General features: G+C 41.7%; 218 protein-coding genes, 6 tRNA genes and 3 rRNA genes (1 of these 227 only partly in view). 68 read left to right on the forward strand and 159 right to left on the reverse strand.

The genetic code is table 11. The features are described 5' to 3' along the window. Positions 1-365: 365 nt before the first annotated feature. On the forward strand, positions 366-971 hold the full coding sequence (locus C2869_RS19855; RefSeq protein ID WP_108604570.1) for a hypothetical protein: 606 nt from the start codon (positions 366-368) through the stop codon (positions 969-971). 461 nt (positions 972-1,432) lie between these two features. Here C2869_RS19855 and gcvP read toward each other — a convergent pair whose 3' ends face one another. The 4 genes from gcvP to C2869_RS19875 form a co-directional block, all read right to left on the reverse strand. Beyond that, positions 1,433-4,330, reverse strand: coding sequence for an aminomethyl-transferring glycine dehydrogenase (gcvP, locus tag C2869_RS19860; protein ID WP_108604571.1), 2,898 nt, complete (start codon positions 4,328-4,330; stop codon positions 1,433-1,435). Between the two features lie 83 nt (positions 4,331-4,413). Then, positions 4,414-4,809, reverse strand: a complete 396-nt coding sequence (gene gcvH / locus C2869_RS19865; RefSeq protein ID WP_108604572.1) for a glycine cleavage system protein GcvH — start codon at positions 4,807-4,809, stop codon at positions 4,414-4,416. Between the two features lie 252 nt (positions 4,810-5,061). Then, a complete protein-coding gene (gcvT, locus tag C2869_RS19870; protein ID WP_108604573.1) occupies positions 5,062-6,141 on the reverse strand; it encodes a glycine cleavage system aminomethyltransferase GcvT in 1,080 nt (359 codons plus the stop codon). 204 nt (positions 6,142-6,345) lie between these two features. Further along, entirely contained in the window at positions 6,346-7,098 is a 753-nt protein-coding gene (locus tag C2869_RS19875) for a methylenetetrahydrofolate reductase (protein ID WP_108604574.1), read from the reverse strand. 121 nt (positions 7,099-7,219) lie between these two features. Between C2869_RS19875 and C2869_RS19880 the strand changes: the two genes are divergently transcribed. Beyond that, the gene (locus tag C2869_RS19880) at positions 7,220-8,350 is read left to right on the forward strand and encodes a diguanylate cyclase (RefSeq protein ID WP_159084249.1); all 1,131 of its coding nucleotides are present in this window, start codon (positions 7,220-7,222) and stop codon (positions 8,348-8,350) included. A 4-nt stretch (positions 8,351-8,354) separates the two neighbouring features. On the opposite strand, the gene C2869_RS19885 is transcribed toward C2869_RS19880, so the two are convergent. From C2869_RS19885 to C2869_RS19920, 8 genes are all read right to left on the reverse strand, one after another. Beyond that, positions 8,355-9,095 (reverse strand): dienelactone hydrolase family protein, encoded by a 741-nt coding sequence (locus C2869_RS19885; protein WP_108604576.1) that lies wholly within the window; start codon positions 9,093-9,095, stop codon positions 8,355-8,357. Positions 9,096-9,189: 94 nt separating this feature from the next. After that, on the reverse strand, positions 9,190-11,622 hold the full coding sequence (locus tag C2869_RS19890) for an EAL domain-containing protein (protein WP_108604577.1): 2,433 nt from the start codon (positions 11,620-11,622) through the stop codon (positions 9,190-9,192). After that, positions 11,619-12,089, reverse strand: a complete 471-nt coding sequence (locus tag C2869_RS19895) for a YfiR family protein (protein ID WP_159084250.1) — start codon at positions 12,087-12,089, stop codon at positions 11,619-11,621. Before C2869_RS19895 ends, C2869_RS19890 begins: the two co-directional genes overlap by 4 nt. A gap of 371 nt (positions 12,090-12,460) precedes the next feature. Further along, complete coding sequence (gene rplI, locus C2869_RS19900; protein WP_108604579.1) at positions 12,461-12,913, reverse strand: 50S ribosomal protein L9; 453 nt, start codon at positions 12,911-12,913, stop codon at positions 12,461-12,463. Between the two features lie 35 nt (positions 12,914-12,948). Continuing rightward, positions 12,949-13,176, reverse strand: a complete 228-nt coding sequence (rpsR, locus tag C2869_RS19905; RefSeq protein WP_108604580.1) for a 30S ribosomal protein S18 — start codon at positions 13,174-13,176, stop codon at positions 12,949-12,951. 10 nt (positions 13,177-13,186) lie between these two features. Next, positions 13,187-13,495 (reverse strand): primosomal replication protein N, encoded by a 309-nt coding sequence (gene priB, locus C2869_RS19910; protein WP_108604581.1) that lies wholly within the window; start codon positions 13,493-13,495, stop codon positions 13,187-13,189. A gap of 2 nt (positions 13,496-13,497) precedes the next feature. Further along, positions 13,498-13,887 (reverse strand): 30S ribosomal protein S6, encoded by a 390-nt coding sequence (gene rpsF, locus C2869_RS19915; RefSeq protein ID WP_108604582.1) that lies wholly within the window; start codon positions 13,885-13,887, stop codon positions 13,498-13,500. A gap of 138 nt (positions 13,888-14,025) precedes the next feature. Next, a complete protein-coding gene (locus C2869_RS19920) occupies positions 14,026-14,850 on the reverse strand; it encodes a hypothetical protein (protein ID WP_108604583.1) in 825 nt (274 codons plus the stop codon). A 252-nt stretch (positions 14,851-15,102) separates the two neighbouring features. On the opposite strand from C2869_RS19920, the gene C2869_RS19925 reads away from it, so the two are divergent. Beyond that, positions 15,103-15,633, forward strand: coding sequence for a GspH/FimT family pseudopilin (locus C2869_RS19925; protein WP_159084251.1), 531 nt, complete (start codon positions 15,103-15,105; stop codon positions 15,631-15,633). 43 nt (positions 15,634-15,676) lie between these two features. On the opposite strand, the gene C2869_RS19930 is transcribed toward C2869_RS19925, so the two are convergent. From C2869_RS19930 to C2869_RS19945, 4 genes are read right to left on the reverse strand one after another with little or no spacing between them, the layout of a single operon-like run. Continuing rightward, positions 15,677-16,132, reverse strand: a complete 456-nt coding sequence (locus tag C2869_RS19930; protein ID WP_159084252.1) for a type IV pilin protein — start codon at positions 16,130-16,132, stop codon at positions 15,677-15,679. After that, positions 16,125-16,556, reverse strand: coding sequence for a pilus assembly PilX family protein (locus tag C2869_RS19935; RefSeq protein ID WP_108604585.1), 432 nt, complete (start codon positions 16,554-16,556; stop codon positions 16,125-16,127). The genes C2869_RS19930 and C2869_RS19935 overlap by 8 nt, the downstream gene beginning before the upstream one ends. A gap of 7 nt (positions 16,557-16,563) precedes the next feature. Next, the gene (locus tag C2869_RS19940) at positions 16,564-17,655 is read right to left on the reverse strand and encodes a PilW family protein (RefSeq protein ID WP_108604586.1); all 1,092 of its coding nucleotides are present in this window, start codon (positions 17,653-17,655) and stop codon (positions 16,564-16,566) included. Further along, positions 17,655-18,185: a type IV pilus modification PilV family protein gene (locus tag C2869_RS19945; RefSeq protein WP_108604587.1), complete on the reverse strand. Its 531-nt coding sequence runs from the start codon at positions 18,183-18,185 to the stop codon at positions 17,655-17,657. Before C2869_RS19945 ends, C2869_RS19940 begins: the two co-directional genes overlap by 1 nt. 185 nt (positions 18,186-18,370) lie before the next feature. Between C2869_RS19945 and C2869_RS19950 the strand changes: the two genes are divergently transcribed. Further along, positions 18,371-18,931 carry a GspH/FimT family pseudopilin gene (locus C2869_RS19950; protein ID WP_159084254.1) on the forward strand — a complete coding sequence of 187 codons (561 nt, stop codon included), beginning with the start codon at positions 18,371-18,373 and terminating at the stop codon, positions 18,929-18,931. A gap of 17 nt (positions 18,932-18,948) precedes the next feature. On the opposite strand, the gene C2869_RS19955 is transcribed toward C2869_RS19950, so the two are convergent. The 12 genes from C2869_RS19955 to murJ all read right to left on the reverse strand — a co-directional run bounded on the left by C2869_RS19955 (position 18,949) and on the right by murJ (position 33,266). Further along, the gene (locus C2869_RS19955) at positions 18,949-19,275 is read right to left on the reverse strand and encodes a TapY2 family type IVa secretion system protein (RefSeq protein WP_108604588.1); all 327 of its coding nucleotides are present in this window, start codon (positions 19,273-19,275) and stop codon (positions 18,949-18,951) included. A gap of 1 nt (position 19,276) precedes the next feature. After that, positions 19,277-19,702 (reverse strand): type IV pilin protein, encoded by a 426-nt coding sequence (locus tag C2869_RS19960; RefSeq protein ID WP_108604589.1) that lies wholly within the window; start codon positions 19,700-19,702, stop codon positions 19,277-19,279. Further along, entirely contained in the window at positions 19,702-23,376 is a 3,675-nt protein-coding gene (locus C2869_RS19965; protein WP_108604590.1) for a pilus assembly protein, read from the reverse strand. The genes C2869_RS19960 and C2869_RS19965 overlap by 1 nt, the downstream gene beginning before the upstream one ends. Before the next feature lie 16 nt (positions 23,377-23,392). Further along, positions 23,393-23,881: a hypothetical protein gene (locus C2869_RS19970; RefSeq protein ID WP_108604591.1), complete on the reverse strand. Its 489-nt coding sequence runs from the start codon at positions 23,879-23,881 to the stop codon at positions 23,393-23,395. Further along, positions 23,881-24,885, reverse strand: coding sequence for a PilW family protein (locus C2869_RS19975; RefSeq protein ID WP_108604592.1), 1,005 nt, complete (start codon positions 24,883-24,885; stop codon positions 23,881-23,883). Before C2869_RS19975 ends, C2869_RS19970 begins: the two co-directional genes overlap by 1 nt. Positions 24,886-24,897: 12 nt before the next feature. Then, positions 24,898-25,521 carry a type IV pilus modification protein PilV gene (gene pilV, locus C2869_RS19980; RefSeq protein WP_108604593.1) on the reverse strand — a complete coding sequence of 208 codons (624 nt, stop codon included), beginning with the start codon at positions 25,519-25,521 and terminating at the stop codon, positions 24,898-24,900. Between the two features lie 286 nt (positions 25,522-25,807). Beyond that, positions 25,808-26,737: a 4-hydroxy-3-methylbut-2-enyl diphosphate reductase gene (gene ispH, locus C2869_RS19985; RefSeq protein ID WP_108604594.1), complete on the reverse strand. Its 930-nt coding sequence runs from the start codon at positions 26,735-26,737 to the stop codon at positions 25,808-25,810. Positions 26,738-26,754: 17 nt separating this feature from the next. Continuing rightward, entirely contained in the window at positions 26,755-27,198 is a 444-nt protein-coding gene (fkpB, locus tag C2869_RS19990; protein ID WP_199915601.1) for an FKBP-type peptidyl-prolyl cis-trans isomerase, read from the reverse strand. Positions 27,199-27,225: 27 nt separating this feature from the next. Then, positions 27,226-27,732 carry a signal peptidase II gene (gene lspA / locus C2869_RS19995; RefSeq protein ID WP_108604595.1) on the reverse strand — a complete coding sequence of 169 codons (507 nt, stop codon included), beginning with the start codon at positions 27,730-27,732 and terminating at the stop codon, positions 27,226-27,228. 110 nt (positions 27,733-27,842) lie between these two features. Then, on the reverse strand, positions 27,843-30,671 hold the full coding sequence (ileS, locus tag C2869_RS20000) for an isoleucine--tRNA ligase (RefSeq protein WP_108604596.1): 2,829 nt from the start codon (positions 30,669-30,671) through the stop codon (positions 27,843-27,845). Between the two features lie 56 nt (positions 30,672-30,727). After that, positions 30,728-31,651 carry a bifunctional riboflavin kinase/FAD synthetase gene (gene ribF / locus C2869_RS20005; RefSeq protein ID WP_108604597.1) on the reverse strand — a complete coding sequence of 308 codons (924 nt, stop codon included), beginning with the start codon at positions 31,649-31,651 and terminating at the stop codon, positions 30,728-30,730. A 55-nt stretch (positions 31,652-31,706) separates the two neighbouring features. Then, entirely contained in the window at positions 31,707-33,266 is a 1,560-nt protein-coding gene (gene murJ, locus C2869_RS20010; protein WP_108604598.1) for a murein biosynthesis integral membrane protein MurJ, read from the reverse strand. Between the two features lie 247 nt (positions 33,267-33,513). Here murJ and rpsT point away from each other — a divergent pair, with 247 nt between their 5' ends. Continuing rightward, entirely contained in the window at positions 33,514-33,774 is a 261-nt protein-coding gene (rpsT, locus tag C2869_RS20015) for a 30S ribosomal protein S20 (RefSeq protein ID WP_108604599.1), read from the forward strand. Between the two features lie 71 nt (positions 33,775-33,845). Here the strand turns inward: rpsT and C2869_RS20020 are convergent, their stop codons facing one another. Beyond that, positions 33,846-34,151: an ArsR/SmtB family transcription factor gene (locus C2869_RS20020; protein ID WP_108604600.1), complete on the reverse strand. Its 306-nt coding sequence runs from the start codon at positions 34,149-34,151 to the stop codon at positions 33,846-33,848. A 98-nt stretch (positions 34,152-34,249) separates the two neighbouring features. Between C2869_RS20020 and C2869_RS20025 the strand changes: the two genes are divergently transcribed. The 3 genes from C2869_RS20025 to C2869_RS20035 all read left to right on the forward strand — a co-directional run bounded on the left by C2869_RS20025 (position 34,250) and on the right by C2869_RS20035 (position 37,203). Next, positions 34,250-35,635 (forward strand): M28 family peptidase, encoded by a 1,386-nt coding sequence (locus C2869_RS20025; protein ID WP_108604601.1) that lies wholly within the window; start codon positions 34,250-34,252, stop codon positions 35,633-35,635. Positions 35,636-35,647: 12 nt separating this feature from the next. Further along, positions 35,648-36,136 (forward strand): hypothetical protein, encoded by a 489-nt coding sequence (locus C2869_RS20030; RefSeq protein ID WP_108604602.1) that lies wholly within the window; start codon positions 35,648-35,650, stop codon positions 36,134-36,136. Between the two features lie 116 nt (positions 36,137-36,252). Continuing rightward, on the forward strand, positions 36,253-37,203 hold the full coding sequence (locus C2869_RS20035) for a diguanylate cyclase domain-containing protein (RefSeq protein ID WP_108604603.1): 951 nt from the start codon (positions 36,253-36,255) through the stop codon (positions 37,201-37,203). On the opposite strand, the gene C2869_RS20040 is transcribed toward C2869_RS20035, so the two are convergent. From C2869_RS20040 to C2869_RS20155, 24 genes are all read right to left on the reverse strand, one after another. After that, positions 37,200-38,051, reverse strand: coding sequence for a thymidylate synthase (locus tag C2869_RS20040; protein WP_108604604.1), 852 nt, complete (start codon positions 38,049-38,051; stop codon positions 37,200-37,202). The genes C2869_RS20035 and C2869_RS20040 overlap by 4 nt on opposite strands. Further along, positions 38,048-38,863 (reverse strand): prolipoprotein diacylglyceryl transferase, encoded by an 816-nt coding sequence (gene lgt, locus C2869_RS20045; protein WP_108604605.1) that lies wholly within the window; start codon positions 38,861-38,863, stop codon positions 38,048-38,050. Before lgt ends, C2869_RS20040 begins: the two co-directional genes overlap by 4 nt. 94 nt (positions 38,864-38,957) lie before the next feature. Continuing rightward, the gene (locus C2869_RS20050) at positions 38,958-39,764 is read right to left on the reverse strand and encodes a sulfite exporter TauE/SafE family protein (RefSeq protein WP_108604606.1); all 807 of its coding nucleotides are present in this window, start codon (positions 39,762-39,764) and stop codon (positions 38,958-38,960) included. 13 nt (positions 39,765-39,777) lie between these two features. After that, entirely contained in the window at positions 39,778-42,048 is a 2,271-nt protein-coding gene (gene ptsP, locus C2869_RS20055) for a phosphoenolpyruvate--protein phosphotransferase (RefSeq protein ID WP_108604607.1), read from the reverse strand. Next, complete coding sequence (gene rppH / locus C2869_RS20060) at positions 42,045-42,566, reverse strand: RNA pyrophosphohydrolase (protein ID WP_108604608.1); 522 nt, start codon at positions 42,564-42,566, stop codon at positions 42,045-42,047. Before rppH ends, ptsP begins: the two co-directional genes overlap by 4 nt. A gap of 449 nt (positions 42,567-43,015) precedes the next feature. Beyond that, positions 43,016-43,816: a phospholipase A gene (locus C2869_RS20065; RefSeq protein WP_159084255.1), complete on the reverse strand. Its 801-nt coding sequence runs from the start codon at positions 43,814-43,816 to the stop codon at positions 43,016-43,018. 175 nt (positions 43,817-43,991) lie between these two features. Then, positions 43,992-44,082: transfer RNA gene (locus tag C2869_RS20070), tRNA-Ser, on the reverse strand. A 147-nt stretch (positions 44,083-44,229) separates the two neighbouring features. Next, positions 44,230-45,291: a quinolinate synthase NadA gene (nadA, locus tag C2869_RS20075; RefSeq protein WP_108604610.1), complete on the reverse strand. Its 1,062-nt coding sequence runs from the start codon at positions 45,289-45,291 to the stop codon at positions 44,230-44,232. Between the two features lie 141 nt (positions 45,292-45,432). Continuing rightward, a tRNA-Lys gene (locus tag C2869_RS20080) sits at positions 45,433-45,508 on the reverse strand. A 25-nt stretch (positions 45,509-45,533) separates the two neighbouring features. Continuing rightward, a tRNA-Lys gene (locus tag C2869_RS20085) sits at positions 45,534-45,609 on the reverse strand. A 178-nt stretch (positions 45,610-45,787) separates the two neighbouring features. Continuing rightward, the gene (ybgF, locus tag C2869_RS20090; RefSeq protein WP_108604611.1) at positions 45,788-46,558 is read right to left on the reverse strand and encodes a tol-pal system protein YbgF; all 771 of its coding nucleotides are present in this window, start codon (positions 46,556-46,558) and stop codon (positions 45,788-45,790) included. A 6-nt stretch (positions 46,559-46,564) separates the two neighbouring features. Next, a complete protein-coding gene (pal, locus tag C2869_RS20095; RefSeq protein WP_108604612.1) occupies positions 46,565-47,122 on the reverse strand; it encodes a peptidoglycan-associated lipoprotein Pal in 558 nt (185 codons plus the stop codon). Between the two features lie 46 nt (positions 47,123-47,168). Next, complete coding sequence (gene tolB, locus C2869_RS20100; protein ID WP_108604613.1) at positions 47,169-48,515, reverse strand: Tol-Pal system beta propeller repeat protein TolB; 1,347 nt, start codon at positions 48,513-48,515, stop codon at positions 47,169-47,171. Positions 48,516-48,546: 31 nt separating this feature from the next. Then, the gene (gene tolA, locus C2869_RS20105; protein ID WP_108604614.1) at positions 48,547-49,461 is read right to left on the reverse strand and encodes a cell envelope integrity protein TolA; all 915 of its coding nucleotides are present in this window, start codon (positions 49,459-49,461) and stop codon (positions 48,547-48,549) included. A 2-nt stretch (positions 49,462-49,463) separates the two neighbouring features. Beyond that, positions 49,464-49,889, reverse strand: a complete 426-nt coding sequence (tolR, locus tag C2869_RS20110; protein WP_108604615.1) for a protein TolR — start codon at positions 49,887-49,889, stop codon at positions 49,464-49,466. Between the two features lie 5 nt (positions 49,890-49,894). After that, positions 49,895-50,596 carry a protein TolQ gene (tolQ, locus tag C2869_RS20115; protein ID WP_108604616.1) on the reverse strand — a complete coding sequence of 234 codons (702 nt, stop codon included), beginning with the start codon at positions 50,594-50,596 and terminating at the stop codon, positions 49,895-49,897. Continuing rightward, positions 50,586-51,008: a YbgC/FadM family acyl-CoA thioesterase gene (locus C2869_RS20120; protein ID WP_108604617.1), complete on the reverse strand. Its 423-nt coding sequence runs from the start codon at positions 51,006-51,008 to the stop codon at positions 50,586-50,588. Before C2869_RS20120 ends, tolQ begins: the two co-directional genes overlap by 11 nt. Before the next feature lie 238 nt (positions 51,009-51,246). Then, positions 51,247-52,248, reverse strand: coding sequence for a Holliday junction branch migration DNA helicase RuvB (gene ruvB / locus C2869_RS20125; protein WP_108604618.1), 1,002 nt, complete (start codon positions 52,246-52,248; stop codon positions 51,247-51,249). A 30-nt stretch (positions 52,249-52,278) separates the two neighbouring features. After that, positions 52,279-52,896 carry a Holliday junction branch migration protein RuvA gene (gene ruvA / locus C2869_RS20130; RefSeq protein WP_108604619.1) on the reverse strand — a complete coding sequence of 206 codons (618 nt, stop codon included), beginning with the start codon at positions 52,894-52,896 and terminating at the stop codon, positions 52,279-52,281. Positions 52,897-52,903: 7 nt separating this feature from the next. Continuing rightward, positions 52,904-53,428: a crossover junction endodeoxyribonuclease RuvC gene (ruvC, locus tag C2869_RS20135; protein WP_108604620.1), complete on the reverse strand. Its 525-nt coding sequence runs from the start codon at positions 53,426-53,428 to the stop codon at positions 52,904-52,906. A gap of 12 nt (positions 53,429-53,440) precedes the next feature. Continuing rightward, positions 53,441-55,216 carry an aspartate--tRNA ligase gene (gene aspS, locus C2869_RS20140; protein ID WP_108604621.1) on the reverse strand — a complete coding sequence of 592 codons (1,776 nt, stop codon included), beginning with the start codon at positions 55,214-55,216 and terminating at the stop codon, positions 53,441-53,443. A gap of 128 nt (positions 55,217-55,344) precedes the next feature. Then, positions 55,345-55,773, reverse strand: a complete 429-nt coding sequence (locus tag C2869_RS20145) for a secondary thiamine-phosphate synthase enzyme YjbQ (RefSeq protein ID WP_108604622.1) — start codon at positions 55,771-55,773, stop codon at positions 55,345-55,347. A gap of 6 nt (positions 55,774-55,779) precedes the next feature. Beyond that, a complete protein-coding gene (locus C2869_RS20150) occupies positions 55,780-56,250 on the reverse strand; it encodes a chemotaxis protein CheX (RefSeq protein ID WP_108604623.1) in 471 nt (156 codons plus the stop codon). Positions 56,251-56,733: 483 nt separating this feature from the next. After that, positions 56,734-58,350, reverse strand: a complete 1,617-nt coding sequence (locus tag C2869_RS20155) for an IS1634 family transposase (protein WP_159083991.1) — start codon at positions 58,348-58,350, stop codon at positions 56,734-56,736. Positions 58,351-58,579: 229 nt separating this feature from the next. On the opposite strand from C2869_RS20155, the gene C2869_RS20160 reads away from it, so the two are divergent. Then, on the forward strand, positions 58,580-59,140 hold the full coding sequence (locus C2869_RS20160) for a 1,2-dihydroxy-3-keto-5-methylthiopentene dioxygenase (protein ID WP_108604624.1): 561 nt from the start codon (positions 58,580-58,582) through the stop codon (positions 59,138-59,140). Here the strand turns inward: C2869_RS20160 and C2869_RS20165 are convergent. The 35 genes from C2869_RS20165 to rpsJ all read right to left on the reverse strand — a co-directional run bounded on the left by C2869_RS20165 (position 59,137) and on the right by rpsJ (position 80,745). Next, the gene (locus C2869_RS20165) at positions 59,137-59,592 is read right to left on the reverse strand and encodes an NfeD family protein (protein ID WP_108604625.1); all 456 of its coding nucleotides are present in this window, start codon (positions 59,590-59,592) and stop codon (positions 59,137-59,139) included. The two genes, C2869_RS20160 and C2869_RS20165, sit on opposite strands and share 4 nt — an antisense overlap. Then, the gene (locus C2869_RS20170) at positions 59,592-60,533 is read right to left on the reverse strand and encodes an SPFH domain-containing protein (RefSeq protein ID WP_108604626.1); all 942 of its coding nucleotides are present in this window, start codon (positions 60,531-60,533) and stop codon (positions 59,592-59,594) included. The genes C2869_RS20165 and C2869_RS20170 overlap by 1 nt, the downstream gene beginning before the upstream one ends. Positions 60,534-60,782: 249 nt before the next feature. Then, a 5S ribosomal RNA gene (gene rrf, locus C2869_RS20175) occupies positions 60,783-60,897 on the reverse strand. Between the two features lie 147 nt (positions 60,898-61,044). Next, a 23S ribosomal RNA gene (locus tag C2869_RS20180) occupies positions 61,045-63,917 on the reverse strand. A gap of 308 nt (positions 63,918-64,225) precedes the next feature. Continuing rightward, positions 64,226-64,301, reverse strand: a tRNA-Ala gene (locus C2869_RS20185). Between the two features lie 139 nt (positions 64,302-64,440). Beyond that, a tRNA-Ile gene (locus C2869_RS20190) sits at positions 64,441-64,517 on the reverse strand. A 97-nt stretch (positions 64,518-64,614) separates the two neighbouring features. Beyond that, positions 64,615-66,144 (reverse strand): 16S ribosomal RNA (locus C2869_RS20195). Together the 16S, 23S and 5S rRNA genes with 2 tRNA genes alongside form the textbook arrangement of a ribosomal RNA operon. A gap of 915 nt (positions 66,145-67,059) precedes the next feature. Continuing rightward, the gene (rplQ, locus tag C2869_RS20200; protein WP_108604627.1) at positions 67,060-67,464 is read right to left on the reverse strand and encodes a 50S ribosomal protein L17; all 405 of its coding nucleotides are present in this window, start codon (positions 67,462-67,464) and stop codon (positions 67,060-67,062) included. Between the two features lie 36 nt (positions 67,465-67,500). Continuing rightward, positions 67,501-68,490 carry a DNA-directed RNA polymerase subunit alpha gene (locus C2869_RS20205; RefSeq protein WP_108604628.1) on the reverse strand — a complete coding sequence of 330 codons (990 nt, stop codon included), beginning with the start codon at positions 68,488-68,490 and terminating at the stop codon, positions 67,501-67,503. Between the two features lie 24 nt (positions 68,491-68,514). Beyond that, positions 68,515-69,135 carry a 30S ribosomal protein S4 gene (rpsD, locus tag C2869_RS20210; RefSeq protein ID WP_108604629.1) on the reverse strand — a complete coding sequence of 207 codons (621 nt, stop codon included), beginning with the start codon at positions 69,133-69,135 and terminating at the stop codon, positions 68,515-68,517. 29 nt (positions 69,136-69,164) lie between these two features. Then, positions 69,165-69,557 (reverse strand): 30S ribosomal protein S11, encoded by a 393-nt coding sequence (rpsK, locus tag C2869_RS20215; RefSeq protein WP_108604630.1) that lies wholly within the window; start codon positions 69,555-69,557, stop codon positions 69,165-69,167. A 12-nt stretch (positions 69,558-69,569) separates the two neighbouring features. Continuing rightward, positions 69,570-69,926, reverse strand: coding sequence for a 30S ribosomal protein S13 (gene rpsM, locus C2869_RS20220; protein ID WP_108604631.1), 357 nt, complete (start codon positions 69,924-69,926; stop codon positions 69,570-69,572). Positions 69,927-70,052: 126 nt separating this feature from the next. Beyond that, positions 70,053-70,169, reverse strand: a complete 117-nt coding sequence (gene rpmJ / locus C2869_RS20225; protein WP_012519217.1) for a 50S ribosomal protein L36 — start codon at positions 70,167-70,169, stop codon at positions 70,053-70,055. Between the two features lie 26 nt (positions 70,170-70,195). Then, positions 70,196-71,524, reverse strand: coding sequence for a preprotein translocase subunit SecY (secY, locus tag C2869_RS20230; protein WP_108604632.1), 1,329 nt, complete (start codon positions 71,522-71,524; stop codon positions 70,196-70,198). Between the two features lie 7 nt (positions 71,525-71,531). Then, complete coding sequence (gene rplO / locus C2869_RS20235; protein WP_108604633.1) at positions 71,532-71,966, reverse strand: 50S ribosomal protein L15; 435 nt, start codon at positions 71,964-71,966, stop codon at positions 71,532-71,534. 2 nt (positions 71,967-71,968) lie between these two features. Continuing rightward, positions 71,969-72,145, reverse strand: a complete 177-nt coding sequence (gene rpmD / locus C2869_RS20240; protein ID WP_108604634.1) for a 50S ribosomal protein L30 — start codon at positions 72,143-72,145, stop codon at positions 71,969-71,971. A 6-nt stretch (positions 72,146-72,151) separates the two neighbouring features. Beyond that, a complete protein-coding gene (rpsE, locus tag C2869_RS20245) occupies positions 72,152-72,652 on the reverse strand; it encodes a 30S ribosomal protein S5 (protein ID WP_108604635.1) in 501 nt (166 codons plus the stop codon). Positions 72,653-72,661: 9 nt separating this feature from the next. Continuing rightward, the gene (gene rplR / locus C2869_RS20250) at positions 72,662-73,015 is read right to left on the reverse strand and encodes a 50S ribosomal protein L18 (protein WP_108604636.1); all 354 of its coding nucleotides are present in this window, start codon (positions 73,013-73,015) and stop codon (positions 72,662-72,664) included. Between the two features lie 9 nt (positions 73,016-73,024). Then, positions 73,025-73,558: a 50S ribosomal protein L6 gene (gene rplF / locus C2869_RS20255; RefSeq protein WP_108604637.1), complete on the reverse strand. Its 534-nt coding sequence runs from the start codon at positions 73,556-73,558 to the stop codon at positions 73,025-73,027. A 10-nt stretch (positions 73,559-73,568) separates the two neighbouring features. Then, on the reverse strand, positions 73,569-73,961 hold the full coding sequence (rpsH, locus tag C2869_RS20260; RefSeq protein WP_108604638.1) for a 30S ribosomal protein S8: 393 nt from the start codon (positions 73,959-73,961) through the stop codon (positions 73,569-73,571). Between the two features lie 25 nt (positions 73,962-73,986). Next, positions 73,987-74,292: a 30S ribosomal protein S14 gene (rpsN, locus tag C2869_RS20265; protein WP_108604639.1), complete on the reverse strand. Its 306-nt coding sequence runs from the start codon at positions 74,290-74,292 to the stop codon at positions 73,987-73,989. A 10-nt stretch (positions 74,293-74,302) separates the two neighbouring features. Further along, entirely contained in the window at positions 74,303-74,842 is a 540-nt protein-coding gene (rplE, locus tag C2869_RS20270; protein WP_108604640.1) for a 50S ribosomal protein L5, read from the reverse strand. 17 nt (positions 74,843-74,859) lie between these two features. Beyond that, a complete protein-coding gene (gene rplX, locus C2869_RS20275) occupies positions 74,860-75,171 on the reverse strand; it encodes a 50S ribosomal protein L24 (protein ID WP_108604641.1) in 312 nt (103 codons plus the stop codon). A gap of 12 nt (positions 75,172-75,183) precedes the next feature. After that, positions 75,184-75,552: a 50S ribosomal protein L14 gene (gene rplN / locus C2869_RS20280; protein WP_108604642.1), complete on the reverse strand. Its 369-nt coding sequence runs from the start codon at positions 75,550-75,552 to the stop codon at positions 75,184-75,186. Positions 75,553-75,789: 237 nt separating this feature from the next. Continuing rightward, positions 75,790-76,038 (reverse strand): 30S ribosomal protein S17, encoded by a 249-nt coding sequence (gene rpsQ / locus C2869_RS20285; protein WP_108604643.1) that lies wholly within the window; start codon positions 76,036-76,038, stop codon positions 75,790-75,792. Then, complete coding sequence (rpmC, locus tag C2869_RS20290) at positions 76,038-76,229, reverse strand: 50S ribosomal protein L29 (RefSeq protein WP_108604644.1); 192 nt, start codon at positions 76,227-76,229, stop codon at positions 76,038-76,040. The genes rpsQ and rpmC overlap by 1 nt, the downstream gene beginning before the upstream one ends. Continuing rightward, entirely contained in the window at positions 76,229-76,642 is a 414-nt protein-coding gene (gene rplP / locus C2869_RS20295; protein ID WP_108604645.1) for a 50S ribosomal protein L16, read from the reverse strand. The genes rpmC and rplP overlap by 1 nt, the downstream gene beginning before the upstream one ends. Beyond that, positions 76,642-77,352: a 30S ribosomal protein S3 gene (rpsC, locus tag C2869_RS20300; RefSeq protein ID WP_108604646.1), complete on the reverse strand. Its 711-nt coding sequence runs from the start codon at positions 77,350-77,352 to the stop codon at positions 76,642-76,644. Before rpsC ends, rplP begins: the two co-directional genes overlap by 1 nt. 11 nt (positions 77,353-77,363) lie before the next feature. Next, positions 77,364-77,696, reverse strand: coding sequence for a 50S ribosomal protein L22 (gene rplV / locus C2869_RS20305; RefSeq protein ID WP_108604647.1), 333 nt, complete (start codon positions 77,694-77,696; stop codon positions 77,364-77,366). Positions 77,697-77,708: 12 nt separating this feature from the next. Further along, positions 77,709-77,987 carry a 30S ribosomal protein S19 gene (gene rpsS / locus C2869_RS20310; RefSeq protein WP_108604648.1) on the reverse strand — a complete coding sequence of 93 codons (279 nt, stop codon included), beginning with the start codon at positions 77,985-77,987 and terminating at the stop codon, positions 77,709-77,711. 15 nt (positions 77,988-78,002) lie between these two features. Continuing rightward, positions 78,003-78,827, reverse strand: coding sequence for a 50S ribosomal protein L2 (rplB, locus tag C2869_RS20315; protein ID WP_108604649.1), 825 nt, complete (start codon positions 78,825-78,827; stop codon positions 78,003-78,005). Positions 78,828-78,843: 16 nt separating this feature from the next. Further along, positions 78,844-79,146: a 50S ribosomal protein L23 gene (gene rplW / locus C2869_RS20320; protein ID WP_108604650.1), complete on the reverse strand. Its 303-nt coding sequence runs from the start codon at positions 79,144-79,146 to the stop codon at positions 78,844-78,846. Then, positions 79,143-79,748, reverse strand: a complete 606-nt coding sequence (gene rplD, locus C2869_RS20325) for a 50S ribosomal protein L4 (RefSeq protein ID WP_108604651.1) — start codon at positions 79,746-79,748, stop codon at positions 79,143-79,145. The genes rplW and rplD overlap by 4 nt, the downstream gene beginning before the upstream one ends. A 13-nt stretch (positions 79,749-79,761) precedes the next feature. After that, on the reverse strand, positions 79,762-80,394 hold the full coding sequence (gene rplC / locus C2869_RS20330; RefSeq protein WP_108604652.1) for a 50S ribosomal protein L3: 633 nt from the start codon (positions 80,392-80,394) through the stop codon (positions 79,762-79,764). 39 nt (positions 80,395-80,433) lie between these two features. Beyond that, positions 80,434-80,745, reverse strand: a complete 312-nt coding sequence (rpsJ, locus tag C2869_RS20335) for a 30S ribosomal protein S10 (protein ID WP_108604653.1) — start codon at positions 80,743-80,745, stop codon at positions 80,434-80,436. 347 nt (positions 80,746-81,092) lie between these two features. On the opposite strand from rpsJ, the gene C2869_RS20340 reads away from it, so the two are divergent. Continuing rightward, the gene (locus tag C2869_RS20340; RefSeq protein ID WP_108604654.1) at positions 81,093-83,336 is read left to right on the forward strand and encodes a GspE/PulE family protein; all 2,244 of its coding nucleotides are present in this window, start codon (positions 81,093-81,095) and stop codon (positions 83,334-83,336) included. Between the two features lie 28 nt (positions 83,337-83,364). Here C2869_RS20340 and can read toward each other — a convergent pair whose 3' ends face one another. Continuing rightward, positions 83,365-84,000, reverse strand: coding sequence for a carbonate dehydratase (gene can / locus C2869_RS20345; RefSeq protein ID WP_108604655.1), 636 nt, complete (start codon positions 83,998-84,000; stop codon positions 83,365-83,367). A gap of 179 nt (positions 84,001-84,179) precedes the next feature. Between can and C2869_RS20350 the strand changes: the two genes are divergently transcribed. Next, entirely contained in the window at positions 84,180-85,823 is a 1,644-nt protein-coding gene (locus tag C2869_RS20350) for a SulP family inorganic anion transporter (RefSeq protein WP_108604656.1), read from the forward strand. Positions 85,824-86,178: 355 nt separating this feature from the next. Here the strand turns inward: C2869_RS20350 and C2869_RS20355 are convergent, their stop codons facing one another. From C2869_RS20355 to rsgA, 6 genes are all read right to left on the reverse strand, one after another. Beyond that, a complete protein-coding gene (locus C2869_RS20355; protein ID WP_108604657.1) occupies positions 86,179-87,264 on the reverse strand; it encodes a hypothetical protein in 1,086 nt (361 codons plus the stop codon). A 70-nt stretch (positions 87,265-87,334) separates the two neighbouring features. Then, a complete protein-coding gene (locus tag C2869_RS20360; protein ID WP_108604658.1) occupies positions 87,335-91,114 on the reverse strand; it encodes a hypothetical protein in 3,780 nt (1,259 codons plus the stop codon). 299 nt (positions 91,115-91,413) lie between these two features. Then, complete coding sequence (locus C2869_RS20365; RefSeq protein WP_108604659.1) at positions 91,414-92,112, reverse strand: glycerophosphodiester phosphodiesterase; 699 nt, start codon at positions 92,110-92,112, stop codon at positions 91,414-91,416. A 298-nt stretch (positions 92,113-92,410) separates the two neighbouring features. After that, on the reverse strand, positions 92,411-93,283 hold the full coding sequence (locus C2869_RS20370; RefSeq protein ID WP_408011874.1) for a DMT family transporter: 873 nt from the start codon (positions 93,281-93,283) through the stop codon (positions 92,411-92,413). A gap of 33 nt (positions 93,284-93,316) precedes the next feature. Further along, positions 93,317-94,183 (reverse strand): archaetidylserine decarboxylase, encoded by an 867-nt coding sequence (asd, locus tag C2869_RS20375; RefSeq protein ID WP_228710714.1) that lies wholly within the window; start codon positions 94,181-94,183, stop codon positions 93,317-93,319. A 46-nt stretch (positions 94,184-94,229) separates the two neighbouring features. Then, positions 94,230-95,255, reverse strand: a complete 1,026-nt coding sequence (gene rsgA / locus C2869_RS20380; RefSeq protein WP_108604661.1) for a small ribosomal subunit biogenesis GTPase RsgA — start codon at positions 95,253-95,255, stop codon at positions 94,230-94,232. 132 nt (positions 95,256-95,387) lie between these two features. Here rsgA and orn point away from each other — a divergent pair, with 132 nt between their 5' ends. From orn to C2869_RS20400, 4 genes are all read left to right on the forward strand, one after another. Further along, positions 95,388-95,933, forward strand: a complete 546-nt coding sequence (gene orn / locus C2869_RS20385) for an oligoribonuclease (protein ID WP_108604662.1) — start codon at positions 95,388-95,390, stop codon at positions 95,931-95,933. 89 nt (positions 95,934-96,022) lie between these two features. Beyond that, positions 96,023-96,098, forward strand: a tRNA-Gly gene (locus C2869_RS20390). A gap of 416 nt (positions 96,099-96,514) precedes the next feature. Continuing rightward, positions 96,515-98,458 (forward strand): alpha/beta hydrolase family protein, encoded by a 1,944-nt coding sequence (locus C2869_RS20395; protein ID WP_108604663.1) that lies wholly within the window; start codon positions 96,515-96,517, stop codon positions 98,456-98,458. 161 nt (positions 98,459-98,619) lie between these two features. Then, positions 98,620-99,444, forward strand: coding sequence for a lipase family protein (locus C2869_RS20400; RefSeq protein WP_108604664.1), 825 nt, complete (start codon positions 98,620-98,622; stop codon positions 99,442-99,444). A 7-nt stretch (positions 99,445-99,451) separates the two neighbouring features. Here the strand turns inward: C2869_RS20400 and C2869_RS20405 are convergent, their stop codons facing one another. After that, a complete protein-coding gene (locus C2869_RS20405) occupies positions 99,452-101,689 on the reverse strand; it encodes a sensor domain-containing phosphodiesterase (protein WP_108604665.1) in 2,238 nt (745 codons plus the stop codon). A gap of 383 nt (positions 101,690-102,072) precedes the next feature. Between C2869_RS20405 and C2869_RS20410 the strand changes: the two genes are divergently transcribed. Both C2869_RS20410 and C2869_RS20415 read left to right on the forward strand, forming a co-directional pair. Further along, positions 102,073-103,452 carry a S41 family peptidase gene (locus tag C2869_RS20410; RefSeq protein WP_159084256.1) on the forward strand — a complete coding sequence of 460 codons (1,380 nt, stop codon included), beginning with the start codon at positions 102,073-102,075 and terminating at the stop codon, positions 103,450-103,452. 125 nt (positions 103,453-103,577) lie between these two features. After that, complete coding sequence (locus C2869_RS20415; protein ID WP_108605145.1) at positions 103,578-104,210, forward strand: tetratricopeptide repeat protein; 633 nt, start codon at positions 103,578-103,580, stop codon at positions 104,208-104,210. Between the two features lie 43 nt (positions 104,211-104,253). On the opposite strand, the gene C2869_RS20420 is transcribed toward C2869_RS20415, so the two are convergent. The 7 genes from C2869_RS20420 to C2869_RS20450 all read right to left on the reverse strand — a co-directional run bounded on the left by C2869_RS20420 (position 104,254) and on the right by C2869_RS20450 (position 111,350). Continuing rightward, on the reverse strand, positions 104,254-105,120 hold the full coding sequence (locus C2869_RS20420) for a thioredoxin family protein (protein ID WP_108604667.1): 867 nt from the start codon (positions 105,118-105,120) through the stop codon (positions 104,254-104,256). A 34-nt stretch (positions 105,121-105,154) separates the two neighbouring features. Then, complete coding sequence (locus C2869_RS20425) at positions 105,155-106,261, reverse strand: response regulator (protein WP_108604668.1); 1,107 nt, start codon at positions 106,259-106,261, stop codon at positions 105,155-105,157. Positions 106,262-106,543: 282 nt separating this feature from the next. Beyond that, positions 106,544-107,587: a protein-glutamate methylesterase/protein-glutamine glutaminase gene (locus tag C2869_RS20430; protein ID WP_108604669.1), complete on the reverse strand. Its 1,044-nt coding sequence runs from the start codon at positions 107,585-107,587 to the stop codon at positions 106,544-106,546. Positions 107,588-107,602: 15 nt separating this feature from the next. Continuing rightward, positions 107,603-108,232, reverse strand: coding sequence for a chemoreceptor glutamine deamidase CheD (cheD, locus tag C2869_RS20435; RefSeq protein WP_108604670.1), 630 nt, complete (start codon positions 108,230-108,232; stop codon positions 107,603-107,605). Position 108,233: 1 nt separating this feature from the next. Next, complete coding sequence (locus C2869_RS20440) at positions 108,234-109,037, reverse strand: CheR family methyltransferase (protein ID WP_108605146.1); 804 nt, start codon at positions 109,035-109,037, stop codon at positions 108,234-108,236. A 292-nt stretch (positions 109,038-109,329) separates the two neighbouring features. After that, on the reverse strand, positions 109,330-110,343 hold the full coding sequence (gene dusA / locus C2869_RS20445; RefSeq protein ID WP_108604671.1) for a tRNA dihydrouridine(20/20a) synthase DusA: 1,014 nt from the start codon (positions 110,341-110,343) through the stop codon (positions 109,330-109,332). Between the two features lie 86 nt (positions 110,344-110,429). Further along, positions 110,430-111,350, reverse strand: coding sequence for an NYN domain-containing protein (locus tag C2869_RS20450; RefSeq protein ID WP_159084257.1), 921 nt, complete (start codon positions 111,348-111,350; stop codon positions 110,430-110,432). 1,056 nt (positions 111,351-112,406) lie between these two features. Between C2869_RS20450 and C2869_RS20455 the strand changes: the two genes are divergently transcribed. From C2869_RS20455 to C2869_RS22905, 3 genes are all read left to right on the forward strand, one after another. Beyond that, entirely contained in the window at positions 112,407-112,673 is a 267-nt protein-coding gene (locus tag C2869_RS20455; protein ID WP_108605147.1) for a helix-turn-helix domain-containing protein, read from the forward strand. Then, on the forward strand, positions 112,660-114,057 hold the full coding sequence (locus tag C2869_RS20460) for a HipA domain-containing protein (protein WP_108604673.1): 1,398 nt from the start codon (positions 112,660-112,662) through the stop codon (positions 114,055-114,057). Before C2869_RS20455 ends, C2869_RS20460 begins: the two co-directional genes overlap by 14 nt. A 153-nt stretch (positions 114,058-114,210) precedes the next feature. After that, entirely contained in the window at positions 114,211-116,928 is a 2,718-nt protein-coding gene (locus tag C2869_RS22905) for a response regulator (RefSeq protein ID WP_228710715.1), read from the forward strand. A 91-nt stretch (positions 116,929-117,019) separates the two neighbouring features. Here C2869_RS22905 and C2869_RS20470 read toward each other — a convergent pair whose 3' ends face one another. Continuing rightward, the gene (locus C2869_RS20470; protein WP_159084258.1) at positions 117,020-119,371 is read right to left on the reverse strand and encodes a TonB-dependent receptor; all 2,352 of its coding nucleotides are present in this window, start codon (positions 119,369-119,371) and stop codon (positions 117,020-117,022) included. A gap of 518 nt (positions 119,372-119,889) precedes the next feature. Here C2869_RS20470 and C2869_RS20475 point away from each other — a divergent pair. Next, positions 119,890-122,601: a response regulator gene (locus tag C2869_RS20475; RefSeq protein WP_108604675.1), complete on the forward strand. Its 2,712-nt coding sequence runs from the start codon at positions 119,890-119,892 to the stop codon at positions 122,599-122,601. Positions 122,602-122,676: 75 nt separating this feature from the next. Next, on the forward strand, positions 122,677-123,117 hold the full coding sequence (gene zur / locus C2869_RS20480) for a zinc uptake transcriptional repressor Zur (protein ID WP_108604676.1): 441 nt from the start codon (positions 122,677-122,679) through the stop codon (positions 123,115-123,117). A gap of 55 nt (positions 123,118-123,172) precedes the next feature. Here the strand turns inward: zur and C2869_RS20485 are convergent, their stop codons facing one another. Then, positions 123,173-124,108 carry a DNA ligase gene (locus tag C2869_RS20485; RefSeq protein ID WP_108604677.1) on the reverse strand — a complete coding sequence of 312 codons (936 nt, stop codon included), beginning with the start codon at positions 124,106-124,108 and terminating at the stop codon, positions 123,173-123,175. 221 nt (positions 124,109-124,329) lie between these two features. Further along, complete coding sequence (gene gorA / locus C2869_RS20490) at positions 124,330-125,682, reverse strand: glutathione-disulfide reductase (protein WP_108604678.1); 1,353 nt, start codon at positions 125,680-125,682, stop codon at positions 124,330-124,332. A 206-nt stretch (positions 125,683-125,888) separates the two neighbouring features. Here gorA and C2869_RS20495 point away from each other — a divergent pair, with 206 nt between their 5' ends. Continuing rightward, positions 125,889-126,248: a histidine triad nucleotide-binding protein gene (locus C2869_RS20495; protein WP_108604679.1), complete on the forward strand. Its 360-nt coding sequence runs from the start codon at positions 125,889-125,891 to the stop codon at positions 126,246-126,248. A gap of 83 nt (positions 126,249-126,331) precedes the next feature. Here the strand turns inward: C2869_RS20495 and C2869_RS20500 are convergent, their stop codons facing one another. The 9 genes from C2869_RS20500 to zapE all read right to left on the reverse strand — a co-directional run bounded on the left by C2869_RS20500 (position 126,332) and on the right by zapE (position 135,927). Next, the gene (locus C2869_RS20500; protein WP_108604680.1) at positions 126,332-128,926 is read right to left on the reverse strand and encodes a VCBS domain-containing protein; all 2,595 of its coding nucleotides are present in this window, start codon (positions 128,924-128,926) and stop codon (positions 126,332-126,334) included. Between the two features lie 743 nt (positions 128,927-129,669). Beyond that, positions 129,670-130,176: a ClpXP protease specificity-enhancing factor gene (locus C2869_RS20505; protein ID WP_329604280.1), complete on the reverse strand. Its 507-nt coding sequence runs from the start codon at positions 130,174-130,176 to the stop codon at positions 129,670-129,672. Between the two features lie 3 nt (positions 130,177-130,179). After that, positions 130,180-130,806: a stringent starvation protein SspA gene (sspA, locus tag C2869_RS20510; protein WP_108604681.1), complete on the reverse strand. Its 627-nt coding sequence runs from the start codon at positions 130,804-130,806 to the stop codon at positions 130,180-130,182. A gap of 126 nt (positions 130,807-130,932) precedes the next feature. Next, the gene (locus C2869_RS20515; RefSeq protein WP_108604682.1) at positions 130,933-131,673 is read right to left on the reverse strand and encodes a cytochrome c1; all 741 of its coding nucleotides are present in this window, start codon (positions 131,671-131,673) and stop codon (positions 130,933-130,935) included. After that, entirely contained in the window at positions 131,670-132,938 is a 1,269-nt protein-coding gene (locus C2869_RS20520; RefSeq protein WP_108604683.1) for a cytochrome b, read from the reverse strand. The genes C2869_RS20515 and C2869_RS20520 overlap by 4 nt, the downstream gene beginning before the upstream one ends. Before the next feature lie 2 nt (positions 132,939-132,940). Next, the gene (gene petA, locus C2869_RS20525; protein ID WP_108604684.1) at positions 132,941-133,531 is read right to left on the reverse strand and encodes a ubiquinol-cytochrome c reductase iron-sulfur subunit; all 591 of its coding nucleotides are present in this window, start codon (positions 133,529-133,531) and stop codon (positions 132,941-132,943) included. A 250-nt stretch (positions 133,532-133,781) separates the two neighbouring features. Further along, entirely contained in the window at positions 133,782-134,174 is a 393-nt protein-coding gene (rpsI, locus tag C2869_RS20530) for a 30S ribosomal protein S9 (RefSeq protein WP_108604685.1), read from the reverse strand. A 16-nt stretch (positions 134,175-134,190) separates the two neighbouring features. Then, positions 134,191-134,619 (reverse strand): 50S ribosomal protein L13, encoded by a 429-nt coding sequence (gene rplM / locus C2869_RS20535; RefSeq protein ID WP_108604686.1) that lies wholly within the window; start codon positions 134,617-134,619, stop codon positions 134,191-134,193. Positions 134,620-134,814: 195 nt separating this feature from the next. Next, on the reverse strand, positions 134,815-135,927 hold the full coding sequence (gene zapE / locus C2869_RS20540; RefSeq protein WP_108604687.1) for a cell division protein ZapE: 1,113 nt from the start codon (positions 135,925-135,927) through the stop codon (positions 134,815-134,817). A gap of 287 nt (positions 135,928-136,214) precedes the next feature. Here zapE and C2869_RS20545 point away from each other — a divergent pair, with 287 nt between their 5' ends. The 3 genes from C2869_RS20545 (at position 136,215) to C2869_RS20555 (ending at position 139,326) form a co-directional block, all read left to right on the forward strand. Then, a complete protein-coding gene (locus C2869_RS20545) occupies positions 136,215-136,652 on the forward strand; it encodes a YhcB family protein (RefSeq protein ID WP_108604688.1) in 438 nt (145 codons plus the stop codon). A gap of 131 nt (positions 136,653-136,783) precedes the next feature. Next, complete coding sequence (locus C2869_RS20550; protein ID WP_108604689.1) at positions 136,784-138,121, forward strand: DegQ family serine endoprotease; 1,338 nt, start codon at positions 136,784-136,786, stop codon at positions 138,119-138,121. A gap of 62 nt (positions 138,122-138,183) precedes the next feature. After that, positions 138,184-139,326: a trypsin-like peptidase domain-containing protein gene (locus C2869_RS20555; RefSeq protein ID WP_108604690.1), complete on the forward strand. Its 1,143-nt coding sequence runs from the start codon at positions 138,184-138,186 to the stop codon at positions 139,324-139,326. Between the two features lie 138 nt (positions 139,327-139,464). Here the strand turns inward: C2869_RS20555 and murA are convergent, their stop codons facing one another. From murA to mlaF, 7 genes are all read right to left on the reverse strand, one after another. Further along, the gene (gene murA, locus C2869_RS20560) at positions 139,465-140,721 is read right to left on the reverse strand and encodes a UDP-N-acetylglucosamine 1-carboxyvinyltransferase (protein WP_108604691.1); all 1,257 of its coding nucleotides are present in this window, start codon (positions 140,719-140,721) and stop codon (positions 139,465-139,467) included. A 285-nt stretch (positions 140,722-141,006) separates the two neighbouring features. Next, entirely contained in the window at positions 141,007-141,258 is a 252-nt protein-coding gene (locus C2869_RS20565; protein WP_108604692.1) for a BolA family protein, read from the reverse strand. Positions 141,259-141,263: 5 nt separating this feature from the next. Next, positions 141,264-141,542, reverse strand: coding sequence for a hypothetical protein (locus C2869_RS20570; protein ID WP_108604693.1), 279 nt, complete (start codon positions 141,540-141,542; stop codon positions 141,264-141,266). 1 nt (position 141,543) lies between these two features. Further along, the gene (locus C2869_RS20575; RefSeq protein ID WP_108604694.1) at positions 141,544-142,218 is read right to left on the reverse strand and encodes an MlaC/ttg2D family ABC transporter substrate-binding protein; all 675 of its coding nucleotides are present in this window, start codon (positions 142,216-142,218) and stop codon (positions 141,544-141,546) included. A gap of 32 nt (positions 142,219-142,250) precedes the next feature. Then, on the reverse strand, positions 142,251-142,718 hold the full coding sequence (gene mlaD, locus C2869_RS20580; protein WP_108604695.1) for an outer membrane lipid asymmetry maintenance protein MlaD: 468 nt from the start codon (positions 142,716-142,718) through the stop codon (positions 142,251-142,253). Positions 142,719-142,720: 2 nt separating this feature from the next. Beyond that, the gene (gene mlaE / locus C2869_RS20585) at positions 142,721-143,500 is read right to left on the reverse strand and encodes a lipid asymmetry maintenance ABC transporter permease subunit MlaE (protein WP_408011902.1); all 780 of its coding nucleotides are present in this window, start codon (positions 143,498-143,500) and stop codon (positions 142,721-142,723) included. Continuing rightward, positions 143,500-144,306: a phospholipid ABC transporter ATP-binding protein MlaF gene (gene mlaF / locus C2869_RS20590; protein WP_108604696.1), complete on the reverse strand. Its 807-nt coding sequence runs from the start codon at positions 144,304-144,306 to the stop codon at positions 143,500-143,502. Before mlaF ends, mlaE begins: the two co-directional genes overlap by 1 nt. 168 nt (positions 144,307-144,474) lie before the next feature. Between mlaF and C2869_RS20595 the strand changes: the two genes are divergently transcribed. The 13 genes from C2869_RS20595 (at position 144,475) to plsB (ending at position 156,343) form a co-directional block, all read left to right on the forward strand. Beyond that, a complete protein-coding gene (locus C2869_RS20595) occupies positions 144,475-145,449 on the forward strand; it encodes a calcium/sodium antiporter (RefSeq protein WP_108604697.1) in 975 nt (324 codons plus the stop codon). Positions 145,450-145,464: 15 nt separating this feature from the next. Next, complete coding sequence (locus C2869_RS20600; protein WP_108604698.1) at positions 145,465-146,436, forward strand: KpsF/GutQ family sugar-phosphate isomerase; 972 nt, start codon at positions 145,465-145,467, stop codon at positions 146,434-146,436. Next, positions 146,437-146,985: a 3-deoxy-manno-octulosonate-8-phosphatase KdsC gene (gene kdsC, locus C2869_RS20605; RefSeq protein WP_108604699.1), complete on the forward strand. Its 549-nt coding sequence runs from the start codon at positions 146,437-146,439 to the stop codon at positions 146,983-146,985. It begins immediately after the preceding gene. Between the two features lie 3 nt (positions 146,986-146,988). Then, on the forward strand, positions 146,989-147,540 hold the full coding sequence (lptC, locus tag C2869_RS20610; RefSeq protein WP_108604700.1) for an LPS export ABC transporter periplasmic protein LptC: 552 nt from the start codon (positions 146,989-146,991) through the stop codon (positions 147,538-147,540). Beyond that, entirely contained in the window at positions 147,506-148,024 is a 519-nt protein-coding gene (lptA, locus tag C2869_RS20615; RefSeq protein ID WP_159084259.1) for a lipopolysaccharide transport periplasmic protein LptA, read from the forward strand. The genes lptC and lptA overlap by 35 nt, the downstream gene beginning before the upstream one ends. Continuing rightward, positions 148,021-148,746, forward strand: a complete 726-nt coding sequence (lptB, locus tag C2869_RS20620) for an LPS export ABC transporter ATP-binding protein (RefSeq protein WP_108604702.1) — start codon at positions 148,021-148,023, stop codon at positions 148,744-148,746. Before lptA ends, lptB begins: the two co-directional genes overlap by 4 nt. 46 nt (positions 148,747-148,792) lie before the next feature. Continuing rightward, positions 148,793-150,277 carry an RNA polymerase factor sigma-54 gene (locus C2869_RS20625; RefSeq protein WP_108604703.1) on the forward strand — a complete coding sequence of 495 codons (1,485 nt, stop codon included), beginning with the start codon at positions 148,793-148,795 and terminating at the stop codon, positions 150,275-150,277. A 27-nt stretch (positions 150,278-150,304) separates the two neighbouring features. After that, a complete protein-coding gene (gene hpf, locus C2869_RS20630; protein ID WP_108604704.1) occupies positions 150,305-150,592 on the forward strand; it encodes a ribosome hibernation promoting factor in 288 nt (95 codons plus the stop codon). 8 nt (positions 150,593-150,600) lie between these two features. After that, on the forward strand, positions 150,601-151,050 hold the full coding sequence (ptsN, locus tag C2869_RS20635) for a PTS IIA-like nitrogen regulatory protein PtsN (protein WP_108604705.1): 450 nt from the start codon (positions 150,601-150,603) through the stop codon (positions 151,048-151,050). A 108-nt stretch (positions 151,051-151,158) separates the two neighbouring features. Further along, positions 151,159-152,016: an RNase adapter RapZ gene (gene rapZ, locus C2869_RS20640; RefSeq protein ID WP_108604706.1), complete on the forward strand. Its 858-nt coding sequence runs from the start codon at positions 151,159-151,161 to the stop codon at positions 152,014-152,016. Between the two features lie 3 nt (positions 152,017-152,019). After that, positions 152,020-152,298 carry an HPr family phosphocarrier protein gene (locus C2869_RS20645; RefSeq protein ID WP_108604707.1) on the forward strand — a complete coding sequence of 93 codons (279 nt, stop codon included), beginning with the start codon at positions 152,020-152,022 and terminating at the stop codon, positions 152,296-152,298. A 96-nt stretch (positions 152,299-152,394) separates the two neighbouring features. Further along, complete coding sequence (gene mgtE / locus C2869_RS20650; protein ID WP_108604708.1) at positions 152,395-153,759, forward strand: magnesium transporter; 1,365 nt, start codon at positions 152,395-152,397, stop codon at positions 153,757-153,759. Positions 153,760-153,907: 148 nt separating this feature from the next. Continuing rightward, a complete protein-coding gene (gene plsB / locus C2869_RS20655; protein WP_108604709.1) occupies positions 153,908-156,343 on the forward strand; it encodes a glycerol-3-phosphate 1-O-acyltransferase PlsB in 2,436 nt (811 codons plus the stop codon). Between the two features lie 73 nt (positions 156,344-156,416). On the opposite strand, the gene ubiA is transcribed toward plsB, so the two are convergent. Both ubiA and C2869_RS20665 read right to left on the reverse strand, forming a co-directional pair. After that, positions 156,417-157,295 (reverse strand): 4-hydroxybenzoate octaprenyltransferase, encoded by an 879-nt coding sequence (ubiA, locus tag C2869_RS20660; protein ID WP_108604710.1) that lies wholly within the window; start codon positions 157,293-157,295, stop codon positions 156,417-156,419. Next, on the reverse strand, positions 157,279-157,839 hold the full coding sequence (locus C2869_RS20665; RefSeq protein ID WP_159084260.1) for a chorismate--pyruvate lyase family protein: 561 nt from the start codon (positions 157,837-157,839) through the stop codon (positions 157,279-157,281). Before C2869_RS20665 ends, ubiA begins: the two co-directional genes overlap by 17 nt. A gap of 324 nt (positions 157,840-158,163) precedes the next feature. On the opposite strand from C2869_RS20665, the gene C2869_RS20670 reads away from it, so the two are divergent. Further along, positions 158,164-158,556: a flagellar basal body-associated protein FliL gene (locus tag C2869_RS20670; protein WP_108604712.1), complete on the forward strand. Its 393-nt coding sequence runs from the start codon at positions 158,164-158,166 to the stop codon at positions 158,554-158,556. Between the two features lie 7 nt (positions 158,557-158,563). Here C2869_RS20670 and glpG read toward each other — a convergent pair whose 3' ends face one another. From glpG to nudE, 6 genes are all read right to left on the reverse strand, one after another. Then, positions 158,564-159,445: a rhomboid family intramembrane serine protease GlpG gene (glpG, locus tag C2869_RS20675; RefSeq protein WP_159084261.1), complete on the reverse strand. Its 882-nt coding sequence runs from the start codon at positions 159,443-159,445 to the stop codon at positions 158,564-158,566. After that, positions 159,435-159,761, reverse strand: a complete 327-nt coding sequence (gene glpE / locus C2869_RS20680) for a thiosulfate sulfurtransferase GlpE (protein WP_108604714.1) — start codon at positions 159,759-159,761, stop codon at positions 159,435-159,437. Before glpE ends, glpG begins: the two co-directional genes overlap by 11 nt. A gap of 104 nt (positions 159,762-159,865) precedes the next feature. Further along, positions 159,866-162,646, reverse strand: coding sequence for a M16 family metallopeptidase (locus tag C2869_RS20685; protein ID WP_108604715.1), 2,781 nt, complete (start codon positions 162,644-162,646; stop codon positions 159,866-159,868). Positions 162,647-162,829: 183 nt separating this feature from the next. Beyond that, positions 162,830-163,399: a YceI family protein gene (locus C2869_RS20690; RefSeq protein ID WP_108604716.1), complete on the reverse strand. Its 570-nt coding sequence runs from the start codon at positions 163,397-163,399 to the stop codon at positions 162,830-162,832. A gap of 6 nt (positions 163,400-163,405) precedes the next feature. Beyond that, positions 163,406-164,245 (reverse strand): 3'(2'),5'-bisphosphate nucleotidase CysQ, encoded by an 840-nt coding sequence (cysQ, locus tag C2869_RS20695; protein WP_108604717.1) that lies wholly within the window; start codon positions 164,243-164,245, stop codon positions 163,406-163,408. Further along, positions 164,235-164,801 carry an ADP compounds hydrolase NudE gene (gene nudE, locus C2869_RS20700; RefSeq protein ID WP_108604718.1) on the reverse strand — a complete coding sequence of 189 codons (567 nt, stop codon included), beginning with the start codon at positions 164,799-164,801 and terminating at the stop codon, positions 164,235-164,237. The genes cysQ and nudE overlap by 11 nt, the downstream gene beginning before the upstream one ends. A 276-nt stretch (positions 164,802-165,077) precedes the next feature. Here nudE and yrfG point away from each other — a divergent pair, with 276 nt between their 5' ends. Beyond that, positions 165,078-165,743 (forward strand): GMP/IMP nucleotidase, encoded by a 666-nt coding sequence (yrfG, locus tag C2869_RS20705; RefSeq protein ID WP_108605151.1) that lies wholly within the window; start codon positions 165,078-165,080, stop codon positions 165,741-165,743. A 3-nt stretch (positions 165,744-165,746) separates the two neighbouring features. Here the strand turns inward: yrfG and C2869_RS20710 are convergent, their stop codons facing one another. Both C2869_RS20710 and C2869_RS20715 read right to left on the reverse strand, forming a co-directional pair. Continuing rightward, positions 165,747-166,631 (reverse strand): response regulator transcription factor, encoded by an 885-nt coding sequence (locus tag C2869_RS20710; RefSeq protein ID WP_108604719.1) that lies wholly within the window; start codon positions 166,629-166,631, stop codon positions 165,747-165,749. Beyond that, entirely contained in the window at positions 166,624-170,049 is a 3,426-nt protein-coding gene (locus C2869_RS20715; RefSeq protein WP_108604720.1) for a hybrid sensor histidine kinase/response regulator, read from the reverse strand. Before C2869_RS20715 ends, C2869_RS20710 begins: the two co-directional genes overlap by 8 nt. Before the next feature lie 246 nt (positions 170,050-170,295). On the opposite strand from C2869_RS20715, the gene C2869_RS20720 reads away from it, so the two are divergent. The 14 genes from C2869_RS20720 to C2869_RS20785 all read left to right on the forward strand — a co-directional run bounded on the left by C2869_RS20720 (position 170,296) and on the right by C2869_RS20785 (position 182,788). Further along, a complete protein-coding gene (locus tag C2869_RS20720; protein WP_108604721.1) occupies positions 170,296-171,213 on the forward strand; it encodes a porin in 918 nt (305 codons plus the stop codon). Positions 171,214-171,252: 39 nt separating this feature from the next. Then, on the forward strand, positions 171,253-172,536 hold the full coding sequence (gene urtA, locus C2869_RS20725) for an urea ABC transporter substrate-binding protein (RefSeq protein ID WP_108604722.1): 1,284 nt from the start codon (positions 171,253-171,255) through the stop codon (positions 172,534-172,536). 237 nt (positions 172,537-172,773) lie between these two features. After that, on the forward strand, positions 172,774-174,432 hold the full coding sequence (urtB, locus tag C2869_RS20730; protein WP_108604723.1) for an urea ABC transporter permease subunit UrtB: 1,659 nt from the start codon (positions 172,774-172,776) through the stop codon (positions 174,430-174,432). Further along, complete coding sequence (gene urtC / locus C2869_RS20735) at positions 174,432-175,694, forward strand: urea ABC transporter permease subunit UrtC (RefSeq protein ID WP_199915602.1); 1,263 nt, start codon at positions 174,432-174,434, stop codon at positions 175,692-175,694. Before urtB ends, urtC begins: the two co-directional genes overlap by 1 nt. Next, complete coding sequence (urtD, locus tag C2869_RS20740; protein WP_108604724.1) at positions 175,694-176,545, forward strand: urea ABC transporter ATP-binding protein UrtD; 852 nt, start codon at positions 175,694-175,696, stop codon at positions 176,543-176,545. Before urtC ends, urtD begins: the two co-directional genes overlap by 1 nt. Before the next feature lie 8 nt (positions 176,546-176,553). Continuing rightward, positions 176,554-177,249, forward strand: a complete 696-nt coding sequence (urtE, locus tag C2869_RS20745) for an urea ABC transporter ATP-binding subunit UrtE (protein WP_108604725.1) — start codon at positions 176,554-176,556, stop codon at positions 177,247-177,249. A gap of 19 nt (positions 177,250-177,268) precedes the next feature. After that, positions 177,269-178,171, forward strand: a complete 903-nt coding sequence (locus C2869_RS20750) for an urease accessory protein UreD (RefSeq protein ID WP_108604726.1) — start codon at positions 177,269-177,271, stop codon at positions 178,169-178,171. 25 nt (positions 178,172-178,196) lie between these two features. Further along, positions 178,197-178,499, forward strand: a complete 303-nt coding sequence (locus tag C2869_RS20755) for an urease subunit gamma (protein ID WP_108604727.1) — start codon at positions 178,197-178,199, stop codon at positions 178,497-178,499. A gap of 9 nt (positions 178,500-178,508) precedes the next feature. Further along, the gene (locus C2869_RS20760; protein WP_108604728.1) at positions 178,509-178,835 is read left to right on the forward strand and encodes an urease subunit beta; all 327 of its coding nucleotides are present in this window, start codon (positions 178,509-178,511) and stop codon (positions 178,833-178,835) included. Then, on the forward strand, positions 178,835-180,538 hold the full coding sequence (gene ureC / locus C2869_RS20765) for an urease subunit alpha (protein ID WP_108604729.1): 1,704 nt from the start codon (positions 178,835-178,837) through the stop codon (positions 180,536-180,538). Before C2869_RS20760 ends, ureC begins: the two co-directional genes overlap by 1 nt. Before the next feature lie 203 nt (positions 180,539-180,741). Beyond that, positions 180,742-181,185, forward strand: a complete 444-nt coding sequence (gene ureE, locus C2869_RS20770) for an urease accessory protein UreE (protein ID WP_108604730.1) — start codon at positions 180,742-180,744, stop codon at positions 181,183-181,185. Continuing rightward, a complete protein-coding gene (locus C2869_RS20775) occupies positions 181,157-181,894 on the forward strand; it encodes an urease accessory protein UreF (RefSeq protein WP_199915603.1) in 738 nt (245 codons plus the stop codon). Before ureE ends, C2869_RS20775 begins: the two co-directional genes overlap by 29 nt. Positions 181,895-181,929: 35 nt before the next feature. Then, positions 181,930-182,562: an urease accessory protein UreG gene (ureG, locus tag C2869_RS20780; protein WP_108604732.1), complete on the forward strand. Its 633-nt coding sequence runs from the start codon at positions 181,930-181,932 to the stop codon at positions 182,560-182,562. A gap of 10 nt (positions 182,563-182,572) precedes the next feature. Beyond that, positions 182,573-182,788, forward strand: coding sequence for a hypothetical protein (locus C2869_RS20785; RefSeq protein ID WP_108604733.1), 216 nt, complete (start codon positions 182,573-182,575; stop codon positions 182,786-182,788). 86 nt (positions 182,789-182,874) lie between these two features. Here C2869_RS20785 and C2869_RS20790 read toward each other — a convergent pair whose 3' ends face one another. The 12 genes from C2869_RS20790 to gspC form a co-directional block, all read right to left on the reverse strand. After that, positions 182,875-183,642, reverse strand: a complete 768-nt coding sequence (locus C2869_RS20790) for a type II secretion system protein N (protein ID WP_108604734.1) — start codon at positions 183,640-183,642, stop codon at positions 182,875-182,877. 25 nt (positions 183,643-183,667) lie between these two features. Beyond that, positions 183,668-184,138, reverse strand: a complete 471-nt coding sequence (gene gspM / locus C2869_RS20795) for a type II secretion system protein GspM (RefSeq protein WP_108604735.1) — start codon at positions 184,136-184,138, stop codon at positions 183,668-183,670. Then, on the reverse strand, positions 184,138-185,439 hold the full coding sequence (gspL, locus tag C2869_RS20800; RefSeq protein WP_159084262.1) for a type II secretion system protein GspL: 1,302 nt from the start codon (positions 185,437-185,439) through the stop codon (positions 184,138-184,140). The genes gspM and gspL overlap by 1 nt, the downstream gene beginning before the upstream one ends. 1 nt (position 185,440) lies before the next feature. After that, positions 185,441-186,520, reverse strand: a complete 1,080-nt coding sequence (gene gspK / locus C2869_RS20805; protein WP_108604737.1) for a type II secretion system minor pseudopilin GspK — start codon at positions 186,518-186,520, stop codon at positions 185,441-185,443. After that, on the reverse strand, positions 186,520-187,137 hold the full coding sequence (gspJ, locus tag C2869_RS20810; protein ID WP_199915604.1) for a type II secretion system minor pseudopilin GspJ: 618 nt from the start codon (positions 187,135-187,137) through the stop codon (positions 186,520-186,522). The genes gspK and gspJ overlap by 1 nt, the downstream gene beginning before the upstream one ends. Positions 187,138-187,139: 2 nt before the next feature. Continuing rightward, positions 187,140-187,511, reverse strand: coding sequence for a type II secretion system minor pseudopilin GspI (gene gspI / locus C2869_RS20815; protein ID WP_159084263.1), 372 nt, complete (start codon positions 187,509-187,511; stop codon positions 187,140-187,142). Between the two features lie 14 nt (positions 187,512-187,525). Next, positions 187,526-188,125, reverse strand: coding sequence for a type II secretion system minor pseudopilin GspH (gene gspH, locus C2869_RS20820; RefSeq protein WP_108604740.1), 600 nt, complete (start codon positions 188,123-188,125; stop codon positions 187,526-187,528). Between the two features lie 104 nt (positions 188,126-188,229). Further along, complete coding sequence (gspG, locus tag C2869_RS20825; RefSeq protein ID WP_108604741.1) at positions 188,230-188,667, reverse strand: type II secretion system major pseudopilin GspG; 438 nt, start codon at positions 188,665-188,667, stop codon at positions 188,230-188,232. 313 nt (positions 188,668-188,980) lie between these two features. Beyond that, positions 188,981-190,198 (reverse strand): type II secretion system inner membrane protein GspF, encoded by a 1,218-nt coding sequence (gene gspF, locus C2869_RS20830; protein ID WP_108604742.1) that lies wholly within the window; start codon positions 190,196-190,198, stop codon positions 188,981-188,983. A gap of 9 nt (positions 190,199-190,207) precedes the next feature. Next, the gene (gene gspE / locus C2869_RS20835; RefSeq protein ID WP_108605153.1) at positions 190,208-191,839 is read right to left on the reverse strand and encodes a type II secretion system ATPase GspE; all 1,632 of its coding nucleotides are present in this window, start codon (positions 191,837-191,839) and stop codon (positions 190,208-190,210) included. A 70-nt stretch (positions 191,840-191,909) separates the two neighbouring features. Further along, a complete protein-coding gene (gene gspD, locus C2869_RS20840) occupies positions 191,910-193,997 on the reverse strand; it encodes a type II secretion system secretin GspD (protein ID WP_108604743.1) in 2,088 nt (695 codons plus the stop codon). Between the two features lie 43 nt (positions 193,998-194,040). After that, positions 194,041-194,982 (reverse strand): type II secretion system protein GspC, encoded by a 942-nt coding sequence (gene gspC / locus C2869_RS20845; protein ID WP_108604744.1) that lies wholly within the window; start codon positions 194,980-194,982, stop codon positions 194,041-194,043. 238 nt (positions 194,983-195,220) lie between these two features. Here gspC and hslR point away from each other — a divergent pair, with 238 nt between their 5' ends. From hslR to mdh, 3 genes are all read left to right on the forward strand, one after another. Next, on the forward strand, positions 195,221-195,631 hold the full coding sequence (gene hslR, locus C2869_RS20850; RefSeq protein WP_108604745.1) for a ribosome-associated heat shock protein Hsp15: 411 nt from the start codon (positions 195,221-195,223) through the stop codon (positions 195,629-195,631). A gap of 54 nt (positions 195,632-195,685) precedes the next feature. Continuing rightward, on the forward strand, positions 195,686-196,558 hold the full coding sequence (gene hslO / locus C2869_RS20855; protein ID WP_108604746.1) for an Hsp33 family molecular chaperone HslO: 873 nt from the start codon (positions 195,686-195,688) through the stop codon (positions 196,556-196,558). Positions 196,559-196,836: 278 nt separating this feature from the next. Further along, complete coding sequence (mdh, locus tag C2869_RS20860; protein ID WP_108604747.1) at positions 196,837-197,775, forward strand: malate dehydrogenase; 939 nt, start codon at positions 196,837-196,839, stop codon at positions 197,773-197,775. A gap of 372 nt (positions 197,776-198,147) precedes the next feature. Here the strand turns inward: mdh and ispB are convergent, their stop codons facing one another. Further along, positions 198,148-199,119 carry an octaprenyl diphosphate synthase gene (ispB, locus tag C2869_RS20865; RefSeq protein WP_108604748.1) on the reverse strand — a complete coding sequence of 324 codons (972 nt, stop codon included), beginning with the start codon at positions 199,117-199,119 and terminating at the stop codon, positions 198,148-198,150. A 320-nt stretch (positions 199,120-199,439) separates the two neighbouring features. Here ispB and rplU point away from each other — a divergent pair, with 320 nt between their 5' ends. From rplU to folA, 4 genes are all read left to right on the forward strand, one after another. Beyond that, complete coding sequence (rplU, locus tag C2869_RS20870; RefSeq protein WP_108604749.1) at positions 199,440-199,751, forward strand: 50S ribosomal protein L21; 312 nt, start codon at positions 199,440-199,442, stop codon at positions 199,749-199,751. Between the two features lie 15 nt (positions 199,752-199,766). Then, positions 199,767-200,024, forward strand: coding sequence for a 50S ribosomal protein L27 (rpmA, locus tag C2869_RS20875; protein ID WP_108604750.1), 258 nt, complete (start codon positions 199,767-199,769; stop codon positions 200,022-200,024). A 200-nt stretch (positions 200,025-200,224) separates the two neighbouring features. After that, complete coding sequence (gene cgtA, locus C2869_RS20880) at positions 200,225-201,379, forward strand: Obg family GTPase CgtA (protein WP_108604751.1); 1,155 nt, start codon at positions 200,225-200,227, stop codon at positions 201,377-201,379. An 18-nt stretch (positions 201,380-201,397) separates the two neighbouring features. Further along, on the forward strand, positions 201,398-201,883 hold the full coding sequence (folA, locus tag C2869_RS20885; RefSeq protein ID WP_108604752.1) for a type 3 dihydrofolate reductase: 486 nt from the start codon (positions 201,398-201,400) through the stop codon (positions 201,881-201,883). A 238-nt stretch (positions 201,884-202,121) separates the two neighbouring features. Here folA and C2869_RS20890 read toward each other — a convergent pair whose 3' ends face one another. Next, positions 202,122-202,523, reverse strand: a complete 402-nt coding sequence (locus C2869_RS20890) for a GlcG/HbpS family heme-binding protein (RefSeq protein ID WP_108604753.1) — start codon at positions 202,521-202,523, stop codon at positions 202,122-202,124. A gap of 13 nt (positions 202,524-202,536) precedes the next feature. Further along, on the reverse strand, positions 202,537-203,499 hold the full coding sequence (locus tag C2869_RS20895; RefSeq protein WP_199915605.1) for an aldo/keto reductase: 963 nt from the start codon (positions 203,497-203,499) through the stop codon (positions 202,537-202,539). A gap of 215 nt (positions 203,500-203,714) precedes the next feature. Between C2869_RS20895 and C2869_RS20900 the strand changes: the two genes are divergently transcribed. Next, on the forward strand, positions 203,715-206,987 hold the full coding sequence (locus C2869_RS20900; RefSeq protein WP_108604754.1) for a response regulator: 3,273 nt from the start codon (positions 203,715-203,717) through the stop codon (positions 206,985-206,987). 167 nt (positions 206,988-207,154) lie between these two features. Beyond that, positions 207,155-210,052: a response regulator gene (locus tag C2869_RS20905; protein WP_108604755.1), complete on the forward strand. Its 2,898-nt coding sequence runs from the start codon at positions 207,155-207,157 to the stop codon at positions 210,050-210,052. A 177-nt stretch (positions 210,053-210,229) separates the two neighbouring features. Here the strand turns inward: C2869_RS20905 and C2869_RS20910 are convergent, their stop codons facing one another. From C2869_RS20910 to ampD, 9 genes are all read right to left on the reverse strand, one after another. Beyond that, complete coding sequence (locus C2869_RS20910) at positions 210,230-213,037, reverse strand: bifunctional aconitate hydratase 2/2-methylisocitrate dehydratase (protein ID WP_108604756.1); 2,808 nt, start codon at positions 213,035-213,037, stop codon at positions 210,230-210,232. Between the two features lie 287 nt (positions 213,038-213,324). After that, complete coding sequence (locus C2869_RS20915) at positions 213,325-213,741, reverse strand: HIT domain-containing protein (RefSeq protein ID WP_108604757.1); 417 nt, start codon at positions 213,739-213,741, stop codon at positions 213,325-213,327. An 18-nt stretch (positions 213,742-213,759) separates the two neighbouring features. Then, positions 213,760-215,880, reverse strand: coding sequence for a PDC sensor domain-containing protein (locus tag C2869_RS20920; protein ID WP_108604758.1), 2,121 nt, complete (start codon positions 215,878-215,880; stop codon positions 213,760-213,762). Between the two features lie 197 nt (positions 215,881-216,077). Then, complete coding sequence (gene lpdA / locus C2869_RS20925; RefSeq protein ID WP_108604759.1) at positions 216,078-217,508, reverse strand: dihydrolipoyl dehydrogenase; 1,431 nt, start codon at positions 217,506-217,508, stop codon at positions 216,078-216,080. 218 nt (positions 217,509-217,726) lie between these two features. After that, positions 217,727-219,679 carry a pyruvate dehydrogenase complex dihydrolipoyllysine-residue acetyltransferase gene (aceF, locus tag C2869_RS20930; protein WP_108604760.1) on the reverse strand — a complete coding sequence of 651 codons (1,953 nt, stop codon included), beginning with the start codon at positions 219,677-219,679 and terminating at the stop codon, positions 217,727-217,729. 12 nt (positions 219,680-219,691) lie between these two features. Then, positions 219,692-222,361 carry a pyruvate dehydrogenase (acetyl-transferring), homodimeric type gene (gene aceE / locus C2869_RS20935; RefSeq protein ID WP_108604761.1) on the reverse strand — a complete coding sequence of 890 codons (2,670 nt, stop codon included), beginning with the start codon at positions 222,359-222,361 and terminating at the stop codon, positions 219,692-219,694. 151 nt (positions 222,362-222,512) lie between these two features. Further along, positions 222,513-223,274 carry a pyruvate dehydrogenase complex transcriptional repressor PdhR gene (gene pdhR / locus C2869_RS20940; RefSeq protein WP_108604762.1) on the reverse strand — a complete coding sequence of 254 codons (762 nt, stop codon included), beginning with the start codon at positions 223,272-223,274 and terminating at the stop codon, positions 222,513-222,515. A 300-nt stretch (positions 223,275-223,574) separates the two neighbouring features. Then, positions 223,575-224,420: a beta-lactamase regulator AmpE gene (gene ampE / locus C2869_RS20945; RefSeq protein ID WP_108604763.1), complete on the reverse strand. Its 846-nt coding sequence runs from the start codon at positions 224,418-224,420 to the stop codon at positions 223,575-223,577. Positions 224,421-224,547: 127 nt separating this feature from the next. After that, complete coding sequence (ampD, locus tag C2869_RS20950; protein ID WP_228710718.1) at positions 224,548-225,102, reverse strand: 1,6-anhydro-N-acetylmuramyl-L-alanine amidase AmpD; 555 nt, start codon at positions 225,100-225,102, stop codon at positions 224,548-224,550. Between the two features lie 43 nt (positions 225,103-225,145). On the opposite strand from ampD, the gene C2869_RS20955 reads away from it, so the two are divergent. The 4 genes from C2869_RS20955 to pilB all read left to right on the forward strand — a co-directional run bounded on the left by C2869_RS20955 (position 225,146) and on the right by pilB (position 229,370). Beyond that, positions 225,146-225,682 (forward strand): retropepsin-like aspartic protease family protein, encoded by a 537-nt coding sequence (locus C2869_RS20955; protein ID WP_228710719.1) that lies wholly within the window; start codon positions 225,146-225,148, stop codon positions 225,680-225,682. 121 nt (positions 225,683-225,803) lie between these two features. Continuing rightward, positions 225,804-226,646, forward strand: coding sequence for a carboxylating nicotinate-nucleotide diphosphorylase (gene nadC, locus C2869_RS20960; protein WP_108604764.1), 843 nt, complete (start codon positions 225,804-225,806; stop codon positions 226,644-226,646). A gap of 463 nt (positions 226,647-227,109) precedes the next feature. After that, positions 227,110-227,550: a pilin gene (locus tag C2869_RS23055; RefSeq protein ID WP_108604765.1), complete on the forward strand. Its 441-nt coding sequence runs from the start codon at positions 227,110-227,112 to the stop codon at positions 227,548-227,550. A gap of 119 nt (positions 227,551-227,669) precedes the next feature. Then, entirely contained in the window at positions 227,670-229,370 is a 1,701-nt protein-coding gene (gene pilB / locus C2869_RS20970) for a type IV-A pilus assembly ATPase PilB (protein ID WP_108604766.1), read from the forward strand. Positions 229,371-229,381: 11 nt separating this feature from the next. Here pilB and C2869_RS20975 read toward each other — a convergent pair whose 3' ends face one another. The 3 genes in view from C2869_RS20975 to C2869_RS20985 are tightly spaced (at most 29 nt apart) and all read right to left on the reverse strand, a layout consistent with a single transcriptional unit that may run on beyond the window. Next, entirely contained in the window at positions 229,382-229,576 is a 195-nt protein-coding gene (locus C2869_RS20975) for a hypothetical protein (RefSeq protein WP_108604767.1), read from the reverse strand. A gap of 29 nt (positions 229,577-229,605) precedes the next feature. After that, complete coding sequence (locus C2869_RS20980; RefSeq protein WP_108604768.1) at positions 229,606-230,508, reverse strand: FAD:protein FMN transferase; 903 nt, start codon at positions 230,506-230,508, stop codon at positions 229,606-229,608. Between the two features lie 29 nt (positions 230,509-230,537). Continuing rightward, positions 230,538-230,686 carry the final stretch of a DUF3570 domain-containing protein gene (locus tag C2869_RS20985; RefSeq protein ID WP_108604769.1) on the reverse strand. The gene runs 1,045 nt beyond the window's last position, so only the last 149 of its 1,194 coding nucleotides appear in the window; its start codon lies beyond the right edge, outside the window; the stop codon is at positions 230,538-230,540.

A 230,686-nucleotide genomic window follows, 5' to 3' on the forward strand; every position in this document is an offset into this window, starting at 1 on the left:
GTGCGGTTCGTTGTACTCACAGCTCCTTACTCAAAAAGAGCAAGCATAAAAGTTAAAGGGCAGTAAAGAGCACAAAGCGGACATTAGCATTTTGAAATGCTATGTTCTATTTCATAAAATTTGTATTTCTTATATCTGTGTATTTATACATTATTTGTAATTCGCTCCCATATTTCCACAAATGCGCAACTGGGTCGTTTATGCCCTCCGATGAGTTAACTAAGAACTTAAATAAGCTTTTACTGGTAACGATTTAGGTAATTTGCTAAAAATGACTAAAGTATAAAAGTACGCAAGTGTTTTGGTAGAAAAGCGCGCAAATTGCGCACTATTAAATTAGGTATACGAAAAATAATGGAGTACACATGACCACGGTTGTATATTTTGATGGTGCAATGGCCTCAGATAGTAAGTATGGAAATAATTTTTCGGGTGTTGATGGCTTTCCCAATATCCCCAAAGTAATCACATACAAAAACGGCAACTGTGAGTTTATATGTGGATGTTCTGGAGCATCTAACTTGATGGCATTAGCTCAAGATTTTTTCGCTTTCCATTTTGTTAATCTATCCATGGAAAATATTGGTGAACTAATTCAAGAACTATCATCAATTATTGGTAGCTATGTAACTGAAAAACAAGCCACATCAAATCACACATTGCTAGAGTTGTTGCTTGTTATCGACGGTAAAGTTAAAGTTTTTTACTATAATTACGGCTCAAATATTTTACTTAATCCTGATCAATTTCCTGCCATTGGTTCTGGTTCGAGATATGTCAAAGAAGTTATTCTCACGCAGAAGTCTCTTATTGAGTTAGTTCAGTATGCAATTAATAAAGACTCTAACAGTGGAGGAATTATCTATACAACAGGCAAGATTTCACCTAATCAACCAGTTAGTGAAGCAATGGTTATTGAGGGTGCCATAAAAACAAAGTTCCTTGAGCAGTTGGATGCAATGTATGCCTAACAAAGGACGCAAAAACTTGGCTTGCGTTCATTCTTCGCTAAGTATAGCCAAGCTTTATTCCACAGCTTAGTCGGACGTTATTATCGCCCGTAAATGGCCCAATTAAAGTCATAACCCAACACGTGAAAAATCATTCTCATCCAACCATCGTTGGCGGTGGTTAAATCTGCGTAATCGGACACTTCGGTGTTTTTCGAATAAATTTGAACCTACAAGGGTACATTACCCATCTTATAGTTTAGCTTCGCCACTTAACCAACCTACGTAAAATGTAGGTTCGATAAGCCACAGGCGCATTCAACGTTCATCCAACGTTGCAAAGTCACCACAAAAACAAAAAAGGCGCTAACAAACCAATGCTAGCGCCTTTTTCATAATCAAGAGCCTGTCGACGCACAGAATTTTGTTCCAGACAAATTCTAAGTACCTGCTTTCCATGCAGGCAAGCGTCGAGCTACAATTTACTCTTCCGCATAACTCTCAGTAGTCGGACAGCTACAAACTAAGTTTCTATCACCGTATACGTCATCAATGCGGTTAACCGTTGGCCAGAATTTATTGGCGGCTGAGGCTGCGCTTGGAAATACGGCTAATTGGCGGTCGTATGCGCGGTTCCAGTTAGCGTCTACCAAATCAGCCATGGTATGTGGCGCGTTGTGCAGTGGGTTATCTTCCACTGTCCATTCACCATTTTCGACTTTAGCGATCTCAGCACGGATAGATAATAGCGCTTCGATAAAGCGGTCGATTTCGCATAGTGGTTCAGATTCAGTTGGCTCAACCATTAAGGTGCCCGCTACTGGGAATGACATAGTCGGAGCATGGAAACCGTAGTCCATTAAACGCTTGGCAACGTCCATCTCAGTAATGCCTGAGGCTTCTTTTAATGGGCGAATATCAATAATACATTCGTGTGCCACTTTGTTATTGCGGCCACGGTATAAAATCGGGAAGTCGTCAGCTAATTTTTGTGCCATATAGTTAGCACTTAAAATAGCCACTTGGGTGGCTTTACGTAAACCTTCGCTACCCATTAAGGCAATGTAGGTATAACTGATTGGCAAGATAGCCGCACTACCCCATGGTGCTGCTGAAACCGAACCATTGGTTTCACCTGTACCTTCAATGGTGATCACTGGGTGATTCGGTAAAAACGGTGCTAAGTGAGATTTAACGCCGATTGGCCCCATACCGGGTCCGCCACCACCGTGTGGAATACAGAAGGTTTTGTGTAAGTTAAGGTGCGATACGTCTGAGCCAATAAAGCCTGGTGAAGTCACCCCGACCTGAGCATTCATGTTGGCACCATCCATATACACTTGACCGCCATGCTGGTGGATCAAATCACACACTTCACGAATGGTTTCTTCGTAAACGCCGTGCGTTGATGGATAGGTGATCATGATACAAGACAAGCTATCGGCGACTTGCTCGGCTTTTTCGCGCAAGTCGTCCATATCAATATTACCGTCGCTGTCACACTTGGTTACGACTACCTTCATACCCGCCATTTGTGCCGAGGCTGGGTTAGTACCGTGTGCTGAGCTTGGAATTAAGCAAATGTTACGATGATGATCGCCACGACTTTGGTGATATTTTTGAATAGCTAACAAGCCAGCGTATTCACCTTGTGCACCCGAGTTAGGTTGCATGCTTAATGCATCGTAACCCGTAGCGTTAACTAGCCATTCTGACAATTCGCTGATCATCTCTTGATAACCTTGCGCTTGGTCAACCGGTGCGAATGGGTGCATATTGGCAAATTCAGGCCAAGTTACTGGGATCATTTCGGCTGTTGCATTGAGCTTCATGGTACATGAACCCAATGAAATCATTGAATGGTTTAGCGCTAAGTCTTTGGCTTCTAACGATTTTAAGTAACGCAACATTTCAGTTTCAGAATGATGCGTGTTAAAAACTTCATTCGTTAAGTAAGCTGATTGACGCGCTAATTCAGTCGGAATTGAGCTGTCGCCAGCACTGGTGACTTGCGCATCTAACTCAGTTACATCTAAGCCATGACCTTCGCTTAGCACGATATCAAATAAAACGGCAATATCAGCCGCAGTAGTGGTTTCATCTAGCGAGATAGCCACTTGGTTTGTTAAGTCGGTGCGTAAGTTAACTTGCTTAGCGAGTGCACGCTCAACAATGGCTTGTTTATTGTCAGCTAGGTTTAAGGTAATAGTATCGAACCAAGTGTCGTTAGCTAACTCAACACCTTTTGCTTGTAAGCCTTTGGCTAAAATATCTGCTAAACGGTTAGTGCGTTGGGCAATATTTTTTAAGCCTTCAGGGCCATGATAAATGGCGTAGAACACCGCCATATTAGCTAATAGCACTTGTGCGGTACAAATGTTCGAGTTGGCTTTTTCACGGCGAATATGTTGCTCGCGCGTTTGCAATGCCATACGCAAGGCTTCGTTGCCACGGCTATCGACTGAAACACCAATAATACGGCCTGGCAATGAACGTTTAAATTTATCTTTAGTGGCAAAAAAAGCGGCATGTGGGCCACCATAACCCATAGGTACACCAAAACGCTGGGCTGAACCTAATGCGACATCAGCACCTAACTCACCTGGTGATTTTAATAAGGTTAACGCCAATAAATCAGACGCGACACAAGCAATACCTTTTTTGCTTTGTACATCAGCAATTAAGTCGCTTATATCTGTCACCGCACCTGTGGTATTCGGGTATTGGAATAATGCGCCAAATACGTTGTGCTCAACCACAGTAGCCGCATCGGCAATAACAATGTCAAAACCGAACATTTCAGCACGGGTTTTAACTAGGTCAATCGTTTGCGGATGCACGTCGTTTGCAATAAAGAAGGTGTTACATTTTTTGTTTTTGCTAACGCGTTTAGCTAATGCCATGGCCTCGGCTGCCGCCGTGCCTTCGTCTAACAAAGACGCGTTGGCGATTTCCATGCCGGTCATATCGATTACCATTTGCTGGAAAGTCAGCAATGAGCGTAAACGACCTTGAGCGATTTCAGGTTGGTAAGGCGTATAAGCTGTATACCAGCCGGGGTTTTCTAATACATTGCGCAGAATAACGTTAGGCACATGGGTGTTGTAGTAGCCCATGCCTATGTGTGAAGTGAATAGCTTATTTTTATTCGCCATGGCTTTTAAATTCGCTAGCACTTGCACTTCTGTCTTTGCTTCACCTACGTCGATGGCTTTATCTAGCAAAATATTACCTGGCACGGTTTGCTCGATAAGCTCATCAAGTGAAGTTAAACCTAATGTGGCCAGCATATGTTGCTGCTCGGCTTCATCAGGGCCTATATGACGTTGGATAAATTCGTCGCGTTTTTCTAGTTGTTGCAAAGACAGTTGTTCGGTCATTCTTGGGGTTTTCCTGCAATCTTTAAACAAAAAACCTCGGTATCCATTCCAGACACCGAGGTTTATTTAAATAGGGTTGACGATTATTCGTCGTCTTCGTCGATAGAGCCTGCGTAACCTTCTGCATCCAATAAAGATTCTAGCTCTGACATATCTTCAATTTTTAATTTGAATAACCAACCGTCGCCAAATGCGTCTGAGTTGATTAATTCTGGTGAGTCTTCAAGTTCTTCGTTGATTTCGATAACTTCACCTGCCACTGGCGCGTATACGTCAGATGCGGCTTTAACTGATTCAACAACCGCAGCATCGTCGCCTGTTGCTAATGTGTCTCCTTCATCAGGAAGATCAACGTGTACTAAGTCGCCTAATAAATCTTGGGCGTGCTCAGTAATACCAATAGTCACAACACCTTCGCCGTCAAAACGCACCCATTCATGAGTACTGGTGTATTTGAGTTCCTGTGGAATATTGCTCATGTTAATTCCTTAGTGTTTATCTGTTTAGAGGCGACTTAACGACGCCGTACTAATAAATTGTTTAAATATTGTTCTTTTAAATGACCCGTTCTAGTTATAGCTAAAATTGGTCACTTTTTAAAATACATTTACTTTAAAAAAGCCATTGTTACTTTAATAAAGCCTTTGGCGAAATAAATTTCGACCTACATGGATGTAGGGAATACCGAAAACTGTCTGGAACCAGTGTCGGCGACCTATCATCTATATCAACTACAAGCAGGATTTACCGTTGCGGACGAAACTTGGTTTAACCACTTTAACGGCAACTTGCTTTTTACGCATTTCGACTTCAACCGTCTCAGCCGCATCTTTAGGAATACGCGCCAATGCGATACTAAAGCCTAAAGTCGGAGAAAAAGTACCTGAAGTAATAACGCCTTCACCTTTATCGGTAATGACTTTTAAACCTGAACGCAAAACGCCTTTTTGCTCCATCACTAAGCCAACTAACTGCATGGTATTTGACTCACGCGCGGCTTCTAATGCTTGGCGGCCAACAAAGTTACGCTCTGCTGGCTGCCAACTGATAGTCCAGCCCATATTAGCGGCTAATGGCGAAATGGTTTCGTCCATGTCTTGGCCGTAAAGATTCATGCCAGCTTCTAAGCGCAATGTATCGCGTGCACCTAAGCCACAAGGCACCACACCTTTATCTAATAAGGCTTGCCAAAAATCTTCGGCTTGTTCGTTATCTAATAAAATCTCGTAACCGGCTTCACCCGTATAGCCTGTAGTCGCAATAAATAGCTCGCCTGCTTGATGACCAAAGAATGGTTTCATGTCGGCGATAATGGCTTGTTGCTCATCACTTAATAGTTCTGCCACTTTAGCTTTAGCATTTGGGCCTTGTACGGCAATCATGGCTAAATCATCACGCTCAGTAAGTTGTACATCAAAACCTGACGCTTGCTTATTTAACCAAGCTAAATCTTTTTCTCGGGTTGCTGAGTTAACCACTAAACGGTAATCGTCTTCTGCAAAGTAATATACGATTAAATCGTCGATCACACCGCCATTTTCATTCAGCATACCACTGTATAGCGCCTTACCTTTTTGGGTAAGCTTGGCGACATCATTAGCAAGTAAGTGTTGTAAATAAGCTTTAGCTTGCGCACCTTTAGCATCCACTACTGTCATATGTGACACATCAAACATACCTGCATTTTGGCGAACGGCGTGATGTTCATCAAGCTGAGATCCATAGCGGATCGGCATATCCCAACCATGAAAATCAACCATTTTGGCACCAGCTTCAAGGTGTTTTGCGTATAAGACAGTTTTATTAGCCATAGGTTACCTAAATAAGATTAGAGCTGCTAAAAGACAGGGTGAAAATTGGCGCGGATTATAAAGGAAAATACGGGAGTAAAACAGCAACAAATCGCTATTAGCTAGACTTATTGCTTGCGTAGCAAATCAAGTTGCTAGCATCGAGGGAGCAAGCGACTCATCCCCTTTATGATCATGAGATAAGTCGCACAATATTCCAAGGATTTAAATTTTTGCTAACGCAGCAGCTACCGGCTTAAAATAACGCTCGAGATCAATACGGATCGGCATAAAGTAAATATGCGAACCGACTTTGGCACTATGTTCTATCACTTGTTGGGTAAAATCAATATTCCATTCATAGCTAGCATCAAAACTCGATGGAAATACAACATGATTCATACGTTCCCAGTACGCTTGTGACTTTTCAGTGACAACAGGGCTGATCCCCCAAAATGTTTTTTCTGGCGGTAAAAAGTCTGAATACACTTCTAGCAAACGCATATCGAAAAACGGTTGTGACAAGATGTAGTCACAGCCAACATCAAATTTTTGTTGTATGTACTCTTTTTCTTGTTTAACACTTGAGCGATAAGGATCAAAACCACAGTATATTTTAATGTCGGGAAAATCAGCGCGAATATCGGCAATCAAGTCCAATACCTTGGTGTCGTACACTCGGTGCGACATATCGGGTGGTGGATCGCCCGACACAATTAACACCTTGTCTAATTGGTAGGCATGAATGAGCTTTTGTAGACGTTTTTCTGGGCGATTAAAGTCAATCGCTCTAACATGTGGAATAAAATCGTATTGATTGCGATCAATAAAATTTGCCCCTTCCCAACTACGAATTGGCAAACGCAGTAAGTCTGGCACGTTAATGGTATTGACCTGAGGCAGGTGTTGCTGAACAAACTCTAGTTGTTCACGAGTGGCATCTTCTGTTCTGGGTACCACTTCAAATGAAACTTTCACTTTAGACGGCTCTTAAGGCTTATTCTTCATAGTGTGAGATTATAAAAGCCTATTTAAAATTAACTAGCAAAAAATATTCATGCTCAACTTGAATATATAACAAGCTTAAGCGGTTCCTTTATTGAGTATTGCCCCTTACGGTAACTTGCAAGGTGGGAACTTACTGATAAAATTAAAGAAATCTCCTCAGGGAATTGACCTAATCCATATGCCAGCCAATACATACAAACAAGGGATCGGCTTTGTTAAACGTTTATATATGCCACGTGTTTTTGGCTCTGGGTTGGGTGCTATATCAATGGCGGCCGTATTACAAAGCTTGGGACATGCTTGGTATTGGTGGCTGCTACTATTCATAAACGGTTTTGTTTGGCCCCATGTTGCTTTTACCTTATCTCGCTATGCCGTAAAACCCTATGATGCAGAAATTCGTAATTTAAAGTTAGATTCCTTATTTGCTGCCTTTTGGCTGCCCATCATGCACTTTAATTTATTGCCTAGTATTTTAATTGTTGCTTGGATGAGTTTTAACAATATTTCTGCCGGTGGCGGTAAGTTATTTGTTCGCGGTTTAACTATGATGCTGGCGGGCATTGTAGTGGGCTGTTTAATTTACGGGCTGCAATTCAATATAGAACCTTCGCTAACCCATATGTATGCCGCTGTGCCTGTTTTGCTCATTTATCCGTTATTTTTAGGCTACGTGACCTATAACCTATCGCGTCGGCTGCGCGTTCAAAGGCATAAATTAGACCGAGCCAGTCGACTCGATAGCCTAACCCAACTTTATAATCGCCATTATTGGGAAGAATTAGTCAGTAGTGAACACATAAAATGTGAACGACATAATTACAAAGCTAGCATTGTATTAATCGATATTGATGGCTTTAAGCAAGTTAACGATAAGTTTGGCCATATGGCCGGCGATAAAGCATTGCAAATGGTCGCCAGTTGCATTCAAGAAAACATAAGGCAATGTGATGAACTGGGGCGATATGCTGGTGAAGAGTTTGGCATTTTGCTAACCGACACATCAGGCTACCAAGCACTCACCTTAGCAAGCAAGCTACGTCATAAAATTAATAGTTTACTCATCCCTGCGATCGAGGGTAGTCACTTGCAGGTGACAATAGGTGTCGCTGAGTACTCAGCGACACAAATGGAATATAACGACTGGCTAACACAAGCCGACCAAGCATTAGCCGATGCTAAAAAACTTGGTCGAAATCAAATTGCATTAGCGGCGGGTTAGCTCGTTAGTTCAACAAGGTACGTTTGAATAAGTCGACCGCCATACCATACACGCGCAGAGCCAACTCAGGATCGTAACGATCACCCTCATCACGCATAAAAGCGTGTTGAGCGTTAAATTCATGCCAAGTAAAGTTAACACCAGCGTCAATTAATTTGTGGTGTATTTTAAAGCGACCTTCATTAGGTACGTGCGGATCTTGTTTACCCCACACCATCATTAATTCACCTTTAATATCAGGCGTACGCTCAAAACTATTGTTGCCTTGCTCTGCGGGCAACGTATCGGAATGAATATCTGTTGCATACAAACAGCAAGCCGCTGCAATTTTAGGGTTTAACGCAGCCCGATAGGCCAAATGCCCGCCAATACACACACCCATAGCCCCGACTCGACCGTTGCTATAGGTTAACTGCGTAGCATAATCAATCATAGCTTGTGTATCTGAATCATGTGATTCCAACGGTTTAGTCCATTTGTCTTGGTTGCCCTTATCCTTGCCTTCATCATCATAAGCGAGCACAGTACCAATTGGATTAAGCTCATGAAACACTTCTGGCACCAAAACAATAAAACCATGCCCTGCCATAATGGCGGCGGTTCGTGCAATCGGTGCGGTTTGCTGAAAGATTTCTGAATAAAAAATAATGGTAGGGTATTTACCCTCAGCAACTGGGCGATAAACATAGGTACGCATTTCACCAGTTGGCGTGGTTAAATCAACAGTTTCGGTTTGAATAATCATGTGTGGATTAAGTTATTTTTAATTTAGTTTATAAGTTTGCCTAGCAGTATAACCAGATTAACAAAAAAACGCAGGGCTGTAGCAAAACAGATGACTACTTCTGGCTTTGTGGCAATGCCAATAAATCTTTAATCGGTAAAGGACGCGACATAAAGTAACCCTGAATATATTCACATTTCTGTTGCTTAAGAAAATCCATATGCTCTTGCGTTTCAACCCCTTCGGCTATGGTTTCTAGCCCCAACTTGTGGGCCATAGCAATGATTGCCGATGAAATTTCCACATCGTTTTTATCATTCGGCACTCCCATAATAAACGACCTGTCGATTTTGACACAATCAATAGGAAAGCGTTTTAAGTAAGCCAAGGACGAATACCCTGTGCCAAAATCATCAATGGATAAACGACAACCTAAATCGCGCAATGCCTGCATAATTTTAATGGCTTTGCCTGTGTCTTCCATCACCAAAGATTCAGTTAACTCAAATTCTAATTGCTTAGCCGAAATAGCATATTTACCGAGTGCACTTTGAATATCGTCTAGCAAATCAGATGAGAAAAACTGCCGTGCCGATAAATTAATTGCAATGCCATTAATACCGATAGCCGCAAGCGTATCGCCATGCTCGCTAATCAAACAGCAGACTTTATCGATGACAGCTCGACCAATTTGATTAATTAAGTCAGTCTCTTCGGCAATTGTAATAAACTTAATCGGAGGAATAAAACCATCCTCTTCGTCAATCCAGCGCACCAAAGCCTCCCCCCAATTAAAACAACCTCGTTTTAAATCGTATTGTGGCTGTACATAAACTTCGAGCTGGTCAGCTGCAATGGCTTTTTTCAATTTGCGCTCAATACGCATTTTTTCTTTCAGCTCGTTATCCAGTTCTGAAGAAAAATAAGCGACTTGATTACGGCCATTTTCTTTGGCCTTGTACATAGCGATATCAGCATTTTTCACTAATTCCTCTGCGGTAGAGGCATCTTGTGGGTAAACGGCAACCCCAATTGACGCTGAAATATCGAATGTTTGGCTATAGATACCAATCGGCTCCTGCATGGCCTTAACTATGCGAGTGGCAACTTTGTCTATTTGACTGGGTTCATTGATATCTTGTAACAAGATCATAAATTCATCGCCGCCCATACGAGAGACCACATCTTCATTAAACACAGCTTGACGAATACATTGGGCTAACTTAACCAACAACTCGTCACCCGCGTCATGCCCCAAGGTATCATTAATTTTTTTAAAGTGATCTAAATCCAACATGAGTACAGCAATTGCGTGTTCATGTTTTCGCGCATTTTCCAAACTAAAATGTAAGTGATCACGGAAAAAACGCCGATTGGGTAAATCGGTTAGCGGATCATAAAAAGCCAGTTTTTCTAGTTCAAGCTGGGCATTTTTTAATTCAGTTGCATCAACTAGCGAGCCAATAATACCTGTCACTTTTTGTGTATTGGCATCCACTAACGGCGCAAAATACTCAATAAACGTCATTTCAGTTTGCGAAACAGGGCAAATGAATTGGTATTCCAACATTTGCGCTTGCTGGCGATGTTCTACTTTTTCTAAGCAATTGTGATAAAGCCGTTGCTGGCTTTGCGGTAGATTATTGACGAATGGTGCTACGGCCTCAAAGTTATCGTAACTGGTGATCTCTCGCCAACGCCGATTGGTAAACGTTTTAAATGACTCAGGGTTACCTTCTTTGGCAAACTCGCGAGCATAAATGCCAATCGGCGCATTTTCGGCCAATACTCTAAAACGGGACTCCGACGCTAACGCCGCTGCGTTTTCTTGGGCAAGACTATCAAGCATGCGATTAAATGCATTAACCAAAAGCCCAACTTCATCATCGCTTTCCTTTTTTGCTCGTAAATTTGAAAACGGATCATGAATGATAGCCATTGCCGTTTCTTGCAGATGATGTAACGGTGCTAAAATGACCGACAATAAGCGCCGCGCTAATAAAAACGCAAGGATCAGCGCAATAATAACGACAATACCATTGGTTAGTAACAAATAGCTTAATACATTGCCAATATAGTCCAAGTTAGATCGCGTATATAAATAACCAACAGATTGACCTTGATCGGTTACTGGCACCCGCACAATTAACTTTGCCGTATCAAATTCGTGTTCAATTAGCGCTAAATCCATTTTGTCAAAGCGCTCCTCACAACTAGCGACTAACCCCTGTTTTGTATAATGGCTAAAAAAATCACCATTGCCATCATACAAACAAAACATCTCTATTGAGTTATGAAAGCGGCCAACTGATAAATTCACCTCTGCGGCTTGATTATCAAAGAAAATCAGCGCCGCAATCGAGCGATTAGCAACAATCTGACTAATCACGGATATATCGTTAACTAAACGCTTTTTGGCCAGATTATTTTCAACAACGGTAACACTGATACTAATGATAGCCAGAGCCAACAAACAGGTCAGCACCACGACTTTAGCCACTCTAAATTCAAACCGCTTAAACTTACTGATCCCTGTCATAGTAGTCATCGATTAATGCGACTCGCTAATTCTAAAAGTGACGAGCTAAAAGAAATATTATTAGCCTGAACATAAGGCATGTTTATCTCAAAGCCAATTCGTTGATTACGTTTAACTAGATTTATCGCGGTTTGATTACCAAAACGACAACTATCACAAACCGTAAGCTGACTGCCAACCCCTGTTGGATATTGCCCTGACCACTCGTCACCAATAATCAGCACCGAACAGACATCGGTTTGTGGAAGTGATATAACATTTTTAGTATCAACAGCGTGGCCTTTAACTGTCACTCTGCTACTGGCTTGAACTAGCTTATCTTTTGATTGGACATCACCAAGAAAACAAATCGTGATGGGCTTTGAAGAGTCGATGGGCGGCTGCCATTCCGTAAAACGTAGAATACCTAGCACAACCGCAGCGCGTAAACTGGCTTCATCTGGGCTTTTTGCAGACGCAAGATTGCCTAGCAACATACTTACAACCGTTACCAACAGCAGCCAACAGCCCTTAACTTGGGATTTACTAGCTATCTGCATACTAAGCACTTGTCGGCTAAACCGGCTTAGTCTCCCTGCAACCTGAAATAGAATTCATTACGCCTTTTTATAATAGTTGTTGGTCATTTTTAGAACAGCATGTCGAATTTAAACAAAAATAGCAAGCATGCCGTCACTCACTTATTTATAGAGAGTATAGAAAAGCTTAAGCCAATAAAAAAGCAGATTAACGCCATAAATCAAAGTGATAGTTAATGACTAAAAATGTAAGTTCGTTTTATTAGCCCTAAAAGCAAAAACCCCGCATATAGCGGGGTTTCTGTCTTGAATCAGGTTAGCTTTACAAATTAGGCTTCAGGGATGATGTCTAATTTGATAGTCGCTGTCACTTCACCGTGAACTTGAATAGCAATGTCGAACTCGCCAACTTCACGAAGTACACCGTTAGGTAAACGTACTTCTGATTTAACAACTTCAACACCAGCTTCTGTCACAGCATCAGCAATGTCACGAGTACCGATAGAGCCGAATAGCTTACCTTCGTCACCTGCTTTAGTCGCAATAGTCACTGTGCCTAATGCACCTAACTTATCAGCACGAGCTTGAGCAGCAGCTAATGTTTCAGCTAATTTAGCTTCTAATTCAGCACGTTGTGCTTCAAAGTGAGCTACGTTAGCTTCAGTTGCTGGAACTGCTTTACCTTGTGGGAATAAGAAGTTACGTGCGTAACCTGCTTTAACGCTTACTTGATCGCCTAAACCACCTAAGTTTGCGATTTTGTCTAAAAGAATGATATTCATTTTGACTTTACCTTTCTAAACTATGGGGCTAATAATTAAGCGTGTAAATCAGTATAAGGTAACAATGACAAGTAGCGAGCACGTTTGATTGCGCGAGCTAATTGACGTTGATACTTAGCGTTTGTACCAGTGATACGGCTAGGTACAATTTTACCACTTTCGGTAACATAATTTTTTAAAGTAGCGATATCTTTATAATCGATTTCGCTAACGCCTTCTGCCGTGAAACGACAAAATTTACGACGTCTGAAAAAACGAGCCATTTGGCTTCTCCTAATCAAATCGGTTTATTTGCCTGGCATGTAAAACGAGTTGAGCTAACCCATTTTTACTTTCTACTCGAGTGATAAATCCGTGGACTTGCACCCGATGACCAGACTGTAAATTATTTGTTTGCGAGATAAATTCTTCACCACTTGCTACCACTTTAATTCGACACCAAACGCGTCTGGGTAACCCGGCTTCTATTTGCTCAGATTCGTGTTCTAACACAAACTGGCAATGAACGATTCCGGCAGGGCTAGTCGTTATTGCAGGCTGTTTACAAACAAAACCAGAAATAACAAGCGAATTATCATTCACACTTACTCAGCAGCTTCTTGTGCTGGTGCTTCTTTAGCCGGTGCAGCATCTTCTCTGCGAGGACGAGCAGTTTCTTCTTTTTTAACTAAAGGAGAAGCTTCAGTCACAGCTGCTTTAGTACGTACAACTAAGTTACGTAATACCGCATCGTTAAAGCGGAAAGCTGTTTCTAATTCGTCGATCGCTGCAGAAGGCGCTTCAACGTTTAATAAAACGTAGTGTGCTTTATGCAATTTTTCGATTGGGTAAGCTAACTGGCGACGGCCCCAGTCTTCTAAACGGTGGATTTGACCACCAGCACTTTTGATTACGTCAGTATAACGCTCAATCATGCCTGGAACTTGTTCACTCTGATCAGGGTGAACCATAAATACGATTTCGTAATGACGCATTATTGCTCCTTACGGTTATTAAGCCCCGAGAACAGCTCAGCTGGACTGCCTATGGAGGCAAGGAACGGATTTGGATAGCTGATAAGGGCGCGGAGTTTACAGCATGATTAAGATTTGTGCAATGGAATTTAACACTGGCTAGAGGTTTATTTGAATACCGATAAATACACTTTCTTCACGCTCAGAGGACGGCGTTTGATTTAGGTTTTCATGTAAAGTTTCATCTACTGTTGCTTCGACATAGCCCCCGACTTTATCGCTCCAACTATATAGCGCACCAATTGACACTGCCTGACCATCGACATGACTATCTGTTTGCGATTGACGATACGACTCTTCTTCTTTAGTCACTTGAAATGCGCTATACAAGGTTAACTTGTCACCAAAGCCATAACCTAGTCTGACGGCCAATGCTTTAGTGTCTTGATTTGAAGCGCCTTGTGAGTCTAGCTCGTAAATATCAAACTGCTTCAAGGCAACCCCAGCATAAACAGCAGAGCCTAACACCCGATTAAAATCTGCGCCAAAAGCCATACTGTTTCGTTCAAATAAGGTATCTTTGCCGGCAACAGCAGTTTGAATTTGTAATTGCGAAAATGACGCCCTTAACGCAGCTTTATGATCTAAGTGGTATTTTAATGAGACTGATTTATCAAATGGTTGACTGTCAGCGGCAAATGTCGACGTTGTTTGCAACGCAATATCTAGCGATTGCTGCTTACTACGCTGCCAGCGGCGAGTTAACTTAGGTTCTCGTATTACTGTCGATGCATATTCTGTACGAAAGTTATCAATAGTAGAAGGTTGAGGTGATGAGGCTAAATTAGCGGTTTGAACGGAATCAATACTGACAAATGCAGCATCTAAACCAGCGACAGGTAAAGCATGTAATATATTCGCGTATACCGGCATCATCACTGTCGCCGTTATCACCAGCAAAATGTGTTTCGCAAAACGATACATTACATCTACCCAATATTAGTTTTGTTATAATGTTTTTTAACGCACTGTTATGTATTTATAGTCCACAAAAACCAACATCTCTAGTATTAAGCTGAATAATTCCTGCAGATTGACCAAGCTTTTACAATAATGCCAAACCATCTATCGAAATATCGTTATTTTACAGGGGACAATATTTTGTAGTATGGTAAATCAACTAAAGGAATAGGAAGCCCTCAGATGCGCAATGGATTTACGCTAATCGAATTTCTAATGACTGCCGCCATTTTAATTATTTTAATGACTCTGGCTGTACCCACCATGACAGAAGCACGTATGCACTATAACGTGTTTGATGTGATCAGTAGCTTAAAACAAGACCTAAGCTATGCTCGCCATATTGGTCTAGCCCAAGGCCAGCGCGTGACTTTATGTCCGCTCGACAACTCACAAAAGTGCAGTAAAAATTGGCAAACCGGCTACCGTATTTTCATTGACAGTGGCAAATTAGGTGAGTTTGAAGCGACAACCGATACATTATTAAAGGCTGGGAAATTACCCCTAAACCAAGGTGCCTTGAGTTATACAGGCGGAAAGTATTTAACATTTGACGCGACCGGCATGCTAGACAGTGCTTCGGGCACCTTTCAATACTGTCACAATCAAGACAAAACAGGACTTTATAGCAAAGCGGTGATCATTAACTTAAATGGACGGATCCGTGAAAGTTCAGATATCGACAACGACGGCTACCACGAAAAATCCATCTCGAACATGAATTCAGATTTACGCTGTGAGACCTAATTTGCGTTGGTGTTTTTATTTACGCTTTCGTTTACGTAAATCATTAATTGGTATACCAGCACGTTTGCGTAGTGACATTACCCTTATGATCACGCGAAGACTTTCTTCCCGATGCTGACAAACGCATGTCAGCACATTGGCTATCATGCTGTAATTGTGCGCCTTGCGCTTTTATAACCAACGTGACATCTAAACTAGTTTGTTGCGACTGTGCGCGCATTTTATAATGACCGCTATCAAATAGGTACAGAAAACCATGTTCATCGCTCGGTAAGCCAAATGCCGGTGACAATAACAAAGCATATTCCCCATGTTCCGTATAGTAGCCCTCTTGCATATTCATCACTCTAACGAGCTCTTTTAACGCCTCTGTACGATTTGCTTGAGCTATATAGTGAATATAACTCGGTACAGCTAACGATACGATAATCCCTAATATCGCGACACAGATCATGAGCTCGACTAAATTAAACCCTCTGATACTGAATTGATTAATCATCGCTAACCCTTTCATATTCTAATAAAGCTTCCAATACACGGTTATTTTCTGACTCGACAATCAGTTGGTACGGATAACACTTAACTTGTAAATCGTGGCCATACTTTTGCCTTGCGCAATCTGTCAAAACTTTTTGCTCAGGGTTAGCCACAACAATGGTTTTTGATATAGGTAATTCATGTTTACCAATAGCTTGATTACTAACTAGCTGTCCTTTGTATTGACCTTGCTTGATTCGATTCAGAAATTCATCGACACTCCCCAAACTAGATTGTTCATGCTGAGCTTTGTTAAAGTAAGCGTGACTGATTTTTAGTTGCAAAACAGACGACTGCATTAAAGTCACCGCCAACGACGCCAGCACAAATGAAAAAATCATTGCCATCACTAACGCAGCTCCTTTGATACAAGATATAGATATCATCCTTAATTTAATCCTGATTGTAATTTATCCTCTTAACCGTTCTGCTCATGACGAGCCAAGCATATGATTTTGCCTCTAAACTATTTTTGCCAAACTTGACGACTTTATTTCCTAAGTCAAATTTCAGCGAAGCATTACGGCTAGAACGTAGACGAGGCAACAACGTTCGAGATAACACAAAGATTTTAACGGCAACTAATTGCTCATGAGCATTTTGCCAATCGGTTAATGTTAAGTTGGACGCTGAATCAAACGAATCGACATTGCCATCTTGATTTCTATCCATACCAAACAAAAAGCCCATATTGGCAATCCCTTCGACGAGCGGCTGACTTCTCAGCCGACCTTCACTTCGAGCCGCTGATTTGTTTTTAAACAAATACTTTCTTTTTAAAACTGGCAAGGTTAGTTTTCGTGAGTTTTTCGAATCTTTTTGGATAGTTTCATGTTCAATAAAATAAACGTGATGCTGATATTCACCAATTAAACTATTTTGATTCGTTCCATCATTAAAGCTGGGGATACTGTCGTTCCCAGCAAATAGAATTGCCTCGTTTTCGCGACTAAGCAAATAATAATGACTGTGAGATAAACTTGGCTTCATCCAAGGGCGAAACTGTTGCGCCAAGGTTCGTTTAATTTGAATAAAATCCGTACCATGCTTAGCTTTACCAATACAATCGTTTAACACTTTGTCTTTGTTGCGTTTGGTTCCGCTCCATATAAACATAAATGGCAAAGGTGAGTTATTTTGGGAGAATGTTGCATTATTACTACTATCAATATGAGAAAAGTAACAGTCATTACTTTTAGCACGCATCGCTACAGGGTTAAATGTGCCATCCAATTTGAAATGGCCTGTCAATGAAGAGTTAAAATTATTCCCTGTGTATTTCCCCCAATACCCCGCCATTTGTATATCTCTAGCCAGTAAATCTAATGCTAATCGAGCATTTTCTTGCAGTTCACTACGCTCACTTGCATCATGAATTGTTTCATCATTAGCAATTAACACATTAATCACGCTGGTAAATACAATAGTTGAAACCAAAACTCCAATTAATAACTCAACCAAACTAAATGCGTAATATTGTTTCATCAGTGACCTCGGATCACGCGAGTCAGTTTTACATATTTACGATTTTGCAGTTGAGAGTGTTTTAACAACGAACATGTAGCAGGAATATCATCTAACGAACTATTAATACTTGAACGACTCAACCAGGAGACAATTATCGTCACTAAATAATGTTCGGGGTGAACATCAATACAAGCGATTGGTTTAACTAAACCATTCACTCGCCCTTTCTCCCCTTTTCCCAATAATTGATTATTAAATAAAGCTAATTGATAGTTTACAAAATGGCGGTTTGAACAAGGTGTGTTAATGCAGGAATGATTGATAGGTATAATTGCACCACCAAGGCCATGAGCTTGATAAGCGGCTGTATCTGATTGACTCGATGCTATTTGGTCTAATACGCTAGAGGCATATTTAAGTGCAACGATCCGCTGAGTGGTATCAAGTGAAAAACGCTGAGTATTAGCATTGACAGCAAGAGAGGCCAATAAACTAACTGTCAGTAAAAATTGAGCAACAATAAGCTCAACGAGTGAAAATCCCTTCATCGTTTACAAATCCTTTTGCTATATACTGCTTAAAACTAGCAAAGCCCCAGACAAAAATCCACTCAATAAAAAAGAAACATCAAAGAAAAGTTGATAAATATGTCACTTTTTTGAAAGCGTTACTTTCTATGCTCGCTTAATAGCGCCATACTTAACACCATATACTGAGTAAGATGTTTAAGAAAATGTGCTATCGACAAAAAGGCTTTGGCTTAATTGAATTAATGGTCACAATCGCCATAGTTGGGATCATTATGTCATTAGCGCTGCCGTCATTATCAGCAACCTATGTCCAAAGCCGTATTAATTCCAATATATTTAATTTAAGCAAAGATCTAGTTTATGCACGAAGCATGGCTGTTAGTAATCAATTGCCCGTGGTTATCTGCAATTTAGGAACAACGACTTGTAATGAAGATGGTTGGGCCAACGGCTACACAATATTTTTAGACATCAATGGTAACGGTCAATTTGATTCAGCCAATGACACTAAATTACGAGTCAATGCCGACTTTGATTATGGAACGTTGAGTATTAGTAATGGCGCAGATGAATTGATTTATAGCGCTAACGGTCGAGCAAGTGCAACCGTCACGTTCACTTTCTGTCCCTTTGTTGAAACCAACTTCGCACGAGGTGTAGTAATAAATGCAATGGGGAGGTCTAAACTGACCCAAGACTATGATGGTGATGGCCTAGACGAAACTAGCCCATCGGATAATAACTCACATTTAACTTGCTCTTAAAACCTTTATTAAAGCTGCTAATAGGGCGTTTTACTCTCAAGATCACGAGCAATAACCGATTGAAACTCACTGGTCAAGGGCACACATTCAAAAACTTTACTAACTTTTAATTTCGTTTTGCCGTCTGCCGCATATATATAACCAGCAGCTAACTCAGCGATCAACGCCTTAACAATTTTCGGATCAACATCTCGCTGCACGATAGTCTCTCGTTTACGATTATTGACTCGATACTCAAGGTGACATTTGTGCGTGACGTTGTAGTTGAACGTTTCTGCCTGACTAGCCCAAGACAAGGGCGATGAAATTAGCACAGCCCCCAACCAAATACATAAACGTTGCATATTATTTACCCCAACAAGCACTAGTAGAATCATTACCATCTGAATCCGTAGCTGATTTTTCTAGTAAGTAATTCAACGATATTGTTTTACACTCAGGATCATTAGCTAATTGCGACGTTGTCGCCGTTGCCGTAATAATGTAATCAGAGGCAATACTCGATACCGCACTGGTATCAATAGTGTATCTATCATTTTCTGAGTAATAAGGATCGGCGCTGTAACCTAGCTCCTTCATATCTGTGGTGTAAGTTCGATTTTCAATCAAGTATTGCTCTTGTAAGTTCGCAACAGTTACCAACTCACGCATGGCTTCGGTGCGATAGCCTTGAGCTAAATACTCAGTATAAGCAGGCACTGCTACGGCCGCTAATATCCCCACAATAGCCACTGACACCATTAATTCGATTAATGAAAAACCTTGCTTCATTAATTACCATCCTCTTTAATTGCAATATAAGTTCGTTTGACTTCTAATGCATTGTAGTCTTTCGTCGGATCACAGGTTTCACCACTCAAGCAAGGGTTCGCCTTAACCTCTTTTAAATCAATTGTACCTGTTGAATCTTCACCACTACCCACACCTATCAGCGTTAAGTTAGCATCACCACTGGCGTCTTCACCGCTAAATAACACTGGGGTATCTGGCACTCGCTCACCTAAATCGATACTTTTCCAAGAGTAAGCTTGCGTACCATAATGATAATCTATCGCGTACAAATAGCCTTTACCTGCATTTAACTCACAACTATTACTAGATGAATTTGTGGCAGGAACAAAAGACGTAAAGTAGGCGATCCCGCCCAATGCCCGCGATGGTGACATGACTTTTTCACCCGAACTTGAAAAATCGAACTTCCAACCCAGTGACGACCCAAGTGAGATCTGTTTAGCTTCAAATTGACTAGCCGTTTGCCCAGTAAATGGATCACTACTGAAATCATACAAGTCATCTAGGTCAATGGGCTCATAATCATCAGGTTCGACAAAGGTTCGGGTAACAATATCGCGATCTTGGATCATAAACATCATGTCATTGACACTCGTATCATTTGGATTAGCCCGATCGCCCGAACCAATCAATATACCATCATAAGGCACATCTTTTTTACTAGTCACTGTTTCAGTTTTGGTGCCATAATCCAACTCAAGTTGCTTCACTTCGGTAAATATAGTTCTAACAATAACAGGTTCAGCAAAAAACTTACGAGCCGATGTTCCCGTTCCCCCCAATGAAGCCAGCTTTTGTACTGTCCATGGCGTTGTAGTAGAAAAAGGATCACTGCCAACTAAGTCAAGTCGCCACACATAACCGCCAACATCAGAAACATAAACACGATCAATTAGGCCATTAGCATCACTGTCTAATACGGCTAGGCGCCCAGGTATTGCGTGTTCAAAACCACCTTTGGTATTTTTATTACCGGACGAAGTCGCACTTGAAGTCGCTTTCCAAACTAACGCTCCGGTTTTAACATCGACAATAAAAACCCCTCTACCTGGATTAGTCGTGCTCGCTCCCGTGTCGCTATCACCGTTATAACCGGCTGCAAAAAATAGTACAGGATCACCATTGGTATGTGATTTGTGATTAATGTAACCCACAACTGGCTTACTCCAAGATTGCCCTAGTTCAGTAAAATCACCGCTCCCCCCTGTGATATGCCATAGTAGAGTTGGACTATCTGGATTACTAATATCTAATGCGTAATAATCACGCCCACCGCGACGTAAACCAACAATGACAATCGCAGATTCATTATTACTCGATTCTATAATGCCATCATTGTCTTTATCATTAGTGTAGACCACAGGCGAGCCGTCTATTCCGTACTCTTTGCCTGTCGTATCAAAACGTAGGTCATCAATGATAGGAAAAAATGCTTTAGGGTAAAACGCCCAACTTTCACTGACACTGGTCGCGTTCGGGCTATCTTTGAACATATGTAATGCACCGGCATTAGTCCCAACTAGAATACGTAAATCTTGCGTCGCCTCGGTGCTACCGCCATAGTTAATCACTAACGGTTTTGAATGTAATGGGTCACCAAATATGTCCTCACGGGTTTCATCTGTAACTGTGTCATTATCATAATCGTCTATATCATAACCCATTGCCCACTTAATATGAGCTTCCTCAGTTCCAGCCGTTACACCTAAATAATCAGTTAAATCAGCGCCATAGAAGGAAGATACGTTACTATAGTTAAAGGTTTTTAATGCGCCAGACGTGCCTATATCACTATAAAGAGTGCGATTACTAACGCTGGTTTCAGCTAACATTTCAGCAACGCCGCCTTTGTCAACTTCATTGCCATCGGCACACGTCGTGCCCGAATTACAGTCGCTAGTACCTCCCCAAAACGTCACAACATCATCGTCAATATTGCCTGAGGTATTAATGGCTTTTTCACCGTTGGCATCAACGATTTCACTATTGATAACTTTTAATTTTTTAATATTTCCGCGCCATTTAGGCCCTTCTTCCGGCAAAAACATTGAGAAATAAATCGAGTCTAGGCTGCGGGTACGGTCAAAGTTATTCGCTGCGATAGCGGGTGAGGTAAAAGATGCGCTCGTTTGTAAAATTTGAATAATGGTATTTTGTAACGCCAGTGCTAACGCGGTGGCATCCGTGGCGGCATAATATTCACCGCCACCTAACTCAGCCGCTTTACTCAATACTGGTGCTGCTGCAAGCGCATCCTCGCCAAAACCTATGGTATAAGTTACAGCGGTTTGATCACCGGCCACACTGGTATTAATGTCATTTTTAAACATCCAACCAGCAAGAGCAGGTAAATAATTGCCATCCACAACACCATTATTAGTTAATTCCGAATCACCTGAAATCATACTGGCAATCGTCGTATTAACCCCATTATCACGAGTTGGTTCACCGTCGGTAATGAGTACTATGTAAACTTGGTCTCGGCAGCCTTCAGATATAGGTGATTTATAAGTGCCTGCAGGGCTTTCGGCATCACTATCCCTTTCAGGATCTTTATCTGGATCATCATCACCGTAATAAACGCTCAATCCCGCAAAATAACGATAAACCTCATAAGTGGTTTCACACAATGGCGTCCAAGTATCAGCACTAACATCATCAACATTAGTTAATAAGCCATCAATATCAATCACGCCTGTCACATCATCGGGCTCGATAGCATTCACGATACGACCTCCATCTTGCAGATTAAAGAAGGATAAACCGTATTCAATGGAATCTGACGATGCGTTTACTAAATTAGTAATCGACTCTTTAGCAACTTCAAGACGGGATTTAGTCTCGGTTCCGACTTCATCAGTTGAAGCGTGATACCATTCCAAATAGTTAACATCATAGAGCGTTGTCACTTCAACGTCGCTAAAATCAGCTGCTTCAAAATCACTGTCACTAGCACCGCTATCACTCAAGTGGTAAGTACTGTTGTTTCCTTTGTTCCCCAAATAATTGACCGGATAGCCATCAGGCAAATCAACATAGCTATTACCATCTTTCTCCTGCGCTGGGTTGGCTTGGTTACTTTGCTCTACATCACCATAACAATCTACGAAAGAGCTTTTATCTGCACCGCTATCTTCTTTAATTTGTTGCCAAGTTTTACCTTTATATTCAACTATGCGATCGACATAAAACCCTTGCCCACCTTCGACTAAGGTATATTCACTTAAATCAGCGTCGGCTGCCCAAAGTTCATCACCATAATAATTAGCTCCATTTTTTCTCCATAAACCATACAAAGGAATGCGTGATTCATCACAGGCATTGATTAAGCGATTAAAACGCCTCAATTTTGATTTATCATCATCAGGCTTAGGAATAGCGGTAGCGTCGATTAAAGTACCCGTTACAAAATAGGTTAAGCGCTCTGAATAATAACCTGAAATATCTCCATCATACTTTGTTGAAGGATCATAAGAGGCCTTCACCGTCGCATTCCATGCCATTGAGCCACTGTTATCAAAGATAATCATAATTTGTGGTGATGCGCTGCCGCTAGAGCCGGTTGAGCTACCGACGTATAAATCAATATCTTCGGCAATGGCAACAAAAGGCAGAAGAAAAGAAATAATTAAACTGACTAGGCGACTATTCATTGGGTTATTGCCTCATTTATCCATCACTATTGTTGGCTTTGTAGCTGATCCCGGCTTCGACCGTTGTAGTAGCAGAGTTATTTTTTCCATAACTATTGGTCACAGTTACCGTAAAGTTTTTACAACTGATAGTACTAGCATCATCTCCGTATTTTTCCCGAGCACAACCACCTGTCGCTGACGTCTCTGCTGATAAGTCATCTGTTACATTAATGTCTGATGTAAAGTACAGACCATCTTCCAGTTTAGTGCTCGACATTGCTTTGTTATGGGCAAAAAAATCAGTACCATTAATCTGTTTGTACAAGGCTTTATATATGGTTTGTGCTACGCCGCCCATTGCCTTATCGACCGAGCTCATTTGCTCAGCATTTGCCGCTGCAATCTTTTGGTCCATTACACTATTACTCAGTACAGAAACAGCTAACGCGGTTATTAACGCAGTAAAAACTAGGCCCGCGAATAAAGCAGCGCCGGTTTGAAGCTTAAGACGATGACAAGTCATTATTCAATCTCCCAACCTAAACCTTTATTAGCGATATACACTGTATTGGTAAACAACATTCTGCGGTATTTATCACCATTAGGCGTATAAATACGATCACCGAGATCGTAACTCAGGTTATTTTCTACACGATGGTCTGGCTCAATCGAGCGCGCGAGTACAAATAATTTGGCTGATACAATCGTCATTTGCTCTGATTCATCCCAATACTCGCGTGAATCATTCATATTAGAAACAGGTAAATAAAAGTTGGCTACACCATCATTATCACTATCAACCCCCATTAACGCATTAATATACTCAATGCCTTCAACCAAGTCATAACTCACTAATTGTCCCCCACTTGCTGCAGCCGTCGCATCTTTTTCGAGCTGATAACGCGCTAAAATTGGAACCGTAATATCACCTTGGCTTTCTTCCCGCACATAGTAAATATAATTTTGATACTCCATCACACTGACCCTTTCGGCGTCTGGCATTAACGAAGCTTGATCATTACCAGCATAAAAATACACATCACCAGCAGGCGTTGATTTAATATAATAGCGCGTATTTTCTTCCTCACCTTCAGCCACTGACTCCCCTAAACCACGCTTTATTTGTAAAATAGTACTGTACGCCTTGGCATCAGGAATACAGCCATAATCGTCAACACCCGTTGCCGTTATCATGAAAATGGTACGAAAATTAAATTCTGATGCATTAGGAAAAGTACCGTTATTTCCAGGCTCGCCTGTGCAATCTTGGCTAACGGCAGCATTATTGTGAATTTGCATAGTGGATGCTTCACCGGTCGCCAACCCCAAATAACCATGCATCATGATATCTTTGGTTAATAAATTGAGCGCATAAGTTCCGGTTTCTTGCAGTTCACCATTTTGAATAGTTGAATCAGTGACTTCATCTGAGGCAATAAATAAGCTAATTGCACCACCAAAAACAATTAAGCTAAGTACTGCGCCGATCAGCAATTCAACTAATGTAAAGCCCTGATTTTTTTTCATCTGCTCGTCACCTTAAAATATGTAGGCTGTCACCGAAACTTGGCGGCGCTGTTTATTTGTTGACGAACCACCGCAATCATAACCATCAGAATCGTTAGCATCCTTGGTAGTAAAACGCCCTGTCCAACTGACAACGACTGTCACTGAGCCTGCTTGCTGTAAATCAGCGGTATTATCTTCATTGCGAGCTTTGGTAACAATGATACATCCTGTTGGATTAATCAGTCCGCCGACATTACTGCTGGTCGTGGTGCCGTCTGATGTAGTTGATTTGGTGACATGCGTACCTTTTAATAGCGCATCCCATTGATAAGTATCATAGGTAGCCAATTCAGCTGGAGTGCAACTGACAGTACTTGAACTGGTTTCTTCAGTTTTATGGCACTCTTTAACATCATTAAAGGTTTTAGCACCATAGTCGGTTCCGGCATAACTCGACAACTGACTTTTATTACCACGGATGCGTTCGATAATATCGTGTACTAAAGCAGACGCTTGTGCGCGTTGGGTTGCATCAAAGGTATTCTTTTTAGCGGTACTTTGGATAGCAATAGAGCCTACTACACCAGTCGTTAACACTAGCATAGCTATCATTAGCTCTATCAAAGAAAAACCTGAGTGACGCAATCGCCGCATTTACCTAACACCTCAAAAAATAAGTCTTATTCTACAAATACTTAAACTATAAAACTATCACAAGCGATACTGGCATGTATACGGAATACCTATACTCCGAAGTGTTTTATTAGCGCAGTTAGAGATAAAACCCATGTGAAGGTTGCTACCTTATTGCAAACTGGTATCAGCGTTCAAACAAAGGCAAGAAACCCACTACTAATCTCAACAGTTTAGCAGCAGGCCAATTGAAAGGTTATATTTTATACTAGGATCTGAGAACAAGTTAACGTTATAAAACCAAGGATTATCTTAGCTCTAAAGGTAAAGCGAATACGACATTTTCTTCAATGCCTTGGCTCTCATTAACATCAACGCCCCCCAATGATTTTAATCGCTCAATCACTTGTTGTACTAATACTTCTGGTGCAGACGCTCCGGCCGTTACACCGACTCCTTTGGCATTTGCCAGCCAACCAGCTTGAATGTCGTCTGCGGTATCAATTAAATGCGCTTGGGCTCCCAACTTATCGGCTAATTCCCGTAAGCGATTAGAGTTTGAGCTATTTTTAGCACCAACCACTAAAACAACATCATTACTTGCCGCGAGTTGGCGCACCGCATCTTGACGATTTTGCGTGGCGTAACAAATATCGTCTTTGCGCGGCCCTTGAATATTCGGAAATTTCTCGCGCAAGGCATCGATCACTTCTGATGTATCGTCTACAGACAAGGTCGTTTGCGAGCAATAGTATAAATTGTCTGCGTCTTTCACACTAAGGGCTAGCACATCATCCGTTGATTCAACTAAGTAAATCCCCCCTTCAGGGTTTGAGTATTGCCCCATGGTACCTTCTACTTCTGGGTGACCATGATGACCAATTAAAATACACTCAGTGCCTTTGCGGCTAGCACGGTTAACTTCCATATGCACCTTAGTCACAAGAGGACAGGTTGCATCAAATATTTTTAAATCTCGGCTTTTGGCTTCATTACGCACTGCTTGCGACACACCATGCGCACTGAAAATAACAATACTATCGTCTGGCACTTCATGCAGCTCATCAACAAAAATAGCTCCGCGCTCACGTAACCCATCAACTACATACTTGTTGTGTACTACTTCATGACGCACATAAATCGGCGGCTCAAATAATTCAATGGCACGTTCGACAATACTAATGGCTCGATCTACGCCCGCACAAAAACCTCTAGGATTAGCTAATTCAACTTTCATCATGTCACTCCTATACGTTAAGACGCCGCGCTGACTTCTAAAATTTCAACGTCAAATGTCACGACTTGACCAGCCAATGGATGATTAAAATCAACCGTCACTGAGTCACCAGCCACTTCACGCACAATACCTGGGATCTCGCTACCATCAGGATTAGTAAAAGCCAGAATAGCCCCTACTTCAGCCGGAGCATCCGCCGAGAATTTAGTTCTGTCCATATGATAAATATTATCTGGATTCGGTTGACCAAATGCGTCTTCTGGTTGCAATGTAAATTTTTGCTTATCTCCAGCACTTAAGCCTAATAAGCACTTTTCAAAACTTGGAGTTAATGAACCGTCGCCCATGACAAACTTAGCCGGTTTATTATGTACTTTGGTACTTTCAGCAGCGGAACCATCTTCTAGTAAAATAGAGAAGTGCAGTAATACTTGGCTGTTTGCTTGTATAGTTTCATTCATGATAAAAATCTGTCTCAATTCGTGGTTTTATGTCGACGGGTTGCTTTTTTGCTCATCTTCTTGATTGATAAATGAGTCCAATAAAACCAGTCCGGCGCCAACAACAATGCCCATATCCGCAACATTAAATGCTGGCCAATGCCAATTTTGATAATAAAAATCTAAAAAATCGACGACATAGCCATACGAAATACGGTCGTACAAGTTACCCAGCGCGCCGCCTAAAATAAGACTAAAGCCGATAGGCATTAAACGTTTATCCGCTGGTGTTTTGTACATCCATACACTTAACAACACAACCGCAGCAATTGCGATCCCTGTAAAGAAATACCGCTGCCAGCCTCCCGCATCAGATAAAAAGCTAAATGCAGCACCAAAGTTTTGTACGTAAACCAAATTAAAAAACGAAGTGTAGTTAACACGTTCGTATAGCTGGAAGCTGTCTAGTATTGCTAGTTTAGTCACTTGGTCTAAAACTAACACCACAATGGCAATCCAGATCCAGCGTAAGCCTGTTTGGGTAAAAATATGCATTGATTAACTCAACTATCAATATAAATAAACTATCAATATAAATAAACAAGGCCGACATAGGTCGACCTTCGTTATTTCACTGTGTGTTTCACTCAGTAAAGCGCAATAATTTAGGCGAAAGACCTAACCTCTCCCTCACCTTCGATATTGGTAACACAACGGCCACAAATAGCTTCATGCCCAGCATGCGTGCCAACATCGGTAGTATAATGCCAACAGCGGTCACATTTTTGACCATCAGCCTTAGTTATCACAACTTTAATCGCATCATTGTCGGTTTGAATCGCATCACTTGGCGCATCAGCTAAAGGTGCCACTTTAGCAGCTGAGGTAATTAAGACAAAACGCAACTCATCTGCTAATTTTTGTAATGGTGCTAGTAAGTCATCAGCTAAATAAACCGTGACATCCGCCTCTAAAGCACCGCCAAGTAATTTATCTTTACGTGCTTGCTCTATCACTCGGTTCACTTCAGGCTTAACCGCCATCACGTTTGACCAAAACGCATCGTCAAACTCACTGCCCTCTGCCAAACCAAATAAACCGTCATACCAAAGTTGAGTGAAGATATATTCGTCTTTTTCACCCGGCAACTCTTGCCAGATCTCTTGCGCGGTAAAGCTAGTTATTGGCGCCATCCAGCGAACTAAGGCTTGCGCAATATGATACATAGCGGTTTGACACGAGCGACGCGCTAAACCATCCGCTTTAGCTGTGTATTGTCTGTCTTTGATAACATCTAAGTAGAAGCTACCCATATCGATAGAACAGAACTGCATAAGCTTTTGCGCAACAACATGGAATTGATATTCGTCATAAGCCGCTAAAATATCTTTTTGCGTTTGCTGGGCTTTAGCCACCGCCCAACGATCCAATGCGATCAACTCGTCTGCCGCAACCATATCAGTTGCAGGGTTAAAGCCATTAAGATTCGCCAGTAAGAAACGCGCAGTATTACGAATACGACGATAAGCATCGGCTGAGCGTTTTAATATCTCATCAGACACTGTCATTTCAGCTGTATAGTTAGCTGATGCAACCCAAAGACGTAAAATGTCCGCGCCTAGTTTGTTTACAACGTTTTGCGGCGCAACCGTATTACCCAAAGACTTGGACATTTTTTTACCGTGAGCATCCACAGTAAAACCATGCGTTAACACTTGCTGGTATGGTGGCTCATCATTGATGGCGATGCCTGTCATTAATGACGACATAAACCAACCACGGTGCTGATCCGAACCTTCTAAGTATAAATCTGCCGCCTTGTTAAAGTCATCGCGAGCATCAACAACACAAGCATGAGTCACGCCTGAATCAAACCATACGTCTAATGTATCAGATACTTTTACGTAGTTTTTAGCATCATCGCCAATCAACTCTTCAGCCGATAAATCGAACCAAGCTTGAATACCTTTTTGTTCAACTTTATCAGCGACTTGCGCAATTAAATCTTTGCTATTTGGGTGTAAATCGCCAGTATCTTTGTGCACGAATAACGCAATCGGTACACCCCATGTGCGTTGACGAGAAATACACCAATCAGGGCGGCCTTCAACCATATTTTCGATACGTTGCTCACCCCAAGCTGGGATCCACTGCGTATCTTTGATCGCCTTTAACGACTTTTCACGTAAGCCAGCTTTATCCATCGCCACAAACCATTGTGGTGTTGCACGGAAGATAATAGGCGTTTTATGACGCCAGCAATGTGGATAGCTATGCTCGTAAGCATGATGATGTACCAAAGCCCCTTTTTCGTTTAATACTTCAATGACATCGTTATTAGCTTTAAGAACATGCTTACCTTCAAACAATGGTGTACCTTCTAAATACACACCATTCGCACCAACAGGATTAGCAACTTCTAGGTTATATTTTTGTCCTACAACAAAGTCGTCTTGACCATGGCCAGGGGCTGTATGAACACAACCAGTACCCGAATCCGTAGTAACATGCTCACCTAAAATCACAGGTACGGTAAAATCATAGAAAGGATGTTGCGCTTGCGCATTTTCTAATGCAGCGCCTTTGGCATAACCCAAAGCGTGATAGTGCTCATAACCAAAACGGTCCATGGCGCTATCAACTAAATCACTAGCTAAGATCAAGCGCTCACTTTGCTCGCCATTTTCCACTTGCACTAAGGTGTATTCAACATCTGGGTGAATACAAACAGCACGGTTAGCAGGCAATGTCCAAGGCGTGGTTGTCCAGATCACAGTCGAAATTTTACCGCTACCCGCTTTTGATTCATCCGCTAAGCTGAATTTAGCAGCGATAGATTCGTCTACTAAAGTGAAGCGCACATCTATGGCAGGCGAGGTTTTATCTTGATATTCCACTTCTGCTTCAGCGAGGGCTGAACCACAGTCTGTACACCAATGAACAGGCTTAAAGCCTTTTTCTAAATGACCATTGTCAATGATTTTGCCAAGCGAGCGGATAATGTTAGCTTCAAATGTAAAGTCCATGGTTAGGTATGGGTTATCCCAGTCACCTAAAACGCCAAGGCGTTTAAAGTCTTCACGCTGACCGTTCACTTGAGTTTGCGCGTAAGCTCGGCATTTCTCTCTAAACTCAGCAGCCGTCACTTTGTGACCTGGCTTACCTACTTTTTTCTCAACTTTGAGTTCAATCGGTAAGCCATGACAATCCCAACCTGGGACATAAGGCGCATCAAAACCAGAGATTGTTTTTGATTTAATAATAATGTCTTTTAATACTTTGTTGACGGCATGGCCAATATGAATATCACCATTGGCATAAGGAGGGCCATCATGTAGCACAAACTGCTCAGCGCCGGCACGCGCCGTTCTAATTGCTTGATAAAGTTTCTTTTCATTCCACTCTTGAAGCATTTTAGGTTCACGCTGTGCCAAATTACCGCGCATTGGAAAGTCGGTTTCAGGCAAGTTTAAAGTCTGTTTGTAATCACTCATTAAATCAGTCGATCCAGATTTATCACTCCAGCTATTGCTGGCGATTCATTAAATATTTAAGCCAACAACAAGCTTTTCGCTTGTTGCGCATCCAATTCAATTTGTTGCTTTAACGCTTGAAACGAAGCAAAAGTTTGCTCGTCTCGGATTTTTTGTTTAAAGGCGACATGTAACTCTTTACCGTACAAATCACCATTAAAATTAAATAAGTGCACTTCTAATTGCTGACGCGTGCCATTTACTGTAGGGCGAGTTCCCGCATTGGCCACGCCTGCATAGGTTTTACCGTCAAACATGACTTGCACCGCATATACTCCTGATACTGGCGATACACAGCGACGCAATAATATATTGACCGTTGGAAAACCGATAGTACGACCTTTTTTGTCGCCATGTACGACCTTGCCACTTATTGTATATTGCCGACCGAGTAGCGTATTTGCGCGTTCAAAATCACTTTGCTCTATTGCCTGACGGATTAAGGTACTGCTAATCCGTTGGGTACCTAAGCGTAGCGAGGCGGTATCAACAACAGTAAAACCAAAACGTTCGCCCGCTTGTTTTAAAGTAGAAAACGATCCTTGCCGCCCTTTACCAAAGCGAAAGTCATCACCAACGACTAAGTATTTAACGCCAAGCTTTTGCACCAGCCAATCTTCAATAAATGCTTGCGCAGTCAAACTGGCAAATTCATTTGAAAACCGTAAACACAATAAGCGATCAATACCAGCCGCTTGCAACAAACGGTATTTGTCTCGCCAACGGGTCAGTCTTGCAGGGGCTGTTTTGGGCCTAAAGACCTCTGCCGGTTGTGGTTCAAAAACCATAACAGCCGATGGTAAGCCTAAAATCTGCGCTTGCTTAATAACTTGTGCTAAAACAGCATTATGGCCTTTATGAACACCATCAAAGTTGCCTATCGTTAATACACAACCGTGGTGAGCCGCTGTCACACTTTTTATATTCCGAAGTAGCTCCATGACCCTACGAGTAAATTTTTCGGGCTCGGATTATAGCTTGTGAAGGCCAAGAGATCTATTGTGGTTTCAAGTGTCTTGGCCGGAATCCCAACACAAACAAGCTAACAAAATAAATACCGGCGCCCATAACAATCAATAACATCAGTTGCCAAACGCGTTGTCCTGTGTCCCAACCTAACCAAATTTGTTGATTTGGCAATAGGTAAACAATGACAGCAGCCATAACTATTACGGCGATCACGACGCGTAATATATGTAACTTCACCATACGGCTAAATTGATAAACACCTTGCTGGCGTAGCGTAATATACAAATAGACAGCGTTAAACACAGCCGATAAAGTGGTCGCCAAGGCTAACCCTACGTGGGCCAATGGAAAGATCAGAATAAGGTTAAATACCATATTGGCGATCATGGCACGAATACCTATTTTTACCGGTGTTTTGGTATCTTGTCTTGAGAAAAACCCCGTCGCGAGCACTTTAATCATCATAAAAAACAACAAGCCAAAAGCATAGGCGACTAAACTTTTGCCTGATTGCGATACCGCAAGTGCATCAAACTCACCACGCATAAATAGCACCATTAGCATAGGCTCTGCTAACAACGCCAAACCAACAGCTGAGGGTAATCCTAATACGCAAACCATAGCAATCCCCCAATCCATTGTATGCTGAAAGCTATTGGTTTGAGCGTTAACATGATCTTTAGATAACTGCGGTAAAATGACAGTTGAAATAGCGATACCAAATAACCCCAGAGGAAACTCCAACAGTCGATCTGAATAATATAACCAACTAATCGATCCTGTTTGTAGAAAGCTGGCTAAAAACGTATCAAACAACAGGTTAATTTGACTAACAGACACACCAAACAAAGCAGGGATCATCAAGGTACGAATTTTTGTTACCCCCGGATCTCGCCAGCCCCATCGCGGTTTAAATAATGATTGCTTATCAACCACTTTCAACAAAAATGGTAATTGAAATAACAGTTGCACTAACCCACCAAAAAACACCCCCCAAGCTAGGGCAAAAGCAGGCTGGGAAAAATCAGCATATAAAGCAAATAAAATAATCGTGATATTTAATAAAACTGGGGTAAAAGCCGCTGCACCAAATTTTCCGTAGGTATTCAGTATGGCACCTGATAGCGCCACCAAAGACACGAAAAACAGATAAGGAAACGTAATTTTCAGCATGACAGAGGCTAACTCAAATTTAGCACCATCAGGTTCATTATTAAGCCAATCAATAAACCAACCTGAACCAAACAAGGCTACTAATACTGGAGTGGCGATAACAGCTAAAATGGTAATTAATAATAAAATAGTGCCAAGCGTGCCCGCAGCACGAGCAATTAACAACTGAACATCGTCATGAGGTTTAGTCTCTTTATACTCGGTAAGCACAGGAACAAAAGCTTGGGCAAATGCGCCTTCAGCAAATAAGCGCCGCAAGAAATTAGGAATTTTATTGGCAAAGAAGAATACATCAGCCGCAGCTCCTGCCCCCATCAAGTGAGCAACAACCATATCACGCACCAAACCCAACACGCGGGAGATAAGAGTCATACAGCTAAATATCAGCCCTGAACGCAGTAATTTCTTAGCCAAACTAAACCTATATAAATAAATAGAATTGAACGCGCGCTATTCTAGCGTTTCAGGTAATATGCGCCTAGACGTAAATAAACTTTTCTCTTATTAAACCCATTTTAAAATACGCTTTTCAGGCGTTTTTTAGACAAGGTGAAAAATTAATCGATAGCATCTTGAGTTTTTCATTGACTTTGCTAGCTAAAACAGGCATATTCCCCGCCCTCAAAAAGGGTAACCTGATTTTTCGTTTAGGAGTTTCGTTTTGGCTAACATTAAGTCTGCTAAAAAACGCGCTATTCAGTCTGAAAAACGTCGTCAACACAACGCTAGCCGTCGTTCAATGATGCGTACTTACTTGAAAAAAGTAATCGCAGCTATCGACGCGGGTGAAAAAGAGAATGCACAAAAAGCATTATCAGACGTTCAGCCTATCTTAGACCGCTTTGCAACTCGTGGATTAATCCACAAAAACAAAGCTGCTCGTCATATGAGCCGTCTAAGCGCGAAAATTAAAGCTTTATAATTTTTATTTAGCCTTGATTTGGAAAAGCCGCTTTTATAGCGGCTTTTTTGTATCTGAAAAACAAAGAAAAACTATTCGCAATATAAGGAATGCAGCGTACCAATAATGGCTTTAGCCTCTTTACTGTCCAATGTATAGTAAACCGTTTGCGACTCTTTACGCGTTTTAACTAACCCTTCATTTCTTAACCAAGCAAGGTGTTGGCTTAACGCTGATTGACTCAGTTCAATGTGTTCATTAATTTGTCCCACGCTCATTTCTTGGGTCAGCAACAAACATAAAACCATTAATCTATGCTCATTAGACAAAGCTTTTAATAGAGCCGCGGCCTGAGATGCTTTTTCTGTAAAGTCTACCGGCGGAAACGTCGTTGTCATAATGCCTCGAGAGTATTTTTCATTCTACCTATACCTGAGTGTAACCAAAAAAGGTAAACTTAGGCAAAACCAAATATAACAATTAAAGCCCAAATTCAATGATCGCCCTTGTTCGTAACATCACTTTTGTCTTGTTTATTATTACCCTTAGCTTATTTTCCAGCTTGTCGAAAGCTAATGAGATCACCAGTCAAACATTATCAACTCTTCAAGAAAAAGCACTCACAAGTACGTTAGCGTATGACTTAGCAGATTCGTTAACAACCGAAGTCGGAGCACGATTAGCAGGCAGTGAAGGTGATAAAAAAGCCGTCGTTTGGGCCGAGCAAAAAATGCAAAGTTTGGGTTTCGATAAAATAGCCAAGCAAGCCGTTCCGGTAAGAGCTTGGCAACGCGGTACGATTAGAGCCCATGTTACCAGCCCTTTTTCTCACCAGCTTGCAGCAGTTGCTTTAGGTGGCTCTGTGCCCACACCAATTAACGGCTTATCGGCCGAATTAATCACCTTCAAAGGTATCGAGCAGTTACAAGCCGCACCTAAAGAAAACATTGTGGGAAAAATAGTCTATTTATCGCAAGCCATTACCAAAAATAAAGATGCAGCCTCTTACGGCAAAGCCATTCGTAATCGCAGCTATGGGGCGATAGAAGCTGCGAAAAAAGGCGCTAAAGCACTTTTAATCCGTTCGATGGGGACAGCTAAATCTAGGTATGCCCACACAGGCGCGGTGTACTATCAAAAGAACTTACAAAAAATTCCTGCTGCCGCAATTTCAACTGTCGATGCTGAGCTACTTCGCAAACTGGAAAAATACGAAAAACCTATCACAATATCACTGAATATACAGACCAATGAGAAAACTTGGCAGACCTCTTACAATGTTATTGGCGACATTATTGGCAGTGAAAAACCGAATGAAATCGTATTATTGGCCGCTCACTTAGATTCATGGGATTTAGGAACGGGGGCAATTGACAATGCTTCTGGTGTCGGTGCCGTGCTAAGTGCCGCCAACTTAGTTAAACAGCTAGGTCAGCCTAAGCGCACCTTAAGAGTCGTATTATTTGCTAGTGAAGAAATGGGTTTACGCGGCGCCAAAACTTACCTTAAAGAGTATGAAAATCAATTAAGCCAAATTGTTGTGGCGGCTGAGTCTGATTTAGGTGCGGGTAAAATTTGGCGCTTAGATACTCGCTTTGTCGACGAATACATTACTCATGCTGATGATGTGTACAAACATTTAATGCCATTAGGCTTACAACGAGGCCACAATCAAGCATTTGGAGGCCCCAATATCGCCTTGCTTGCGCAAAGCAATGTACCGGTTGTTAGCCTAGTGCAAGACGGAACAAACTACTTCGATTACCATCACACAGCCAACGATACTTTTGATAAACTAAGTTTAAAAGACATGCAACAAAATCAAGCGGTTTATGCTAGCTTTGCCTTTGTTGTCGCAAACAGTGATATGGTATTTAAATAACAAGGAGCTCACATGGGTAAAAAAACAACACCAGAGCAAAAACAAAGACTGCTGGACCCTGTTGAATACCAAAAGCAACTGGCTATAAAAAAACAACAAGCCGCGCTAGAAAGACAGCAAGCGGCGATCAATGCCAAAATGCAAGCGTTACAAAAGGCTGCAACGCCAGAGCCAGAAGTCAAACCAGAAAAGACTCAAGCTGATATCATTAAACAGCGCATCATTGTTGGTGTGCTGGCTTTGTTAATCTTGTATACATTGCCTTACCCGCAACTGATTAAATATGAAAAGTTAAAAATCGTTACTGAAAGCGTATATATACCGAGCTACTTAGGTATAACTGATGGTTTTATTTTGGATTCATATGGCGACGTCTCGATCCAAGGCGGGGGACGCTGGATGTACATTTGTAATCAAGTCGCTGATAAAAATAATTGTCAACGTTATCAAGTCATAGAGCGAAAAGGCTTTTTTGCTGCACTAAAAAAATTATTAAGTTAAAACTGCTCTTACAATTTTTATAGTTTAACTGTAATAGACACGACTAGATTTTAGGCTAAATTTACGCTAACTTAATATACCCTATCACTTATAGGGTTATTTAAGTTAGGAAGTGTATGGACAGCTCCAGTCATCAATTCAATCCACGGCGTACTAGTGACAAAGCGCATACGATCTTATGTATTGATGACGAAAGTGCGAATTTAAAAGTTTTATCATCCATTTTTCGTGACCATTACACGGTAATACTGACAAAAAATGCCGAGCAAGGTTATCAAAAAGCCTTAGAGATCATCCCTGATTTAATCTTACTTGATGTCGTGATGCCCGACGAAAACGGCTTTGAACTGATAAAAAAAATCAAAGCCTCTCATGCTTTAGCGCATATACCCGTTATTTTCATTACCGGATTACACGGTGAAGATGACGAAGCTAAAGGCTTAAAATTAGGCGCCTGTGATTACATTCATAAGCCTTTCAGTCACTCGATAATATTTGCTCGCGTTAATACCCATCTTGAAATTGTGCGTCAGCGCAAGCTACTCGAAAAATTTGCTAACTTTGATAGCCTAACTGAATTGCCTAACCGGCGAAAATGGCAAACTGATAGTCATGCTGTTTGGCAAAACGCCATGATTAACCAACAAAAAATTAATATTGGCGTGGTCGACGTTGATCACTTTAAAAAGTACAACGACTTTTATGGCCATGTAAAAGGGGATATTGTTTTAAGAAAGATATCCAATGCGGTAAAACGTGCACTTTATCAATATGATGGGTGCATCTACCGATGTGGCGGCGAGGAGTTTTACTTTTATTTTCCCGAAAATACTCAAATATTAAACGAAGACGTATTAGCCACTTGTCAGCAAGCCGTTAACGATTTAGCCATCCCTCACCAAACCTCTCCTGTTCAACCTTACTTAACCATTAGTATTGGAGCGGTTAATCACCAACCTTGTCCAAACAGCCAGTTGCTGGAAGTGATTGACGCTGCCGATCGCCTTTTATACCAAGCTAAGCATAACGGCCGTAACCGCTATGCTTATGGTAATTATTCAATCTAAACTGAAAAAGGGTATTGGATTGGATCGTGATGTTGATACCCAGTCACTTTGAAATCATCCATGGTCACCCAAGTTTCTAAATCTTCTAGCGATTTTATATCTGGGTTAATTTCTAATTTAGGAGATGGAAAAGGTTCACGTTTAAGCTGCACATCACGCATCAATTCCAGTTGGTCTTCATAAATATGTGCATTCACAATTTTATGATAAGCCATTCCGGGCTTATTACCGGTGATTTGCGCCATCAAGGCTAAAAAGGTAAACACTTGAACTTGATTGAAGTTAAGACCTAACGGCACATCACAAGACCGCTGATAACTGGTTAAATATAAAGTGTCACCTAACAAAGAAAATGTATGTGTATGCATACAAGGACGCAAGCACCCCATATGAAATTCACCAGGGTTGTAAAAGGACAGTATCTCTCCTCGATCATCAATACCTTGTTTTAAGTTATCTACAATTTTGCGTAATTGATCGACATGGCCACCATCAGGTTTAGCCCACGTACGCCCCTGAACGCCGTAAACGCGTCCCATATCATCCTCACCTTTACGATGAGGATTAGCTAACCAAGCATCATTTAAATTAGCATTAGCGTCCCATGTTTTTGTGCCTAACTTACGAAAATCATCTGCATTATCGTAACCGCGAATGTAACCGATAAACTCCGCAATAGCGGCTTTCCAAAAACTCTTACGAGTCGTGATCAATGGAAACTCATTTTCAGCAACATTATATTCAAGATCAGCATTAACAACCGTTAAACAGCGCTTACCAGTACGCTTATTTTCGATCCAATGACCTTCATCAACAATCCGCTGACATAAATCTAAATATTGTCTCATGCTTGCTTTTCACCTTGTCTAACGGGTTGACGATAAGCCCATACTAAAATAACCAAACCTAAAATCACCATAGGTAAAGACAATACTTGCCCCATAGTAATATAACCATTCATAAAGTCTTGTAAATGTGCATCAGGTTCACGGAAATACTCAACAATAAATCGAAATGCCCCATAGCCCAACGAGAAACAACCGGCTACTGCACCAACAGGACGTGGTGACTGACGGAACCAATTTAAGAATAAGAATAATACCAAGCCTTCTAGGAAAAACTCATATAGCTGAGATGGATGGCGACCTAACTCTCCTGCTCCAGGAAAAACGATAGCCCAAGGCACATCAGTTGTTCTTCCCCACAGTTCTGCATTAATAAAGTTACCAATACGTCCCGCACCCAAGCCAATTGGCACCATAGGCGCGATAAAGTCCGCCACTTGTAAAAAAGTAGTATTGGATTTTTTTGCAAACCAAGCAAAAGCGACAAGTACCCCTAAAAACCCACCATGGAAAGACATACCACCTTCCCAAATCTTAAATAAATAAAGCGGATTTTCTAAAAACAGTTCAAACTGATAAAAGAACACATAACCAATGCGCCCACCTAAGATAACCCCAAGAAAGCCATAAAAGAGTAAATCACTGATCTGCTCTTTATTCCAATAGCAGTCATGCTGCCCCACACGTGAATTAGCAAAATACATCGCGCCAGCAAAGCCAATGAGATACATAAGCCCATACCAATGCAATGACACTGGGCCAAGTGAGAAAATAACCGGGTCAATTGCCGGAAATTGCCAAGGTTCGGCAGCCATAAAAAATCCTGTTTAATTCTGAATACGTTATAGTCTTGGTTTGGACTACAGTGACAACAAAGTCATGATTAACGCCAATTTTGGCGCCGCATCATTACACACTTAAGAACATTTTGCTAGCAGCGGCAAATAAGGCGATAGTTAGGCAAATTTTAATCGTTTTGGCTGAAAAATAACTCGCCATTCTTGCCCCTAGAGGCGCTGTTAACATTGAGGTGGCAATAATACCGAAGAAAGCAGGAAGATAGATATGTCCTAACGAATATTGCGGTAGATCATCAAGCTGAGATCCCGTAATTAAGTAGCTGGCTGCACCGAAAATTGCGATAAACAACCCACAAGCAGCAGATGTACCAACGGCTTTACGCGCTTCCAGTCCTAACCAAACTAACCAAGGACCAAGTAATGTACCGCCACCAATCCCAACAATAGCGGATGCAATTGCAATTAAAAAACCAACTAACGACAACCAGTTTCGACTTTGGTTATAGTCCCATGCAGGTTGAAACCAGCGCTCACCGACACTAGTATATAACCCCAAGCCGACACAAAAAGTACCAAAGACAACCATAAGTGATTGCCCTGCCATTTGCGAGCCTACCGCAGCACCTAGCATGCTGCCCAACATAACACCTGGAAAAATACTAAATACCGCAGGCCATATAATATTGGCGCGCTTTTGATGAGCAACCAAGGTAGAAATGGCTGTAAAAATGATGGTAGCCAGTGACGTACCTATTGCCATTGTCATCACATAATGCTCAGGCACATTAGCCAAAGGTAAAGCAAAAGTGAGTAACGGCACGACAATTAAGCCGCCGCCAATACCTAAAAAACCCGCTAATAAGCCAGCAATAGTACCTGTTACTAAAAATATGATTGCAAGTGTATAAAAATCCATTACGTAAAAATGCTTATTTACCCGCCCTAATAAATCCACCTAAGCCAGCATGCTCAAGCTTACTGACAATAACATCTCTGATCTGCGCAGGCTCTGACAAAATTGCGACTTCTTTTAAAAATTGGCAAGCATCGTCACTGGATATGTGCTTTAAAATCCACTTAGCTTTTAACAAGTTCTGGGCACTCATGCTAAAGCTATTACACCCCATGGCTAATAATAATAATATGCCGATCGGCTCACCGGCCATCTCACCACATACTGTTACTGGTGTTCCATGCAATTGACACTGCTGGATCACAAAGTGCAATGCCTGTAGTACACCGGGGTGATAATAATCGTACAAACTCGCCACTCTGGCATTGTTACGATCAACCGCTAGCAAGTATTGCGTTAAATCATTGGTACCAATCGAAAAGTAATCAACCAATGTCGATAACTGGCCAATTTGATAAATGGCTGCCGGCACCTCTAACATCACCCCGACTTTAGGCCAAGGGATCTCACAGCTTAATTCTTCACATAGTTCACTATGCGCTTGCTTCAATAGCCGTAGCGATTCTTCCACTTCATTTATTGAGGTAACCATGGGCAATAAAATGCTCAAGTTGCCGGTGTGACGACTCGCATGCAACATAGCGCGCATTTGAATCAAGTGGATCTCTGGATGATCAAGAGTCAAGCGAATGCCACGCCAACCTAAAAACGGGTTGTCTTCCTCTATCGGGAAGTAAGGTAGGGGTTTGTCGCCCCCTACATCCAACGTTCGCATGCAAACGGGTTTATCTGGGTAGCTTTCTAATACGTGGCGGTAGAGCTCAACCTGCTCAGATTCAGAAGGAAAGCGCTGACGGACCATGAACGGAATTTCAGTCCGAAACAAGCCAATACCATCAACCGCTAAGCCTTTAGCTACATCAAAGTCTGCCGCTAGCCCAGTGTTGATATGCAGAGCAATCACCTTGCCGTCTTTAGTCACCGCTTGATCGGCGGCGAGCTCTCTAACCTTATCATTTAACTCTAGCTCCTCGCTTTGTAAGCGACGATACTCTCGCTCGATAGAATCATCAGCATTAATATAAATATTGCCGCTGTATCCATCGATAATCAGTGCCATGCCATCAATCGAGCTAATAGGCAGATCTTCCAAGCCCATCACGGCTGGAATACCCAAAGCACTCGCTAAAATACTGGCATGTGAGTTAGACGAACCTTTACGCGAACATATGCCTTTTATTTTTTCGCGAGGTATCTCAGCTAACATACTCGCCGTGACTTCTTCAGCAACCAAAATTAAGTTATCAGGCACTTTACGCTTCGCGATATCTTTTTGCATCAGGTTAACCAGCACCCGTTGCCCAATATCTCGAATATCAGTCATGCGTTCACGAATGTAATCGTCTTCAATGGCGGCAAATTCACGAATGGTTTTTTCGATGACAAACTTTAAAGAAGATGCCGCACTCCATCCCGAATGGATATGCTCATTAACTTGTTCGCCTAAGCTTGCGTCACTCAATAGGTGATTATAAACATCGAAAATAGCTGACGCTTCCGACGGTAACATAGCCGTCATTCGCTCTGATAATTCACCGAGCTCTTTACGCGTAACTTTGATTGCTTGCTGAAATTTAACAGCCTCTTTAGCCGCATTTTTGGTACGCCGAGGTAAGACAGAGCTAAAACTAATCGAAGGCTGTGAAACAAAAGCACAACCAAGTGCAATGCCTGGCGCACCGGGTACACCTAAAATATGTTGGTTAACATATTTACTGCCAGAGCCAGAAAGCGACTCAATTTGACTTTTAACACCAGCATGAGCAATAGCTGCCGCTAATTGCGCCGCTAATGTAAATAAAAAAGCCTCTTCGTCTTCAGCAAATACTCGAGAATCTGTTTGCTGAACTGAGATCACCCCTAATACTTTTCTCTGGTGAATAATCGGCACACCTAAAAAAGCATTAAACTTATCTTCTTCAACTTGCGGGGCAAATAGGAACCTAGGATGGGTATGAGCATTCGCTACGTTAACCGGCTCTTCTCGCTGCCCAACCAAACCAACCAAACCTTGGTTAAAGTTAATGGCTAAACGACCAACGGCATTAACTGACAAACCATCAGTAGCCATTAATATGTAATGTTGCTTTTCGTGGTCAGCAAGGTACAAAGAGCAGCACTCGGTCGACATCGCGTCTTTCACTTTTGACACGACATCGGTTAATGCTCTCTCTAATACTTGTTGTTGCGCAAACTCTTCTACAATGCGCTTTAGCGTAGTGATCATTTACGCGGGTTTCTCCGGCGCTTTCTATTATCTTTTCTTTTATGGAAAGGCATAGCCACAGATGCGAACTCTTTTAGCACTTTTCGGTACACATCTCGCTTAAACGATACAACCTGTCGAACTGGATACCAATAACTCACCCACCGCCAATCATCAAACTCAGGATGAGAAGACCGTGCAAGATCTACGTCTTTTTCTTTACATTTCAAACGCAACAAATACCAACGCTGCTTTTGACCAATACAGACAGGCTTAGAATCTTTACGAATTAACCGTTTTGGTAAACGGTAACGATACCAGTTGCGGGTATAACAAAGAATTTCAACATCTTCTTTGCGTAACCCGACCTCTTCATAAAGCTCACGGTACATCGTTTGTTCTAGTGACTCACCTTCATCAACCCCACCTTGAGGGAATTGCCATGAATGCTGCCCTAACCGTTTCGCCCAGAAGACTTGACCATATCGATTGCAAATGACTATACCGACGTTAGCTCGATAACCTTCGGCATCAATCACATTTGTCTCACATTACAAAATCTGGAAGTCGTTTGATTTTTTCACAAACTTGCAACATGCGCAAATGACTTATGCTAAAAAATCAGGTATTTATGGAAGTTTGTTTGTTGTTTAAGCAAAAGCCTACAACGAGCTTGATAAATGCAGATAACAGGGCCACAAAACCGCCGTAAAACCGATAAATGCGAGCTCTGTTACAATCTCAAATTGAAATAATATAGTCAAAGCGATCGGGTTTTAGGGGCAGCTTCCGCATCCTGCTCACGCTAAGTACTTACATCCATGTAAGCAAAGCCGTCAAGCTTCGAGACCCCATGAGCATATGCTCTATTATGTGATTGGGGCCGCCTAAATGGATTTAGGTGTTAGAACGACGCAGGAGCCAAAGTCGAGAGTAAGCGCAGACAATGAACCATAAAATCTGAGCGAGAAGACTATAAATTGCAAAATTACCAATCTTTAAGGCGTACGCCGATACCTAAACGATTTGCCTTGCGCCCAAATTCAATCATAGAGTCGCCATAGCCACCATTATATTGAACATATAACGCCATGGTATTATTTAAATTATAGGAATAACCCACTCTTAACGCACCGTTATAATCACGCAATGTTGTACTCAACTTAGTTTCAATACGAGAGTGAGTATTAAAATATTCATAGCCAAGCTCAATGACCCCCATATTGCGATCGTATTTTTCTCTGGCACCTTGCTGATCAAACGTATACCAAGTTGCAAGGGAAAACTGTGAACCATCCTCTCCCCAATAAAACTCACTAAAAAAGCGGTTTAGGTTACGAGACGTTGGTGGCTTTTGTCCTGTGGATTTATGGATAAAGCCAACATCGATTTGGTACAAGCCATACTTTTCAAACAAGCCTGTATCGACAAAACGGATGAATGCTTCAGGGCTGTGCACGGTTTCACGAAAATAAGTCGACTCTTGACGGTTGTAGGTTTGCCAATAATTACGCTGGCTATAGGCAACAAACAGTTTATGAGCCTGACAATAGTCAAAAACATTACACAATGGGTTTTTCATTGCTTGATATTTCAATGAAAACTGAAATTCAGTTTCAACCGACTGATTAACTGAATCCTTTAGTTCTGAATTGTAAGAGAAAGGTAAGATGTAAGTCCCTTTGTGATGCTCAACATTGCTTTTAGCCTTAACTTTAACCTCTGCCAAACTCAAGTTTGATATTAGAGCCAACACAATAGCTAAACCACATTTATAGTTCCTAAACACTGCGTCTGTCCTTATTGTTTTATCTGGACAATATTATAAACACAATGTTGCTAAACACACATGTTAAGGTCCCAAAAAGTTCCCAATTGAAATTCCAAAGCGAATGTGAACTTTCCAATTTTTTGTAAGAATTTGAAATATATGGATTATTTTATGAATTTGCGGAGGGATAAAGTGGCGGTGAGAGAGGGATTTGAACCCTCGAAGGGCGTTAACCCTTACACGAGTTCCAGTCGTGCGCCTTCAGCCAGCTCAGCCATCTCACCGTGGTATTTACGTCCTGTAAATATGTCCTCTTTCGAGGTCGCGCTATGTTAGGGAAATCTTGCCCCCTAAGCAAGCACTAAATAAGCTTTATTGGTTTGATAGGCGAATAATTCATCGCCTATCATAAGGCCAACTTTAAACCGAGATTAAGCGTTGCCTTTAAGCTTCATATTTAAAGTTGAAGCAAAGTCGAGCATGCGATCTAATGATACTAAAGCTTGCTTACGAAGCTCTGGATCAACAAAGACTTCGTGCTGACTAGCATCTGTGGCTGTTAAAGCGTTCTCAATTGCGTCTAAGCCGTTCATTGCCATCCAAGGGCAATGTGCACATGTACGACACGTTGCGCCTTGGCCACCTGTTGGAGCTTCAATAAACTCTTTTTCTGGCGACAATTGCTGCATTTTATAAAAAATGCCTTTGTCAGTAGCTACAACAAACTTTTTATTATCCATTACTTGACTAGCGCGGATCAGTTGGCTGGTTGAGCCAACCACATCTGCTAACTCGACAATCTCATCCGGCGACTCAGGATGAACCAAAATAGCGGCATCAGGATTATCTTGCTTTAATTTTACCAAAGCTTGATGCTTAAATTCATCATGAACAATACAAGCACCATTCCATTTAAGCATATCTGCGCCTGTTTGCTTTTCAATATAACGGCCTAAATGCTTGTCTGGTCCCCATAAGATTTTGTGGCCTTCAGCATCTAAGTGCTCAACAATTTCAAGGGCAATACTCGATGTGACTACCCAGTCAGCCCGAGCTTTAACGGCTGCTGATGTATTAGCATAAACGACAACCGTGTGATCAGGGTGTTGGTCACAAAACTCGGTAAATTCTTTCTCAGGGCAGCCTACGTCAAGCGAACAAGTTGCTTCTAGGGTTGGCATAAATACACGCTTTTCTGGGCTAAGAATTTTAGCTGTCTCGCCCATAAAGCGTACACCAGCGATAATTAGATTCTTAGCGGCATGGTCGCGACCAAAGCGTGCCATTTCTAATGAGTCTGATACACAACCACCGGTTTCTTCGGCTAATGCTTGAATTTCAGGGTCGGTATAATAATGAGCGATTAACACGGCGTCTTTTTCAGCCAATAGCTGTTTAATACGCGTTTTGTATTCTTGCTTCTCCAAATCCGTTAATGGCTTTGGCTTAGGAGGAAAAGGATAAGCTGAGTTACTAAAATCAATAATGCTCATTTGAATAATACCTAGTTATATTCTGACCGTGGTGTACTTCATCCGTAAATCGGGCGCGAATTATACAGCAACCAAGTTAGAAAAACACTGAGTTAAATAAAAAAGAAGACGTTATAAATTTGTGCGGAGTGTTTTAGAAAGTGGTGGGTCATGCTGGATTCGAACCAGCGACCAATTGATTAAAAGTCAACTGCTCTACCAACTGAGCTAATGACCCACTTAATATTGGATTTTTTGAAGAGTGGTGGGTCATGCTGGATTCGAACCAGCGACCAATTGATTAAAAGTCAACTGCTCTACCAACTGAGCTAATGACCCATTCTTCAAATGTTTACCAAGGTTTTGCTTAAGCCCCCGTGGCAACGGAGGCGTATAATACTGATTTAGATTGGCAGTGCAACAACTATTTCAATTTTTTTATGCTTTTCTTAAAAGTGATTAAAAAACACTCTTATTTATACAAAAAGCCAAGAGAATATTTACAAATCAGTAATAATTACAGTGATGCTATACGATTTTTAGCAATCCGCGCAGCACTCGTTGTCGCGCAATCAGTTTGGACTTGCTGATAAAAATTTCGCGCTTTGTCAGTTTCGTTTTGTTTTTGCGCAACCATACCTAACTTTAATGTAGCATCACAACGCTTATTAGATTCAGGGAAATGCTCAATTACAGTGGTAAAATGTTGTGCAGCATCTGCAATTTCACCTTTGTTGTATAAAAGTTGCCCCAACCAATAATGTGCGTTCGGTAAATAGGTTGAACTAGGAAAAGCACCAATAAATTTACGAAATTCAGGGATCGCCTTATCGTATAGCTTGTCCTTTAATACCAAATTAACCGCTCGCTCGTACGCGTCATTCTCAGACAGATCTGTCGATAAGGTAACGTCGGTTGTTGGCGTAACAGTCGCCGTAGGCGCTATCGGCGATGGCGTTAAGGTTGGTTCAGCTGACTCTATTTTTTCTACCACAGACGAAATACGAGATTCCATCTCCTGATATAAATCACGTTGGCGCTGCAAAATTTGACCCAGCTTATACCCATGCTCTTCTGAAATTCCACGTAATTGGCTAATTTCAGTTTGCAGGTTGTCAATTTCTTGAGCTAGCTTAATTTGCGCACGACTACGTGCTTCAAAATTACGCTCAAGCTTACTAACTCGCTGATCGATCTCATTCAATGTATTGTTAGCAAAGCTAAAAGGCGTTGCAACTGTAAACGTTGCCGCGCCAATTAGTGCTAAATAAAGATGTTTTTTTGTCATGGTCTATTAGTAGACTAGTACCGCACGTCGGTTAGCTGCGAAAGCTGATTCAGTACGAGAACGATCTAAAGGTTTCTCTTCACCATAGCTCACTACAGAGATCTGTGAAGATGAAACACCTAAGTTTTCTAAATGACGAGCAACCGCTTTAGCACGACGCTCACCTAATGCGATGTTGTATTCAGGTGTACCACGCTCATCGGCATGACCTTCAACACGGACTTTTACACCGCTATTTTCGCTTAGATAAATTGCGTGAGCTTCTAACATTTCAAAATATGAACCGCCAATACGAGCTTGGTCAAATTCAAAATTGATTGTTGTGCTTTGACGTAATTTAGCTTGTTGCTTTCTTTTCTCTTCTTTTAATTTAGCTGCGCGTTGCGCTGGGGATAAAACTGCGTTTGCACCACCAGCAGTGCCGTCAGTTGCTTGAGCAGCAGCTGAACCAGCTTTGTTAGTCGCGGCTGAACTGTCAGCATCTTCACCTGTTGTACCACAAGCAGTTAAAGTCAAAATGGGTAAAGCTAGCGCCAGCGCTTTTAAAGTTTTTGAAGGCTGCATCTTATTTTCCTTTATCTTTTCTTAGCAAATGTTTGAATTTTTATTGTTACAGCATGGGTGACCATGCTGGTGATTTATACTGTCCTACGCCTAATGGTAGGCGAGCTTTAAAGCGACCATCCACTGACACCAATGCCAGTACCTGATCACCATCATGTAATGTACTGTAGATCACCATGGATCCATTAGGGGCTATACTGGGAGATTCGTCCAAATAGGTTTTAGTTAGCACTTGTAACGCTCCTGAACCCACATCTAAACGCCCTATATGATAGTTACCACGCGTGCGGTTAACTAATATAAGCTCCTGCCCGTTTGGCGAAAATGAGCCCCCAAGGTTCATTTCACCAGTGAATGTCAAGCGTTTAACACGCTTTGTGTCTAAATTTACGCTATATAGCTGAGGTTTACCACCCCGTTCTGATGTAAAAATAAGTTTCTTTCCATCAGGAGACCAACTTGGCTCTGTATCTATCGCTCTATGTTTAGTAATACGCGATAGTTTACGAGACAATAAATCCATTACGTAAATTTCAGGATCACCATCTTTAGATAACACCATAGCCATTTTTGTGCCATCCGGTGACCACTGTGGCGCACCATTAATTCCGGGGAAAGAAGCGATCATGTCACGATCTGTACTATACAAATCTTGTATATATATTTGAGCCTGAGCATTTTCAAACGTTACATAAGCTAATTTTGTCGCATCTGGCGACCAGCTAGGTGACATTAAAGGTTCAGAGCTTGAAATTAATTCGCGTTCACCAAATCCATCGTAATCAGCAACCATTAATTTATAAGGGCGCTCTGCGTTATAGTCACTCACTTTCACGTAAGCAATACGGGTTTTAAATGCGCCAGGAATACCCGTTAATGTTTCAAACACATTATCTGAGATATGATGGGCTAATTGACGGAAACGACTTAAATCAGCCGTAACATCTGCTTCGTATAAAATGTGATCATTAGTTTCAATGAGTTCACCTTCACTTAACATGCGGGAGTTGGTGCCTGTAATTTGACCACGCACAATATCTATCAAGGTGTAATGTACTTGAAATTGGTCCAGCACGGTTTGTTTAACTTCCCCTATCAAGATAGTTTCAACCCCGGCATCTAACCAAGCTTGATAATCGACGTCAGCTTCCAGATGAGGCTTTTGTGGCATGTTGATCTGGGGGAATGGGTGAAATTTTCCACTACGAGCCATGTCTGATGCGATAATTTCAGCAATATCCATGGGCAGTTCTGTCGTACCCTCGTATTTGAATGGGATAACCGCGATAGGTCGAGTGCTTTCAACCCCTTCTGTAATCAAAATTTCTAGCTTAGCCTGAGCCTGAAAACACACCACACACAAAAAACTCAAGGCTGTAATAATTCGCTTCATAGTTACTCTATTTTTTATTTTTACTTTTCAGTTAAAGGGCAAAAGTAATGTCGATATCTTTAATTTCAACAAAAACATCAGGATCTTTCGATACAGGAACCGTTTCAGTTTGAATAACAGCTCGCTCCGCCGCTTTACATAGCAGCTCGAAACCACCTAATTTACGCACACCGATAACAAAACCACTAGGCGCTAAGCGTATGTTCAACTTACAAGATTTACCTTTGTAAATTTCATCCGAAATAAGATTAGCTTTAATTGAATCATGAATTAATCTTTCGTACTTTTGCTTTTCAGTCAAAATTTGTGAACGTTTTGCTTTTTTCAACGCAGCTTGCTCGGCCGCTAATTGCTCCGCCATAAAACGTTCAATTTCAGCTTTTTCTGCTGCTTCCTGTTCTTTACGTTTGCGTTCAGCCGCTTCTTGCTCGGCTTTTTTCTTAGCTTCTTCAGCACGCTTCTTGGCTTCTGCCGCTTCTTTTTCAGCTCTCTGCTTTGCGGCTTGTTCTGCTTCTGCCGCCTTCTTAAACTCTTTTGCTCGAGCCGACTCCTTGACTTGACGCTCTTTAGCGGCTTTCGCTTCGGCTTCCGCTTGTTTTTTCTGCTGGTCTAAATCTTTAATTTTTTTCTGGTTTTTATTAATTTGATTTTGCGCTTTTTGCGCTCGGCGCTCTAAATCTCTAATACGGTTTTCTTCAGCCTGCTGCTTTGCTTCTTTTTGAGCTTGGATCCGCTTAATCTGCTTTTCCATCTCTGCTTTATTCACAGAAACCGCTTTAACTATATCGGGTTTTAACGCGCCTTTTTCATCAACTTTGCTGAGTTCACCTTCCGCCTCAATTTGCTTAACGGCCGGTGGCGCAATCTCAAAACTAAATAATAAAACAACACCAATAACAATATGAACGCCAAACGAAGAAAAGAATGACAAAATATAATTCTGCATACTTACTCCGGATTATCCGTCATTAAACCAACTGATGGCACACCAGACTTTTGCAAAAGCACCATCATTTGTACAACCGTGTTGTAATCAACTCGTCCATCTCCTTCGACCATAACAGGGCTTTCTGGCTCTTCTATCATGTAAGCGGCAACAATAGAAGCAAGCTCTGTAGGTGTTAATGGCCCTTGTTTTTCACTACCTACCGTGACGAAATATTCGTAATCGATAGTCACTGAAGCAATAATGGGTGTTTTGGTATCTTCAGCTAACGGGTTCGCTTGCGCCTGTGGCAAACTAACATTAACCCCTTGTGTAATAAAAGGAGCAGTTACCATAAAGATAATCAGTAAAACCAGCATAACGTCGATATACGGCACAACGTTAATCTCAGCGACTGGTCTACGTCGTATTTTTTGCTGAGGATGCATTAAAACTAGTGCTCCCCTGCTTTTTCATCTTTTCCAGCCAGCGCTTGACGTTGCAAAATAGCGGAAAACTCTTCCATAAAGTTATAATAACTCGTTTCAATTTTTTCGACTGAGTTTGAAAAACGGTTATATGCAACAACGGCTGGAATAGCAGCAAACAAGCCCATTGCGGTCGCAATTAACGCTTCTGCAATACCTGGAGCAACCATATTCAATGTAGCTTGCTTAACTTCACCTAACGCAATAAATGAATTCATTATCCCCCAGACGGTACCAAATAAACCAATATATGGACTAATTGAACCAACAGTGGCTAAAAATGGTAAATGAGTTTCTAGCTTTTCCACTTCTCGAGAAAGGGACACTCGCATCGCTCGATGAGTCGCATCCATCAGCATTTCTGAAGAGCCGACATTACCTTTACGTATACGGGCAAATTCTTTAAAGCCGGCTTTGAAAATAGACTCTAAACCACTTTGCTTAGCATTTGCATAATTCAACTCTTGATACAAACGTGCTAGGTCCACACCAGACCAAAATTTATCTTCAAATTGGCTAGCACTACTTTTCGCACTGCTTAACGCCGCATTACGCTGAAATATCATGGTCCATGAAATTAATGACAATAAAAGTAGTAACACCATGACGCCTTGTACAAGTAGGCTGGCTTCAAGAAATAATCCCCAAAAGGTGATATCAGCAGACACGTAGTAATTCCTCGTATATATAGTCTGGTATGCGTAGTGGCTTCATTTCAGCTAAATTAATGGTTGCCACCAAAACTTCGGCTCGGTTGATTAATTGTTCATCACACTCAATCCATTGCTCAAATATAATGCTGGCTTTTTTGAGTGTTTTAATTCGAGTCTTCACCACTAGCTCGCTATTGAACCGAGCGGCCTGAATGTTATCAACGCTAAAAGATTTAACAATAAAAGCAAAGTTTTCAGCAAGAAGATCTTGTTGACGAACACCTAAGGTATTCATCATCTCGCTGCGCGCTCGCTCATAAAACTTCAAATAATTAGCATGATAAACAACCCCACCGGCATCCGTATCTTCGTAAAAAACACGTAAGTAGTAGAAATAGGTGTTATCAATAAAGCTGGGGTTTGGCATTTTTTGCTCTTAAGCACTTACAGCATAATGCTGAATGAAGCTTTACTTAACGCTATATTTATTATTAGGTCGAAAATATGCCAAAAACTGGCGGTTAAATAAAGAGATTGGCAAGAAATCGCAAGGCTAAACGGCAATAATTTATACCGTTTAGCGCAAGTTAACAAAAGTTATACGAAAAACAACTAGATTTGCACTTTTTTGATGAGTTTATCGACACATCCGATAACGACAAAGACTAATCCTTGCTAATACCAAAGTGTTGATAAACTCTTGGCGTCGCGATCCGCCCTCTTGGGGTTCGCTGAATAAACCCTTGCTGAATAAGATAAGGTTCAATGACATCTTCGATAGTATCTTTATCCTCACCTATTGCAGCAGCCAGATTGTCCAGCCCCACGGGTCCACCATCAAATTTATCGATAATCGTATCTAGGATTTTTTTATCCATGTAGTCAAATCCCATATTATCTACTTCGAGCATATCTAAGGCAGCGGCGGCGACTTTTTGTTCTGCCTTGCCGTCTGCTTTCACATCAGCATAATCACGAACACGTCGCAATAATCGATTGGCTATTCTCGGCGTACCTCTACTACGACAAGCGACTTCTAACGCGCCCTTTTCTTCTAAATCCATATTTAGAAAACTCGCTGAACGCATAACAATTTTTTGCAGCTCTTCCGTTTTATAAAATTCAAGACGCTGAACGATACCGAAACGATCGCGCAAAGGAGAAGTCAATGAGCCAGCTCGAGTTGTAGCGCCAATTAAAGTGAATGGCGGTAAATCCAGTTTGATTGAGCGTGCAGCTGGGCCTTCACCTATCATGATATCCAACTGATAATCTTCCATCGCTGGATAAAGTACCTCTTCAACCATAGGGCTAAGTCGATGAATTTCATCAATAAATAACACATCATTCGGTTCAAGGTTTGTTAACAGCGCAGCTAAATCGCCTGCTTTTTCTAAAACGGGTCCCGATGTGGTTTTAATATTGACGCCCATTTCATTAGCTAAAATCCGAGCTAATGTGGTTTTACCTAGTCCCGGAGGACCAAAAATTAGAACATGATCTAACGCATCTTCACGTTTACGAGCGGCTTCGATATAAATCGACATTTGCTCTACAACATGCGTTTGCCCAGTATAGTCAGATAACTTTTGTGGGCGTATCGCACGATCAACGGCGTCATCTTCGCGGTCGGCGCTAGCGCTAATAATTCTATCGGCTTCAATCATGTTGGTAACTTTTTAATTGCTATTCAGGCCTTAAAGCATGGCTTTTAAGGCATCTTTAATTATGGCTTCACTCGTCATCCCAACTTTAGCCACTTTTTTAACCGTAGTTTCAGCTTGATTCGCTTTATAACCTAAGGCTATTAACGCATCAACCGCATCATTAACTGGGTTGGTTGCGGGTTCCAACACCATATCCATATTACTAGCTTGACTATCAGCTGTTGGAGTTGCTGGAATATCACGCCAGTTTTTCAAGCGATCAGACATTTCTAGCAATAAACGTTCTGCCGTTTTTTTACCAACGCCAGGGACTTTTACAATCCGACTAATATCGGCTTGGTTAACCGCCCAAATAAAGTCTTCACCTGACATGGCTGACAATATGGCTAACGCCAATTTAGGGCCTACACCATTTGCTTTTAATAATTCACGGAACAAATCACGTTCGAATTTGGCATGAAAACCATAAAGTGCTTGCGAGTCTTCTCGGAACACTTGATGCATAAAAAGTGTTGTCGCAGAATCGTCTTGCGGTAAATTATAGAAGCTAGTCATTGGCAAATTCACTTCATAGCCAACACCATTTACCTCTAATACACATTGTGGTGGTGTTTTTTCTATCACCACTCCTGTTAACCTGACTATCACAAAAACTCTACCTTCTTAATCGCCCACGCACTGTTTTACTTGCTTGTCCAGCCATGCTAATTAAACTTTGGTGAGTATGACCATGGCACATTGCTATAGCAAGTGCATCTGCTGCATCGGCTTGTGGCATTTTTGATAAATTGAGAATGCTTTGTACCATGTGTTGCACTTGGCTTTTAGCCGCATTCCCTTTACCAACAACAGCCTGCTTTATTTGCCGTGCGGAATATTCAGAAACGGGTAAATCAGCCAACATAGCAGCAACAATAGCAGCACCTCGTGCTTGTCCCAGTTTTAAAGCTGAATCAGCATTATGCGCGACAAAGACTTGCTCTATAGCAAATTCGTCTGGCTTAAACTGGCGTATGATCTCTGTGATACCTTGATGGATTTGCTTTAAACGCTCGGGCAAGGCAGCGTCACCAAGGCGAATACAACCGCTACCTAAGTATTCAAATTTATGCCCTAGCTGGCGAACAACCCCGTATCCAGTTAAACGAGAGCCGGGGTCTATGCCGAGAATAACAGGCAAAATAAAACCTAATTATTCTTTATCTTCATTGCTTACGATTTGCACGCCTAACTCTTTTAGCTGAGCTGGGTTAGCAAATCCTGGGGCATCAGTTAACGGACAAGCAGCCGTCGTTGTTTTCGGGAATGCCATAACGTCACGGATCGAAGTTGCGCCTGTCATTAACATAACCAAGCGATCTAAGCCAAACGCTAAACCAGCATGTGGAGGAGCACCAAATTTTAATGCTTCAAGTAAGAAACCAAATTTTTCTTCAGCTTCGTCTTTTTCAATCCCCAATACATCGAACACGACAGCTTGCATATCTTGTTCATGAATACGAACGGAACCGCCACCTAACTCAACACCATTTAATACCATATCGTAAGCATTAGACAAAGCTTCAGCAGGGTTCGCCTTCAGCTCTTCTGCTGTTACACCAACTGGCGCTGTAAATGGATGATGAAGCGGTGTTAAACCACCTTCAATTTCTTCAAACATTGGGAAGTCTACAACCCAAAGCGGTTTCCACTCGTCAGTTGTTAACCCTAGATCTTCACCCAATTTAAGGCGTAAAGCACCTAATGCTTCGGTTACTACATTGTATGAATCAGAACCGAAGAAAATTATATCACCAGACTCTGCTTCCACACGAGATGTAATAGCTAGCGCCGTTTCTTCAGGTAGGAATTTCAAGATTGGTGATTGTAATCCGTCGTAACCCGCCGCAGCATCATTGACTTTAATATAGGCTAAGCCTTTGGCGCCATAAATACCGACAAATTTAGTTAGTTCATCAATCCCTTTACGTGAAAATTTATCCGCTGCATTTGGTACTTTGATGACAGCTACACGGCCTTTAGCATCATTAGCTGGACCGGCAAAAACTTTAAACTCAACGTCTTTTAGTAGATCAGCAACATCAACAATTTCTAATGGGTTACGTAAATCAGGCTTATCACTACCAAAACGAGTCATAGCTTCAGCATAAGTCATACGTGGGAATTCGCCTAAATCAACACTTAGCAAATCTTGGAAAATTCCACGGATCATTTGTTCAGTGATTGCCATCACTTCGTCTGCCGACATAAATGATGTTTCGATATCTATCTGGGTAAATTCTGGTTGACGATCGGCGCGTAAATCTTCATCACGGAAACATTTAACGATTTGGTAATAGCGATCCAAGCCAGACATCATCAACAATTGCTTAAACAATTGAGGTGATTGCGGTAAAGCAAAAAACTGGCCTTTATGTGTGCGGCTAGGCACTAAATAATCTCGAGCGCCTTCAGGTGTCGCTTTAGTTAGGATCGGTGTTTCAACATCGAGGAAACCATTGTCATCCATGAAGCGACGAACAGCGCTGGTTACTTGCGCACGAAATTTCATTCGTTCAGACATTTCAGGACGACGTAAATCTAAATAACGATATTTAAGTCGTTGTTCTTCAGAATTATTTAAATGACCGTCCATGTTTAATGGCAATGGTGCTGAACTATTTAAAATAACAAGATCGTTAGCAAGTAACTCAACTGCTCCTGTTGCCATATCTTTGTTAATTTGACTATCTGGACGAGCGCGGACAGTACCTGTTACCTGAATACAAAACTCATGGCGCAATTGGTTAGCCGTTGCAAATAACTCTTCAAAATCTGGATCGATCACCACTTGCAGAATACCTTGGCGATCACGCATATCAAGAAAGATTAAGCCACCTAAATCACGACGGCGGTTAACCCAACCACAGAGTTTAACTTCCTGACCAACTAGCGACTCATTGATGTCGCCACAATAATGACTACGCATGAATGTGTAATTCCTGTGAAAAATTGACTATATACCGCGTCTGAAATAAGCGCGGCAAAAAATTGCGAGGATTATAAAGCAAAGCGAAAAAGGAAAACAGTGAGGAATGAATATGCTTTTATAGCCAATTACGATCTTAATTGGCCATTTATAGTAACAACTAAGGTTCGACTACCACCATAATCTCGATGTTCACCTAAATAAATTCCCTGCCATGTGCCCAGTGCGAAACGCCCACCACTGATTGGTACATCGATGCTAGCGCCTAAAGTGCTTGCTTTAATATGAGCAGGCATGTCATCACTGCCCTCATAGGTATGTTTATAATATGGCGCATCTTCAGGCACAAATTTATTAAAATGCGCTTCCATATCTAAACGAACTGTGGGGTCAGCATTTTCATTAAGCGTTAAGCTAGCAGAAGTGTGGCGAATAAATATATTCACCATGCCAATCTGGTAATCGCTTAGTTGTGGTAACTGACGTTCTATCTCGTCTGTAATTAAATGAAAACCACGTTGGCGTGGTTTTAACTGAATATTAAACTGTTGCCACATATGGGGTTAAGCATCTTTGTCGAAGCAAATCTCAATATGAGCATTACCCGCTTCACCTTCAAAAGGCATCAATACAATTGCACCCTCTGTCTTATGCCCTATTGTATGCCCTTTACCAGAGACAACCATGGGTGTAGCCATATCAAACTCATAGCCTTTTTCACCTAACAGTTTTTTGGCTCCACCGGTAACCATGTTAGTGATCTCACCAACCATATCGGTGACTTCTTCGTTGATTGAATCGGGGCGTTCTCCCAACATTCGCGCCATAATATCTAAGGCAAGGCCCTCATCAAATGAAATAGAAAAAGAGCCTTTTGTTTGCGGGCCGACCATTCCAATTAAACCAGATACATCACCGCGAGCCACTTCGTCTTTTTTTACTCTCGGCTTACCTGGCTTTAACTCCACCATTGCCATCGTACTTAAAACATTAAGCAGGGAAGACAAAAATGGATTAACAAATTCTACGTTCATGACTATTCCTAAAAGCCTTGTTAGATGACTTTTCCTGAAAGATTCTCTTAATGTAAACCGCATCGAGCGATAGTTCAATGTTGCAAAACTGATTTAAATGAGTTTTTTACACCTTACATATTAAAATTCCATTTAAAAATCAGAAGCTTGCTTATTAAATATGTACTTAAACGCCTATTTAAAATCAATAATCAACCGGTTAATTATCAACCATTAACTAAGCCACATTGACAAACACAGTTCAATTTATAATCAATTAAGAAATAGACTATAGCGATGTGCAAAACTTACTTATTCTTCATAACAATTAAAGACTATATAATTGCCTATATCCGATCTTCCGCACTTAATTATAGATACAGGATATTTTGTGTGGTTGCGGCCCTAAATTTTTAAGTAGATCTGTTTGTTCGATAAGCTTATCCTGTTTTACGCGCACGACAAATGCCACCGCATAGCAGTGTATTTTTCTTCAAGTGATGGCTAGCTCAGTTGATATATATCTAAAGCTTCTTTGCCAAATAAGCGAATGATTTTCTCTTCTCTTTCACTGATATTCGCGACCCCAATGCCTTGTGTTCCTAAATCAACATAACTTATCCCTCGCAGCATTTGAAAGACCCAGCGTAATGTAGGCGATTGCGTGGGGTGCCCTAACTGATTGGGCAAGGTTTCGTCTTCTTTTGTTAATCTCGCTCTCAATTCGTATTGACCTAAGTTGTAAACCAGCAACGATAAACTCATGACCATCAGTAATGCGTCTATCCGTTGTGGGTTTTGCAGGTAAATGCGATTGCTTTGAAAGGATTTGTCTTTCATGAACCTGAAACCATTTTCAACTTGAGATTGTTGCTTGTATTCCTTAAGCATTTGCGCGGGTGTTAAACTCGTTTTATTTGTGGCTAAGACGAATCGACCAAGTGGGTGCTTCGCTTGGGCTATGGCTTCTGCGTTTTCTACAATGTCTGCTATGACCCGGTAACCTTTGAGTTTTTTATCTTCTGGCTTCGGTCTTCCTCGTTTTTCGTATCCCCATTGAGCCTCTATTTCGCGTTCAACAACTTGGTGATACTTCGCTTTTTTAGCGGTATTTTTAAGTGCCTGTCTCGCGTCATGCTCACACGCATACAATGTCCCTGATACTTTTTTCAATGCGCGAGTTAATGCTTGATGTGCGTTATCGATTTTCTTTTCCAATGTTTTCAGTTGGCGAGCTTTACCTTGCTCAGAGCTGTATAGCACCCAGTTTTCATTCGGGCTGTCTTTGTCTTCATCGTTAATTTTGGCGTAACGATAACCGTTATCTAATTCGCACCATTCAAAAGCATCATCGCTTTTCGCACTATTTTGCTTAACTATGTTTAAGGTGGCTGGCACGCGTGTCAGCCAATTCACGTTGGCATTTTGAAGCTTATTCGTGTTGTACAGCGCTGAATCAGCTACCCATAACATGTCTTCGCTATTATTGAGTTCTTCAATGAAGTTACGCATATAAGCAATGCTGTCATGAAATATCGTTTTGTCTGCTGCATTACCGTCATAACTTTCATAATAAATCGGAAGTCCTGCTGGGCCGTTGGTAATGAGATTAACAACCACTTGTTTCAAGTCGGGGCGATGGTCTTTGGAATACCCTTGTTTAGGTATTGGGGCATGCTTCCAATCACCATTGTATTCACCGAATAAGGCTAAGCTGGTGCTATCTAAATGATGGCTGGTGCTTAATAAGCCATGCTCTTGAATAATTTCAAAAGCTAACTGACTAAATAAACGTGTCGTCCCGTGTTGATTCAGTTTATCAAGACATCGACCCAGCGCATCCTCATTCATATCATCGGCACAAAGCCCTGGCGCTATCAATGCCTCTATCGGTTTGTCTTTAAAAAAGTCTGGGGTCATATACAAAGTCGCATTGGTGAACCCAAGACCATTCAGGATTAGCGCGCAGATCCGCTGCCCATACGTAGACTTGGTTCGTTTATCCAATTTAATCGGCAGCATCAGGTCAATTCGCTGTGCAATTTTGTACTTTTTCAATAACGCAGCGACTAAACCAAGGTGATCCATAGATTGAATAGAGACTTGTTTGATTTGGGGCATTAATGGATCTGATAAATATAATGACAAGGATATTGTTATCTTAGCGAAGCTGTTTGAAATACTGTGTGATCTGTAGCGTGAATAAGGGTGATCTTTTACTTCAATGCTTGTGATCTATTTCGCACAATAAAGTGACTTGCTAAATTTTCAACATTTGAGATTAAAGTACGGAAGATGGGCTATATGTAAAGCATCTCGATAATAATCGCCATTAAAACCAATAAAGCTTATGAGCCAACTTATTATTTATAAAGACACCCTACCGGCACTTGCTATATTTAACAGTACGGATAAAGTTGAAATTTCAAATCACCTATCCAAAGTCAACATAGTATTCAAAGATAACAGTCAGCGTACCGTTACAAGTCAAAATAAAGAAGCCATTCTAACAGCACATGACTCGGTTATTAATAGCATAGCTTTGTTAACAAAGTATAAAAGTCGTGACCTTGTCTCGGTTGACGAGTCTACGCCAAACAAAGCGGATTTAAGAGCAAAATACATGTTTGAACACACTCACAATGAAGATGAAGTGCGCTTTTTTGTCGACGGTCGAGCATTATTCTGCCTGCATATCGGTAGTAATATATATCAAGTCATTTGTGAAAAGGGAGATTTAATTTCTATACCCAAAGATACAGCCCACTGGTTTGACATGGGAAGTAATCCTAATTTCTCGGTGATCCGTTTTTTTATGAATGAAAAAGGTTGGATAGCATCAGCAACGGGATCGGATATTGCTGCTCACTTTCCAACACTAGATCAAATTGACAACAAGCAGCTAAGCTAAATTTCTTTAACCCAAAGCACTCCAACTTCAGCTCTTATAACTTCAACTTCTTTGCCAGCAGGGATCACTTCGTGACTTTTAAGTGTCCAAAGAATGCCTGATAGTTTGTGCTGTGCTTTAGAGTTTAACGATACTTCGTCCGCTACAAAAAATCTAAGCCCAGTAAAGTCGCTTTTTACCATTTTATTGTCTGCTTTATCTTGAATGTTTTTTAACGGTTTCCAAAGCAATAAAGCCAAACAACTTGTGAAAATAGCGTTCGACAGGGCGATAGCACTCAAGCTGTCTGGTAATACACCTAACCAAACTGCACCACCAGTTATTAACAATGAAATACCAAAGAAAAACAAAATGAAAGTGGCAAAACCAAGTACCGCAACTTCAATTGTTAGAAGAATGATACCAACAGCAATCAAAGTTTCAGGTACATGACTGCTTATAAACTCAAACATTAAACTTTACTCCCTTGTAGGGCACTAATAATACTGGTCGCCTGAGCTACGATAGAACTAGCTTCTGTTGAGTTGTCAGGTAATAAAACCACACTAGATTCTTTTGCAATCGCTTGTTTAGCTGCAATAGCTTTAGTAGCAAGGTCTAGTTCCACTGCTTTTTGTCCATCACTAGTCGCAGCAGCTTCACCAACAACTTTAAGAGCTTGAGCTTGTGCATCTGCAACAGCCACTATAGCTTTAGCTTCACCTTCTGCATTTAAAACTTGCTCTTGTTTCTCTGCTTCTGCCGCTAAAACACGAGCTTGCTTTTCACCTTCGGCAATATTAATTGCTGCTTGTTTTTCCCCTTCTGATTCTAATATTTTAGCTCTTCTCTCTCGCTCTGCTTTCATTTGTGATTCCATCGCATTCATGATGGAATTAGGAGGCGTAATATCTTTTATCTCGTATCTCAATACAACAACACCCCAAGTTTCAGAAGCCTCATTGATAGCCGTTACAATGCGTGCATTTAGAGAATCTCTTTCTTCAAAGGTTTTATCTAAGTCAATTTTACCTATTTCTGAACGCATGGTTGTTTGCGCCAATTGCGTCACAGCAAAGATATAATCTTCAACACCATATGTTGCTTTGTACGGGTCCAATACTCGAAAATAAAGTACACCATCGACAGTCAGGGAGATGTTATCTTTGGTAATAGCCGCTTGGCTAGGTACATCAAATGCTTGTTCTTTTAAGGATCGATCAGCTGAAACCTTATCTAAAAAAGGGATTATAAAATTTAGTCCCGCTTCTTTAGTTGATTGATATTTTCCGAAGCGCTCGATTATCCATGCGCGGTTTTGTGGTACAAACTTAATAGATGCTTTTAGTGTTACCAACACAAATATGATGGCCGCAACGGGTACTATTGCAATTGATTCTAATATTTCGTTCATTACTTACTCCTTTAATTTTCTTTGATTGGCTTAATCAACAACTCTAATTGACTAAGGTTTAGACAAGATAACAATCAAAGACATAATATGTCAATAAATTTTGACATATTATGTCTTTGGGTTTATAGCAATTGAATTAAAGTTAACTATCGCAAACATTTAAACAAATACAATAAATAGAAAGGATATTTTGAAGGCTATAACGCAAAAAGCCCTTAGCTAACGCTAAGGGCTTCTTTTCGAATAAGAGCCTGACAGTGTGCTACTCTCACATGGGACCTCCCACACTACCATCGCCGCAATTGCGTTTCACTTCTGAGTTCGAGATGGAGTCAGGTGGTTCCGCAATGCTATCGCCGTCAGGCATAAACTGTTATGTATTCAACTCTTGAGTTAAATACCAATTAGGCTCGTAATAAGTTCGTTATATTTTCTAGTGAATCTAGTCAATTCATTTTTTAATAGTTCGTGTTATTCAGTGTCATCTCACACAAAGCCACTTCGGCGTTGTATGGTTAAGCCTCACGGGCAATTAGTACAGGTTAGCTCAAAGCCTCACAACTCTTACACACCCTGCCTATCAACGTTGTAGTCTCCAACAACCCTTTAGGGACTTAAAGTCCAGTGAGAACTCATCTCGAGGCTCGCTTCCCGCTTAGATGCTTTCAGCGGTTATCGATTCCGAACATAGCTACCCGGCAGTGCACTTGGCAATACAACCGGAACACCAGAGGTTCGTCCACTCCGGTCCTCTCGTACTAGGAGCAGCCCCTCTCAATTCTCAAACGCCCACGGCAGATAGGGACCGAACTGTCTCACGACGTTCTAAACCCAGCTCGCGTACCACTTTAAATGGCGAACAGCCATACCCTTGGGACCGACTTCAGCCCCAGGATGTGATGAGCCGACATCGAGGTGCCAAACACCGCCGTCGATATGAACTCTTGGGCGGTATCAGCCTGTTATCCCCGGAGTACCTTTTATCCGTTGAGCGATGGCCCTTCCATTCAGAACCACCGGATCACTATGACCTGCTTTCGCACCTGCTCGACGTGTCTGTCTCGCAGTTAAGCTGACTTCTGCCATTGCACTAACCGTACGATGTCCGACCGTACTTAGTCAACCTTCGTGCTCCTCCGTTACTATTTGGGAGGAGACCGCCCCAGTCAAACTACCCACCAGGCAGTGTCCCTATTCCCGATTCAGGGAACGAGGTTAGAACATCAAACATACAAGGGTGGTATTTCAAGGATGGCTCCACAATATCTGGCGACACTGCTTCAAAGCCTCCCACCTATCCTACACATGTAGGCTCAATGTTCACTGCCAAGCTGTAGTAAAGGTTCACGGGGTCTTTCCGTCTAGCCGCGGGTACACAGCATCTTCACTGCGATTTCAATTTCACTGAGTCTCGGGTGGAGACAGCGTGGCCATGATTACACCATTCGTGCAGGTCGGAACTTACCCGACAAGGAATTTCGCTACCTTAGGACCGTTATAGTTACGGCCGCCGTTTACCGGGGCTTCGATCAAGAGCTTCTCCGAAGATAACCCCATCAATTAACCTTCCGGCACCGGGCAGGTGTCACACCGTATACGTCATCTTGCGATTTTGCACAGTGCTGTGTTTTTAATAAACAGTTCCAGCCACCTGGTCACTGCGACTGTCGTTCGCTTACACCGTAAAGGCTTAACAAACAACAGCGTACCTTCTCCCGAAGTTACGGTACTATTTTGCCTAGTTCCTTCACCCGAGTTCTCTCAAGCGCCTTAGTATTCTCTACCTGACCACCTGTGTCGGTTTGGAGTACGGTTCGAATATATCTGAAGCTTAGCGGATTTTCCTGGAAGCATGGCATCATTCACTTCAACTCCGTAGAGTCTCGTCTCGTATCTCAGCCTTAGAAAACCGGATTTGCCTAGTTTTCCAGCCTACATACTTTCACGTGGACTACCAACGCCACGATGAATTAGCCTTCTCCGTCCCCACATCGCAATATATTCAAGCACGGGAATATTAACCCGTTTCCCATCGACTACGCCATTCGGCCTCGCCTTAGGGGCCGGCTTACCCTACCCTGATTAGCATGGGATAGGAAACCTTGGTCTTTCGGCGTGGAGGTTTTTCACCCCCATTATCGTTACTCATGTCAGCATTCGCACTTCTGATACCTCCAGCAAGCTTTACAACTCACCTTCAACAGCTTACAGAACGCTCCCCTACCCCACATGCAAAGCATGTAGCCGCAGCTTCGGTGCATAGTTTAGCCCCGTTACATCTTCCGCGCAGACCGACTCGACCAGTGAGCTATTACGCTTTCTTTAAAGGGTGGCTGCTTCTAAGCCAACCTCCTGGCTGTCTATGCCTTTCCACATCGTTTCCCACTTAACTATGACTTTGGGACCTTAGCTGGCGGTCTGGGTTGTTGCCCTCTTCACGGCGGACGTTAGCACCCGTCGTGTGTCTCCCGGATAGTACTCATTGGTATTCGGAGTTTGCAAAGGGTTGGTAAGTCGGGATGACCCCCTAGCCTTAACAGTGCTCTACCCCCAATGGTATTCGTCCGAGGCTCTACCTAAATAGATTTCGGGGAGAACCAGCTATCTCCCGGCTTGATTAGCCTTTCACTCCGACCCACAGGTCATCCCCTAACTTTTCAACGTTAGTGGGTTCGGTCCTCCAGTTGATGTTACTCAACCTTCAACCTGCCCATGGGTAGATCGCCGGGTTTCGGGTCTATACCCAGCAACTCAACGCGCAGTTAACACTCGCTTTCGCTACGGCTCCCCTAAACGGTTAACCTTGCTACTGAATATAAGTCGCTGACCCATTATACAAAAGGTACGCAGTCACAACACGAAGTTGCTCCCACTGCTTGTACGTACACGGTTTCAGGTTCTATTTCACTCCCCTCACAGGGGTTCTTTTCGCCTTTCCCTCACGGTACTGGTTCACTATCGGTCAGTTAGGAGTATTTAGCCTTGGAGGATGGTCCCCCCATCTTCAGTCAAGATATCACGTGTCCCGACCTACTTAATATGGACATTACACTTTTTCGCATACAGGACTATCACCTACTATGGTCAAACTTTCCAGAATGTTCTGCTGAAGTGTAATATCTCGGCTGAACCCCGTTCGCTCGCCGCTACTAAGGGTATCTCAATTGATTTCTTTTCCTCCGGGTACTTAGATGTTTCAGTTCTCCGGGTTCGCCTCTTACACCTATGTATTCAGTGCAAGATACTCCTAAGAGTGGGTTGCCCCATTCGGAAATCCTGGACTCAACGCGTTTTATCAACTCGTCCAGGCTTATCGCAGATTAACACGTCCTTCATCGCCTCTAACTGCCAAGGCATCCACCGTGTACGCTTAGTCACTTAACCATACAACCCGAAATAACCTTTCGATTATTCAAATCGTATAAATCAAAATGACACTTTCACGCGCCTATTAAATTTTGAATACTAAATTCACTATATGGATGAACTTATTACTTTTGCCTAATTGTTAAAGAACATTTGGTTGCTTACTTTCGTAAGATATCGACCTTCACAATGAAAAATCGACAATAAAAAACCAAACATAATCAAACGAGGTAAATTCATTACTGAACCTATCAATCGATTAGGTTTGGTTTCTTGTGTAGAGTTAATGTGTTTTTATTTCCATGACCAATCCCTAAGAAAGGAGTTGGTGGAGCTAAGCAGGATCGAACTGCTGACCTCCTGCGTGCAAGGCAGGCGCTCTCCCAGCTGAGCTATAGCCCCATTTTCCCGATAGATTAACTATCTAAAAACAGTTGCGAGTCATTTGCTTAAGATTGTAATTTCATTTGGGACAAGGCATTTTATTGCTACGTTTAGCCTGCTAAACGAGTAACAAAATAATGAAGTATCAAGTGAAATTTGGTAGGTCTGGGCAGACTTGAACTGCCGACCTCACCCTTATCAGGGGTGCGCTCTAACCAGCTGAGCTACAGACCTAAATCTTTAGCCTCGGCACTCAGCCGAATGACTCTCTCTTCAACCACTTTGGTAACTTCTTATCTGTGTGAACACTCAGTAAATTTCAAGTCTTAGGTAAGGAGGTGATCCAGCCCCAGGTTCCCCTAGGGCTACCTTGTTACGACTTCACCCCAGTCATGAACCACACCGTGGTGAACGCCCATTATTAAGCTATCCACTTCTGGTGCAGCCCACTCCCATGGTGTGACGGGCGGTGTGTACAAGGCCCGGGAACGTATTCACCGCAGCATTCTGATCTGCGATTACTAGCGATTCCGACTTCATGGGGTCGAGTTGCAGACCCCAATCCGGACTACGAACGGCTTTAAGGGATTCGCTAACCATCGCTGGCTCGCCGCCCTCTGTACCGTCCATTGTAGCACGTGTGTAGCCCATCCCGTAAGGGCCATGATGACTTGACGTCGTCCCCACCTTCCTCCGGTTTGTCACCGGCAGTCTCCTTAGAGTTCCCGACCTAATCGCTGGCAACTAAGGATAAGGGTTGCGCTCGTTGCGGGACTTAACCCAACATTTCACAACACGAGCTGACGACAGCCATGCAGCACCTGTCTCTACGCTCCCGAAGGCACAAAAGCATCTCTGCTAATTTCGTAGGATGTCAAGGGATGGTAAGGTTCTTCGCGTTGCATCGAATTAAACCACATGCTCCACCGCTTGTGCGGGCCCCCGTCAATTCATTTGAGTTTTAATCTTGCGACCGTACTCCCCAGGCGGTCTACTTAGTGCGTTAGCTGCGCCACTCACGTTTCAAGAACACAAACAGCTAGTAGACATCGTTTACGGCGTGGACTACCAGGGTATCTAATCCTGTTCGCTACCCACGCTTTCGAACCTCAGCGTCAGTCACTGTCCAGGGGGCCGCCTTCGCCACTGGTATTCCTTCAGATCTCTACGCATTTCACCGCTACACCTGAAATTCTACCCCCCTCTACAGGACTCTAGCCAGACAGTTTTGAATGCACGGCCGAGGTTAAGCCCCGGTTTTTCACATCCAACTTATCTAGCCGCCTACGCTCGCTTTACGCCCAGTAATTCCGATTAACGCTCGCACCCTCCGTATTACCGCGGCTGCTGGCACGGAGTTAGCCGGTGCTTCTTCTGTTGCTAACGTCACATCATACGGGTATTAACCGCACAACTTTCCTCACAACTGAAAGTGCTTTACAACCCTAAGGCCTTCTTCACACACGCGGCATGGCTGCATCAGGGTTTCCCCCATTGTGCAATATTCCCCACTGCTGCCTCCCGTAGGAGTCTGGACCGTGTCTCAGTTCCAGTGTGGCTGATCATCCTCTCAGACCAGCTAGGGATCGTCGCCTTGGTGAGCCATTACCTCACCAACAAGCTAATCCCACTTGGGTTGATCTTAAGGCGAGAGCTAAAAGCCCCCTTTAATCCGTAGATACTATGCAGTATTAGCCATCGTTTCCAATGGTTATCCTCCACCTTAAGGCACATCCCCAAGCATTACTCACCCGTCCGCCGCTCGTCATCTTCTAGCAAGCTAGAAATGTTACCGCTCGACTTGCATGTGTTAGGCCTGCCGCCAGCGTTCAATCTGAGCCATGATCAAACTCTTCAAAAAAGTAAATCTGGGTCTCAATGAATTCTGATTTTTTACTCAACAACCAAAGTCGTTGAAGCAAGTTTTAAGACTGTATAAGTCACTCATTCTTCATCAAGTAATTTTTTATACCTGAATATTTACGAGTGCCCACACAGATAAGTAAGCTACCAAATTGTTAAAGAACTGCACTTTTAAAGTGCTTACTTCAAGACCAGCGCCCTGAAGTGAGGCGCGCATTCTACGCTAAACCTCTTTGATGTCAACAACAGTTTTAAACTTTTTTGACATCGTTTTCGACGTTGCTTTTTTAAAGCTTGGTAGCGAAACTTGGTAAAACCGTTTGTTTGCTGCCCCGTCGTTGTGGCGCGCATTATAGGGATGATAAGTCTGGCGTCAACAAATTTTTTAATAAAAATAACAAAAAAACCTTATCGTATAAAATATAGACAGATCGTGTATATTATTTGGTGTTTTTTACATTTATAAGCCATATGCTCTGGTGAATATGCATGTAATACTTAGCTGATGTTTCATTTCAATTCACTAAGATTTTAATACAATCCGTATAAGCTATATTTACTGAACCAAGTAATGACTATTCCATTAATATAACTAGCACTAATTCACTGTTGTGCTCTCATACCACAGAATAATAAATATCCATATCAAAGGCATGGTTTTAGTTTTAATAAAACGACTATATACAATTCTATAAATTAAGCAGATATAAGCGCGAAGACTAAAATGTTTTAGTAAATAGGATTTTTTTGACAAAAACTAAAAATGAAAAATTTTTAGCTAAGAAAAATATCTATTGGAAAAACGACTCTAAGTATGAGATCTGATAGGTTTAAATTGAAAATTTTTATGTGGAAAAGTAATTACAAGGTAGATTTATTAACACAAAACAAAAAGGGCCCTAAGGCCCTTTCTTTATTCTTCAGTAGCTTGTTCTTCTACTTCAGCTTCGTCCTCAACTACAGGACGGTCGACTAGCTCAATGTATGCCATTGGAGCGTTGTCACCAGCGCGGAATCCGCACTTTAAGATTCGAGTGTAACCACCTGGGCGTTCTTGGTAACGAGGACCAAGATCAGCAAACAATTTACCTACAACTTCTTTATCTTGTGTACGTGCAAACGCTAAACGGCGATTTGCAACACTGTCGCTTTTGGCCAAAGTGATCAACGGCTCGATAACACGACGCAATTCTTTCGCTTTAGGCAAAGTTGTTTTTATCACTTCATGCTTAACTAAAGAGCTAGCCATGTTGCGAAACATTGCCTGGCGATGACTGCTGTTACGATTCAGCTGACGGCCACTATTACGATGACGCATAATGCTTTCCTTCTACCACTATTTCAGGTACGAAGATTAATCTTTCTCAGCGATACTGGCTGGTGGCCAGTTTTCTAATCGCATACCTAATGACAAACCGCGAGAAGCTAGTACGTCTTTAATCTCAGTAAGTGATTTCTTACCAAGGTTTGGAGTCTTAAGTAATTCAACTTCTGTACGTTGAACTAAGTCACCAATATATTGTACTTGTTCTGCTTTCAAGCAGTTTGCTGAACGAACTGTAAGCTCGAGATCATCAACTGGACGCAACAGAATAGGATCGAACTCTGGTTTCTCTTCTTTCTGTTCAGGTTCAGATACATCACGTAGTTCAACGAATGCGTCTAGCTGTTCAGCTAGTATAGTCGCAGAACGACGAATTGCCTCTTCAGGGTCAAGCGTACCATTTGTTTCCATGTCGATTACTAACTTATCTAAGTCAGTGCGCTGTTCTACACGAGCAGAATCAACATTGTACGAAATACGTTCAACCGGGCTATAAGATGCATCAACTAACAAGCGACCAATAGGACGATCATCTTCCTCTGAGGAACGACGCACTGAAGCAGGAACATAACCACGACCACGTTCAACTTTAATGCGCATGCTAACTTCTGCATCGCCAGTTAAAGTACAAATAACGTGCTCAGGATTTTTGATCTCTACATCACCGTCATGAGTGATGTCCGCTGCAGTCACAGGGCCAGCACCTTGCTTAGTTAAAGTCAGCATAGCTTCGTCTTTACCTTCAAGGTTAACGGCTAAGCCTTTTAAATTAAGCAAAATTTCGATTACGTCTTCTTGAATACCTTCTTTACTAGAATATTCATGAAGTACGCCGTCAATCTCTACTTCAGTTACAGCAACACCAGGCATTGAAGACAATAAAATGCGACGTAACGCATTACCTAACGTGTGACCGAAGCCTCGTTCCATCGGCTCTAATGTAACTTTTGCACGATATGGACCAAGAGATTCTATATCAACCATTCTTGGTTTAAGGAACTCAGTAACAGAACCCTGCATCGTTTCCTCTCTGTTAAATTACGCTTACTTAGAGTAAAGCTCTACAATTAGCTGTTCATTAATGTCTGCAGACAAATCGCTTCTTTCAGGAAGACGCTTGAAAGTACCTTCTTTCTTATCTGCATCAACTTCTACCCATGTCGGCTTCTCGCGTTGCTCTGCAATTTCAAGAGCTGACTGGATACGTGCTTGTTTTTTCGCTTTTTCACGAACTGAAACAACATCATCAGCTTTAACAACATAAGATGGAATGTTTACCACTTGGCCGTTAACAACGATAGCCTTATGGCTAACAAGCTGACGTGCTTCAGCACGAGTTGAAGCATAACCCATACGATAAACTACGTTATCTAAACGAGTTTCTAACAAAGTAAGTAGATTTTCACCTGTGTTACCTTGTAGACGAGCTGCTTCTTTATAGTAGTTACGGAATTGCTTTTCTAATACACCGTACATACGACGTACTTTTTGCTTTTCACGTAACTGTAAGCCGTAGTCAGATAAACGACCACGACGTGCACCATGTTGACCAGGTGCTGATTCGATATTACATTTCGAGTCGATTGCTCGAACGCCGCTTTTCAAGAACAAATCAGTTCCTTCACGACGACTGAGCTTAAGCTTTGGCCCTAAATATCTTGCCATCTTCTTTCTCCAGTACTAGAGGAACTATATTAAACGCGACGTTTCTTCGGTGGACGACAACCATTATGTGGGATTGGCGTCACGTCAGTAATGTTAGTGATCTTGTAACCTGTTGCATTTAATGCACGGATCGCTGATTCACGACCTGGTCCAGGACCATTAACAAAAACTTCAAGGTTTTTAAGACCGTACTCTTGTGCAGCAGTACCTGCACGCTCAGCAGCAACCTGTGCAGCGAACGGAGTCGACTTACGAGAACCACGGAAACCTGAACCACCTGCAGTAGCCCAAGATAACGCGTTACCTTGACGATCGGTAATAGTTACGATTGTATTGTTAAAAGAAGCGTGGATATGAGCCATACCGTCTGCTACTTGTCTTTTTGCACGTTTACGCGTGCTACGAACTGGAGCTTTAGCCATTATTCACTTCTCCTACTTCTTAATAGGTTTACGAGGACCTTTACGCGTACGCGCGTTAGTCTTCGTTCTTTGACCGCGAACAGGCAAGCTGCGACGGTGACGGATACCACGGAAACAACCTAGGTCCATCAAACGTTTAATGTTCATTGAGATTTCACGACGTAAGTCACCTTCAACGGTAAACTTACCAACCTCTTCACGAAGCAGATCTAACTGAGCTTCATCAAGATCTTTGATCTTGGTAGTCTCAGCAATACCGGCAGCTGCACAAATAGCTTGTGAGCGAGTTTTACCGATACCGTAGATAGCTGTTAAACCAATAACAGTATGCTTGTGTAGAGGAATGTTAATGCCAGCGATACGGGCCACTATGCCACTCCTATATCTAAAATTAATCTTTCTCGGCGCGAAAAGCCCGTGAGGATACTCGAACCGAATGTGTATTTCAAATGAAAGTCGAAATTATTGCAAAATAGTTTCGACTTTCAACTTGAATTAACCTTGACGTTGTTTGTGTTTAGGATCTGATGAACAGATCACACGTACAACACCATTTCTTTTGATGACTTTGCAGTTACGGCAAATTTTCTTTACAGATGCACGAACTTTCATTTTAAAGTCTCCGATCTTTGGCTAGCTTATCGGCCATAGCCTTTTAAGTTAGCTTTGCGCAGGACAGACTCGTATTGACTCGACATCAAATGAGTCTGTACTTGAGCCATAAAGTCCATTATGACAACAACGATGATCAATAGTGAAGTTCCACCAAAATAGAACTGCACATTCCACCAGACCATCATGAATTCGGGTACTAAGCAGATAAAGGTTATATATAAAGCACCAGCAAGCGTTAAGCGAGTCATGACTTTATCTATATAACGCGAAGTTTGCTCACCCGGGCGATAACCAGGGATAAATGCACCAGACTTCTTCAAGTTTTCTGCTGTTTCACGAGGATTAAACACCAACGCAGTATAGAAGAAACAAAAGAAGATAATAGCTGCTGCATATAACATCATGTATAGCGGTTGACCCGGTGAAAGTTGTAAAGCTGCAACTTGAAGTGCTTCAGCTAACATACCTTCGCCTTGACCGAACCAGCTTGCTAATGTACCAGGGAATAAAATAATACTTGATGCAAAGATAGGTGGTATAACACCCGCCATATTCACTTTAAGTGGTAGATGGGTGCTCTGCGCGGCAAATACCTTACGACCTTGTTGACGTTTTGCATAGTTAACAACGATACGACGTTGTCCACGCTCGACAAATACAACAAAGTAAGTCACTGCAGCCACAATCACAGCGATAAGCAATAACAATAGAAGATGAATTTCACCTTGACGTGCTTGCTCAGCTGTTTGACCTATTGCAGTTGGTAACCCTGCTACAATACCTGCGAAGATAAGCATGGAAATACCATTACCTATACCGCGCTCAGTAATTTGTTCGCCTAACCACATTAAGAACATAGTACCGGTAACTAAACTCACTACAGCAGTGAAATAGAAACCAAAGCCTGGGTTAATAACCAAACCCGAAACCATATTCGGTAAGCTAGTGGCGATACTGATAGACTGGAAGATCGCTAATGCCAATGTACCGTAACGCGTATACTGACTAATCTTACGACGACCAGCTTCACCTTCTTTCTTAAGTTCAGACAATGCTGGATGTACGTGAGTCATCAACTGCACAATAATCGATGCAGAGATATACGGCATGATGCCAAGTGCCATTACAGAAGCACGCTCCAATGCACCACCAGAGAACATGTTAAACATTTCAATGATGGTACCTTTTTGCTGCTCAAACAATTGTGCAAGTACAGCACTGTCAATACCAGGGATTGGAACGTAAGAACCAGCACGAAAAACCACTAATGCGCCAAAAAGGAACAATAGTCGTTGTACTAATTCAGACGTACCACCTTGTGTACTGTTAAATTCCAGTCCAGGTTTAGCCATGGGTCAATTATTCCTCGATTTTACCACCGGCAGCTTCGATAGCTTCACGCGCGCCTTTAGTTACGCCAACGCCTTTCACTGTCACTGCACGAGTAATTTCGCCCGATTTAACAACTTTTACGCTTTTCACGCTTTTCTTAACAAGACCAGCAGCCTTCAATGATGCTAATTCAACAACATCACCTTCAACTTTTGCGATCTCAGTAAGAGTTACTTCATCAGAAAATAAAGATTTACGAGAAGTAAAACCAAATTTTGGTAAGCGTTGTTGAAGTGGCATTTGACCACCTTCAAAACCAGCGCGTACTTTACCGCCTGAGCGTGATTTTTGACCTTTGTGACCACGGCCACCAGTTTTACCTAAAGTAGAACCGATACCACGACCAACACGCTTTTTACCTGGCTTTGAGCCAGCAGCGGGGCTAAGAGTATTAAGGAACATTATTAACCCTCCACCTTAACCATGTAGTGAACTTTATTGATCATACCGCGATTTGAAGGAGTATCTTCAACTTCTACAGTGTGACCAATTTTGCGTAAACCTAAACCTTTTAAACAAAGCTTGTGCTTAGGTAGACGACCAATTGAGCTTTTAACCTGAGTTACTTTTACAGTTGCCATGTCAAATTACCCCAGAATTTCGTCAACTGACAAACCACGTTTTTCAGCAACTTGCTGCGGAGAATTCATCTCAGCTAAAGCATTTATAGTTGCACGAACCACGTTGATTGGGTTAGTTGAACCGTAGCACTTAGATAATACGTTTTGTACGCCAGCGACTTCTAAAACAGCACGCATAGCACCACCAGCGATGATACCTGTACCTTCAGAAGCTGGTTGCATGTAAACTTTAGAACCAGAATGACGACCCTTGATAGGGTGCTGTAATGTATTACCTTTAAGGCTTACGTTTACCATGTTGCGACGTGCTTTTTCCATTGCCTTTTGAATAGCAGCAGGAACTTCACGTGCTTTACCGTAACCGAAACCTACACGACCATTACCATCACCAACAACAGTTAATGCTGTGAAGCTGAAGATACGGCCACCTTTTACAACCTTTGATACACGGTTGACAGCGATCATTTTTTCAAACAATTCGCCTTGTTTTTGATCAGTATTAGCCATGATCTACTCCTAGAACTGAAGACCAGCTTCACGAGCTGCGTCAGCTAAAGCTTGAACACGACCGTGATACTTGAAACCGCTACGGTCAAAAGCAACAGCTTGGATGCCTTTTTCAATAGCGCGTTCTGCGATTAATTTACCAACAAATTTAGCCGCTTCTACGTTACCAGTGCTTTTAACTTCACCTTTAACGTTAGCTTCAACTGTTGATGCTGCAGCAATTACTTCACTTCCGTTTGGAGCGATTAATTGTGCATAAATATGACGCGGAGTACGGTGAACGACTAGGCGATTGGCACCCAACTCAGCGATTTTTTTACGTGACGCTGTCGCGCGACGTAAGCGAGATGCTTTCTTATCCATCGTATTACCCTACTTCTTCTTAGCTTCTTTACGACGTACATATTCGTCAGCATAACGAACACCTTTACCTTTATAAGGCTCTGGTGGACGGTAGCCGCGGATGTTTGCCGCAGTTTGACCAACTAATTGCTTGTCAGCACCTTTAACTACAACTTCAGTTTGTGAAGGAGTTTCAATAGTGATGCCTTCAGGCACAGCGAAATCAACTGGGTGAGAAAAACCTAAAGAAAGATTTAAAGTTTTACCTTTAGCGGCGGCACGATAACCAACACCTACTAACTGTAATTTTTTCTCGTAACCTTTGCTTACACCGTTAACCATATTGTTAACTAAAGCGCGAGCAGTACCAGCTTGAGCCCACGCTTTTGCAAAGCCTTCACGAGGCTTAGCAACAAGGTTGCTCTCTTCTTGTACTAACTCTACAGCTTCATTTAATGTAAGCGATAAAGTACCAACAGAACCTTTAATGGTTACGTCTTGACCGTTGATTTTAACTTCAACGCCCGCAGGAATTGCTACAGGAGCTTTTGCTACTCGAGACATTATTTACTCCTTACGCTACGTAACCAATGATTTCACCGCCCATACCCGCTTTACGCGCTGCACGGTCAGTCATAATACCTTTAGAAGTAGATACGATAGCGATACCTAAACCACCTAAAACTTTAGGCAAATCAGATTGCTTTTTGTATACACGTAGGCCTGGACGACTTACACGTTGAATTGAATCGATTACTTCTTTACCTTGGAAATACTTTAATGTTACTTCCAATTGTTTTTTCACATCGCCAGATACTGCGTAATCTTCGATGTAACCTTCAGCTTTAAGTAAGTCAGCGATAGCTGCCTTAACTTTAGAAGAAGGCATAGAGACTGCAACTTTGCGTGCAGCCTGTCCGTTACGGATGCGGGTGAACATATCCGCGATTGGATCTTGCATGCTCATAATTCGTTACTCCAGTCTGCAGCTATTACCAGCTAGCCTTTTTAAGGCCAGGGATCTCGCCACGCATACAGGCTTCACGTACTTTGATACGGCTCATGCCGAACTTACGTAAATAACCATGCGGACGACCCGTCACGTTACAACGGTTACGTTGACGCGAAGGACTTGAATCACGTGGTAAAGTTTGAAGTTTTAAAACCGCTTCCCACTTTTCTTCATCAGATGCTGTTACGCTGCTGATGATAGCTTTAAGAGCGGCACGCTTTTCAGCATACTTAGCTACTAGTTTCGCGCGTTTTACGTCGCGAGCTTTCATTGATTGTTTAGCCATAACCCTACACCTATTTCTTGAACGGGAAGTTAAAGGCAGCTAGCAACGCACGTCCTTCGTCGTTTGATGCAGCAGAAGTGGTGATAGTAATATCCATACCACGTACTTTGTCTACTTTATCGAAATCGATTTCAGGGAAGATAATTTGCTCGCGTACACCCATGCTATAGTTACCACGGCCGTCGAAAGATTTGGCACTAACACCGCGGAAGTCACGGATACGAGGGATTGCGATAGAGATTAAACGCTCTAAAAATTCCCACATACGCTCGCCGCGTAGAGTTACTTTACAACCAATAGGGTAGCCTTCACGGATTTTAAAACCTGCTACAGACTTACGAGCCTTAGTCACAACTGGTTTTTGACCAGAGATAGCAGCCATATCAGCTACTGCGTGCTCTAAGACTTTCTTATCAGCTAATGCTTCACCTAAACCCATGTTTAGGGTGATTTTTTCAATCCGAGGGACTTGCATGACACTTTTGTAGCCGAACTCTTTAGTAAGCTGTGCTACAACAGTCTCTTTGTAAAAATCATGCAGTTTCGCCATCGTCATTCTCCAATTACTTAGATTAATTCGTTATTCGATTTGAAGAAACGAACTTTTTTGCCGTCTTCAACACGAAAACCAACACGATCAGCTTTACCAGTAGCGGTATTGTAGATCGCGACGTTAGAAACATGAATTGGTGCTTCTTGCTCTTTGATTCCACCTTGCTCTTCAATTTGAGGATTAGGCTTCACGTGTTTCTTAACAAGATTAACACCTTCTACGATCACTTTATCGTTAGTTAAAACTTTGGTGACTTTACCAGTCTTACCTTTGTCTTTACCGGCGATAACAATGATTTCGTCATTACTGCGAATTTTCGCTGCCATTATATATACTCCTTAGATAACTTCTGGAGCCAAAGACACGATCTTCATGAACTTTTCAGTACGAAGTTCACGTGTCACAGGACCGAAAATACGAGTACCAATAGGCTGTAAGTTGGCGTTCAACATTACAGCTGCGTTGCCATCAAAACGGATAGAAGAACCATCCGGACGACGTACGCCCTTTCTAGTGCGCACCACTACTGCATTTAGCACATCACCTTTTTTTACTTTACCGCGAGGAATCGCTTCCTTAACGGCAACTTTGATGATGTCGCCAATATGTGCGTAGCGACGGTGCGAGCCACCAAGGACCTTAATACATTGCACGCGTCGAGCGCCGCTGTTATCAGCAACGTCTAGCTGTGTTTGCATTTGGATCATTTTATGTGCTCCGCTATTACTAAATTCGGGTTAACTATTTAACCCACACTGCCTTAAACCCCGCCCAAATATGACGGGCGCGAGAGTATAACACCGGATAGTTTAAAGTGGTACTTAAAATGCTAAATAATTAAGCACTTAGGTAAATTGTACGGAAATTGAAGAAAGGTTTTGACTATAAAACATACAAAAACGGCCTCATAAGAGGCCGTTTAAAATCAAATTCGTAAAGAAAAATTAAGCTTTTTCAACTACGTCTACCAAAGTCCAAGATTTGTTCTTAGAAATTGGACGACATTCACGAATTGTTACGATGTCACCTTCATTACAGGTATTTGCTTCGTCGTGAGCGTTGATTTTAGTCGAACGCATAACGAATTTACCATAAATAGGGTGTTTAACACGACGCTCGATTAAAACAGTAATAGACTTATCGCCTTTGTTACTGATTACGCGACCTTGTTGAGTACGAATAGTTTCGCTCATTACGCACCTGCCTTCTCAGTAATTACTGTTTTTACTCTTGCGATGTTACGACGCACTTGCTTTAACAAGTGAGTTTGCGCCAATTGGCCTGCACTTAATTGCATACGTAATTGGAACTGTTCGCGCAACAATTCAAGTAGTTGAGCTTTTAACTCTTCTACTGATTTATCTTTTAATTCGCTAGCTTTCATTACATTACCGTCCGAGTTACGAAGGTTGTCTTAAAGGGTAGTTTAGCTGCCGCTAAGCCAAAAGCTTCACGCGCTAATTCTTCAGGAACACCTTCCATTTCGTACAACACACGACCTGGTTGAATTTGGGCAACCCAATATTCAACGCCACCTTTACCTTTACCCATACGTACTTCAAGCGGCTTTTTAGTAATAGGCTTGTCTGGGAATACACGGATCCAGATTTTACCTTGACGCTTAACTGCACGAGTCATAGCACGACGAGCTGCTTCGATTTGACGAGCAGTCATACGTCCGCGCTCAGTAGCTTTAAGACCGTATGTACCAAAGCTAACTTTGTTACCGGTTTGCGCTAAACCACGGTTACGTAGTTTAAATTGCTTACGGAATTTAGTTCTTTTTGGCTGTAACATTATGAACGCTCTCCTCTAGGCTTACGCTGCTTACCTTTACGTTGCTTAGGCTCTTCTTGTTGAGCGCCTGGTAAAGGAAGGCCACCTAAAACTTCACCTTTGAAGATCCATACTTTGATACCAATGATACCGTAAGTAGTTAGAGCTTCAGCAGTTGCGTAATCGATGTCTGCACGTAAAGTATGAAGTGGTACACGACCTTCACGATACCATTCAGCACGTGCGATTTCAGCACCACCTAAACGACCGCTAACTTCAACCTTGATACCTTTAGCGCCAATGCGCATAGCGTTTTGAACCGCACGCTTCATAGCACGACGGAACATAACACGACGCTCTAATTGACTTGCAATGCTTTCAGCAACCAATTTAGAGTCTAGCTCAGGTTTACGTACTTCAGAGATATTGATTTGAGCTGGAACACCAGCTAATACCGCTACTTTTTGACGTAGCTTTTCAACATCTTCACCTTTTTTACCGATAACAACGCCTGGACGAGCAGTGTGAATAGTCACACGAATACTCTTTGCAGGACGCTCGATAACGATTTGAGAAACTGATGCTTTAGCAAGTTCTTTTGTCAAGTACTGACGTACTTTATGGTCACTATGCAAAGTATCAGCAAACTCGTTTGAATTCGCATACCAGGTAGCTTTATAAGGCTTAGTGATACCTAGGCGAATACCATTAGGATGTACTTTTTGACCCATTATTTATTCTCCTAGCTATCCGAAACAACCACTGAAATGTGGCTTGTACGCTTGATGATGCGATCGGCACGACCTTTCGCACGAGTCTTGATGCGTTTCATCGTTGGACCTGCGTCTACGAAGATCTTAGCAACTACTAACTCATCAATATCTGCGCCTTCGTTGTGCTCAGCATTAGCGATAGCAGATTCTAAAACTTTCTTAACTAAGTCAGCGCCTTTCTTAGGGCTGTACTTAAGAATGTCTAGCGCTTTCTCTACTGGTAAACCGCGTACTTGATCAGCAACTAAACGGCCTTTTTGTGGAGAAAGACGGGCAAATTTATGTTTAGCTAAAACTTCCATCTATCTACCCTCTTAACGCTTCTTCGCTTTCTTATCTGCAGCGTGGCCGCGATAAGTACGAGTTGCTGAAAATTCACCTAATTTGTGACCGACCATTTCGTCAGTTACGAATACAGGAACGTGTTGACGACCATTATGGACAGCAATGGTCAGTCCGATCATGTCAGGGATGATCACTGAACGACGAGACCAAGTCTTAATAGGTTTCTTGGCACCGCTTTCCACCGCTGTTTCGACCTTCTTCAGCAAGTGTAGGTCAATAAAAGGACCCTTCTTGAGAGAACGTGGCATGGTGATTCCTCTAAATTACTTATTACGACGACGTACGATATATTTATCAGTACGCTTGTTTTTACGGGTTTTGAAGCCCTTAGTTGGAGTACCCCAAGGTGATACTGGATGACGGCCACCAGAAGTACGACCTTCACCACCACCATGTGGGTGATCAACCGGGTTCATTGCTACACCACGTACGGTAGGACGTACGCCGCGCCAGCGCTTAGCACCTGCTTTACCTAATTGACGAAGCATGTGTTCAGCATTACCCACTTCACCGATAGTCGCACGACAATCAGCTAAAACTTTACGCATTTCGCCTGAGCGCAAACGTAATGTAACGTATGCACCGTCGCGAGCAACGATTTGAACGTAGGTACCAGCAGAGCGAGCTAATTGAGCACCTTTACCTGGGCGTAATTCAACAGCGTGTACAGTTGTACCTACTGGGATGTTACGCATTGGTAATGTGTTACCCGCTTTGATTGGTGCATCAACACCAGACTGGATTGAATCGCCAGCACTCACACCTTTTGGAGCAAGAATATAACGACGCTCACCGTCTGCGTATAAAACTAATGCAATGTTCGCGCTACGGTTAGGATCATACTCTAAACGTTCCACTTTAGCTGGAATACCATCTTTAGTGCGTTTAAAGTCGATTAAACGGTAGTGATGCTTATGACCACCGCCAACGTGACGAACCGTGATACGACCTTTATTGTTACGACCACCTGACTTAGAGTTTTTCTCTAAAAGAGGAGCGTAAGGCGCGCCTTTATGTAACTCAGGATTGACCACTTTAACTAAGTGGCGACGACCTGCAGACGTAGGTTTACACTTAACAACTGCCATTCTTCATATCCTCCAGTTACTCAGCGCCAGACAAGTCAGCGATGTTGCTACCTTCTGCTAAAGTAACATAAGCTTTTTTCCAGTCTTTACGTTTACCGAAACGCTGACCGAAACGCTTAGTTTTACCTTTAACATTTACGGTACGAACACCTTCAACGCTAACTTCAAATAATTTTTCAACTGCCGCTTTGATTTCTGCTTTATTAGCATCAGTCGCAACTTGGAAAACCATAGTATTATTGTTTTCTGCAGTTAAAGTCGATTTTTCAGATACATGTGGTGCTAACAATACTTTTAGCAAACGTTCTTCACTGATCATGCTAACGCCTCCTCAAGTTGTTTAACTGCACCAGCAGTAATTAATACTTTGTCGTATGCAATTAAGCTAACTGGGTCGATACCTTGTACATCGCGAGTGTCAACTTTAATTAAGTTGCGAGCTGCTAAGAACAAGTTCTCATCTAACTCTTCAGTCACGATTAAAACATCGTTAAGCTCTAATTCATTTAACTTAGCTACTAAAGCTTTAGTTTTAGGGCCTTCAACAGCAAAGTTTTCAACAACAACCAAACGCTCTTGACGAACAAGCTCAGAAAGAATGCTCTTGATCGCACCGCGGTACATTTTGCGGTTAACTTTTTGGCTGAAATCTTGTGGTTTAGCAGCGAATGTAACGCCACCAGTACGCCAAATTGGACTACGGATAGTACCAGCACGGGCACGACCTGTACCTTTTTGACGCCATGGTTTTTTACCACCACCGCTTACTTCTGAACGAGTCTTTTGAGCGCGAGAACCTTGACGAGCTGCATTTGAGTAGGCAACAACAACTTGATGCACTAATGCTTCGTTGAACTCACGACCGAAAGTAGCGTCAGAAACTTCTACTGCGCCAGAAGCGTCTTTTAAAGTTAATTCCATCATCTACCTCCGATTACGCCTTAACTGCAGGTTTAACGATAACATTAGCGTTAGTAGCACCAGGGACAGCACCTTTAATTAACACTAAGTTGCGCTCTGCATCTACGCGTACAACTTCTAAGTTTTGAGTAGTTACTTTCTCAGCACCCATATGGCCAGACATTTTTTTGCCTTTAAATACACGACCAGGTGTTTGACACTGACCGATAGAACCATTTGCACGGTGAGAAATAGAGTTACCGTGAGTCATATCTTGAGAGCGGAAATTCCAGCGCTTGATACCGCCTTGGAAACCCTTACCTTTAGAAGTGCCTGTAACGTCTACTTTTGCAACATCACTTAAGATGTCGACTTTAATTTCTGAACCAACCTCGATACCAGCGTCAGCGTCACAACGAAATTCCCAAAGACCACGACCAGCTTCAACGCCTGCTTTAGCGAAGATACCAGCTTGTGGCTTATTTACACGGTTCGCTTTTTTTGAACCTGTAGTAACTTGAATTGCGTTATAACCGTCTGTATCAACAGTTTTCACTTGCGTGACACGGTTGGCTTCAACCTCGATTACCGTAACTGGAACAGAAGCGCCTTCTTCAGTGAAGATGCGAGTCATGCCCACTTTACGACCGACCAAACCAATAGCCATGTTAATAACCTCTTAATCTTTCGATTGTCTGAATGCCAATTAGCCTAGGCTGATTTGAACATCAACACCTGCAGCCAAATCCAATCTCATCAATGCATCAACTGTTTTATCAGTTGGCTCAACGATGTCTAACATGCGCTTGTGGGTACGTAATTCGTACTGATCACGAGCATCTTTGTTAACGTGAGGTGAAACTAGAACCGTAAAACGCTCTTTGCGTGTAGGTAAAGGAATAGGACCACGGACCTGAGCACCAGTGCGTTTAGCAGTTTCAACGATTTCCATCGTTGACTGGTCAATCAGACGATGATCGAATGCTTTCAATCGAATGCGAATTCTTTGATTTGACATTGATCAATTTTCCAAAAAAGAACAAAAAGAACAAAGCAACCCAACCTCTCTACTAACTAGAGGGGGACGCCACAAATATTTACGACCCCCTATCGGGGTCTTGTTGATTCTGTATTCAAAATACAGTGGGCGCGAATTATACAGACTGGTTAAATATTAGCAAGCGTTATTTTGCTTTATTTAACAGTCGCCTTTAGCAGTAAACACCTGATAAGATTGGTTTTATATTCGCGGCCTTTAATAGTTGTCTAACCTGCAGTTTTATCTGCTTTTTACAATTGTCTACTATTATTAGCTAAGCGATAAAATTCTCGCCTAACAAAATTTATAAACATTAGTGGTGCAACATGTCTGAAACGGTTTTCTATCAGCGCTTGTCAGAGCTATTAAAAGAAATTCAAAATGTAACGAGTTTCTCCGAAAGCTTCCCTGAATTTGAATCTAGAATATTGGAACTGTTCGATTGTGACCGCATTACAATTTATCAACGCAATAAAAATAGCTTTGATATTGTTAGTCGCTATAAATCAGGTAATGAGTTAAGAGAAATTCGCGTACCTATTGGACCTCAATCGATAGCGGGCTATGTTGCCTTTGCCAAACAAGGGATCATGATTGAAAACGTGCAGAACCCAGATGAACTGCACCGGCACCACCCTAAACTAAAATTTGCTGACCGTTTCGATAAACAGTCGCAATTTGTTACTCGCAATATGTTGGTCGTACCTATTATTGCCAACCATATACTGTTAGGTGTGCTGCAACTGATTAATAAAAAGGATGGTTTAGATTTCAGTTTAGACGACCACACCCAAGCTCAAGAGTTAGCAGACTTTATTGGTCAAAAGTTTCGCTACGAACTTGGTGGCACTAGTGGGCCTTTTGAATATTTACGTCATAAAAAATGGGTAACGGAAAGCGAGCTAAAACGCATTGAGTCTAACGCCCGTAACCACGCAGATGCTATAAGACGACTCATTGAAGATGCCAAGCTCATGCCTGAGCAAGTAGCAATGTCGCTAGAGGTATTTCACCAAGTCAAACACGTTAGCTATGATCCCGAGAAATATCATTTACACGCATTAAATGAAAAACTTAATGACCAATATCGCAAGCGAAACTGTGTCGTCATTTTGGCTGATGTTGAAGAAAATGCCATTATCTTAATGGCTGAGCCAAATAATGCCGAACTATTAATGGAAATTGAAAGTGCGACAGGCTTAATCAATTATGATATTTGTGTCGGCTTACCAACAAATATCCTCAAGTACATGGGGTCAACAACTGGTAGCGATGACCAACTAGGCGACTTGGGCGACATCCTGGATGAAATAGAAGATGACAGTGGCGATGAGGAAATCGGTAGCGATGAAATCTTAACCGAAGAAGCGCCAGCAGTTGTCCGCCTTGTTAATAAAATACTGCATGACGCCAAAGAGTTTGATGCATCAGATATCCATATTGACCCTAATAAAGGCACCTCCCCCACTAAAGTTCGTATGCGTATCGATGGTGTTTGCCAAGAAATTTTACAACTTCCTGCCTCACATCATCCGGCTGCTGTCGCTCGAATTAAAATCATGGCTCGACTGGATATCGCTGAAAAGCGCTTACCGCAGGATGGTAAATTTGCCGTTAAAATTAACGGAAACTTGGTGGAAGTGCGTATAGCGACCATTCCTACCGTATTTGGTGAAGGTGTGGTTATGCGTATTCTGGCATCAGGCGGTGCTATGCCATTTGATAAGCTCAACTTGTCACCAAGAAACAATGACAGCCTACTCAAGATGATCCAAAAACCTCACGGCATTATATTAGTAGTAGGTCCAACGGGCTCAGGAAAAACCACCACCTTGCATGCTGTATTAGGCAAACTCAATACGCCAGATAAGAAAATTTGGACAGCGGAAGATCCTGTAGAGATCACGCAACCTGGCCTGCAACAAGTACAAATGAACAACAAAATCGGCTTCGACTTTAAAACCGCTTTGCGAGCCTTCTTGCGTGCCGATCCAGATATCATTCTAATTGGTGAGATGCGTGACCGAGAAACAGCTCATGCTGGCGTAGAGGCGTCATTAACAGGGCACATGGTATTGTCGACCCTGCATACTAACTCAGCACCAGAAACCGTAACGCGTTTAATCGATTTAGGTCTTGATCCTGTCAACTTCTCGGATGCCTGTGTAGGTATTTTAGCGCAGCGTTTAATCCGTACGTTATGTGGTAAGTGTAAAGAAGAATACAAACCAGAAAAAGAAGAGCTAGATTTCTTGGTTCGCCAATATGGTGAACAATACTTCAATGAATTAGGTATAGATATTAACGAAGTCAACTTATACAGAGCCAAAGGCTGTGCAACCTGTGGCGATACCGGCTACAAAGGACGAACAGGTTTGCATGAATTATTAGAGATAACGCCTGAATTGCGCCACATTATTAATGATGGCGGCACAGCAACTGCGATAAAAGTAGAAGGGATGAAAGGTGGTATGCGTACCTTAGTCCAGGATGGGATCTACAAGGTGCTACAAGGTCAAACTGACTTTGTGCAACTGCAAAAAATCACTGCTGCGGATGACCAGCATTAGCTGGTCATCATCCGTATGTTTTGTTTTCTTAAATATCAAAACGAATGGCTAACGATTCAGCTTCCGCAGTGGAAGCTATCGTGACTTGTTGATCTTTAACTAGGCCATCAGTTAAACCATAAATCCAACCATGGATCGTTAATTCCTGATTACGCTCCCACGCATCCATCACAATAGTCGTGCGAGCAACATTCAAAACTTGTTGTACAACATTGAATTCACACATTCGATCTAATTGTTCAATTTTGTTAATTTCACCTAACTGTCGCCTAAATTTAAACTGAGTATCTTGAATATGGCGCAACCAGTTATCAATTAAACCACAAGGTTTCTCTTGCATTGCGGCATCTATCCCGCCACACCCATAGTGACCACACACAATGACATGCTTAACCTTTAAAACATCAACCGCAAATTGGATCACAGATAAACAATTAAGATCGGTATGGATAACTTGATTGGCAATATTACGATGCACAAAGACTTCGCCGGGCATTAAACCAACAATTTGATTAGCGGGCACTCGACTATCAGAACAACCAATCCATAGATATTCTGGCGTTTGTTGCTTTGACAATTTCTCAAAAAAACCAGGCGTTTCTAACTCTACGTTTTTTGCCCATTGCTGATTATTATCAAGTAATTGCTGCAACTTATTATTCATTATTGTTATCCATTAAGCTGAAAATTCAGCCAACAGCATAAACACACCTTATAAAAAAACCAGACCTTTATCGTAAAAAAGTAGAAATACCCCAAATAGCCTGCACTAAAAGGGAGATACTTTTTACATTGCCAGGAATTTATATAAAATACCCGCCTAAAATTACGTACTTAGCGCTTATGTTTAATTTATTCCATTTAAGAAATATTCGAGGGGACTTATTAGGAGGGTTAACAGCCGCTATAGTATCACTACCACTAGCCTTAACATTTGGCGTAGCGTCTGGGCTTGGGCCAGAAGCTGGATTATATGGTGCTATACTCGTTGGACTCTTTGCCGCCGTATTTGGTGGAACCCCAACCTTAATATCTGAACCGACAGGACCTATGACCGTCATCATGACGGCTGTCATCGCGACGTTAATTGCTGCCAACCCAGAAAATGGCCTAGCAATGGCATTTACCGTAGTTATGATGGCAGGTGTGTTCCAACTTATATTTGGCGCACTCAAACTAGGTAAATATGTAACCTTAATGCCCTACAGTGTCGTATCGGGCTTTATGTCAGGGATCGGCTGTATTCTCATTATAATGCAACTGGCTCCAGCATTAGGACAATCCTCACCTTCCGGTGGTGTTATCGGTACGCTTGCTGAACTTCCTAATTTGATTGGCAACATTAGTTATATCGAATTTACCCTGTTTGCGGCCACGTTAGCCATTCTATTTTTAACGCCGAATAAAGTTAAACGCTATGTACCTGCGCAGCTTATCGCTTTGGTGCTAGTGTCGATAGCCTCGGTAATGTTGTTTAACGAAGGCGACATCAGGCGAATAGGCGAAGTTTCGGTCAGTTTACCGAGTATCGTTATCCCGACTTTCACACAAGACCAATGGCAAGTGATGATCGTTGATGCCTTGGTATTAGGTATGTTGGGTTGTATCGACTCAATGCTAACCTCTGTTATTGCTGACAACCTAACCCGCAGTGAACATAAGTCAAATAAAGAACTCATGGGACAAGGAGTAGGTAATATCGTATCAGGTTTATTTGGCGGTTTACCGGGTGCTGGTGCCACCATGGGTACCGTCGTTAACATTCAATCTGGGGCACAAACTGCTTGGTCGGGCGTAACCCGTGTTTTTGTTTTGGTTGTTGCCGTATTTGGCGCAGCCTCACTGATTAAAGAAATCCCGTTAGCGCTGTTAGCCGGTATTGCGGTTAAGGTCGGCATCGATATTCTCGACTGGAGCTTTATCAAACGCGCCCATCGAGTGTCTTGGCAATCAACACTTATCATGTATGCGGTATTAGCACTAACCGTATTAGTCGATTTGATGATTGCTGTTGGCATTGGCTTATTCGTTGCCAATATTATCATTATTGAAAAATTAAGCCGCAGCCAGTCTAAGCAAATCAAAGCCATATCAGACATGGACGACATTACAGTTCTGGAACCAAAAGAAAGAGAACTATTAAATGCCGCTAAAGGGCAAATTTTATACTTTTATCTTAGTGGTCCAATGATTTTTGGGGTTAGCAAAGCGCTAGCAAGAGAACGAGCTGCGATTAAAGATCACAAAGTCGTAGTCATCGATTTAACCGACGTATCATTAATTGATGATACGATTTCCCTATCGATTGAAAATATGATCATTGAAGTATTAGAAGCGGGTAAATCGGTATTTGTCGTTTGTAAGCTGGAAGCGAACAAGCAAAAGATCATTGGCATGCAAGGCTCTAAATCGTTAACGGAAGAGATGTTTGTCGAAACAAAAGAGCAGGCGCTTTGCCTTGCTAATAAAGTCATACATAAAAACTAACAACGAAAACGACCAGTTCAATTATTAATATAGTCAAAGCGATCAGGTTTTAGGGGAAGCCGTCAAAGCTACCGCGTCCTGCTCACGCCCCTTACCTGCATCCATGCAGGCAAGCTTCGAGACCCCATGAGCATATGCTCTATTATGTGATTGGGGCCGCCTAAATGGATTTAGGTGTTAGAACGACGCAGGAGCCAAAGTCGAGAGTAAGCGCTGACAATGAACCATAAGACCTGAGCGAGAAGACTATAACACAAGCATTGAGCTGGTCTCTTACCTACAGCATTACGAGTATTACTCTCAAGCTAGATGTTGCCTAATCCGACTGCGCAGCAAGCTATTACAAAAATGTAACTTATAATGACCATTTACATTCAAAAGCTAACTGAAATTGCGTCATGTTATTAGGATTCAATTTATCCATTTTAAGTTGAATTTTATAGTCGCTAACTTGCCATTGCATTTTTGGCGCAGCATTTTCAACATCAAACAAAAATTGAAATTGACTCTGCATTAACTGCCATCCCATACCAACCAGCCAAAAGTCCATTCCTGCATAATGCTGCCATTCAGCTAACAATAAATAGTCATAAAACTGGTATTGAGACTGCACTCGGCTTTTACGCGGCAACGCAAAATGATAATCTTTATTCGTTTCTTTTCCCTTGTAAATAGGACGAAAAGAGCGAAACCCTTGGTTACTCACAAAGTTATTTTCTGTGTTAATTTCACCTTCGCTTAGAGCTAAAGAATCAATTGTAAACCGGCTCCATAGATCTCGAGTTTCAAGAAAAATGCGCCAATCTCGATTAACTTGCCAATCAAAATTCAAGTTAACGCTGAATCCATTTCCTTCTGTATGCCAATCGTTTAAATAAGGACGCTTAAGAAAATTACTGTCTGTATAATGCTCAACAAAATTCGCTTGCCCTAAAATTTGATTTTGTGCATTTGCGCTTACCTGCCCACTCAACCGCGAGTCGCGCAACTCGTTTACTTGCCAATAACCCAACTCTAAAAAAGTTGTTAAAAACTCTGTCACTTGCCATTGATAGCCAACCAGTAAACCATGACTACGCTGTTGATTAAGGCTGAGATCAAGCTCGTAGCTATCAGCATAATTCAGTGCCAAGTTATTTTTATCCAAATAATAAACAATAGCCGTATCAGTATTAGTATCAAGCCAATAGTCGATACGCTGTCCCACACTTAATCGCCAATTGTGGTATTGCCAAAAGGCAAAAAAGCTATTTGCAGAAAAAGCCAAATCGGCGTCTTTACTGGGGACTTTATTCCAATCCTCTCGCACCATATTTTTAATCGGCAATATACTGCTATAGGAATCGCTATCAAAACTAACACCGATTATATTTTTAGCGTTGACCGCGCTAGATAAACAGCCAATAAGCAAAAATAAAACGAACCCGTATATATCACGCATAATTTCTACACAAAAACGCCAGCAAGCGCTGGCGTTTCACTCTAATGTTAAAAGAACGAGTCACCTAAATTTATAAGGACTCTGTAGTATCATCCGAATAGATAACCATGACAGCCCCATTCTCGCGTTCCACAATTTTACCCACTTGAACAGGCGTTCCGTTATCGACGGTATAAGTCATTTTACCTAGCACTTTTTGGTTACCTTCCATACCAAAATCAGCAAACTCAACACTAACACCACTATCGTTCACCAAATGCAGCTTTTCATTGCCTTCAACTTCAAAATTGTTGCTATCGGCTTTTAAGGTAAAACTGCGACGAGTTTCATCACCCAAGCGATAAGACATGTCTAAATCTAATACGCCTGCTTCAAATGCAGCGCGCTGACCAGATAAAGTCAAATCAATATCATAATCGCCAAACGTAAAGCCTAAGCTAGCTAACGCAGAGAATTGCAGATAGTTATCTTCATTTTCTAGCGGCGTGTGGAAATCAGGCTCAGTCACAATGCCTGAGAAGGTTTGGATAGAACCTGCAACTAATGTATTGATTTCAGCTGGATTAAATTCAACATTTATCAAGCCCTCACCATCCAAGTATACATATAAGTCGCCAATGGCTTGTAAGCGGGTTTTATGGAAATCCAAGGCGCTAGTAAATTGCGATACATCACGACCGAAATAATAATGGCCTAGCGTATTCTCAATAGCTCGCGAGCTATCTTCGCCAAAAGAAACAGATGAAAAAAAGTAATTATCAAAATCGACTACATTACCATTCATATCTATAACTTGTCCTTGCTCATTGACATGCCCTCCATAAACTGTGGCGGCTTCCCATTTATCTATTTGACCATTTTCAAACTCATCAACAGGTACAATATAATAAACTTCTGAAAAGCTATGCTCACTGCCGTCGTCATACCTATCATTTGAAGTTCTTTCAAAGGTATACGTTTTGGCATTAAGCGTTGGATGTTGCTCAGTAAACATGATTAAACGGTTGGCCGTTTCCTGCCCCCATTCAAATTCGATCAGTTCGTTATATTCATAGCTAGATTGATCGCCGGTACCCGCTGCAAATGTCCGGGTAACCTTTCGTCCATTAACATATTCAGCAGTGACTTGGTTTGCATCATCTGCTACCGTCATGGTCACAGCGTTTTCAACAATAGGTTTAACTACAACGGCATCTAATTTAACACTTGAACCCGACTTTAGTGCTAGATAGTCGTCTCTGGTAAATTTAACCACCGCGTCCCCCTTGTCTTTAATCGACCACACCCCTGAGCTAAAACTGAAAACATTGGTTTCTTCAAAACCAGAAAATAACTCAACACCTGATGTTACACGCAAAGGCGATGTATCATATGGCAAATTAGGCAACACTCTTTCTCGTTGATGAATATAATTAAAGTCACTCGGTTCAAACGAGGTAAATAGCGGTAAATCAGCTTTTTTAACCAAATTACCTTCGTTGTTTATTAATCGTCCTTGTTCGTTAAAGCTCCCTGATTCTGCCAACCTAAGCTCAAAATAATCAGTAACCAAATCAGAATCGACATCAATCGGTGTCAACCAAGTACTTACCACTTCACAAATATCTGACGACGCCGCCATAGCGGGTGCATCAAAAACAGCGGAACAATTTTCATGCGTATAGATAATTTCGGGATAATCTAACCCTACGTCCGACGTGCTTGACGCCATAAAACCATCATTAAATGGTTCATTGTCACCTTCGGTAATTGCACTGTATTCATAACGCCAATTGCCTTGTGCACCACCTAAGGTAAAGTTTTCACTATACGTGCTCACCCCTTCCACAAGGTCATAGGCATTGTTTTCGATTATCGTTAATTGATTGCCATTATCAGAAACGGTAACAGTTAAAAACTCAGGTAAAAGCTCACCGACTAATGTGCCATTATATTCAGGTACTGTATGCCCTGACGCATTTGCCATTTGTACAACAAGCGTCGCATTGATCTCATCACCACTGCCAGAACCAAAAGCACCGCTCAATGAGGCTAATTGAGGTAACGGGAAATACGAACGTTCTAAAGCCCTTCCATAGCCAGCCCACCCAGTATAGTAATCCCTAATTTCGCTCAGCTCTACTGTAGCTAAATTAATAGTCAAATCACCGTTAAAATATAGAGGGTTAGTCACTTCCGTTGATTGAACTTGCGCAATTTCAACGTCTAAGCTGAGCTTGCCACCTGTTGGTGCCGCTTGAATGAGATCAAGTTCTAAATCTTCACGAGTTGTCGGTAAATCCCAGTTAAGTTGCGCCTTACTACCATTCGCAATTTTTAAACTAACATCAGCGCCAGTAATTTCTCCCGATAAATTAAAGGCGATACTCATATTGTCATCAGCAATATCAATAGATGCTGCCAATTTAACAACTTGGCCATCTGTTGAGGTCGCGTTCACCTCAAATAAAGTATCAGTCTCGCTATAACTCACCGTACCACTAAAGCCTGCAGGCAAGTTTAGTGTTTCATTAGCTATGGGGAGTGATTTAGTTCCCGCCTCAACAGCAAGGCCAATATTATTTAACTCATCAACCACGGCAGTTAACAATGTCAGTGGATCGCTACCGTCCGCTTTAGTCTCTAGCAACAGAGCTGCGTCATCCACTAAATTACCAAAACCTTCAATGTTATTAACTAACTCTGTATGCTCGACACTAAAAGTTTCATTGCCTAAACTATCTGTATCTGTTGGTAACCCCAGTAAATTAGCAAACACTCGAACGTCTTCTACCATGGCTTTGGCATATTCAACAGGCGTTAATGTAACAGGTTCACTATCTTGTTTGGGCTGAACAAAACCATCACTATCAGCCTCTTTTTTCGCATCGATTTTATCTTTTTCTAAGTTAACAACTTCATTACCTAAGGTACCGTTATCAACCAAGGATTTATCAAGTGAATCATCACCTTGAATGTCGACAGAAACTTTTTGTGCCGTTTCTTGAGCAGCACTAAAGACATCCGTTAAAGCTAACTCAAACCCAGGTTCCGCGTCATCTTGCTCAACCAAAATAGCACCGCCGTTAGCAACTAAGTCATCAACGATCGTTTTCATTTTAGTGCTTAGAATATCAGTCGCGTCAGCTTCACCTTTAAATATAGCTGATGCAATCCCCGCGTTAATCAAGCCGTAACGTAATTCATCGACATTATCTTCTTTAGATGTTTCTTCTGCGCTCTCAACGGCCGTAGGTTCTAAAGTGGTAATATCACCCTTAATATCAAAAGCTTTGGCAATTATATTTGATTGTTCTGCAATGGTTTGTTTACTGATCTGCCCTTGCTTTTCTACGAGTGCTGTTGCCATATGGGTAAGTACTGAAAGGTTTACAGTTACTTCGGCATTTTCCTCTACCGAAGTAATGGCAGACAAACTAAAGTTAGGGTTAGTTGATGTTAAATTGAGTTTTGCACCATAGGGCGTTGCACCACAACCCAATGGCGCGTCACATAGCATAGTTGTTGGGCTGTTAACATCTGTGCTCACTATCGCTTCAACTTTAACGGGTCCCTCATAATTTAATACCGTGATCTTATATTTGCCTTTATCATCGGTCTTTAATATCGAATCTGCACTTAAATCCGCATCAGTCAGTAATACCGGTGTGCCATCAACATATTTATAAGCTTTTAATTGAGCATTAGCTAAGGTGCCTTTCGTTGTTTTGCCCACTAAAGTAACTTTAGCTGGCGTGGTAGTTGGCCCGCCTGTTCCGTTATCAGTGCCTGAATCAGAATCTCCACCGCCACCACAGGCAACTAATGTAGAAGAAATCGCTAGCGCTAATATAGACTTATTTAAATTCATAAATATTCCCTTTAATCTCAATCAATTATCAAAAAAATGTTTAAAAATGAATGGTAAGCATTTACAAGATCATGACTAGCCCATGCTCTAAAGTAAGACTAATAAAAACAACAAAAAAAAATTTAGATAGGTAACAATGATGGGCTATTCAAGCAAGCGTCCATTAAATTAAAGCTATCCATACTTAAAAACCAAGCTAGGCAAAGAAAATGCGTTCTTTATCAAGACATTACATTAGTATGCAAAAATCTGAAAGATCAAAACACTATTAGTGCGAAACTTTAGGCTATCGTAAAAAACTAAAGTTTGTGAGCAAGTCGACTCATGGCTCTAGTCGGGTAGTTCGTAAACACACCGTCTACTCCCAGTTTTGCCATACTCTCAATATCATCTAGCTCATTAGCGGTATAAACCAAGACTTTGAGTCCTCGTTGATGAGCGTCATCAACCATAGCTTGATTTATAAAGTCGATGTCACAATTCACTGAGAATGCCTGTAACTCTTGAGCAAAATGCGCGTAATGCAAAGGAATACATGAGGTTAATGCACCAATCAACGTTTGTGGGCGTTGTTGTTTTGCTGCATGCAAAATATGGTGGTTGAATGAAGAAAGAATAAGTTGTTGATCACTAAAGCCTAAGCTTTGCACAGCATAATCCATTTCAGCTAAAACTAAGCGCTCTGTTAGCCAAGATTTAACCTCAATATTGACCATACAACGGCCTTTTACACAGGTTAACACTTCACGCAGGGTGGGTATTTTTTCACCAAGCCCAGCATCCAAGCTCCGTAGGTGGGCAAAGCTATGTTGATGAATAATACCCTGACCATTAGTGGTCGAGTTTAACCATCGGTTGTGAATGACAATTAATTGCCCGTCACATTCATGGACATCGATCTCTATGCCATCACATTGCATATCCATGGCTAACGAAATCGCTTTTAACGTATTTTCGGGGGCATGACCACTAGCCCCTCGATGAGCAAATATCCACATATTTAACCTCAACACTAGATAATAAATCCGTTTCTGGAGGCTCTTTGAACCAAGCTCTTGTAAAAAATTGGGCGTTAAGTTTACTTGCAATAGGCTAGCTATTGACGCGTAAACTTGCCTTGCCCTCCATGGATGGAGGGTAAGGAGATAATGCATGGAGCAATTATCTTTGTTCTTGGCCCAAATTTCTCTCCAGAAATATAAAATAACTATTGTTAATTATAAAAACTCGTTAACTAACTGAAACTAATGCTAAAAAATTAAAATGTTCGCAATTCTTAACCAGAGTTGAGGTTAATTAACTCTGTTTGCGCCCTAGGGATAAGGTTTCCATAATGGCTGCAGATAACACTATCAAACCACCTACAACGGTTTGTACATTAGGCATTTCATGCAAAATCAATAATGCCAGTATAGCGCCATATACAGGTGATAAACAGGCAATTAAACTCATGCTCTTGGCCTGCAACGTTCTAAGACCTGAAACAATAAGCACGTGCGGTAAAGCAGTAAATGCGGTTCCCAATAATAAAAACAACAACAATGTAGAAATAGAGATTTGATGAAACGCATCATACCCCCAAGGCATTAGCAAGATGGCAATCACCAATGCCTGAATACTCATGTTTTTTGTCGCTGAATAGTGAGTAAACGCATATTTATTAAGAATATTACGTAATGTAAAAAACACCGCTGACAATACCCCTAACAAAATACCAAGGGTGTACTGACTCTCAAGGCTAAATTCCGGAACCATTAACAGCACACCCGTAAAAACAAATACCGCTAAAACAATATCTTTTAACGCGGGCATGCGCTTATCAAGCAAGGGTTCCAAAAATACGGTGAGCACGGGAAAGGTATACAAAGCGATCATGCCAACGGCAACGGTCGAATATTGCATTGCGTAAAAATAAGTCACCCAATGCGATGCCATTAAAACACCAAGCAAAAAACCTACTGCATAATCTCTATGGTTTAATAGCCTAAGCTTGTTTCCTTTTAGCTTAACCACCAAAACTAATAGCAAACAAGCTATAACGGCACGACCGGCTGATATAGCGGTTGCATTCATTGGTATCAATTTGCTGAAAAGAGCCGTACCAGCAAGTAATAATACGGCTAAATGGGTTTGGAGTAGGGCTACTTTGTGGTTAGGTTGCACGTTCACCTTGTCATACTATTAACAGTAACAAACAAAAAATTAGGCATTTTCTGTAAGGCTACCAATACGAGCTCCCATGCGGACAACGGATTCTGCTTGGTAATTTTCGTCAAATGCCACAGCATTTTTCGGCATTAGCATAATCACAGTCGACCCTAGTTTAAACAAGCCCATCTCTTGTCCTTTATCTAACGTGATAGCCTTATCGCCTTTGTAATGCCAAGTAAAAGTATTTTTACCGGTCGGCGGTGTTACCTGCCCTGCCCATACGGTTTCAATTGCCGCAACAATCGTTGCACCAACCAATACCATAACCATTTCACCAAAAGCCGTATCAAAATGACAAACTAGGCGCTCGTTGCGGGCAAATAAACCTGGTACATGGCGCGTAGTGGCTGGGTTAACCGAAAATAATTTACCTGGCACATAGGTCATTTTAGTTAATGTTCCTGTGACTGGCATATGAATACGATGATAATCACGCGGTGACAAATAAATAGTGGTAAATTTTCCGCCTTCAAAAGGTTCGGCTAATAGCGGATCGCCACCTAGCAAGGTTGCCACACTATAATTATGGCCTTTTGCTTGCACTATGGTGCCCGACTCAACATCACCTTGCTGACTAACCGCACCATCAACAGGACTAACAAAGCTTTTAGGGTCCAGATCTAAAGGGCGCGCTTCCGCCTTTAACGTGCGCGTAAAGAAGTCGTTAAAACTTTTATAAGCGGTAAACTCGCCCCGCTCAGCTTCTTCTAATGTGATGCCAAATGAACTGGCAAAGGTATTAATAAAAGTTTGACTAATAAAACGATTATTTGATGCGGCTAACCAGCCAACCAAGCGTGATAAACCATGCTGGGGGAAACAATACTGCAACGCGACCTTAAATTTTTCAGCAGACACCGGAAAACTTTCCTTCTTCATTATTATCAATAATTACCCGAAACCGCTAAAATCGGTTGGGCTTATCTTCTTGATTTGATTCTATAATTTTAAAATAATGCGCTAAGCGTGAAGGCAAAATATGCCCCGACTCAACGGCAGCTATAATACCGCACTTTGGCGTATTTTGATGCGAGCAATCTCGAAATTTACAAGTTTTATACTGCGAAAACTCGATAAAACCATCAAAAATCTCCTCTTGACTTAAATGCCACAAAGAAAATTCGCGTACCCCAGGCGAGTCAATTAAATACCCTCCACAAGGTAAATTGTATAAACGAGACACGGTTGTCGTATGCTGACCCAAGCCAGACACATCCGACACTTCATTGACCTGTGTTTGCACATCAGGCAGCAAATAATTAACCAAAGAAGATTTACCGACCCCAGATTGCCCAACAACAATAGAAACATTGTCTGCCAGCATAGTGTTAAACTTATCTAAACCTATGCTTTGTTTAACACTCACTAAATGAACGTCATAACCCAAGTTTTCATAATAAGCCATGGTTTTATGCAGCTCGTTTAACTCGTCATCCGAGAGCAGTTCGACTTTATTAATAGCAATCACAGGTCTGGCTCCCATATTTTCGACCGCCACCAAATAACGATCTAAAATTTGCAGGGACAGTTCAGGTTTAATAGCCGAAACAATCACGACTTGGTCAATATTGGCTGCTACCGGTTTTAGGCCATCATAAAAGTCCGGCCGACTCAAAACGGTAGATCTCGGCTGCACAGCCTCAATAACCCCGTCTTTATCAGACTGGCTTTCTTCTGCTGGACGCCATACTACCTTATCGCCAGATACTAAAGAATCAATCGTTCGACGAATATCACACCGTTTGATAACACCAGAGCTGTCTTGAATATCCGCGTGCTGACCAAACCGACTGACCACAATACCAGCCTCGGTTGCACCCAGCGCCGAGTCATCTAATTGATTTGTTTCCGCCTTTTTCTCAAGTTTTCGACTATGATTAGCTTTAAGGCGTCTTATTTGTTGTTGGTTGAGCTTTTTTTTCTTTGCCACTATACGATTTTTAATAAATAATTTAAGATGTTATAAACTGATGAAAGCAAACATAGCTTGCTTGTTCTCCTTATATCTTACAGTGACTTTTTGTAATGTTAAGGACGGATTGCCGTATAAGGTCTCACATATATGTCATTTAGCGAAAATAATCTGGTCTGGCTAGACTTAGAGATGACCGGATTGGATCCGGAAACCGATAAAGTTCTGGAAATTGCAACCATAGTAACCGACAGCGAACTTAATATAATTGCTGAAGGACCTGTGTTTGCCATTCATCAACCAGATGAAATACTCGACAACATGGATGAATGGTGCGTAACGCAGCATGGTAAGTCTGGTTTAACTGAACGCTGTCGCCAAAGTGACGTCGACGAGTTACAAGCGCAATTAAAAACCATTGATTTTCTCAAACAATATGTTCCGGCTGGTAAATCACCGATGTGTGGCAATAGCATAGGTCAGGATCGCCGTTTTATGTTTGTGCACATGCCTGTGTTAGAAGAATTCTTCCACTATCGTAATTTGGATGTCAGTACAGTTAAAGAGTTAGCTCGTCGCTGGCGCCCTGAATTGGTATCGGATTACCGTAAAAAAGGCGTGCACTTAGCGCTTGACGATATTTACGAATCCATTGAAGAATTAGCCCGCTACAAAGAAAAGTTTTTCAATATTTAAAAAAAGGCTTGCATTCGAATTTAATCTGTATAGAATGCGCCAGCACTTGAGCGGTACACATCGCTTAAGTGCTTGAATCCTTTCAGGATGCGGCTGTAGCTCAGTTGGTAGAGCACAACCTTGCCAAGGTTGGGGTCACGAGTTCGAGTCTCGTTAGCCGCTCCAAATTCTCTTTTATCTTTTTTACTTTCCTAACTAGTCCCCTAAATCAAAAGCCTTGAACGGTTGAATTTATAACCACTTGCTAAACGATAGGGTCAATTTTACATCAACAAACCTTGTGCCAGCCGAAATAAATTCGGCCCTACAATGGAACGAGGCTTTTAATACGACGCACAGGATTTTGTTGTTTTACTTTTGGGTCAGCAAGGTTTGCAGGCACTGCAAGCATAAAAACTCACCAACAAAAACGAGATATTTTACAACGGTTATATTCCACAAAATAATTTGCCTAATCTCAATCATCAATCGAGCATAGGGGCTATCTTAGCTACAGATTAAAAAAATTTAGACTAGCCGATGAGCATATCAAAAGGTAATATCAAAACCTGATTTCACCTTCACAATAAAAGGATTTATGCATGCGAATTACGCGTATCTTCACTGTTTTTTTGGCATTAATCAGTATGAGTGTTTTAGCTCAGTCACCTAAGCATTTGCCACTTGAAGCCTATGGAACCTTGCCAGAAGTCAGTATGGTAAGAATTTCACCTAGCGGAAAACGAGTCGCTATGAGGTATACAAAAGATGATAAAGATTTACTGTTCGTACGCGAAGTTGCCTCAGGAAAAACCATTAGCGGTGTCAACTTATCTGGCATAACCGCAGAAGATGCCTACTTTATCGATGAAACACGCATCATAATTCGAGCATCTGAATATCGTGCTATTTTCGGTTATCAAGGTAAGCATGATGTCAGTACCGCCTTTGTGTTTGATGCCGATACAAAAAAAATGCGTCAACTGCTTATCCCTGGCTATGGCATCTATCGCGGGCAAACGGGATTAGGCAGCATAGTCGGCTTATCACCCGACAAAGAGTACGCCTATATGCCAGCTTATCTAGGTGACGATAACCGTATGCATGAGGTACCTAAAATGACCCTCACGCGTGTCACCCTAAACAAAAAACGCAAACCAAGAGCCATAAAAAAGGGAACCGCAGATGCCATTGATTTCTTTGTTGATGAAAAGGGCGAAATTCTAGTCCGCGAAAGATTCAATAACGAAAAAAACCTACACCGTATTCAACGCTATGATGATGGAGAATGGGTAGATATATTTTCTGAAACAACACCATACCGAACTAAAGGCTTTGTCGGCTTAACTCCTGATAGGCAATCGCTTGTGATGATCGCCAACGGCCAAAATGGTCGCGATGCTTACTACACCATGGCAATTAAAGATGGCAGCATAACAGGGCCTTTATTTTCGCGAGAAGATGCCGACGTTGAACGTGTACTCACTGACATCCAGCGCATTGTATATGGAGTGCAATACTCGGGCTTCAAACCTACTTATGCTTTCTTCGATAAAAAACTAGAAAAAGTCTTTACCGCTATTCAACAAGCCATGCCAGACAATAGTTTTAGAATTGATGACTATACGCCTGATTGGCAGCAAATTTTATTCTACATGGAAGGTGAATCATCTTCAGGTGATTACTTCTTGTTTACCAACAATGATTTTGTACATGTCGCTAGTGCTAGACCTCAAGTAGACGCCAGCTTTGTTAACCCTGTTTTGATTACTGAATATAAAGCGCGTGACGGTTTAACTATTCCCGCTTTAGTAACAACACCAAAGGTTGCGCAAGGCAAACCAAGTCAATTACCCGCTATTATGTTCCCACATGGTGGCCCTGAGTCTTACGATAAATATGGTTTTCACTGGCTTGCTCAATACTTTGCAAACCGCGGTTTTGTTGTGATCCAACCGCAATTTAGAGGCTCTGAAGGGTTTGGCGCCGAGCATGTGTTAAAAGGTCGTGGCGAATGGGGTAAAAAAATGCAGGATGACCTTACAGACGGCGTAAACCACTTAGCACAGCAAGGCATGATAGATCCTGATCGAGTCTGTATTGTGGGGATCAGTTATGGCGGTTATGCGGCATTAGCAGGTGCAACGTTTACCCCTGAGGTATACAAATGTGTTGTATCTATTAACGGTGTCAGCGATGTTGAAGAAATGATCGACGACGAAAAACGAGAGTACGGCTCAGATCACTGGGTGGTGGCTTATTGGAAAGATGTCATTGATAAGCAAAAATTAGGTGACGATTTCCTAGAATCTATTTCGCCAATCAATCACGTGAAAAAAGTCAAAGCTCCTATTTTATTAGTTCATGGTGAAGATGACTCAGTCGTCCCTTTTGAACAATCAGACGACATGTATGATGAACTAGATGATGAAGATAAAGAGGTAACTTTCGTTGAATTAGAAGATGAAGGACACTCTCTGCTAAAAAACAAAACACGTTTACAAACATTAAAGGCTATCGATAAATTTATTCACAAACACATCTAACCTTAGATGCATTTAGCTATCATCCAACAATAGGGTGATAGCTACAATTAATTCCCCCTTCCAATCATCAAACACCGATTTTGGCTCACACCTTTGCACTTGCACTCCTTGTTACATCTAAATATAGTTATATTTAAAAGGGGATAAACAAAACCGACACTATGAATTTTCAAAACTACGAGATTGTATTAAATAATAACAACCCACAATTTGATGTAAAAACGGCTATTTCGTTAGCCGTTTTGTGTGAGCTTGCCTACAGCGATAACGAAACCATTGTTAATACTTGCCAAAATTGGGGATACGCAAATAGCAGTATGATCTCGGTAACGAAAGGCAGTGATATAGACACACAAGCCTTTGTTATGGCTAATGAACAAAATTTAGTTATTGCCTTTAGAGGAACATCAGATATAGCTGACTGGAAAACCAACATTCGTGCAGAACGACAGCCAGGGCCTTTATTTGACACACTTGCCCATGTCGGATTTCAGGAAGCACTATATCCAGCTGTACTTCCCTTAATAAATGCAGTAAATCAACACCGAACTCAACAGCAAAATATATGGATTACCGGCCATAGTCTAGGCGGGGCATTATGCTCTTTGTTTGCCGGCATGCTGATTGAAAACAGCATACCGGTCACAGCAATATACACATTCGCTAGTCCAAGACCTGCCGACAAAGCGTTTGCCAATCAACTTAATGCAGCATTAAACACATGCCATTTTAGAGTAGCTAATCAAGAAGATTTAATCCCTCACCTTCCCCCGGAGCCTTTATTTGCTCATTCCGGACAACGCGTCATTTTAAAGCCCGAGCAACAAGTTTGCCATGAACATGACTCTTGGCTATTAAGCCAAGTTGATGCAATTAAACATTTTGCCGATGATATAAGCTCGGCGGACAGTTTGGTTGACTTTCATGTGCTAAACGGCGGGCCACAAAGTTATATACCCAGATTAAAAAACCTGTTGAACAACTAAACACAAGCTAATCAAGCGAGAAGCCTTCCAATTTTAACCAAGCTAACGCCTGCTGCTTGTGATTAAACTGCTCTCGTTTATACCCAGCAGCGCAAGGTGTCATTAATTTAATTTGATAGTTGGCGATCTCAGAATCGCCAACGATATAAGCTTCTCGATTCAGTCCACCTTCCAGTAATACAGAAGCATTTTTTATCACCGCATTCTGCAACTCCAGTGTTCCAGGGTACCATTGAGTTACATCTACGACAGTCGCCCAACTTTGCCCTAATATAGGAGCAACTAAACTGGTTATATCTTCAAACATGGTTAGAACAGCATCGCTACTCACATGCCCTTTGATGTAAATAAAAAGAATATTCTTTTCTAACTTTAACTTATAGGGCTGCTCATTAACCGCCAACTGTAAATTATTCAGGTTTAAATAGCTTAACAAGTCGTCAATCGCCAAGGGTTTAGAAAACAAATAGCCTTGAAAATAGTCAACGCCATTTTGGCGCAACCATTCCAGTTGAGGCGAAACCTCTACCCCTTCCGCAACTAATTGCAAATTCATACCTTTTGCTAAGCCAATAATCGAATTAACAATACATTGATCATCATAAGAATCTGGCAAGCCATCGACAAAGGTTTTATCTATTTTAATTTTGCTAACCGGTAGATGTTTTAAACGTGATAACGAAGAGTACCCTGTACCAAAATCATCAATAGATAATTTTACACCTAGGTTAGATAATGCCTCTAACTGATTGCGGACAATATCCGAGTCTTGACTAATTAACTCTTCAACAATTTCTAACTCCAAACCACATGCTGGTACATGATACTGATTTAATAAAGCGAGTATTTCATTAGCTAAATTAACATCATATAACTGCTCTGAGGCCAAATTGACAGAAATCCATTGAATAGTGGTAGCCTGTTCAGTTAAGCGTTGATAATCACGACAAGCGGCTTCAAGCATCACAGAGCCTAGGCGGTTCATTAACCCGAGCTTAGAAATTAAAGGCAAAAATTTAAAGGGAGGCACCATGCCCTGAGTAGGGTGCTGCCAACGAACTAGTGCCTCTACACCTTTTACCGTCCCTGTTTCACTACAAATAATAGGTTGGTAAAATGGGATAAATTGGCGCTTGTCAAAAGCGCTCAATATTTCTTTTTCAATGTTTTGATCTTCCAATAAGGCTTCTAGCCACGACTGAGAAAACAATTGATATCCACCGCGCTCAATTTCTTTAGCGCGTTTTAACGCAATTTCAGCCGCCCGAATCGGATCAATTAACTCATCGCCATTAATGTCAGATGCAATACCAATTGTACAACTGATATCAAATTGCTGCTGCTTATCCAAATATATGGGTTGCTGTAATTCTTTTTGGATGGCCTCAACCACTTTATTTAAGTCACCGGGATAGAGCATAACCGGCATCCACAGAGCAAAAGTATCGCCATGAATACGAGAAAGCGCACAATCATATGCTTTGGCTATTTTATTGAATTTTTCGCCAATCGCTTTCAATATTGTGTCAGCCGTAGCCGCACCATACAAATCGTTAACTTGAGTAAAATAGTCGATACCAATCACGTACAAACTACTAAAACAATTGCGCCGCTGGGTGCGACTGATATCACGTGTAATACGCTGTTGAAAAAACTGACGACTTTCTAATCCCGTTAGCACATCAAATTTTTCTAGCATCTCGACTTGTTGATGAGCTTTTAGCCATGCCTCATGCTCGTTCATCAATGAAATGGCATCAGCTACCGAGGCTGCAAAAGATAATTCAGCAATATCCCAGTGGCGGATAGAGCCAACATGCTCAAGACACAGCACCCCTTTAAACACCCCATTTGTAAAAATGGGCGCATCTAGCATGGCTTTTATATTTAATGGTATTAAATAGCTTTCAGTGAATTCTTTAGTGCGGGTATCCGTTTGCGCATCAAAAGCATCTATTAATTTTGTCTGCTCTATGGCATTAAAGTAGCTTGGGTGATCTTCTTTATAAAGGATCAAATCACTTTGGTACTCTGTAGTTGACTTAATAAATAACAATTCACAGCAAATGGCTTGGTTATCTTCCGTTAAATTCCAAACACTCACCCGTTCAACATCAAGCTGATTGGCGCATAGTTTCAATAAGTTACGTAATTTCAGGCGACGCTCTTTTTGCGCATAACTGGTTTCGCGCGTTAAAGATATAATACCGCTATGTAAATGTTTAAATTTATGATTAAGATCCATAACCTACAACTAGCACAAAATCTTTTGCTAAATTATCAGCTTAGTTCATATTTCTAAAAATATTAGATCTGACTTCAACCTTTTCAGTGGCCAATAGCATTTATTGTTAAACCATCATCATGCCCTAGAGCTTTCAGCAATTTTTCATGACAATGACAAAGCCAGTAAAATCTGCGCCTTGCGCTGTTAACCGTGCCCCTCGACACTCACTTTTACGAACAAATGTAATGTTTATTCACTTAACAGACTCTATCACCCGTCATTTACCGCAAATAACTACCAATCATCTTTTTTTGCGTTAACATTTTGTAACATCTTAGCTAACAGCATTTCAGTAAATCTCTGTTAAGCTTAATATCAAAACAAAATAAATGTGTATAACTATGAAAAAGTTAGCCATCTTTCTCTCGTCTGCTTTAGTACTGACCGCCTGTGGTGGTGGCAGTAATAACCAAACGGTGTCTCCAATAGGTTCACCCAATGACCAAATTGATTGCAACGACCAAACGCAAGTGAATCAAAGCTGGTATGATTTTTTAACTAATAATTACCTATGGCCAGATGAACTTAAAAGCGACATTAACCCCGCTGATTACTCATCTACCGCCGCGTTTTTAAACGCCTTTCGCTCAGATAACGATGAGTACAGTTTTGTTCTCCCTACCGAGCAATGGCAAGCTCGCACTCAAGGTAACGTATTCGGCTATGGAATGAGTTTAGATTATAGTGAAGCCAACGATTACATTAGAGTGATTTTTGTTTTTAAAGATTCAGGCGCGGAACTAGGCGGCTTAGCAAGAGGCTCACGTATTACCGAGATAGGTGATAACTCAGCTAGCGATATTATTTCGTGGGCAAAATCAGGCGATGCTCGCTTTAATCAAGTTTTTGGTCCGGATACAGAAGGCCATCAAATCAATATAAAATGGTTATCACCTAACGATACAGAACATACTGCAAGCATTACTAAAGGCAGCATTAACGCCAATACCGTAATGGCAACAACCAGTATCGACACCAACATTGGGAAAGTCGGCTATTTGTCTTTTCAGCATGGCTTTAACCAACCTTCAGCAAAAGAGCTAGACGTAGCATTTACCACCTTACGCCAAGCAAATGTTAGCGAGCTAATATTAGATTTACGCTATAACGGTGGTGGCAGAGTCGATATTTCAGGACGGCTCGCAGCATACATTGCCGGCCAACAAACGAAAGATCAGGTCTATCTCAACTACATTTACAACAACACAGTGCAACAAAGCATAATTGGTGAATATGGCCAAGACGCTTTAGTCAGGCGTTTTGATGATGCTTCTCTCTTCGATCCCGAATTAGGCGCCAGTAATTTTGCTACCATATATAACAATGCGCTTAATTTAAATCGCGTTGTCATTTTAACTAGCGCCGCTACGTGCTCGGCCAGCGAGTTAGTCATTAATGGCTTAGCGCCTTATATTGATGTTGTCACTATTGGTAGCACCACCTGTGGCAAGCCTGCTGGCATGGTACCCACACCAATGTGTGATGAAACTATGGTTGCTCTTAACTTTCAAACAACCAATGCTGATAATTTCGGTGATTATTTTCAAGGTATTGCGCCTAACTGCACAGTATCTGACGAAACAGTAAAAGATGACTGGGCGAGCTTAAATGACACGGCCTACGCAACGGCCATCAGTTATTTAGAACAAGGTAGCTGCCCTGTAACAGCCGCGAGCCAGGGCTATCGACCATTACAATCGACTCAAGGTCTAGCCTACTAACAAGTATTAAATGGCTACAACTTGACTATAGTTGGCAATATAATTGCTTAAATTCAGTTAACATCTTGTGGGCGTCAAAAAGTCGCCCAAATTTTATATTAACTGACGAAGCCGTCGAGACTGCTATGTTCAAGCTGTATTCACACTTATTATTTATCGCTTTGCTAATTTCACTCTGTTCAAGGCTAGTTAACGCCGACGAGCTGCGAGTTGTGCAAATTTATGAGCAAGACGATTTAATAAAATGGATTAACAACAACCAGCATTTAACGCGTGTCGTCGAAGATAAATGTCAGTTAGTGCAAGACATTCAAGCAAGGGCAGAAATTGTAAAAACACCGGCATATCAATTCCTCTGGGGCGACATGCTGGCTTGGGGTGTTTGTATTGAGCGCAACGCCGAACTGGGTCTCTATTACATGAAAGAGGCCGCACATCAGGGCTTACCCGCAGCATTAGAACAACTTGGCCGCTATTACCACAAAGGTACCTTAGTCCAAGTTGATATTAAACGAGCGTTAGAGTACTTACGAGAAAGTGCAGCTCAAGGCAACTTAAAAGCACAATTTCGCTTAGTGGATATGTTCAACCAAGGGTTAGGTAGCCCACTCGATTACGAGTACGCTTATCACTGGCTACACAACGCTATTATCGTCGATAAAAAACAACATAAGCGAGCGCAAATGGCATTGGCAAAATTAGCAGAAAAAATGCCAGCCAAATTAGTTAACAAAGCTAAACGGCCACTGATCCGCTAGCTAGCTGAGGTTTACCATTCGTGATAAACCTCAAATATGGCGATTAGTACAACAAACTATACAAACGACGACGACACTTAGTTGCTAAAGGATCACCGTCCGGTAATGTTTGCAAAATATCCATAAGTATCTTTCTTGCTTCGCCATTTGCAGCGTCTAAACGCCGCGTCATTAACCCTAATAAATGGGCTAAAGCTTCCTCATTGCGCTGCACTTGGTGCAAGGCCACCGCCAATTTAACCGGTAACATTTCGTCGCTAGGGTTATCTTTAATTTGCTGTTCAAGCGCTTGAATTTCTGGTGAGTCAGCCGCTTCCTTGGCTAGCTCTAGCTTAGCCAATAATGATTGATAATAATCATCTTGATCAATCATCTTGATTTGGCTTAATAAACTTTCTGCTTCAGCCACTTTACCAGTGTTGACATAGACATCAATCAAAGCTTTTTGAATATCAACTCGCTCAGGGGCTATTTCAATCGCTTGGCTTATCGGTGAATAAGCTTGTGTATATTGCTCTTGTGCTATTAAAACTTGAGCTTGCTGTAGTAGTTCATCTTCCGGCTTAGGTAAATGATTTTCTAACCACTCTTGCACTTGTGCTTGAGTTTGTTGGCCCGCTAAACCGTCAATTGGCTGGCCTTCCTTTACTAACGCTAGCGTAGGTATTGCTTGCACACCAAATTGCATAGCAATTTGCCGCTGGCTTTCGCAATCGACTTTCGCCAGAATAATTTTACCTAAGTGTTGGCCTGCTAGATGCTCAACCACTGGCAGCAATTCCACTGACTCAGGAATGCTTTGCGCCCAAAAAAACACTAACACCAATTGAGTTTGTGATTGCTCAAGCAAAATGCTTTGAAAGTTTTCCGGTGTTAGGTCATGAATATTAGATTGTTCGTTTGGCAACATAATTTTTTATCGTTCTCTATATGCGTCTTTGCATTTAGGTTAATTGGTAACGCTGAAACTCGTCGAGTAGTTTATCCAAAACAAGTCGTGCTTGTTGATTATCGTTATCGTCTAACGCATTTTCAATATCTGAAGCGAGTTGACTTAATTGAGTAAAGCCAAAATTAATACTTGAGCCCTTGATCACATGTGCCACTTTACTGGCTAAGCGCCAATTCTGTTGTTCAAAAGCCAAAGTTAAACGATCAACATCCCCAGGTAAATGGCTGATATATTGACGCTTTAACAATAAGTATTCTTCGCTTGATAAGTTTATTTGGTTAGCATCTACATCGGTTGGTCGACTGATATACTGATTGACAGTATTCACTAAATCTTGCGGATCGATCGGCTTGGCAATATGCGCGGCAAAGCCTATTTCTTGATAGCGAGCTAAATTTTGCTCCGATACATTAGCGCTAAATGCTAAGGCCGGAGTGGTATTTCCAGCTTGGCGCAATAGCTCCAAGGCTTTTTCGCCACCTAATACGGGCATTTGAATGTTAAGAATAAGTAATTCAAAATCATCCATTAATGCCAACTCTACCGCTTCTTCGCCGTCTTTGGCTAGTACAACGGTTAATCCCATCCGCTGTAATAAGCGCTCAAGTATTTGTCGGTTTTCAAGCTGATCTTCCGCTAACAACACTGAACCAGCTAACACAGGTTCTAGACAATCAGTTGAGCTAGACGGCTCAGGAATTGGATCTTGTTCTGCGCTAGGCTCTGTATTTTTAGGTGCTTCAGCCTGCGCTAACATAGAGGGTAAGTTAGATAAGCGACACAGTACCCAGCTTTGCTGATCCACTTCAAAGGGAAACAACACAAGTTCATTTTTTTTGCTATCAACATAACGAACTTCACTACCGCTACTGGTTGCTTGAATGCACAACACACTCAATTTATTGGCAAAAATACTAGGAAACTGACTTTCAAGATCACTATCTTGTTTAAAATCTAATTGAGCACCACAGCTACTGTTGGCATATTTAAGCAAGCAAACGTCAGCTTGCACTTCAATTAATAACAAGGCATCTGATGTGGTATGCCATATTTGTTGGCAACAAGCCAAAAATATTTCAGTTGAGGGGGTTGCATCCATTAAATGTTTAATTTCTCAAGCGCTCTGGGGTAGCTAAATTAAAACATATTTAACGTTAAGAGAGTAACTGAATTATCGCCAATTTGAATGTTGTCGCAAAAATGGTTTTAAACCATTCATATAAAGGGGATTTAACAAAGTTGCTTAGCAGCAAATAATTTCAAGGTGCGATTCCAACAACCTTGTTCAAAGTGGCTATAACAGCTAATAAAAAGTTAGCGGAATAAATAAGCAGCTAAAGCTCCCTTAATATTTATTAACTCAGAGTAAACAAGCGCTGACTTATTTAGTCGCTGAAATCAGCGCTTGTTTTGCAATTTTATACAATGGCAAAATAGTCTCGGCGGCCCCCAACTCAACAGCAGCACCAGGCATTCCCCAAACAACACTACTGGCTTCATCTTGAGCAATTGTGTGACACCCAGCGTTGCGCATATTAAGTAGGCCTTTAGCGCCATCAGCTCCCATTCCTGTTAATATTATGCCGGTTGCTTTCCCCTTAGTCACTTCAGCAACTGAATCAAACAATTTATCTACAGCGGGTCGATGGCGATTAACTGGCGCGTCATGATCTAACTGGCAAATATACCCTTGTGCTGTACGGCGTATGGTTAAATGATCATCTCCAGGTGCAATATAAACATTGCCCGGTTCCAGTTTTTGACCAGAAGTGGCTTCATAAACAGTGACTTTAGCAGCCGCATTTAAACGAGCCGCAAACGAAGTTGAAAACATAGGCGGGATATGTTGCGTAACAACGGTTGGCGGACAATGAGCTGGCAATTGCAATACCACTTCTTTTATTGCTTCAGTACCGCCTGTTGAGGCTCCAATCGCTAAAATATGCTGAGGCTTAAATACCATTCGCTCGGCATTTAATATTGAGCCTTTAGCCACAGACGCTTGCAACTCAGTACTTGCCCTAACTTTCGCTAATGCGGCGGTTCTAATTTTATTGTGTAATTCATCCTGATATTCTGTCAGTGCCTCTGCCACATTATTTTTCGGTTTAGACACATAATCAATCGCACCTAGCTCTAATGCTTGTAGCGTTGCCGGTGCGCCTTCTGCCGTTAACGTAGAAACCATAACCACCGGCATAGGTCGCAAGCGCATTAAGTTTTTAAGAAAACTTATACCATCCATACGCGGCATTTCTACATCTAAACTCAATACATCCGGATTCAGCTGTTTAATTTTTTCACGGGCATCAAACGGGTCTTCCGCCGTGCCAACAACTTTAATATCAGGCGCTGCGTTTAATATCTCAGTTAGCAACCCTCTGATAAGGGGGGAATCATCAATAACCAGAACTTTAATTGCCATACAAAACCTTTATACCTAAAACAACTCGATATCGGACTGTTGCTGCTCTTCTTTGATACCTTCCATGTAAATGGATTCGCGCGCTTGGATAGTATCGTTGTGTAAACTGCGTAATTTTTTCATTTTCACTGTACCACTATTGGGGTGAAACAAAACCTTACGCGGCCAAGGTCCACCGACATCATGGGCGACAACGGGAATATGCTCTTCTCGCAAAAAGTGTCGCACAAAATCAATATTACTTTCACCGACATCTGACATATTCGGAACTATCTTGCCACCGCCAAAAACTTTAGCCAGCAAATTATCGCGCTGACCGCCATTCTTCATTATTTCGTTGATTAAATGTTCCATCGCCCAGTGGCCATATCGACAGGTATAACTCAAATCATTTTCCCAACCATGCGCGCCGTGCATATCGCGTTTAATAGGCAACATAAAATGATTCATGCCTCCTATTCCCATTTTTTCATCCCATATACAGGCTGAAATACAACTCCCTAATACTGTCGATACTATTTCATTATTTTTAGTGACATACAGCTCACCAGGTAGAATTTTAGCAACCACTATCTCCCTGCGTTTATCGATAAAACGCTTTATACCATCAAACCCTTTTAAGGTAGGCTGCAGCGTAATAGACATACTAACCTCGTCTCCGATATATGGTATGACCTAAAGGCTCAAATTCTTGGATCCCCCGTTGCATACTCTCTGAATGCCCTAAAAATAAATAACCACCTGGGCGTAACAACTCGGCATATCGTTGAAACAAAGCATCTTTCGTCGGTTGATCAAAGTAAATCACAACATTACGGCAAAAAATAATATCGAACGGCCCCTTCATTGGCCACGGCTCTAATAAGTTTAAGCGCTTAAAACTAATATGCTTTTGTAAGCTATCTTTTACTTTATAACTCGTACTAGTGGCGTTACGAACAAACCAAGTGCGCTTTAACGTATCGTCCATGCCTTCAACATTTGAGTCAGAATAAACACCACTAGCCGCTTTAGCTAACACATTAGAATCAAGATCAGTGGCTAAAATTTTAACATCCCAGCCAGGCTTAACTAATTCAGGTATAGCTGTCATCGCAATGGAATAAGGCTCTTCACCAGTCGAGCATCCCGCTGACCAAATGCGCACCCGCTTATCTAACGCATGCCATTTACGAATATCAGCAGCGGCTGTTGTTTGTAAAAACTCAAAATGATGCTTTTCGCGAAAAAATGAAGTTAGGTTGGTGGTAATGGCATTAATAAAGTGACTATATTCTTGCTCTTTATTCTGCTCTAAATAATTTAAGTAGGTAGCAAAGTCGGTATGCTTATACAAACGCAAACGTCTCGCCAAGCGAGAATAAACCATCTCGCGTTTATGATCGCCCAACACAATCCCAGCGGTGGCATAAACTTGATCACGGATCCGTAAAAAGTCTTGATCCGTCATCACAAATTCGCGTTTTTGCAAAGTCCGTTAACCTCTATGTCAGTATGGAAAAGATTGGAAGTGAAATGAAATACTATTGCGCATGTCATCAGCCTTGGATGACTTCAATTCAGTTCAATATTACTTTTGATACTCAGCTTAACTTAGCCTAGCCCATAAACGGCTGAATGCAACGTCAATATTGATAACTATATCAAACACTTCACACATTTATATTAGTAGAAAAAACCTAAATATAAATTACCATTCCCTGTCTTTATAACGGATTAAATCTAACAAAGAAAGGCTTTTACTAACCTTTCATTGCATTTAACGCAAGATTAATAATGTCTGCGTTTTTAGGATGTTTGCGCGCATTTTCGCTTAAATAACGGCGCCACGCTCGTGCTCCTGGCTGACCATTAAACAAGTTCAGCATATGACGAACTATATGCCATGTGGTTGCTCTGGGGTCATTGCTCACTTGTTGCTCGATATAAGGCATGATTGCTAGTGCAACCTCTTCGCGACTTAAGGTACTAGCCGCTTGTCCGTATAAACGCGCATCCACCTCGGTGAGCATATACGGGTTTTGATACACGGCTCGCCCTAACATCACGCCATCCACATGCGGTAAATGCTGATCAATTTGCTCAAACGTTTCAACACCGCCATTCAAGCTAATCGTTAATTGAGGAAAGTCGTTTTTGAGTTGATAAACCCGTGAATAATTCAATTCTGGAATTTCGCGATTCTGTTTAGGGCTCAATCCTTGTAACCAAGCCTTGCGAGCATGAATAATAAAGTGCTCACACCCAGCATCAATATTACTTTTAACAAAATCAGTTAAAAACTCATAGCTATCGAAATCATCAATACCAATTCGGGTTTTAACTGTTATCGGTGTTGATGTTACGCTGCGCATTTTTTCAACGCATTCAGCAACCAACTGAGGTTGTGCCATTAAACACGCACCAAACGCTCCGTTTTGCACACGATCAGACGGGCAACCGACATTAATATTTATCTCATCGTAACCATAATCCGTCGCCTTAATTGCACATTCCGCCATTGCAACCGGATCACTGCCACCTAATTGTAAAACCACAGGATGCTCAGCTTGGTCATAAGCCAAATAATCATTTTGACCATGGATGACCGCCCCAGTTGTCACCATTTCGGTATAAAGCACTGCATGCTTAGTCATTAAACGATAAAAATAACGACAGTGCTTATCAGTCCAGTCAAGCATCGGTGCTACACTGAAGGTGTGATCAACACGATCACTTCTAGGAAAGTTATTTTTATTACGATCTTTGTTTTTCATTATGTATGAGCTATCTATTTATTCTTTGCTTAAAATGATCAGTTACATTATTACAGCTCAACAGCAATAAAATTTTATCTAAATTATCAATCACTATTAATGCTATTTTTATAGGCTAGTATAGCCCTAACATGCTCCAAAACTCGCTGAGCACCCTGTTCACTATTCATTTCTTCATAAGGTGTTGATAATAACTCAGGAAGTGTCTCAGGGTAATCTTGTGGGGTACTTTCAAGCCAATGATATGCCGCATTCATTTTACCAAATGCTGATTTAAGAAGAGAGTTTATTTCTACAACTAAGTCCGGCGATTCATACCACGATATAGGTTTAAACGCGGCTTTTCGCCCCGCTACAATCCTATTAGGTAACTGTGATTTTATAAACTCTTCGTCTTTAATTGAGGCTATGTGCCAGTCTGCAGCATCAATTAAGGACTTATTTGCGATCCTAGCTTCCCTTCTTGGGATCACAACTCCAATTTTTAAATCTCTACCAGTCGTATCTCTGTAGATTTGTAATTTTTTAATAGCTGGTAAAATGTCAGTATCATTAGACACAAACACAACTTGTTCCAGAGCAGGCGTTGTAAGCGCATCATAGATAGCTTCAACGGCTACGTTTACATCACTTTGCTTTTCTTCTATCTTCCAAACTTCAACGCTTGGGCTATCTTTTGGCTCTAAGCCTTCTTTAAATAATTTCGCCTTACTTTTAGAAACGTCATAATGACCATTTATAATTTGAAGCTTCTCAGATAAGTGCTTGCCGAGTGCGGTATGATAAGAGTGCTGATCGGATACAGAGTTTTCATCCATAGCCACACGACCATGAATGGGCGCAGTAAAAAGCTTTATGGCTCCCTCAGATAATTTGGGGTTACCTAAGCCATTGCGTTTTAACAGGAAATTGTTGAATAAAGTATAGTAGTCAAGCCACTTGTAATGAGTGCCTTTCAAACAGCCATAATAAAAATTATAACCATCAATATAAACCTTAGTCTGCAATCCTATACCCTATAATTGAAAAAACCGGCCAAAGCCGGTTATTTTCCCCCACCTTTCAGGAGACAAGCTACGCGTGAAAAGTGGATAAGTTGTTATCTATAATAATAATCAAAACTTGATAACATTTCAAATAATAAACAGGGAAGACGGGTGATAATTAAGCAATTTTATTATCCGTTTACTCTGAGTTGAAATCAGTTATATACAGAAAAGATGTAATGAGAAAAGCACTAACAGAGATCCAAATGGGGAGCATGAATATTGAGAAAACGGTTTAGACCAAGCAACACAACGGTCTCAGCCTTTAATGCGTCCAATCAAGCATGGGCGCAACGCTGAAAGTATGATCTAGGCTAGATGCCTTGGATGCAGCGGTTTCTCTAGGGTTCACCCCAGTTTTCTCTTCTTTTAGATCTTCAATATTTTCAGACATTTTTAGGGTTTTCTTCACATTTTTAGATCGGCGGGGATCCAACAACGTTCGTTAGTCAGAGCTATTTAGTGGGTATTTTACCTCAATTTGTCATAGGTACCTATATCGTACTTATGTCCTCTATTGAGTCCTGATTTAAATCCGCGAAGTCCACCTTAATTGTTCACATGATGTCGCCATATAAAATAAAACCTTTTTTAGTTACCTATTTTGGCGTTTAGATAGATGAAACGGCAACGAAAAGGAAGCGCGAAGATAAATTCAAAATCATGTTGATGACTATAGTCAAAGCGATCAGGTTTTAGGGGAAGCCGTCAAGCTTCGAGACCCCATGAGCATATGCTCTATTATGTGATTGGGGCGAGTAAGTGCTGACAATGAACCATAAGACCTGAGCGAGAAGACTATAAAAGAAATTTTCAAGGAAAAGCATAACACGCCAAGTAAAGGTAAACTAAAAATTACTTTTAATTAATAATGTGGAACTTTTGATTTATAAGTAAACTAAAATTGACTTATAAATATTACTGCATTACTTTACATTCAAGAGTAAATTATAGTTAACTTATATGGTTGATTCACCAAAGACAAACAGAACTGGCAAAGCAGTAAAAGCGACAACTATGCCTAACTTAAGCGAGCGCTTTTCTACGACTCAACTTGCTGAGGCAATCACCGCAAAGCGTACTGGAATGAAATTGTCACTAATGGAGGTATCTGAAGCCCTCTCTATTTCTAAACCGACATTGGTAAAAATAGAAAAAGGCGATACCAATGTAAAGTTAACTAACCTCTTAAAAGTGATGGAATACCTTGGTCTGTCATTTAGCCTTATTACGGATGAAGTCACTAGTAGCGATAAAGCAGAGTTAAAAGATGACTGGTACTGATCTTAATACTCTATTCGTCTATATAGGTCATAGCCGTAAAATTGCAACCATCACTCTTCCTGTCACTTCTGAAACAGAATTAAGCTTTACTTACGATCCTGATTGGATCAAAGAAGGCTTTGCAATCTCTCCTCACTTACCGGTCAATGGCGAGTTTGATCATAGGTCAGTGCGTAACTTTTTACAAAATTTGCTGCCTGAAGGTAAAGGGCTTGAAGAGATCATCAGTAATACCACTATTTCTAAAAATAATATCTTCGGTCTTATCAAGATCATCGGTGCTGACACTTCTGGTGCGTTGTCATTTAGGAGTCAAACCAACGCCCAAGCAAATACTTCATTTCGGGAAGTCACTCATGCAGAGTTAATCGAAAAATTAGCTCGTTTTAAAAATAATGAAGGGTCCATCACTTATTGGGATGGCCGCACAAGGCTATCTGTTGCGGGTGTGCAGGACAAACTTAATTTACTGGAACTTGATGGCAAGTTAGGATTTGGTGAAGGCCAGCTTTGTTCTAACAAAATATTCAAATTTGAAACCGGAAAAATTCCATTTATAGCCGTTAATGAGCTGTTTACCATGTTATTGGCAAAACATTCGGGCATAGATGTACCAGAAGTAAAAATACAAAGATATGGTGAAGTCAGAGCATTTGTAATTGACCGCTTTGACCGCAGGTTAATCGCAGAGCAGCGACGCGTTATGCGCCGACATGTCATTGATGGTTGCCAGGCCACCAATCTACCGCCATCATACAAATACGAGCGTCAGCACGGTGATGAAGGCGACGGCATTTATATTCGTGATGGAGTGTCCTTCCCGAAACTATTTAATGTACAAACAATTAATGCCGAAGCGTATCAAACCCAACTGTTCCGTTGGATGACATTTAATATTTTGGTGCGTAACTATGATGCCCACGGCAAGAACATCAGTTTCTTTGTAGGTAAACAAGGTTTAACTCTTACGCCGTTTTACGATTTAGTGAATATTGAAGCTATTATTCGTGAGATCCAAGCAAGGCGGGCCGATAGTTCAAGCAGCGAAAACAACCAAGTACCAATAGCGAATCATTTTGCTATGTCCATTGGCGAATACGATGCTGGCAGCACAGGTAATTTCAATTATCCATTTACCGCTTATATGTTAGCTGACTTTGCTCAAGAATTTGGTATATCGTTAGCTCGTATGCAATTGTTAATGAAACGCCTGATCAAGCAAGTGCAAACATCCATTGATTTAGCAAAAACAGAAGCTATTAAACAACACTTAACAGATTTAGAAATTCAGCATATTGATACCTGTATTCAGATTATTCACGAATCGGTTAAAGAATTAAATGCCGAAGTGGAGCAAATAACGGAAATGAAGGATTTAATTTAGCGTAGATTTTGGGTTATTTGGGGTTACTTCATCGAAGTTAAGCGTCAAAGGATAGAAAGCTAAAATTTAACCGACTTTTAACAGCAAACATTGCTATTTTCCTGCTCTAATTCTAGCCTTTCTGTAGAGCATTCTTTCAATAACATCAAACATATGCAAAACCCTTTGGGCATAACATTACTGTTTCTTATTGTCAGTTCATTTAACTGGCTTTATGCACAAGAAGTGCGCTCTGCTCAGGTGTTGTTGTTAAACTCGCTTCATCAAGACAATCCTTGGCAAAAAAGCGTTGAGTGGGGATTAAAACAAGAGTTAAGTCGTCATCAAGTACAATTTGATATGTATATCGAAAATCTCGATGTGGGACGTTTTAACGAGCAATCGCAGTTTACCATTGTCAATCAATACCTCAGTGCCAAGTACGTAGATAAACCACTTGATATCATCGTCACCCAAGACCGCTCTGCGGCACTTTTGCTTAAACAATACCCGCAATTTTTTCCCGATACGCCGCGAATATTTGTCGAACCAGGCCATTTATTTACCGCCTCAAAAATACCACAACACACAATTTTAAACACGATTTTAGATTATCAAACAGCCACTCAGGCCATGATTAACCTCACTAAACCAGACAAAATCATTTTGATTTACGATGCTAACAATACGGTATCTTCTGAGCCGGCTAGCGAAATTATCGCACTCCTACAAGAAAAGTACGCGCATTTGCAACTCACTCTTTGGGACAATGTTCCACTAGCCAAAATGGCGCAACGCTTATCAAAAAATCAAGCGAATACCATAGCGATTTATGCGCCCATTTTTCGATATAACAACGAGCACCCCCTAACGCCATTTGAAGCCGCACAAACACTAACCAATGAAAGTACGGTCCCTGTGTTTAGTTATTGGCATTCGTTATTGGGTTCTGGCATTGTCGGGGGCTATTTATTATCTGGCGAGCGCGTGGGCATTCAAACAGCCCAAGCGATAATTGCTCAGCTAAACGAGCAAGACAATAACTCAATTAACCTCGATAAATTTCACGGATATTATTATGACTGGCGTCAATTAAAGCGCCATCAATTGCTCGATAGCAAACTACCTTACGACGCGACCGTTGAATTTTATCAACCCAGCTATTTTGAGCAGCACAAAATTTTGATTTTATCCGCTACCAGTGTCGTGGCCTTGTTATCCGTGCTACTTATTTTTGTGGTTATGCTAAATGACAAACGCCTAGCTTTAGTTAAAGCGCTGGATCAAGAAAAAAATTCGTTAGCAAATAAAGTACAAGCGCGCACTCAAGAATTAGAAACCGCTAAAGAACAAGCTGAGTACCTAGCACAAGCCAAATCTGACTTTTTAGCTAACATGAGTCACGAAATACGCACACCAATGAACGGGGTGGTGGGTATTACCGAGTTACTGCGAAAAACCGAGCTTAGTCAGCAACAAAAAGAATACCTCGATAAAATCAGTTATTCCGCAGAGCAACTGCTTGTCGTGATTAATGACATTTTAGATATTTCTAAAATTGAGTCTGGCAATTTAGTTGTAGAGCAACATCCATTTTCTATCAACACAGTGGTTGATTATTTAAAAGCCACTTTTGATATTTTAGCCCTCAAGAAAAATATCAGTTTTGATGTAACATTAGCACCGCAAGTACACCCAGATTTAATGGGCGATATTGTTCGAATTAATCAAGTCCTCATCAATTTATGCTCCAATGCGCTTAAATTTACCCAAAAAGGCGGTGTCTCTGTTCATATCGCCGCCAACGAAACAACCTCATTCAATAGCAATACGTATCAATTAATCTTTACCGTAAAAGACACCGGCATAGGTATTGAGAAGCATAAAATTGATCAACTATTTGAAGCCTTTACCCAAGCTGACAGTTCAACGACTCGCCAGTTTGGCGGTACAGGGTTAGGATTATCCATTAGCAAACGCTTATGTATTTTGATGGGCGGCGACATTCAAGTATGCAGCCAACCCAATGTCGGCTCGACATTCGTCGCACAAATGACAGTCAAACTGAATGATAATGTGATAGAGGCTGACGAATATGACAAACAATTTGCTAACCCACTAGACGTATTAGTCATTGATGATAATCCAATCGCGATTAATGTGTTACAACACCAATTGCAAGTCCACCACTTAAAGCCAGATTGCTACTTATCAGCTGGTGACGCAATCAAGGCCATTGAAAACCGTGAAAAAACCTATGATGTTATAATACTAGACTGGACAATGCCCATTATCGATGGCCAACAGTTTTTAAATTACCTAAAAAACCAACATCCCAACTGGCATCCCGTTAACATCATTCTTACCGCGTACGACACCGAAATCGTCCGCCGCCAAGCCAATAAATTAAAAATTGATGCCATTCTACAAAAACCGGCTCGGGCCAGTGTTTTACTCGATACCATAAATGAGCAATTTCATGCACGTTCAACTCACCACACAAACGAACCCGAGCCCAGCTTGCAGGGGGCAAAATTATTGGTAGCAGAAGACAACGAAATCAATCAAATCGTAATATCCCAATTATTAGAAACTCAGGGCGCGTCAGCCACTTTGGTCAGCAATGGTCAGGAGTGTTTAGATAAGTTACAACAAGACGAATTTGATATTATTTTAATGGATATTCACATGCCTGTGATGGATGGTGTGCAAGCGACTAAACACATACGAGCCATGCAAGATAGTAAGTTGTCGTCCATTCCCATCATTGCCTTAACTGCCAATGTCATGCAAGACGATATTAAGCAATACCTCGCAATAGGTATGAATGCGCACGAAGCTAAACCTATCAATATTGAATCGTTAAAAGAATCAATCCTCAGGTTTATTTAAATTACGCCTAGGCTTTGTGTGCTTCCAACTACAACGAGAAACCGACACCTAAAGTAAAATCCGAACGCGATAACGATACACATCAGTCAGTTTACCACTGATAATGCACAGAAACCCCATAACTGGCTGGCGGTGCATAGTAGCTCGTCGAGCCCAGCATGCCTAAATCAAGATTATATTGTTTATACACTTCATCAGTCACATTTTTACCGTACACACTAAAGGATAAAGCATCATTCGCAACACGATAGGTCAACTTAAAGTTTACGACATGATAGGCATCTTGAAATGCACCGCCACCGTTCGTCACCTCTAAATACTGATCATCGTAGTAAACACCATCAAGTTGGCTAATCAACAAACCTGACCAAAGCGGGGTTTGATAATTAAGCGCATAGTTCAAACTAAATTCAGGCGTATTAGGCAATGTTACGTTAGTTAATGTATCTCGAGGAAAGTCAATCACAGTGCCACCAACGGGTGATTGCCAACTTGCCACTGCATCCACTTTATCTAGCTGACTATGCAAGTGAGCTAAGCCTAAATCAATACTGAGGGATTCAGTTGCTAAATAAGTCAGCTCCAACTCAGCACCACTAATATTGGCATCAGAATTAGTGATCTGCGGTGCCAGTCCTATCATGGCAAACGCTTGGTAATCTCGGTAATCATACAAGAAAGTACTAGCGTTCACTCTAAAACGAGGCGATACATCTAATTTCAAACCGGCTTCATACGCATGTAAAGTTTCGGGCTTGTGCTGCATTTCCTCTATTGGTAATCCGGCCGACATAGCCCAATTACCCACTTTAATCCCTCGGTTGTACGATAGATAGTAAAGCTGCTTACGAGCCGGTTGCCAGTTAAATTGTAGCTTGGCGCTGTAATCTTGGTAATTGATTTTGCCGTCAGGTTGACTCGGTATTAAAAATGCTTGTTGTATGAAATCAATCTGTGCACTCTCGTCTGCAAAACCACGGCGATAATCCATTTGCTTTTCATCTTGCGACCAACGCAGTCCCGTCACGACTTCAAATTGCGCCGACAAACGCTGCTCCCAATGCGCAAACAACGCATGGTTTTGGGCCGCTAGGTTATAAGTTTGTACGGCCTTTGGTGAGCTTTCATCTGGATTGTAACTTTCACGAATTAAACCATCGGCTTGTAATTGCCGCGCCAAACGCAATACTGGATTACCAATCGTCGTTATTGCGCCCTCCTGCTGCGTGTCGAGCAAATAAGCACCCAATAATAGCCGTGTATTATCATGACGGTAGTCTAAACGCAGTTCTTGCGAAGCTTGGCGATAATCGGTTTCAGTTTGAAAGGCAATGATAGGCGCAGGAATTCCGTCGCCATCTTCTAAATAGGCTTTGTCCAGTTCTTGTAAGTGACTAATACTTTCAATATACCAACGATCATTTAGCTGAGCCGTTATTTTCGCAGTGAGAGACTGAATTGTCCGGTTTAAATAGCCATTAATATTAGAGTAATGAGTATGTGGCTCTGCACTATCACCTTTGTATAAGGTTAGTCCGGCCTGATCGACTGGGGTAAAACCATCATCTGTATTAAAAAATACCTGTTTGGTAAAGTCATTAATGGATAAATCATTTGGAGGAGCTCCCCCCTCTAGTATCACATTTTGTGTAAACGCGACTAATTCAGGCGGTAAGTAGGTTTGCTCTATTTCGGCTTGTGTCCACGGTAAAAAACTATATCCACCTGTTGGCACATCATCATCTTTACTATAACTGTATTTCAGATTTAATTGGGTATCATCAGTCAAATCAAACTGTAGCGAGGTGCGCACAGCCAGTGCATTGTCTCCACCAATATTTCGTATACCTGGCTGAGCTGCGACAATATAACCGTCGGATTTAGCTCTTTTTAACGCAATTCGGCCTCGCGCGTGGTCAGTAAGCGCTACGCCAGACGCCAACTCCATATACTGTTGGTTAAACTGCCCACCACCTATTTTTAAATAGCCATTAAGTTCATCAACATCAGCGCCTGTGGTCACATATTGAATAACTCCGCCAGTAGCATTACGACCAAATAAGGTACTTTGCGGGCCACGTAAAACCTCTACGCGCTGTAAATCAAAAAGCTGGTTCGAGATAGAGTTCAGGTTGGCGTAATACGCATCGTCAAAATAAACCGCAATAGGTGCTTCTAAATTGTCTGTAAAATTGTTTTGCGATATACCTCGCAAATTAAAAATAGTTAAATTCGGTGACCAAGTGTTTAATTGTAGATTTGGTATTTGCTGACTAATATCGACTGTGTTGGTTAACTGCAAAACTTCAATATCATCACCAGATAATACCGCTAAAGAAATTCCTACCTCTTGCGTATTTTGCAGGCGTTTTTGCGCAGTTACTTGGATCACCTCTAATTCTTGTTCTGAAGAGGTCACTTGCCCTTGTGCAATAAAAGGCACACACAATATTAACGTTGAAAAAGCTAGCGTGGAAAAAATTCGCGGTGAAAAATCAAGACGGTATAAGCTGAAAGGGTACAATTGAACCTCCGCTCGCCACATTTATTTAGTTAAAAATATAGCAGCGGATTAAAAAATGGGGGATAAATTGCAATGTCTTTTACGCAAAAAATCCAAAAATTAATGAACAACCCCACTGATAGTTTGGCGTTAACCAATTAGCCAACTACGCTTAAACTAGAACCTGTTAAACTTTTGCGTGCACGCCCTAGAGTTTAATAAAGATGCAATTCACAACTTATATAAACTATTTTTAACACCAGTACGATAAAGCCAATATGTTTTATCACCACCCTAATATCATGATAATATTAACCACTCTACCTATACGCTGTGCTCGCTTTATAAGCCATAGTGGATTAATGCATGGTATAACTAACACAGGCCTGTCCAGTATCATCAACAAACAAGCATCACCTCGTATCTCCTGTGTTATCGGGGCCAAGGATATTTAAAATATGGTTCGTTCTCGAAGGTTAAACAAACCTTGGCTCGTTGCAATTGCACTATTTTTACTCGGCTTAGTGGCAACATCTATTGTTTATCAAGTCAAATTAACCAGTGAAAAAGAACAATCTCAAACCCGCTTCAAGATAGAGGCTAATTTACGCGCTAAAGATATTGAAGCTGAATTTAATCGCTCTTACTTTCAAATAGCGTCTGTTGGCAACCTATTTATCTCTTCACAATGGGTGTCTCATCAAGAGTTTTTAGATTTTGTTGCTCAGGTGTTTCCTAGTTTTCCGGAAAGTCGGCGGATTTCGATAATGGCTCATTTGCCACATCAACAGCGCCAGCAATTCATTAATTCAATGCGCGACAATCCTGAACCTTATTTTAAATCATTTGAATTTTTCGATTATCAAGATCAGCAAAAAGTCACTCCCCCAACCATTGTTGGCGATAAATTTACCGTTCTGCAATATAGTTACCCAATTGCTTTTAACATGAACTTTTACGGGCGAAACATCACTCCGGCATCCCCTATATGGAAAAATATTGCGCCCGTAATATTTAGTGGCCACGCTTTAGTTAGCCACATAACACCGCCAATTATGCCCATCACTAAGCAGCCTTTTTTCTTATATCAATACCCTATTCTGAAAAAGACAGCTAAGGGACAAGAAGAAGTAGTCGGACTCGTCGTTTCAAGCCAATATGTTTCTGATGTATTTAAAGGCAACGCCGTACAAAAAAGCCGTGACAGGTATCACTACTTACTCATCGACCATCAAGGCAATCAATTTACCTTTCCCGAAGAACAACTAGTCGATAAAAATCAACGTATTCCAATTACCGATCAACAAGCAAGCTATATTCAAGAGTTGAATATTTTAGGCAGTCGATGGCAATTAATTATTCAACCAAAGCAGAAGTTAACAAATACATCCTCTGAGTTATTGAATAACATTTGGATAGCAGGGGTTATTATCTCATTAACCCTCGCCTTAATTGCTAAGCTGGTTTATTCGCAACAAACTTTTTTAAGCGAGCAAGTTAATTTAAAAACCTTAGCGCTCAACAAAACACTACAACAAGTTAACCAGCAAAAAGGCCAACTAAAGCAACAAAATACTCAACTAGAATTAGCAGTAGAACAAGCAAAGCAAGCCGCTAAAGTAAAGTCAGAGTTTTTGGCAAATATGAGTCATGAAATTAGAACGCCACTCAATGGTATTGTTGGCTTTACTGAAATACTCAAAGGTACACCGTTAAACCAAGCTCAGCTAGAGTACCTGAGTAAAATGGAATTTTCGGTTAAACACTTGATGACAGTGATTAATGATATTTTAGATTTTTCTAAAATAGAGTCCGGTAATATCAAACTCGAACAAGCGCCGATGTCGATCTACAGCGTCATCGATTATATCAAAATGTCGTTTGAAGATATTGCATTGCAAAAAGGCGTTCAGTTTAATGTTGAACTCGCTAAAAACGTCCACCCTGATTTAATGGGCGATCTTGTCAGGGTTAATCAAATTCTGCTCAACTTATGCTCCAATGCATTAAAATTTACCAGTCAAGGCAGTGTTACAGTTAAAATTTCAATGCGTGATATTACACTTAATCATGTAAACGCTGCCGAACAAGCGCCAGCCTATCAAGTCATTTTTCAGGTCATAGATACAGGCATAGGAATGAATGAAGCGACAGTGGAAACATTGTTCCAAGCCTTTACGCAAGCTGATACATCAACTACCCGTCGGTTTGGCGGTACAGGATTAGGCTTAACGATTAGCCAAAAATTATGTCAATTAATGGGCGGACAGATCACTGTAGACAGTGTCGAAGGAGTGGGTAGCACATTCACCGCCAACTTAGTGCTACAACTAAACAACAAGATACTGGTCAACGATTGCCAGACCTGTCAGTTTGATGAAAACTGCAATGTGCTAGTCATAGACGATAACCCCATAGCCTTGAAAATGCTCGAACAATTCTTAACTCGTATGCAAGTGTCACCGACTCCAGTAACAACCGCTAAACACGGCTTACAACTATTGCAGCAATCTGTTCAATATCAAATCATTTTACTAGACTGGACTATGCCTGAAATGGATGGCGAACAATTTATGCATGAATTAGCAGCGATGAATTTAGGCTACAGCCCCAAAGTCATTGTTATTTCAGCTTACGATACTGCCTTAATTAAAAAAGCATCTGAAAACCTCCCTCTCCCGATTCAACACATCATTCAAAAACCGTGCAGTGAACGCAGTTTATATAATCACATGCAAGCTTGCTTAAATAATGAGAACTATTGTCAAGAATCGGTTCAAGAAGAGCATACCGCATTACAAGGACTCAATATTCTTGTGGTGGAAGACAATGAAATCAATCAAGTGATTATTGGTGTAATGCTAAAAAGCGAAGGAATACTTTTCACAACTGCTAATAATGGTAAGCAAGCGTTAAGCGAGCTGGAGCAAAATACCAATTACAATGTGATCTTAATGGATATTCATATGCCAGAAATGGATGGGGTTGAAGCCACAAACCACATACGACAGCATACCAATAAGCAGATAGCCAACAAACCCATTATCGCCCTTACCGCCAACGTAATGAATGAAGACGTTGAACAATATCTCGCGGTTGGCATGAATGCTCACATAGCTAAACCTATTGATAAACAGGCGTTAAAAAACGCCATACTTGCATTAATATAAATACCATTAAAGCCACTAGGCATTTGCCGAGAATAGGTTAGAATGACGCCAATCTATATGTATTTTTGAGCCATAATGACAATTGAACAAAAGTTAGCCGATGCTAAACACCTTTGTGATCAGCGCGGCGCTCGATTAACTCCCGCGCGCGAGTTGGTTTTTAAACTATTAGCCAATTCTGATGGTTCAATCGGCGCCTACGACCTATTACAAGAATTGCAAAAAGTCGATCCTAAAGCCAAACCACCCACAATTTATCGCGCCTTAGAGTTTTTAATGGAGCAAGGCTTTGTACATAAAGTTGAATCTGAGAATGCATTTGTTATGTGCAATCATTTTCATGATCATCATCCTGCTCAATTGTTAATTTGCGATACGTGTGGCGATATTCAAGAAATAGACTCAACAAAAATCGAAGCCAAAATAGACGAAGTCGCGGCAGAGTACGAATTCTCGGTTATCCATCCAACTATAGAGCTACACGGCTGCTGCAAAAAATGTTCTAAAGAAGATTAGGACCTGTTGAAAATTAGGGCTTGTAAATGCCCTAATTCGGTTTATCAATGCTAAGTTACACAGACTTTCGCACTCGTAAATAAACAGGAAACCTAGGCAACCCTGTTTTAGTCAACCCCAAGTATTTATACGTTATCTTTGTACCAATCGGCGGTGGTGCTTGTCTTTGCGCCAAGCTAAACCCTGTACCAATTTTAAACTGACGCCCTGAACTGTCTTGCACCAATACAGCCCCCAAAATTCCTTTATAGCGCCCTTTACCCGCAATATGCTCAATAATCGTGGCCTCGGCATCTTGATATTTTTTAAGCTTTAATAAACTCGCATTTCGGCCTGCTTGATAACCACTTTCCACATGGCGCAGCATTAAACCTTCACCTTGGTTTGCGATAACACGATCCAACTCCTGGTATAATGTTCGCTCATCTAAAAACTGGTTTTGCTCGACCAATTGAATATAGGGTTGGTTAATTTGCGTAACTAAATGTGTTAACACCATATAGCGTTGATGAAAAGGTCTTGGATCTTGATACAGATCAAACACCTTATATTGAATGTTACGCCATGTTTGGTCATTGACTTGTTTACTGCGAATAATCGATGAGGTTAGATCAAACTTTTGATAACCCGCCCACAGTTCACCGTCTAATGGTGTGGATGGTAATTTTTCAGTAAACCAAGTGGGCGCATGGATCACGTTTCCCGAGCGAGTTAATAACTCTTGTCCCGTCCAGATACCACGTACACCATCATATTTTTCACTTACCCAATATTGGCTAATATCTATTTCTGCTGAGTAAACTTTTGCTAAGGTCACCTGCGGAGGCGTTTGTTGCCTAGGCGTGAATTGCTCAAGAATTTCTTGTTGAGGAATTAGTTGCTGAGGAGTGAGTTGCTGTGACTCTAGTGCACTCACATAAGTCACAAAAACAACAAAAGAAACAGATATGAAAAACTTAGATAAGGCTAGATCAATCCTTTGCTTGTGCACGCCAACTCCCTTTGACTATTGACACCATAAAATGTAATTTAACTATAGCTGCTTAGTCTGATTTAACCAAGTGCAAATATAGTCAAGCTCATATGTTTCGAAATAATTGCAGCGTTTACTTACGCCTATCTGTTGCTAAACGTAGCAAAGGCTTGGCTGCTCACAGCCTCCAAGCCTTCTTTATGCGTGATTCACGCCTGATTTATGCCCTCTTTAATTAACTATCTAAGAGTCACAAACTCTTCAGCTGACGTCGGATGAATGGCAACCGTATTATCAAAATCCGCTTTCGTTGCTCCCATTTTTAACGCTACCGCAAAACCTTGTAACAACTCGTCCGAACCAAAACCAATGCTATGGATCCCAACAATTTTTTCTTCTGGCCCAACACAAATCAGTTTCATACGAGTCGGCTGCCTGTGACTTGTCATGGCTTGATATAGAGCAGTAAATTGCGATGTGTAAACTTTAACTTGCTCTTGACCATGTTGTTCAACAGCTTGTTGCTCAGTTAAGCCAACTGTGCCTATTGGCGGGTGACTAAACACCACTGTCGCTATATTTTCATAGTCCAAATGCAAGTCAGTTTGACCATTAAACAAACGCTCTGCCAATCTACGTCCGGCGGCTACCGCCACTGGGGTTAAAGCGGCACGTCCCGTATTGTCTCCTACTGCATAAATACCATCTACATTGGTATTTTGATATTTGTCTGTTGGAATAAAACCTCGTTCATCAAGCGAGATCCCTGTGGCTTGAATGTTCAAGTTATCAGTCGCTGGCTCGCGGCCAATTGCCCAAATTAAGCAATCAACAGGTGGAATAGTTTCACCACCTTGCAAGTGTACAACTAAAGAACCATCAGACAACTTTTCAACTTTTTCAGGCGTACTGTTTGAATGCAAAGTTGGCCCTTCGCTGTTCATGACTTCAACTAAAGTATCGGACAACATGGGATCAAAATTACGCAAGGGTTTATCTTTTCTTACCAATAAATGTGTTTCAGAACCTAACGCTTGCATAACTCCAGCAAGCTCGACCGCTATATAACCAGCACCAACCACAGCAACTCGTTTAGGTTGCTCAGTTAACTCAAAAAAGCCATCTGAAGTAATACCATATTCAGCGCCTGGCAAATCAGGGACGCTAGGACGACCACCTGTTGCAATCACAATATGATCGGCAGTGTAGTTAACCCCGTTAACTCCAACCGTATTCGCGTTAACAAATTTCGCAAAACCATTGATCAAGGTAACGCCGTTGTTATCAAAACCTCTTTGGTATGAGCCGTGAATTCTCTCTATATAAGCTTGACGATTAGCCACTAAGGTTGCCCAATCCAATTTATTTACCGTGACATCGAAACCATAATCGGCTCCATATTTAATCGCATCGGCAATTTGCCCCGCATACCACATGGCTTTTTTGGGTACACAGCCTACATTCACGCAAGTGCCCCCTACGTACTTAGCTTCAATTACCGCGACTTTTTTACCATGCATTGCAGCTCGGTTAGCGCTGGCAATACCACCACTTCCACCACCAATCGCAATAAAGTCAAAATGATTAGACATACTTAAGGTTCCATAAACATTGTTAGCTTTAATATTAGAGCGACTTAAGCAGAATTCAATTACATTAAAGCAATCAAGTTAATCGAAAAATCCGATAAAAGCCCAATAGCACGTCAAATCAGTAAATATATTTACTGGTAAAGGTTGGAATATAAAGCTAACGCCACATACTTATAGGAACAATAAATAAGAAACGGTTCCCCACTATGACTGGCACTATTTTCGACAAAATAATCAGTAAAGAAATTCCAGCGGATATTGTCTATGAAGATGATAAAGCTTTAGTTTTTAAAGATATAAGCCCACAAGCCCCAATTCATTGGCTCATTATTCCTAAAACGCCGATTGCCACGATTAATGATATCAATGAAAGCAATGCGCAATTGATCGGCCATTTATACTTAGTAGCAGCAAAATTAGCAAAAGAGCATGGATTTGCCGAAGACGGCTATCGTGCCGTTATGAACTGCAATCAACACGGTGGGCAGACGGTATACCATATCCATTTACATTTATTAGCCGGTAAGCCGATGGGCTGGCCGCCTTATCAAGAAAAGATGAAGTAATCAAAGAGCGTTACTGACTACAGCAAAAAAGGGGCTATATAAATAGCCCCTTTTTAATAAACAATTAAATGTTAAGTTAGCTGTTATTTTTCTGCAACAACCACTTCATTAGTCGCAGAGTTATAACCATGCTCCGTTCCTAACACATCACCTAAAGTGTAGCCTTCAAAATCATCAGAGAAAATTTCAGTGGTACCCGCTAAATCTGAATAAACTTTAATATCATCCACATAATATGATGAAGTCAAAGTCGAACCATTATCACCTAATTTAAAAGCAATCGTTCTCATAAAACCTTCACCATTGGAAGAGGCACTTGCAAACCCAGTAATGGTTTCACCATTGATCGTCACTGTAATAGTGGCAGGAGTCGTACTGCTATCCCATGTCATTTCAACATCAATCCAAGCGTCTGCTGTAAACGCTGTTGTTACTGTAATGTCACCTTTGTCACGGATTTCAAAAGAATCATTATGGATACGTAAGTCAACCAATGCATTACTGGTACTTGTTGAGCTATTGAAGATTGTGACGTAAGCGTCTTTTCCTTCTGGGTTTTCAGGTTTTCTAACACGCGCAGTTAATTTACCTTGTGCATAGTCTTGGTCAAACTTATAGCGTAGCTCACCCGCATCATCTGACATGGTATCACTGATTTTAGCCGCTTTATTTGCTGTGCTACCACCAGAGCTGCCGCCATTATTGTTGCCTGAGTTACCGCTACCAGAATTCCCACCAACAGTAACAACTGCGGCTTCATTAGTCGCTGAGTTATAACCTTGAGAAGTCCCTAAAGCTTGACCGTCAGTGTAACCTTCAAAGTCATCAGAGAAAATTTCTGTCGTGCCTGCGATATCAGAATAAACTTTAATATCATCTACATAGTAAGACGATGTTAACGTAGAACCGTTATCACCCAGTTTAAAGGCAATTGTCCGCATGAAACCTTCAGCATTTGATGAAGCGCTGGCAAAGCTAGTTACACTTTCGCCGTTAATCGTTACACCAATAGTAGCTGGAGTCGTTGAGCCATCCCATGTCATTTCAACGTCAATCCATTCATCTGCAACGAAGGCGGTTGTAATAGTAACATCACTTTTATCACGAATTTCAAATGAGTCGTTGTGAATTCTTAAATCAACCAGCGCATTACTAGTACTTGTTGAGCTATTGAAGATAGTAACGTAAGCGTCTTTACCTTCTGGATTTTCTGGTTTTCTCACGCGGGCCGTTAATTTACCTTGCGTGTAGTCTTGGTCAAACTTATAACGTAGTTCACCCGCATCGTCAGATTGCGTATCTTTAATTTCGACAATGTTATTTGGTGTATCAGAACCACCACCATTACCCGTACCAGGATCAACTGGAACTTCAATTTCAACTTGGTCAACTGTCACTTCATTGGTTGCTGAGTTGTAACCGTGCTCAGTTCCTAAAACATCCCCTATAGTATAACTTTCAAAATTATCAGAGAAAATTTCAGTTGTACCCGCAACATCCGAGTAAACCTTGATGTCATCAACATAATAAGCAGAAGTTAACGTTGATCCATTGTCACCCAATTTAAACGCAATGGTTCTCATAAAGTTTTCGCCATTGCTAGAAGCAGAAGAGAAAGCAGGAACGGATTGTCCATTAATGGTTAATGTCATAGTGGCTGGAGAAGTAGAACCGTCCCAAGTCATTTCAACGTCAATCCACTCATCTGGTGTAAACGCTGCGGTTACTACAACGTCACTTTTGTCACGTACTTCAAATGAGTCATTGTGAATTCTTAAGTCAATTAACGCATTGCTGGTGCTAGTCGAACTATTAAAAATAGTGACATACGCATCTTTACCTTCTGGGTTAACCGGCTTTTTAATACGAGCGGTTAACTTACCTTGAGGGTAATCTTGGCCAAACTTATAACGCAATTCACCCGCATCATCAGACTGAGTATCTTCAATTTTTGCCACCTTAGTTGGAACTTTAGTGACAGGCACTGCATCTTCAGAGCCAGTAATAGTAATTAGTAAATTAGCTGTTGTACCATCTGGAGTAGTAACGACTACAGAGTCCTTAATATCATCAGACTTATACTTTAGTGCGGCAACCGCAGCATTAGATTGATCTAACACATAAGTCCACGCACCTGTAGCATCAATAGAAAACGAGCCATAAGAAGCTGCGATACTGGCTTGCTCAACAAAAACCGCTTCACCTTCATCTAGGTCTGATACAAACACTTTGCCAGATAAGGTTGAATCAACAACGTCATTAGTAGAATTGACTTCAAAGCTACCCGAGATTTCAGCTGGGTTTACCTTATTTTTAGCAACTATTTCAACCGTTGTTGGCGACTCAAAAAACTTATCGTCATCACGATAAGACGCCTGTACTGTAAATTTTTTACCTTTATCATCACTGGTTAAGGTATATGACGGGCCTGTAACATCATCAAGAACAAAACCATTGGCTTTCCACGTGTAAACAATATCTTCAGTAATACCGTTATCATCATTTACAACAACCGACAGTGTGGGTTGGTCATCAATTAAGCCATTAGAATCACTAGAGAACTCAATTTTACCTGAGCTGTTAGAAACACCATTGTATTCTTCGAAGTTACCTTCATTTTCTTTACAACCTGCTAACGCCAGCATAATAGCTGATGCCGCAAACACCACTTTATTCATAACTTGTCCCCTGACTACCTTAATTTGAATGCCTTAATAAGAATGCTTTGTTACGTTCTTCAACATTGGTAATAACCAGCATTTAACAAAATTATTACCTATAATACATATCAATTTACTAGCAGTAAGACACATCTGTCAATCCAAAAACAAAAATAAACTGACTAACCCATCATACAAATAAAGCCAAGTTATTGACCAAGCAACAATAAAACCAAGGCTAAGAGCTTGTTTTATTTAGAGATAATCAAAAAACAAGTGTAAAAAAGGATATAAAACGGAAGAAAAAACCAATACAACAAAATTGGACATACCAATAAACCTTAACCAACTTGTTATTAGTTAATGTTATAAAAAATAAAACTTAGCATCATGTTGTATATTAAAAGATAATCAAGTGATGCCAGTATAATTTAAATAATGAAAACACCACGAATCGTCATGCCAATTAACCCAGAGTGTTTAAACCAAGCTTTATTTAATATGCAAACAAAAGACGGGACTGAATAAGGAGAAACGATAGTATCTATTTAGCATTTCAAACTGCGGACGGGTAACGACGAGTAATTATCTAAAAGCGGGTTTTTAAAGTGCTGCTGGGCTGCCAAACACCTACATTGATGGAAATCAATTCTCCCACAAGATTAATAGAGAAATACCGGTAAAAATACAAAAATGAAACATAAAAAAACCGAGCTTAGGCTCGGTTTTTATCTTTATTTTCAAGTGAAACTAAAACAAGATTACTTAATTACCTTTAAGTGATCACGTTTTTTTGCTTTAGCATCTGGCTTATTTGTTTCCGTATTTCCCGAGGGTGGAACCGCACTCAAGCTAGGCTTGGTTGCTGTCTCGGGTGAAGATGGCTCATCTACAACTGTTTCAGCAGTAGAACCTTCAACCTCGTTTAGGCTTAACTCATCTTCATCTACCGGCTCTGGTGGAAATGGCATTCCTTCACCTGTTTCACGCGCATATATATATAATACAGCACCAACCGGAATGATAATATGACGAGCTTGTCCACCGAAACGTGCATTAAACTCTATGTCTTCATTGTTCATATTAAGAGCACCGGTAGATTGTGACGAGATATTTAATACAATCTGGCCATCCTTGACATACTCACGTGGCACCTGAACATAAGGGTATTCCGCGTTAACAACAATGTAAGGTGTGCAATTATTATCTTGGATCCATTCATACATAGCTCGGACCAAGTAAGGCTTACAAGACGTCATATCAGCCATAACTTAAACTCGCATTTCTCGCTCAGCGTCGGTTAATGCCGCTTGGAATGATTCACGCTCAAATACGCGAACCATGTAACTCTTCACTTCCTTACTACCTTGACCAATTAAGTCTATGCCTAATTTAGGTAAACGCCACAATAACGGTGCTAATACGCAATCAACCAAACTGAACTCTTCACTCATGAAGTAAGGTGTTTCAGCAAAAACAGGCGCTATCGCTAAAATGCTTTCGCGTAATTCTGCACGCGCAGCTGCAGACTCTTCATTATTAGCTTCAATTTTACGTACCAATGAGTACCAATCTTTCTCAATACGTTCCATCATTAAGCGACTTTTGCCGCGAGCTACTGGGTAAACAGCCATTAATGGTGGGTGAGGGAAACGCTCATCTAAATATTCCATGATAATACGCGCGTTATAAAGCACTAATTCTCGATCAATTAGCGTTGGCACACCACCATATGGATTAACCTCCCAAAGCTCTTCAGGTTTATTATTTTCATCAATTAATTTGATATCAACACTTACACCTTTTTCAGCAAGAACAGTACGTACTTGATGGCTATACATATCCGTTGCATCAGCGTATAAAATCATTACAGAACGTTTGTTGGCAGCTACAGCCATAGAGGATCTCCTAAAATACCTTTTCGATATAAGCCTGGCATTAAACCATTAGCAAAGACAAGCGACTTATACAAACACTAAAGGGGGCATAAAGCCCCCATTATAAAAATAATGCTTAACGATTAATTAATGAACGTCTCGCCAATATTCTTTCTTCAATAAGTAAATGAATACGAAGAAGATTAACAAGAAGCCGATAACCCATGTACCTAACTTCTCAGATTGTAATCGAGTTGGCTCAGCAGTGTATACTAAGTAGTTAACAAGGTCACGCATTGCCGAATCGAACTCTTCTGGCGAAAGTTCGCCAGAACCATCAACAACAATTCTTTCGCCTTGTTTAACACCTTCTTCACCGTCAACCATAGCCGTTGCAGCAACCTTAGTTGGAATACCCTGCAAGCTTTGTAACACATGCGGCATACCGACATTAGGAAACACAGTATTGTTAACACCAAACGGGCGAGACGGATCAACATAGAATGAGCGCAAGTAGGTATAAATCCACTCTGGTTTACGAACGCGTGCAACCATAGTTAGATCAGGTGGTGTACTACCGAACCATTCTTTTGCATCTTTCGCTGGCATACTATTTTTAATGTGATCACCCGTTTTCTCACCGGTAAACATTAAATTTTCTTTAAGTATCTCCATTGAGATACCGTTGTCTTCTGCCGTACGTTGATAGCGCTGGTACTGCTGTTGGTGACAACCTAAACAGTAGTTCATGAAGATTTTCATACCGTTTTGAATTGACGCTTTATCTGTCAAATCAATATCAACAGGATCTAATGGAACGCTAGGGCCACCTGCAGACAGCGCTAATGAAGGTACTAACGCAAATAAAGCAATTATTAGTTTTCTCATTTGGTAATTCTCTCCGGAAGCGGCTTACATTTTTCGTTTTTACTGTATAACCATAAGAAACCAAAGTACGCAAAATACAATAGTGAGCAAACCTGAGCCATTATCGTATATGTTGGTGTCGCAGGCTTAAGACCTAAATAACCAAGAATAACAAAACAAACCGTAAACTGAGCTAAGTTAAGTTTATGCAAATTACTGCGGTAACGAACCGAGCGTACCTTACAGCGATCTAACCAAGGTAATAATGCCAACATCACAATAGCTGCGAACATAGCTATTACCCCTAACAACTTGTCCGGAACCGCACGTAAAATTGCATAGAACGGGGTGAAATACCAAACTGGCGCTATGTGCTCAGGTGTTTTCATCGGGTTTGCCGCTTCAAAGTTAGGTGGCTCAAGGAATAAGCCGCCCATCGCTGGAGCGAAGAAAATAATGTAACAACAAATAATTAAGAAAATAGCAAACGCCACTAAATCTTTTAATACGATATGCGGGAAGAAAGGCACGATATCGTCAAGAATATCTTTCTTACTTGTGTAGTACTCGTGAATTTGGAACTTGGTTTTTTCATCTTCAGAAAGCGAGCCTTTAGGGCGCTTAACATCGATACCATCTGGGTTATTTGAGCCTACTTCGTGTAAAGCAACTATGTGTAAGAAAACCAATACAACGATAACTAAAGGTAACGCAATAACATGTAAGGCAAAGAAACGGTTTAGCGTAGCACCAGATATAACGTAGTCACCACGGATCCACAAGGTTAAGTCATCACCAATAACAGGAATAGCACCAAATAGTGAAATAATAACTTGCGCACCCCAGTATGACATTTGGCCCCATGGTAATAAGTATCCCATGAATGCTTCAGCCATTAAGGCAAGGTAAATGAACATACCGAACAACCACAATAACTCACGCGGTTTTTGATATGAACCATATAACATACCACGCATCATATGTAGATAAACAACAACGAAAAACGCAGAAGCACCCGTTGAATGCATATATCGTAATAACCAACCGTAGTCGACATCACGCATGATATATTCAACCGAAGCGAACGCACCTTCTGCTGAAGGAACATAGTTCATGGTTAACCAAATACCCGTAACAATTTGGTTTACAAGTACGATAGTGGCTAAAAATCCAAACACATACCAGAAATTCATATTCTTTGGCGCTGGATATTGTAGAGCGTGCATATTTGCAACGCGCATCATTGGAATGCGATATTCAATCCAATCAAGTAAATTTTTCCACATGGTTAGGCAGCCCCCTGCTCTTCACCAATAAGAATGGTGTTATCGTCAATATAATAATGAGGTGGGATAACCAAGTTTGTTGGCGCTGGAACACTTTGGAAAACGCGGCCAGACATATCAAACTTAGAACCGTGACAAGGACAGAAGAAGCCTGAAGGCACACCTTCAACTTGCGCATCAAATCCATCCTGAATGTACTGTGGTGAACACCCTAGATGGGTACAAATACCCACAGCAACTAAAATTTCAGGTTTAATAGAACGATGGCGATTTTGAGCATAGCTTGGCTGCTGCTCAACTTCAGAACCGGCATCACGTAATTGACCTTCATGTTTTTCTAGTTGAGTGATCATTTCTGGTGTACGGCTCACGATCCACACAGGTTTACCACGCCACTCAACACGTAACATTTGGCCAGGTTCAATTTTACTGATATTGACTTCAACTGGAGCTCCAGCAGCCTTTGCTTTGGCGCTGGGATTCCAAGAAGCAATAAAAGGAACAGCTGCTCCTGCTACTCCAACCCCGCCAACAACTGATGTGGCAACGGTTAGAAAGCGACGACGACTGTTATCGACAGGCGCATTACTCATCCAATATTCTCCGAGACTTTAACTTTATAATTTGTTGTTCTGCCCTAAAAAACAGCAGTGTTTTTCAACGGGCAAAAAATTGGCTAAATGATATAAAAAAACCCGTATTTATGACAGGAAAAATATAAAAAATCAGTGTCAAATCTAGGCGTTAAGTTGAATTAGATCAAATTCAATATAAATCAATCAAAAAATAGCCAAAAAAAAGCCCAGTAAACACTGGGCTTTTTTGAATTTTTGACAAAATCGATTAACGTTTTGAGAATTGTGGACGCTTACGCGCTTTCTTAAGACCCACTTTCTTACGTTCAACAACACGTGCATCACGAGTAACATAACCCGCTTGACGTAGAGATGAGCGTAAAGACTCGTCAAATTCGATTAATGCACGAGTGATACCATGACGGATTGCACCCGCTTGACCAGTCATACCGCCACCAGTAACAGTTACGTAGATATCAAATTTTTCAGTCATATCAACTAACTCTAAAGGTTGACGAACAACCATACGAGAAGTTTCACGACCAAAGAAAGTATCTAATGAACGTTTGTTAACTGTAATGTTACCACTGCCTGGACGTATAAATACGCGAGCAGTAGAGCTTTTACGACGACCAGTACCGTAATATTGAGTAGTTGCCATTGCCTATTGCTCCCTATTAGATGTCTAATACTTGAGGCTGTTGAGCCTGATGATTATGCTCTGCGCCTGCGTAAACTTTAAGTTTACGATACATAGCGCGACCTAATGGGCCTTTAGGCAACATGCCTTTAACCGCACTTTCGATGATCATTTCTGGCTTTTTAGCTTGTAATTTATCAAAAGTAATCGATTTTAAGCCACCTGGGAAACCAGAGTGAGCGTAGTATACTTTGTCAGTAAACTTAGCACCTGTAACCACAACTTTCTCGGCATTAACAACAACGATGTAATCACCAGTGTCAACGTGAGGAGTGTACTCAGGCTTATGCTTACCGCGTAAACGACGAGCGATCTCTGTCGCAATGCGACCTAATGTTTTACCTTCTGCATCAACAACATACCAGTCGCGTTGTACAGATTCAGCTTTCGCAGTAAAAGTTTTCATTATCAAATGAACCCAAACTCTAAATTCTTTATATTTGAGGCGTTCGCCTCCCCAATTTATGCCTGAAAACCCCTTCGAGAATTCAAAACAAAGGCCTGTCTAATGACAGCCTGGATGGGCTGGGGGCGCGCATTATACAAAAGAGGCTGATAAAGATCATCAACTATTTTGAAATTGTTGAAAAAATCGTCATCATTAAGGGATATGGGGGCGCGCTAAATATTCATGCGATTGCATTTCCTGCAACCGACTACGGCAACGTCTAAATTCAAACTCTAATGTACCACTACTGTATAGGTCTTCTATTGATACAGCTGATGAAATAATCAATTTAACGTTACGCTCGTAGAATTCATCAACTAGCGCTAAAAAGCGCCTAGCCGCGTCATCATTACTTTGTCCCATTTGTTTTACGTTGCTAAGTAAAACACTGTGGTAAATACGGCTTATTTCCATGTAATCAGTTTGACTACGTGCGGTTTCACAAAGGGCTGAGAAATCAAATAACGCCACACCATCACACTGCGCTCGACAACTTATCATGCGATGCTCAATTTCAACTTGAGTATCTCGCTCCACAGGCTCGACAGCTAATTGAGTAAAATATTTTAATAGATTTTGGTCGGCGATCTCATCAAGCGGTGAATGATAAATCTCTGCTTGGGTTAGCGTTCTTAAACGGTAATCAACCCCATGATCAACATTCACGACTTCACAATTTTGATTAATCAAGTCAATGGCAGGCAAAAAACGGGCGCGCTGCAAACCGTTTCGATACAATTCATCAGGCACAATATTGGACGTAGCGACTAGAACCACATCAAGTTTAAACAACTTCTCAAACAAACCGCCTAATAACATGGCATCCGTTATGTCTGAGACAAAAAATTCATCAAAACAAATGATTTTTGCTTCTTTAGCAAATTTAGCGGCAATAATATCCAGCGGATCGGCAACATTTTTCAGTAATTTTAGCTCGTCATGCACACGATGCATAAAGCGATGAAAGTGAACACGCATTTTATTGTTAAACGGCAAACACTCAAAAAACGTATCCACTAAATACGTTTTACCGCGACCAACACCGCCCCAAAAATACAAACCTTTAACCGCTTGCTGTGGCGGCTTAACAAATTTAGCTTTAAGTTTGCTAAAAAAGCTAGACGATGAGACTTGATCCTGAGCGACTAAATCATCATATAACCTTTGTAAATGATTAATGGCATTTTCTTGTGCTGGGTCGTGATGAAAGTCAGCGCGTTGGAGATCGGCTTGATAACAAGCTAAGGGCGTTTTTTTAGCAGACATAGTGTAATGATTGCTTGCCATTACTCGATATAGTCAAAGCGATCAGGTTTTAGGGGCAGGTTTCTAGTTCCAGACGAAACCTAAGTACCTACATCCATGTAGGCAAAGCCGTCAAGCTTCGAGACCCCATGAGCATATGCTCTATTATGTGATTGGGGCGAGTAAGCGCTGACAATGAACCATAAGACCTGAGTGAGAAGACTATAAATTGCAAGCTAAATGATTGAACATAAGCTAGAATTTACCATGCAGGCTGAAGTAAATGAACTAATAGAAGGTAATAAACTATGACATGGATAACGGGTGTACTTATTTTTGCCGTTGGTACATTAACTGGTTTTTTCGCAAACCGTTTCCTATCACTGAGTAGTCGTCAACAACAAGCGCTACAAAATGAATTACAACAAAACCAACAAGAGCAAGATGCACTTAAGCAAGAATTAAGCAACTATTTGGCCGGCGTTGAGCAATCATTTAAAACGCTAGCAGAGCAAGCAATGCAAGCCGCTCAAACTGCCAATACGTTTGGGGCTAGCGTCAAAGCGTCAGATTCAAAAGGGGAAGACTTTATTCCCTACTTTGGTTCAGATGTTAGTGAAGGGCTCAAAGAAACAAAACCAGTTGAGCAGTTAAGTAAAACAGTACAAAAATCTGATGAAACCAACGCTCCGCTCGATTACTCAGCGGGCAACTCAGGTATTTTAGTATCAGAAGAGAGTAAATAAATCCCTACTTTTCTGAACTTTTAAACCTAGCTTAAGTCTAGATGCATAACAAAAGGCCTGCTTATATGTAGAAAATATAACAGGCTTTTTTAATGAAATTAGTCAGTTAGTTACGGAGTTTTAATTTGATCATGTCGATTTTCAAATTTTCCAAAATATTAGTTATCTCGGCTTGTCTAGCCGTTGCCCCTATGAGTAACGCGGCAATTCCTTGGTTTGGTCAAGACGAAAAGCAACCTTCCTTAGCCCCAATGCTCGAAAAAACCACCCCTGCAGTGGTAGATATCATGGTACAAGGAACTAAAGCCGAAAAGCAGCAGTTACCTGAACCGTTACGACGCTTCTTTGGTAACCAGGCTCCGCAACGCGAAAGACCTTTCCGCTCGGTCGGTTCTGGCGTCATTATTGATGCAGATAAAGGCTATGTGGTTACCAACCACCATGTTATTGACGATGCTGATGAAATTATCGTGACGTTAAAAGATGGTCGCGAATTTGAAGCTAAGAAATTAGGCTCAGATCCGGAAAGCGATGTCGCATTGTTAAAAATAGAAGCTGATGATCTCACTGCGGTTAAAATAGCTAATTCAGACAAACTGCGGGTCGGTGATTTTGCCATCGCTATCGGCAACCCATTTGGTATCGGCCAAACTGTTACCTCAGGTATTGTTAGCGCGCTAGGGCGTAGCGTATTCGGTATGGAAAAACTAGAGAACTTCATTCAAACCGACGCGCCAATTAATAGCGGCAACTCAGGCGGTGCCTTAGTTAACTTTAAAGGCGAATTAATTGGTATCAACACTGCGATTATAGGCCCTAATGGCGGCAGTGTCGGCATTGGCTTTGCCATTCCTTCTAACATGATGAAAAACCTTGTTGAACAAATCATTCAATTTGGTGAGGTTAAGCGTGGCGTATTGGGTATATCCGGTCGTACCATAGATGCTGAATCAGCTAAAGAGTGGGGCTTAGATACACCGCAAGGGGCTTTTGTTGAACAAGTTTTCCCTGATACTGCAGCAGCTGAAGCTGGACTAAAACCAGGTGATGTCATTGTATCAATCAATGGTAAACGCAACTCAACCTTTAACGAACTGAGAGCCAAAATCGCGACCTTTGGTGCTGGTAAATCAGTAACTTTGGGAATTGTGCGTGACGGTAAAAATATCGAAGTGGAAGTGGTATTAAAAGAATCATCAGCAACTAAAGTTGAAGCAGCAGCTATCCACCCACAATTAGAAGGGGCTAAACTAAGTAATCATGAAGATGGCGGCATCACGATAGACAGTATAGCTGATGGCGCACCAGCGCAAATGATCGGCTTAGAGCAAGGCGATAAAATCATCGGCATTAACCGGATGCGGATCGACAACATTGCTGAATTACGGGAAATGTTAGATGGTAAGCGCGGCTCATTTTATTTAAATATTGTACGTGGCGACACCCCACTGTATATTTTCATTAGATAAGATACAGTCATAGTAGATACTCAAAGGGCTAGCTTACTGCTAGCCCTTTGTCGTTAATAGACATGAATATACAAAAAACCTTTGACCATATTAAAAATACCGTCACCTTTATCGCTAAATCGTTAGGTATTGGTTTCATTATCGCCGCTCTTTTGTTTGCTTTTTTTCCAGAACTCAAAAAGAACAATGCATTATGGCAAAGTTTTTTTGCAGCCAACGAACCCGATTTTCGCCCCGTGAGCTATGCCATGGCAGTCAAACGAGCAGCACCGGCTGTAGTCAATATTTATACCCGTACCACGCAAACCACCAATCGCTTCATCTATAACATTACACGCGAAGTACAGGGATTAGGCTCTGGGGTTATAGCGTCTGAAAAAGGATTTATCTTAACCGCTGCTCACGTTGTTAAAGATGCTGATTTAATCGGCGTAGCGTTACAAGACGGGCGTATTTTTGAAGCGCAGCTGATAGGAACCGATCCCGCCAACGACTTAGCTGTGCTGTATGTAGAAGCGAATAATCTGCCTGTCATTCCAATAAATAAAAACCGAGCTATTCAAACAGGCGATGTCGTACTAGCAATAGGTAACCCATACAACCTTGGTTTAACCATTACCCAAGGTATTATTGGCGCAACCGGTCGCTCAGGTCTTATGTCTAACAAAGCCATCAACCTTGATCATTCAGATTTTATTCAAATGGATGCGGCAATTAATGATGGTAACTCAGGCGGTGCCTTAGTTAACTCTCTTGGTGAGTTAGTTGGCATAAACTCAGCAAAGCTCGCACCACTCAACCAGCAAACAACCTCTCAAGGGATCTTTTTTGCGGTAAACGCTCACTCAGCATTAAAGATTATGGATAGAATAATTGAGAACGGTCGTGTAGTGCGCGGTTATTTAGGTATTTCTGGTAGCGCTTATGGTCTACCTTCGGAGCTTAAACAATCAGAAGAGGCGTTTGCTATTTTAGTCAACGAAGTCGAGAGCGATAGCCCCGCCGCACAAGCAGGCTTACAACCAGGTGATTTGATTTTTGAGTTAGCTGGTGCACCGATTGTCGAACCAAATGATGTGTTAGAGTGGTTAGATAACACCAAACCTGGAACACAAGTTAAAATTCGATTAATACGTAAAAATATCATCCTAGAAAAAACCGTCATCATGGGCGAAGACCCAATAACACGCCGCTTGCGAGACTAGTTATACAAAATTGGCGATGCGAGATTAGCTATGCAAGAGCGGTTAAATAACGTTGAAGTTGAACTATTTTACAACGAACAAAAAAGCCCGCATTAAATCGCGGGCTTTAAATCGAAAATCACATCACAAGTTTAAGCTTTAACTGACCCGCGTGACCTTAGCCCCCAAGCCTGCAAATTTTTGCTCTAAGTTTTCGTAGCCTCGGTCTAAATGATAAATGCGATCAACCACTGTCGTCCCTTCTGCGACTAAGCCTGCTATCACTAAACAAGCCGAAGCCCGTAAATCAGTAGCCATCACTTGCGCCGCTGACAATTGCTCAACACCGTGACAAATCGCGGTATTCCCTTCGAGCTCAATATTAGCCCCCATCCGATGCAACTCAGGCACATGCATAAAACGATTTTCAAATATGGTTTCTGTTACTTTTGCAGAACCGTTAGCAACACAATTTAATGTGGTAAACTGCGCTTGCATATCCGTAGGAAAGGCTGGATGAGGAGCCGTTTTAATATTAACGGCTTTTAATTCACGACCTGTCATATCCAAACTAATACTATCTTGCGTCGTTTCGATTAACGCACCTGCTTCTTTGAGCTTAATAAGCACAGCATCTAGCATTTCTGGGCGGGTATGAGTACAGCGAATTTTACCACCTGCAACGGCTGCCGCGACTAAAAATGTCCCAGTTTCTATGCGATCCGGCAAAATAGAGTGCTGCATACTTTGCAATGACTGCACGCCTTCAATCGTGATTTTATCCGTACCAGCGCCTTGGATCTTAGCCCCCATTTTAATTAGGCATTCAGCTAAATCGACAATTTCAGGTTCACGAGCGGCGTTTTCAAGTACGGTTGTACCTTCAGCCAAAGTCGCCGCCATTAATAGGTTTTCAGTGCCGGTCACTGTCACTGTATCAAATAAAATGCGTGCACCTTTTAAGCGGCCGTCCACTTTCGCTTTAATGTAACCTTGCTCAACAACCACTTCGGCACCCATTTGCTGTAAGCCATGGATGTGTAAATTGACCGGTCTCGCACCTATTGCACAGCCACCGGGCAAAGACACTTGAGCTTCGCCCATTCGCGCAAGCAAAGGACCAAGCGCCAAAATAGAAGCGCGCATGGTTTTAACTAACTCATAAGGAGCAATACTCGATGTCAAGCTAGACGCATCAAGTTGCACGCTATCGTTATCACATTGATTGCTTATACCCAGCTCGGCAAGTAATTTAAGCGTTGTATTGATATCTCTTAGTTGCGGCACATTAGTAAAAGTGACTTTATCAGCAACCAAGATACTTGAAAAAAGAATAGGAAGAGCGGCATTTTTAGCGCCGGAGATGCGTACATCGCCCGATAACGATGCACCACCTTCAATCTGCAATTTATCCATTAACGGAAAACCTGATGGTTAATGAGAGAATTATAATTATAGTCAAAGCGATCTGGTTTTAGGGGCAGGTTTCTAGTTCCAGACGAAACCTAAGTACCTACATCCATTTAGGCAAAGCCGTCAAAGCTACCGCGTCCTGCTAACGCCCCTCGCTTAAAGCGCCTACTTTTGGTACCTGCATCCATGCAGGCAAGCTTCGAGACCCCATGAGCATATGCTCTATTATGTGATTGGGGCGAGTAAGCGCTGACAATGAACCATAAGACCTGAGCGAGAAGACTATAACTAGAAATTTAAAAGCTTATGCTTACGATATTCTTCTTCGGTGAAGGCTTTAATGGCAACAGCATGAATAGTGCCATCAGCGATCATATCCATTAATGGGGCATATATCGCCTGCTGACGCTTTAATGAGCGTTGACCTGCAAATGATTCCGAAACGGCTACAATCTCAAGGTGAGAGCCTTCAGCTTTAACTTGAATATCGCTGAGGTCTAACGAATCGTTAAGAAGTTGTTTAATCTGTTCAAGATCCATAGAAATTATTCGATACCTAAAATGTCAATAACGTTACTAATGCTGGCTAACTTAACCAGCTCATCAGTAACATTATGCCATTTTAATTCGACGCCCGCTGCTTCTAATAGTAATTTTTGTTTAACAAGCCAAGCTAAGCCAGCGGTATCGGTACTAAATTCAGCCATATCTAAACTCAAAAAATCATTCTGAGGTTGTGGAATGGATAACCCTTTAAAGTTATCGAATCGGCTTAATTTGCCCACTAGCTTTACAACATCACTTTCTACGGTAATGCTTAACATACTATTGCGTATCCTGCTGCTTTAACACGAGAGGTTTTTCGGCTTTGCTTTTTAGATCGGCTATAACAGCCTTAATACCCGAACGCTTAATCGCCTCATTAATTTCTTTTCGTTTGGTATCTAACACTGAAATACCTTCGGCATCCATGTCGTATGCGCGCCAACTGATTGCACCAGTATTTTTATCTTCTCGCTTACGAAATTTAAAATACAAATCGATATCTGGGCGGCCCGGTTCTATGATTTTACTCTTAACTACCACAATATTAAGATTAGAAAAGTCTTTGCTTGGTTCAACCGCGACACTTTGTGTTTGACGATAGGTTGAAAATACCTGAGCGTAAACGGTTACCATGTAGTCTTTAAATACTTGAACAAATTCTCTTTTTTGTTCCGTCGACAGTTTTCGGAAGTGTTTATTGCCTAATACCTTATATGACGCATAGGTGTAATCAATATGCGGTAATAGCTCTTCACTAACAATCACTTTTAAATGATCAGGATTTTGCTTAATCGTATCTAATTCTTTATCAAATCGATTAAATGCACTTTGCGCCACATTTTTTAATAAAATATAAGGGTCTGCTTCCATGGCAGCTTGTGCCATAGACGAAATACCAATACATACAAAAACAAATGTTAGTGCAACGTACTTTTTAATTTTAACTAAGTTCATACTTTTAAATAACTCCTAACACATCCCTATGCTTAGTCATCGTTTTGACTAAATAAAAACTGTCCAATAAGTTCTTCTAATACTAACGCAGACTTGGTGTCTTCAATAAAACTACCCGGCGCTAATATTTCAATACCGTCGTCCACGAATCCAGGCTCTAAGCCTAAATACTGCTCGCCTAATAGACCTGCAGTTAAAATACTCAACGAGCTAGTCTCTGGGAAATCATTGTATTGTTGGTAAATATCCATAGTGACAACCGGCACATAATCGGTGCGGTCCAATGCAATACTAGAAACTCGCCCTACAACAACCCCACCAACCTTGACAGGACTTCTGACTTTCAAACCACCTATATTGTCAAATTTGGCTTTAAGCTGATAGGTTTCAGAACTACCAACAGAACTTGAGTCAGCAACTTTTAAAGCGAGCACTAAAAAGGCGATAAAGCCAGCTACGATAAACAAACCAACACCGAACTCCAATTTACGGTTTGTCATTATTATTCTCCAAACATCAATACAGTTAACACAAAATCTAATCCCAAAACAGCCAGAGATGAGTGCACAACGGTTTGCGTTGTTGCTTTACTAATCCCTTCTGAAGTGGGTATACAATCATAACCTCTAAAAATAGCAATCCAAGTGACGACAAAGGCAAAAACGACACTTTTAATAAAGCCATTCATCACATCGTCGCTGAAATCAACAGATGCTTGCATAACAGCCCAATAAGCACCTTCATCAACGCCAAGCCAGTCGACTCCCACTAAGTGTCCACCAAAAATTCCCACAGCGCTAAACATAAACGCTAACAGCGGCATGCTATAAAAACCCGCCCAAAAGCGCGGCGCAATAACACGTCTTAGCGGATCAACGGCCATCATTTCCATGCTAGTTAACTGCTCAGTGGCTTTCATTAACCCAATTTCAGCGGTTAACGCAGAGCCTGCACGGCCTGCAAAAAGCAAGGCGGTCACCACTGGGCCTAGTTCACGTAACAGTGACAAGGCGACCATAGGACCCAAGCTATTTTCTGCGCCATAACCTATGAGTATAGTATAGCCTTGCAGCGCTAAAACCATACCAATAAACAAACCACTAACGACAATAATCGCTAAAGACTGAACACCAACAACATATATTTGTCGAACAACCAAAGGAAAGGATTTTGAGATATTTGGTAATGCAAACAAGGCAAAAAACAGCATTACCCCAGCTCTTCCCATGGTTGTGACTTGCTGAATGACACCACGCCCTATTTGAGTTATCACTTGAGCTATCACAGCAAAACCTCTTTCAATTGTTGCTTAAACGGCTGTGCTTGAAAATGAAATGGCACAGGTCCATCAGCTTCACCTGCCATAAACTGATGAACTAAAGGCGACTGATGTGCACGTAACTGCTCTGGCGAGCCATAACCAATAATTTGTTTATTGGCAATAATATAAGCGAAATCAGCAATGGCCATCACTTCATGTAAGTCATGTGACACTATGATTGAGGTTAAGCCAAGCGCATCATTCAATGAACGGATGAGTTTTAACAAAACCCCCATAGAGATAGGGTCTTGGCCAACAAACGGCTCATCATACATAATCAATTGTGGATCAAGTGCGATAGCTCTAGCTAAAGCTGCTCGGCGCGCCATTCCACCCGACAACTCATTTGGCATTAAAGACGCTGCGCCACGTAAACCAACCGCATCTAACTTCATTAACACCATGCTACGAATAATATCTTCCGGCAGCTTTGTGTGTTCACGAATAGGAAAGGCGACATTTTCAAACACCGTCATTTCCGTAAACAAGGCACCACTTTGAAATAACATGCTCATTTGTTTACGAATATCGTAAAGCCCACTACGGCTCAGATTGGGGATATTTTTGCCATCAAACAGAATATTGCCAGAATCAGGGCGAAGTTGACCGCCAATCAATCGCAATAACGTGGTTTTACCTATACCACTAGGGCCCATCACAGCGACCACCTTCCCTTTAGGAATGGTCAAACTGATGTTTTCATAAATAATTCTGTCGTCGCGAGAGAAGGTTAAATCTTCTATTTGTACGAAATTTTTAGGATCCATGCACTGTCCTTGTGGACAAACTCAATGTCTTTCTCTAGTGTGGCGCGTCTTGCGATAAGACCGCAATTCTAACAGAAAGGTTGCAAATTAGTCAGACGAAATATTGTAAATTATTGTAGCGGTTTGGATATAATGCGTTACCAACTACCTTATAATTATTAATTTTACATGTTAGAAGCCATTTTATTCCTCATTTTGGGTCTTATCGGACTCGTATTTAGCGCAGATAAGTTCGTGTTTGGCGCCGCTGCTTTAGCTAAAAACTTAGGTTTATCATCACTCATTATTGGATTAACCATAGTTGCTATGGGCTCATCAGCACCTGAAATGATGGTTGCCGCAACTGCCGCACTCGACGGAAAAATAGACACGGCTATAGGTAATGCTATAGGTTCCAATATTACCAACATCACACTTGTACTCGGTTTAACCGCTATTTTAAAAGTTATTTCAGTATCCTCATCAACATTAAAACGAGAATTACCTTTAGTCTTTGTTAGCTCTGTTTTAGCGATTGCCGTAATTTACAATCAGGAATTCACACGCTTAGAAGGCATAATGTTACTTATCGCTTTCTTTGCAACTATAGGCTACCTCACTTGGCGGGCGCTTAAAAAGTCTAAAACAGACGAACCAGACCTTTTAGAAGACGAGTTGTCTGATGATGTACCAGAAGGTGTACCTATGCCTAAAGCACTATTTTGGCTAGCGTTTGGTTTAATTTTATTACCTTTAAGTTCTAATTTACTGGTTGATTCCGCAGTGACTATCGCCAAATATTACGGCTTATCAGATTTAGTCATTGGATTAACCATTATTGCTATAGGTACCTCTTTACCTGAACTAGCCGCTTCAATTGCCGGTGTGATGAAAGGTGAAGATGACTTAGCCTTGGGCAATATTGTTGGTTCCAATATTTTTAATGCCCTCGCAGTTGTTGCCATTCCAGGTATCATTGCGCCAGGGGTGATCGATCCATCAGCGGTTAATCGGGATGGTCCTATCATGTTGGGTGTGACTTTATTAATGATATTAATGGCAGTTGGTTTTAGTAAAGTTCGCAATATCAATCGACTAGAAGGTGCGTTACTCTTAGCTTGCTTTATCGGTTATCAATACTTACTTTTTTTTCATCAAGCCTAAGTGTTATTGTTTTCAATGAAGAAACATAATTTTATACAAACAGCAAAAAACGTATTAGAGATTGAAGCCAACTCAGTGTTAGCTTTACAACAATACCTAAACGAAGAATTTCAACAGGCCTGTGGCGCATTACTAGCCTGCTCCGGTAAAGTGATCGTGACCGGAATGGGTAAATCAGGACACATAGCTAAAAAGTTAGCGGCAACATTTGCTAGTACTGGCACTCCGTCTTTTTATGTTCACCCTGCAGAAGCCAGTCATGGTGACTTGGGGATGATAGAACCTAACGATATCGTGTTAGCCCTATCAAATTCAGGCGAAACCGAAGAAGTTTTGCATATATTGCCAACCATCAAGCGAATTGGCGCCAAACTAATCAGCATGACAAGTAAACCTAATTCAACATTGGCTTACGAGTCAGACCTACATATTACTTGTGCTGTAGAAAAAGAGGCTTGTACATTAGGGCTGGCACCAACGTCTAGTACCACAGCGGCATTAGCCATGGGAGATGCAATTGCCGTTAGCCTTTTAGAAGCAAGAGAGTTCTCCAAGCAAGATTTTGCTATTTCTCATCCAGCCGGCGCACTGGGAAGACGATTATTACTGCGAGTAGCCGATCTAATGCAATCAGGTGATGAATTGCCTTGTGTTACTCTCAATAAAACGATTTACGAAACCTTGCTCGTCATAAGTGCGAAAGGAATGGGCTTTACTGCGGTGGTTGATCAGGACAATGTCGTTATTGGTGTTTATACTGACGGTGATCTGCGCCGTAGCTTAGATAAGCGTATCGATATATACAGCACAAAAATAGTTGATGTAATTAAGAAAGGCTGTGTTACCGTACAGGCCGATTTATTAGCAGCTGAAGCCCTGCAAATAATGGAAGAAAAAGCCGTCAACGGCCTGATTGTTGTTGACCACGAACAACACCCCATAGGTGCAATTAATATGCACCACTTGTTAAAAGCAAAGGTACTCTAAATGTTTTCATCAATATATGGCTTGTTAAATAGCCAGCAAGTTGAGCTTTTTAAGCAAACTAAGCTATTTATTTGCGATATTGACGGTGTGTTCAGCGATGGTCGTATTTACTTAGGCAATAATGGTGAAGAGCTAAAAGCCTTCCATACTCGCGACGGCTTTGGTATTAAAGCGATTATTAACGCTGGCATACAAGTAGCGGTCATTACGGGCAGACAAAGTACCATAGTCGAAAAACGCATGACATCACTTGGCGTGCAACACATATATCAAGGTCAGTCGAACAAACTAGAAGCTTATGCTGATTTAAAAAACAAACTTAAAATCAGCGACAAACAAATCGCCTATATAGGTGATGATGTACCAGACCAAACCGTAATGGCGCAAGTAGGATTAGCGATTGCCACCCAAGATGCTCATCCCATCATTCAAAATTTAGCGCATTACCAAACGCAAATTAAAGGCGGTTTTGGCGCTGTTAGAGAGGCTTGCGATCTCATGCTACAAACTAGGGGCTTATTAGAAAGCGCCCAAGGTATGAGTGTCTAGCCCATGCGCGCCTATTTATTGGTTCTTATATTAACCGTGATTGCGACCATTTTTTTCTGGGAAGAATGGCAATCTGCAGCCACTCAAGCACCAGAGAAAAAACAACAAGGTATTCAACCTGATTACCAAGCCGAAAACTTGGATATCAAGTACTTTAATCAACAAGGTCAATTGAGTGCTCAAATGCAAGCCAAAAACTTGGCACATTTCGAAAGCCAAGCGGCTACCGAGTTCGAACGAGTAGACTATCAATACTTTGGGCAAGACAACCATTGGCAAGTTACCGCACAACATAGTCAGCTCAAACAAAATCGCTACTTACAATTGCACGATACCATTGTTTTACAGGCACTCAGCAACGCTCAGCCTATATACCAAATCAATACCCAAGCTATTGATATTGACCTAATTAACCAAGAAATCCATAACGATACGCAAGTCAAATTAGCCAGTTCACAACTGCAATTGGCTGGCAAAACCCTCTATGGCAACTTACGTTCTAAACAATTTGAAATCCAACATGACATTAAAGCCACTTACTCACCTAGCCATTAGACTAGGCTTAATATTCAGTGTATTGCTATCAACTGCGAGTTTTGCAGAACAAGCTGCTGATAATGAACAAATATTTATTGATGCGGAAAAGCAATCAATGGATTTAGTTAATAATAAACTCACTTTTTACGGTAATGTCCAAATCAGTCAGGGGCACTTACAGCTCAATGCCGACAAATTAGAAGTGCAACGTAATAAAGGTAATCAGTCAGAAAAGCTTATCGCTTCAGGTAACCCAGTCACCTTTAATCATCAGTTAAAAGATGGGATCCAAATCAAAGCTCATGCACAGCAAATGCATTATAACTTAACAACCCAAGTTTTAGTGTTAATTGGCCAAGCACAAATAAACCAAGCGGATAGCATGATTAACGGTGACCGAATTGAATACGATGTGGCTAAACGCCAACTCATCGCATCTTCCGACAAAGCCTCTGAATCGAGGGTTCGCGTTGTGTTAACTCCGGTAGCAAAAGAAAAATGACCAAACTCGTCGCTAAAAATTTAGCCAAAAGATATAAAGCTAGACAAGTCGTACAAAGCGTATCACTTGAAGTAAATTCTGGACAAATTGTCGGGCTACTTGGCCCTAACGGCGCAGGAAAAACAACCACTTTCTACATGATTGTGGGGTTAGTCGCTGCTGATAGCGGAGAAGTATCGCTAGACGACAAAGATATGACTCACTTCCCAATGCATGAAAGGGCAAGATTAGGGGTTGGCTATTTACCGCAAGATTCATCTATTTTTAGAAAATTGACCGTGCGTCAGAACATAATGGCTATTTTAGAAACAAACAAAGCACTAAATAGCCAACAAAGAGAAAATAAACTTGCAGAATTACTACAAGAGTTTCATATTGAACACATAGTCGATAGTTTAGGAATGAGTTTATCGGGTGGAGAAAGACGTCGCGTAGAAATTGCCCGAGCTTTAGCTGCAGACCCTAAATTTATCCTATTAGATGAACCTTTTGCTGGTGTTGATCCTATTTCAGTACTCGATATAAAAAGGATTATTACCCATTTAAAAGACAGAGGTATTGGCGTATTAATTACCGATCATAACGTAAGAGAAACGCTAGATGTTTGCGAAACAGCCTATATTGTTAGCCAAGGTAATCTCATTGCCTCTGGCAAACCGGAAAGTGTGTTAGCAAATAAACAAGTGAGAGAAGTGTATCTTGGCGAACAGTTTACACTTTAATGATGGTAAGCCAGCCTGTAACCGTGGCCAATAAACCGATTAGATAATGAAACAATCGTTACAATTAAAATTTAGCCAACAACTGACCATGACACCTCAGTTGCAACAAGCCATTCGCTTGCTGCAATTGTCGACCTTGGATTTACAACAAGAAATTCAAGATGCGATGGATGCTAATCCTCTGCTTGAACATGAAGAACAAGATAGTTTTGACAGCAACGAAAGCTTAGATTCAATCAAGGAGCCAGAATCTAACCTGCTAAATGGCTATGACGACACGCCAGAGCCTATTGCCGATACCAAACAAGAACTAGAGCGGACAGAAATTCCAGACCAATTAGTCACAGATACCACTTGGGATGACCATCTATCCCAGGGTGCCAGCCCAGCAGCTAAAAGCTCAAGTTATTCTGTTGCAGACGATACAATTTACCAAGGCGAAACCACTGAAACGATCCGTGACCACTTGTATTGGCAAATGGACCTGACCCCATTCTCACCAACCGATCAGGCAATTGCCACCGCAATTATCGATGCGGTAGACGACAGCGGTTATTTAACCGTTAGCGCTGAAGATATATTAGAGAGTATGGGCGATGACGAAGTTGAGCTAGACGAAGTTGAGGCTGTACTGAAACGCATTCAGTTATTTGATCCTATTGGTGTTGCGTCAAGAACCGCGCAAGAATGCTTACTGGTACAACTCAATCAATTTAGCCCAGAGACGCCTTGGCTTAAAGAAACTAAACAAATCATAGCCAATCATATCGACTTACTTGCCAATCGAGATTATCGAACCTTAAGCCGAAAAAGCCGGTTGAAAGAAGATCAACTGCGGGAAGTGATGAAACTCATTCATTCACTCAACCCTCGCCCTGGCAATGCAGTCATCGCGGAGGAAGCACAGTATATTGTCCCGGATGTTTCAGTGCGCAAAGAAAAAGATTCATGGATTGTTGAGCTAAATCCGGAAAGTGTGCCTAAACTTAAAGTAAACCAAGAATATGCTGCATTAAGTCGCACTGCGAAAAATTCAGCGGACACTCAATTTATTCGTTCTCATATGCAAGATGCAAAGTGGTTTATTAAAAGTTTGGAAAGCCGTAACGATACTTTACTCAAGGTCGCAAACTGCATTGTTGAACACCAACAAGGCTTTTTTGAGTATGGTGATGAAGCCATGAAGCCTATGGTGTTAAACGATATTGCCGAAGCAGTTGAAATGCATGAGTCGACAATTTCACGTGTGACTACACAAAAATACATGCACACGCCGCGCGGTATTTTTGAACTAAAATATTTCTTTTCCAGCCATGTCAGCACTGAGAATGGCGGCGAATGTTCATCTACCGCTATTCGCGCATTGATTAAAAAATTAGTAGCCGCTGAAAACCCAGCTAAACCGCTAAGTGACAGTAAAATCACCGACCTGTTAGCTGAACAAGGTATTCAAGTCGCTCGCCGTACCATAGCTAAGTACCGAGAAGCTTTGTCGATTCCACCATCAAACCAACGTAAGAGCCTACTTTAGGGCTCGCAACCATAGAAGGAAAAGCCTATGCAAATCAACTTAACTGGCCGCCATGTAGAAGTGACCGAGGCTTTAAAAACGTATGTCGACACAAAGTTTGCAAAACTAGAGCGACATTTTGATCATATAAACAATGTATATGTTATCCTAAGCGTGGAAAAGTTAGTGCAAAAAGCGGAAGCGACTTTGCATATTAACGGCGGAGAGATATTTGCCACGTCCGATCACCAGGATATGTATGCAGCGCTTGATTCATTAATTGACAAGCTCGACAGGCAAGTAATCAAACATAAAGAAAAATTAAAGAGTCATTAATCTGCTCAATGGAAATTGAACAACTAATCACTCCGGACTGCGTATTTTGCGCAGTTCCGGCTAAAAGCAAAAAAAGAATCCTTCAAGTTATTAGCCAATATGCGGCTAAACAGCTAGGGCAAACTGAAATACAAGAACAAGACATACTTGATGCCTTGCTAGCACGTGAAAAACTCGGCAGCACAGGTATAGGTCAAGGTATTGCCTTACCTCATGGTCGTCTTAATTGTAATAAAAGTTTAGCTTTGTTGTTAACCTCAGACGAAGCCATTGACTATGACGCGATAGACAATGCCCCAGTCAAAGTTTTCTTCGCATTACTTGCCCCTGAGTCTGAATGCCAAGACCACTTAAAGTCACTAGCACTAATAGCCGAAAAACTATCTGATAAAACTGTACTTAAAAGTGTGAAAAACGCTATAACCAATCAAGAGTTATACCAAGCAATCACTAATTAAGTTTGTTGTTAAGTTTATGGCAAGTTAAGTTCATGACTATAAATAGCTGAAAATAGTGGTATATTCTACTTGCTTATTTCAATAGGTTGTTAGTTTTAAGGAAAAACGATGTTACAGCTAGTCATTTTCACTGGTCGCTCAGGATCAGGTAAAACCGCTGCGTTACATAACCTTGAAGATTCAGGTTACTATTGTGTCGACAATATGCCGCTAGAGCTTTTGCTGTCGCTCATCAATACAATGCAAGGCAAAGCCGATAAAGTTGCGGTGACATTAGATATTCGTAATCTAACGTCTCCTTCTGAGAATCAAGTTTCCACCTATTTAGAGACATTACGTAATAAAGTCAGCTTACGTGTTGTTTACCTTGATTCGACTAATACCGCTTTGCTAAAGCGCTTTTCAGAATCAAGACGTATTCACCCACTCTCCTTACAAAACAGTGAGCTTAGCTTAGAAGAAGCGATTAAAGACGAAGAAAACCAATTAGACAGCATCAAGCAACAATCTGATTTAATTTTAGATACAACAGGGCTAAGCATTCATCAGTTAAACGACTTGGTTCATAGCGAAATACTTGGCACTAAAGCCAAGCAACTCAAGTTGGTATTCACTTCATTTGGTTTTAAGCACGGGCTTCCGCAAGATGCAGACTATGTGTTTGATGCGCGTTTTCTGCCTAATCCTCACTGGGTACCCGAACTAAGACCACTCACGGGTTTAGACCAACCGGTAATCGATTACTTAGCGCAAAGTCCAGAAGTGAGTGAATTCATCTGGCAAGTTAAAATCTTCCTTAAAACTTGGTTACCTGCGCTGGAGCGCAATAATCGCAGTTACGTGACTGTCGCCATTGGCTGTACAGGTGGCCAGCATAGGTCTGTGTATGTGGCACAAACATTAGCTGATGCCTTTAAACAAGAAAGAGATAACATCACCATTTTACATCGAGAGCAGCGTCGTTAGTTCATGTCAATTTGTGTATCAGAGTCACTCACCATAGTTAACAAGCTTGGGCTACATGCACGAGCGGCAACTAAGCTCGTTGAGCTAACCCAACAATTCCAATCGACAATTACCATTAGCTGCGAAGGTAAATCAGCCAACGCCCAAAGTGTTATGGCGCTTTTGCTGCTTGCTGGTGCGCAAGGCAAACAAATAACCGTACAATGCACTGGCGAAGATGCCCCAGCGGCATTAGAAGCCGTAAAAGCACTAATAGCCAATAAATTTGAAGAAGCTGAGTAGCCCTACTCCCCTGTGTTTTCAACACTAATAGTTAGAATTGCAAACAGGCTTGCGGTAGACTAAGCGCATAATATTTCTGATAAAGATCTGCGGGATATGCAGGACACCTTCGAACAAGACAATAGCCAAAACTTGCTAAGCGATATTAGCCATGCGCTAAGTCAAGGCATGTTTGTGCACGTGCGTAATATACTGCACGAGATGTCTGACGGAGATATAGCCCACGTCTTAGAGTCCTCACCCAGCAAACAACGCCATGTTATTTGGACATTAATTGACCCAGAGTTTCACGGCGACATTCTTGAAGAGCTATCTGAAGACGTTCGCAATAGCATCATCCAAAAAATGAACCCCTCAATGGTTGCCGAAGCCACTGAAGGGTTAGATACCGATGATCTTGCCGAAGTATTACGTAGCCTGCCCGATGAAACTTACCAAGCCGTTTTGCAATCGCTGGATGAGCAAGATCGTCATCGTGCAGAAAAAGCCCTAGGCTACGAGGAAGACACCGCCGGCGCTATCATGAATACGGATACCGTCACCATCCGTCCTGATGTGACTATTGAAGTCGTGAGTCGCTATCTCAGGTTGCGTGGCCATCTTCCAGAAGCAACTGACGTATTGTACGTGGTTGATGATCAAGACAAGTTACTCGGCACATTAAGTCTGGCAAAACTCGTGGTCACGTCAAACCCCGCGACTTTAGTGTCAGACATTATGGAAGAAGAAGCGGAAACTATCCCTGCGGATATGGACGAATCTGAAGTTGCTAAACAATTTGAGCGCCATAATTGGATATCAGCACCTGTTACCAATGAGCAAGGTCTACTATTAGGTAGGATCACCATAGATGATATTGTTGATATTATTCGTGAAGATGCCGAACATTCCATGATGAGTATGGCGGGTTTAGACGACGAAGAAGACACGTTTGCTCCCGTTATCAAAAGTACCCAGCGTCGCTCTATCTGGCTGGGTATTAATTTAATTACAGCATTATTGGCCGCTTTAGTTTCTAGTGCTTTTGAAGACATTCTTTCCCAACTCGCAGTTTTAGCTGTACTCAATACGATAGTACCCAGTATGGGCGGTATCGCAGGTAACCAAACATTAACCTTAGTGATCCGGGCAATGGCGGTAGGCCACGTTGCACCAACCAACGTGCGCTGGCTAATAATAAAAGAATTTACTATCGGCTTGCTGAATGGGGTTTTGTGGGCAGTATTGATTGCCTCTGTCGTCGCACTTTGGAAACAAGACTTATTACTCGGTGGGATTATTGCTTTTGCCATGCTAATGAATATGCTCGCAGCCGGCATTGCGGGTGTAAGTATTCCACTGATATTAAAACGCTTAGAAATAGACCCTGCTCTCGCTGGAGGCGTAATTTTAACAACCGTCACAGATGTAGTCGGTATATTTGCATTTTTAGGTACAGCCACTTGGCTATTAAGTGCTTAAGCAGGGTTTATATTTCCTCTTTTATATTTATCTATAACTAACTGACTATATCGCCACAAAAAATGTCATGGTTGTTGCGTAGGCTGAAAACGGCGCTCATGATATAATTATCTTCATATTTCATGCATATTTTTAGCTAAACTCAAATATGAGCGAACTTAACGCGGTGCTCAGCCATGTATTAAAATGGCCCGTTAGACCTTTTATTCGCACCAAAGTCATTCCAGCGCAATTAGAAGCTGAGATCAACATTGATCACGACAAGCCTTTATTTTACGTTTTAAAAGAAGAGTCAATTTTTGATCTGCTTGCTCTACAGCGCATCTGTAAAAAATTTGATCTACCGTCTCCATTTAGCAAAGTTAACGTCAATGGCACTCTCTACACGAGGTATATTTGCCTTGATCGTATGGCATCCAGCCTAAAGATTAAACGTAAACCGACAGAAGCTTTGTCGCAAGTCGAACAGTTACTTAAGCAACATAAAGAACAAACCGGTATTGATGCTCAATTAATCCCTTGTTTTTCAACTTGGGGACGTTACCCAGGTAAAGCTAACCTTGATGCTGATGTGGTCTTCAACGATCAACGCAAGCCAAGTGCTTTAGCAAAGTTTTTTATTGTTCTGTTTTCAGGGCGTCACAATCTCATTCAGTTCAGTCAACCCGTGTCCTGCCGAGAAGTCGCTGACGATCATGGTTCTGATAAAGCTATTGCCCAAAAACTGCTACGGGTAGCACGTTTTCATTTTCAACGCCAAAAGCTCGCGATTGCTGGCCCAAAGCTGTGGGAAAGAGATCAGCTAATTAATAGTTTATTAGCCTCGCCAGCATTAAAAAAAGTGATTGAAGACGAAGCTAAAAGTAAAAATATTAGTATCAATAAAGCCCGTGAAACCGCGCGCCAATACTTAGATGAAATGGCCGCAGACTATCGAGAAAATGCGGTACGTATTGGCGATCGCGTTCTTACTTGGATATGGAACAAGTTATATCATGGGATCCACATCACCAACGTAGAAACAGTGCGTAAGCTTGCCCATGAAGGTCACGAGGTAGTTTACGTACCTTGTCATCGCAGCCACATGGATTACTTACTATTAACCTATGTGATTTATCACGAGGGATTAGTTCCTCCTCATATTGCAGCGGGCATCAACTTAAACTTCTGGCCAATGGGGCCTATTTTTCGCCGTGGTGGTGCCTTTTTTATGCGCCGCTCATTTCGTGGTAACAAACTTTATTCAGCCGCTTTTAGAGAGTACATGGCACAACTTTTAAGTCGTGGCTATGCGATAAAATACTATCCTGAATCTGGCCGCTCACGTACAGGGCGCTTACTTAAGCCCAAAACAGGTATGTTGGCCATGACAGTGCAATCCGCTTTACGTGGTTTGGATCGCCCTATCACCTTGGTTCCTGTCTATATTGGCTATGAGCATGTAATGGAAGTCAGTACTTACATGCGCGAGCTTGGTGGTGCAGCTAAACAGAAAGAGTCATTCTGGCAAGTATTAGGTATATTGCGTAAATTGCGTCACTTTGGCCAAGGCTATGTTAATTTTGGCGAACCGATTAGCTTAAACAAACAACTCAATAGCAAAGTGGAGAACTGGCGCGAGGATATTCATCCAACCATTCCACAAAAACCCACTTGGTTTCCAGGCTTTGTCAACGATATTGCTCAGCAAGTGATGTGTAATATCAATCGAGCAGCGGCATTAAATGGCGTTAATTTATCAGCCCTAGCCTTACTTGCAGCACCTAAACATTCATTATTTAGAGACGATCTCGAAAATCAGCTCAAGCTATGTTTAGCTTTGCTTGAACAACATGCCCCTTTCTCTGAGCTAACCTTACCTCCGGATCCGCATCCCAAATTACTAGTCGAGCATGCGATTTCCATGGATAAGTACCAAGTCGAAAAAGGCAAGACTGACATTATTTCCTTAACGGATTCTGAAGCCGTATTACAAACATACTATCGCAACAATGTTTTGCATGTATTCTTGTTACCTTCACTCGCGGCCGCAAGCTTGATTGCGGACGCAAAAAATAACCGTGCAACCATACTAACTCAATGGCAAACTCTGCTACGGTTAATTGCCGGTGAGTACTTTTTAAAGTTTAGCCAAGCGCAGTTAGAAGCCCATCTCGACCATATTTTAGCAACACTTAAAGACTACAAAATGCTGACGATTGATAATCAGGAGTTACAGGCTATTCGTCATGCCGACTCTCGTTATCAACAATTACATTTATTAGCCAGCTACTGTCAAGAAACATTGCAGCGCTACGCAATTGTACTCGCTGTATTAGAGCAGACACCAGCGATTGCCAGAACCGATTTAGAAAGCCAAGCATTAGATCATGCTAAGCAATTAGCCAAGCTAAACGGAATCAAAGGCCCTGAATTTGTCGACAAGAGCTTGATCAATCAGCTAATTTTAAAATTACGCGAGTTAGGCTACCTGCAATCAAATGATGATGGCTTGTTAGAATCGACCGACACTCTAGGCGGGTTACGTTCAATTGTTTTTGAATTATTAGACGGGGATATATTGGCAACAATCCGTCACCCTTAAATTTGCAAACACGAGCACTAAATAAACCTCATCTCTTAACCTAAACTAAACCAAAATAAGGTTAAGAGATGAGTTAAATTGCGGATAACCAAAAGTTTGCCGCTAGACCAATAAAAATCACCATACCCACTGGGTGGTTATCTAAAAACGCCTTAAAGCAAGCTTGCTTATCACGGTTTCTAACCCAAAGCTGTTGCCGAATAAGCATGCCACTCGCTATGATCAAAGCACTGTAAAATGGCCAAGTTAAATCTGTCATTACGCCAAAAAGCACCATCAAGCCAATAAAACAAGCTTGCAGAACGCCTACTATCAATTTATCAAACTGGCCGAAGAGAATAGCCGTTGATTTAATCCCCACTTTGAGGTCGTCATCTCGATCAACCATGGCATACAAAGTATCGTACGCGACTGTCCAAATTAAATTGGCAACATACAATACCCACAAAGCGGCTGGTAACTGCTCACTTGCTGCCATGTATGCCATTGGAATGCTCCAACTAAAGGCCGCACCCAACACGAATTGTGGCAAATAAGTAAATCGCTTCATGAATGGATATAAACTGGCTAATAAGAGAGCAACAACAGATAGCAATATCGTGTGCCAGTTGAGGGTTAATACCAAACAAAATGCCAGCAAAATTAATACGAAAAACAATATCAAAGCTTCTTTTGCTGATACAACTTTAGTGGCTAGGGGTCTAGTTTTGGTACGCTCTACCGCTCCATCAAGATTGCGATCGGCAAAATCATTAATGACACACCCTGCAGCACGCATAACCCATACGCCTAACACGAACACCACCATTAAATGCCATGAGGGAAAGCCTTGGCTAGCGCTAAACAGAGCCCACAATGTAGGCCACAATAGTAAGTAATTACCGACGGGTTTATCTAAACGCATTAATTGCGCATAAGCTAAACGTTTTTCAGGGTTATTCAAACTCAACATAAGCAACACAATCAGGTAAAAATATTTCGCTAACCATTAAAGGCCAAGCCGAAATTTCAAAAATAGAGCGGCGTCCCCAAATCACCTGTTCACGGCTCAAGCTAGGTTCAAATTCAGGGAAAGGGGCAACTTCAATCTCTCCGCGGGTTACCGCTCTGTGATTAAATAAAGCTTCACCAAGAGGTTTATCACCTAAAGCAGCTAAAAAGCCATTACCTTTGTGTAAGGTGCTCTGAGGAATTAACGTACTAGCAAATACCCAAGGCTTACCATCACAATATAAAAGCACTTGGCGTTGCCAATATTCCTGATCAATTAATTGCTCTGGTATTATTTCGTTTATCGCAGCATGACTTATACTTTGTTCAAATACGACTTCTACTTGAAACTGCTGACAATGCGCTTTTAAGCGAGCCGTCAGCGACGATTGATCAAATAGCCAGTCTTGCAACTGATCACTCACCTGATCACACTGAGACAACAACTCGCTATTTTTAGCTAACCAATGAGGTTTTAATGGTATGGGGTAAAGCAAATTGCTCAAAATTGCTAGATACGTATATTGAACTTTGGCGCATAATAGCAGTTTTACCCTGCCAATTCAGCTTTGTGAGTGACATGGTTATTTAGAAAAAATTATAAAAAAATTAGCATAATTGAGTTTTGAATATATGTAATTTCGCGTATGCTAAACTTTAAGCATCGGCAGAGTGTGTAGACAACACAATCTGGTTTTAACGCTCAATGATCACATACTCTACTATTTGATTTAGGCGCTTGATTCAGAGAATAAGCGCTGGCAATAAAGCGTAAAACCAGAGCGAGAAGACTATAAACTCGATTAGATTCAGGAAACATGAGAAAACCTATGATTAAAAGCGTTAAGTGGCTTATTTTAACTTGGCTTTTAGTACTGGTTCCAACGTCGTATGCAGAAGATAGCTTTGGCTACTTTGGCATGGAACCTGATATCACTACTAACTACATTAGTAATAAGAAAAAGCCTGGTTTTGTTCGCATTACTATAGAGTTAATGCTGAAAAATGCCGAAAACATCGATGTGGTTGAACATCACGAACCCGTGCTACGTGATGCCATTATCACAATAATTGGCCGCGAATCGGAAGATAAAGTCAAGTCGTTAACCGGACGCGAAGAGATCCGTAAAAAGTGCGCCGATCAAGTTAAGCTGATTTTAAAGCGTGAAACCAAAGACGAGATCATTCACGACTTACTCTTTACCAAATACATCTACCACTAAAAGCCCGTTAAGGGCTTTTAGTTTGTTTCGGTAATGAATAACCATCGATAAATGCTAGAGCCAGTCCGGTTAGCAATCCTGCTAAATGTGCCCAGTTTGCCATAGAAACCCATAAAACATCAGAAAAACCAATCGCTAACCAGAGCACCATTAAACCCGCTAAGCCATTAGGAATTTGATAGTCACTTAATCGACTAAACCGCCCGTACAACCAAACGTAAGCAAATAGGCCATAAACGACACCGGATAAGCCAACAAAATTAGGCCCTGTGACCCAATATTGGCACACGTGCGCCAATACCCCAGTCAGCAAAGTGACATTGAGTAAACGCCAGCGAGATTGATTAGCCTCAATCCGTTTGCCTAACCACCACCACCAAAATAAATTAAACACTAAGTGGGGTGCATCAGCATGCAATAATGCGGGAGTCCATAAACGATACAATTCAATTAGACTTATTTGAGTCAGTTGATATGGGAAGTGTAACGCCTGCCAAATCGTATTAGCCGCGCCTAAATGCATCAATAAATGCAGCGTCGCTATGACAACTAACAAGCTTATGGTTAACCAGCCAGTACTTTTTAAAGCACTGACCAGTGCCGAGTTATCTGCTTGGTAGTCGACCGCTGCCGTTTGATTGCGTTGCCAAGAGGCATTTAAAAACTTAGGATCATTGGGGTTGGCGATAAAGCTTTCTACGATTTTGCGCGCATCAGGCACTTGCGATTCATTAAAAACAATCACCAAGGTTTCATTGTCTTGGCTTTTAGTTTCCGCGCTAATACCTTGGACAGACAAATAATCGGCAATCGCCAATGCCGCTCGCTTATTATCAAACGCCGCGACAGCAAATGCCGGTATTGAGTGAGGCTGCTGTTTATTGGTCATCTGTACTAGCAAACGGATATGATTGACGCCAAGCTTCAAAGCCACCGTCCATACTGTAGACATCTTCAAAGCCTTGCTCGACTAAATATTGCGCCGCACCTTGGCTAGAACGGCCATGATAACACACCACAACAACCGGCTTGTCTTCATCAACCTGCTGCATAAATTGACTGATAGAGCCATTAGTTAAATGGAATGATTCTTTTATATGCGCTTGATTATAGGAATTTTCATCACGAATATCGGCAATCACGCATTCGCCATTGGCCAATTTTTCAGCCGTATCGGCACAATTAATATGTTTAAATGTTGTCATCTTAATTTACTAGGGTTAACGCTCATATCTGCAGTTTACCACGAAAAAAGGCGAGCCCTAATGGTACTCGCCTTTTTTAAAGCCTCTACAATACTAAGAAGCTACTATTTTTTCAGCTTAGCAAAATCACCTGCCATAAATGTATTGATCTCTTTAGCGGCAATATACTTAGCAAACGCCTGATTAACTTGTTCCAATGAGACATTAGCCAATTGACTTTCTTGCTCATCATAAAACGCTAAATCACGCTTAATTTGCTTATTATAATTAAGAATGTCGGCAATACCGGCATCACTCGCCCAAGCTCGTTTACGGCTATTAATAAAACCTTCCTTAGCTTGCGCTAACTCTTCGGCGGTAAAGCCATTGTCGAGCACTTTTTGCACTTCCTCTTTATAAGCTCTAATTACATTTTGTACATTCTCTGGTGCGGCAATCGCCATGGCCCAGAACACCCCTTGTTCGTCCATTTCATCAACTGATAAACCGGAGCGCACCGAGTAACTATAGCCTTCTTCTACCCGTATGCGCTTACCAATACGTGAGCTAAAGGTATCCGCACCAAATATGGAATTTGCCATATTCAACGCCAAGTAATCTGGGTGAGACGGTTTCAAATCAAGACGATTAATTATATACAAGCTAGCATTGGCTTTATCTGGCGTTTCACTGCTAACAGAAAGTCCTTGCTTGTCATGCATTTGGTTAGCCATGTACTTAAATTCGACGTTTTTATTTAAGTGGCCTATTGCTGCTTGTAACGCACTTGAAGCTTGGTTTAATTCAATATCACCGACAATGGCGATCACCCCATGATTAATTGTTATGTGCTGCTGATATAAATCGCTTAGCTGCTGGCGTGTCACGCTTTTAATTTCAGCAATTTTATCATCTAACTCAACAAAGGCTCGTGGATGCCCCTGCGGGTAAGCATTTAGAGACTTACGATAATTGTCTAATGCGCGCGCGCTAGGTTCATTACGTTGCTGCTCCAAGCCTGAAACACTGGCGCGGATGGCATTATCTAACTCAGTTTGCGGAAAAGTAGGTTTTGATAATATTTCACCTAATAATTTAACCGCTTCAGCAAAGTTGGCTTTATCTGTCGTGACATTAACGTGCCACTCCCCCAAACGAGAGCTGACGCTCATAGTGCTTTTGATCGCATCAAGTTTATCAGCCAACTGCGCTTTGCTGTATTTTTGACTGCCTGACATCAATTGACTACCCAGCATATTAAATGCAGCGACATTGCCAGCTAATGATTTGGCAGAGCCGGTTGGTAAAGTCATTTTGATATGGATCTCATCACCGCGTAATTGTTTAGGATAAACCTGTAACTCTGTGCCATTTGGCCAGGTTTCAGCTTGCAAACGCGCTTTTATGTTGCTTACCGTATTATCGTAAACTTCACCCGCACTAGCGACTTGTTTACCTTTGTAGTCTTTTAAGATTTCATCAAGTGAACCTGTTTCAGGAATTTCAGCACGTACAGGCTTTTCGGTTGGAATAAAACGTCCCAAAGTACGATTGCTGCGCACTAAATACTTTTCAGCAACTTGTTTAACTTGTTCTGGTGTCACCTGCTCAATCAAGTCACGGAAGTAGAACATATGGCGATAGTCACCTTTAGCAATATATTCAGATAACTCCATACCAATCCCTTGCACATTGCGCATGGCCATTTCCGTTTGCTTTAACAAGGTGGTTTTCGCCCGTTTAACCTCTTCCTCGGTCACTGGGTTATTGATTAGATCTTCCGCTTGCGCGATTAACGCTTGTTCCATTTTGTCTGTTGCTTGATCTTTACTGCCTTGCGCAGCAAACATAATGCGCGAGCTGTCTTTTAACATAAACGAAAACGCATAAGCTGCAGTTGCAATACCCTTATCGACAATATCGGCTTTTAACCGACCACGGGCATTGTCGCCCAGTATTTGTTGCAACACGCGGATAGGTGCGGCATCTGGGTGTAAACCCGAAGGCGCATGGTAAGACAATCCAACCCAAGGCACATCACCCACGCGGCGTAAATTAACAATGCGCTCACCATCTTGGGTTGGCTCTTTGGTATACAGCGGCTCGATTGGTGTTTCTGGTTTCGCGATCACACCAAACTTTTCCGCTATCATTTGCTTGGTTTTCTCTTTATCGAAACGCCCTGCTATGGTTAAAACCGCATTGTCTGGACGATAGTGTTTTTTATAGAAAGCGCGTAATTTAGGAAAAGGAAAGTTCTCGACATCTGAACGTGCGCCAATAGTCGAGTTGCCGTAGTTATGCCATAAGTAAGCCATTGACGCCATGCGCGCTAACAAAATACGAACTGGGCTATTTTCACCACGTTCCATTTCGTTACGTACTACTGTCATTTCACTTTTTAGCTCGTCTTCGGTAAAAGTCGCGTTGATCATACGATCCGCCTCCATACCCAGCGCCCAAGCTAAATTGTCATCGTTGGTCTCAAACACTTCAAAATAGTTAGTTCTGTCTAACCAAGTCGTGGCGTTTATGCCCATCCCCCGTTTTTTAAATTCATCTTCTATTTTGGGATAGTTGGTCGAGCCTTTAAATAGCATATGCTCAAGTAGGTGCGCCATGCCAGTTTCACCATACTCTTCATGAACAGAGCCGACTCGATAGGTAATATTAACTAAGGTTTTCGGCTGAGCGGCATCTTCAAGTAATAAAACTTTTAAACCATTGGGCAATGTATATTCATCAATGCCTTCTACAGTGCGCACATAAGTTAGTTCAGGAATGACAGGAGCTGGAGCGACAGTAGGAACAATATTTCCATCACCAGTATTGGTTTGTGTGATGCTACAACCAGCAAATAGCACAGCAGCTAACGCTAGGCTTAAAGGCTTTAAGCTAAATTTCATAAAAGACGACCTTGTTGTTAATTTTATTCCAAATAGAAAAGGCAAAAATACGTTTTTTACTTTAGACAATCGTTAAAGTAATTACTAATAAAGATAAGAAAATTAGAAGGTTAAATCAGAAAAAAGTTCAATGTACCGCTTTGCCTGCCTGTTGACGACAAAGCGGTAAAACTGAGTAAAAACTTATTGCGCTAAATTAAGAGAAAAAGTAACCGGCACCACATACCCGATTGACGGTAAGCCCGCTAGCTCTTTTAACTTATCAACGCCAGCTGTCATGCCGAATTGGCGTGCATCAATGAGTAATGGCTTAACGCTTTGCACCAAAGCACCACCATTTTGCAGGCCCGTTACGCTCACATCCACAGATACGGCTTGTGTTTCACCATGAATAGAAAGTTGCGCAACTACTGTTTGCTTAATAGTTTGTCCAACCCCCAGTTGCTTAAGTACGCTTGGTTCAACCTTAGCCGTCAGTGTTGCAGAGCTAAATTGGGTTGTTTCAAATAAAAACTTTTGCATTCGCTCGTTACGAATAGGAATAGCGGTATTGACTGAAGTTAGGTCTATTTTGATACTAACGTCGCCATTATCTGCAACATTAGCAGTGAAACGATCAAACGAATGTACTTCAACAATATGCTGTTTTTTAGTCGACAAAAAATGAATAGTTGAATTAGATTGGTCTGCTTGCCATGCTGCATTTACCAACAAAGGCAAACACAGGACAACACCTGTAAGTAGTTTTTTCATGGGTTGTTAGTCCGTTAATTTACGAGTAGTTTTATGAGGTTTAATCACATCATGCCATGCAATATCTTGATTACCCAACACCATAAAGTCAGGATTGGCGAATGTGTCACGTTTATTGTAACTCAAGCCGTTGAATTCACTATCTAAAATACGGCCGCCTGCTTCCTCAATAATACAATGACTAGCACCTGTATCCCACTCGCCTGTTGGCCCAATGCGTAAATAACAATCTGCCTTACCTTCTGCAATAAAACAGCTTTTTAACGATGCACTACCTAACGGTACCATTTCATAGTCGTAGCCATCCATTAAATAGCGAGTAACCGTATCTTTTTTCTGCACTCGCGACACAGCAAGTTTAATATTACGTTCATCCTGATCGATGTTACGCACTGAAATTGGCACTGGCTCGGCCGACTTTTGCTTAAAAGCGCCTTGCCCTTCAATTGCATAATAGAAGGTATTTTTTGTCGGCCAGTAAATCACGCCCATTACCGGCCAGCCATTTTCAACAAGAGCTATATTCACCGCAAAATCACCGCTGCGCGAAACAAACTCTTGGGTGCCATCCATAGGATCAAGCAGCCAGTATCGTTTCCACGCCTGACGTTGAGTTAAATTAACCGCCGTTGTTTCTTCAGAAATAATCGGAATTTTAGGCGTTAATGCTTTTAAACCCGCCACTAAAATATCATTCGCAGCGTAGTCGGCACTCGTCACCGGCGATTCATCATCTTTTTGTTGCAGTTCAAAATTGCCCGAGTCATAAATATCGAGAATGGCCAAGCCTGCTTCACGGGCTATTTGTTTTACAGGTTCAAGTAGGGCACTAGGTTCAGGTTGCAAGGTTCAAATGCCTCCGCGCTAGAAAAATAGCAGCTACACTGCGGGCTTCAGAAAAATCATCTCGTGCCAATAATTCATCTAACTGATGAATTGACCAAGGGACAACATCTAAGGGTTCGGGTTCATCACCAATGAGTTGCTCAGGGTATAAATCTTGGGCAAGTAAAATATGCATAGTGCCACCAAAGTAACCGGGCGCCAAACACAAGCTTTTAAGTTGGGTTAACGTATTAGCACCAAATCCGACTTCTTCTTTTAACTCTCGGTTGGCTGCTTCGCTTGCTGATTCACCAGGGTCAATCAAACCTTTAGGTAAGCCCAATTGATAATCATGAGTACCCGCGGCGTATTCTCTAACTAATAGTATAGTCTCTGGATCAGGCATTGCGACAATCATAACCGCACCGCGCCCCGAACTTTTCATGCGTTCGTACAAACGTTGCTCGCCATTACTGAACTGCAAACTAACACTTTGCACTTCAAACAGGCGGCTTTTAGCGGCGGTCTCTGTCGCTAATATGGTAGGGAGTGTTTTCTCTGGGAGCTTATCGCTCATTTTAGCCTTCGTATTCCTGCGCTTTTATAGTCTTCTCGCTCAGGTCTTATGGTTCATTGTCAGCGCTTACTCTCGACTTTGGCTCCTGCGTCGTTCTACTACCTAAATCCCTTTAGGCAACCCCAATCACATAATAGAGCATATGCTCATGGGGATTCGAAGCTTGACGGCTTCCCCTAAAACCTGATCGCTTTGACTATATTAAAAATTAATTGGACACTTTACAGCGACCACAGGACAATGCGTCAATTGTTCTTATATACATCATTCGTCATTATGCTGCAATGGAAAGATATTGATACCGTACTTTTAGATATGGACGGCACCTTACTTGACCTTCATTTCGATAATCATTTTTGGATGGAATACCTACCCAAACGCTACGCCGAAATTAAAAATTTACCTTACGAACAAGTTAAAACCGATATCGACAATATGTGCCACGACTTATATGGCAAGCTAGAATGGTATTGTTTGGATTACTGGGGGCAAACCTTACAAATAGATATTCCCAAACTTAAACGCGAAATCGCTCACTTAATCCAAATGCGCGACGACGTACCGGATTTTCTTAATGCCTTGAAAAAAGCAGGTAAACGCGTTGTATTAGTGACTAACGCTCACCCTGATAGCTTATCACTTAAAGTCGAACAGACCGCGCTAGCCGAATATATAGATGAGCTTATTTCAACTCATGAGTTTGGCGTGACCAAAGAACAAATAGAGTTATGGCAGCAACTTCAGGCAAAGCTAGGATTTGATAAAAAACGCACCGTATTTATTGATGACAGCTTACCTATTCTCGATAAAGCGAAAGAGTTTGGCATCAAACATTTACTCTCTATCTACACCCCCGACAGTAAAAAACCAAGACGCGACATTACCCAATACCCAGCCATAGATAGCTATGATGTATTAACGAAAGAGCTGACTCAACTATAAACGTTAAGCTTCCAGCACACGAATAGAAATAGAAGCCGCCGCTGTGCGATTATCGACTCCTATCTTTTTGTATAGCTGTTCTAAATGTTTGTTTACTGTGCGTGGGCTCATTTCTAATATCTGTGAAATCTCCCAGTTAGTTTTGCCAAACGATAACCAATACAAAACTTCTGATTCTCGTTTGGTAATCGGTAATGCAGCTTGCAGATCTGTTGGTTGCTTGCTGGCGGTTACCGCCTTAATACGCAGTAAGAATAAGTCATCTTGCTGACGCTCAAAAATAATTTCCAATGGCTTACTAAACTGCTTTAGTACCAAAGGTTGCTGATGTTGCGCTAACCATTCACCAATTAACTGAGCCAAACAAGCCCAAGGTGCAGCCTGTTCTTCCATGGTTTGCTCGATTAGGTCATGTACTTGTGGTGTTGCCCAAGCAAGTTGACCTTGTTGATTAACACAGAATACATTTTTACCCGCATGATCTAAGGCGTTTTGCGCACTTAACGCATGTTTTGCAGTTTGCACATGGGTTTTAATGCGCGCAATCACTTCATCCGGCGCAATCGGCTTGGTCACGTAATCAACACCGCCAGCTTCAAACCCCTTCACCACATCTTCAACATCGGTTAGGCCTGTCATAAAAATTACCGGTACATTAGGTAAACGCTGCTTTAATTGCTTACAAGTTTCAAAGCCATCAAGCTCTGGCATAATGGCATCCATCAGGACGACATCCGGCTCGACTTTTTCAACAATAGATAAGGCTTGCACACCATTCAATGCAACCAGTGCTGTGTAGCCAGCCGTATTTAACGCAACATTAAGCATGCCCAAAGATTCAGGCGAATCATCCACCACTAGTACTACATCGTTTATCTTGCTATTCATGCGTCAACTCTTTCAAATATTGGCTCATTTGAGGGAAGTTGCAGCTTTGCAAATAGCCATCTATCGTTGACAGCACGTCCTCTGGCACCCAGTAATTTTGTTTAATTTCGTTTAGTTGCTCACTAATACCCGTTAGGTAGCCAATATCAGCAAGCTCAATTAGCTTTTGGTATTGTTGTGGATCAACTGGCGGCTTTTCTTGTTGCGAGCTCATTAACTCTTGCTTATCGTCGTTGATAAACTGATATTGCCATTCTAAATTTAGCCAATGACCGATTTTCCCCAATAAAGCATCAAGGTTTATCGGTTTAGCCATATAATCGTTGTGATAATTGTCTTTTTGTTTGTTACCACTCACTTCTCGAGCATTAGCTGAAACCATAATGATTGGCATATCATAACCAAGCTCTCTTACCTGCTTGGCCATTTGCCAGCCGTCGATTTCTGGCATTCGCACATCTAACAAAATCAACTCGACTGGATTACGCGCCAGTACTTCTAACCCTTGCTTAGCCTCAGCCGCTTGTAACACATTAAAGCCAATAGGTTGTAACAAATCCCGCAATAAATAGCGCTGGTTGATATCATCATCAATCACTAAAACGGTTCTAGTCGAGCCGCTATAACCAACCACCCGTGATTTAGCCAGTTCCGGCTCGGAATAAGTATGCTTTAGTTTAGGTAGCATAAGCTTCAAGGTGAAAACTGAGCCTTGGCCAATTCGGCTTTGCAAAGCAATTTCACCGCCCATTAACTCGGCTAACGAGCGAGATATAGTCAAGCCTAAACCTGTGCCACCAATAGCTTGCGTATGGGCGTTACGGATCTGTTCAAATGGTTTAAAAATCAACTCTTGCGCTTCTTGTGCTACGCCGACCCCAGTATCGCTGACAATAAACTGCGCGACTTGATTGCGATATTTAACCTCAAGCGTAACCGAACCTTGTTCAGTATATTTAATGGCGTTAGACAATAAATTAATCAGAATTTGGCGAAAGCGTTGCTTATCCGTTGCGACATACTCAGGTAAATGTCGACACGGTTGATAAATAAAAGCTAAGTTTTTCTTTTTCGCCTGTAACTCAAACATCTCAGCTAATTGTTCAATGATGGGTTTGATACACACTTCATCTCTTTGCAAGTGCATACGTCCTGCTTCGATTTTCGAGATCTCCAACAAACCTTCTATCAGATCCGCTAAATGCTCACCGTTACGCTTTAATACGCCAAGCGATTCGCGCTTATCAGCCGGAATCGCTTGGTCTTGACTTAAAAGCTGGGCGTAGCCAAGCAACACATTAAGCGGAGTGCGCAGTTCATGACTTAAACCAGCAAGATAACGACTTTTCGCTTCATTGGCTGATTCAGCGACTTCTTTGGCATCCTGTAAAGCATGAGAGGTTTTTTCATGCGCGGCAATCTCATTGGCCAATGCTCGGGTTTGTGAACGCAATTCTTTTAAAGCCGAACGATTACTGCTACGCGCCAAAATAAACAGCCAACTGACCACACCAATAATAATCAATAATAAGAAGAATATTTTGACTAGCGTTGAAGAAAATACCGCGCGTAACTCAATATCATCGACCGGTATTTGCAAATAAATCAGGAATAAAATCCCAGCGCCAATAAAACTTAGACAACAAGTGACCGCCAAAAACTGCATCAAAGGCGTAGTCATTTTTTTAAGTAAGTCAGTCGTTAAGAAACGCTGAAAAAAGTGTTGCGACTGTGCAGCTAACGTTGCTTGCGGCCGACACATATCGCCACAGCGTACATCCAAACTACAGCACAAAGAGCAAATATGCTTGCCGTAAGCTGGGCAAAACGTCATATCCTCGCGATCAAATTCGTTTTCACATATATGACATTGAGTTAGCGGCGCTAGCTCAGCGCTGCCAGAATCAAAACTATCGTTATCAAGACTATTGCTATCAACGTTATCCTTATCTAAGCCACTGTTGCCAGACACCAGATAAAACTTACCTTTAGTCAAAAAGCCAATTAATGGCACTGTGATTAAGGGCAAAGCGAGAGCAATAAACGATGCCAGCGCTTCAATCGTTTGCCCATACCAGCCCATATGGGCGGTAAAGCCAACAAATGACGCAATAATCATAGAGCCTACACCGACAGGGTTAATGTCGTATAGTTTTGAGCGTTTGAACTCAATATGCTTTGGGCTTAACCCTAATGGTTTATTGATAATTAAATCGGCGACAACTGAACTCAACCAAGCCAATACCACCACAGAATAAACCATTAACATGCTTTCAATGGTTTGATAGATCCCCAATTCCATCAGCAATAGGGCAATGGCGACATTAAAAAACATCCATACCACACGCCCTGGGTGATTATGGGTAACCCGCGAAAAGAAGTTTGACCAGGCTAAGGATCCGGCATAAGCGTTGGCAACATTAATTTTGAGTTGGCTGACCACAACAAATGTACAAGCAATTACGGCAGTCAATGTCGGGTTATCAAACATAAAGCTGAACGCCATTTGATACATATGCGCCGGATCGGCAGCGACATTTTCTGGAATGCCTTGCTTAAGTGCCAAGTAAGCTAAAAAAGAACCTAACAATAGTTTGAGCGCACCAAAAATAATCCAACCTGGGCCTGCCGCAGTCAGTGCTAGCCACCAGCGCCATTGGCGCTTTTGTGGTTTTTCCGGCAAAAAGCGTAAAAAATCAACTTGTTCGCCAATTTGCGCAACCAAAGATAACAACACAGCCGAAGCTGCGCCAAAAAAGACTAAATCAAAACCAGGATGGGCGGTTTCACTACCTTGAAAACTAAACCATTCCTGCACTTGGCTATCAGGATGGCTAAAGACAAAAAACAACGGCAGTAATTGTAGGCCAATCCAAAGCGGCTGAGTCCAAACCTGAAAACGGCTAATATAGGAAATACCATGAGTGACAAGCGGTAAAACAATTAACGCACTTAACACATAGCCGAGCGCCAAGGGTAAACCAAATAAAATCTGTAGCGCCATCGACATAATGGCAGCTTCAAGAGCAAAAAAGATAAAAGTGAAGGAGGCATAGATTAGCGAGGCTATGGTCGAACCGATATAACCAAAACCAGCACCTCGACTTAACAAATCTATATCTACACCGTACTTAGCGGCGTAGTAACTAATGGGCAGGCCTGAGAAAAAAATAACCAGTACTACCGCTAAAATAGCCCAAGCTGAATTAACAAATCCATAATTTAACGTAATGGCACCGCCAATAGCTTCAAGCACCAAGAAAGACACTATGCCTAAAGCTGTATTAGCGATCCAACCTAATGACCATTGCCTTGCTCTTCGCGCTGTAAAGCGTAGAGCAAAATCTTCCATCATCTCGTTGGCAACAAGCTTGTTGTAAGTGCGACGGGTCGGCAGTATTTTTTGATTAGAAAACATGTGTTTATGCAGGGCGTAGCGTAACCAATTTTACCTTTAGCGCTTTAAGCATTTTTCGCTCCGCTAACTCCTCTTAAGTTTTTCTATATATCGCACAGGCGTGATTCTTTATTAATTCAACAAAACACACAATACGTCATTCTACGTAGTTAACTGCGCTGATCAACGAATACAGATTTTGCTTCAAAAGCCAATAATAGGGGGGACTAAAAAAATCAAAAAACGTTAAATTTTGGGAGATAGCTAATGAAAGCAATTAAACGTACCGCGCTAGGCCTGGCAATGGCGGCAGCCTTAGCGCCAGCAGCTCAAGCTGACGATAAACTCAGTGTATCAGGTTTTGTCGATATGTCATTTGTCTATACAGACAACGACGGTGCGGCGTCAGAAAGTGTCGCGGGTCTTGATCAAGCCGAGCTCAACTTTGGTTACGATTTTGGCAACAAGTTAACGGTAACCGCTGATGTTGAATATCAAAATGAGTCCGAAGGTGTCGATTTAGAACAAGCCTTTTTAACCTACGCCCTAACCGATACGTTCAGCGTTAAAGCCGGTCGTTTTTTAAGCTACTCAGGTTGGGAAACAGAAGAGCCAACAGGCTTATTCCAATACTCAGGTACAGGTTATGCCAAACATTTCTATGGTTACTACCAGCAAGGGGTTTCAGGCTTATACAGTGGTGATGGCTTTGCCGCAGCGGTTTCTGTCGTTAACTCATTAGCCGGCCCAACAGATACTGAAGCGGGTCAAGTTGGCGTGGAAACCATGCTTGCTTTTATGCCAAGCGATGACATAACAATTAAAGGCTTCTACTCAGTTGAAGGCGACAACACCTACTTAAATGCTTGGGCCAGTTATTCAATGGACGCACTTACCTTAGCTTTTGAATACAACACAGCAGAATACGCAGATAACTCTGACGGTATCGGTTATTTAGCAATGGCTAACTATAGCTTTGGCGATAGCGGCATTACCGTGCGTTTCCATGACTATGAAATTGAAGATGCTGCAGGTTTAACTAAAGAAGATGGCAGCGCAATCACGCTTTCACCAAGCTACACAGTCAACGACAACTTATTAATGGTTTTCGAATATCGTATGGATAGCAGTGATTCTATGGGTGATAAAGACACCATTGCCATTGAAGCACTAGTTACTTTCTAAACCAACTCAAACAACCAATAAAAATTAAAGGTGAAAACCATGAATTTTAAAAAGCTTTTACTAGCAGGTTCCATTGCCGTTGGTTCACTTGCTTCTTCTGTGGCAATTGCTGCTGACACCATCAAAGTCGGTGTACTTCATTCTTTGTCAGGCACCATGGCGATCAGTGAAACTACACTGAAAGACACTGTATTAATGATGATTGAAGAACAAAACGCCAAAGGTGGTTTGTTAGGCAAAAAACTCGAGCCTGTTGTTGTTGATCCAGCGTCTAACTGGCCGTTATTTGCAGAAAAAACTCGCGAACTGCTACAAAAGGAAAAAGTAGACGTTATCTTTGGTTGCTGGACTTCGGTATCGCGTAAATCAGTGTTACCGGTTATCGAAGAGTTAAACGGCTTACTTTTCTACCCAGTACAGTACGAAGGTGAAGAGTCGTCTAAAAACGTTTTCTACACAGGCGCTGCGCCAAACCAACAAGCGATTCCAGCTGTAGATTACTTGATGAATGACATTGGTGCTGAGCGTTGGGTATTAGCTGGTACTGACTATGTTTACCCACGTACGACTAACAAAATCTTAGAAGCTTACCTAAAAGCCAAAGGCGTTAAAGACAAAGACATCATGATCAACTATACGCCTTTCGGTCACTCAGATTGGCAAAGCATTGTATCTGATATCAAAAAGTTTGGTTCTGCTGGCAAGAAAACCGCTGTGGTTTCTACCATCAATGGTGACGCTAACATCCCATTCTACAAAGAGTTGGGTAACCAAGGTATCTCTGCTGAAGATATCCCAGTTGTCGCTTTCTCTGTAGGTGAAGAAGAACTTTCTGGTTTCGATACTAGCCCATTGGTTGGTCACTTAGCGGCTTGGAACTACTTCCAAAGCGTTGAAAGTGATGAAAACACTAAGTTCATCAAGAGCTGGAAAAAATATATTGGTGACAAAAAACGTGTAACCAATGACCCAATGGAAGCGACTTACATTGGTTTCAAAATGTGGGCCAAAGCAGTTGAGAAAGTCGGTACAACTGATGTTGATGCGGTTGAACAAGCGCTTATCGGTATCACGGTTCCTAACTTAACGGGTGGAATCGCTGTGATGAATAGCAATCACCATTTATCTAAGCCTGTGTTAATCGGTGAAATCCAAGAAGACGGTCAATTCGAAGTCGTGTGGGAAACTCCAGGCACAGTTATCGGTGATGCTTGGTCTGATTTCTTACCTAGCTCGCAAAACCTGATTTCAGATTGGACCAAACCTGTGAAGTGCGGAAACTTTGACGTTAAAACAGGTAAGTGTTCAGGTCAGAATTTCTAACCATTAGTAAACCGGATGAATTCATCCGATAGGTCGAAGCGACAGCTTCGACCAACAGATTTTAATAACCATCAAAGCTGTCGAATTTTAAGCAAAGCAAACAATGCAGCATAAATTTCGAATGACAAGATGGAAAGATTTACCCAAGTGTTAAGGGCATCCTACCTGCCCTTTTTAACTCCCGAGAACGCCGTCAGGCGTCTCGGCGAGTTTCTTTAATTATGAGCGAGGTTCGCAATGAAGCGACTTTTTTGTTTTGTGCTTTTGAGCTTGATGGCCAGTATTTTCTCTGTCAGCCATGCCTCACAATCGCCAGAAGCCAACTCACCATCTCAAGCTCAGCTAAATACAATCTTAGCTGAATTACCAAAAACTAAATTAAGTAAAATGGCTAACGCTGTAGACGCCCTAGCCAATTTAGACCACCCTAAAGTTCGTAACGTACTCACTTACTTATTGGAAAGTGAACTCTATTATCAAAAAAGTGACAAATCTTTAGTTAGAGCCGTTAAAAATAGCGACGGTCAATACCAACTTAGCAATTTAATATCCGATCAAGCCATCAGTGTTGTTAGTAAATCTGCCATCAAAAAAATTAGAACTAACAATAGTATTCGCAAAAAGATCCGTGGCGCACTGGCCAGAATCGACTTAACCCACCCAGACGAAGCGACTCGTATTGCAGCAGTCAAGCGCATTTTAAATAAGCCTGATAACGAAACCATCGAGCTATTAAAAGACTTGGTTGAAAAAGAACAAAGCACAGAAGTCATTGAGTTAATGACGACTGCTATCGCCCTAAAACAACTGAGTTCAGACGAGATCAGTGAAAAACTGCAAGCTATCGATATTTTAAAAAGCAGCTTAGAACCAGCGGTTAAAAATGCTTTGCAACGTCAATTAACAGCAGTGACAGAAGATGAAGCTCAATCAACAGAGCAAGGTGATATAGCCTTAATTAAGTCATTAACTTCAGCTATCGAAAAAATTGAACAAAAACGCTCCACTTACGAAGTCGTTGAAAATGTTTTCTTCGGGTTGAGCTTAGGCTCAGTATTATTGCTAGCCGCCATTGGCTTAGCCATCACCTTCGGGGTAATGGGCGTAATCAATATGGCACATGGAGAAATGATCATGCTAGGTGCTTATACCACGTATGTTATTCAACAAGCTTTTCCTGAATTACTCAATTACTCATTGCTAATGGCGATCCCCGCGGCGTTCTTAGTATCGGGCTTTGTCGGTATTTTAATTGAACGCGGGGTTATTCGTTACTTAAAAGGTCGTCCTTTAGAAACCTTACTAGCCACTTTTGGTATCAGTTTGATCCTGCAACAACTAGTCAGAAGTGTATTCTCACCATTAAACCGCACAGTCGCCTCACCTGAATGGATGAGTGGTTCTTGGCAAATCAACCCAGTGTTCTCACTAACCTATAACCGCTTATACATCATCATTTTTGCCTTAATGGTATTTGTCACCTTACTGATGATTTTGAAAAAGACCTCGCTGGGTTTGCATGTTCGCGCTGTATCACAAAACCGAGAAATGGCGCGTGCATTAAGCATTAAGAGTGATTGGGTCGATGCTATTACCTTCGGCATTGGTTCAGGTATCGCTGGCGTTGCTGGGGTTGCCTTAAGTCAGCTTACTAACGTAGGGCCAAATCTCGGTCAGTCATACATCATTGACTCATTCTTAGTCGTGGTATTCGGTGGTGTTGGTAACCTTTGGGGCACGCTAGTCGCAGCCATGTCACTCGGTACAGTGAATAAATTCTTAGAACCTATTACCGGTTCAGTCTTAGCCAGCATTATCGTGCTTGTCGGCTTAGTACTCTTTATTCAAAAACGTCCGAAAGGTTTATTTCCACAAAAAGGTAGGGCGGCAGACTAATGTTAACTTCCACTCAATCTCAAAACGTGTCTTCGCAATCATTTTTTGCTCAAGCACTGAAAAAATTTAATAGCTTGCACTGGGTGATCACTTGCTTATTAGTGACCACTTTCTATATGGCATTTTGTAACTTAGCATTTAGTGAAGATTCCTTTTTCCATGTGAGTACCTACACAGTTACCTTATTCGGTAAGTACTTATGTTATGCCCTACTCGCTTTAGCGGTTGATTTGGTGTGGGGGTACTGCGGAATTTTAAGCTTAGGTCATGGCGCCTTCTTTGCACTTGGCGGCTACGCCATGGGCATGTACCTAATGCGGCAAATCGGTGATCGCGGCGTATACGGCAACCCTGAACTGCCAGACTTTATGGTATTCCTTAACTGGGATGCTTTGCCTTGGTACTGGTCGGGTTCCGATAGTGCTATCTGGATGGTGTTAATGGTGTTTTTAGCGCCAGGTCTTTTAGCTTATATCTTTGGCTCGTTGGCATTCCGCTCACGAGTTAGCGGCGTCTACTTGTCTATTATGACGCAAGCCATGACTTATGCCTTGATGCTAGCCTTCTTCCGCAACGAAATGGGCTTTGGTGGTAACAACGGTTTAACCGACTTTAAGGATATTTTTGGTTTCTCGTTGCAAAACAATCAAACCAAAGTCAGTTTGTTTGTCATCACCTCAATCATTCTCTGTCTGGCATTTGCACTGTGTCACTTTATCGTTAACTCGAAAATGGGGCGGGTTGTTACAGCCATCCGCGATGCCGAAAGCCGAGTAAGATTTGTTGGTTACAAACCAGAAAATTACAAAGTTTGGATCTTTGTTGTTTCAGCCATTTTAGCCGGTATTGCTGGTGCGTTATATGTACCGCAGGTTGGCATTATCAATCCAGGCGAGTTTTCACCGCTTGCCTCTATTGAAATGGTTATTTGGGTCGCCATTGGCGGACGTGGTTCTTTGTACGGCGCTATTATCGGAGCCGTTGTTGTTAGCTACGCTAAAACCCGTTTCACCGCCATTATGCCTGAAGCTTGGTTGTATGCACTGGGTGGATTATTTGTGCTAGTGACTTTACTGCTACCAAAGGGTATCGCCGGATTAGCGCCACAGCTATACGCGAAATGGAAAGGTGCTCAGCTAAACGAAAATAAAGAGCAAAGCCAAACGCAGGGCGAACAACCAAAAGCTGAGCAACAAAACAAAGCTCAAGAAAACTCAATCGATGATACTGACGATCTAAACCCAGCCTTGGAGAGCAAATAATGAATTTGGCACAAGAAACAGCCGTTAAGCCAACTCAAGGCTCACCTTTACTGGCACAAGATCATATCGAGCCAGACACGCGACACGGTGTGATCTTATATGTTGAAGATGTCAGTGTTAGCTTTGATGGTTTTAAAGCGTTAAACGACTTAAACCTCTATATCAATGATGGCGAATTACGTTGTTTGATCGGCGCCAACGGTGCCGGTAAAACCACTTTAATGGATGTTATTACCGGTAAAACACGCCCTGATACAGGTCGAGTTAGTTTTGGTCAGCAAGTCGATTTATTGCAACTAAATGAGTCAGAAATAGCTAACGCGGGCATTGGCCGTAAATTTCAAAAACCCACCGTATTTGAACAGCTTAGCGTATTTGAAAACTTAGAGCTTAGCCTTGCTGGTGATAAAGGTATATGGACATCCTTATTTCATAAATTATCAGGCGAGCAAAAAGATCGAATTGCTGAAATCCTTTTCACTATCGGCTTAACCGAGCAGCGTCATTTGTTGGCAGGCTCTTTGTCGCATGGTCAAAAACAATGGTTGGAAATCGGCATGTTATTGGCTGCAGAGCCACGCTTGCTATTAGTAGATGAACCGGTAGCAGGTATGACAGCACAAGAAACCGAACGCACCGCCGAGCTTCTGACTTCTCTTGCCGGTAAACATTCGGTTGTCGTGGTTGAGCATGATATGGCATTTGTCCGCTCAATTGCCCGTAAAGTCACCGTTTTACACCAAGGTACGGTATTAGCCGAAGGCAGCATGAACGAGATCCAATCTAACCCAGATGTTATTCAGGTCTACCTTGGCGAAGAAAGTCACGGCGAAGAGACTGGCAAGGAGTAAAGCTAAGCATGATCCAATTAGAAAACGTAAATCAAAAATATGGTGGCACTCAGATTTTATGGGATCTGAATATGCAAATTAAGCCAGGCTCTCGCACCTGTATTATGGGACGTAACGGCGTCGGCAAAACCACCTTACTTAAATGCATTATGGGCTTGCTACCCATAGCATCAGGTGATCTAAGTTTAAATGGTGAGAGCTTAAATAAACGCTCAGTCGAAAGCCGTCCACAATTGGGTATTGGCTATGTTCCGCAAGGGCGAGATATTTTTCCGCAACTGACGGTTGAAGAAAACCTCAAGCTTAGCCTTAACTGTAAGCGCCAAACTAGCAAAACCATTCCCGAGCATATCTTTGAGTTGTTTCCGGTCTTAAAAGAGATGTTGCAACGTCGCGGTGGGGACTTATCAGGTGGTCAACAACAGCAACTGGCCATCGCCCGCGCACTCGTATTGAACCCAGATGTATTGATCCTCGACGAACCTAATGAAGGTATTCAGCCTAATATCGTGCAGCTTATTCGCGACGTATTGTTAAAACTTAATCGCGAACAGGGCATGACCATTATTTTAGTCGAGCAAAAACTACCCTTTGCTCGCGCGGTAGGTCAAGAATTCCACCTAATGGAAAAAGGCCAAGTGATTGCATCCGGCGCAATGGAAGAATTAACCGATGAGCTGGTTGCTCAGTATTTAGCGGTATAACAGGAGATTATCACTCAAGATGTCTGCCGCAGAACGATTAAACATGTTGAACACGCAAAAAAGCCGTGAATGGTTAGCCCAATTAACATTGGGTTTTAAAGGCACGGCCAAACGCGGAACACAATTGGTAAAAAGCCAAAGGCGTGGCCCCTTAACTATTCAAAAGGCTTTTTACCCTGAAGGTAAGCATTGTGCGCATGTTTACCTTTTGCATCCACCGGCTGGGATCGTATCTGGTGATCAATTGCATATAGATATTAGTGCCGAAAACAATGCACATACTTTAATAACGACACCGGGTGCCAACCGTTTTTATCAAGCTCGAACCGACAAAAACATTGGTGATCCACGTCAGTTACAGCATTGCACGTATCAATTGCAAAACAATGCGATTGTCGAAAGTTTGCCACAAGAAACCATAGTGTTTCGCGGTGCCCAAGCGACCAACAAACAAGATATTTATATTGACCAAACCAGCGTTTATCTGGGTTGGGATATCAATTGCTTAAGCGAAAACCAACAAGCTTTTGATACTGGTAGCTTTACTCAGCAAACCCGTGTGTATATCGACAAGCAATTAAAATTGCACGACCGCATTGCGATCAATCAAAGCAATTTATTGTTTAGTAAAAATGCAGGGCTAGCGGGTCATTCCGTGTTCGCAACATTTGTGCTAGCAGCCCCCCATGCGCTAGCGCAAGTGGCGACTCGTCAAGCCCTGCAATCCCAAATTCGACAGCGTATCGAAGTTTTAAATGCCGATAAGCTGATCAGTATTACCGACGTCGGTGGAATTTTGCTGGCGCGCTATCTTGGCGATCAGGCAGAACAAGCCAAAGCATTATTTTATCAAATATGGCAAATAGCACGTCCGGTTTGTTGCCAACAAACCGCGACTAAACCGCGTATTTGGTACACCTAATTTTTATTTTCGAGGCTAAACAGGTATGGATTTATTACCTAGAGAAAAAGACAAATTACTTATTTTTACTGCTGCACTATTAGCCGAGCGTCGCTTAAACCGTGGTTTAAAGCTTAATTACCCCGAGGCCATGGCTTATATCACGATGGAAATCATTGAAGGCGCGCGCGATGGTAAAACAGTTGCCGAGTTAATGGATTACGGTCGCACCTTGTTAACTAGCGAGCAAGTAATGGATGGCATAGCTGACCTTATCCCAGAGGTGCAAGTTGAAGCCACCTTCCCTGACGGCACCAAGCTAGTCACCGTTCATAACCCTATAGTGTAAGAGGCCGACATGATCCCAGGTGAAATTAAAACCGACGCTGGTGAGCATGAGCTCAATCAAGGTCGTGAAAAAATTCAAGTACAAGTCACTAACCAAGGTGACCGCCCCATTCAAGTAGGCTCGCATTACCATTTTGCCGAAACCAATCGCGCATTGAGCTTTGACCGCGAAAAAGCCACAGGCTATCGCTTAAACATTACAGCCGGAACGGCGGTGCGTTTCGAGCCAGGTCAACAACGTGAAGTTCAACTTGTCGCTTTTGCCGGCAAACGAGAGGTTTACGGATTTCGTGGCGAAGTCATGGGCAAACTAGAAGAAACAGAAGGAAATAGCTAATGGCGTCTATCGATAAACATGCCTATGCCCATATGTTTGGCCCAACCGTAGGCGATCGCGTCCGTTTGGGTGATACCGAGCTATGGTTGGAAGTCGAGAAAGACTTCACCACCTATGGTGAAGAAGTTAAATTCGGTGGCGGTAAAGTTATTCGTGACGGTATGGGGCAAAGCCAAGCTTCATGCAGTAAAACGGTCGATTTGGTGATCACCAACGCCTTAATCCTTGATCATTGGGGCATTGTTAAAGCGGATATTGGTATTAAAGATGGCCGCATTGCCATTATCGGTAAAGCCGGTAATCCAGATATCCAAGACGGAATCGATATTGAAATTGGCCCAGGCACAGAAGTTATCGCTGGTGAAGGTCAAATTATTACCGCTGGCGGCATTGATGCGCATATCCATTTTATTTGCCCACAACAAGTTGAAGAAGCTTTAATGTCGGGTGTGACTACCATGATAGGTGGTGGCACAGGCCCTGCGACAGGCACTAATGCGACGACTTGTACCCCAGGTCCTTGGAATATTACCAAGATGCTGCAAGCAACCGACGATATGCCAATGAACTTTGGTTTTCTTGGCAAAGGTAACGCTAGCTTACCTTTGGCCTTGGCTGAACAAATTGAAGCGGGCGCTTGTGGCTTAAAACTGCATGAAGACTGGGGCACAACACCTGCCGCAATCGACTGTTGTTTAGGCGTCGCAGAAGAATACGATGTGCAGATTGCTATTCATACCGATACCTTGAATGAATCCGGTTTTGTTGAAGATACCTTAGGTGCATTTAAAGGCCGTACCATTCACACTTATCACACCGAAGGTGCTGGTGGCGGTCATTCACCTGATATTATTCGAGCCTGTGGTGAAGCCAATGTATTGCCTTCATCAACTAACCCTACAAGACCATTCACCATTAATACCATTGATGAACATCTCGATATGTTGATGGTATGTCACCATTTGGATCCGAGTATTCCTGAAGATATCGCATTTGCCGACTCGCGGATCCGTAAAGAGAGTATTGCAGCGGAAGATATTATGCAGGATCTTGGCGCAATAAGTATGATTGCCTCTGATTCCCAAGCCATGGGCCGTGTTGGCGAAATGATCACCCGTACTTGGCAAACCGCGCACAAAATGAAAGTGCAACGTGGACCATTGGCTCCCGATACTGAACGCAACGATAACTTCCGCCTAAAACGCTATGTCGCTAAATACACAATCAATCCAGCCATCAGCCATGGTATTAGCCATGAAGTTGGCTCGATTGAGGTTGGAAAATTAGCCGACCTAGTGCTTTGGAAACCAGCATTTTTCGGTATTAAACCGGCGATGATCCTTAAAGCCGGTTTTATCGCTGCAGCGCCTATGGGTGATGCCAATGCCTCAATTCCCACACCACAACCGGTTTATTACCGCCCTATGTGGGGATCATTAGGCAAAGCAGCGGGGCAATGCTCTATGACTTTCTTGTCGCAAGTTGCGGTAGAGAAAGGGGTACCGGAACAAGCAGGAATGCAACGTTTAGTAGGTGTATGCCGTAATACCAGAAACATTGGCAAAGCCGACATGATCCACAACGACTGGGCACCAAAAGTCGAAGTTGATCCGCAAACCTATGAAGTGCGTGCTAATGGTGAATTATTAACCTGCGAGCCAGCAACTGAGTTGCCACTCGCCCAGCGTTATTGCTTGTTTTAACACACACATTGTAGGTTGCGGCTGAAGAATGAAGCCCAACATTGCTTAGCGTTGGGCTTCGCAAGCTCAGCACCAACCTACGCTGAAATTCAATTAAACATTAAAACTCGACAGCTAACCCAATTTGCTTTCTACCTGAAATAGAAACAATGCAGCATAGAAGCGGAGTGGGCAGGCTAAAACATAACTGATGGTAGGACATTATGTTACAAGTATACCAAAGGCTAGATCACAGTCATCAGCCGATAACAGACTCTATTACGCTTGATTACGACACTCGTAAAAAAGCCCGTATCAAAGGCATGACCGACAAGGGTGCGCTAATCGGCATTTTTGTTGATCGTGGCAACCCGTTACGCATAGGTGAAATTCTTAAAACCGAATGCGGTCGTTTAATTGAAGTTAAAGGCCAAGAGGAAGAAGTGTTCACCGCCGTGGCCAGTGACTGGCCAACCTTTAGCCGTATTTGTTATCACTTAGGCAATCGTCATACTAGCCTGCAAATAGGTGAATGTTGGGTACGTTTTAAACCCGATCATGTGTTAGCCGAACTAGTCGAGCAATATGGTTTAACCGTTAATACAACCCCAGCAATTTTTGAACCGGAAAATGGTGCTTATGGACATCATCACGCCCATAAACATTAAGCAAGGCGCTAGTAAGGGAGAAAATGGCTTGCAGTTAACTCGTTTATTGCAGATATGCAGCGCTAACCTGCCTGTTGGTGGTTTTTCCTTTTCACAAGGGCTAGAGATGGCAATCGAACTCGGTTGGGTCAAAGATCTAAAAACCAGCTCCGACTGGATAAGCTCTAACCTACAACTCGCGATTGCCAGCACAGACTTACCCTTGTTGCTTAGGCTATATAAAGCGGTTCCTAGCTCAGCGCATGCTGACAGCAAAACCTTTGTTGAATGGGACGATATGCTAATAGCTACTCGTGAGTCAGCGGAGCTTAGGCTGGCTGAAGTCGCTATGGGTAAAGCATTGTCGCGTTTGTTGCTGAGCTTAGAAGAGCTTGACTGTACACCTGTCTATTCATTGCTTAAACGCAAGGAGATTAGCTTTGTTGCTGGTTTTGCCATCGCCTGCCGACTCATGAAAATAGAGTTACACCAAGCCTTAACGGGCTATTGTTGGACATTTATCGACAACCAAGTCGCCGCCGCAACTAAGTTAGCGCCATTAGGGCAAACTCAAGCCCAAAACTTGTTGTTTGCATTAAGCGGCGAAATCGAAAACGCGGTTGAACAAGCACAACAGCTTGATGATGACAGCCTTGGCTGCAGTTTACCCAGATTAGCCATGGCGAGTGCCTGGCATGAAGAACAATATTCAAGATTATTTCGTTCATAATATTTCTTATATTTAGCGAATTAAGGAGAACAACAATGAAACATAAACAAGTACTAAGAATCGGTGTCGGCGGACCAGTCGGCTCAGGCAAAACAGCCCTACTGCGCACTTTATGTATGGAGCTGCGTGATAAATACAATATGGCTGTGGTGACTAACGATATTTACACGCGCGAAGATGCTGAGTTTCTGACTCGCCATAACGCATTAGATGCAGATCGCATTATGGGTGTAGAAACGGGTGGCTGCCCGCACACCGCCATTCGCGAAGACGCGTCGATGAACCTAGCGGCTATAGACGAATTGCAAGAACGTCATCCAGGATTGGATTTTGTATTAGTTGAAAGTGGTGGTGATAACTTAAGCGCAACCTTTAGCCCTGAACTTTCCGATTTAACCATCTACGTTATCGATGTGTCAGCAGGCGACAAAATCCCGCGTAAAGGTGGCCCTGGTATCACTAAGTCTGATCTACTTATCATCAATAAAATCGACATCGCCGATCAAGTTGGCGCGTCATTAGAAGTGATGGATCGCGACGCTAAAAAGATGCGGGGCGAGCGTCCATTTATCTTCGCTAATATGAAAATTAAACATGGTCTTGATGAAATCATTAACTTTATCGAAACCGAAGGCATGTTAAACGTAACAGCAGCCAAGGCTGTATAGGAGAATAAAAATGAAAAAGACGATTAAAACTTTCAGCCTAGCAGCGTGTTCAATATTAATGGCAACCAGTGCTAGTGCCCATGAAGATGAGTTTTTAAGCCATGCGGTACATGAGTTATATCATGTCGCTATGCTAGCCTTGGCAGTAGCGGTTGTCTATAAAGGTGGTCAGTGGTTAAAAACCAAGTATCAGCAAAAGCGTAAAAGCCGAGCAAACAAAGCTTAAACTAAAGCCAGAGCTGAATCAGTTAACAAAAAAAAGCGGCTAAGCCGCTTTTTTTATTATTGTGCATATACGAAAAGCTAACCGCGTTAACGGCCAAACTTAATTTTATAACGACCTTGAGAGTCTGCTTTGCCCAAAAATGTCATAGCATTCATTAACATTGCATCAGCAGAAGGGCCTGCTTTAACAAAACCATCAACTTTGGTTTGGTTTTTATCCTTAAGCTCTGCTTTTAAATCAAGCAACAAGGTTTTATCGTCACCTTTAACACTAGCAAGCAAATTTCCCTTATCACAAGCTAAATCAACATTGAGATCACCCAAAGAAAATTGCCCGCCCATGACGCCCAAAGCTGATTGCTGCCAATTTACTTTACCCGCCAACTCAGTACAGTATGGTTTGCCTATGCTCGCGGCTTGTATGTCCGCCTTGACAATTCCTTGTAAGCTTTCAACCATATTACCGCGTATTTGCTTAAGTTTAGGCATAGCAATGTCAGCCGGAATCGATAATTGAGTATTGGCTAAGCCTATATTTTGCGCGCCGGCAAAGTACGCATAACCTTGACCAAATGGCTCTAAAATTTTGCGGCTACTACCAAATTTAAAATCGGCACCAACTTCCCCACTTAACAATTTCGGCAGGGCAATAGACCACCCCACATTCTTAAGTAATATGCCGTCAACGGTTAAAGTGTCTAACTTGCCTTGCCATAACGTACCCGACACATTGCCTAGTGCAACATTGGCTGGAAGTTTGACTTTACTGATCACAAAGTTTGCAGGAATGGTGGCGATCAAAAAGGCGATATATAAGAAAAAGCAACCAACCCCAATTTTTATCCAAGACTTCATTTATATTTTTATCCTAATCAACGCCTTATTGTGCCAATTGTAGGCGTCGAACTTTAACTTCACCTGGGTTATCGCTGGCACTAATATCCACCATGGTGATTTTTACATGCTCTTGATTAACCAGTTTTTCTAGCCATTTCATCAAGTTATTAAATGGCACGCTATCCAATTGTATTTGTAATTCACTGCCTTGCGGTTTAGTACCTGAAATGGAAATACCCGCTTGGCGCGCAGTTCGGTTAGCAATATTGCTTAATGAGCCTCGGCTCTTACCACCACTACTGGATGCTGCACGATATTTAGCACTGTTTTCAGCCACCCAAGTCAGTAATTTTTGCTTATTATCTAAATCGCGTTGCGCTTTGGCAGCACGATCATTAACTGGGCCAATCAGCAACTGAAAAATCAAGCCAATAGCCAGCACAATGCTCGCTACATTTACCAGATTTTGTTCACGTTTAGCTAGCCCACTATGCCATTGTTTAATTTTATTCATTATTTTTTAATACTCAGAGAACCGCTAACTTTACCATTACTATTATTAAGCGAACCTTGCTCTACTTTTAAATCGTTATTAGTGAGTTGGGCTTTAAACGATTCAAAACTCGAAAAGTTGCTAGCTGTCGCTTGAATACGGATTTCATTGCGTTTGGCATCAAAGCGCAGTGATTCTGGATTTAAATCTTTGACTTTATCAAAGGCATCCAAAGTTAAATTGAGCATGGCAATAAATTCGTCGCCGTCACTCGACAATGAAACTTCTTTCATCTTCGACTTAACATACTTCTTCATACCACTAACTTTGATACGCTTGCCACTTGGGAAAGCAGTCAAAAATGTCTTCTTAATCTCATCATCAAGTTGCGCAACTTGTTGTTCTAGCTGGTATATTTTGCTTACCTGACCGCCCATGTGAATTAAAAACAACACACCAGCCAGTATGGCAACATTACGCCATGCAGATAAAAACTTCCAAGTTTGCTTTTTCAGTTGATAAATACCTTGGCGCATATTTAAGCAACCAGCATCAACACCTTGTACTAAGACTTGCAAAGGTAAATCAAACGCTTTTTCTTTGACTTGGTAGCCTTCAGTAGTCAACTCAGCAGGCAAAGGCGAATAGTGAGCTAGTACAGGTTGTGCGACTTCATCCGTATGTGTCTCTGTCTCTTCCGCTTCTGTATCTGCTCCGCTATCTGATTCAGCTTGTTTTTCGGCGGTTGCACTTTCAGGTTTAGGCAACAAGTCCAGCCAATCTTGTAATGCAGATCCTGTTACCTCAAAGCCACGAAACGCGCTCGCGCGGATCAACCATTCATCACCCAATTGCAAAGCACTGATTTCACCGTCTTTAACCGGCAATGCTAAATAATCAGGGATCAACTTAGTGGCGACTAATTCGGCTGCATCTAACCATGCTAACCAATTATCCATTTGTTGTTTACTACAAATAGCCACGTTTAAATAAGTCTGCCCCGCTTTAGACACTTTACTGCCTGTCGCAAAGAATAACTCATCAACATCTTGTGCTAACTCATCTTCCAACGTAAAGGGCAAGGCTTGAATAAATTGCCGCCCAGCTTTAGGTGGCATCAGCACTTGCTTTGTAATAATTGCGTTACCCGGCACAAACACACTGATAGCGCGCCCACCGGCTCGGCTTTGTAACGTATTGAGTTGACCGGCATCAGGTAATATACCTGATGCAATAATTTCGTTTTCACTATCAGACCAAACTAGCCAATGCACTTTGTGCTGAAATTGACTGCCGAGTCGGATATATAACTGTTCGGACACACTAAACTCCAATCTTGCGGGCGATCACTTTTCCTTGCCCTTTCTGATCCAACATAATAATGGATTCTAAGCCTATCCAACTGCGATTAAACTCAGTTTTGGCTTTCATTCTAAAGTACTGGCTTTTAACCGTAAATTGTTGTTTTACTTGTGGCGATATTTGACCTATCGCCTGAATTTCTGCTTCTTGCCAAAAATCATTAATATCAGCCCAACCTTCTTTAGGTCGGTTGGATAATAATGATTGCGCATCAGAAGACGATAACTTAGGCGTAAACATAGCTTGTAAAATATCAGCGCCTTGGTCACCCAAGGTGTTTACGTTTATCAACTGCTCGTCTACATCCGGAATAATACAAACATGCTCAATAATTTTATCCATAATACGTTTGTTAACGCCTTCGACCATACGCAGTTCTGACGCATCGACCATCATACTATTGGCGGCCAAATGAGGTTTAATTCGCGCTTCATAAACATAGTCTTCAGCACCGAAAGGGCTGGTATTAGTATCTGGATCTAGCCAATCAAATAGTGCATCACGGATCTGCTCGGCTTCATAGTTTTCGACAGATACCGCTTCTAACAACGCCATAAACTGCACTTTAGGCTCCACTTGAAATTGACTGGCATTCGCCGGAGAACCTGTTGTGTTATTACTGTTTTGATTATTAGAGTTAGTATTTTGGTTATTCGAGTTATTATTCTGGTTGTTTTTTTGCTTTTTCGGATCGCGATAAACCGCATTTAGATTAAAACAAGCATGTAAGTCTTGGATCTCGCCCGATATTTCGCCATTTTCCACCGGAAATACCATGTCTTGCATCGCCCACGCTTGCTCTAAATTAAACACGCCGCCTTTTTCATCAAATGACTCTTTCAATAACAGGCTAACAAATTCTTCTGCGCCCAATGCATACCAATAAGCTTGCTCATTCGAGTACAAATTATCGGTACGCTTGATCTGCATTTGTAAGCGCATAGCCATGTCAGTGGCGATCACAGTCACAATAGCCACAATCAAGAGTACGGTAATTAAAGCCACGCCTCTTTGCTTACTAACACCTCGACAACCCAACATTATTTGGTCGCCTCCGGCATTAAAATAACGCGGCGAATATCGCCATAATCAGCTAATTTTAATGTGATAGCTATGGCTACAGGTAAATCTTTACTGCGCCACTCTGTTTGCCACTTATCGTTTTTGCCATCATGGAATTCAAAAATCAGCTCCTTAACATCTGTGAGTAAAGGTCTAACTTTAAATTCCTCACCGACAACAGGATCAGGGTATTCGAAATGGATCCGCTCCAGCACATCATCAACAACACGATAAGCAAAAGATTGCACCTCGCTGCGCGGCATTAAAAACATAGGATTAGTCCACCCTACTTTTCGTAACGCCAGTACTTGAGATTGACTATCTAAAATTAACTCACCATGGGAAATAAAAGTATCTGCGGCTTTTTCGCCATCCACCCTAACCTTACGTCGGGTTGCTTGGCGTAAATCGCGTTCAATAGTTAATATAGCCAACTGTAATGATTGTAAACGTTCGCTATGCGTCAGTGATACTTCATTACTGGTTGAAATACTACTTAATACGTTAGCCGCACCTAGCCCAACGACCGCAAATATAGCAACCGCAACCAGCATTTCAATTAAGGTAAAACCTCGGTGATGAGTTAATTTTTTCATGATTAACTACGCTTGCTAATATAAGTGCCAAGGCTAGTGATAGACGCTTCCATGGCTTCATCACTGTATACGGTAATTTCAACCATTACCATGCTGACATCTTGGGTTTTAGTCACAGTCTGTTTCCAATAATAAGTAGTACCGGCCATTTCAGCTTCGCCTTTCTTATTATTTGGCACCGGCCATTTACGCTTAATTCTTAACTCGGCTAATTGGTTGCTAGCTACCCACTGGGCAAAAGCATTTTGCTGCAGAATACTTTGATTAGAAACATGGGTGGTGGTTGACGAGATTAAGGCTATGCCGGCAAAAGCCAAAATAGCAATCGCCACTAAAATTTCGAGTAAGGTAAACCCAGATTGACGTTTAGACATAAGTACAGGTTTCATTACAGATCGACCTCTAATGGCCCTTCCACTTTAAGCGGGATGGCATATTCACCAGTTACTGAAAAGCAGAAACTATCGATATCAGAAAACGCCTCGTCATAAATAAACAGCAATTCAAATGGCGTTATATCACCGCTTGAAAACAGGTAAATATGCGGTACGACCTTATCTTCTTCATCTTTTTGCGTGTCTTCATCATCACTAGATGAAAATAAATCATCCTCTTGATTTTGCTGATCTAGCCAAGGAATATTATCCACCCGCAATTGTAGAGTAATATTTTCCGGCATCTCTTGTTCAGCAAATGTCGCCTCGCCACTGATAGGAGACCAACGTTGACCATCAAAGCCAACAAACTCATAGCCGGCTTCATTGATCACCACGCCAAATTGCACATTATTAAGCAACGCGTATTCAACCGCTAAATGGTATAAAGCTTGAAATTTGCGTGCTTCTTTTTCTACTTTTTTCGACGGGTCATTGGTATCAAAAGAAAAAGAAATAGAACTAACTAAAATCGCCATTAAAACTAAAACGAGCATAATCTCCAACAAGGTAAATCCTTGTTGTTTGCTTGCTTTATTAAACGGCTTAGTCATGGCGCTTTACTTAACTCTAAAACTATCTATAACTGGGTTAGCTTTATACAATAAAGGGCGATTGAACCGCCCTTTATCTAGTCAATATCTAATGTTGTGACGGCTTATTGTAAAAACTCGTCAATATTCCAGTTACCAATATCATCTTCGGTATCGGCTTCACCATCAGGCCCCATTGAATAAATATCAAAATTACCATTATCACCTGGGCTTAATAACATGTATTCATTGTCCCAAGGGTCCATAGGTAAGCGTTTAATATAGCCACCTTCTGGGTAGTTCTTTGGTAATGGTTCAATATCAGGCGCACTGACTAATGCATCTAAACCTTGATCCGTTGTAGGATATTTATGGTTGTTTAACTTATACATATCCATTGCATTTTCTAACGTGACAATATCAGTCGCAGCTTTTTTGATTTTTGCTTCATCACTTTGGCCAATCAATTGCGGCGCTATCATACCTGCTAAAATACCGATAATAACTAAGACCACCATGATCTCAAGAATGGTAAAACCAGACTGTTTGTTGTATTGCTTCATTACAATAATCCTTACTAATTAAAACTGATTAACATCCAAAAACTAATGTTTTAGACGTATTGCCAAAGGTTGAGTTCACACCGTTAGCAGATAAATTTCTGAATTCTTATATCGTCACAAGCGACAAATTTCAAACACGAACTGTTATTAATACAGTTGTATGCACTCAAGCTTGGAAAAATTAAAAATGATTAACTAATTGGTGTTTAGGCAAAGCCGTCAAATTTTTTGAACCCATGAGCATACGTGGTTTTGTATGTGATTGGGGCAAAAAATGCAGACAATGCCGCATAAACACCAAGTAGGACATCATTTAGCCGACCATGGTGTTTAGGGCCATAATAGGTTGCAATATCGAAATCACAATAAAAAACACAATACCCGCCATACTCAACACCATAGCAGGGCCTAAAATTCCCAACGTTACCGTTACCAAAGATTGAAATTCGCGATCTTGGTTATCAGCGGCACGACCGAGCATTTGCTCTAACTCACCACTTTTCTCACCACTGGCTATCATATGTAGCATCATGGGTGGAAATAACTTCGTTTGTTCTAACGACGCTCTCAGGCTTGTACCTTCACGTACTTTACCTCGTGCGACTTCAATCTCTTGTTTCATAAAATCATTAGACAATACGTCGCCGGCAATACGCATACTTTCTAACAAAGGCACTGCACTGGCCGTACATATACTTAATGTGCGAGCAAAACGCGCGGTATTCAAGCCTTTAGCGACTTTACCTATCAAGGGGACTTTTAATAAATGCTGGTGGTAAGTTAATCGTGCTTTAGGCTTTTGAATTAGGCGCTGAAATACTACGGCACCAAGCATCGAAAGTACCAAAACATATAATCCATAGTCACGTAATAAATCACTAGCACCTATCATAAATTGCGTAGTCGCTGGTAAATCGGCATTCATTCGTTGGAATTGACCAACAATTTTCGGCACAACCGAAGCCAATAAATAAGATACGACAGTGACCGCGACAATCAATAGCATAACAGGGTAAATAGACGCTTGCTGAATTTGCGATTTAGTCACTTGTCTTTGTTCTGTGTAATCCGCCAAGCGTTCTAATACGGTATCTAAATGACCTGACTTTTCCCCTGCTGCAACCATGGAACGAAATAGATCATCAAAGATATGCGGAAACTCAGCCATACTGTCAGCCAACGAATAACCTTCGGTAACTTTAGAACGAACCGCCATTAACATAGTTTCATGACGTGGCTTATCCGCCTGTTGCGCCACAGCTAACAACGATTCTTCAACCGTTAAACCGGAAGCCGACAAGGTTGCCAATTGGCGGGTCATTAACGCTAAGTCATTAGCTGAAATACTTGGCTTTAAAAAAGAGACTGAGTGGCCCTGTTTTTTCTCTTTAGCGACCGTTTCTTCAATTTCGACCGGCATTAAGCCTTTTTCACGCAGCTGTTGACGCGCTGCTTTGGCGGTATCAGCTTCAATTAGGCCTTTAACCGATTTACCGGCTTTATTGAGTGCTTTGTATTCAAACGCTGCCATGCTTTAGCTTTAACCTTCTCGCGTTACACGTACAACTTCTTCTAAAGAAGTCACACCAGCCAAAACTTTAGAAATACCATCATGACGAATACTTGGAGTGACCGAGCGGATCTGACTAACAATAGCTTGCTCACCCGCGCCGTTATGGATCAACTCGCGAACTTGATCATCAACTATCAATAATTCATGAATACCACTTCGGCCTTTATAACCACTATAGTTACAGGTTTCGCAACCATCCGGGTGGTAAATGACTGCTTTTTCATCGGCAGCTAAATCCATCAATTCTCTTTCACGGGCTGTCGGTTCAGCCGGTTTCTTACAATCAGGGCAAAGCGTACGCACTAATCGTTGCGCTAACACAGCCAAAACACTTGAAGATAATAAGAATTGCTCTACACCCATGTCTTGCATACGTGTAATAGCACCCACTGCAGTATTAGTATGTAGAGTTGATAGTACCAAGTGACCGGTTAGTGAGGCTTGCACTGCGATTTGTGCCGTTTCTAAGTCACGGATCTCACCAATCATCACCACATCGGGGTCTTGACGCAGTATGGCTCGTAAACCACGAGCAAAGGTCATATCAACCTTAGTATTAACCTGAGTTTGGCCAATACCGGGTAATTCATATTCGATTGGGTCTTCAACGGTAAGGATATTACGCTCAGCAGAATTAAGATCACTTAAACCTGCGTACAAAGTCGTTGATTTACCCGAACCTGTGGGACCGGTTACGAGAATAATGCCGTGTGGCTTTTTCAATAAGTCAGCAAAGTGGTCACAGTTAGATTGGGTCATACCCAAATCGCTAAGGTTTAAGCGCGCATTATTTTTATCAAGCAAACGCAATACAACCCGTTCGCCATAATTAGATGGCATGGTACTAACCCGCACATCGACAGCACGGCCACCGATACGCAACGAGATACGACCATCTTGCGGAATACGCTTTTCAGCTATGTCTAACTTAGCCATAACTTTAATACGCGAAACCAACAAGTTAGCTAGCTTTCTATTGGGACTAATAATTTCACGTAAAACACCGTCAACCCTAAAACGCACTTTCAGGTCGGCTTCAAACGTTTCAATATGAATATCTGACGCACCTTCTTTTATCGCCTCAGACAACATAGCATTGATCAGTTTAATAACCGGCGCATCATCTTCATTTTCCAGCAGATCTTCGGTTTCAGGTAATTCATCAGCCAAGGAGAATAAATCGGCTTCATTACCTATGTCTTCCATCATCTGCCGCGCTTCAGAACTATCTTTTTGGTAAACCTCGGTTAACTTTAACTCAAACGCCTCATTACTCACCTTGGATATGGTAAATTCGCGGCCAATCACTCGTCGCGCTTCAATGACCGAATCTAATGAGACATTGCTTCGGCATATCGCCGTTATCTTGCCAGATTCAAGGTCACTGACCAATAGAATGCCATGCCGCTTAGCAAAGCCAAATGGCAAGCTAAATCGAGAAAAGGCAGCTTCTTCAGCATCTTCTAACTCACCATCCAGATCTCCATCTAGCAATACCTCTTCATCAAGGCTATTACTTGAAGGTGTAGGATAATCCGCTGGTTGCTCAACACCAGTTGTTAATGGCGACTCATTAGCCAAATCATTTTGTGCCTGCATGGCAAGCTCTTCAGCTTGCGTTTCAGTAACTGTGTCTTTATTAGATAGTTCGGACATAGTGCGCTACCAGTTACTCTTTATCTTTCTTGGTATCTTGCTTAAATTTCTCTTGCTCGTTTAAGTAGTTTTCAAACTTAGGAGGCAACGCGTCTTTGTCTTTCCATTCTGGTAATACCGGAATGCTTGAGCTGTAGTCAACCTCGTACCAGCTACTATCTTCCTTACGCTCAATTTGCTGGGCACGCATAAAGTTATATTTACTGTGGCTAATTTGATTTTGCACCATACCGGTACGAATAATAGTTGGGCGAATGAAAACCAATAAGTTACGTTTACGCTTAGTATTAGAGGTTGATTTGAATAGCTCACCAATTAATGGAATATCGCCTAACAATGGCACTTTCGATACGCTTTTTTGCACATCTTCATCAATCAAACCACCAAGCACAATCGTACTGCCATCATCAGCCATAACCGTGGTTTTAATTTCGCGCTTGTTAAAGGTCACATCAACTGCAGACGTCGCGCCGGCCACGCTCGATACTTCTTGCTCAATAACCATTTGTACACCGGTACCTTCATTAATTTGCGGTGTCACTTTTAACTTAATACCAACTTCTTTACGATCAACCGTTTGGAAAGGATTAGAGTTAGACGAGCTAGAGGTAGAGCCTGTAATGGTTGGTACTTCTTGACCAACCACAACCGAAGCTTCTTCGTTATCCATGGTGGTCAAACTTGGCGTCGCCAAAATATTTGAATTAGTTGAAGTCGAAACAGCTTGTAAAACCGCTCCCCAGCCGTCTTTAACCACACCAACAGCCATACCATTTAAGCCACCAAGTAAACCCGCCAACGCCGAAACATCACCTAATTCATCTGGCTCGGTATTGGTAACTGGGTCACCTTTACTATCAAGCTGAATAGTGGTTTTACCTTCACGTGGTGTTGCTTGATAAGCTGCTGCGGCTAACGCACCGATTGGCGCATTAGCACCATTACTAAACTGCACTACGCCGCCTTCTTCACTACCCCATTGCACACCCAAGTTTAAGCCATCAGTATCGAATACCTCGACAATAATCGCTTCGACTTGTACTTGCGCACGACGTACATCTAGCTGGCGAATAACACTTTCAAGCGAGCGCATCATATCTGGTTGGGCAGTAATAACTAACGAGTTACTGTCTTCATGCGCTTCGATACTAATATCTCGACTACTACTGCTTGAACGAGACGAAGATGACTTGCTAGAGCCCTTTTCTTCGGCTTTCAACGAGGCACTAACACCTTTTAATACTTTAACTAAATCTTCTGCTTTAGCGTATTTAAGGTAAATAACCTTGGTATTACCGCTAGTTTCTAATTCACTATCTAGCTGACTAATAAGACGGGTAATTCTGGCTCGTGCTTTTAACTCACCACTAACAATAATGCTATTGGTACGTTCATCTGCAACAATTTTGGGAATTAAGTAATCTGGCGTGGTGTCTTTACCCGATTTACTCTTCATCATAGCTTCAATAATGCGTACTAATTCAGCAGCAGAGGCAAATTGTAGCTTAATAATTTCAACATCTTGGTCACCGGCTTTATCAACTCGTTTGATAATTTCAACCAAGCGATTCACCACCGCCGAGCGGCCTGTAATCATAATAACGTTAGATGGATCATAGTGAACTACGTTACCACCACCAGCTTGGTCGTTTAACTGACGCAGTAAAGGCGATAACTCTTTTACCGATACGTTAAATACTGGCACAACCCGAGTTACCATGGTGTCGCCGGTATTTACATCGGTATCAACAACAGGTATTGCCGAGGTTTTGGCGTCTTTATCCCGTTTTACTTTAAGCACACCGTTGGGCATTTCAATCACAGCGTAACCGTAAACTTCAAGCACATTGAGGAAAAACTGGAAATATTGCTCTTCATTTAACAAGTCATAGCTACGGACATTAACCTTGCCACGCACATTGGGGTCAACAATGATGGTCTTTTTAAGGTTTTTACCGACTATATTGATAAACTCGTTGAGATCAGTTCCTTTGAAGTTTGGCGAATAATCTGCTGCCGATACACTCGACATTGCAGACAAACACGCCAATAGACTTGCTGAAGAAAAGATACCTAATTTTTTTAAGATTGTTCTTGTCATACGCACGCTCAGGTTTTACCTGATACTCTCTTTTAACTGATCTTTAGTTAAGTGAAAAATGGGTTTCAACCATCTCACCATTACGTTCTACCATTAATGTTGCTTCCGTTGCAGAGCGCAGCTCTTGCATGGCCAACATGGCTTGCGATAAATCGGTGAGATCATATCCGTTAATTTCTATTGCAATGTCGCCATTGCGTAAGCCAAAGGCTTTAAATAATTCTGCTTTTTTACCCGGGCGGATTTTATAACCGACTAGCTGACCATTGCGCTTAAATGGCGCTGCTTTTATATAATCACTAATTTTTCCTGGGTCTGCCAAAAATGCCTCTCTTTGTTCTTCAAGCAACTTAGCATGTTTAGGATCAATACGTTTAGCTGTACTTTTACGGTCTGCTCTACTCGGTGTTGCTGTTCGTGTTGCACTCGAGGTTTGTACCGTATAATCGGCCCCTTCTAACATCAGAGTTTCACGCTTATTACGCTGCTCTAATATAATTCGGTCTTCATACACTTCTCGCACAACAGCTTGGGTACCATCTATTTTCTCGCCAACACCATAGGTAGTTTGTGTACCACTGCGCTCAATAATGGCCGCAGCACGAGAAGGGTCTGAGCTTGAAACCACACCCGTTAACTTTAAATTTAGTGACGTAACCGGAGCAACTTCAACCTCTTTAACGACTGGTTCTTCAACAACGGCATTAAAATCACCAAATAAATTCATTTTAACTAAGCGCGCTACACTCGCTTTGCTCGTCGAACCCGTTTGACTATTTACGACTACCGTTGGCGCATTTGGTTTCGCAGCAGGGGTTAATAATTGCCAAGTTAATTGTGATAACAACCAAACTATAATAATGACAAGAATAAACTGCACAGTACGGCTCAGTTTGACATGATCAAGCTTATTGCCTTCAGTAAGCAGCAATTTATTTAGTTTGGTTTTATGTAGCAGGCTCAGCAGCTGGGCATCCAGTGTCATGTTTTCTCTTTTAACTACTCAAATTCTTTACTTTCGAATCCGCTTGTTTGACTTAGTTTTACTGAAATAAAATAGCAGAATGAAGACTAGCCTAATCAATTTCGGCTCATAAAGAGCGTCATATTACGTATATAGGTTGTTATCAACAAGTCAAAATCAGTTTAAAATAGCGAAATCAGCTAATTTTTTTCTATTTGAAAGACTTAGTTGCCAAAGGTTCAAAATTTAAGTGGTATTTATGACAACGAAAAGACAATCGGAACAAGAATCCAGCGTTCGAATTGATAAATGGTTGTGGGCGGCGCGTTTTTATAAAACTCGCGGCTTAGCTCGCGACATGATCCAAGGCGGCAAAGTTAGGTATAATGGCCAACGAACTAAGCCAAGTAAAATTGTTGAGTTAGGTGCAGAAATTACCATAGCCCAAGGTTTTGATGAAAAAACAGTTGTAATAGAGAAAATATCAGAACAAAGGCGCGGCGCTCCTGAGGCTCAACTTTTGTATAAAGAAACCACGGCAAGCCAAGAAAAACGCCAACAACGAGCGTTAGAGCGAAAAATGGCGATCAACGTCAATCCGCATCCGGAAGCTAAGCCAGATAAAAAACAACGTCGCCAACTGTTGAATATTAAACAACAGAACCTATAAAAGGCATTGCCAAATTGCGTATTGAATACGCTCCAGACAAAAAAGGTTTAATTGATGCAAAACCAAGATCAACTCCACAGATATTTATTTGAAGACGCCCACGTTCGTGGCGAAATAGTGCAACTTAAAAATAGCTACCAAAGTGTACTAACCAACCACAACTACCCTGCAACAATTAAACAAATTTTAGGTGAATTATTAACAGCAACCAGTTTGCTCACAGCGACACTTAAATTTGAAGGGGATATTACGGTTCAATTGCAAGGTGATGGTCCAGTTAAATACATAGCAATCAACGGTAATAATCAACTAGAACTGCGCGGGGTAGCACGTTATGAGCAAGCTCCCAGCTCAACACGCTTATCTGATGTAGTTGGCCAAGGTTATCTAGTTATCACTATCACTCCAACTAAAGGCGAGCGTTATCAGGGGATAGTAGCCTTGGAACACGAAACCTTAGCCGAATGTTTAGAAAAATACTTTGAACAATCTGAACAGCTAGCCACCTCTATTCGCTTATTTACCGATGTAGAATCAGAACAAGCGGCTGGCATTCTATTGCAAATGTTACCGACCCAAGCAACATCAGATAAATCGCAAGAAGATTTAGACAAGTTTGAACACTTGGTTACCTTAACATCGACCATGACAGACGAAGAGATTTTTAACCTGCAAGCTCAAGATGTTTTATATCGTTTATATCATGAAGAAAACGTACAACTATTTTCGCCAACAGCCGTAAATTTTGTTTGTGGCTGTTCAAAAGAAAAAACCTTTAACGCCATAGCGAGTATTAATGTGGCTGAAGTAAAGTCGATTTTAGATGAACAGGGCGAAATTAAAGTGACTTGTGAATACTGCCTAACTGATTATGTATTCACGCCAGACGAATTAACGTCATTAACGGATGGGGCGCTCAAGCACTAAATAATCTATGAGAGCTTAAGATCCTATTAATAGTTTTTATATCTAATTAAGGCTCAGCGGCTTTTAACTTATTCATATTGCTGTGCTAAAATTTTGGCCAGTTTTTACAGATAGTCGATCTACGCCGACCATTAATTTGATTAATCCGGCGTGGATAGGCAAAACATAACGAGAGTGAATCTATAACATCACCCTTAGTTATTGTCTTTTGCGCGATCATTACTCTATGGTACGCCCATAAATCTAACTAATCACTATTTCACCGATGGAGAAATAACATGAAAGTTGCAGTTCTTGGCGCAGCTGGCGGTATCGGCCAAGCGTTATCTTTATTATTAAAAACGCAATTACCAGCAGGTTCAGAATTATCTTTGTACGACGTTGCACCTGTAGTTCCTGGTGTTGCTGTAGATTTAAGCCACATCCCTACTGCGGTTAAAGTAGAAGGTTTTGGTGCCGACGATTTAGACGCGGCATTAGCAGGCTGTGACATTGTTTTAATTCCAGCGGGTATGCCTCGTAAACCAGGTATGGATCGTGCTGATTTATTCGCGGTAAACGCAGGTATCATCAAAACATTAGCTGAAGGCATCGTTCGTAACTGTCCTAAAGCTTTAGTTGGTGTGATCACAAACCCAGTAAATGGTACTGTGCCAATCGTTGCTGAAGTATTCAAAAAAGCCGGTACTTACGATAAAAACCGTGTATTCGGTGTCACTTCATTAGACGTTTTACGTTCAGAAACTTTCGTTGCTGAATTAAAAGGCTTAAACGTTGCTGAAGTTAAAGTTCCAGTCATCGGTGGTCACTCAGGTACAACTATCCTTCCTTTATTATCACAAGTTGAAGGTGTATCTTTCTCTGAAGAAGAAGTTGCTTCATTAACTCCACGTATCCAAAACGCAGGTACTGAAGTTGTTAATGCTAAAGCAGGTGGCGGTTCAGCTACTTTATCTATGGGTGCGGCGGCAGCTCGCTTCTGTATGTCTTTAGTTAAAGGCTTGCAAGGTGAAGAAGTTGTTGATTATGCATACGTTGAAGTTGAAGGCGGCGACGCAGCTTACTTTGCTCACCCTGTACGTTTAGGTAAAAACGGTGTAGAAGAAATTTTACCTTACGGCGAGTTAAGTGCTTTCGAGCAAAAAGCTAAAGATGACATGCTTGCTACATTAAACAAAGACATTCAAGAAGGTGTTGATTTTATCAACGCTCAGTAATTGAAAACTTTGGTTCAGGGTTGACTCTGCTTAACCCTGAATAGCCAGAATAAAAAAACCGCTCAATGAGCGGTTTTTTTATAGCTGCTGCACATGATATAGTCAAAGCGATCAGGTTTTAGGGGCAGCTTCCGCATCCTGCTCACGCTAAGTACTTACATCCATGTAAGCAAAGCCGTCAAAGCTACCGCGTCCTGCTAACGCCCCTTACCTGCATCCATGCAGGCAAGCTTCGAGACCCCATGAGCATATGCTCTATTATGTGATTGGGGCTGCCTAAAGGGATTTAGGTAGTAGGACGACGCAGGAGCCAAAGTCGAGATAAGCGCTGACAATGAACCATAAGACCTGAGCGAGAAGACTATAGTTAGCTTAACTGTCGCGTCGAACAGCCAACCAAGCTAAACTTTCCAACGCAGTTCTATAATCACTAGCTGGTAGGTTCTGTAACGCATCTACAGCCATTTTGGCATGCAATTCGGCTTTATCTCTTGTATACGCTAATGAACCTGTTTCGTTGATTATAGACAACACCTGCTCTAGCTTATCCAAACCAGCGCCATTCTCGATGACATCACGAATATAACTGGCTTGCTCTGGATTACCATTAGCAATGGCATGAATAAGGGGCAATGTTGGTTTACCTTCAGCTAGATCATCACCAACGTTTTTGCCGATGGTTTCACTGTCACCTTCATAATCCAACAAATCATCGGCTAACTGAAAGGCTGTACCTAGGTAACGACCGTATTCTTTTAATGCATGTTCGATAGTGTCTGGCTCATCGGCGATCACGGCAGTTAACTGAGTTGCCGCTTCAAACAATTTAGCGGTTTTACTGTATATCACTTCCATATAAGACTCTTCAGTCGTATCTGGATCGTTACAATTCATCAACTGCTGCACTTCACCTTCGGCAATCACATTGGTAGCATCCGCTAATACTTGCATAATTTTCATGCGTTCTAACGACACCATCATTTGAAATGAACGCGTATAGAGGAAGTCACCCACTAACACCGAGGCTTCATTACCGAACAAGGCATTAGCGGTTTCTTTACCGCGACGCATTGTCGAAGCATCAACCACATCGTCGTGTAACAAAGTTGCGGTATGAATAAATTCGATGATGGCAGCTAAGGTAAGGTGTTTATCACCCTCATAACCAATAGCTCGGGCAGCCAAAGCAGTAACAAGAGGTCTAACTCGCTTACCACCACTATTAACAATGTAAAAACCCAATTGCTGGATTAAGACGACATCGCTGTCGAGTTGCTGACCTATGATTTGATTGACCGCTAGCATATCTTTGTCTGCTAACGCTCTAACTTCAGAAAGTTGCATTATATTTATCTATTTTTAATCTATCTTTAACGGCCGGTAATTTAGCTTAGCTAAAAATTAAGTTTATGAATAAGCTGGAAGAAAAAGACAGCTATAACTTAATTACTTAGCGCCAAACTGAACATTTTAATTGAGACCGATATATCGCCCGCAGATCTTACTATTTATCCTTGTTAAATCCTACTCAAATTCGCTATGGCTTATATTGATCATAAAACCGTCAATTTTTTTTAATGATCTGCTTGCGATCGATTGGAGTTTCACTTAGAATTCGCGCCCTAATTTTAAAGATTTATACGCAAAGCGTAGCGGAGTTTAGTATGTACGCGGTTTTCCAAAGTGGTGGTAAACAGCACCGTGTAGCTGCAGGCCAAACTGTTCGCCTTGAAAAAATTGAAGCTGAAGCGGGTTCAACTCTTGAGTTTGACAATGTATTGCTTGTTTCAAATGGCGAAGATATCAAAATCGGTGCACCTTATGTTGAAGGTAGCAAGGTCACAGCTGAAGTAGTTTCTCATGGTCGTGGCGAGAAGATTAAGATCGTTAAATTCAGACGTCGTAAGCATTCTCGTAAACAACAAGGTCATCGTCAGTGGTTCACAGAAGTGAAAATCACTGGTATTAACGCTTAATAGGAGTCTAACCAAATGGCACATAAAAAGGCAGCAGGTAGTACTCGAAATGGTCGTGATTCAGAAAGCAAACGCTTAGGTGTTAAGCGTTTCGGTGGTGAATCAGTATTAGCCGGTAACATCTTAGTTCGTCAACGTGGTACTCGTTTCCACGCTGGTGACAACGTAGGTATTGGTCGTGACCACACTTTATTCGCAAAATCAGACGGTAAAGTGAAGTTCGAAGTTAAAGGTCCTCAAAATCGTAAGTATGTTTCTATCGAAGCTGCTTAATTTTCAGACCAACTGAAGAATTTGAAAGCCTCGCACTGCGAGGCTTTTTTATTTGTGCTCTGCACTATACTAACTATAGGGCAGAATTTATTTCTCCCTGAACGTGATTACTGCTGTAAGTTAAGGTTAGTCTAGTAACCAACCCAGCTAGTAAGAGCCCAAACAAAAAAGCCCGAATACCGAGTTAAATAGGTTTAATCATGAAATTTGTTGATGAAGCAGAAATACGCGTAGAAGCTGGTGATGGTGGTAATGGTACTGTCAGTTTTCGCCGTGAAAAATATGTACCCAATGGTGGTCCTGATGGCGGCGACGGTGGCGATGGCGGCCACGTGTTTTTAGTTGCCGATGAAAACCTCAACACGTTAATTGATTACCGATTCGAACGTTTTCACAACGCTGAGCGCGGTGAAAATGGCCATGCCAAAAATTGTACCGGTAAACGCGGCAAAGATTTAGAGCTTAAAGTCCCAGTCGGTACACGTGCAACCGATGTCGACACTGGCGAATTGATTGGCGACTTAACTAAGCATAAGCAAAAGCTAATGGTTGCTAAAGGCGGCTTTCATGGCTTAGGCAACACCCGTTTCAAAAGTAGTGTTAACCGTGCACCTCGGCAAAAATCCAATGGCACAGCAGGTGACGTACGTAATTTAAAGCTAGAATTGCTCTTGCTTGCCGATGTGGGTTTGTTGGGTATGCCTAATGCAGGTAAATCAACCTTTATTAGTACTGTATCGGCAGCCAAGCCCAAAATAGCCGACTACCCTTTTACCACATTAGTACCGAATCTCGGCGTTGTACGTGCTAAAGCGGGCTCTAGCTTTGTTATTGCTGATATTCCTGGTTTGATAGAAGGTGCATCAGAAGGTGCTGGCTTAGGTATTCGCTTTTTAAAACATTTAGAGCGCTGTCGTGTCTTATTACACCTAGTTGATGTTGAACCTGCCGATCAATCCGATCCGGTAGAAAATGCTAAAGCCATTTTAGGCGAGTTAGAAAAATACAGTGAAGCCTTAGCCAATAAACCGATTTGGCTGGTGTTCAGCAAAGCGGATCTTATGCTAGAAGAAGATTTAGCTGAGTGTAAACAAGCTATTTTAGATGGCTTAGATTGGCAAGGTGAACACTTCACAATATCTTCAGTTGGTCAGCAAGGCACCCAAGAACTAGTCAATCAAATCGCAACTTGGTTAGAAGCCAACCCAATTAAAGAAGAAGAGCAAGAAGTTGACGAAACCGTCGAATTCAAATGGCAGTCCTATCATGATGAAGTCATGGCCGAAGAGGATGATGATTGGGATGACGACTGGGACGAAGACGATTACGATGTGGAAGTTGAGTACAAGCGTTAATCAAGCTAGGAATACATAATGATAATCTCAATGATAGCCGCAATGACGGCGGACAGAGCCATAGGAAAAGATAATCAACTACTTTGGCACTTACCTGCTGATTTACAGTTTTTTAAACGCACGACACTCGGCAAACCCGTTATCATGGGGCGTAATACCTTTGAATCTATCGGTCGACCATTACCTGGGCGCACCAATATAGTGGTTAGTACTCGTGATGAAAAACCGCACCCAGATGTTGTTTTAGTCAATACATTGGAAGCTGCTATTCAAGCGGCTGGTGATGTCGAGGAAGTGATGATCATTGGCGGCGGCAAAGTATATGAAGCGTTTTTAGCTAAAGCCAACAAGCTATATGTTACCTATGTAGACGCAGATATCGAAGGTGATACGTATTTCCCTGAGTTTCTTAATGATAAAGCTTGGCAGGAAATTGAGCGTATTGAAGGGCAAGTCGACGATAAAAATCCGTTAGCTCATCGATTCGTTATTTACCAAAAATAACCACCAGCAAATACCTTAACAAAAGTAACGGCAAACAGTTGATATAGTCAAAGCGATCAGGTTTTAGGGGAAGCCGTCAAGCTTCGAATCCCCATGAGCATATGCTCTATTATGTGATTGGGGTGAGTAAGCGCTGACAATGAACCATAAGACCTGAGCGAGAAGACTATAAATAAGGGCTTACGTTTTGCAATGCGTAAGCCCTAAACTCTTGCTCTACCTTTGCTCTATCCTTGCTCTAAGCAAATATAGTCAAAGCGATCACCTGCTCTGCTAATTTATGATCATCTTCTTCTGCTAAACCACTAATACCAAGCGCACCGATTACAATACCATCCACTTTGATTGGCACACCACCAGCAAATAAAGTGACATTGGGATCCGCCCAGTAACCTACATCCCGTTGATTTTCTCGAGCCCATTGTCCCATATCCAATGTTGCCTGCCCTTCCCTTGCTGCGGTATAAGCTTTGGCTATCGCTAAATTTGCAGCCATAGAGCTCACCCCATCCATTTTATTAAAGCCCAACAACTCACCTGAGGTGTCACTAATGGCAAAGGCAATACTAACTTTTTGTTGTTGCGCTTCTTCAATAAGCGCTTTCGCCAATTCTTGTACTTGATTAAATTGCAATTTCATTACTGTCCTTAGTTTAAGGTAACGCCTGACCGCGCGCCATTACGTATAGTTTGTACCATTCTTCTCGAGACAATTCGATTTGTGTCGCCTCTACGCAGGCAGCAATACGACTAGGGTTAGTCGTACCTATAACAGGTTGAATACCTGCAGGGTGGCGCATTAACCAAGCTAGAACAATGGCTTCCTTCGATGCTTGATACAAGGTAGCAAGTTGCGCGACATACAGTGCGGTATTTTGCACTGACAACGACTGCTGACTAATATCTCGCCCTGTAAACAAGCCTTGACTGAGGCATCCCCAAGCCTGTATTTGCACCTTATGTTGTTGACAGTATTGCAAAGTACCACTGGCAAATGGGCTAGTATTAACATTCACCTCCACACCTTGGTTTAACCAATCCAATTTACTTAAGCTCAGTTCCAATTGATTGGCAACTAATGGGAAATCCAACGCGGATTGCAACCATTCCATTTGATAGCGGTCCATATTCGATACCCCGAAAAAACGCACCTTGCCACTGTTTTTCAGCTCAGTTAGCGCTTGTGCTACTTCGTCAATATCCATCAAACAATCGGGTCTGTGTAGTAACAAGCAATCTATGTAATCAGTATTTAAACGCGCTAAAATGCTATCTGCTTGCTGCAAAATATAATTTTTGGAAAAATCATACTGGCCGACGATATCGTCATTGCCAATACGAATACCACATTTGGATTGGATAAAAATCTGCTGCCTTAAGTCACCACGCTCAGCCAAAACTTGACCAAAAACTTGTTCGGCTTTGCCAAGCGTATAAATATCAGCGTGATCAAACAAATTAATACCTTGCTCCAAGCAAGTATCGATCACAGTGTGAGCCTGCTGAATCTGGGCTGTTGCAATAGGATTATTATCCCAACCCCCGCCTAATCCCATACACCCCATAACAATGGGACTAACATTAGCAAGGTGATGCTCTAAAGGTAATTTATTCACTTAACGGCCTTAATCGTCATATCTAATACTTAGATAAATTTTAGCGAACAAATCTCAATTAGGAATGAAAGAGTGAACAAATCAACGACTAAACTCGCACTTTAGTACGAGATTAATCAACATTGATAGCAATTCGTGAATTTAGAATAAAAATGGTAGACTATGCGGCAATATGTAGCGAATAATGTTTTCAAAAATATAACACTAATAAATTCATGAGCTTGCCAATTTCTGCTAATAAAAAACTCATTCTCATTGCCGTGAGCATTTGCTTACTGCCGAGTTTATTAACACTGTTCGGCGCTGACTTTTCTTCATTTAGTGCGCCCAATGCTGATTTTGTACAGACCAATGTAGCGGGTGTTTATTCTTCGTTAACCACATCGCTTTATCATGTCATGCTAGAGTGGACCGCAGTCACTATCGCATCGATTACAGCCCTAGCCTCACTGATACATTACAAAGAAAATCGCGATGTAACCGTCCCCATCATCGGCATGGCTTTACTCTGTACGAGTTTCGTTGACGGTTTCTATATTTTTACAGCCATGCAAGTTATTGGCTCACAATCGAGTAATGTTGACGTTATCCCGTTTAACTGGACAGTTTCTCGCATATTTAATGCTAGTGTTATGCTAGTGGGTGCCATAATAAGTTATTGGCTTTTTCAGCAGCAAGCTAAATACAAAGCATCATTAAATAACTGGTTGACCATGTCTGGCATTAGCCTGACGTTTTGTTTAGCGTCTTATTTAACGATTTCATTTACCGCCGACCTCAATTTAAGCAGCGAACAAATTTATCAAGATGCTCTATTAACCCGCCCGCTCGATATTATCCCATTAATCATATTTTCTTTATGCGGTTGGTTTTTTTGGCTTTGGTATAAAAAAGAAAAGTCGAATATTAAATTTGCGCTAATGCTGAGTATTATTCCGGCTATCGTAACCCAATTGCATATGGCATTTGGTTCATCTACTTTATTTGACAGCCACTTTAATATTGCCCACGGTTTGAAAATAGTGGCCTACCTATCCATTTTAATCGGCATTATTTTAGACTTGATCGGCAAACAAAAAGAACAAGCCGCTAAACTGGCCGAAGCCCATAAATACATTGATGGTATCACCAACTCTGTGCCTTTCTTGTTGTCATATATTGACCATAACCAAGTCTATCAATTCACCAATGCTAATTATCCGAAATGGTTTGGCAACCGAGCTCATCGTTTTATTGGTAATACTGTGCAACAAAGTATCGGCAATAATATGTATCGTCGGCTGGAAGCACCGATCAATAAAGTATTAAGTGGTGAAGCCGTCAGCTTTGATAGCTTTATTGTAGACAAACATAATTTACGGCGCGACGTGCACATTAACTATACGCCAGACCTACAAGATAACGGCGAAGTAAGTGGTTTTTTTGTCACGGTAGAAGACATAACAGAAAGTAAAAGCAATGAATCTCGCTTAAAGGATTTATCTTGGCGCTTAGACTTTGCATTAGCAGCCCCCAACATAGGCGTATGGGATTACAACTTAGAGACGCAAGAGCTACTATGGGATGAGCGCATGTATTCACTATTTGGCTTAAACTCAAGTCAAAATGTTGATGCATATAAAGTCTGGGAAAAAGCCATGCACCCTGACGATATAGACAAAGTGCGTAAAGAGCTATTCCGCTGTATCAAGGTTGGCAAAGATTTTAATGTCGAGTTCCGTATTATTTGGCCCAATAAAGAAATTCACTTTATTGAAGCGCACGCTAAACTTTTCTCCAATGAGCATGGCCGCTTTACCCGCATTATCGGTACTAATACCGATATTACCGCGCAAAAAACCTTACAAATTGAACGCGAACAAGCATTAGAAAAAGCCCAAGAGTCAACTAAGCTAAAATCTGAGTTTTTAGCCAGTATGAGTCATGAAATACGCACCCCGATGAATGGGGTTTTGGGTATGCTCAGTTTAATCTTACAAAGTAAACTGGAGCCTGAGCAGCACCACTATGCGAATCTAGCCAAAACAAGTGCCGAATCATTGCTCAATATTATTAATGACATTCTCGACTTTTCAAAAATTGAAGCGGGTAAAATGGAACTTGAACTGCTCGATTTTAATCTACGTGGTTTGATTGGGGATTTTGCCGAAGCCATTGCCGAGCGCGCTCATTCCAAAGGGCTTGAGTTGATTGTCGATGTCACCCAAATTGAGCAATCTATGGTGTGTGGTGATCCCGGTAGAATAAGACAAATCCTGACAAATTTAGTCGGTAACGCCATCAAGTTTACCGAACAGGGCGAAGTGGTTATTCGAGCTGAATTAACCGATAGCAAACAAGGCTATTACAATTTAACTTGCTCTGTCACCGACACAGGTATAGGCATTAGCGAAAAGCAACAGCAAGCCATTTTCTCGTCATTTACTCAGGTTGATGCATCGACAACACGCAAGTACGGCGGTACAGGTTTAGGGCTATCTATCGTTAAGCAACTTTGCCACTTAATGCAAGGCACTATTGAAGTGTCGAGTGAACAAGGTAAAGGCAGTTGTTTTACATTTACCATTGAAATAGCCAAAGGCGAAGAACAAGCCATAAGCCAACCTAAGGTTGATATTAGCAACAGCCACATATTGATTGTTGATGATAATCAAACAAGTCGCCAAGTAATGGCCAAGCAATTAACGTTATGGGGGGCGAAAGTCAGCCAAGCTGACGATGCGACAAGCGCCTTACAGCAACTATCAATGAGTCCAAGCATACAAGTCGCCTTCATTGATATGCATATGTCAACAATGGACGGTTTAGAGCTAGGCAAAAAAATACGACAAAATCATCAATGGCAAAGCCTTAAACTCGTCATGATGAAATCCATGGCAAGTCGAGGAGATGATCAACTTATCTCCAATATCGGGTTCGACGCTTACTTCCGCAAGCCTATTACCATAGCTAATCTACAAAACACTTTGTCACTGATGGAAACAGAGCCCAATCGCAACCCTATCGCTAAATACAGATTAGACACAAATTTAACGACTGAAACTAACAAACCAACAACCAGTAAATGGCCAGAACATTTACGTATTTTATTAGTTGAAGATAACGTCATTAACCAAACTGTAGCGGAAGCGTTATTGCAAACCATGGATCTCACTTGTGACATAGTCAACAACGGATTAGAAGCATTGGATGCGCTTAAACAAGCTCCGCAAGATAGACCATATACCTTACTACTCATGGACTGCCAAATGCCTGAAATGGATGGTTATGAAGCCACTCGAGCCATTAGAGCTGGGCAAGCAGGTGATAAAAATGCGGCAGTAGCCATTATTGCGCTAACCGCGAATGCCATGAAAGGCGACAAAGATAAATGTATCCAAGCCGGTATGGATGACTACCTAACTAAGCCAATCGATGAAGCCAAGTTAGAACAAAAAATACGCCAATGGACAAACCAAACCCGCAGTCTAATCGATTGTATTGAATAGAAACAAGAAAATACACAGGATTCAGTTAGGGCTCCAACCCACGGTAAAAAGGGGAAACGCTAATGCAAGACTTGCTTGCTTATTTTCCCCTTAAGTTTTTGTTCTCTATGGAAAATTAGGGATCTATCAACTAAATTATAGAGACTAAACCTTAACTAACAGTCACTATGCACCCTCTTGCTATTAAGTTATCTACTAAACAATGGATAGCTTGCATCGCTGTATTCATCTGCACACTACCAGCTTTACTTAATACTCTCGGGGTCGACTTTGCTTCCTATTCACATTCGTTACCTAACGATCAATCTCAGATCACCACAGATCGTATTTTTTATTCAATAGCCGGCGCTTTACATCATACATTATTGGAGTGGACAGCGGTCACTATAGCCTGTATGACTGCAATAGCGTCTTTAATCCATTATAAAGAAAATCGCGATGTCACTGTGCCCATTTTAGGCATGGCAATTTTAAGCGCAGGATTTGTCGATGCATTTCATACATTAGCCGCGACACGGATCATTGAAGCTAAAGCACCAAACACAGATTTTATTCCTTTCACTTGGGCTTTATCTCGTATCTTTAATGCCTGTATTATCATTACCGGCACGGTTATCAGCTTATACATACTCAAGCGCCAATCTCGAACGAATCTCAATAACCATGGTTGGCTGTCATTATTCTTGATTAGTGCTCTGTTTTTCATTGTTGCTTATAGCGCAGTCACGTTAGCGGCTAACAATGAAAACTTGCCGCAAACCATGTTTAAAGATGCGCTGATTACCCGCCCTTATGATGTTCTGCCCCTAGTGCTATTTATTATTGGTGGTGGTTTATTCGTACTATGGTATCGAACAGAGCCATCCAATATTAAGTTTGCCCTTATGCTCAGTATCGTGCCTGAAGTGGTTACTCAACTGCACATGGCATTTGGCAGTTCTGCGTTATTCGACAACCACTTTAATATTGCACATGGGCTTAAAGCACTCGCCTACCTTTCTATTTTTATTGGTATTTTGTTTGATTTAATGCAAAAGCAAAAAGAGCAAGCCTACGAGTTAGCGCAAGCGCGTAAGTACATAGATGGCATCACAAATGCGGTTCCATTTTTACTCTCGTACATAGATAAAAATGAAACGTATCAATTTGTTAATGTTAATTACCCCCAGTGGTTTAAGACACAAGACGGCAAATTTGTCGGTAAATCTGTGCGTAATTGTATAGGAGAAGCGAACTATCAAAGCCTGCAACCTCAAATACAACAAGTCTTAAGCGGTCAGGCTACGCATTTTCAAACCAATGTTACTGACAAAAATGCTCAACAAAGGATCGCTCATTTTAGTTACATACCAGATAAAGATCCTAGTGGGGAAATCAATGGATTTTTTGTTTCAATAGAAGATATTACTCAACAGAAAACCTTACAATTAGAGCTAGAACATGCATTGATTCAAGCTCAAGAGTCGACTCGGTTCAAATCTGAGTTTTTAGCCAGTATGAGCCATGAAATACGTACACCAATGAATGGCATACTTGGCATGCTAAGCTTAATTCTACAAACTGACTTACAGCCAGAACAAACTCGCTTTGCGACCCTGGCACAAAATAGTGCTCAGTCTCTGCTGACGATCATTAACGATATTCTCGATTTTTCTAAAATAGAAGCGGGTAAATTAGAGCTAGAGCAAAGCGATTTTAACTTAGTGATCGTCATAGGAGAATTTACCGATACGATAGCGGAACGAGTGCAAGCAAAAGGCATCGAATTAGTATTAGATATACAAGAGATCCGTCACCCCATAGTAAAAGGCGATCAAGGGCGACTGCGCCAAATATTAAATAACTTAGTGGGCAACGCCATCAAATTTACCGAGCAAGGTGAAATTGTCATCCGCGCAGAAGTCATTAAGGAAACAGCGCAAAGCTTTATTTTCAAATGCTGTGTGTCTGATACGGGTATCGGTATAGATAGCCAAAAACAATCCAGTATATTTTCTTCATTTACACAAGTTGACGCTTCAACCACGCGCAAATATGGCGGAACAGGGTTAGGCTTATCAATTGTAAAACAGCTATGTCAATTAATGGGCGGCGATATTTCGGTAACAAGCCAAGTAGGCCAAGGCAGTCAATTTACCTTCAGCATACCATTAGAAAAAAGCGCCAACTCTAAAATTCAAAGCCCGAATACTGACTTTAACCTTGTTTCCATTTTAGTGGTAGACGATCACGATACCAGTCGAGGCGCTATAGCTAAACAACTCGAAGCGTGGGGAGCAAAAGTAACACAGGCTAATAGCGCCCAAGCCTGTTTAGATATTGTTGCCCACGAACAAGGGTTTCAAGTCGCCTTTATCAATTTGCAGATGCCCAATATCGACGGCGCTGAACTCGGTAAGTTACTAAAACAAAACCCTAATTTAGATGATTTAAAATTGGTGCTCATGACCCCAATACTAAATCAAGGAGATACTAGCCATTATGCTGCAATGGGATTTGATGCTCACTTTTCTAAACCCGCTACACCATCTGATTTATTCGATGCCTTATCTATCGTATTAAATTCAAACTTGAAAGCGTCCGTTAACATCTCCTTCAACACCACACTAAACTCCTCTAATAATAGTGAATTAGACACACCACCAGACTGCATTACAACACAGTACACTTGGCCGCAAAATTTACGTTTACTGTTAGTAGAAGATAACTTCGTTAACCAATCTGTGGTGCAAGCCATGCTGCAAAACTTAGAACTAGATTGTGATACTGTGGAAAATGGCGTCGAGGCAATCAAGGCAATTGAGCATAACAGCTACACATTGATACTTATGGATTGCCAAATGCCAGAAATGGACGGCTACGAAGCAACACAAGCCATTAGATTAGGAAAAGCTGGTGACGCCAATAAAAATGTCATCATCATTGCACTAACAGCCAATGCTATGAAAGGCGATAAAGAAAAGTGCCTAAATGCCGGTATGAATGACTATTTAACCAAACCGCTTAACGCGAAAGATTTACAAGACAAGCTAACGCTTTGGGCCAATAAGCTCGATCACGCCTGAATAAAAATGAATGATCTTCGCGATATTGCTTTGCGACATTTAGCGCATAAAGGTTGGGGGAATAAAGCTGGGGATAAAAACAAAGTAGCACAAATAAAAAATCCCCATCGTTTAACAAACGATGGGGATTTAAACTTTATCAAAACAGAAAATTATAAACTGTTTTTCAAATCAAGCTTATACACGCTGAGCTGGAATAGCTTGACCAAACTTAGTTGTCATCGCTTCTTTAGGTGGCTCGAACTTAGTTAAGTCGATGCCTTCTACTGCAGCTTTGTATTCTTCAGTCGTTGGGAAACGACCTAATACGGTAGAAAGAACAACTAATGGCGTTGAACCAAGTAAAGATTCACCTTTCTTCTCTGCAGAGTCAGCTACAACACGACCTTGGAAAAGACGAGTTGAAGTCGCTAATACAGTGTCACCTGGTTCCGCTTTTTCTTGGTTACCCATACATAAGTTACAGCCTGGGCGTTCTAAGTATAAGATGTTTTCGTAAGTCTTACGCGCAGCACCTTTCGGGTTTTCGTCGTCAAATACGAAACCTGAGTACTTCTCTAAAATCTCCCAGTCACCTTCAGCTTTTAACTCATCAACAATGTTGTATGTTGGTGGCGCAACAACTAATGGTGCTTTGAATTCGATAGAACCGTTTTGCTTTTCTAAGTTACGGAACATTTGCGCGATGATTTGCATGTCACCTTTGTGAACCATACAAGAACCAACGAAACCTAAATCTACTGGACGACCATCGTAGTATGAAACAGGGCGAATAACATCGTGCGTGTAACGCTTAGAAATATCTTCGTTGTTTACATCAGGGTCAGCAATCATTGGCTCAGTGATAGCGTCTAAGTCAACCACAACTTCTGCGTAGTACTTAGCGTTGTCATCTGGTGCCAATGCTGGTTGCTCACCAGACTTGATACCAGCAATACGCTCGTCAGCTAACTTAATTAAGCCGGCTAACATGCCTGCTTCGTTATCCATACCCTTGTCGATCATGATTTGGATACGGCTCTTAGCCAACTCGATAGACTCGATTAATGTAGCATCGTTTGAAATACAAACAGACGCTTTAGCTTTCATTTCAGCTGTCCAGTCAGTGAACGTGAACGCTTGGTCTGCTAATAAAGTACCAATGTGAACTTCAATTACGCGACCTTGGAATACGTTCTCACCGCCAAACTGCTTAAGCATTTGAGCTTGAGTTGCATGTACGATATCACGGAAGTCCATGTGATCAGCCATTTTACCTTTAAAGGTAACTTTAACTGAATCAGGGATTGGCATAGCAGCTTCACCAGTTGCAAGTGCAGTTGCAACCGTACCAGAGTCAGCACCGAATGCGACACCTTTAGACATACGCGTATGTGAGTCACCACCGATAATGATAGCGCGGTCATCAACTGTGATGTCATTCAATACTTTGTGAATAACGTCAGTCATTGAGTGGTAAACACCTTTCGGGTCACGAGCAGTGATAAGACCGAACTTATTCATGAATGCCATTAACTTAGGAATGTTAGCTTGTGCTTTAGCATCCCATACTGACGCAGTGTGACAACCTGATTGGTATGCACCGTCAACCGAAGGAGAAATAGTAGAAGCCGCCATAGCTTCTAACTCTTGGGCAGTCATAGGACCAGTCGTGTCCTGTGAACCAACGATGTTAACTTTTACACGAACGTTAGAACCTGCGTGTAAAGGCGTGTCTGAAGCAACACCTACAGCGTTATTGTTGAAGATTTTCTCAACTGCGGTTAAACCTTGACCTTCGTGTGAAATTTCTTTAGATGGTGCGTAAACCACTGGTGCTTCAACACCCAAAGTTTCAGCAGCAAATGTTTGTAATTTCTTACCGAATACAACCGCGTAAGAACCACCTGCTTTCATGAACTCAAGCTTTTGTGGAGTAAATGCAGCAGCAACGTCAACTAACTCTTCGTCGCCTTTGTATAACTTCTTAGCTTTAGTATCGATAGTTAAAACAGTACCCGTCTCAACTGAGTATGCTTCTTCTAATACTGGGTCGCCGTTAGCATCAGTAACAACATTACCCGCTTCGTCGGTTTTCTTAACCCAGTTTTTAAGGTCAAGACCAATACCACCAGTTACATCAACGGTAGTTAAGAAGATTGGCGCGATACCGTTAGTACCGGCAACAACAGGAGCGATGTTGATGAATGGAACATATGGAGAAGCTTGTTTACCCGCCCATAATGCAACGTTGTTAACACCAGACATACGTGATGAACCAACACCCATAGTGCCTTTTTCAGCGATAAGCATAACTTTCGCGTTAGGGTGCTTCTTCTGTAAGGCAACGATTTCTTGTTGCGCTTCAGGTGTGATCATACATTGGCCATGTAATTCACGGTCTGCACGAGAGTGTGACTGGTGACCAGGTGATAATAAGTCAGTTGAGATATCACCTACACCTGCGATGTATGTAACAACTTCAATTTTTTCTTGAACTTCTGGCAGCTTAGTGAAGAATTCAGCTTGAGCGAAGCTTTCTAAGATGTCTTTACAGATTGGGCAACCTTTTTCGAAAGCTGCTTTTAATCTGTCAGTGTCTGCTTCGTATAAGAAGACTTGAGTTTTTAAAACTTCAGCAGCTTGCTTAGCGATGTCTGCGTCTGTGCCGTCGATAACTAAATCAAGTAATACTTCGATTGAAGGACCACCTTTCATGTGAGAAAGCAATTCAAATGCAAACTCAACTGAAATTTCAGCAACTACTTCTTTACCTAAAATGATGTCTTTTAAGAAAGCAGCTTTAACGCCCGCAGCACTTGTTGTACCTGGAAGCGTATTGTAAATAAAGAATTTCAACGAGTCTTGACGATACTCGTTAGCTGTATCTTTAATTTGGGCAATAATTTCAGATAGCAATTCAGCGCTATCAATCGGCTTAGGGTTTAAACCAAGTTCCGTTTTACGGGTCTCGATTTCAGCCATATATTCTTGATATAGACTCATAGAATAATCTCCGGGCGAATAATAATGATAATAAATCTTTATTGGTTCACGTGATAAGCATTTTTAAGAGCTGGGCGTTATCACAGTGAATAAAAATTCTGCTCAATTTGTGTGCGTGACAAGCAGCTAACACTACCGACACAAAAAATTTTTCAAAGTATAAGGGATAGGTAGTGTTTTTGCAGCCTAGTGTTGAAAAACTTAAGGTGATACCCGTCATAACCTTGAGTGATAAGCTATAGCCAAGATATAAAACGGGGTAATGCAATCAACTCCTAATTTTAAACTTATGACGCGACTAGAGCTGAGCGGATGGTATTTAATCGAATAGCCAGTTCATCTTCATGATAGGGCTCATCTTGTAAATTACCCCATACAGGCGACGGCCAAACAGGATCGGTGTGATAACGGCCAATAATGTGCACATGCAACTGATTAACTACGTTACCAATTGCTGCGACATTGAGTTTATCTGGGCTAAAGGCATCTTGTACAACCGATGAAACTAGATTAATTTCTGCCAACAACTGAGTTTGCTGATTTGGATTGAGATCCGTGATCTCCGCAACATCCGCAACCTTAGGCACTAAAATTAACCAAGGCACCTGACTGTTATCCAACAATAACAGCTTACTCAATTCTAATTCAGCGACTGTAAAACAATCGGCTTGTAAGCGAGGATCTAACGAGAATTCTTTTAACATCTTGTTTGTCTTTTGATTTTAATAATATGTGATCATTGTCATGATAAATATAGCACCAGTAATAATAGGCCAATACCAAAGACAAGATATTTTATTATTATCATAAGTAAACAGGTTCTGCTCACCTTCTGCTTTCGCTTTATAAAATTGATGACCTATCACCAGAAACACCGAAATAATGATGTACAGCAAGAAATAGAAGAACTCAAAGTACACCACTTCTGAAATAGAAAGGCGCTCACGGATACTGTAATGGGCAAGCAAAATAGTAAAAATAATGGCTGTGGCATTGTTACGATATTCATCATATTGCGAATAGGCCATGCTGATCACCGCGGCAAACAGTAATCCGACAATCACAACTACAGGCAATAACGTGGTAACAAATGGGCTAATAAACGCCCGTTCAATATTAATGTTGTAATAAAGCTCAGGTAATGCATCTTGAGTTTGGTTGGCATTATCACCAAAGTTGCCATTGTAATGATGGAAAATATACTTGTATTGGCTCTCTTTTAACTGCCACTCATTGAGCACTATATCTTCCACAATCGCCGGATTTGTGACTGGGCTCAGTTGCTCGTATGACTCTAAATCAGGCACCAACACAACATTGCCGGCAAATTGCCCTGGCCATAAACGGATCCAAACATTTTTATGATCAAACGGGTATTTGCTATAGTCAAATGACTGACGAACGACCACATTAAAGCGCCATCCCACTAGTTGCTCACCTAATTTCGATTTACGACGATAAGCCTCTTCAATTTTAGACTCTATCGCCTCTGGGAATACAATTTTCTGCTGGACTATGCCCTGCCACTCTGGCAAAAACTTTTGCCAAATATGCCCTGTAATTTGTACGTTGTTTGCGGTAATAAACTCTAACGACTCAATCATCATGCCAGTCGGAACAAAAATAGGATCATCCAAATGCAAGTCTTTTGATTTATGGGTGTAGCTTTCTTTAAACGCTTCGCGCTGCGCTACATTAGCAATTGATACGGAATTTTCGACATCAATAGCGTAATAACTGCGTGCCAACACCCAAATACTAACAGTACCAACAGTCAGTAATAACGAGGCCATTATAGTGAAGTGCCAACTCAAATCTTTTAAACGATTAGCTCCTGTAACCGCCACCACAAAAACCAGTAAGGTGAAAATTCCCCACGCCAAGGCTTTCATATAATCTTGACGCAAAACGTCACGATTAACCTCAAACATGTCTGCCGACATTAATGTGATCAACGTCCAGTTGGTGTAAGGGATCTTAGTACAAGCGGCAAAGTCTTCGTCACGATTCATAGTTTCACCATTGTAAAAACGGTAAAACGTATCAGCGTCTAAACATTGGCTAATTTTGGGTAAAAATGAAAACTCAGGCTTTTCAGCTAAAGACTGATAGGTTTCAGCATCGCGTACATAGCTAAATATTGGGTGTGATATTAAATTCTGATCTTGCGAGAAGATCATACCGTAGCCACTCATGCCTAACTTCAAGGTTTTTAGCGCCGTAGTTAAATGATCAAGACCAATATCCGACGGTACAACACCAATAGGTAACTTTCCTTGTTCGCGCGCCTCTGTCGACGCATAAAAAGGCACGGAATAAGTCGTCATCAAGACATCATTTTTCGGCTCATAATAAGGCTCTGTCCAAATAGGCCCTTCTTCCATAGGTCGATAAAACCAACTAAATTCTACTTCACGTTGATCATAATCGGTTAAATTGAAAAACTGCGTTGGTCCGGTTAAGCGCTCGTAATAAGGGCTGACATACTCAACATCAGCATCGAGCCAATAAGGCTCAAAAGTAACATTTAAAGAATATAAGTTGTGGTCATTCTCAAACTTATGTTTGAGTAATGCATGGGCGTAGGCTTTGTTTTCTAACTGCGTAATATCGTCAGCAAAATCGTCAACGCTACGCATAATAACCGCGAGGTTTTCGCCAATTTCTTTGGCGGCGGCAACGGTTTGCTCTTGTACCTTTAGGCGGGTTGATACTTGAAAAGCTTTATGCTCTTGGATTAAATCAAAAATGATATAAGCTGTATTTATCAAGCCAACAAAAGCTAAAATCAATAAGCTAAGCTTCCAAAAACGTACTTGTTTACAAATTTCTACGCCACTCATTTCGGGACCAAATCAAAATATAATTTTTCACTAAATAGCAGACTACAATGCCACTATGCAGCAATTAAGGAATATGGCGCGATAATACAGCTAATTAGCCTTAGCCTCAAAACTGACGTACACATTTGCTAACAAATTGGCATAAAAAAACCCGCAATAGCAAGCTAGTGCGGGTTTTCAAATTTTTTAACTAAAACTTATTTTTTCTTAGCTTTAGCATTTGGTAGGTCAGTGATAGAACCTTCATAAACCTCTGCCGCTAAACCAACTGACTCGTGAAGTGTTGGGTGAGCGTGGATAGTTAAGGCTAAGTCTTCTGCATCAGCACCCATTTCGATACCTAAACAGATTTCACCTAGTAGCTCACCAGCATTGCTACCAACCATAGCACCACCTAATAATCTGTCGTTTTCTTTATCGAAGATTAATTTAGTGAAACCGTCAGTTGCATTTGACGCAATCGCACGACCAGAAGCAGCCCAAGGGAAGATAGCAGTTTCGTACTTGATACCTTGCTCTTTTGCTTCTTTTTCAGTTAAACCCGCCCATGCGACTTCTGGATCAGTGTAAGCAATTGATGGGATAACTTTTGGCTCGAAGAAGTGCTTCTTACCAGCAATAACTTCAGCAGCTACGTGTGCTTCGTGTACCGCTTTGTGCGCTAACATAGGTTGACCGACTAAGTCACCGATAGCGAAGATATGTGGTACGTTAGTGCGTAACTGGTTATCAACGTTAATGAAACCACGATCAGTTACTTCAACACCGGCTTTATCAGCGTCAATTAAACCACCGTTTGGCGTACGGCCAACAGCTACTAATACAGCATCGTATTTAACTGGCTCAGCAGGCGCTTTCTTGCCTTCGAAAGAAACGTAGATACCATCTTCTTTCGCTTCAACCGCAATCACTTTAGTCTCTAGCATAATGTTTTCGAACTTCTTGCTAATAGACTTAGTGAAAGACTTAATGATGTCTTTATCAGCAGCTGGGATAAGTTGATCCATAAACTCAACTACGTCAATTTTAGCGCCTAGAGCACTGTAAACTGAACCCATTTCTAAACCGATGATACCACCACCTAAGATAAGCATGTTCTCAGGAATAAATGGCATTTCTAATGCGTCTGTAGAATCCCAGATACGTGCATCTTCATGTGGAATGAAAGGTAATTTAACAGGCTTAGAACCAGCAGCGATAATCGCGTTGTCGAAAGTCACTTCTGTTACTGAACCATCTTCAGCTTCAACCGCTAAAGTGTTAGCACCAGTGAATTTACCGTAACCGTTAACCACGTTAACTTTACGCATTTTCGCCATGCCACCTAAGCCGCCAGTTAATTGGCTAATAACTTTGTTTTTGTGAGCGCGTAACGTGTCGATATCAACTTCAGGCTTACCGAATTTAACACCTTCATGTTCCATGTTTTGCGCATCAACTAAGTGCTTAGCAACATGTAATAAAGCTTTTGAAGGGATACAACCCACGTTTAGACAAACACCACCTAAAGTGCTGAAACGTTCTACTAGTACAACGTCTAAGCCTAAGTCAGCAGCACGGAAAGCTGCAGAGTAACCACCAGGGCCAGAACCTAGTACAACTACTTGAGTTTTAACTGTATTGCTCATGAGATCCTCATGTTCCATTTCTGTGTTGAGTAGACGACAAATGATAGTCCAAATTCTACCCAATCTAATTATTCATTTCTTGTATGAATAGCTAATTTACCATTCATACAATTTGTAGCCGCTATTCGTTTTATTTGTAGGGTGTCATGAGCGAAGCGAATCACACCGCAACATTCAATGAACCATCAAATGTTGCGTTTCGCTGCGCTCAAGGCAACTTACAGAACCAAGCGACGTAAATCAGTAAGGTTGTTGGCAATCTCAGTTGAGAATGCAGCACCTTCAGCACCATCGATCACGCGGTGATCGTAAGATAATGAAAGTGGAACCATTAAGCGTGGTTCAAACTCTTTACCATTCCACTTAGGTTTAAAGTCAGACTTAGAAACACCTAAGATACCAACTTCTGGTGCATTAACGATTGGTGTAAATGCAGTACCACCAATGCCACCTAAGCTAGAGATAGTGAAAGTACCACCTTGCATATCAGCCGCTTTAAGCTTGCCATCACGCGCTTTCTTAGAAGTTACAATTAACTCTTCAGAAAGCTCTTCAATACCTTTTTTGTTGACATCTTTGATGACTGGAACCACTAAGCCACCCGGTGTTGCTACTGCTATACCGATATTGATGAACTTCTTAAGGATTAAGCTGTTACCATCATCTGAAAGAGAAGAGTTGAAGTTAGGGAATTTCTCTAACGCTTTGGCTACTGCTTTCATAACGAAAACAAGTGGCGTGATCTTCAAGCCAGTTTGCTTCTTAGCATGGTAAGCATTTTGCTCTTTACGGAACGCTTCTAATTCTGTGATATCCGCTTCGTCGAATTGCGTAACGTGAGGGATAGTCGCCCAGTTGCGGTGTAAGAAAGGACCAGAGATCTTTTGAATACGACCTAGTTCTTTAACTTCAATTTCACCAAACTTGCTGTGGTCAACTGGTTTAACTGGCACGATCTCAAGCACATTTTCAGGGATCGGACCTGAAGCAGAACCCGCCGCCGCTTTCGGCTTAGCTAGTTCAGCTTTAACCCAGTTTTGTACGTCTTCTTTAAGAATACGACCTTTACGACCGGTTGCTGGCACTAAGCTTAAATCAACGCCAAATTCGCGTGCGGTACGACGAACAGATGGAGAAGCATGCACGTTCTTGCTTGGTTTAGCTGGTTCAACGTTAGCGGTAGGCGCAGGTTTTGCTGGCGCTGCGCTTGGTGCTTGAGCAGCTGGTGCTGGCGCACTTGCCGCTGGAGCTGGAGCCGCAGCAGGCGCTGCACCTTTAGCTTCAACTTTAACAACTAAGCTGCCTTTTTTAACTTTATCGCCAGTACTAACATAAACCTCTTTTACCACACCGGCGTGTGAAGAAGGTACGTCCATAGTCGCTTTATCAGTTTCTAACGTAATTAAACCGTCTTCTTCAGCGATTTCATCACCAACAGCGACTAAAACTTCGATAACGTCAACTTCACCATCTTCACCAATGTCCGGAACAGCGATATCAACTAACTCACTCGCAGCAGCTGGAGCCGCTGCTGCAGGGGCTGCTTCAACAGCTGGTGCTTGTGCTGTAGGTGCTTGTGCCGCAGGTGCTTCAGCAGCACCGCCTGCTGTCTCAAGAATACATACCAGCGTACCTTCAGAAGCTTTGTCGCCAACTGCAATTTTAAGCTCTTTAACTACACCGTCAGCAGGACATGGAACATCCATAGTCGCTTTATCAGTTTCTAACGTGATAAGGCCATCTTCTGCAGAAACTTCGTCACCAACAGCAACCAATACTTCGATAACTTCAACATCAGTATCGCCACCGATATCAGGCACTGTGACTTCGATTGTCGCGCTAGCTGCAGGAGCGGCAGCCGGAGCTGGCGCTGCTTCCGCTGCAGGTGCTTCAGCCGCTGGCGCTTGTGCCGCAGGTGCTTCTTCTGCGCCAGATGCATCTTCAACTGTTACGATTAAAGTACCTTCAGATACTTTATCGCCAACTGCTACTTTAATTTCTTTTACCGTTCCAGCGAAAGGCGCTGGAATATCCATTGAAGCTTTATCGCTTTCAACAGTGATCAGTGAATCTTCAGCTTCAACAGTGTCGCCAGCAGCGACACAAAGTTCGATAACTTCTACTTCATCACCGCCCACATCAGGGACTAAAACGTCTTTAATTGCCATTATTCCTTTCCCCTATTACGCGTAAAGTGGGTTAAGTTTATCTGCATCGATATTGAACTTAGCAATTGCTTCCGCAACGACTTTCTTCTCAATTTCGCCACGCTTAGCTAATTCGTATAACGCTGCAACTACAATGTAGTATTCGTTAACTTCGAAGTGAGTACGTAGGTTTTCACGGCTGTCTGAACGACCGAAACCATCAGTACCTAATACACGGTAATCAGTTGGTACAAAACCACGGATTTGATCAGCGTATTGCTTCATGTAGTCAGTTACCGCAATAACTGGACCCGCAGCATCTTTAAGTACTTCAGTTACATATGGCACTTTTTCTTCAGCTTCTGGGTGAAGCATGTTCCAACGCTCACAATCTAAACCGTCACGCGCTAATTCATTGAATGAAGTTGCAGAATAAACGTCTGAGCTAATGCCGTAATCTTCAGCAAGAATTTGTGCAGCTGCACGCGCACGCTCAAGAATAACGCCAGAAGATAATAAGTTAACGTTTGCTGTAGGCTTCTTAGCCGCAACCGCTTCAAGCTTGTAGATACCCTTCTTAATACCTTCTTCTACGCCTTCAGGCATAGGTAATTGAACGTAGTTTTCGTTCATTACAGTTAGGTAGTAGAAGATATTCTCGTTGTCTTGGTACATACGCTTGATACCGTCTTGAACGATAACTGCGATCTCATAACCATAAGTTGGGTCATAAGTAATACAGTTAGGAACCGTACCAAAGTGTAAGTGCGAGTGACCATCTTCGTGCTGTAGACCTTCACCGTTAAGTGTTGTACGACCAGCAGTACCACCAATTAAGAAACCACGTGCTTGTAAATCACCTGCCGCCCAAACTAAGTCACCAACACGTTGGAAACCAAACATTGAGTAGTAGATGTAGAATGGGATCATTGGTAAGTCAGCATGCGAGTATGAAGTCGCTGCAGATACCCAAGAAGCCATTGAACCGAGTTCGTTAATACCTTCTTGTAATACTTGACCTTTCTTGTCTTCACGATAGTAAGCAACTTGGTCAGCATCTTGTGGCGTGTATTTTTGCCCTTCGTGAGCGTAAATACCAACTTGACGGAACAAACCTTCCATACCGAAAGTACGTGCTTCATCAGGAATAATAGGAACAATGTTCTTACCGATTTGCTTATCTTTTAACAATGCAGTTAAAACACGAACAAACGCCATAGTCGTTGAAATTTCACGACCTTTAGAACCGTCAGTAGTCGCCTTGAAAGCGTCTAACTGAGGAACTTGTAGTTCAACTGAAGAATTTTCACGACGCACTGGCATAACACCACCAAGTGCTTCACGACGACCCATCATGTACTTGTATTCAGCACTGTCTTCAGGGAAGCGGTAGTATGGTAATTTTTCTAAATCTTCATCTGAAACTGGAACATTGAAACGATCACGCATATGACGGATTGCATCTAAATCCATCTTCTTAACGCCGTGCGCAATATTCTTACCTTCAGCTGCATCACCCATACCGTAACCTTTAACGGTTTTAGCTAAAATAACGCTTGGACGACCTTTAGTCGCTTTCGCTTTAGCGTAGGCTGCGTAAACTTTTTGTGGATCGTGACCACCACGGTTTAAACGCCAAATGTCTTCATCAGACATATTAGCTACCATTTCTTTAAGCTCTGGGTATTTACCGAAGAAATGCTCACGCGTATAAGCGCCGCCCTTAGCTTTAAAGTTTTGGTATTCACCGTCAACGGTTTCATCCATTAACTGTTGTAGTAAGCCAGTCGTGTCTTTCTGAAGAAGTGCATCCCAGTAACGACCCCAAACGACTTTAGTCACATCCCAACCAGCACCACGGAAAGTGCCTTCTAATTCTTGGATGATTTTACCGTTACCACGTACAGGACCATCAAGACGCTGTAAGTTACAGTTAACGATAAAGACTAAGTTGTCTAACTCTTCACGTGAAGCAAGACCGATAGCACCTAATGATTCTGGCTCATCAATCTCACCATCACCTAAGTAACAGTATACCGTTTGCTCTGAGCAGTCTTTTAAACCACGATCAGTTAAGTACTTCAAGAAGCGAGCCATGTAAATAGCTTGCATTGGACCTAGACCCATAGATACCGTCGGGAACTGCCAATAATCAGGCATCAATTTCGGATGTGGGTAAGAAGATAGGCCATCAGCAAAGGCTTCTTGACGGAAGTTATCTAATTGTTCTTCAGATAAACGACCTTCAACGAAAGAACGCGCATAGATACCAGGTGAGATATGACCTTGGAAATAAACTAAGTCGCCGCCGTCTTTTTCATTTGGAGCACGGAAAAAGTGGTTAAAACCAATATCGTACAACATAGCTGACGATTGGAAAGACGAAATATGGCCGCCTAGCTCTAAATCTTTCTTAGAAGCACGCACAACCATCATCATCGCGTTCCAGCGGATAACCGCACGAATACGCGCTTCTAATTCACGATCACCTGGCATAGCTGGCTCTTGGCCAACAGGGATAGTATTAGAATAAGCCGTAGTGGCATCAAATGGCATGTGAGCACCGTTACGACGAGACGTCTCGATTAATTGCTCAATCAAGAAGTGCGCACGCTCTGGGCCTTCGTTTTGTAAAACTGATTCTATCGATTCAATCCAATCATTGGTTTCGATTGCATCGACGTCTTTGTTAAGGATGTCAGACATCTGGTATTCCTTATTTGTTATGCGTTGAATTCTCAACTTCCAATTCAATCAGATACAGCAAAGCTAAGTTCTCCAATAAGCTTAAAGGCTTTATAAAAAACTTAGCCATGCTGTACTTGATTAGTCAGCTGTTGAGAATTGTTCATTCAAACTATTTAAGGTTTTGCTGCAAGCGCCTTAACATGCGTTGGTTACGCGTGTCTTCAGCACCTAGCTGCAATAAGGTTTCTTCTATATAAGCCAAATGATGATGCGAGGCATTTCTAGCTTGGATCGGGTTGCCAGAAATAATCGCATTCATAATAGACTCACGATCTTCATTCACCTGCCGGGCTACATCCGGCTTGGACGTCAGAATTCGGTAATTACGCTCAATACTTTGTTTGAGCAAAGGCGCCATGGCATTAACAAGATGAGAGATAACCAGATTATGCGACGCTTCAGCAATCGCTAGGAAAAATTCAAAAATGGCTTCAATCTGGTCAGATTGCATACTGTCATTGCAGGAGATAATGGCTTCAAAACTTTGCTTAATGCGTTCAAAATCAGCATCGGTGCCACGCAATGCCGCGTAATAAGCACTAATACCTTCTAAAGCATGGCGAAATTCTAATAAATCAAATTGGCTTTCAGGCTTAGCCAGCATTAATTCAAATAAAGGATCAGAAAGGCTACTTTGTAGGTTTTCATTAACAAAAGTACCACCGCCTTGACGACGTGTAACCAAACCTTTGGCTTCAAGTTTTTGAATGGCTTCACGCAAAGAGGGGCGAGAAACATCAAATTGCACCGCAAGTTCTCGCTCAGGAGGTAACTTTTGCCCAGGCAATAAGCTACCTTCCAGAATCATAGACTCCAGTTGCTCTTGTATCACGTCAGCCAACTTTGGCTGTTTAACTCTCTGAAAACTCAAGGTTTTTACACGACTTATTTAAATTATAATTAGCTATCAATGCCAAGCGGGTAATTGGTATTACCATTTAATGCGCAATACTATAGCTGATAATTTTGGCGATGCCAAATTTCTCGTCAACAGATCGGATGATCATTTTATGAACGTTTTATGAGAAAAACACTGCAGGATTAATCTGCAAAAATGCTTAGGCAGTAAGTAACCAAAATAATTCAGGCGGGTGTGTCCTCCCGCCTTTTATCATATTTGGCACTAATTAAGAATTAAGAATAAGAAATAGATGCAACAACAAGGAGGGGGTTAGTTAATAATTCCCATCAAATTTAACACAGCAATTAAAGCCACGCTAAATAGCACAGCTCGTTTGGCCAGTTTAACTAACAAGCAAGGCTCAGTAATGCAGTCATGCTCTGGTGCATCAACTTCTTCCGCAGCAACAGCAACTCGCGTCACAAATTCACGAGCACCAATCTCGAGCTTAATTAAGTCTTGCAACCATATGCCTAACGCTTGGCTAAAATTACCAACAAATAAATAGGCGAACCCTGCAATGCGCGAAGGTATAAAATCCAATACCAACATAAAACGTTGGCTCACTTCACTAACCGCTTGCTGATTTTCATTTTGACAGGTTTGATCCGCTAAATGCCGAGCAAAAACATACAATACTGCACCGCATGGGCCAAGCACAGCAAACCAAAAAATCACCGCCAAATAATAACGATAGTTCAACCAAATTAAGGTTTGACCGACACTTTCTTGCGGCATGCCTTGCTGACAACGACGTAAACCTAATTCATTCGCGTAAAGATCACAGGCTTCTAGGTCGCCGCGATTAGCCGCTTCTAAATATTGCTTATAACAGCTACGATATTGAGGACAACCAAAACAAACAAATAACACGAATACCGCAAAGGTTAAGCCAAATAGGGAATTACCTAACCAAGACTGGACAAGAGCTACAGCCGCGACTGGCAGTAAAATCCACAGCACAGTATTTTGATTAGCTTTTGGGGCGTCATCCAAACTAATTTTGGCGGTTAATTTTTCTGCATACATTTGGTAATAATGCGTGTAGTGCCAAATACCCAGCAATGAATGGGAACGCTCAAGTAGAATAACGATAAACAAGCTAAGTAGTATCATTTTGCATCCTTAATGAACTTGCTATTGTCTGTGCCACATCGCATGATGGACACTTATTTTTATCAAGTATAACGGCTGTTATATTTAATCGCTTGAAAACTTTATGAAAAATAAAGCTGAGTTATATTTATTTTTCTAGTGCGCTTAAAAAGCGCTGCCAATCAAAAGCCTTACCAGGATCAGTTTTGCGCCCTGGTGCAATATCGCAATGCCCACAAATACGCTCATGAGTCACTTTAGGGTAAGCTTTTTGTATCGCATCCGTTACGGCAATTAATACAGAGTATTGCTCTGAGGTATAAGCTAAATCATCTGTGCCCTCCATTTCGATTCCTATCGAGAAGTCATTGCAGTTTTCTCGCCCTGCAAAACTGGAAACACCTGCGTGCCATGCTCTTTGGTTAAAAGGCACAAACTGGATCACCTCGCCATCACGGCGAATAAATAAATGAGCCGATACTCTAAGCCCTTGCAAATCTACAAAACTAGGATGCGCCTCGATATCTAATTGACCTAAAAACAAATCTTCAACGTAAGACGTTGCAAACTGCCCAGCGGGTAACGAGATGTTGTGAATAACCAACAAGCTAATATCCTGCTCATCGGGGCGCGGATTAAAGTGGTTTGATACTTTAATACTGGCGGGTTTAAGGATATGATTTTCAACAAGATATAGAGACAATTGAACCGCCTTATCTTTTTATTAAATGGCTGCAAGTGAATTAATGATGCAATCTGATGACAACCAACAACCGCGCGATACCACGAAGCAAGTCGGCAAGTGGATGTATTATGCCGCTTGGATCTGTGGCTTACTACTCTTGATGCAATTTTTCCAAGGTTATATTGACCAACAGTACAACCCAAACCAAAACCCAGATAGTTTTTCCACTGAACAAGGCAATCAAGTCATATTAAAACGTAATCGCGCTGGCCATTACTTGGCTAATGGATTGATTAATAATGAAGAGGTTCTGTTTTTATTAGATACGGGCGCAACTCATGTTTCGATACCAGAAAAAGTCGCGCAACGTATTGGCTTACGTTATGGGCCTGAAAGCATAGTTAATACTGCTAATGGTCAAGCTATCGTTTATCAAACCAGCATTGACGTACTAGAGTTGGGTTCAATCCGTTTACGTAACTTACGTGGCAATATTAACCCACACATGCAAGGTGAGGAAATACTGCTTGGTATGAGCGCCTTAAAGCGCTTGGAGTTTAGCCAACGTGGCGATACCCTTACCTTGCGCCAATACTAATCCAGTAAACAAAACCTATACCAATAAAATGCCGAGATTAAAACTTTTGGTCGAAAAAATTTTGCCTCTGACCTAAAATAGCGCGTTTTGCCGCACCCTATTATCAAGTATTGGAAAAATCATGGATCTACAACAAACCATTCAAGCACAAGTAACAGCAGCTCTTATCGAAGATTTAAGTGCAATGGATCCAAAACTTGATATTACCGCGCAACTGATCCCTGCAAACAATACGGCCACAGCCAAGTTGATAACCCGCGAAGACTGTATAGTATGTGGTGTTGCTTGGGTCAACGAAACCTTTAAACAGTTAGGTGCTAAGGTGGAAGTAGAATGGCAAGTTAAAGACGGCGATAAAGTTAAGGCAAATTCTACCCTTTGTTATTTTAAAGGTAATGCGCAACACATATTAACCGGTGAACGCACCGCCATGAACTTTTTACAAACCTTATCTGCCACTGCGACTTTAACCGCGACTTACGCAGAAAAAATCGCTCATACGTCAACCAAACTACTTGATACCCGTAAAACCATTCCCGGTTTGCGTTTAGCGCAAAAATACGCAGTTAAATGCGGTGGTGGCGAAAATCACCGTATTGGCTTGTTTGACGCATTTCTGATTAAAGAAAACCACATTGCCGCGGCCGGCTCAATTGCCAACGCGGTTAAACAAGCTCATAACATAGCACCTGGCAAACCGGTTGAAGTCGAAGTTGAAAACAATGATGAATTGCAGCAAGCGTTAACCGCCGGCGCCGATATTGTTATGCTCGACAACTACACCCCAGAGCAAATTGCCGCAGCTGTTGCCATTGCCAACGGGCAAATTAAAATTGAAGTGTCTGGCGATATTACCTTAGACACCATCGCCAGCTACGCTCAAACAGGCGTTGATTACATCTCTAGCGGCGCTTTGACTAAACATGTGCAGGCTGTGGATTTGAGTCTACGGTTGAGCCTGTAATGGGGTTCACCCCCACCAAACGCTAAAGTCCAAAAAAGAACACCTCAATCTAACATTGCGTATTTTTTCGCCGGCGTAAAGCCGGCCCTACATGGGGCTGGTTTCGCCAGCATAAATTCGGCCCTACAAACGTTAAAAAACTAGGGTTTTATAAAACCCTCAAGCAGGCAAAAAAATCTAATCACAACAGTAATTTAACTTTACCTATGTGCGATGGATCACATAAACTTAAGCCCAGCTTAAGTTAAATCAGTTGCTGACGTTAACTTAGGTAAGCTTATTTATGTAGATAGTTAAGCGGGTCACACTTTTCAGCAAAATGAAACTTGTCCCTATTAAACGCATGGACTAAGCTTTTTACTAACCTGTACTACACAAGCGCTTAACTGGGTGGATTGCCTGCCTCGCTCACAGTGCAGGCAACAGGTTTTCGCCTAATTAACCAACTGGAGAACTAACGGATATGAAAAACTTTAAAAAACAATCAAAGGGTTTTACCTTAATTGAATTGATGATCGTGGTTGCGATTATCGGTATCTTAGCCGCTGTTGCGGTTCCTGCTTACGATGATTATGTACAAGATGCAAAAACAACAGAAATGGATAAAATTGCAGATGGTTTAAAACCTCTTGTTATCAGTTGTATTCAAATCGAAGAAGCTTCTGGTGGTTCAAAAGATGATTGTGACGGCGGTTCAAGAAGTATTCCAGCAGATGATACTGATGGTATTTCTGGAAGCAATGTGGGATGTATCGCCGTTTTAAACGGAGCGATATCAATTGGTGGTAAAATTGACAGTAAAACAGCTGTTGATACTCGAGTAACTTACACTCCAACATACTCTGGTGGAACAATATCGTGGGCTCGTACAGAAACTGCGGATACTGATTGCTCTGCAGCCTAAAGATTAATTAAAAATTTAATATCAATAGCCGTATTGTATTTTAAGATACGGCTATTTTTTATTTTCATTTCTCAGTGTAAAGTAACATACAAGGAACCATTCAAACCATTACTAGCCCAATGCAACGCAACCTTATCCATTCTCTTACCAGTACAGGCCTTATTCATGAGGCGTTGGCAGATAAAATATCTGAAAACGATGATGTCAAACATAATATCGATTTTATTCAAGCCTTGTGTAAAGTCAGCGATCATGTCAATGAATATGAAATTGCTCGCAGTTTAAGTCGCTTTCATCAAGTGCCTTTTTTTGACTTAAGCCATTTTGATAAAAACCAGTTAGATCCTGACAAACTTAATGAAAAGCTCGTCAACAAGCACCAATGCTTACCTATTTTTACCCGCGGTCGCACACAATATTTAGCCACGGTTAATCCACAAAACTACACAGCATTAGAAGATTTCCAGTTTAGCACTGGCATGGGTGCTGAATTTATTTGTGTTGAAGCCAGCAAGTTAGGCCAATTAATTGAAGCTGCTTTTGAACATGATGACGGCTTAGGACTGGATGACTTTGATGAAGAAGAACTAACAGGCGTTGAAGTCAGCGAAGATAAAACCCAAGACGATGATGCTGGTGACGGCCAAGATGACGCGCCGATCGTCGTTTACATCAATAAAATTCTATTAGACGCGATTAAAAAAGGCGCATCCGATTTACACTTTGAGCCGTACGAGCACAAATACCGCATTCGTTTTCGTATTGATGGTGTGTTACATGAAATCGCCTCGCCACCGGTTAATTTATCTTCACGATTAGCCGCGCGCTTAAAGGTTATGTCGCGTTTGGATATTGCCGAAAAGCGCAAACCGCAAGATGGCCGGATAAAACTAAAAATATCCAAGAAAAAATCCATCGATTTTCGTGTTTCTTCGTTACCCACCATGTGGGGCGAGAAAATCGTAATGCGTATACTTGATTCTTCTAGCGCCATGCTGGGTATCGATGTATTGGGTTATGAGCCACAACAAAAACAACTATACATGAATGCCTTAGAGCAACCACAAGGTATGATATTGGTTACTGGCCCGACAGGTTCAGGTAAAACCGTCTCTTTGTATACTGGCTTAAATATTCTTAATACCACAGAGCGCAATATTTCAACCGCTGAAGATCCCGTCGAGATCAACTTGGAAGGTATTAACCAAGTGCAAATTAACGTTAAAGCAGACTTAACCTTTGCCAACGCGTTGCGCTCTTTCCTTCGTCAAGATCCTGATATTGTCATGGTAGGTGAGATCCGAGATTTAGAAACGGCTGAAATCGCCATTAAAGCCGCGCAAACCGGTCACTTAGTTATGTCGACTCTGCATACTAACTCGGCTGCTGAAACCTTAACTCGTTTGCTGAATATGGGGGTACAAGCGTTTAACATTGCTAGCTCGGTATCGCTAATTATTGCTCAGCGCCTTGCCCGCCGCTTATGTAAGCATTGTAAGCAACCCGTTGACCAAATGCCGCCCCATGATGAACTACTTGAGTTTGGCTTTAGTGAAAGCCAAATCAATGCTGATTTACAGCTGTTTAAACCTGTCGGTTGTGATCTGTGTTCTGGGGGTTACAAAGGCCGTGTGGGTATTTATGAAGTTATGCCTATTACACCGTCTATCGCTAAATTAATTATGGATCACGGTAATTCGATTGAGATTGCAGCACAAGCGACTAAAGAGGGTGTCAACGATTTACGGCGTTCAGGTATTTTAAAAGCGATGAGTGGCGTTACCAGTTTAGAAGAAGTAGCACGGGTGACCAATCATTAGAATTTTATTGCCTAGAAAATCGCCGGCATAAAGCCAGCCTGACAACCAAACAATGCGTATTCTTTCGCCGGCATAAAACCGGCCCTACAACCAAACAATGCGTATGTTTCTGCCGGCATAAAGCCGGCCCTACGACCAAACATTGCGTTTTTTTCGCCGGTATAAAACCGGCCCGACAACCAAATAATGCGTTTTTTCGCCAGCATAAAGCCGGCCCTACAAGATAGGTATAAAATTACACAGCTCTGTTTATACGACCTTGCAGATCAACCGCCACAAATGGCACTGCTAGCTCTTGTAACCAAGATACGCCCGCCTCTTCTTTTAACATAGTTATGGTGGCTAACGTGCCAGCCATAACACACTGTTCACTCCAAACGCTGACCGCAGCCAAACCTGACACAGGCCAACCCGTACGCGGATTCAATACATGGCTATATTTTTTACCCTGCAACTCAATGTAGCGCTGATAGTCGCCACTACTAGCTAAACCGCCGTGTGTCATTGGAATATTAGCTACAGGGCTAGGGTTATTATCCTTAGCATTACTTGCTGGATTTTGCACACCAACTAACCAAGCATCACCATTAGGGTGTGGACCGACAACATGTATATCTCCGCCCATATCAACCAAGCCAAATTGGATTTGATGCTGCTTTAATAGCGCAACCACAGCGTCACTGGCGTATTCTTTAACAATACCGCCAAAATCAATTTCCATACCGGCTTTGGGTAAATAGATCTGTGATTGCTGCCACTCAACATCTTGCCAACCAACTAAATCTAGCCATTGCAAAATAGTCTCGTCATTAGGAATAGTCTTGCTTTTAAAATTCCAAGCGTTGCGTAATACGCCAGTTGTAATATCAAATAAACCGTCACTGATCTGATAAGCTTGCTCAGCGTAGGCCAGTAAAGCTGCTGTCTCATTATCAATAGCAACGGCTTTTTTACCCGCAGATAAATTAATATTAGACAGTAAACTGCTCGACCGATAGCGAGAGTACTTACTTTCTAACCTTGCCACTTCCTGCTGCGCATGACGCGCAGCAGTTTGTGCTAAGCTTTGATTAGCTGCATAAAAATGCAATGAGCAGGGAGAGCCCATGGCTTTAAACTGAAATTGAAATAAATGCATTTTGCTTAGGTTAAAACTCTATTGCCGAATTAAAATTTCACATCAAAACCTAAGCTCAACATATCGAAATCAATTAAACCGACACTACCTTCACCACTATCAAGTGCATAGCTTTCGTCGCTATTGTACGTTTGATAACCCGCAGTTAGGCGCCAGTTACCAATTTGCTTATATAAGT

The sequence above is a fragment of the Saccharobesus litoralis genome (assembly GCF_003063625.1).
Lineage (GTDB): Bacteria > Pseudomonadota > Gammaproteobacteria > Enterobacterales > Alteromonadaceae > Saccharobesus > Saccharobesus litoralis.

What these genes read in the sequence shown, in the direction of transcription:
- ureG (WP_108604732.1), top strand. Translation starts at nt 181,930, where the DNA reads ATGAAACATAAACAAGTACTAAGAATCGGTGTCGGCGGACCAGTCGGC.
- tolR (WP_108604615.1), bottom strand. Translation starts at nt 49,889, where the DNA reads ATGCATCCTCAGCAAAAAATACGACGTAGACCAGTCGCTGAGATTAAC.
- rpsS (WP_108604648.1), bottom strand. Translation starts at nt 77,987, where the DNA reads ATGCCACGTTCTCTCAAGAAGGGTCCTTTTATTGACCTACACTTGCTG.
- rpsE (WP_108604635.1), bottom strand. Translation starts at nt 72,652, where the DNA reads ATGGCTAATACTGATCAAAAACAAGGCGAATTGTTTGAAAAAATGATC.
- rpsQ (WP_108604643.1), bottom strand. Translation starts at nt 76,038, where the DNA reads ATGAGCGAAACTATTCGTACTCAACAAGGTCGCGTAATCAGTAACAAA.
- rplU (WP_108604749.1), top strand. Translation starts at nt 199,440, where the DNA reads ATGTACGCGGTTTTCCAAAGTGGTGGTAAACAGCACCGTGTAGCTGCA.
- C2869_RS20920 (WP_108604758.1), bottom strand. Translation starts at nt 215,880, where the DNA reads ATGAGTGGCGTAGAAATTTGTAAACAAGTACGTTTTTGGAAGCTTAGC.
- C2869_RS20755 (WP_108604727.1), top strand. Translation starts at nt 178,197, where the DNA reads ATGGATTTATTACCTAGAGAAAAAGACAAATTACTTATTTTTACTGCT.
- C2869_RS20750 (WP_108604726.1), top strand. Translation starts at nt 177,269, where the DNA reads ATGTCTGCCGCAGAACGATTAAACATGTTGAACACGCAAAAAAGCCGT.
- C2869_RS20910 (WP_108604756.1), bottom strand. Translation starts at nt 213,037, where the DNA reads ATGAGTCTATATCAAGAATATATGGCTGAAATCGAGACCCGTAAAACG.
- yrfG (WP_108605151.1), top strand. Translation starts at nt 165,078, where the DNA reads ATGCTGCAATGGAAAGATATTGATACCGTACTTTTAGATATGGACGGC.
- C2869_RS20355 (WP_108604657.1), bottom strand. Translation starts at nt 87,264, where the DNA reads ATGCGTGATATATACGGGTTCGTTTTATTTTTGCTTATTGGCTGTTTA.
- hslR (WP_108604745.1), top strand. Translation starts at nt 195,221, where the DNA reads ATGACAACGAAAAGACAATCGGAACAAGAATCCAGCGTTCGAATTGAT.
- gspF (WP_108604742.1), bottom strand. Translation starts at nt 190,198, where the DNA reads ATGGCAGCGTTTGAATACAAAGCACTCAATAAAGCCGGTAAATCGGTT.
- C2869_RS19890 (WP_108604577.1), bottom strand. Translation starts at nt 11,622, where the DNA reads ATGACTACTATGACAGGGATCAGTAAGTTTAAGCGGTTTGAATTTAGA.
- C2869_RS20160 (WP_108604624.1), top strand. Translation starts at nt 58,580, where the DNA reads ATGAGCCAACTTATTATTTATAAAGACACCCTACCGGCACTTGCTATA.
- C2869_RS20120 (WP_108604617.1), bottom strand. Translation starts at nt 51,008, where the DNA reads ATGCCAAACCCCAGCTTTATTGATAACACCTATTTCTACTACTTACGT.
- C2869_RS20570 (WP_108604693.1), bottom strand. Translation starts at nt 141,542, where the DNA reads ATGTTAAGCATTACCGTAGAAAGTGATGTTGTAAAGCTAGTGGGCAAA.
- C2869_RS20565 (WP_108604692.1), bottom strand. Translation starts at nt 141,258, where the DNA reads ATGGATCTTGAACAGATTAAACAACTTCTTAACGATTCGTTAGACCTC.
- C2869_RS20955 (WP_228710719.1), top strand. Translation starts at nt 225,146, where the DNA reads ATGATGCAATCTGATGACAACCAACAACCGCGCGATACCACGAAGCAA.
- zur (WP_108604676.1), top strand. Translation starts at nt 122,677, where the DNA reads ATGACAATTGAACAAAAGTTAGCCGATGCTAAACACCTTTGTGATCAG.
- mgtE (WP_108604708.1), top strand. Translation starts at nt 152,395, where the DNA reads ATGCAGGACACCTTCGAACAAGACAATAGCCAAAACTTGCTAAGCGAT.
- C2869_RS20340 (WP_108604654.1), top strand. Translation starts at nt 81,093, where the DNA reads ATGTCTGAAACGGTTTTCTATCAGCGCTTGTCAGAGCTATTAAAAGAA.
- rplI (WP_108604579.1), bottom strand. Translation starts at nt 12,913, where the DNA reads ATGAATATCATTCTTTTAGACAAAATCGCAAACTTAGGTGGTTTAGGC.
- gspJ (WP_199915604.1), bottom strand. Translation starts at nt 187,137, where the DNA reads ATGAAAAAATTAACTCATCACCGAGGTTTTACCTTAATTGAAATGCTG.
- C2869_RS20520 (WP_108604683.1), bottom strand. Translation starts at nt 132,938, where the DNA reads ATGTGGAAAAATTTACTTGATTGGATTGAATATCGCATTCCAATGATG.
- C2869_RS20410 (WP_159084256.1), top strand. Translation starts at nt 102,073, where the DNA reads ATGAAAAAGTTAGCCATCTTTCTCTCGTCTGCTTTAGTACTGACCGCC.
- ispH (WP_108604594.1), bottom strand. Translation starts at nt 26,737, where the DNA reads ATGAAAGTTGAATTAGCTAATCCTAGAGGTTTTTGTGCGGGCGTAGAT.
- C2869_RS20785 (WP_108604733.1), top strand. Translation starts at nt 182,573, where the DNA reads ATGAAAAAGACGATTAAAACTTTCAGCCTAGCAGCGTGTTCAATATTA.
- mlaD (WP_108604695.1), bottom strand. Translation starts at nt 142,718, where the DNA reads ATGACAAACCGTAAATTGGAGTTCGGTGTTGGTTTGTTTATCGTAGCT.
- C2869_RS20900 (WP_108604754.1), top strand. Translation starts at nt 203,715, where the DNA reads ATGAGCTTGCCAATTTCTGCTAATAAAAAACTCATTCTCATTGCCGTG.
- rplW (WP_108604650.1), bottom strand. Translation starts at nt 79,146, where the DNA reads ATGATCAGTGAAGAACGTTTGCTAAAAGTATTGTTAGCACCACATGTA.
- rplP (WP_108604645.1), bottom strand. Translation starts at nt 76,642, where the DNA reads ATGTTACAGCCAAAAAGAACTAAATTCCGTAAGCAATTTAAACTACGT.
- folA (WP_108604752.1), top strand. Translation starts at nt 201,398, where the DNA reads ATGATAATCTCAATGATAGCCGCAATGACGGCGGACAGAGCCATAGGA.
- C2869_RS20400 (WP_108604664.1), top strand. Translation starts at nt 98,620, where the DNA reads ATGAATTTTCAAAACTACGAGATTGTATTAAATAATAACAACCCACAA.
- C2869_RS19970 (WP_108604591.1), bottom strand. Translation starts at nt 23,881, where the DNA reads ATGACTTGTCATCGTCTTAAGCTTCAAACCGGCGCTGCTTTATTCGCG.
- rplC (WP_108604652.1), bottom strand. Translation starts at nt 80,394, where the DNA reads ATGGCTATTGGTTTGGTCGGTCGTAAAGTGGGCATGACTCGCATCTTC.
- dusA (WP_108604671.1), bottom strand. Translation starts at nt 110,343, where the DNA reads ATGAAAAACAAAGATCGTAATAAAAATAACTTTCCTAGAAGTGATCGT.
- pal (WP_108604612.1), bottom strand. Translation starts at nt 47,122, where the DNA reads ATGCAGCCTTCAAAAACTTTAAAAGCGCTGGCGCTAGCTTTACCCATT.
- nudE (WP_108604718.1), bottom strand. Translation starts at nt 164,801, where the DNA reads ATGAGCGATAAGCTCCCAGAGAAAACACTCCCTACCATATTAGCGACA.
- aspS (WP_108604621.1), bottom strand. Translation starts at nt 55,216, where the DNA reads ATGCGTAGTCATTATTGTGGCGACATCAATGAGTCGCTAGTTGGTCAG.
- rpmD (WP_108604634.1), bottom strand. Translation starts at nt 72,145, where the DNA reads ATGGCAACTGTAAAAGTAACTCAGGTTAAAAGCTCAATTGGTCGTCTA.
- hpf (WP_108604704.1), top strand. Translation starts at nt 150,305, where the DNA reads ATGCAAATCAACTTAACTGGCCGCCATGTAGAAGTGACCGAGGCTTTA.
- C2869_RS20350 (WP_108604656.1), top strand. Translation starts at nt 84,180, where the DNA reads ATGTTTAATTTATTCCATTTAAGAAATATTCGAGGGGACTTATTAGGA.
- lptC (WP_108604700.1), top strand. Translation starts at nt 146,989, where the DNA reads ATGCGCGCCTATTTATTGGTTCTTATATTAACCGTGATTGCGACCATT.
- C2869_RS20710 (WP_108604719.1), bottom strand. Translation starts at nt 166,631, where the DNA reads ATGAATAGCAAGATAAACGATGTAGTACTAGTGGTGGATGATTCGCCT.
- C2869_RS19920 (WP_108604583.1), bottom strand. Translation starts at nt 14,850, where the DNA reads ATGTATCGTTTTGCGAAACACATTTTGCTGGTGATAACGGCGACAGTG.
- rpmJ (WP_012519217.1), bottom strand. Translation starts at nt 70,169, where the DNA reads ATGAAAGTTCGTGCATCTGTAAAGAAAATTTGCCGTAACTGCAAAGTC.
- C2869_RS20905 (WP_108604755.1), top strand. Translation starts at nt 207,155, where the DNA reads ATGCACCCTCTTGCTATTAAGTTATCTACTAAACAATGGATAGCTTGC.
- C2869_RS20980 (WP_108604768.1), bottom strand. Translation starts at nt 230,508, where the DNA reads ATGCATTTATTTCAATTTCAGTTTAAAGCCATGGGCTCTCCCTGCTCA.
- C2869_RS20425 (WP_108604668.1), bottom strand. Translation starts at nt 106,261, where the DNA reads ATGGATGCAACCCCCTCAACTGAAATATTTTTGGCTTGTTGCCAACAA.
- cgtA (WP_108604751.1), top strand. Translation starts at nt 200,225, where the DNA reads ATGAAATTTGTTGATGAAGCAGAAATACGCGTAGAAGCTGGTGATGGT.
- C2869_RS20550 (WP_108604689.1), top strand. Translation starts at nt 136,784, where the DNA reads ATGTCGATTTTCAAATTTTCCAAAATATTAGTTATCTCGGCTTGTCTA.
- C2869_RS20165 (WP_108604625.1), bottom strand. Translation starts at nt 59,592, where the DNA reads ATGTTTGAGTTTATAAGCAGTCATGTACCTGAAACTTTGATTGCTGTT.
- C2869_RS20475 (WP_108604675.1), top strand. Translation starts at nt 119,890, where the DNA reads ATGGTTCGTTCTCGAAGGTTAAACAAACCTTGGCTCGTTGCAATTGCA.
- rplV (WP_108604647.1), bottom strand. Translation starts at nt 77,696, where the DNA reads ATGGAAGTTTTAGCTAAACATAAATTTGCCCGTCTTTCTCCACAAAAA.
- gspC (WP_108604744.1), bottom strand. Translation starts at nt 194,982, where the DNA reads ATGACACTGGATGCCCAGCTGCTGAGCCTGCTACATAAAACCAAACTA.
- C2869_RS19925 (WP_159084251.1), top strand. Translation starts at nt 15,103, where the DNA reads ATGACTGCCGCCATTTTAATTATTTTAATGACTCTGGCTGTACCCACC.
- ureC (WP_108604729.1), top strand. Translation starts at nt 178,835, where the DNA reads ATGGCGTCTATCGATAAACATGCCTATGCCCATATGTTTGGCCCAACC.
- rplX (WP_108604641.1), bottom strand. Translation starts at nt 75,171, where the DNA reads ATGGCAGCGAAAATTCGCAGTAATGACGAAATCATTGTTATCGCCGGT.
- sspA (WP_108604681.1), bottom strand. Translation starts at nt 130,806, where the DNA reads ATGGCTGTAGCTGCCAACAAACGTTCTGTAATGATTTTATACGCTGAT.
- secY (WP_108604632.1), bottom strand. Translation starts at nt 71,524, where the DNA reads ATGGCTAAACCTGGACTGGAATTTAACAGTACACAAGGTGGTACGTCT.
- ribF (WP_108604597.1), bottom strand. Translation starts at nt 31,651, where the DNA reads ATGGAGCTACTTCGGAATATAAAAAGTGTGACAGCGGCTCACCACGGT.
- rpmC (WP_108604644.1), bottom strand. Translation starts at nt 76,229, where the DNA reads ATGAAAGCTAGCGAATTAAAAGATAAATCAGTAGAAGAGTTAAAAGCT.
- cheD (WP_108604670.1), bottom strand. Translation starts at nt 108,232, where the DNA reads ATGTCTATTACGCTGCAGCCTACCTTAAAAGGGTTTGATGGTATAAAG.
- ptsN (WP_108604705.1), top strand. Translation starts at nt 150,601, where the DNA reads ATGGAAATTGAACAACTAATCACTCCGGACTGCGTATTTTGCGCAGTT.
- ampE (WP_108604763.1), bottom strand. Translation starts at nt 224,420, where the DNA reads ATGATACTACTTAGCTTGTTTATCGTTATTCTACTTGAGCGTTCCCAT.
- urtB (WP_108604723.1), top strand. Translation starts at nt 172,774, where the DNA reads ATGAAGCGACTTTTTTGTTTTGTGCTTTTGAGCTTGATGGCCAGTATT.
- gspE (WP_108605153.1), bottom strand. Translation starts at nt 191,839, where the DNA reads ATGCAGGCACAAAATGATTTGGCTAATGAGTCGCCATTAACAACTGGT.
- glpE (WP_108604714.1), bottom strand. Translation starts at nt 159,761, where the DNA reads ATGACAACATTTAAACATATTAATTGTGCCGATACGGCTGAAAAATTG.
- mlaF (WP_108604696.1), bottom strand. Translation starts at nt 144,306, where the DNA reads ATGGATCCTAAAAATTTCGTACAAATAGAAGATTTAACCTTCTCTCGC.
- C2869_RS20515 (WP_108604682.1), bottom strand. Translation starts at nt 131,673, where the DNA reads ATGAGAAAACTAATAATTGCTTTATTTGCGTTAGTACCTTCATTAGCG.
- rpsF (WP_108604582.1), bottom strand. Translation starts at nt 13,887, where the DNA reads ATGCGTCATTACGAAATCGTATTTATGGTTCACCCTGATCAGAGTGAA.
- rplB (WP_108604649.1), bottom strand. Translation starts at nt 78,827, where the DNA reads ATGGCAGTTGTTAAGTGTAAACCTACGTCTGCAGGTCGTCGCCACTTA.
- C2869_RS19935 (WP_108604585.1), bottom strand. Translation starts at nt 16,556, where the DNA reads ATGATATCTATATCTTGTATCAAAGGAGCTGCGTTAGTGATGGCAATG.
- aceE (WP_108604761.1), bottom strand. Translation starts at nt 222,361, where the DNA reads ATGTCTGACATCCTTAACAAAGACGTCGATGCAATCGAAACCAATGAT.
- pilB (WP_108604766.1), top strand. Translation starts at nt 227,670, where the DNA reads ATGCAACGCAACCTTATCCATTCTCTTACCAGTACAGGCCTTATTCAT.
- C2869_RS20155 (WP_159083991.1), bottom strand. Translation starts at nt 58,350, where the DNA reads ATGCCCCAAATCAAACAAGTCTCTATTCAATCTATGGATCACCTTGGT.
- C2869_RS19950 (WP_159084254.1), top strand. Translation starts at nt 18,371, where the DNA reads ATGTGCTATCGACAAAAAGGCTTTGGCTTAATTGAATTAATGGTCACA.
- can (WP_108604655.1), bottom strand. Translation starts at nt 84,000, where the DNA reads ATGAATAATAAGTTGCAGCAATTACTTGATAATAATCAGCAATGGGCA.
- urtD (WP_108604724.1), top strand. Translation starts at nt 175,694, where the DNA reads ATGAATTTGGCACAAGAAACAGCCGTTAAGCCAACTCAAGGCTCACCT.
- ruvB (WP_108604618.1), bottom strand. Translation starts at nt 52,248, where the DNA reads ATGATTGAAGCCGATAGAATTATTAGCGCTAGCGCCGACCGCGAAGAT.
- rplN (WP_108604642.1), bottom strand. Translation starts at nt 75,552, where the DNA reads ATGATCCAAATGCAAACACAGCTAGACGTTGCTGATAACAGCGGCGCT.
- zapE (WP_108604687.1), bottom strand. Translation starts at nt 135,927, where the DNA reads ATGTCTGCTAAAAAAACGCCCTTAGCTTGTTATCAAGCCGATCTCCAA.
- rpsK (WP_108604630.1), bottom strand. Translation starts at nt 69,557, where the DNA reads ATGGCTAAAGCTCCAGTTCGTAGCACGCGTAAACGTGCAAAAAGACAA.
- urtA (WP_108604722.1), top strand. Translation starts at nt 171,253, where the DNA reads ATGAATTTTAAAAAGCTTTTACTAGCAGGTTCCATTGCCGTTGGTTCA.
- urtC (WP_199915602.1), top strand. Translation starts at nt 174,432, where the DNA reads ATGTTAACTTCCACTCAATCTCAAAACGTGTCTTCGCAATCATTTTTT.
- ileS (WP_108604596.1), bottom strand. Translation starts at nt 30,671, where the DNA reads ATGAGTGATTACAAACAGACTTTAAACTTGCCTGAAACCGACTTTCCA.
- gspM (WP_108604735.1), bottom strand. Translation starts at nt 184,138, where the DNA reads ATGAATAAAATTAAACAATGGCATAGTGGGCTAGCTAAACGTGAACAA.
- pilV (WP_108604593.1), bottom strand. Translation starts at nt 25,521, where the DNA reads ATGCGGCGATTGCGTCACTCAGGTTTTTCTTTGATAGAGCTAATGATA.
- nadA (WP_108604610.1), bottom strand. Translation starts at nt 45,291, where the DNA reads ATGAGCATTATTGATTTTAGTAACTCAGCTTATCCTTTTCCTCCTAAG.
- gspI (WP_159084263.1), bottom strand. Translation starts at nt 187,511, where the DNA reads ATGTCTAAACGTCAATCTGGGTTTACCTTACTCGAAATTTTAGTGGCG.
- nadC (WP_108604764.1), top strand. Translation starts at nt 225,804, where the DNA reads ATGGATCTACAACAAACCATTCAAGCACAAGTAACAGCAGCTCTTATC.
- C2869_RS20715 (WP_108604720.1), bottom strand. Translation starts at nt 170,049, where the DNA reads ATGTTTTCTAATCAAAAAATACTGCCGACCCGTCGCACTTACAACAAG.
- gspD (WP_108604743.1), bottom strand. Translation starts at nt 193,997, where the DNA reads ATGACAAGAACAATCTTAAAAAAATTAGGTATCTTTTCTTCAGCAAGT.
- C2869_RS20975 (WP_108604767.1), bottom strand. Translation starts at nt 229,576, where the DNA reads ATGCTGGCGAAAAAACGCATTATTTGGTTGTCGGGCCGGTTTTATACC.
- C2869_RS20545 (WP_108604688.1), top strand. Translation starts at nt 136,215, where the DNA reads ATGACATGGATAACGGGTGTACTTATTTTTGCCGTTGGTACATTAACT.
- petA (WP_108604684.1), bottom strand. Translation starts at nt 133,531, where the DNA reads ATGAGTAATGCGCCTGTCGATAACAGTCGTCGTCGCTTTCTAACCGTT.
- C2869_RS19960 (WP_108604589.1), bottom strand. Translation starts at nt 19,702, where the DNA reads ATGAAGCAAGGTTTTTCATTAATCGAATTAATGGTGTCAGTGGCTATT.
- rpsD (WP_108604629.1), bottom strand. Translation starts at nt 69,135, where the DNA reads ATGGCAAGATATTTAGGGCCAAAGCTTAAGCTCAGTCGTCGTGAAGGA.
- tolA (WP_108604614.1), bottom strand. Translation starts at nt 49,461, where the DNA reads ATGCAGAATTATATTTTGTCATTCTTTTCTTCGTTTGGCGTTCATATT.
- C2869_RS20040 (WP_108604604.1), bottom strand. Translation starts at nt 38,051, where the DNA reads ATGAGACAATATTTAGATTTATGTCAGCGGATTGTTGATGAAGGTCAT.
- rplF (WP_108604637.1), bottom strand. Translation starts at nt 73,558, where the DNA reads ATGTCTCGAGTAGCAAAAGCTCCTGTAGCAATTCCTGCGGGCGTTGAA.
- C2869_RS23055 (WP_108604765.1), top strand. Translation starts at nt 227,110, where the DNA reads ATGAAAAACTTTAAAAAACAATCAAAGGGTTTTACCTTAATTGAATTG.
- C2869_RS20150 (WP_108604623.1), bottom strand. Translation starts at nt 56,250, where the DNA reads ATGAACGTAGAATTTGTTAATCCATTTTTGTCTTCCCTGCTTAATGTT.
- C2869_RS19965 (WP_108604590.1), bottom strand. Translation starts at nt 23,376, where the DNA reads ATGAATAGTCGCCTAGTCAGTTTAATTATTTCTTTTCTTCTGCCTTTT.
- rplQ (WP_108604627.1), bottom strand. Translation starts at nt 67,464, where the DNA reads ATGCGTCATCGTAATAGTGGCCGTCAGCTGAATCGTAACAGCAGTCAT.
- C2869_RS20035 (WP_108604603.1), top strand. Translation starts at nt 36,253, where the DNA reads ATGGACAGCTCCAGTCATCAATTCAATCCACGGCGTACTAGTGACAAA.
- C2869_RS20025 (WP_108604601.1), top strand. Translation starts at nt 34,250, where the DNA reads ATGATCGCCCTTGTTCGTAACATCACTTTTGTCTTGTTTATTATTACC.
- C2869_RS19975 (WP_108604592.1), bottom strand. Translation starts at nt 24,885, where the DNA reads ATGAAAAAAAATCAGGGCTTTACATTAGTTGAATTGCTGATCGGCGCA.
- C2869_RS20915 (WP_108604757.1), bottom strand. Translation starts at nt 213,741, where the DNA reads ATGTTAAAAGAATTCTCGTTAGATCCTCGCTTACAAGCCGATTGTTTT.
- C2869_RS20440 (WP_108605146.1), bottom strand. Translation starts at nt 109,037, where the DNA reads ATGACGGATCAAGACTTTTTACGGATCCGTGATCAAGTTTATGCCACC.
- gspH (WP_108604740.1), bottom strand. Translation starts at nt 188,125, where the DNA reads ATGACTAAGCCGTTTAATAAAGCAAGCAAACAACAAGGATTTACCTTG.
- ybgF (WP_108604611.1), bottom strand. Translation starts at nt 46,558, where the DNA reads ATGACAAAAAAACATCTTTATTTAGCACTAATTGGCGCGGCAACGTTT.
- C2869_RS20645 (WP_108604707.1), top strand. Translation starts at nt 152,020, where the DNA reads ATGTCAATTTGTGTATCAGAGTCACTCACCATAGTTAACAAGCTTGGG.
- C2869_RS19855 (WP_108604570.1), top strand. Translation starts at nt 366, where the DNA reads ATGACCACGGTTGTATATTTTGATGGTGCAATGGCCTCAGATAGTAAG.
- C2869_RS20760 (WP_108604728.1), top strand. Translation starts at nt 178,509, where the DNA reads ATGATCCCAGGTGAAATTAAAACCGACGCTGGTGAGCATGAGCTCAAT.
- C2869_RS19885 (WP_108604576.1), bottom strand. Translation starts at nt 9,095, where the DNA reads ATGATTATTCAAACCGAAACTGTTGATTTAACCACGCCAACTGGTGAA.
- C2869_RS19940 (WP_108604586.1), bottom strand. Translation starts at nt 17,655, where the DNA reads ATGAAACAATATTACGCATTTAGTTTGGTTGAGTTATTAATTGGAGTT.
- ispB (WP_108604748.1), bottom strand. Translation starts at nt 199,119, where the DNA reads ATGCAACTTTCTGAAGTTAGAGCGTTAGCAGACAAAGATATGCTAGCG.
- gcvP (WP_108604571.1), bottom strand. Translation starts at nt 4,330, where the DNA reads ATGACCGAACAACTGTCTTTGCAACAACTAGAAAAACGCGACGAATTT.
- C2869_RS19930 (WP_159084252.1), bottom strand. Translation starts at nt 16,132, where the DNA reads ATGATTAATCAATTCAGTATCAGAGGGTTTAATTTAGTCGAGCTCATG.
- C2869_RS20020 (WP_108604600.1), bottom strand. Translation starts at nt 34,151, where the DNA reads ATGACAACGACGTTTCCGCCGGTAGACTTTACAGAAAAAGCATCTCAG.
- plsB (WP_108604709.1), top strand. Translation starts at nt 153,908, where the DNA reads ATGAGCGAACTTAACGCGGTGCTCAGCCATGTATTAAAATGGCCCGTT.
- rpsR (WP_108604580.1), bottom strand. Translation starts at nt 13,176, where the DNA reads ATGGCTCGTTTTTTCAGACGTCGTAAATTTTGTCGTTTCACGGCAGAA.
- C2869_RS20455 (WP_108605147.1), top strand. Translation starts at nt 112,407, where the DNA reads ATGCCTAACTTAAGCGAGCGCTTTTCTACGACTCAACTTGCTGAGGCA.
- rplO (WP_108604633.1), bottom strand. Translation starts at nt 71,966, where the DNA reads ATGTTCCTTAATACTCTTAGCCCCGCTGCTGGCTCAAAGCCAGGTAAA.
- ubiA (WP_108604710.1), bottom strand. Translation starts at nt 157,295, where the DNA reads ATGTTGAGTTTGAATAACCCTGAAAAACGTTTAGCTTATGCGCAATTA.
- ureE (WP_108604730.1), top strand. Translation starts at nt 180,742, where the DNA reads ATGTTACAAGTATACCAAAGGCTAGATCACAGTCATCAGCCGATAACA.
- C2869_RS20555 (WP_108604690.1), top strand. Translation starts at nt 138,184, where the DNA reads ATGAATATACAAAAAACCTTTGACCATATTAAAAATACCGTCACCTTT.
- kdsC (WP_108604699.1), top strand. Translation starts at nt 146,437, where the DNA reads ATGTTTTCATCAATATATGGCTTGTTAAATAGCCAGCAAGTTGAGCTT.
- rpsJ (WP_108604653.1), bottom strand. Translation starts at nt 80,745, where the DNA reads ATGTCAAATCAAAGAATTCGCATTCGATTGAAAGCATTCGATCATCGT.
- rapZ (WP_108604706.1), top strand. Translation starts at nt 151,159, where the DNA reads ATGTTACAGCTAGTCATTTTCACTGGTCGCTCAGGATCAGGTAAAACC.
- lgt (WP_108604605.1), bottom strand. Translation starts at nt 38,863, where the DNA reads ATGGCTGCCGAACCTTGGCAATTTCCGGCAATTGACCCGGTTATTTTC.
- glpG (WP_159084261.1), bottom strand. Translation starts at nt 159,445, where the DNA reads ATGACCAATAAACAGCAGCCTCACTCAATACCGGCATTTGCTGTCGCG.
- rplE (WP_108604640.1), bottom strand. Translation starts at nt 74,842, where the DNA reads ATGGCGAAACTGCATGATTTTTACAAAGAGACTGTTGTAGCACAGCTT.
- C2869_RS20205 (WP_108604628.1), bottom strand. Translation starts at nt 68,490, where the DNA reads ATGCAGGGTTCTGTTACTGAGTTCCTTAAACCAAGAATGGTTGATATA.
- C2869_RS20365 (WP_108604659.1), bottom strand. Translation starts at nt 92,112, where the DNA reads ATGTGGATATTTGCTCATCGAGGGGCTAGTGGTCATGCCCCCGAAAAT.
- gcvT (WP_108604573.1), bottom strand. Translation starts at nt 6,141, where the DNA reads ATGGCTAATAAAACTGTCTTATACGCAAAACACCTTGAAGCTGGTGCC.
- C2869_RS20495 (WP_108604679.1), top strand. Translation starts at nt 125,889, where the DNA reads ATGACTGGCACTATTTTCGACAAAATAATCAGTAAAGAAATTCCAGCG.
- gcvH (WP_108604572.1), bottom strand. Translation starts at nt 4,809, where the DNA reads ATGAGCAATATTCCACAGGAACTCAAATACACCAGTACTCATGAATGG.
- C2869_RS20460 (WP_108604673.1), top strand. Translation starts at nt 112,660, where the DNA reads ATGACTGGTACTGATCTTAATACTCTATTCGTCTATATAGGTCATAGC.
- lptA (WP_159084259.1), top strand. Translation starts at nt 147,506, where the DNA reads ATGACATTAAAGCCACTTACTCACCTAGCCATTAGACTAGGCTTAATA.
- lpdA (WP_108604759.1), bottom strand. Translation starts at nt 217,508, where the DNA reads ATGAGCAATACAGTTAAAACTCAAGTAGTTGTACTAGGTTCTGGCCCT.
- rplR (WP_108604636.1), bottom strand. Translation starts at nt 73,015, where the DNA reads ATGGATAAGAAAGCATCTCGCTTACGTCGCGCGACAGCGTCACGTAAA.
- C2869_RS20625 (WP_108604703.1), top strand. Translation starts at nt 148,793, where the DNA reads ATGAAACAATCGTTACAATTAAAATTTAGCCAACAACTGACCATGACA.
- tolB (WP_108604613.1), bottom strand. Translation starts at nt 48,515, where the DNA reads ATGAAGCGAATTATTACAGCCTTGAGTTTTTTGTGTGTGGTGTGTTTT.
- C2869_RS20050 (WP_108604606.1), bottom strand. Translation starts at nt 39,764, where the DNA reads ATGGATTTTTATACACTTGCAATCATATTTTTAGTAACAGGTACTATT.
- C2869_RS20395 (WP_108604663.1), top strand. Translation starts at nt 96,515, where the DNA reads ATGCGAATTACGCGTATCTTCACTGTTTTTTTGGCATTAATCAGTATG.
- lptB (WP_108604702.1), top strand. Translation starts at nt 148,021, where the DNA reads ATGACCAAACTCGTCGCTAAAAATTTAGCCAAAAGATATAAAGCTAGA.
- lspA (WP_108604595.1), bottom strand. Translation starts at nt 27,732, where the DNA reads ATGCATATTTTTACCCAAACAGGCTTACGCTGGATCTGGATTGCCATT.
- C2869_RS20170 (WP_108604626.1), bottom strand. Translation starts at nt 60,533, where the DNA reads ATGAACGAAATATTAGAATCAATTGCAATAGTACCCGTTGCGGCCATC.
- C2869_RS20600 (WP_108604698.1), top strand. Translation starts at nt 145,465, where the DNA reads ATGAAGAAACATAATTTTATACAAACAGCAAAAAACGTATTAGAGATT.
- C2869_RS20720 (WP_108604721.1), top strand. Translation starts at nt 170,296, where the DNA reads ATGAAAGCAATTAAACGTACCGCGCTAGGCCTGGCAATGGCGGCAGCC.
- rpsN (WP_108604639.1), bottom strand. Translation starts at nt 74,292, where the DNA reads ATGGCTAAACAATCAATGAAAGCTCGCGACGTAAAACGCGCGAAACTA.
- gorA (WP_108604678.1), bottom strand. Translation starts at nt 125,682, where the DNA reads ATGTCTAATCATTTTGACTTTATTGCGATTGGTGGTGGAAGTGGTGGT.
- rpsC (WP_108604646.1), bottom strand. Translation starts at nt 77,352, where the DNA reads ATGGGTCAAAAAGTACATCCTAATGGTATTCGCCTAGGTATCACTAAG.
- C2869_RS19895 (WP_159084250.1), bottom strand. Translation starts at nt 12,089, where the DNA reads ATGTTGCTAGGCAATCTTGCGTCTGCAAAAAGCCCAGATGAAGCCAGT.
- murA (WP_108604691.1), bottom strand. Translation starts at nt 140,721, where the DNA reads ATGGATAAATTGCAGATTGAAGGTGGTGCATCGTTATCGGGCGATGTA.
- C2869_RS20890 (WP_108604753.1), bottom strand. Translation starts at nt 202,523, where the DNA reads ATGAAATTGCAATTTAATCAAGTACAAGAATTGGCGAAAGCGCTTATT.
- gspG (WP_108604741.1), bottom strand. Translation starts at nt 188,667, where the DNA reads ATGAAGCAATACAACAAACAGTCTGGTTTTACCATTCTTGAGATCATG.
- C2869_RS20670 (WP_108604712.1), top strand. Translation starts at nt 158,164, where the DNA reads ATGATTAAAAGCGTTAAGTGGCTTATTTTAACTTGGCTTTTAGTACTG.
- rpmA (WP_108604750.1), top strand. Translation starts at nt 199,767, where the DNA reads ATGGCACATAAAAAGGCAGCAGGTAGTACTCGAAATGGTCGTGATTCA.
- rplD (WP_108604651.1), bottom strand. Translation starts at nt 79,748, where the DNA reads ATGGAATTAACTTTAAAAGACGCTTCTGGCGCAGTAGAAGTTTCTGAC.
- rpsI (WP_108604685.1), bottom strand. Translation starts at nt 134,174, where the DNA reads ATGGCAACTACTCAATATTACGGTACTGGTCGTCGTAAAAGCTCTACT.
- rpsH (WP_108604638.1), bottom strand. Translation starts at nt 73,961, where the DNA reads ATGAGCATGCAAGATCCAATCGCGGATATGTTCACCCGCATCCGTAAC.
- urtE (WP_108604725.1), top strand. Translation starts at nt 176,554, where the DNA reads ATGATCCAATTAGAAAACGTAAATCAAAAATATGGTGGCACTCAGATT.
- C2869_RS20690 (WP_108604716.1), bottom strand. Translation starts at nt 163,399, where the DNA reads ATGAAAAAACTACTTACAGGTGTTGTCCTGTGTTTGCCTTTGTTGGTA.
- C2869_RS20775 (WP_199915603.1), top strand. Translation starts at nt 181,157, where the DNA reads ATGGACATCATCACGCCCATAAACATTAAGCAAGGCGCTAGTAAGGGA.
- gspK (WP_108604737.1), bottom strand. Translation starts at nt 186,520, where the DNA reads ATGTTGGGTTGTCGAGGTGTTAGTAAGCAAAGAGGCGTGGCTTTAATT.
- C2869_RS19955 (WP_108604588.1), bottom strand. Translation starts at nt 19,275, where the DNA reads ATGCAACGTTTATGTATTTGGTTGGGGGCTGTGCTAATTTCATCGCCC.
- C2869_RS20405 (WP_108604665.1), bottom strand. Translation starts at nt 101,689, where the DNA reads ATGGATCTTAATCATAAATTTAAACATTTACATAGCGGTATTATATCT.
- C2869_RS22905 (WP_228710715.1), top strand. Translation starts at nt 114,211, where the DNA reads ATGCAAAACCCTTTGGGCATAACATTACTGTTTCTTATTGTCAGTTCA.
- C2869_RS20430 (WP_108604669.1), bottom strand. Translation starts at nt 107,587, where the DNA reads ATGGCAATTAAAGTTCTGGTTATTGATGATTCCCCCCTTATCAGAGGG.
- C2869_RS20575 (WP_108604694.1), bottom strand. Translation starts at nt 142,218, where the DNA reads ATGAACTTAGTTAAAATTAAAAAGTACGTTGCACTAACATTTGTTTTT.
- C2869_RS20685 (WP_108604715.1), bottom strand. Translation starts at nt 162,646, where the DNA reads ATGAAATTTAGCTTAAAGCCTTTAAGCCTAGCGTTAGCTGCTGTGCTA.
- C2869_RS20790 (WP_108604734.1), bottom strand. Translation starts at nt 183,642, where the DNA reads ATGAAGTCTTGGATAAAAATTGGGGTTGGTTGCTTTTTCTTATATATC.
- hslO (WP_108604746.1), top strand. Translation starts at nt 195,686, where the DNA reads ATGCAAAACCAAGATCAACTCCACAGATATTTATTTGAAGACGCCCAC.
- C2869_RS20145 (WP_108604622.1), bottom strand. Translation starts at nt 55,773, where the DNA reads ATGTGGCAACAGTTTAATATTCAGTTAAAACCACGCCAACGTGGTTTT.
- C2869_RS19945 (WP_108604587.1), bottom strand. Translation starts at nt 18,185, where the DNA reads ATGAAGGGATTTTCACTCGTTGAGCTTATTGTTGCTCAATTTTTACTG.
- rplM (WP_108604686.1), bottom strand. Translation starts at nt 134,619, where the DNA reads ATGAAAACTTTTACTGCGAAAGCTGAATCTGTACAACGCGACTGGTAT.
- C2869_RS20500 (WP_108604680.1), bottom strand. Translation starts at nt 128,926, where the DNA reads ATGAATAAAGTGGTGTTTGCGGCATCAGCTATTATGCTGGCGTTAGCA.
- ptsP (WP_108604607.1), bottom strand. Translation starts at nt 42,048, where the DNA reads ATGATCACTACGCTAAAGCGCATTGTAGAAGAGTTTGCGCAACAACAA.
- C2869_RS20420 (WP_108604667.1), bottom strand. Translation starts at nt 105,120, where the DNA reads ATGTTGCCAAACGAACAATCTAATATTCATGACCTAACACCGGAAAAC.
- C2869_RS20595 (WP_108604697.1), top strand. Translation starts at nt 144,475, where the DNA reads ATGTTAGAAGCCATTTTATTCCTCATTTTGGGTCTTATCGGACTCGTA.
- mdh (WP_108604747.1), top strand. Translation starts at nt 196,837, where the DNA reads ATGAAAGTTGCAGTTCTTGGCGCAGCTGGCGGTATCGGCCAAGCGTTA.
- fkpB (WP_199915601.1), bottom strand. Translation starts at nt 27,198, where the DNA reads ATGAATGAAACTATACAAGCAAACAGCCAAGTATTACTGCACTTCTCT.
- C2869_RS20360 (WP_108604658.1), bottom strand. Translation starts at nt 91,114, where the DNA reads ATGAATTTAAATAAGTCTATATTAGCGCTAGCGATTTCTTCTACATTA.
- C2869_RS20505 (WP_329604280.1), bottom strand. Translation starts at nt 130,176, where the DNA reads ATGGCTGATATGACGTCTTGTAAGCCTTACTTGGTCCGAGCTATGTAT.
- C2869_RS20415 (WP_108605145.1), top strand. Translation starts at nt 103,578, where the DNA reads ATGTTCAAGCTGTATTCACACTTATTATTTATCGCTTTGCTAATTTCA.
- orn (WP_108604662.1), top strand. Translation starts at nt 95,388, where the DNA reads ATGTCATTTAGCGAAAATAATCTGGTCTGGCTAGACTTAGAGATGACC.
- C2869_RS20030 (WP_108604602.1), top strand. Translation starts at nt 35,648, where the DNA reads ATGGGTAAAAAAACAACACCAGAGCAAAAACAAAGACTGCTGGACCCT.